Source organism: Stenotrophomonas sp. GW821-FHT02D01, from assembly GCF_059421765.1.
On record NZ_JBWKVP010000004.1, the window covers coordinates 1 to 226,911 of the forward strand.

Annotated in this window: 205 protein-coding genes, 3 tRNA genes and 3 pseudogenes (1 of these 211 only partly in view); 96 read left to right on the top strand and 115 right to left on the bottom strand. The window is 65.7% G+C overall.

The genetic code is table 11. From position 1 onward, the window contains the following. The first annotated feature begins 253 nt into the window (after positions 1-253). Complete coding sequence (locus AC07UW_RS09660) at positions 254-2,779, top strand: PepSY domain-containing protein (protein WP_495211943.1); 2,526 nt, start codon at positions 254-256, stop codon at positions 2,777-2,779. A 99-nt stretch (positions 2,780-2,878) separates the two neighbouring features. On the opposite strand, the gene AC07UW_RS09665 is transcribed toward AC07UW_RS09660, so the two are convergent. Further along, positions 2,879-5,413, bottom strand: a complete 2,535-nt coding sequence (locus AC07UW_RS09665; protein WP_495211944.1) for a methyl-accepting chemotaxis protein — start codon at positions 5,411-5,413, stop codon at positions 2,879-2,881. Positions 5,414-5,615: 202 nt separating this feature from the next. Here AC07UW_RS09665 and AC07UW_RS09670 point away from each other — a divergent pair, with 202 nt between their 5' ends. Continuing rightward, entirely contained in the window at positions 5,616-6,449 is an 834-nt protein-coding gene (locus AC07UW_RS09670; protein ID WP_223496842.1) for an arylamine N-acetyltransferase family protein, read from the top strand. Between the two features lie 32 nt (positions 6,450-6,481). On the opposite strand, the gene AC07UW_RS09675 is transcribed toward AC07UW_RS09670, so the two are convergent. Beyond that, positions 6,482-6,853, bottom strand: coding sequence for a VOC family protein (locus tag AC07UW_RS09675; protein ID WP_223496844.1), 372 nt, complete (start codon positions 6,851-6,853; stop codon positions 6,482-6,484). 113 nt (positions 6,854-6,966) lie between these two features. On the opposite strand from AC07UW_RS09675, the gene AC07UW_RS09680 reads away from it, so the two are divergent. Next, the gene (locus AC07UW_RS09680) at positions 6,967-7,683 is read left to right on the top strand and encodes a transporter substrate-binding domain-containing protein (protein WP_495211945.1); all 717 of its coding nucleotides are present in this window, start codon (positions 6,967-6,969) and stop codon (positions 7,681-7,683) included. Between the two features lie 36 nt (positions 7,684-7,719). On the opposite strand, the gene AC07UW_RS09685 is transcribed toward AC07UW_RS09680, so the two are convergent. Together AC07UW_RS09685 and AC07UW_RS09690 are read right to left on the bottom strand one after the other, a co-directional pair. Beyond that, complete coding sequence (locus AC07UW_RS09685; RefSeq protein WP_032976453.1) at positions 7,720-8,622, bottom strand: LysR substrate-binding domain-containing protein; 903 nt, start codon at positions 8,620-8,622, stop codon at positions 7,720-7,722. A gap of 243 nt (positions 8,623-8,865) precedes the next feature. Further along, positions 8,866-9,420: a GIY-YIG nuclease family protein gene (locus AC07UW_RS09690; RefSeq protein ID WP_495211946.1), complete on the bottom strand. Its 555-nt coding sequence runs from the start codon at positions 9,418-9,420 to the stop codon at positions 8,866-8,868. Positions 9,421-9,504: 84 nt separating this feature from the next. On the opposite strand from AC07UW_RS09690, the gene AC07UW_RS09695 reads away from it, so the two are divergent. Both AC07UW_RS09695 and AC07UW_RS09700 read left to right on the top strand, forming a co-directional pair. Beyond that, complete coding sequence (locus tag AC07UW_RS09695) at positions 9,505-10,302, top strand: D-alanyl-D-alanine carboxypeptidase family protein (protein WP_495211947.1); 798 nt, start codon at positions 9,505-9,507, stop codon at positions 10,300-10,302. 68 nt (positions 10,303-10,370) lie between these two features. After that, a complete protein-coding gene (locus AC07UW_RS09700; protein WP_313249922.1) occupies positions 10,371-10,904 on the top strand; it encodes a hypothetical protein in 534 nt (177 codons plus the stop codon). Between the two features lie 19 nt (positions 10,905-10,923). On the opposite strand, the gene AC07UW_RS09705 is transcribed toward AC07UW_RS09700, so the two are convergent. Further along, a complete protein-coding gene (locus AC07UW_RS09705) occupies positions 10,924-11,487 on the bottom strand; it encodes a TetR/AcrR family transcriptional regulator (RefSeq protein ID WP_051585022.1) in 564 nt (187 codons plus the stop codon). 48 nt (positions 11,488-11,535) lie between these two features. Beyond that, positions 11,536-12,132 (bottom strand): NAD(P)H-dependent oxidoreductase, encoded by a 597-nt coding sequence (locus tag AC07UW_RS09710; protein WP_495211948.1) that lies wholly within the window; start codon positions 12,130-12,132, stop codon positions 11,536-11,538. 190 nt (positions 12,133-12,322) lie between these two features. Here AC07UW_RS09710 and AC07UW_RS09715 point away from each other — a divergent pair, with 190 nt between their 5' ends. Beyond that, on the top strand, positions 12,323-12,724 hold the full coding sequence (locus AC07UW_RS09715; protein WP_117311546.1) for a response regulator: 402 nt from the start codon (positions 12,323-12,325) through the stop codon (positions 12,722-12,724). 11 nt (positions 12,725-12,735) lie between these two features. On the opposite strand, the gene AC07UW_RS09720 is transcribed toward AC07UW_RS09715, so the two are convergent. Together AC07UW_RS09720 and AC07UW_RS09725 are read right to left on the bottom strand one after the other, a co-directional pair. Continuing rightward, entirely contained in the window at positions 12,736-13,563 is an 828-nt protein-coding gene (locus AC07UW_RS09720) for an isocitrate lyase/PEP mutase family protein (RefSeq protein WP_495211949.1), read from the bottom strand. A gap of 46 nt (positions 13,564-13,609) precedes the next feature. After that, complete coding sequence (locus tag AC07UW_RS09725; RefSeq protein ID WP_495211950.1) at positions 13,610-14,950, bottom strand: acetamidase/formamidase family protein; 1,341 nt, start codon at positions 14,948-14,950, stop codon at positions 13,610-13,612. A gap of 266 nt (positions 14,951-15,216) precedes the next feature. On the opposite strand from AC07UW_RS09725, the gene aroQ reads away from it, so the two are divergent. The 4 genes from aroQ to accC are packed head-to-tail and all read left to right on the top strand — an operon-like array spanning position 15,217 to position 18,014. After that, positions 15,217-15,669, top strand: a complete 453-nt coding sequence (gene aroQ / locus AC07UW_RS09730; protein WP_025878630.1) for a type II 3-dehydroquinate dehydratase — start codon at positions 15,217-15,219, stop codon at positions 15,667-15,669. After that, on the top strand, positions 15,666-16,088 hold the full coding sequence (locus tag AC07UW_RS09735) for a lysozyme inhibitor LprI family protein (protein WP_495211951.1): 423 nt from the start codon (positions 15,666-15,668) through the stop codon (positions 16,086-16,088). The genes aroQ and AC07UW_RS09735 overlap by 4 nt, the downstream gene beginning before the upstream one ends. Positions 16,089-16,142: 54 nt before the next feature. Then, on the top strand, positions 16,143-16,634 hold the full coding sequence (accB, locus tag AC07UW_RS09740) for an acetyl-CoA carboxylase biotin carboxyl carrier protein (protein WP_495211952.1): 492 nt from the start codon (positions 16,143-16,145) through the stop codon (positions 16,632-16,634). 12 nt (positions 16,635-16,646) lie between these two features. Beyond that, positions 16,647-18,014 carry an acetyl-CoA carboxylase biotin carboxylase subunit gene (gene accC, locus AC07UW_RS09745; protein ID WP_312785797.1) on the top strand — a complete coding sequence of 456 codons (1,368 nt, stop codon included), beginning with the start codon at positions 16,647-16,649 and terminating at the stop codon, positions 18,012-18,014. A gap of 139 nt (positions 18,015-18,153) precedes the next feature. Here accC and AC07UW_RS09750 read toward each other — a convergent pair whose 3' ends face one another. Continuing rightward, the gene (locus tag AC07UW_RS09750) at positions 18,154-18,528 is read right to left on the bottom strand and encodes a hypothetical protein (protein ID WP_230109901.1); all 375 of its coding nucleotides are present in this window, start codon (positions 18,526-18,528) and stop codon (positions 18,154-18,156) included. Continuing rightward, positions 18,525-19,490: a hypothetical protein gene (locus AC07UW_RS09755; protein ID WP_223496859.1), complete on the bottom strand. Its 966-nt coding sequence runs from the start codon at positions 19,488-19,490 to the stop codon at positions 18,525-18,527. Before AC07UW_RS09755 ends, AC07UW_RS09750 begins: the two co-directional genes overlap by 4 nt. Positions 19,491-19,640: 150 nt before the next feature. On the opposite strand from AC07UW_RS09755, the gene prmA reads away from it, so the two are divergent. The 3 genes from prmA to fis all read left to right on the top strand — a co-directional run bounded on the left by prmA (position 19,641) and on the right by fis (position 21,744). Next, on the top strand, positions 19,641-20,561 hold the full coding sequence (gene prmA, locus AC07UW_RS09760; RefSeq protein WP_223497318.1) for a 50S ribosomal protein L11 methyltransferase: 921 nt from the start codon (positions 19,641-19,643) through the stop codon (positions 20,559-20,561). Between the two features lie 42 nt (positions 20,562-20,603). Next, a complete protein-coding gene (locus tag AC07UW_RS09765) occupies positions 20,604-21,353 on the top strand; it encodes a DUF3426 domain-containing protein (protein WP_495211953.1) in 750 nt (249 codons plus the stop codon). A 115-nt stretch (positions 21,354-21,468) separates the two neighbouring features. After that, positions 21,469-21,744, top strand: a complete 276-nt coding sequence (fis, locus tag AC07UW_RS09770) for a DNA-binding transcriptional regulator Fis (protein ID WP_006397198.1) — start codon at positions 21,469-21,471, stop codon at positions 21,742-21,744. 49 nt (positions 21,745-21,793) lie between these two features. Here the strand turns inward: fis and AC07UW_RS09775 are convergent, their stop codons facing one another. From AC07UW_RS09775 to AC07UW_RS09800, 6 genes are read right to left on the bottom strand one after another with little or no spacing between them, the layout of a single operon-like run. Then, positions 21,794-22,789, bottom strand: coding sequence for a phosphatidate cytidylyltransferase (locus AC07UW_RS09775; RefSeq protein WP_025878622.1), 996 nt, complete (start codon positions 22,787-22,789; stop codon positions 21,794-21,796). Continuing rightward, positions 22,786-23,415, bottom strand: coding sequence for a lysophospholipid acyltransferase family protein (locus AC07UW_RS09780; RefSeq protein WP_025878621.1), 630 nt, complete (start codon positions 23,413-23,415; stop codon positions 22,786-22,788). Before AC07UW_RS09780 ends, AC07UW_RS09775 begins: the two co-directional genes overlap by 4 nt. Positions 23,416-23,427: 12 nt before the next feature. After that, positions 23,428-23,865 (bottom strand): hypothetical protein, encoded by a 438-nt coding sequence (locus AC07UW_RS09785; RefSeq protein ID WP_223496863.1) that lies wholly within the window; start codon positions 23,863-23,865, stop codon positions 23,428-23,430. After that, positions 23,862-25,196 carry a phosphatase PAP2/dual specificity phosphatase family protein gene (locus AC07UW_RS09790; protein WP_495211954.1) on the bottom strand — a complete coding sequence of 445 codons (1,335 nt, stop codon included), beginning with the start codon at positions 25,194-25,196 and terminating at the stop codon, positions 23,862-23,864. The genes AC07UW_RS09785 and AC07UW_RS09790 overlap by 4 nt, the downstream gene beginning before the upstream one ends. Continuing rightward, positions 25,196-26,947 carry a bifunctional alpha/beta hydrolase/class I SAM-dependent methyltransferase gene (locus tag AC07UW_RS09795; RefSeq protein WP_495211955.1) on the bottom strand — a complete coding sequence of 584 codons (1,752 nt, stop codon included), beginning with the start codon at positions 26,945-26,947 and terminating at the stop codon, positions 25,196-25,198. The genes AC07UW_RS09790 and AC07UW_RS09795 overlap by 1 nt, the downstream gene beginning before the upstream one ends. A gap of 39 nt (positions 26,948-26,986) precedes the next feature. Continuing rightward, entirely contained in the window at positions 26,987-27,607 is a 621-nt protein-coding gene (locus tag AC07UW_RS09800; RefSeq protein WP_336032588.1) for a CDP-alcohol phosphatidyltransferase family protein, read from the bottom strand. Between the two features lie 213 nt (positions 27,608-27,820). On the opposite strand from AC07UW_RS09800, the gene purH reads away from it, so the two are divergent. The 3 genes from purH to purD are packed head-to-tail and all read left to right on the top strand — an operon-like array spanning position 27,821 to position 31,642. Further along, positions 27,821-29,404 carry a bifunctional phosphoribosylaminoimidazolecarboxamide formyltransferase/IMP cyclohydrolase gene (gene purH / locus AC07UW_RS09805; protein WP_495211956.1) on the top strand — a complete coding sequence of 528 codons (1,584 nt, stop codon included), beginning with the start codon at positions 27,821-27,823 and terminating at the stop codon, positions 29,402-29,404. Positions 29,405-29,421: 17 nt separating this feature from the next. Continuing rightward, a complete protein-coding gene (locus AC07UW_RS09810) occupies positions 29,422-30,300 on the top strand; it encodes a hypothetical protein (RefSeq protein ID WP_313249948.1) in 879 nt (292 codons plus the stop codon). Positions 30,301-30,358: 58 nt separating this feature from the next. Continuing rightward, positions 30,359-31,642: a phosphoribosylamine--glycine ligase gene (purD, locus tag AC07UW_RS09815; protein ID WP_313249949.1), complete on the top strand. Its 1,284-nt coding sequence runs from the start codon at positions 30,359-30,361 to the stop codon at positions 31,640-31,642. 135 nt (positions 31,643-31,777) lie between these two features. On the opposite strand, the gene rpoH is transcribed toward purD, so the two are convergent. From rpoH to rhlB, 6 genes are all read right to left on the bottom strand, one after another. Further along, the gene (gene rpoH, locus AC07UW_RS09820; RefSeq protein ID WP_100462199.1) at positions 31,778-32,653 is read right to left on the bottom strand and encodes an RNA polymerase sigma factor RpoH; all 876 of its coding nucleotides are present in this window, start codon (positions 32,651-32,653) and stop codon (positions 31,778-31,780) included. Between the two features lie 254 nt (positions 32,654-32,907). Further along, positions 32,908-33,633 (bottom strand): uracil-DNA glycosylase, encoded by a 726-nt coding sequence (gene ung / locus AC07UW_RS09825; RefSeq protein ID WP_336032597.1) that lies wholly within the window; start codon positions 33,631-33,633, stop codon positions 32,908-32,910. Further along, complete coding sequence (locus tag AC07UW_RS09830) at positions 33,630-34,472, bottom strand: response regulator (RefSeq protein ID WP_025878611.1); 843 nt, start codon at positions 34,470-34,472, stop codon at positions 33,630-33,632. The genes ung and AC07UW_RS09830 overlap by 4 nt, the downstream gene beginning before the upstream one ends. A gap of 7 nt (positions 34,473-34,479) precedes the next feature. Next, a complete protein-coding gene (ftsX, locus tag AC07UW_RS09835) occupies positions 34,480-35,427 on the bottom strand; it encodes a permease-like cell division protein FtsX (protein ID WP_223496878.1) in 948 nt (315 codons plus the stop codon). Positions 35,428-35,429: 2 nt separating this feature from the next. Continuing rightward, positions 35,430-36,116, bottom strand: coding sequence for a cell division ATP-binding protein FtsE (gene ftsE / locus AC07UW_RS09840; protein ID WP_025878609.1), 687 nt, complete (start codon positions 36,114-36,116; stop codon positions 35,430-35,432). A 119-nt stretch (positions 36,117-36,235) separates the two neighbouring features. Beyond that, entirely contained in the window at positions 36,236-37,966 is a 1,731-nt protein-coding gene (gene rhlB / locus AC07UW_RS09845; RefSeq protein ID WP_313249954.1) for an ATP-dependent RNA helicase RhlB, read from the bottom strand. A gap of 512 nt (positions 37,967-38,478) precedes the next feature. On the opposite strand from rhlB, the gene trxA reads away from it, so the two are divergent. Together trxA and rho are read left to right on the top strand one after the other, a co-directional pair. Next, positions 38,479-38,808 (top strand): thioredoxin, encoded by a 330-nt coding sequence (gene trxA / locus AC07UW_RS09850; protein ID WP_025878607.1) that lies wholly within the window; start codon positions 38,479-38,481, stop codon positions 38,806-38,808. Positions 38,809-39,037: 229 nt separating this feature from the next. Beyond that, entirely contained in the window at positions 39,038-40,816 is a 1,779-nt protein-coding gene (gene rho, locus AC07UW_RS09855; RefSeq protein ID WP_223496882.1) for a transcription termination factor Rho, read from the top strand. An 87-nt stretch (positions 40,817-40,903) separates the two neighbouring features. On the opposite strand, the gene AC07UW_RS09860 is transcribed toward rho, so the two are convergent. Next, entirely contained in the window at positions 40,904-41,926 is a 1,023-nt protein-coding gene (locus AC07UW_RS09860; protein WP_495211957.1) for a hypothetical protein, read from the bottom strand. A 284-nt stretch (positions 41,927-42,210) separates the two neighbouring features. On the opposite strand from AC07UW_RS09860, the gene AC07UW_RS09865 reads away from it, so the two are divergent. Further along, a complete protein-coding gene (locus AC07UW_RS09865) occupies positions 42,211-43,785 on the top strand; it encodes a sensor domain-containing diguanylate cyclase (RefSeq protein ID WP_495211958.1) in 1,575 nt (524 codons plus the stop codon). Between the two features lie 58 nt (positions 43,786-43,843). On the opposite strand, the gene AC07UW_RS09870 is transcribed toward AC07UW_RS09865, so the two are convergent. From AC07UW_RS09870 to AC07UW_RS09920, 11 genes are all read right to left on the bottom strand, one after another. Continuing rightward, positions 43,844-44,719 (bottom strand): energy transducer TonB, encoded by an 876-nt coding sequence (locus AC07UW_RS09870; protein ID WP_495211959.1) that lies wholly within the window; start codon positions 44,717-44,719, stop codon positions 43,844-43,846. A gap of 65 nt (positions 44,720-44,784) precedes the next feature. Beyond that, entirely contained in the window at positions 44,785-46,515 is a 1,731-nt protein-coding gene (aceK, locus tag AC07UW_RS09875; RefSeq protein ID WP_495211960.1) for a bifunctional isocitrate dehydrogenase kinase/phosphatase, read from the bottom strand. Positions 46,516-46,660: 145 nt separating this feature from the next. Continuing rightward, the gene (locus AC07UW_RS09880; protein ID WP_025878601.1) at positions 46,661-47,020 is read right to left on the bottom strand and encodes a hypothetical protein; all 360 of its coding nucleotides are present in this window, start codon (positions 47,018-47,020) and stop codon (positions 46,661-46,663) included. 52 nt (positions 47,021-47,072) lie between these two features. Further along, a complete protein-coding gene (locus AC07UW_RS09885) occupies positions 47,073-47,489 on the bottom strand; it encodes a roadblock/LC7 domain-containing protein (protein ID WP_495211961.1) in 417 nt (138 codons plus the stop codon). Beyond that, on the bottom strand, positions 47,482-48,030 hold the full coding sequence (locus tag AC07UW_RS09890; RefSeq protein WP_025878599.1) for a GTP-binding protein: 549 nt from the start codon (positions 48,028-48,030) through the stop codon (positions 47,482-47,484). Before AC07UW_RS09890 ends, AC07UW_RS09885 begins: the two co-directional genes overlap by 8 nt. Continuing rightward, a complete protein-coding gene (locus tag AC07UW_RS09895; protein ID WP_495211962.1) occupies positions 48,023-48,970 on the bottom strand; it encodes a hypothetical protein in 948 nt (315 codons plus the stop codon). The genes AC07UW_RS09890 and AC07UW_RS09895 overlap by 8 nt, the downstream gene beginning before the upstream one ends. 328 nt (positions 48,971-49,298) lie before the next feature. After that, positions 49,299-51,521: an NADP-dependent isocitrate dehydrogenase gene (locus AC07UW_RS09900; RefSeq protein ID WP_363733981.1), complete on the bottom strand. Its 2,223-nt coding sequence runs from the start codon at positions 51,519-51,521 to the stop codon at positions 49,299-49,301. Between the two features lie 349 nt (positions 51,522-51,870). After that, positions 51,871-52,374 carry a hypothetical protein gene (locus tag AC07UW_RS09905; protein WP_025878596.1) on the bottom strand — a complete coding sequence of 168 codons (504 nt, stop codon included), beginning with the start codon at positions 52,372-52,374 and terminating at the stop codon, positions 51,871-51,873. 47 nt (positions 52,375-52,421) lie between these two features. Then, a complete protein-coding gene (locus tag AC07UW_RS09910; RefSeq protein ID WP_025878595.1) occupies positions 52,422-52,715 on the bottom strand; it encodes a LysM peptidoglycan-binding domain-containing protein in 294 nt (97 codons plus the stop codon). Between the two features lie 206 nt (positions 52,716-52,921). Next, positions 52,922-53,740, bottom strand: a complete 819-nt coding sequence (queF, locus tag AC07UW_RS09915; RefSeq protein ID WP_032976417.1) for an NADPH-dependent 7-cyano-7-deazaguanine reductase QueF — start codon at positions 53,738-53,740, stop codon at positions 52,922-52,924. A 563-nt stretch (positions 53,741-54,303) separates the two neighbouring features. Next, positions 54,304-55,623: a M20 family metallopeptidase gene (locus tag AC07UW_RS09920; RefSeq protein ID WP_495211963.1), complete on the bottom strand. Its 1,320-nt coding sequence runs from the start codon at positions 55,621-55,623 to the stop codon at positions 54,304-54,306. A 186-nt stretch (positions 55,624-55,809) separates the two neighbouring features. Here AC07UW_RS09920 and AC07UW_RS09925 point away from each other — a divergent pair, with 186 nt between their 5' ends. From AC07UW_RS09925 to AC07UW_RS09970, 10 genes are all read left to right on the top strand, one after another. Next, on the top strand, positions 55,810-57,048 hold the full coding sequence (locus tag AC07UW_RS09925) for an efflux RND transporter periplasmic adaptor subunit (protein ID WP_312107986.1): 1,239 nt from the start codon (positions 55,810-55,812) through the stop codon (positions 57,046-57,048). Positions 57,049-57,122: 74 nt separating this feature from the next. Beyond that, positions 57,123-60,356, top strand: a complete 3,234-nt coding sequence (locus AC07UW_RS09930; RefSeq protein WP_495211964.1) for an efflux RND transporter permease subunit — start codon at positions 57,123-57,125, stop codon at positions 60,354-60,356. A gap of 31 nt (positions 60,357-60,387) precedes the next feature. Further along, positions 60,388-63,510 (top strand): efflux RND transporter permease subunit, encoded by a 3,123-nt coding sequence (locus AC07UW_RS09935; protein WP_223496896.1) that lies wholly within the window; start codon positions 60,388-60,390, stop codon positions 63,508-63,510. Between the two features lie 248 nt (positions 63,511-63,758). Beyond that, positions 63,759-65,816 (top strand): TonB-dependent siderophore receptor, encoded by a 2,058-nt coding sequence (locus AC07UW_RS09940; protein WP_495211965.1) that lies wholly within the window; start codon positions 63,759-63,761, stop codon positions 65,814-65,816. Between the two features lie 136 nt (positions 65,817-65,952). Continuing rightward, the gene (yccS, locus tag AC07UW_RS09945; protein ID WP_223496900.1) at positions 65,953-68,130 is read left to right on the top strand and encodes a YccS family putative transporter; all 2,178 of its coding nucleotides are present in this window, start codon (positions 65,953-65,955) and stop codon (positions 68,128-68,130) included. A 180-nt stretch (positions 68,131-68,310) separates the two neighbouring features. After that, entirely contained in the window at positions 68,311-69,108 is a 798-nt protein-coding gene (locus tag AC07UW_RS09950; RefSeq protein ID WP_495211966.1) for an SDR family NAD(P)-dependent oxidoreductase, read from the top strand. Positions 69,109-69,256: 148 nt separating this feature from the next. Beyond that, positions 69,257-71,146, top strand: coding sequence for an MFS transporter (locus tag AC07UW_RS09955; RefSeq protein WP_105164770.1), 1,890 nt, complete (start codon positions 69,257-69,259; stop codon positions 71,144-71,146). Positions 71,147-71,327: 181 nt separating this feature from the next. Next, on the top strand, positions 71,328-71,615 hold the full coding sequence (locus AC07UW_RS09960) for a CD225/dispanin family protein (RefSeq protein ID WP_025874636.1): 288 nt from the start codon (positions 71,328-71,330) through the stop codon (positions 71,613-71,615). 33 nt (positions 71,616-71,648) lie between these two features. Next, complete coding sequence (locus tag AC07UW_RS09965; protein ID WP_025874635.1) at positions 71,649-71,933, top strand: CD225/dispanin family protein; 285 nt, start codon at positions 71,649-71,651, stop codon at positions 71,931-71,933. Positions 71,934-71,976: 43 nt separating this feature from the next. Continuing rightward, complete coding sequence (locus AC07UW_RS09970) at positions 71,977-72,402, top strand: DUF2752 domain-containing protein (RefSeq protein WP_025874634.1); 426 nt, start codon at positions 71,977-71,979, stop codon at positions 72,400-72,402. A 418-nt stretch (positions 72,403-72,820) separates the two neighbouring features. Here AC07UW_RS09970 and ampE read toward each other — a convergent pair whose 3' ends face one another. The 5 genes from ampE to AC07UW_RS09995 all read right to left on the bottom strand — a co-directional run bounded on the left by ampE (position 72,821) and on the right by AC07UW_RS09995 (position 76,513). Beyond that, a complete protein-coding gene (gene ampE / locus AC07UW_RS09975; protein ID WP_025874633.1) occupies positions 72,821-73,708 on the bottom strand; it encodes a regulatory signaling modulator protein AmpE in 888 nt (295 codons plus the stop codon). 94 nt (positions 73,709-73,802) lie between these two features. Then, positions 73,803-74,735: an NAD(+) diphosphatase gene (gene nudC / locus AC07UW_RS09980; protein ID WP_495211967.1), complete on the bottom strand. Its 933-nt coding sequence runs from the start codon at positions 74,733-74,735 to the stop codon at positions 73,803-73,805. Between the two features lie 141 nt (positions 74,736-74,876). Next, a complete protein-coding gene (gene erpA / locus AC07UW_RS09985) occupies positions 74,877-75,269 on the bottom strand; it encodes an iron-sulfur cluster insertion protein ErpA (protein ID WP_025874631.1) in 393 nt (130 codons plus the stop codon). Positions 75,270-75,300: 31 nt separating this feature from the next. Next, on the bottom strand, positions 75,301-75,765 hold the full coding sequence (locus AC07UW_RS09990) for a bactofilin family protein (protein WP_025874630.1): 465 nt from the start codon (positions 75,763-75,765) through the stop codon (positions 75,301-75,303). A 4-nt stretch (positions 75,766-75,769) separates the two neighbouring features. Further along, positions 75,770-76,513, bottom strand: a complete 744-nt coding sequence (locus tag AC07UW_RS09995; protein ID WP_495211968.1) for a DUF6776 family protein — start codon at positions 76,511-76,513, stop codon at positions 75,770-75,772. Between the two features lie 178 nt (positions 76,514-76,691). Between AC07UW_RS09995 and AC07UW_RS10000 the strand changes: the two genes are divergently transcribed. The 3 genes from AC07UW_RS10000 to AC07UW_RS10010 are packed head-to-tail and all read left to right on the top strand — an operon-like array spanning position 76,692 to position 81,454. Further along, entirely contained in the window at positions 76,692-77,309 is a 618-nt protein-coding gene (locus AC07UW_RS10000; protein WP_025874628.1) for a DUF4126 domain-containing protein, read from the top strand. Between the two features lie 44 nt (positions 77,310-77,353). Continuing rightward, complete coding sequence (locus AC07UW_RS10005) at positions 77,354-79,249, top strand: EAL domain-containing protein (RefSeq protein WP_313249805.1); 1,896 nt, start codon at positions 77,354-77,356, stop codon at positions 79,247-79,249. Then, on the top strand, positions 79,250-81,454 hold the full coding sequence (locus AC07UW_RS10010; protein WP_495211969.1) for an ATP-binding protein: 2,205 nt from the start codon (positions 79,250-79,252) through the stop codon (positions 81,452-81,454). Between the two features lies 1 nt (position 81,455). Here AC07UW_RS10010 and bfr read toward each other — a convergent pair whose 3' ends face one another. The 4 genes from bfr to AC07UW_RS10030 form a co-directional block, all read right to left on the bottom strand. Next, on the bottom strand, positions 81,456-81,926 hold the full coding sequence (gene bfr / locus AC07UW_RS10015; protein ID WP_025874625.1) for a bacterioferritin: 471 nt from the start codon (positions 81,924-81,926) through the stop codon (positions 81,456-81,458). A gap of 140 nt (positions 81,927-82,066) precedes the next feature. Then, positions 82,067-82,276: a (2Fe-2S)-binding protein gene (locus AC07UW_RS10020; protein WP_032951724.1), complete on the bottom strand. Its 210-nt coding sequence runs from the start codon at positions 82,274-82,276 to the stop codon at positions 82,067-82,069. Positions 82,277-82,411: 135 nt separating this feature from the next. Continuing rightward, on the bottom strand, positions 82,412-82,702 hold the full coding sequence (locus AC07UW_RS10025) for a hypothetical protein (RefSeq protein ID WP_495211970.1): 291 nt from the start codon (positions 82,700-82,702) through the stop codon (positions 82,412-82,414). A gap of 8 nt (positions 82,703-82,710) precedes the next feature. After that, positions 82,711-83,334, bottom strand: a complete 624-nt coding sequence (locus AC07UW_RS10030; protein WP_025874624.1) for an RNA pyrophosphohydrolase — start codon at positions 83,332-83,334, stop codon at positions 82,711-82,713. Positions 83,335-83,455: 121 nt separating this feature from the next. Here AC07UW_RS10030 and AC07UW_RS10035 point away from each other — a divergent pair. Together AC07UW_RS10035 and AC07UW_RS10040 are read left to right on the top strand one after the other, a co-directional pair. After that, positions 83,456-83,532, top strand: a tRNA-Met gene (locus AC07UW_RS10035). A gap of 52 nt (positions 83,533-83,584) precedes the next feature. Then, positions 83,585-83,658, top strand: a tRNA-Gln gene (locus AC07UW_RS10040). 211 nt (positions 83,659-83,869) lie between these two features. Here the strand turns inward: AC07UW_RS10040 and rpsI are convergent. Next, entirely contained in the window at positions 83,870-84,262 is a 393-nt protein-coding gene (gene rpsI, locus AC07UW_RS10045; protein WP_005411311.1) for a 30S ribosomal protein S9, read from the bottom strand. Between the two features lie 2 nt (positions 84,263-84,264). Then, the gene (gene rplM, locus AC07UW_RS10050; protein ID WP_025874623.1) at positions 84,265-84,693 is read right to left on the bottom strand and encodes a 50S ribosomal protein L13; all 429 of its coding nucleotides are present in this window, start codon (positions 84,691-84,693) and stop codon (positions 84,265-84,267) included. A 196-nt stretch (positions 84,694-84,889) separates the two neighbouring features. Here rplM and coq7 point away from each other — a divergent pair, with 196 nt between their 5' ends. Beyond that, on the top strand, positions 84,890-85,534 hold the full coding sequence (gene coq7 / locus AC07UW_RS10055; RefSeq protein WP_363733960.1) for a 2-polyprenyl-3-methyl-6-methoxy-1,4-benzoquinone monooxygenase: 645 nt from the start codon (positions 84,890-84,892) through the stop codon (positions 85,532-85,534). A 94-nt stretch (positions 85,535-85,628) separates the two neighbouring features. On the opposite strand, the gene AC07UW_RS10060 is transcribed toward coq7, so the two are convergent. Next, positions 85,629-85,949: a DMT family transporter gene (locus AC07UW_RS10060; protein WP_025874621.1), complete on the bottom strand. Its 321-nt coding sequence runs from the start codon at positions 85,947-85,949 to the stop codon at positions 85,629-85,631. A 165-nt stretch (positions 85,950-86,114) separates the two neighbouring features. Beyond that, positions 86,115-86,909: an adenosylmethionine decarboxylase gene (gene speD / locus AC07UW_RS10065; RefSeq protein WP_025874620.1), complete on the bottom strand. Its 795-nt coding sequence runs from the start codon at positions 86,907-86,909 to the stop codon at positions 86,115-86,117. Positions 86,910-87,059: 150 nt separating this feature from the next. Here speD and crp point away from each other — a divergent pair, with 150 nt between their 5' ends. Both crp and AC07UW_RS10075 read left to right on the top strand, forming a co-directional pair. Continuing rightward, the gene (gene crp, locus AC07UW_RS10070; protein ID WP_025874619.1) at positions 87,060-87,749 is read left to right on the top strand and encodes a cAMP-activated global transcriptional regulator CRP; all 690 of its coding nucleotides are present in this window, start codon (positions 87,060-87,062) and stop codon (positions 87,747-87,749) included. 137 nt (positions 87,750-87,886) lie between these two features. After that, entirely contained in the window at positions 87,887-88,648 is a 762-nt protein-coding gene (locus tag AC07UW_RS10075) for a sulfite exporter TauE/SafE family protein (protein ID WP_495211971.1), read from the top strand. Between the two features lie 151 nt (positions 88,649-88,799). Here AC07UW_RS10075 and AC07UW_RS10080 read toward each other — a convergent pair whose 3' ends face one another. From AC07UW_RS10080 to AC07UW_RS10110, 7 genes are all read right to left on the bottom strand, one after another. Continuing rightward, positions 88,800-89,516 carry a haloacid dehalogenase-like hydrolase gene (locus AC07UW_RS10080; RefSeq protein ID WP_025874617.1) on the bottom strand — a complete coding sequence of 239 codons (717 nt, stop codon included), beginning with the start codon at positions 89,514-89,516 and terminating at the stop codon, positions 88,800-88,802. After that, entirely contained in the window at positions 89,513-90,307 is a 795-nt protein-coding gene (gene trpC, locus AC07UW_RS10085; RefSeq protein WP_229290362.1) for an indole-3-glycerol phosphate synthase TrpC, read from the bottom strand. Before trpC ends, AC07UW_RS10080 begins: the two co-directional genes overlap by 4 nt. A 74-nt stretch (positions 90,308-90,381) precedes the next feature. After that, positions 90,382-91,413 (bottom strand): anthranilate phosphoribosyltransferase, encoded by a 1,032-nt coding sequence (trpD, locus tag AC07UW_RS10090; RefSeq protein WP_025874615.1) that lies wholly within the window; start codon positions 91,411-91,413, stop codon positions 90,382-90,384. Between the two features lie 16 nt (positions 91,414-91,429). Further along, positions 91,430-92,017, bottom strand: coding sequence for an anthranilate synthase component II (locus AC07UW_RS10095; protein WP_495211972.1), 588 nt, complete (start codon positions 92,015-92,017; stop codon positions 91,430-91,432). Positions 92,018-92,019: 2 nt separating this feature from the next. Then, entirely contained in the window at positions 92,020-92,799 is a 780-nt protein-coding gene (locus AC07UW_RS10100; protein ID WP_006399004.1) for an SIMPL domain-containing protein, read from the bottom strand. Between the two features lie 67 nt (positions 92,800-92,866). Next, positions 92,867-94,342, bottom strand: a complete 1,476-nt coding sequence (trpE, locus tag AC07UW_RS10105; protein WP_495211973.1) for an anthranilate synthase component I — start codon at positions 94,340-94,342, stop codon at positions 92,867-92,869. Positions 94,343-94,518: 176 nt separating this feature from the next. Beyond that, entirely contained in the window at positions 94,519-96,900 is a 2,382-nt protein-coding gene (locus AC07UW_RS10110; RefSeq protein WP_336022137.1) for a Tle-like phospholipase domain-containing protein, read from the bottom strand. Between the two features lie 39 nt (positions 96,901-96,939). On the opposite strand from AC07UW_RS10110, the gene AC07UW_RS10115 reads away from it, so the two are divergent. Then, positions 96,940-97,863 (top strand): ankyrin repeat domain-containing protein, encoded by a 924-nt coding sequence (locus tag AC07UW_RS10115; RefSeq protein ID WP_336022139.1) that lies wholly within the window; start codon positions 96,940-96,942, stop codon positions 97,861-97,863. Between the two features lie 8 nt (positions 97,864-97,871). Here AC07UW_RS10115 and yegS read toward each other — a convergent pair whose 3' ends face one another. The 6 genes from yegS to AC07UW_RS10145 all read right to left on the bottom strand — a co-directional run bounded on the left by yegS (position 97,872) and on the right by AC07UW_RS10145 (position 101,785). Further along, the gene (gene yegS, locus AC07UW_RS10120) at positions 97,872-98,804 is read right to left on the bottom strand and encodes a lipid kinase YegS (protein ID WP_080149678.1); all 933 of its coding nucleotides are present in this window, start codon (positions 98,802-98,804) and stop codon (positions 97,872-97,874) included. Positions 98,805-98,879: 75 nt separating this feature from the next. Then, the gene (locus AC07UW_RS10125; RefSeq protein WP_495211974.1) at positions 98,880-99,371 is read right to left on the bottom strand and encodes a hypothetical protein; all 492 of its coding nucleotides are present in this window, start codon (positions 99,369-99,371) and stop codon (positions 98,880-98,882) included. Between the two features lie 201 nt (positions 99,372-99,572). After that, positions 99,573-100,160: a hypothetical protein gene (locus tag AC07UW_RS10130; protein ID WP_033832404.1), complete on the bottom strand. Its 588-nt coding sequence runs from the start codon at positions 100,158-100,160 to the stop codon at positions 99,573-99,575. Positions 100,161-100,186: 26 nt separating this feature from the next. Next, entirely contained in the window at positions 100,187-100,666 is a 480-nt protein-coding gene (locus AC07UW_RS10135; RefSeq protein ID WP_495211975.1) for a GNAT family N-acetyltransferase, read from the bottom strand. Between the two features lie 57 nt (positions 100,667-100,723). Further along, positions 100,724-101,398 carry a ribulose-phosphate 3-epimerase gene (gene rpe / locus AC07UW_RS10140; protein ID WP_025874606.1) on the bottom strand — a complete coding sequence of 225 codons (675 nt, stop codon included), beginning with the start codon at positions 101,396-101,398 and terminating at the stop codon, positions 100,724-100,726. Positions 101,399-101,455: 57 nt separating this feature from the next. Next, positions 101,456-101,785 (bottom strand): J domain-containing protein, encoded by a 330-nt coding sequence (locus AC07UW_RS10145; protein ID WP_025874605.1) that lies wholly within the window; start codon positions 101,783-101,785, stop codon positions 101,456-101,458. Between the two features lie 144 nt (positions 101,786-101,929). Between AC07UW_RS10145 and AC07UW_RS10150 the strand changes: the two genes are divergently transcribed. The 8 genes from AC07UW_RS10150 (at position 101,930) to AC07UW_RS10185 (ending at position 109,716) form a co-directional block, all read left to right on the top strand. Continuing rightward, the gene (locus AC07UW_RS10150; RefSeq protein WP_336022148.1) at positions 101,930-102,856 is read left to right on the top strand and encodes a phosphoribosylaminoimidazolesuccinocarboxamide synthase; all 927 of its coding nucleotides are present in this window, start codon (positions 101,930-101,932) and stop codon (positions 102,854-102,856) included. A gap of 137 nt (positions 102,857-102,993) precedes the next feature. Continuing rightward, positions 102,994-103,479: an Mpo1 family 2-hydroxy fatty acid dioxygenase gene (locus AC07UW_RS10155; protein WP_495211976.1), complete on the top strand. Its 486-nt coding sequence runs from the start codon at positions 102,994-102,996 to the stop codon at positions 103,477-103,479. A gap of 332 nt (positions 103,480-103,811) precedes the next feature. Beyond that, the gene (locus AC07UW_RS10160) at positions 103,812-106,640 is read left to right on the top strand and encodes a monovalent cation/H+ antiporter subunit A (protein WP_032976643.1); all 2,829 of its coding nucleotides are present in this window, start codon (positions 103,812-103,814) and stop codon (positions 106,638-106,640) included. Continuing rightward, entirely contained in the window at positions 106,640-107,017 is a 378-nt protein-coding gene (locus tag AC07UW_RS10165; protein WP_025874601.1) for a Na+/H+ antiporter subunit C, read from the top strand. Before AC07UW_RS10160 ends, AC07UW_RS10165 begins: the two co-directional genes overlap by 1 nt. Beyond that, positions 107,014-108,549: a monovalent cation/H+ antiporter subunit D gene (locus AC07UW_RS10170; protein ID WP_025874600.1), complete on the top strand. Its 1,536-nt coding sequence runs from the start codon at positions 107,014-107,016 to the stop codon at positions 108,547-108,549. The genes AC07UW_RS10165 and AC07UW_RS10170 overlap by 4 nt, the downstream gene beginning before the upstream one ends. Then, positions 108,546-109,052 carry a Na+/H+ antiporter subunit E gene (locus AC07UW_RS10175; RefSeq protein ID WP_134833195.1) on the top strand — a complete coding sequence of 169 codons (507 nt, stop codon included), beginning with the start codon at positions 108,546-108,548 and terminating at the stop codon, positions 109,050-109,052. The genes AC07UW_RS10170 and AC07UW_RS10175 overlap by 4 nt, the downstream gene beginning before the upstream one ends. Next, a complete protein-coding gene (locus tag AC07UW_RS10180) occupies positions 109,049-109,333 on the top strand; it encodes a K+/H+ antiporter subunit F (RefSeq protein ID WP_025874598.1) in 285 nt (94 codons plus the stop codon). Before AC07UW_RS10175 ends, AC07UW_RS10180 begins: the two co-directional genes overlap by 4 nt. After that, entirely contained in the window at positions 109,330-109,716 is a 387-nt protein-coding gene (locus tag AC07UW_RS10185; RefSeq protein ID WP_025874597.1) for a Na+/H+ antiporter subunit G, read from the top strand. Before AC07UW_RS10180 ends, AC07UW_RS10185 begins: the two co-directional genes overlap by 4 nt. Before the next feature lie 108 nt (positions 109,717-109,824). Here the strand turns inward: AC07UW_RS10185 and AC07UW_RS10190 are convergent, their stop codons facing one another. Next, a complete protein-coding gene (locus AC07UW_RS10190; RefSeq protein ID WP_495211977.1) occupies positions 109,825-110,784 on the bottom strand; it encodes a sodium:calcium antiporter in 960 nt (319 codons plus the stop codon). A gap of 73 nt (positions 110,785-110,857) precedes the next feature. After that, entirely contained in the window at positions 110,858-111,502 is a 645-nt protein-coding gene (locus AC07UW_RS10195; protein ID WP_495211978.1) for a hypothetical protein, read from the bottom strand. Positions 111,503-111,624: 122 nt separating this feature from the next. Between AC07UW_RS10195 and AC07UW_RS10200 the strand changes: the two genes are divergently transcribed. Continuing rightward, complete coding sequence (locus AC07UW_RS10200) at positions 111,625-112,161, top strand: hypothetical protein (protein WP_447945663.1); 537 nt, start codon at positions 111,625-111,627, stop codon at positions 112,159-112,161. Positions 112,162-112,285: 124 nt separating this feature from the next. Here the strand turns inward: AC07UW_RS10200 and hmgA are convergent, their stop codons facing one another. Further along, positions 112,286-113,584, bottom strand: coding sequence for a homogentisate 1,2-dioxygenase (gene hmgA / locus AC07UW_RS10205; protein ID WP_495211979.1), 1,299 nt, complete (start codon positions 113,582-113,584; stop codon positions 112,286-112,288). A gap of 78 nt (positions 113,585-113,662) precedes the next feature. After that, the gene (gene hppD / locus AC07UW_RS10210) at positions 113,663-114,775 is read right to left on the bottom strand and encodes a 4-hydroxyphenylpyruvate dioxygenase (protein WP_170919610.1); all 1,113 of its coding nucleotides are present in this window, start codon (positions 114,773-114,775) and stop codon (positions 113,663-113,665) included. 129 nt (positions 114,776-114,904) lie between these two features. On the opposite strand from hppD, the gene AC07UW_RS10215 reads away from it, so the two are divergent. Then, on the top strand, positions 114,905-115,399 hold the full coding sequence (locus AC07UW_RS10215; protein ID WP_495211980.1) for a MarR family winged helix-turn-helix transcriptional regulator: 495 nt from the start codon (positions 114,905-114,907) through the stop codon (positions 115,397-115,399). A 537-nt stretch (positions 115,400-115,936) separates the two neighbouring features. Beyond that, on the top strand, positions 115,937-116,164 hold the full coding sequence (locus tag AC07UW_RS10220; RefSeq protein ID WP_033832409.1) for a hypothetical protein: 228 nt from the start codon (positions 115,937-115,939) through the stop codon (positions 116,162-116,164). Between the two features lie 131 nt (positions 116,165-116,295). Here the strand turns inward: AC07UW_RS10220 and AC07UW_RS10225 are convergent, their stop codons facing one another. The 4 genes from AC07UW_RS10225 to AC07UW_RS10240 all read right to left on the bottom strand — a co-directional run bounded on the left by AC07UW_RS10225 (position 116,296) and on the right by AC07UW_RS10240 (position 120,729). Further along, positions 116,296-117,435, bottom strand: a complete 1,140-nt coding sequence (locus AC07UW_RS10225) for a hypothetical protein (protein ID WP_312108295.1) — start codon at positions 117,433-117,435, stop codon at positions 116,296-116,298. 120 nt (positions 117,436-117,555) lie between these two features. Continuing rightward, positions 117,556-118,158 carry a thioredoxin family protein gene (locus tag AC07UW_RS10230; protein ID WP_495211981.1) on the bottom strand — a complete coding sequence of 201 codons (603 nt, stop codon included), beginning with the start codon at positions 118,156-118,158 and terminating at the stop codon, positions 117,556-117,558. A 16-nt stretch (positions 118,159-118,174) separates the two neighbouring features. After that, positions 118,175-119,674, bottom strand: coding sequence for a peptide MFS transporter (locus AC07UW_RS10235; RefSeq protein ID WP_025874587.1), 1,500 nt, complete (start codon positions 119,672-119,674; stop codon positions 118,175-118,177). A gap of 179 nt (positions 119,675-119,853) precedes the next feature. Continuing rightward, positions 119,854-120,729 (bottom strand): tryptophan 2,3-dioxygenase, encoded by an 876-nt coding sequence (locus tag AC07UW_RS10240; RefSeq protein ID WP_025874586.1) that lies wholly within the window; start codon positions 120,727-120,729, stop codon positions 119,854-119,856. 325 nt (positions 120,730-121,054) lie between these two features. On the opposite strand from AC07UW_RS10240, the gene pdhA reads away from it, so the two are divergent. From pdhA to AC07UW_RS10260, 4 genes are read left to right on the top strand one after another with little or no spacing between them, the layout of a single operon-like run. Continuing rightward, complete coding sequence (gene pdhA, locus AC07UW_RS10245; RefSeq protein ID WP_032976633.1) at positions 121,055-122,137, top strand: pyruvate dehydrogenase (acetyl-transferring) E1 component subunit alpha; 1,083 nt, start codon at positions 121,055-121,057, stop codon at positions 122,135-122,137. Next, positions 122,130-123,197, top strand: coding sequence for an alpha-ketoacid dehydrogenase subunit beta (locus AC07UW_RS10250; RefSeq protein ID WP_025874584.1), 1,068 nt, complete (start codon positions 122,130-122,132; stop codon positions 123,195-123,197). The genes pdhA and AC07UW_RS10250 overlap by 8 nt, the downstream gene beginning before the upstream one ends. A 1-nt stretch (position 123,198) precedes the next feature. Next, positions 123,199-123,552, top strand: a complete 354-nt coding sequence (locus AC07UW_RS10255; protein WP_025874583.1) for an SH3 domain-containing protein — start codon at positions 123,199-123,201, stop codon at positions 123,550-123,552. Next, positions 123,549-124,943 carry a dihydrolipoamide acetyltransferase family protein gene (locus tag AC07UW_RS10260; RefSeq protein ID WP_134833200.1) on the top strand — a complete coding sequence of 465 codons (1,395 nt, stop codon included), beginning with the start codon at positions 123,549-123,551 and terminating at the stop codon, positions 124,941-124,943. The genes AC07UW_RS10255 and AC07UW_RS10260 overlap by 4 nt, the downstream gene beginning before the upstream one ends. 163 nt (positions 124,944-125,106) lie before the next feature. On the opposite strand, the gene AC07UW_RS10265 is transcribed toward AC07UW_RS10260, so the two are convergent. From AC07UW_RS10265 to AC07UW_RS10275, 3 genes are all read right to left on the bottom strand, one after another. After that, positions 125,107-125,493: a VOC family protein gene (locus AC07UW_RS10265; protein ID WP_495211982.1), complete on the bottom strand. Its 387-nt coding sequence runs from the start codon at positions 125,491-125,493 to the stop codon at positions 125,107-125,109. 271 nt (positions 125,494-125,764) lie between these two features. Continuing rightward, positions 125,765-126,472, bottom strand: coding sequence for a helix-turn-helix transcriptional regulator (locus AC07UW_RS10270; RefSeq protein ID WP_140228453.1), 708 nt, complete (start codon positions 126,470-126,472; stop codon positions 125,765-125,767). Then, the gene (locus tag AC07UW_RS10275) at positions 126,472-127,107 is read right to left on the bottom strand and encodes an NAD-dependent epimerase/dehydratase family protein (protein WP_495211983.1); all 636 of its coding nucleotides are present in this window, start codon (positions 127,105-127,107) and stop codon (positions 126,472-126,474) included. Before AC07UW_RS10275 ends, AC07UW_RS10270 begins: the two co-directional genes overlap by 1 nt. Positions 127,108-127,213: 106 nt before the next feature. Between AC07UW_RS10275 and AC07UW_RS10280 the strand changes: the two genes are divergently transcribed. Further along, positions 127,214-128,752: a GGDEF domain-containing protein gene (locus AC07UW_RS10280; protein ID WP_495211984.1), complete on the top strand. Its 1,539-nt coding sequence runs from the start codon at positions 127,214-127,216 to the stop codon at positions 128,750-128,752. A gap of 87 nt (positions 128,753-128,839) precedes the next feature. Here AC07UW_RS10280 and AC07UW_RS10285 read toward each other — a convergent pair whose 3' ends face one another. Beyond that, positions 128,840-129,766 carry a DUF808 domain-containing protein gene (locus tag AC07UW_RS10285; protein WP_025874576.1) on the bottom strand — a complete coding sequence of 309 codons (927 nt, stop codon included), beginning with the start codon at positions 129,764-129,766 and terminating at the stop codon, positions 128,840-128,842. A gap of 203 nt (positions 129,767-129,969) precedes the next feature. Between AC07UW_RS10285 and AC07UW_RS10290 the strand changes: the two are divergent. Further along, positions 129,970-131,622: pseudogene (locus tag AC07UW_RS10290) on the top strand (ABC1 kinase family protein); the annotation flags it as partial. A 261-nt stretch (positions 131,623-131,883) separates the two neighbouring features. Then, entirely contained in the window at positions 131,884-133,989 is a 2,106-nt protein-coding gene (locus AC07UW_RS10295) for a phosphoglycerol transferase I (protein ID WP_495211985.1), read from the top strand. 652 nt (positions 133,990-134,641) lie between these two features. Here the strand turns inward: AC07UW_RS10295 and AC07UW_RS10300 are convergent. Together AC07UW_RS10300 and AC07UW_RS10305 are read right to left on the bottom strand one after the other, a co-directional pair. Further along, positions 134,642-137,071, bottom strand: coding sequence for a DUF3772 domain-containing protein (locus tag AC07UW_RS10300; RefSeq protein WP_495211986.1), 2,430 nt, complete (start codon positions 137,069-137,071; stop codon positions 134,642-134,644). Positions 137,072-137,161: 90 nt separating this feature from the next. Beyond that, the gene (locus tag AC07UW_RS10305) at positions 137,162-137,410 is read right to left on the bottom strand and encodes a hypothetical protein (protein ID WP_089237451.1); all 249 of its coding nucleotides are present in this window, start codon (positions 137,408-137,410) and stop codon (positions 137,162-137,164) included. A gap of 182 nt (positions 137,411-137,592) precedes the next feature. On the opposite strand from AC07UW_RS10305, the gene AC07UW_RS10310 reads away from it, so the two are divergent. The 3 genes from AC07UW_RS10310 to AC07UW_RS10320 all read left to right on the top strand — a co-directional run bounded on the left by AC07UW_RS10310 (position 137,593) and on the right by AC07UW_RS10320 (position 139,925). After that, complete coding sequence (locus tag AC07UW_RS10310) at positions 137,593-138,087, top strand: lipocalin family protein (protein ID WP_223496955.1); 495 nt, start codon at positions 137,593-137,595, stop codon at positions 138,085-138,087. A gap of 12 nt (positions 138,088-138,099) precedes the next feature. After that, positions 138,100-139,308 carry an NAD(P)/FAD-dependent oxidoreductase gene (locus AC07UW_RS10315; RefSeq protein WP_223496957.1) on the top strand — a complete coding sequence of 403 codons (1,209 nt, stop codon included), beginning with the start codon at positions 138,100-138,102 and terminating at the stop codon, positions 139,306-139,308. Positions 139,309-139,433: 125 nt separating this feature from the next. After that, positions 139,434-139,925, top strand: a complete 492-nt coding sequence (locus tag AC07UW_RS10320) for a hypothetical protein (protein WP_025874569.1) — start codon at positions 139,434-139,436, stop codon at positions 139,923-139,925. A 156-nt stretch (positions 139,926-140,081) separates the two neighbouring features. On the opposite strand, the gene AC07UW_RS10325 is transcribed toward AC07UW_RS10320, so the two are convergent. Beyond that, positions 140,082-140,516, bottom strand: coding sequence for a PepSY domain-containing protein (locus tag AC07UW_RS10325; protein ID WP_025874568.1), 435 nt, complete (start codon positions 140,514-140,516; stop codon positions 140,082-140,084). A gap of 156 nt (positions 140,517-140,672) precedes the next feature. Between AC07UW_RS10325 and AC07UW_RS10330 the strand changes: the two genes are divergently transcribed. Genes AC07UW_RS10330 through AC07UW_RS10340 form a run of 3 tightly spaced genes read left to right on the top strand, consistent with a single transcriptional unit; the run spans position 140,673 to position 142,938 of the window. Then, entirely contained in the window at positions 140,673-140,963 is a 291-nt protein-coding gene (locus AC07UW_RS10330) for a PepSY domain-containing protein (RefSeq protein ID WP_025874567.1), read from the top strand. Continuing rightward, on the top strand, positions 140,963-141,622 hold the full coding sequence (locus AC07UW_RS10335; protein ID WP_025874566.1) for a response regulator transcription factor: 660 nt from the start codon (positions 140,963-140,965) through the stop codon (positions 141,620-141,622). Before AC07UW_RS10330 ends, AC07UW_RS10335 begins: the two co-directional genes overlap by 1 nt. Further along, positions 141,619-142,938 (top strand): ATP-binding protein, encoded by a 1,320-nt coding sequence (locus AC07UW_RS10340; protein WP_495211987.1) that lies wholly within the window; start codon positions 141,619-141,621, stop codon positions 142,936-142,938. The genes AC07UW_RS10335 and AC07UW_RS10340 overlap by 4 nt, the downstream gene beginning before the upstream one ends. 118 nt (positions 142,939-143,056) lie before the next feature. On the opposite strand, the gene AC07UW_RS10345 is transcribed toward AC07UW_RS10340, so the two are convergent. Beyond that, complete coding sequence (locus AC07UW_RS10345) at positions 143,057-143,377, bottom strand: DUF6122 family protein (protein ID WP_033832425.1); 321 nt, start codon at positions 143,375-143,377, stop codon at positions 143,057-143,059. Between the two features lie 43 nt (positions 143,378-143,420). Further along, positions 143,421-145,310: an arginine decarboxylase gene (speA, locus tag AC07UW_RS10350; RefSeq protein WP_025874563.1), complete on the bottom strand. Its 1,890-nt coding sequence runs from the start codon at positions 145,308-145,310 to the stop codon at positions 143,421-143,423. 179 nt (positions 145,311-145,489) lie between these two features. Here speA and speE point away from each other — a divergent pair, with 179 nt between their 5' ends. Next, the gene (speE, locus tag AC07UW_RS10355) at positions 145,490-146,341 is read left to right on the top strand and encodes a polyamine aminopropyltransferase (protein WP_025874562.1); all 852 of its coding nucleotides are present in this window, start codon (positions 145,490-145,492) and stop codon (positions 146,339-146,341) included. 119 nt (positions 146,342-146,460) lie between these two features. Here the strand turns inward: speE and AC07UW_RS10360 are convergent, their stop codons facing one another. Then, positions 146,461-147,366 (bottom strand): aspartyl/asparaginyl beta-hydroxylase domain-containing protein, encoded by a 906-nt coding sequence (locus tag AC07UW_RS10360; RefSeq protein ID WP_049465655.1) that lies wholly within the window; start codon positions 147,364-147,366, stop codon positions 146,461-146,463. Positions 147,367-147,806: 440 nt separating this feature from the next. On the opposite strand from AC07UW_RS10360, the gene AC07UW_RS10365 reads away from it, so the two are divergent. Then, entirely contained in the window at positions 147,807-148,466 is a 660-nt protein-coding gene (locus AC07UW_RS10365; RefSeq protein ID WP_051585083.1) for an RIO1 family regulatory kinase/ATPase domain-containing protein, read from the top strand. 100 nt (positions 148,467-148,566) lie between these two features. Here the strand turns inward: AC07UW_RS10365 and AC07UW_RS10370 are convergent, their stop codons facing one another. Then, positions 148,567-148,905 carry a P-II family nitrogen regulator gene (locus tag AC07UW_RS10370; RefSeq protein ID WP_495211988.1) on the bottom strand — a complete coding sequence of 113 codons (339 nt, stop codon included), beginning with the start codon at positions 148,903-148,905 and terminating at the stop codon, positions 148,567-148,569. A gap of 158 nt (positions 148,906-149,063) precedes the next feature. On the opposite strand from AC07UW_RS10370, the gene ubiK reads away from it, so the two are divergent. Further along, entirely contained in the window at positions 149,064-149,318 is a 255-nt protein-coding gene (ubiK, locus tag AC07UW_RS10375) for a ubiquinone biosynthesis accessory factor UbiK (protein ID WP_080149656.1), read from the top strand. Positions 149,319-149,434: 116 nt separating this feature from the next. On the opposite strand, the gene AC07UW_RS10380 is transcribed toward ubiK, so the two are convergent. Further along, positions 149,435-149,869 carry a hypothetical protein gene (locus AC07UW_RS10380; protein ID WP_080149655.1) on the bottom strand — a complete coding sequence of 145 codons (435 nt, stop codon included), beginning with the start codon at positions 149,867-149,869 and terminating at the stop codon, positions 149,435-149,437. Between the two features lie 169 nt (positions 149,870-150,038). Here AC07UW_RS10380 and AC07UW_RS10385 point away from each other — a divergent pair, with 169 nt between their 5' ends. Then, entirely contained in the window at positions 150,039-150,239 is a 201-nt protein-coding gene (locus AC07UW_RS10385) for an accessory factor UbiK family protein (RefSeq protein WP_139784948.1), read from the top strand. A gap of 125 nt (positions 150,240-150,364) precedes the next feature. Continuing rightward, positions 150,365-150,799 carry an NAD(+)--rifampin ADP-ribosyltransferase gene (gene arr, locus AC07UW_RS10390; protein WP_495211989.1) on the top strand — a complete coding sequence of 145 codons (435 nt, stop codon included), beginning with the start codon at positions 150,365-150,367 and terminating at the stop codon, positions 150,797-150,799. 240 nt (positions 150,800-151,039) lie between these two features. On the opposite strand, the gene AC07UW_RS10395 is transcribed toward arr, so the two are convergent. The 3 genes from AC07UW_RS10395 to AC07UW_RS10405 are packed head-to-tail and all read right to left on the bottom strand — an operon-like array spanning position 151,040 to position 157,637. Next, entirely contained in the window at positions 151,040-151,480 is a 441-nt protein-coding gene (locus AC07UW_RS10395) for a hypothetical protein (RefSeq protein WP_313250070.1), read from the bottom strand. Beyond that, positions 151,477-155,322, bottom strand: coding sequence for an RHS repeat domain-containing protein (locus AC07UW_RS10400; protein ID WP_495211990.1), 3,846 nt, complete (start codon positions 155,320-155,322; stop codon positions 151,477-151,479). Before AC07UW_RS10400 ends, AC07UW_RS10395 begins: the two co-directional genes overlap by 4 nt. Continuing rightward, positions 155,322-157,637 (bottom strand): RHS repeat protein, encoded by a 2,316-nt coding sequence (locus tag AC07UW_RS10405; RefSeq protein ID WP_495211991.1) that lies wholly within the window; start codon positions 157,635-157,637, stop codon positions 155,322-155,324. Before AC07UW_RS10405 ends, AC07UW_RS10400 begins: the two co-directional genes overlap by 1 nt. Before the next feature lie 737 nt (positions 157,638-158,374). Between AC07UW_RS10405 and AC07UW_RS10410 the strand changes: the two genes are divergently transcribed. The 5 genes and pseudogenes from AC07UW_RS10410 to AC07UW_RS10430 all read left to right on the top strand — a co-directional run. Then, the gene (locus tag AC07UW_RS10410) at positions 158,375-158,731 is read left to right on the top strand and encodes a hypothetical protein (protein WP_495211992.1); all 357 of its coding nucleotides are present in this window, start codon (positions 158,375-158,377) and stop codon (positions 158,729-158,731) included. A 46-nt stretch (positions 158,732-158,777) separates the two neighbouring features. Beyond that, a complete protein-coding gene (locus AC07UW_RS10415) occupies positions 158,778-159,323 on the top strand; it encodes a cold-shock protein (protein WP_495211993.1) in 546 nt (181 codons plus the stop codon). A gap of 149 nt (positions 159,324-159,472) precedes the next feature. Next, positions 159,473-160,135 carry an imm11 family protein gene (locus AC07UW_RS10420; protein ID WP_495211994.1) on the top strand — a complete coding sequence of 221 codons (663 nt, stop codon included), beginning with the start codon at positions 159,473-159,475 and terminating at the stop codon, positions 160,133-160,135. Between the two features lie 41 nt (positions 160,136-160,176). Further along, complete coding sequence (locus tag AC07UW_RS10425) at positions 160,177-162,891, top strand: XVIPCD domain-containing protein (protein WP_495211995.1); 2,715 nt, start codon at positions 160,177-160,179, stop codon at positions 162,889-162,891. A gap of 227 nt (positions 162,892-163,118) precedes the next feature. Beyond that, positions 163,119-163,955 (top strand): annotated as a pseudogene (locus tag AC07UW_RS10430) (magnesium chelatase domain-containing protein); the annotation flags it as partial. Between the two features lie 222 nt (positions 163,956-164,177). Here AC07UW_RS10430 and AC07UW_RS10435 read toward each other — a convergent pair. Further along, positions 164,178-165,333 (bottom strand): annotated as a pseudogene (locus tag AC07UW_RS10435) (IS3 family transposase). A 159-nt stretch (positions 165,334-165,492) separates the two neighbouring features. Continuing rightward, positions 165,493-166,128: a DUF5677 domain-containing protein gene (locus AC07UW_RS10440; RefSeq protein ID WP_495211996.1), complete on the bottom strand. Its 636-nt coding sequence runs from the start codon at positions 166,126-166,128 to the stop codon at positions 165,493-165,495. Between the two features lie 305 nt (positions 166,129-166,433). Between AC07UW_RS10440 and AC07UW_RS10445 the strand changes: the two genes are divergently transcribed. Then, positions 166,434-167,711 (top strand): hypothetical protein, encoded by a 1,278-nt coding sequence (locus tag AC07UW_RS10445; protein ID WP_495211997.1) that lies wholly within the window; start codon positions 166,434-166,436, stop codon positions 167,709-167,711. Between the two features lie 109 nt (positions 167,712-167,820). Continuing rightward, positions 167,821-168,153, top strand: a complete 333-nt coding sequence (locus AC07UW_RS10450) for a hypothetical protein (RefSeq protein WP_495211998.1) — start codon at positions 167,821-167,823, stop codon at positions 168,151-168,153. Here the strand turns inward: AC07UW_RS10450 and AC07UW_RS10455 are convergent. Further along, complete coding sequence (locus AC07UW_RS10455) at positions 168,125-168,571, bottom strand: NIF family HAD-type phosphatase (RefSeq protein ID WP_495211999.1); 447 nt, start codon at positions 168,569-168,571, stop codon at positions 168,125-168,127. The genes AC07UW_RS10450 and AC07UW_RS10455 overlap by 29 nt on opposite strands. Positions 168,572-168,976: 405 nt before the next feature. Here AC07UW_RS10455 and AC07UW_RS10460 point away from each other — a divergent pair, with 405 nt between their 5' ends. The 3 genes from AC07UW_RS10460 to AC07UW_RS10470 all read left to right on the top strand — a co-directional run bounded on the left by AC07UW_RS10460 (position 168,977) and on the right by AC07UW_RS10470 (position 172,318). Then, the gene (locus AC07UW_RS10460) at positions 168,977-169,330 is read left to right on the top strand and encodes a helix-turn-helix domain-containing protein (RefSeq protein ID WP_495212000.1); all 354 of its coding nucleotides are present in this window, start codon (positions 168,977-168,979) and stop codon (positions 169,328-169,330) included. A 202-nt stretch (positions 169,331-169,532) separates the two neighbouring features. Beyond that, on the top strand, positions 169,533-170,660 hold the full coding sequence (locus AC07UW_RS10465; RefSeq protein WP_495212001.1) for a hypothetical protein: 1,128 nt from the start codon (positions 169,533-169,535) through the stop codon (positions 170,658-170,660). 812 nt (positions 170,661-171,472) lie between these two features. Continuing rightward, positions 171,473-172,318, top strand: a complete 846-nt coding sequence (locus AC07UW_RS10470) for an 8-oxoguanine DNA glycosylase (protein ID WP_495212002.1) — start codon at positions 171,473-171,475, stop codon at positions 172,316-172,318. On the opposite strand, the gene AC07UW_RS10475 is transcribed toward AC07UW_RS10470, so the two are convergent. The 5 genes from AC07UW_RS10475 to AC07UW_RS10495 all read right to left on the bottom strand — a co-directional run bounded on the left by AC07UW_RS10475 (position 172,259) and on the right by AC07UW_RS10495 (position 175,473). Further along, positions 172,259-172,759 (bottom strand): nitroreductase family protein, encoded by a 501-nt coding sequence (locus AC07UW_RS10475; RefSeq protein ID WP_495212003.1) that lies wholly within the window; start codon positions 172,757-172,759, stop codon positions 172,259-172,261. The genes AC07UW_RS10470 and AC07UW_RS10475 overlap by 60 nt on opposite strands. Positions 172,760-172,910: 151 nt before the next feature. Continuing rightward, entirely contained in the window at positions 172,911-173,516 is a 606-nt protein-coding gene (locus AC07UW_RS10480) for a 7-cyano-7-deazaguanine synthase (RefSeq protein WP_495212004.1), read from the bottom strand. Continuing rightward, positions 173,513-174,718 (bottom strand): PfkB family carbohydrate kinase, encoded by a 1,206-nt coding sequence (locus AC07UW_RS10485; RefSeq protein ID WP_495212005.1) that lies wholly within the window; start codon positions 174,716-174,718, stop codon positions 173,513-173,515. Before AC07UW_RS10485 ends, AC07UW_RS10480 begins: the two co-directional genes overlap by 4 nt. Before the next feature lie 29 nt (positions 174,719-174,747). After that, the gene (locus AC07UW_RS10490) at positions 174,748-175,071 is read right to left on the bottom strand and encodes a hypothetical protein (protein ID WP_495212006.1); all 324 of its coding nucleotides are present in this window, start codon (positions 175,069-175,071) and stop codon (positions 174,748-174,750) included. Positions 175,072-175,221: 150 nt separating this feature from the next. Beyond that, positions 175,222-175,473, bottom strand: coding sequence for a hypothetical protein (locus AC07UW_RS10495; RefSeq protein WP_495212007.1), 252 nt, complete (start codon positions 175,471-175,473; stop codon positions 175,222-175,224). Between the two features lie 237 nt (positions 175,474-175,710). Between AC07UW_RS10495 and AC07UW_RS10500 the strand changes: the two genes are divergently transcribed. The 3 genes from AC07UW_RS10500 (at position 175,711) to AC07UW_RS10510 (ending at position 182,151) form a co-directional block, all read left to right on the top strand. Then, positions 175,711-177,216, top strand: coding sequence for a YifB family Mg chelatase-like AAA ATPase (locus AC07UW_RS10500; RefSeq protein ID WP_495212008.1), 1,506 nt, complete (start codon positions 175,711-175,713; stop codon positions 177,214-177,216). Between the two features lie 99 nt (positions 177,217-177,315). Next, positions 177,316-177,768: a hypothetical protein gene (locus AC07UW_RS10505; RefSeq protein ID WP_336022288.1), complete on the top strand. Its 453-nt coding sequence runs from the start codon at positions 177,316-177,318 to the stop codon at positions 177,766-177,768. A 36-nt stretch (positions 177,769-177,804) separates the two neighbouring features. Beyond that, the gene (locus AC07UW_RS10510; protein WP_495212009.1) at positions 177,805-182,151 is read left to right on the top strand and encodes an AAA domain-containing protein; all 4,347 of its coding nucleotides are present in this window, start codon (positions 177,805-177,807) and stop codon (positions 182,149-182,151) included. Here AC07UW_RS10510 and AC07UW_RS10515 read toward each other — a convergent pair. The 3 genes from AC07UW_RS10515 to yidA all read right to left on the bottom strand — a co-directional run bounded on the left by AC07UW_RS10515 (position 182,148) and on the right by yidA (position 186,151). Beyond that, complete coding sequence (locus tag AC07UW_RS10515; RefSeq protein ID WP_223496980.1) at positions 182,148-182,450, bottom strand: hypothetical protein; 303 nt, start codon at positions 182,448-182,450, stop codon at positions 182,148-182,150. The genes AC07UW_RS10510 and AC07UW_RS10515 overlap by 4 nt on opposite strands. A gap of 192 nt (positions 182,451-182,642) precedes the next feature. Beyond that, a complete protein-coding gene (locus AC07UW_RS10520; RefSeq protein WP_495212010.1) occupies positions 182,643-184,958 on the bottom strand; it encodes a TonB-dependent receptor in 2,316 nt (771 codons plus the stop codon). A 359-nt stretch (positions 184,959-185,317) separates the two neighbouring features. Beyond that, positions 185,318-186,151: a sugar-phosphatase gene (gene yidA, locus AC07UW_RS10525; RefSeq protein ID WP_495212011.1), complete on the bottom strand. Its 834-nt coding sequence runs from the start codon at positions 186,149-186,151 to the stop codon at positions 185,318-185,320. Positions 186,152-186,323: 172 nt separating this feature from the next. Here yidA and AC07UW_RS10530 point away from each other — a divergent pair, with 172 nt between their 5' ends. Continuing rightward, positions 186,324-186,986 carry an exopolysaccharide biosynthesis protein gene (locus AC07UW_RS10530; protein ID WP_495212012.1) on the top strand — a complete coding sequence of 221 codons (663 nt, stop codon included), beginning with the start codon at positions 186,324-186,326 and terminating at the stop codon, positions 186,984-186,986. A gap of 50 nt (positions 186,987-187,036) precedes the next feature. On the opposite strand, the gene AC07UW_RS10535 is transcribed toward AC07UW_RS10530, so the two are convergent. The 3 genes from AC07UW_RS10535 to AC07UW_RS10545 form a co-directional block, all read right to left on the bottom strand. Beyond that, positions 187,037-188,347: a PQQ-dependent sugar dehydrogenase gene (locus tag AC07UW_RS10535; protein WP_495212013.1), complete on the bottom strand. Its 1,311-nt coding sequence runs from the start codon at positions 188,345-188,347 to the stop codon at positions 187,037-187,039. Beyond that, the gene (locus AC07UW_RS10540; RefSeq protein ID WP_025877408.1) at positions 188,340-188,780 is read right to left on the bottom strand and encodes a DUF2231 domain-containing protein; all 441 of its coding nucleotides are present in this window, start codon (positions 188,778-188,780) and stop codon (positions 188,340-188,342) included. The genes AC07UW_RS10535 and AC07UW_RS10540 overlap by 8 nt, the downstream gene beginning before the upstream one ends. 111 nt (positions 188,781-188,891) lie before the next feature. Beyond that, positions 188,892-189,296 (bottom strand): hypothetical protein, encoded by a 405-nt coding sequence (locus tag AC07UW_RS10545; protein WP_495212014.1) that lies wholly within the window; start codon positions 189,294-189,296, stop codon positions 188,892-188,894. Between the two features lie 278 nt (positions 189,297-189,574). On the opposite strand from AC07UW_RS10545, the gene AC07UW_RS10550 reads away from it, so the two are divergent. From AC07UW_RS10550 to AC07UW_RS10560, 3 genes are all read left to right on the top strand, one after another. Continuing rightward, positions 189,575-191,341, top strand: a complete 1,767-nt coding sequence (locus tag AC07UW_RS10550; protein ID WP_301909067.1) for a S8 family serine peptidase — start codon at positions 189,575-189,577, stop codon at positions 191,339-191,341. Continuing rightward, complete coding sequence (locus AC07UW_RS10555; RefSeq protein WP_495212015.1) at positions 191,341-191,925, top strand: S8 family serine peptidase; 585 nt, start codon at positions 191,341-191,343, stop codon at positions 191,923-191,925. The genes AC07UW_RS10550 and AC07UW_RS10555 overlap by 1 nt, the downstream gene beginning before the upstream one ends. 278 nt (positions 191,926-192,203) lie before the next feature. Beyond that, complete coding sequence (locus AC07UW_RS10560) at positions 192,204-192,563, top strand: hypothetical protein (RefSeq protein WP_223496993.1); 360 nt, start codon at positions 192,204-192,206, stop codon at positions 192,561-192,563. A 176-nt stretch (positions 192,564-192,739) separates the two neighbouring features. On the opposite strand, the gene AC07UW_RS10565 is transcribed toward AC07UW_RS10560, so the two are convergent. The 5 genes from AC07UW_RS10565 to cyoA all read right to left on the bottom strand — a co-directional run bounded on the left by AC07UW_RS10565 (position 192,740) and on the right by cyoA (position 197,394). Continuing rightward, complete coding sequence (locus AC07UW_RS10565; protein WP_313250039.1) at positions 192,740-193,426, bottom strand: SCO family protein; 687 nt, start codon at positions 193,424-193,426, stop codon at positions 192,740-192,742. 114 nt (positions 193,427-193,540) lie between these two features. Next, positions 193,541-193,873, bottom strand: coding sequence for a cytochrome o ubiquinol oxidase subunit IV (gene cyoD / locus AC07UW_RS10570; protein WP_025877422.1), 333 nt, complete (start codon positions 193,871-193,873; stop codon positions 193,541-193,543). A gap of 1 nt (position 193,874) precedes the next feature. Continuing rightward, the gene (gene cyoC / locus AC07UW_RS10575) at positions 193,875-194,510 is read right to left on the bottom strand and encodes a cytochrome o ubiquinol oxidase subunit III (RefSeq protein WP_080353828.1); all 636 of its coding nucleotides are present in this window, start codon (positions 194,508-194,510) and stop codon (positions 193,875-193,877) included. Continuing rightward, positions 194,507-196,483 carry a cytochrome o ubiquinol oxidase subunit I gene (gene cyoB, locus AC07UW_RS10580; RefSeq protein ID WP_025877427.1) on the bottom strand — a complete coding sequence of 659 codons (1,977 nt, stop codon included), beginning with the start codon at positions 196,481-196,483 and terminating at the stop codon, positions 194,507-194,509. The genes cyoC and cyoB overlap by 4 nt, the downstream gene beginning before the upstream one ends. A gap of 5 nt (positions 196,484-196,488) precedes the next feature. Next, the gene (cyoA, locus tag AC07UW_RS10585) at positions 196,489-197,394 is read right to left on the bottom strand and encodes a ubiquinol oxidase subunit II (RefSeq protein WP_025877429.1); all 906 of its coding nucleotides are present in this window, start codon (positions 197,392-197,394) and stop codon (positions 196,489-196,491) included. A 183-nt stretch (positions 197,395-197,577) separates the two neighbouring features. Here cyoA and AC07UW_RS10590 point away from each other — a divergent pair, with 183 nt between their 5' ends. The 4 genes from AC07UW_RS10590 to AC07UW_RS10605 all read left to right on the top strand — a co-directional run bounded on the left by AC07UW_RS10590 (position 197,578) and on the right by AC07UW_RS10605 (position 201,465). Then, positions 197,578-198,993: an aminotransferase-like domain-containing protein gene (locus tag AC07UW_RS10590; RefSeq protein ID WP_478034195.1), complete on the top strand. Its 1,416-nt coding sequence runs from the start codon at positions 197,578-197,580 to the stop codon at positions 198,991-198,993. A gap of 70 nt (positions 198,994-199,063) precedes the next feature. Then, positions 199,064-199,324, top strand: coding sequence for a hypothetical protein (locus tag AC07UW_RS10595; protein WP_025877432.1), 261 nt, complete (start codon positions 199,064-199,066; stop codon positions 199,322-199,324). Continuing rightward, positions 199,324-199,926 (top strand): DUF6436 domain-containing protein, encoded by a 603-nt coding sequence (locus AC07UW_RS10600; RefSeq protein WP_495212016.1) that lies wholly within the window; start codon positions 199,324-199,326, stop codon positions 199,924-199,926. Before AC07UW_RS10595 ends, AC07UW_RS10600 begins: the two co-directional genes overlap by 1 nt. Positions 199,927-199,935: 9 nt before the next feature. Further along, positions 199,936-201,465: an aminotransferase-like domain-containing protein gene (locus AC07UW_RS10605; protein ID WP_495212017.1), complete on the top strand. Its 1,530-nt coding sequence runs from the start codon at positions 199,936-199,938 to the stop codon at positions 201,463-201,465. 228 nt (positions 201,466-201,693) lie between these two features. Here AC07UW_RS10605 and AC07UW_RS10610 read toward each other — a convergent pair whose 3' ends face one another. From AC07UW_RS10610 to AC07UW_RS10620, 3 genes are all read right to left on the bottom strand, one after another. Continuing rightward, on the bottom strand, positions 201,694-202,995 hold the full coding sequence (locus AC07UW_RS10610) for an aminotransferase class V-fold PLP-dependent enzyme (protein ID WP_495212018.1): 1,302 nt from the start codon (positions 202,993-202,995) through the stop codon (positions 201,694-201,696). Then, a complete protein-coding gene (locus AC07UW_RS10615; RefSeq protein ID WP_495212019.1) occupies positions 202,995-205,400 on the bottom strand; it encodes a TonB-dependent receptor plug domain-containing protein in 2,406 nt (801 codons plus the stop codon). Before AC07UW_RS10615 ends, AC07UW_RS10610 begins: the two co-directional genes overlap by 1 nt. 144 nt (positions 205,401-205,544) lie before the next feature. Beyond that, a complete protein-coding gene (locus tag AC07UW_RS10620; protein WP_495212020.1) occupies positions 205,545-206,147 on the bottom strand; it encodes a hypothetical protein in 603 nt (200 codons plus the stop codon). Between AC07UW_RS10620 and AC07UW_RS10625 the strand changes: the two genes are divergently transcribed. The 3 genes from AC07UW_RS10625 (at position 206,116) to AC07UW_RS10635 (ending at position 208,829) form a co-directional block, all read left to right on the top strand. Further along, entirely contained in the window at positions 206,116-206,943 is an 828-nt protein-coding gene (locus AC07UW_RS10625) for an AraC family transcriptional regulator (protein ID WP_495212021.1), read from the top strand. The two genes, AC07UW_RS10620 and AC07UW_RS10625, sit on opposite strands and share 32 nt — an antisense overlap. A gap of 67 nt (positions 206,944-207,010) precedes the next feature. Beyond that, entirely contained in the window at positions 207,011-208,039 is a 1,029-nt protein-coding gene (locus AC07UW_RS10630; protein WP_495212096.1) for an alpha/beta hydrolase family protein, read from the top strand. Between the two features lie 118 nt (positions 208,040-208,157). Beyond that, positions 208,158-208,829 carry a VOC family protein gene (locus AC07UW_RS10635; RefSeq protein ID WP_495212022.1) on the top strand — a complete coding sequence of 224 codons (672 nt, stop codon included), beginning with the start codon at positions 208,158-208,160 and terminating at the stop codon, positions 208,827-208,829. Between the two features lies 1 nt (position 208,830). Here AC07UW_RS10635 and AC07UW_RS10640 read toward each other — a convergent pair whose 3' ends face one another. From AC07UW_RS10640 to AC07UW_RS10650, 3 genes are all read right to left on the bottom strand, one after another. Further along, positions 208,831-210,243 carry a TPM domain-containing protein gene (locus tag AC07UW_RS10640; RefSeq protein ID WP_223497010.1) on the bottom strand — a complete coding sequence of 471 codons (1,413 nt, stop codon included), beginning with the start codon at positions 210,241-210,243 and terminating at the stop codon, positions 208,831-208,833. Then, positions 210,240-212,084: a M3 family metallopeptidase gene (locus AC07UW_RS10645; protein ID WP_495212023.1), complete on the bottom strand. Its 1,845-nt coding sequence runs from the start codon at positions 212,082-212,084 to the stop codon at positions 210,240-210,242. Before AC07UW_RS10645 ends, AC07UW_RS10640 begins: the two co-directional genes overlap by 4 nt. 72 nt (positions 212,085-212,156) lie before the next feature. Beyond that, positions 212,157-212,675, bottom strand: a complete 519-nt coding sequence (locus tag AC07UW_RS10650) for a hypothetical protein (protein ID WP_313250506.1) — start codon at positions 212,673-212,675, stop codon at positions 212,157-212,159. 81 nt (positions 212,676-212,756) lie between these two features. Here AC07UW_RS10650 and AC07UW_RS10655 point away from each other — a divergent pair, with 81 nt between their 5' ends. Beyond that, on the top strand, positions 212,757-213,383 hold the full coding sequence (locus tag AC07UW_RS10655) for a YiiX/YebB-like N1pC/P60 family cysteine hydrolase (protein WP_495212024.1): 627 nt from the start codon (positions 212,757-212,759) through the stop codon (positions 213,381-213,383). Positions 213,384-213,437: 54 nt separating this feature from the next. Here AC07UW_RS10655 and AC07UW_RS10660 read toward each other — a convergent pair whose 3' ends face one another. After that, complete coding sequence (locus AC07UW_RS10660; RefSeq protein WP_164745118.1) at positions 213,438-213,599, bottom strand: hypothetical protein; 162 nt, start codon at positions 213,597-213,599, stop codon at positions 213,438-213,440. A 310-nt stretch (positions 213,600-213,909) separates the two neighbouring features. On the opposite strand from AC07UW_RS10660, the gene AC07UW_RS10665 reads away from it, so the two are divergent. Both AC07UW_RS10665 and AC07UW_RS10670 read left to right on the top strand, forming a co-directional pair. After that, positions 213,910-215,010: an AMP-binding protein gene (locus tag AC07UW_RS10665; protein WP_495212025.1), complete on the top strand. Its 1,101-nt coding sequence runs from the start codon at positions 213,910-213,912 to the stop codon at positions 215,008-215,010. Positions 215,011-215,022: 12 nt separating this feature from the next. Further along, a complete protein-coding gene (locus AC07UW_RS10670; RefSeq protein WP_495212026.1) occupies positions 215,023-215,571 on the top strand; it encodes an AMP-binding enzyme in 549 nt (182 codons plus the stop codon). Between the two features lie 50 nt (positions 215,572-215,621). On the opposite strand, the gene AC07UW_RS10675 is transcribed toward AC07UW_RS10670, so the two are convergent. Together AC07UW_RS10675 and ubiA are read right to left on the bottom strand one after the other, a co-directional pair. Continuing rightward, complete coding sequence (locus AC07UW_RS10675) at positions 215,622-217,046, bottom strand: short-chain fatty acid transporter (RefSeq protein ID WP_495212027.1); 1,425 nt, start codon at positions 217,044-217,046, stop codon at positions 215,622-215,624. Positions 217,047-217,222: 176 nt separating this feature from the next. After that, a complete protein-coding gene (gene ubiA / locus AC07UW_RS10680) occupies positions 217,223-218,116 on the bottom strand; it encodes a 4-hydroxybenzoate octaprenyltransferase (RefSeq protein WP_025877458.1) in 894 nt (297 codons plus the stop codon). A 149-nt stretch (positions 218,117-218,265) separates the two neighbouring features. On the opposite strand from ubiA, the gene AC07UW_RS10685 reads away from it, so the two are divergent. After that, positions 218,266-218,342: transfer RNA gene (locus tag AC07UW_RS10685), tRNA-Arg, on the top strand. A gap of 237 nt (positions 218,343-218,579) precedes the next feature. Here the strand turns inward: AC07UW_RS10685 and AC07UW_RS10690 are convergent. Continuing rightward, on the bottom strand, positions 218,580-218,780 hold the full coding sequence (locus tag AC07UW_RS10690) for a hypothetical protein (protein ID WP_495212028.1): 201 nt from the start codon (positions 218,778-218,780) through the stop codon (positions 218,580-218,582). Between the two features lie 277 nt (positions 218,781-219,057). Between AC07UW_RS10690 and AC07UW_RS10695 the strand changes: the two genes are divergently transcribed. Then, positions 219,058-220,767: a DUF4434 domain-containing protein gene (locus tag AC07UW_RS10695; protein ID WP_495212029.1), complete on the top strand. Its 1,710-nt coding sequence runs from the start codon at positions 219,058-219,060 to the stop codon at positions 220,765-220,767. 190 nt (positions 220,768-220,957) lie between these two features. On the opposite strand, the gene AC07UW_RS10700 is transcribed toward AC07UW_RS10695, so the two are convergent. The 3 genes from AC07UW_RS10700 to AC07UW_RS10710 form a co-directional block, all read right to left on the bottom strand. Further along, on the bottom strand, positions 220,958-222,313 hold the full coding sequence (locus tag AC07UW_RS10700; protein ID WP_495212030.1) for a Gfo/Idh/MocA family protein: 1,356 nt from the start codon (positions 222,311-222,313) through the stop codon (positions 220,958-220,960). A 64-nt stretch (positions 222,314-222,377) separates the two neighbouring features. Then, positions 222,378-225,353 (bottom strand): TonB-dependent receptor domain-containing protein, encoded by a 2,976-nt coding sequence (locus AC07UW_RS10705; RefSeq protein WP_032976876.1) that lies wholly within the window; start codon positions 225,351-225,353, stop codon positions 222,378-222,380. A gap of 132 nt (positions 225,354-225,485) precedes the next feature. Continuing rightward, positions 225,486-226,911: the 3' end of a TIM-barrel domain-containing protein gene (locus tag AC07UW_RS10710; RefSeq protein WP_495212097.1), read on the bottom strand. 1,934 nt of this gene lie beyond the right edge of the window; the window shows 1,426 of its 3,360 coding nt (coding positions 1,935-3,360); the start codon falls outside the window, past its right edge; the stop codon is at positions 225,486-225,488.

Below are 226,911 nucleotides of genomic sequence, written 5' to 3' on the forward strand. Positions count from 1 at the left end.
CCCCCCCCCCCCCCCCCCCCCCCCCCCCCCGCCCACCCTCAGGAAGCCCGCTCTTGATTCGGCTGCAGCTTCGGCTGTTGCTGTTGAGGTTGCCGGCCAGCGGCCGGCACTACCGCTTCGGCGGGTGCAGGGCGCAGCCCTGCCGGCAAACCCTCCTTGACCGCAGCGGCCCGCGACCCGGAGAATTACGAGATTAATTCTCATTTGCTGTTGCGCAGGATGCGGGCGGCAGCCTCGACGGCCCTCGATCCCGATGTTCAAGAACGTCCTGTTCCAACTGCACTGGCTGCTGGGCATCAGCGCCGGTGCCATCCTGGCCGTGATGGGCCTGAGCGGTGCGGTCCTGTCGTTCGAGGATGAGCTGCTGCGTGCGGCCAATCCCGGTTTCGCCGCGATCGCCGAACACCATGCCGACAATCAGCAACCGCTTGCCTTGAGCGAACTGGTGCCGTTGCTGCAGGCGGGCAGCGAGCGGCCGCTGCAGCGCCTTCGGGTGGATGCCAGCGGACAGCGCCCATCGGTGGCCCGCTTTGCCGGTGGCAAGGACCACTGGGTGTATTTCGACCCCTACAGCGGCGAGCGCTTCAGCGCGCTGCGTGGACAGGCCTTCTTCGATTTCGTCGAGGACCTGCACCGCCACATGGTCGCCGGTGAACGCGGATCGTGGATCACCGGCAGCTGTGCGATCGCGCTGTTGTTCTTCACCCTGTCCGGGCTGTACCTGCGCTGGCCACGCCGCTGGTGGCACTGGCGCAGCTGGCTGGCGGTGGAATGGGCGCGCAAGGGCCGGGGTTTCCTGTGGAGCCTGCATTCGGTGATCGGCACCTGGGTGCTGCTGATCTACCTGATGAGCGCACTGACCGGGTTGTGGTGGTCGTTCGACTGGTATCGCAACGGGCTGACCCAGCTGCTGGGTGTTGCGCCTCCCGCCAAGCACAAGGTCGCCACGGATCTGCCCCTGGATCTGCACAAGGTCGAGGCCACGCTGTACGCACTGCCCGGCGTGCGCCAGGGCTTCATCGACCTGCGCCTGCCGGAAAAGCCCGGTCAAGCGCTCAACGTACGGGTGATGTCGGCAGATCCCGCACAACGGGGCGGCCATCACGACCGCGCACATGACCTGCTGCAGCTCGACCCGGCCACCGGCGCGGTCCTCGACGCGCGCCCCTACGCGCGCCAGGGTGCCGGCGGCCAGCTCACCACCAGCATGTTCGCCCTGCACTCGGGCAGCTTCTTCGGCATGCCCGGGCGGATCGTGGTGATGCTCAGCAGCCTGGGCATGTGCCTGTTCTTCGTTACCGGCTGGCTGTTGTACCTGGACCGCCGCCGCGGCCAGCGTGCCGCCCGCGCGCTGCGGCAGACCGTGCCGGCAGCAGCACCCCATGCTTCGGGCACGCCCTGGCTGGTGGTGCATGCCAGCCAGAGCGGCCTGGCCGAACAGTTGGCCTGGCGTGCGGCGGCGCAGCTGCAGGCGGCCGGCCACGCGGTGCAGGTACTGCCGCTTGCGCGCGTGAGTGCCACGCAGCTGCAGGCCGCCACGCAAGCGCTGTTCGTCCTCAGCACCTTCGGTGATGGCGAACCACCGGACAACGCACGGCGCGGCGCGCGCCAGTTGCTGGCACAGCTTCCGGACCTTTCCGGGTTGCACTACGGCATGCTCGCACTGGGTGACCACCAGTACGCGCAGTTCTGCGGGTTCGGCATCCAGATCGACGACTGGTTGACGCGCTCGGGCGCGCACCCCTTGTTCGCCCGCATCGACGTCGATGCTGCTTCGGTGCTGGCGCTGCGCCAATGGCAGCTGCAGCTCACCGGACTCACTGGCATCGACACCGACGACAGCGTGTTGCCGGCCGCCACAGTGATGCACGACTGGCGCCTGATCGACCGCACCCTGCTCAATGCTGGCAGCGTCGGCGGCCAGATCTGGAAGATCCGCCTGGCGCCGCCGGCCGATGTCGATTGGCAGGCCGGCGACATCCTGCACATCGCGCCCCGCCAAGACGCGTTGCATGCCAGCGCGGTACTGCGCGCGCATGGCCTGGATCCCCAGCAGCCACAGCTGATCGACGGCGTTGCGAAGACCCTGCTGGAACTGGCCAGCGAACGCGTGCTGCCCGAACCCGGCCGTGCGTTGCAGGTGCAGGATGCAGGCCTGTGGTTGTCGGGCCTGCCGTCACTGCCTGGGCGTGAGTACTCCATCGCCTCATGCGCCGCCGATGGCGAAGTGGAGCTGGTAGTGCGGCTGGTCCACGACGCAGCTGGCCGCGCCGGACTGGGCTCGGGCTGGCTGGCCCTGCATGCGCCGCTGGACGGTGCGATAGCCGCCCGCGTGCATCGCAATCCGGGCTTCCATCGGCAGCCGGGTGCGCCGATGGTGCTGATCGGCAACGGCACGGGCATCGCCGGCCTGCGCAGCCTGCTGCGCGAAGCCGCGCACCGGGGCGAGCACGGTCACTGGCTGCTGTTCGGCGAGCGTCAGCGCGCGCACGATTTCCTGTTCGCCGACGAGATCATCCGGTGGCAGGCTGACGGGCATCTGCTGCGTTTGGATCAGGCCTATTCGCGTGATGTGGACGATGGCAGCTACGTACAGCATCGACTGCGCGCTGCGACGGATGAACTGCCGGCGTGGTTGGCACAAGGTGCAGTGATCCATGTGTGTGGATCACTGCACGGCATGGCCGAAGGCGTGGATCTGGTGCTGCGCGAGGCACTGGGCGATGGGATGGTGGAACTGCTGCTGGAGAACGGGCGCTATCGGCGCGACGTGTATTGAGTGGAGCCCGGGCCACGCCCTGCCGCTGAGGGTGGGCGGAGCACGCTCCGCGCCCACCACAGCTGATCCCGCCGGTATCGGCAGCCCTACCCGTCGCTGCTAGGCCGCCCATGCCCGGCGCTCGGGCTGCAGCTGGAACGCGGCCACCGCTTCGGCCAGTGCGCGCACCTGGGTCTGCATCTGCGCAGTCGACGCGCCGGCCTCTTCCACCAGGCTCGCATTGCGCTGCGTGCTGGCCTCCATCTGTACGACGGTCTGGTTTACCTGGGCAATGCCCGCATGCTGTTCGTGCGAGGCACTGCGGATACCGGCCAGCAGACCGGCCAACTGCTGCACACTGCTGACGATCTCGTCCATCGTCGTACCCGCCTGCTCGGCCTGCATACTGCCCTGGTCGACCCGCGTCACCGAATCCTCGATCAGCCCCTTGATCTGCTTGGCCGCATCGGCACTGCGCTGGGCCAGCAAGCGTACTTCAGCCGCCACCACCGCGAAGCTTCGGCCCTGCTCGCCTGCACGCGCGGCCTCCACTGCCGCGTTGAGGGCCAGGATGTTGGTCTGGAAGGCGATGCCGTCGATCAGCTGGATGATGTCGCCGATGCGCCGCGACGCCGCACTGATGCCCTGCATGGTCGCCACCACCTGGCCGACCGCAGTGCCGCCGCGCTCGGCCACCCTGGCGGCGTCGCGCACCAGTCCATCGGCCAGCCCCGCCGCGTCGGCGTTGCGGCCGACCGTATCGGTCAGTTCATGCATGGATGCAGCGGCTTCTTCCAGGTTGGCTGCCTGTTGCTCGGTGCGCTGGGAAAGATCGTGATGGCCGGCGACGATTTCGCCAACACCCACGTCCAGGCGGACCGTGGCCTGCTGGATGCGGGTGACGATGTGGCCCAGCTGCGCGACAGTGGCGTTGGCATCGTCACGCATGCGGGCGAACACCCCCTGCAGGTCACCCTCCAGGCGCACGCTCAGGTCACCGCGTGCCAGTGCGGCCAGCAGTGCCTGCAGATCGCCGAGGTTGGTCTCGAAGGTGGACAGCAGGCGATTGATGCTGGTCGACAGCGTGCGCACGAAGCCCTGCTTGCCCTCCAGTACGATGCGCCCTTGCAGCTCGCCATGCGCCGCCGCGTCGACCAGTGCCGCCACTTCGGTTTCCAGCAGCGTTTCCAGCGCGCGGCTGCGCCATTCCACCGCAACGCCAAGGAAGTGGTCGTCCTCGACGATGGCATTGGCGATCAACTGGTAGCGGGTACCGGCGTGGCCGATCTCACGCTCTTCGCGCTGACGAACACCGATCAGTCCCGCCAGCGCCGGATGCAGGCGGACCGCGTCGCTGCCAAGCAACGTCTCTGCGGGAAGATCCAGCAGCTGCAGCAGCGCCGGATTGGCGTAAGCCACCAGTCCTTCCGCATCAACCACCATCAAGCCGGTCTGGGCGCTGTCCAGCGCCTGCCGCACGCGCGTGTTGCCGCGTGCCACCGCGCGCTCGGTTTCGATCCGCGCACGCAGGCGTTGCTGCATGTCGACCAGGCACTGCGCAAGCTGGCCGATCTCATCGTTGGCGTTGTGCACGCGCAGCGTGGTGTCGAGCCGGTCATCGGCAATATCGCCAGCGAAACGCAGGGTGTCCTGGATCGGTCGACGCACCGCGCGGACGACCAGCATCAGGCTGGTGATCAGCACGCCAGCCACCAGCAGCAGGGTGGCCACGAACAGCACGCTGGCCATCCGAGCGCCCGACTGCTGACGAAGCTGCGCCTGAGCCAGTGCCGCACTTTGCGCCTGCTGGAATGCGGCCAGTGCCGGGCCCACGGCTGCCGCCGTCTCGAGCAGCGACTGTGCTTCCACGTCCAGGCCGACACGCGCGGCGGTATAGCCCAGCAGCGCGGCCTGGTAGGCCTCCATGCCCGTGCGCACGTGCTCCTGCACCTCGGCGGGCAGGCCCGCCAATGCCAGATCGAAGGGCAGCTTTTCTTCGCTGGCACGATCGGCGTGGGTGGAATCGCCATCGAGCAGCAGCAGCGCTTCCTGGCGCCGCATCCGCTGCACATGCAGGGAAAGCGCAGGGCGCTCCAGCGCGTCCACCTGTGCCTGCAGTGCGTCGGCGGACTGCTGCAGCTGCGCGGCCAGGCCTGCGTCGCCGCGCCCCATCTCATCCACCCGCTCGAACAACGCGGCGATGCCCTGTGAGAATGCATCGACGGCTTCAGTCATGGCCTGCAGCACCTTGCGCCGCCCCGCCTCCATCGGCATTGCGCGCAACACCTGCAGATCCTGCTTCAACATCCGTTGCGCGGCCAGCAACTGGCTGCGGTCGGCATCGTCGAAACTTCGCGCATACTGGGTCTGCAGGCGCCGGGCCTCGGCCACCCGCGCTGCCAGCGAAGCTACGCGGTCACTACCCTGCTGGTAGCTGGCCTGATCGCGCGCCGCCTGCATGCTCGCATGGCTGGTCCAGGCATGGACGGCGGCAATGGCCACCAGGCCCAGGCTGCAGACCAGCAGGGTCGCCTTGAGCTTGTCGGCGACGCTGAGCCGATGGGGTTGCAACCAGCGCAGCAGGCCAGGGAAACGGGGGCGCAACCCGACAACGCGGCTACGCAGGGACCGAAGGTGGGGAACGACGGCCGACATGACAGACTCCAGGCGGAAGGACGCACCTGTATCGACCGGTTGGGGCGGAACTTTAGCGTCGGACTGAATTCTTCTGCGGGCATTGGCCAGTTGTCGCTGTTGTACCGGCCGCAGACGACCGGGGGATGACACCGTCGGGGCGCGCTTGACCTCAACCCCGGTTGCGGTATCACAGTGGAGCCCCCTGCCCGTGATGCCTGCCATGTCCATCGATGTCCCCCGCTACCTGCAGCGCCTGCAGCTGGATGCCCCGCCCCCGCTCACCCTGGCCGGGCTGACCCTGCTGCAGCAGCGCCACAACGCCCTGCTGCCGTTCGAGACCCTGACCAGCCTGCTGCGCGACGCGGTAGCGATCGACCTGGACAGCGTCCAGCACAAGCTGCTGCACGCGCAGCGCGGCGGTTACTGCTTCGAACTCAATGGCGCGTTCCTGGCCCTGCTGCAGGCCTTGGGCTTCGATGCGCGACCGCTGAGCGCTCGGGTGCTGCTGTCGGCTGCAGAGGGCGAGCTGACCGCGCGTACGCACCTGCTCCTGCGGGTGCGTCTGCAGGACGAGGATTGGCTGGTCGATACCGGCTTCGGCAGCCTGACCCCGACCGTGCCATTGCGCCTGCATGAGACCGCAGTGCAGGAGACACCCCATGAGCGCTACCGCGTGCGGCGCCTGGACGATGGCGACTTCATGCTTGCCGCTGAGGCCGGTGACGACTGGCGGCCGCTGTACCGTTTCGACCTGCAGCCACCGGCACCGATCGATAACGAGGTAGGCAACTGGTACGTGTGCACGCATCCGCAGTCGAGCTTCCCCGGCCAACTGCGTGCATCACTGACCGGGCCGGATTGGCGGCGCACCATCGGCAGCGGCAACTACACCGAATACCGCCCGGGCCAGGCGCCGGCCAAGCGCCCGCTACGCGATGTGCAGGACGTGCGCGAGGTACTGCAGCAGGGCTTCGGCATGCGCCTCCCGGACGATCCGCGGTTGGATCCGGCGATCGCCGATTGGCTGCAGCGATCGCGAGCCACGTCCGTGTAGCGGCACGTCATTCCCGGCTGCTGTGCTTGCGGCTATGGGTTGATGGGTGCCTGCAGGGCGATCCGGTTGCCCTCGCTGTCGCGGATCTCGGCCACCCGCCAGCCAACGGCCACGGCCGGGCCAAAGCACAGCACCGCGCCGGCCTGCAGGGCACGCTGCAGGCTGCGATCCACATCGTCCACGCCCAGGTAGATGCGCGGACCCTGCTCCGACGGCAGGTAGTCGGCGCCGTGCACCAGCGCCATGCTGGCACCTGCGGCGTCATCGTTGAACGACAGGTAGGCCATTCGGCAGTCATGCAGGTCGATCGGCGCTTCGATGCGCACCTGCAGCCAGTGCTCGTAGAACGCCACGGCGCGTTCGAGATCGGCGACCGGAACTTCAACATGCAGGATGGGATTCATGGTGATCGTGCTCGGCGTGCAGGCGGATGAAAGGCAGCATCGCAGCCCTGTGCACTACACGCTACAGCCACGACTGGCATGCTGGACAGCCCGCCACCCTCCTGGAAACGCCCATGTCCCTGGCCGACCATCGTCATGCTTTGGCCCCGCTCGGCCACCTGCGCGTTGCCATCAACCTGGGCAACCCGGTGCTGGCCCAGGGCGACGCCAATTCACCACATGGGCCGTCGGTGGAACTGGCCACCGCGCTGGCACAGCGGCTGGGTGTGCAGGCACGCTTCAGTTGCCACGACGCGGCCGCATCGGTGGTTGCAGCGGCGAGCGACGATGCATGGGATCTGGCCTTCCTGGCGGTGGACCCGGCACGTGCCGACCGCATTGCCTTCAGCGCCCCGTATGTGGAGATCGAAGGCACCTATCTGGTGCGCGATGACAGTCCAGCGCAACGGGTTGCAGACCTGGATCGCAACGGGCTGCGCATCGCGGTGGGACGCGGCGCCGCCTACGATCTGTTCCTCAGCCGTGAGCTGCGGCACGCGACGATTGAACGTGCCGACACCTCGGCCGCGGCCATCACCCTGTTCGACCAGCAGCGGCTGGATGCAGCGGCCGGCGTACGCCAGCCCCTGCTGGCCTGGGCGCAGGCACATCCCGGCCATCGCGTGCTGGCCGATCGCTTCACCGTCATCCAGCAGGCGGTTGCCGCGCCCATCGCACGGCCCGCAACGGCGTTGCAGGCGCTGTTCGCGGAAGTGCAGGCGATCAAGGCCGGGCCGCTGCTGGGCGAGGCGTTCGCGCGTGCCGGGCAGGCAGTCACGCTGTTGCGGTGACGCTCACTCCATGGCGTCGCGCCTGCCCGCGTGGCGCTACCCCGCGTCTGCGGCCTGCATGTGCCGCACGTGCTCGGCTGCCTGGGCGTGCAACCATTCGCGGAAGGCCAGGAAACCACGGTGCCGCACCGAGCGCTGCGGATACACCAGCCAATGCGGCCATGCGGTTTTCAGGCGCCGGTCCGACAGCGCAACCAACTGGCCGGAATCCAGCAGCAGCCGCGCCCGCGTCACCCGCCCCAGCGCAACACCGACGCCGTCCAGTGCGGCGCGATGGTGGGCTTCGGAATCATCCAGCACCGCCACGTACCGCGCCGGCGGGCGCTGCCCGGTCAGCGCGAACCACGCGCCCCACGCGCCGTCGGGGTCTCCCAGCAGCGGCCACTGTGCCAACGGCAGGTGGCCGATGCCGCCCATGCGCTCGATCAGTGCCGGGCTGGCCATGGGCAGCAGCCATTCGTCGAACAACGGTTCCACCACCAACCCCGGCCATTGTCCGCTGCCCAGCCGTAGTGCTGCATCGAACTGCAGTTGCCGGTCGAAGTCGATCAGCCGCTCGCTCGACTGCAGATTGATTTCGATCTGTGGATGCGCGGCCACGAAGTTGCCCAGGCGTGGCACCAGCCAGGCGCTGGCCATTGACGGCACGGCGCTGAGGGTGAGCACATGCTCCGGTCGCGCGGCGTAGGGCTGGAAGGCTTCGTTGATCGCATCCAGGTGGGGGCCGATCTGATCCAGCAGGCGCTGCCCTTCCAGGGTCAAGGCCACACCGCGTGCCTGCCGTATCAGCAGCGGCTGGCCCAGGCGTTCCTCGAGCTGGCGCATCTGATGGCTGAGCGCACTGACCGTCAGGTTCATCGACGCGGCGGCGCGGGACAGGTTGCCCAGGCGTGCGGCAGCGACGAAGCCCTGCAGGGCATGCAGCGGTGGGCGGGACATAAGCCTTGAATTCCTCTCAAGTCGACCTTGCGGAAATGTCGCTTTTTGCACCGCCATGCTGCCCGTATCGTGCATTCCACTCAAGTGGAGGCACGATCATGAACATCTTCAGCGGTCTGTTGTTCCTGCAGGGTCATGTGACCAACGTTGCCCTTGCCCAGCGCCTGGCCAGCCCCGTTCCCGCAGCGCCCGATACACGCCAGGCACCCCGTCCGGGCAACACCCCGGCCGCCCCGGGCAGTGTCACCAGCCGCGCTGCAGGTGCTCGGGCAACCACGGCTGCGGATCGATAGCGAGCGCGCGATACGCATCGATGGCGTCGCGCAGTGCGGCCACGCCGACGGGCGAACGCAGGCTTTCCTCTTCCGGCACCTGCACTGCGGCCCAGTCATGTAGCCGGTCCAGGCGCTGGACCATCGCAGCCCGCAGCCACAGCCGCAGCGGATAGGTGTGATAGCCCTGCTGCGCCAGCGCTTGCACAGCCTGGGCCAATGCAGCGTTGGCCCCGCGCACCCACTCGGTGTGCCCACCGGCCTTGTCCTGCACCGTCATCGGTGCCGGCGCACGATGCAGCTTGAAGGGCCGGCGCAACTGCAGTTCCAGGTCACGCGCATCCCGCTCTGATTCCGCCTCGACCAGCGCGCCTGCTTCCAGATCGAAGAACTCGAACCAGCGCCGATGCAGCGCACTGATCCGGCCCAGCGGATCGCGCGAGAAGCCAATCTTCGCGTAGTCCTCCCAGGCACAGGGAAAGACGTAGGCGAACACACGGCCATCGATGCGGATGTCGGAATCCATGACCACAGGATCGCGTGGCGGGTATTCGCAGGATGTGCAGGCAATGCCCACGGCATGCGTACTTCCGGCTACGCTTGCGCGACCATGTCTTCATCGCACGCCCCTCGCCCGCCTGTGTCATCGATCACGATCGATGCCATTTCCCTCAGAATCCTCCAGCAGCAGCACGCGGATCTGCGACGACCACCGGCCTCGCTGACCAAGCTGATGACCGCCTACATCGCGTACGACCTGCTCGCGCAGTCGGGCGGTTCGTGGTCGGACACGATCACCATCGACCCGCGCGACGTACACGAGGTGGCCGACGATGAAACAGGGATGGGCCTGGTGCCCGGCGAAAGCATCGTCCTCGGCAGACTGCTGGAGGGCCTGATGGTGGTTTCCGGCAACGACGCAGCGCTCGCCCTGGCACGTCATCTGGCTGGATCACAGGCGGCGTTCGCGCGGCACATGAACGATCACGCGCGAGCGCTGGGCCTGCACGATACGCACTTCATCTCCGCGTCCGGCATCACCACTGCGGGCCATCTGTCGACCGCACGCGACATGGCGATGCTGGCCGCCCACCTGCTCGCCCGCCACCCCGATCTGCTCGCGATCACCGCACAGCGCAGCTTCGTGCACCGCACCCTGCACAAGGCCAACCAGAACGCCCTGCTGGGCGAAGACGGCGTGGATGGTTTGAAGACCGGTTACACACAGGCTGCAGGCTTCTGCCTGGCAGCCACCGCCCGTCGCAGGTGCGCTGGGCACGCGCTGCCACTGCGCCTGATCACCGTGGTGCTGGGTGCTGATTCCCGTGCGTCGCGCGATGAGCAGGTACGTGCGCAGCTTGATGCAGGCTTCGCCAGCGCCGGAATGGCCGACGCCCAACCCGCGTGACCGGCAGGCTGGGCAGACACCACGGGCAATGCGCTCTATAGTCCAGCGCCCGAAGGAGTACCCCATCGATGGATCGACGTCTCTTGTGCTGGATGCTTGCGCTGTTCTGCACTTTCTCTGCGGTACTCACCCATGCCGGCGAACTCAGCCCTGCCGAGACCGGCGCGCTGCAGCAGGATGTGCGTTCTCTGCTCTCCACCTTCGCGCGTGGCGATACCGATGCCATGATCGAGCGAACGCATCCGAGCGTGAAGCGTTTTGCCGGCGGCGACGCGGCGTATGCGAAGGCCACGCGCGATGCGATGAAGGCACTCGGCGACATGGGCCTGAAGGTCATCAGCGATGATGTCGGCGAACCGACCCGCACCTACGCTGCCGGCGACGAAGAAGTCTGCTTCGTGCCGCGGACCACGGTATTCACCACCGACGCACAGACAGTGAAGAGCCTCACCTTCATGGTCGCCATCCGGCAGGTCGGTGGTACGCAGTGGCGCTACATCGATGGTGCCGCCATGCAGGCAATGCCAGAGCTGCTGCGACAGCTGTTGCCGGACCTGCCGCGTGACGTGCCACTGCCATCAGTCAGCGTCGAGCAACTCTAGGCCGCTTCGCCCACACGATTCAGCTGCCACGCTTGACGATGGCGACGATCACGCGCTCCAGCTCGGCCTCGGCAGCCGTGTGTTCCACCGCACCGGCCGCAACCGCTTCAGACAGGGTTTCGGCGGCACCGAGAATGGCCCACAGCCCGGTAGCCGGCACGGCCTCGCCTACTGCGAACGGGCCCAGCCACCGCGCGCACTTGTCGATGAAATCCTGCTGATAGCAACGGCGTACCGCACGCAGTTCCGGTGACCCGGCCAACGCGGCGAGAATGTCCTGGATCTCGCTGCCCTGCGACAGCACACAATCGATGTAGCCCGAGGCGATGGCATGCGCGCGATCCTTCAGCCGCGCCTTCGCACTGCCGATGCGGTCGTCGAAGACCACGGTCTGCTTGTGGTCATAGTCGGCATACAGCGCGGCCAGCAGGCCGTTGCGGGTTTCGAAGTGGTCGTAGGCCAGCGGCTTGGTCACACCGGCCGCCTCGGCCAGGCGGGCCAGGGTCAGCGCATCGGTGCCCTCTTCGCCAACCAGCGCCCACGCCACGTCCAGCAGCTGCCGGGCGCGCTGTTCACGGGTCAGGCGGCGGCGGGGCTCGGGCGCGGCAGGTCTGGAAGGCAAAGGAGATCGTCAGGGCGCGGGGGTTCCGATCTTACGTCCGATGTCCACTGCCGTCTGCAGATGCGCCTCGGCCATGCCGCTGTCGGCATCCAGCAGCAGCGTGGATGACAGCACCGGCGCTCCGCAGTAATCGAAGATGCCCTGGTCGATCTGGGTCTTCATCGCCTCGCCATAGCCACGCCGGTCGATCATCTGCTGGCCGGCGCCGCCCAGACCTACCAGATGCACCTGCAGCCGCTGCAGCTTCTTTTCCACCTTGCCATCGGCACCTTCGTCATAGGCCCAGCCCTGGGTGAAGACGCGATCAATCCAGCCCTTCAGCAGCGCTGGGAACGACCACCAGTAGAGCGGGTAGACCAGCACCAGCGCATCGGCCGCATCCAGCCGCGCGTGCTCGGCGGCGACATCGGCTGGCAGCCTTGTGGTCCTGCGGAAGAACGCGTGGTCCTGGGCGCTGAAACGTGGATCGAAGCCTTCGGCCATCAGATCCACGGTGGTGACCGTGTTGCCGGCATCGGCGTTGACGATGGCCTCGCCGATACGCGCCGCTACGGCATGGGTAAGCGAGGCCGGTTCGGGATGGGCCACGACAATATGGGTATGCATGATGGGGCTCTGCTGTTCACTAGTTACCAATGGTAACTACGATTGCAGCCAGCACCAGCACCATCGGTGGAATGCTGTTGCGCGCTGCGGTCTCTGTTGTGCACATCACAGCCACACCGGGCTGCCACGGCCTTGATGCCGGTAAGCGGATGCTTGCCGGACCAACGCAGCATTCGCACGACAACACACCATGCAGAGCAACAACGAACGACCCGCACCACTACCCCGCCTGCTCCTTGTGGAAGACCAGCTCGATCTGGCAGATCTGATGGAACAGGCCCTGACCGACGAAGGCAACGAAATCGCCCACGCCAACAGCGTCTTCGAGGCATTGGGCATGCTCGACACTGGCCACTTCGATGGCGCCGTGCTGGACGTGGAACTTCGTGATGGCGTGGTATTTCCTGTGGCCGATCGGCTGCTCGAACTGGGCATCCCCTACCTTTTCGCTTCAGCGGTATACGACCAGCTGGTGCCGGTCCGGCATCGGCGCGCGCCCTTCCTGGCCAAACCGTTCCATGTGCAGGGCCTGCAGCGCGCGGTGCGCGAAGCGCTCGGCAGGACGGCCGCCCCGCCGACACCGCCACACTAGCCTGCACGCACCTAGGGCTTGAACAACCCGTTGAGCTCGGCACCGGACGGGGTGGCCGGCAGCGCATCGAATGATCCACTGGCAAGCATCTGCCGGGAGGCGTCGAGAAAGCCGGACCACGCGCTGCGGGCCAGCGCACCGCCGACACTGACCCGGCGCACGCCCAGGCTGGCCGCCTGCTGCAGCGTCATCTGCCCGGGCGCACTGATCAGCAGGTTGACCGGCTTGCCAGCAGCGGCCTCCACCACGGCGCGGATCTGCTCTGCGGTCCGGATGCCTGGCGCGTACAGACAGTCGGCACCCGCCTGCGCATAGGCGCGGATGCGGGCCAATGTATCGTCCAGATCGGGGCGGCCGACGAAGAAGTTCTCCGCGCGCCCCACCAGCATCACGTCGTGCCCGCTCTCATCGATTGCACGGCGCGCGGCCTGGAGCCGGGCCACGCTGTCTTCGATGCTGCGCAGCGGATGGTCCGCATCGCCGCTGGAATCTTCGATCGACAGGCCAGCCACACCGGTAGCGATCGCCATCGACACGCTCTCGTGCACCGCCTCCGGGCTGCGGCCAAAACCATCTTCGAAGTCGGCGTTCACCGGTAGATCGGTCGCCGCCACCATCGTCTGCAGATGAGCGAGGATCTCGCTGCGACCCATCGCCCCATCAGGCTGACCATGGGCCCAGGCATGGCCGGAGCTGGTGGTGGCCAGTGCCTGGGCACCCAGCCGCGCCAGCGCCACCGCACTGCCCACGTCCCATGGATTGGGCAGCAGGAAGCAACCGGATGCATGAAGCGCCCTGAAGGCGGCACGGCGGTTTCGGATGGCGTCGGCACTCATCATGGACTCCTGGTGGATACGTTTTCCCCGGCTGCTGCCGGCGCAGCGGTCACCGGGCAGCGGGCTTCACGGCGGCGCGGCCCGGTTCCGCTGTCGTCTGCAACGGCAGCCCCTGCAACACTGCCTTGTCCAGCTTCGCTGCCACGCCAACACTGCGCCCAGCCAGGTTGGCCACCTGGTACTGCACCGCCACGCCCAGCACCTGGGTCGCCTCGGACAGCGTCAGCCCATAGGCCTGGCGCAGCCACTGCAGCATGCCCGAGGTGGCGATGCGCAGCGCATCATCGCTGGAGCCACCCTGGCCCAGAGTCATGATCTGCGTTGCCGATTCCACCCGTGGCGTTGCGATCGCATGCTGCTTCAGCAGCTCTACTTTCACCACCACATCCAGCGACGTCTCCAGCGCCCACTGGGTGGTTTCGCCATCGCCTTGGAGCGCGTGGCCATCCCCCAGGTACATCAAGGCACCAGGCTGCTGCACGGGCAGGAAGACCGTATTGCCTTCCACCACGGCGTTGAAGTCCATGTTGCCGCCGAAGTCACCGGTATCGCCGGTGGAGAACGGCGGGTAGCCGAAGCCGGGCGCCAGCGCCAGGCCGCCGAGCATCGGCTTCACCGGCACTTCGAAATGCCGCAGGCCACCACTTGCGCCCTGCGGACGCGCGACGCCCCTGCTGCGGTCCAGCTGCCAGCGCACCGGCTTGCCCAGCCCGGTGGCTTCGGCAGCCACCCGCAGCGTCTTCAAGCGCCCCACCAGGCCATCCAGGCTGTCGGCGTAGTCACGGTTGAGCTTCAACGAGGTGAGCGTGATCGCCAGCGTGTCGCCGGGTTCGGCGCCGACCACGAAGAACGGCCCCACCTGCGGATTGCCAAACAGGGCGCGGGTAACGCCCTTCTCGTCCACGCCGCCAGAGTCCAGCGTGCGGGTCTGTACCGAGTCGCCTGGCCAGATCACCAGCACCGGCGCGCGGTCGGCGCTGAAGGTATTGGAATAGTCGGTCGGCGTGAACACATGGCGCTGAGGTGCGGTCGAAACTCGCGCCGGTACTTTCCAGGCGCTGAAGGCGTGGACGGCACGCGCCTCGCGGTTGTTGGTGTCCGGCTGATCGCTCTGTCCCTGCATCCGCGCACCGTCAATGCGCCCGTCGAACTGGTAGCGCTGGCCCTGGCTGTCGGTGGCGGTGAACACCATCTGTCCCGCGCCCAGGGTGCCGGTGACCGGGTCGGCGTCCAGCCGGCCGGCGATACGCCCGCCCTGCACGTCCAGATGCAGGGTCTGGTAGTTGCTGTTGCCCCACAGGTCGGTGGCAACGATCCATTGTTCGGCAGCCAGCGCATTCAAAGGCAGCATTGCCAGCAGCAGTGCGGGCAATCGCAGGGAGGTAGGCAAGGCGGGCATCCATGAACGCCGACATGGCGGATAGGCGCAGTGTAGGAATGCCGTGGCAACCTCCGCAGTGTCGAACGTAATGCGGCCCGGCCGCAGTCTTTCGGCAGGGGGGATGGCCGGCACGCGCAATTTCCACTATCTATAGTGAACAACCATGCGGAGCACGGCTTTTTCAAACGATCGCTTTAAACACCACTAATTTCGCCGAACTGGACAGCATCCTCAGCTTCCGCCAGACTGCCGCCCTTTCCCGTCAATCGGATCCCATGGCGAAGCTGCTGGTCCTGCATGGCCCCAACCTCAACCTGCTCGGCAGCCGCGAGCCGGAGGTCTACGGCCACACCACGCTGGCCGACATCGACCAGGCGCTGGCCGCCCAGGCCGCTGCCGCGGGTCATGCGCTGGAGAGCCTGCAGTCCAACGCCGAGCACGTCCTTGTGGATCGTGTACAGGCCGCACGCACCGACGGAACCGCCTTCATCCTGATCAACCCGGCCGCCTTCACGCATACCTCGGTTGCCCTGCGCGATGCGCTGGCGGCGGTGGCGGTGCCGTTCATCGAGATCCACCTGTCCAACCCGCATACCCGCGAGCCCTTCCGCCAGCACAGCTATTTCAGCGACAAGGCGGTTGGCGTGGTGTGTGGCTTCGGTGCCGACAGCTACCGCTATGCGATGGACGCGGCATTGGCGCGCGTGCAGGCTGCCGCCGCATCATGAGCCTGTCGCGCGTCCTCGCCAGCGTTGTGCTGTGGGCCGGCCTGTGCGGCGCTGCCAGCGCGTTCGACCGCAAGGACGAGGGCATCGACTGCGCGCATCCGACCACCACGATGGAGAGCGACCTGTGCGCCTCGGACGTGGCAGCGGCCGCCGACGTCGAACTCAACACCGTCTACGCCCAGGCACGCAGGCAGCTGCGCACGCCGGCCAACGGCGGCGCTTGCAGCTACTGCGGCGACGCCGAGCAGCAGCTGGTGCTGGCCCAGCGCGCGTGGATGCAGCTGCGCGACCACGACTGCCAGGCGGTGTATGCCCTCAACTCCGACGGCACCGCCCGCAACGGCGCGCAGATGCGCTGCCTGATCACCCTCGCGCGCGACCGCACCCGGCAGCTGCGCGACTTCTACGAACTGCTTTGACCCGAGCGCAACGCGCTTCCCACCACACTGACATCAAAGAGCAAAGAGGCCACCATGGATCTCCGCAAAATCAAGAAGCTGATCGACCTGCTGGAAGAGTCGAACCTGGCTGAAATCGAAATCAAGGAAGGCGAAGAGTCGGTGCGCCTGTCGCGCGCTCCGGTGTCCGGCTACGGCATGATGCAGGCCCCGCCGCAGATGATGATGGCCGCTCCGGCCGCCGCCCAGCCGGCCACCCCGGCGATGCCGATGCAGTCGCCGACCGAAGCCTCCACCGGCGGCACCGCCAAGCCGGGCAACGCGCTGCCGGAAGGCCACGTGCTGCGCTCGCCGATGGTCGGCACCTTCTATGCCTCGTCCTCGCCGGACAAGCCGGCCTTCGTCAGCATCGGCCAGCAGGTCAAGGCCGGCGAGACCCTGGCCATCATCGAAGCGATGAAGATGTTCAACCCGATCGAAGCCGATGCGTCGGGCACCATCGTCGCCATCCTCGGCGAGAACGGCCAGCCGGTGGAATTCGACCAGCCGCTGTTCGTGATCGGCTAAGGGACGGCTGCCATGCTCGACAAAGTCGTCATCGCCAACCGAGGGGAAATCGCGCTGCGCATCCTGCGCGCGTGCAACACCCTGGGCATCCGCACGGTGGCCGTGCACTCCACGGTCGACCGCAACCTCAAGCACGTGGCCATGGCCGATGAATCGGTCTGCATCGGTCCGGCGTCGTCGGCGGAAAGCTACCTCAACATCCCGGCGTTGATCGCCGCGGCAGAGGTTACCGACGCCCAGGCCATCCACCCGGGGTATGGCTTCCTGTCCGAGAACGCCAACTTCGCCGAGCGCGTGGAAGAGTCCGGCTTCATCTTCATCGGCCCGAAAGCAGACACCATCCGCCTGATGGGCGACAAGGTCGAAGCGATCCGCGCCATGAAGTCGGCCGGCGTGCCGTGCGTGCCCGGCTCGGGCGGCCCGCTGGGCGAGGACATCGTCGCCAACACCAAGATCGCCCGTGAGATCGGCTACCCGGTCATCATCAAGGCGGCCGGCGGCGGCGGCGGCCGCGGCATGCGCGTGGTGCACGCCGAAGCCTCGCTGAAGACCTCCATCGAGACCACCAAGAGTGAGGCCAAGGCCGCGTTCGGCAATGGCGAGGTCTACATGGAGAAGTTCCTGGAGAACCCGCGCCACGTGGAGATCCAGGTGCTGGCCGACGGCCAGGGCAACGCCATCCACCTCGGCGAGCGCGACTGCTCGATGCAGCGTCGTCACCAGAAGGTGGTCGAGGAAGCACCGGCACCGGGCATCACCGCCGAGCAGCGCGAGCAGATCGGCAAGGTGTGCGTGGAAGCCTGCATCCGCATCGGCTACCGCGGCGCCGGTACCTTCGAGTTCCTGTACGAAGACGGTCGCTTCTACTTCATCGAAATGAACACCCGCATCCAGGTGGAACATCCGGTCACCGAGATGGTCACTGGTATCGACCTGGTCGCCGAACAGCTGAAGATCGCTGCCGGCCAGAAGCTGTCGATCAAGCAGAGCGATGTGGTGCTGACCGGCCATGCGATCGAGTGCCGCATCAATGCCGAAGACGCAGAAACCTTCGTACCGAGCCCGGGCACCATCACCGGCTTCCACGCACCGGGTGGTCCCGGCGTGCGCGTCGATACCCACATCTACAGTGGCTACCGCGTGCCGTCGAACTACGACTCGATGATCGGCAAGCTGATCGTGCACGGTCCGGACCGCGAGACCGCCATTGCCCGCATGCGGGTGGCGCTGAGCGAGATGGTGGTCGATGGCATCAAGACCAACATCGCCCTGCAGCAGCGGATCATGCGTGACAAGGGCTTCCAGGCCGGTGGCCAGAACATCCACTACCTGGAAAAGCGCCTTGCCGAGCGCAAGAGCAAGCCGATCGCGTTGACCTGATCGGAAGCTGCTGTCGCTGCACATGAAAAGGGCGGGGATTTCCCCGCCCTTTTCTGTTTTGTTTTCGGTAGAGCCGAGCCCACGCTCGGCTTGCTGGAGAGCAGCCGAGCATGGCTCGGCTCTACAAAAGCAGATCAGCTCAGCGCTTGTCGGCGACTTCCGCGGGAATCTGCGAGTTCGCCAGAGGACGCACGCCGTTCGGCGAGGTCGGATCGACGATCACCATGGTCTCGCTGGACCCATCCGGCCACACCACCTGGAAGGTGCTGCCGGCCGGCAACGACGAGAACGGCACGCCACTCTGCGCGCGGTAAACGGCGGCAACCTGGCTGGCACCGGCACGACGCACGTCTTCCTGTGCCTTCACCGAGGTCAATTCCACCTTCGACAGACGCCGGTAGCGGTCCTCGTAGGTGTCGATCATCAGCAGGCCCACGGCACCGGCCGAGTACGCCACGAACAACACCACCCAGAACCAGAACTTGGCCCCATGCAGGAATCGACGGTAGTTCATCGCCCGTCCCTCGTTCCAATCAATCGCTTGATCCATTCCTTCATTTTCCCCGCACCTTGCCGCGAAACCGCGGCGTCATACACAAATTCACGGAAGTCCTGCGTTCCATCCGGCGAACAGATCCCTCCATTCGCACAAAAACTGTTGACCAGCACGCTGTCGGCTCCACAGGGAAGACCGAGTTCGCAGGCCGCAACCCGCCATGCCAGTTCACTGAGCTGTTCGCCGGCCACCATGCCGGTCAACGCCTTGTCGCCAGCCGCGCGCAACCCCATGCCCGGCGCGATCGCCATGTACGCCTCCGGATCGCGCGAGGTACGTACGCGTTCAACCAGATCGCGGCGATACTGCTCGCTGTCGTGCAGCGGCTCACCTTCGGCAAACAGCGCCGCTTCGGCCGCCAGGTTGCCCTGCTGGGCCGCACGACGACGTTCGCCGAGCACCAGTGCCGGCCCCAGCTTGTCGCCGGGCACGAAGCCCCCGCAGCGCTGCGCCACCCGTTCGCGCGCCTCCACCATCTCCGGTGCAGCACTCAGGCCGAGGCCGGCCAGCACGTTGTTGTCCAGGCGATAGCCACCTGGATCGACCGCGTACTGCGCACAATAGTCGTAGACCCGGCTGAGCATCCAGCGCGCCTCGTGGTTGCCCTGGTCGGCCTGCACACGCAGGCGCTGCGCGTAGGCGTACAGATCGGTGGCTCCTTCGATGTCGGCACGGATATCCAGCGGCAGGCCCGAAGGCAGCGCGGTACCACGTTCGAACGCAGCGAGGCGGCGTTCCAGGGCTTCCGGCATTACCGGTGCCAGCGCTCCCTGCGCATCGCTGCCCTGGGCTGCCAGCGGCACATCGACGCGCGTGTTCGTGTCCAGGTTGTGGCCCGTGGCCCGATAGCCGGCCACGCCCAGCACGGCCACGGCCGGCAGGACGAGCAACCAGGTTTTCAGGGTCGGGGCGAAGGCCATCGGCAACGGGCGGTTGTACGGCGCACAGGAAAGCGCCGAGTTTAGCAAGGCCCGTGAGGCCTGTCTGAATCGGCTTCGTTCATCTCAAGGCATACGGAGACGGCCTGATGGTCTAGCATGGCCCCCTTTCCCGCGATTGCCCTCACCGCCATGCCGTTCCTGGAACTGACCCTGCGTTGCACCGAAGCCACCCAGCCCCGCTATGAGAATGCGCTGGAGGATGTGGGCGCGCTGGCGGTGACCCTGCTTGATGCCGAAGCCGACACCAGCAACGAGCAGGCCATCCTCGAACCCGGCGTGGGCGAGACCCCGCTGTGGGACACCCTGGTGCTCAGCGCGCTGTTCCCGGCCGACAGCAACGCCTTGCTGCTGCTGGCCGCGCTGGAAGCCTTCGACCCGGAGCTGGACTGGAGCAACGGCAGCTTCCGCGCCGTGGAAGACGAAGACTGGGAGCGCGCGTGGCTGGACCAGTTCCAGCCGATGGACTTCGGCAGCCGTACCTGGATCGTGCCGTGGAACCACGAGCTACCGGAAGCCGCGCAGGCCACCGACGCTGCCATCGTGCGCCTCGACCCGGGCCTGGCCTTCGGCTCGGGCACCCACCCGACCACCGCGCTGTGCTTGCGCTGGCTGGACCAGTTGGCCGTTGATGGCCAACTGCAGGGCCAGCGCGTGCTCGACTTCGGCTGTGGCTCGGGCATCCTCGCCCTGGCCGCATTGAAGCTCGGTGCTGCCCAGGCCATCGGCGTGGACAACGACCCGCAGGCGTTGATCGCCACCGCCGACAATGCCGAACGCAACGGCGAACAGGCACGCATGCAGGTGTACCTGCCGCAGGACGAACCGGTCGCTACCTACCCGATCGTGGTCGCCAACATCCTGGCCTCCGCATTGGATGCACTGGCCGAACTGCTGGCCGCCCGCGTCGCCAGCGGCGGTCGCATCGCCCTGTCGGGGATCCTGCATGGTCAGGAAGACGAACTGCTGCAGCGCTATGCAACGTGGTTCGACGACCTCCAGGCCACCCAGGATGGCGACTGGATGCGCATCACCGGCGTGCGTCGCGCCTGATCGTGGTTGAATGACCGCTGGATCCGAGCCCGCGCCCTGAGCATGTCCGAGCCGCACCCACCGCGCCGTCCCCTGGCCACGTTCCTGCGCACCGCGCAGGAGCGAGCTGCCACGCCTGAAGCCAGCGAACCGCGCGAACCGGTACCTACCGATGCAGCGCCGGTGATCGAGGGCATCGACCCGGCAACGGACATCGTGGCGGCAACCGAAACAGAACCGGTGGCCGCCGCTGATCCAATCATCGAGCCGGACTTCACCGCCAAACCCAGCATCGTTGCCACCGCCGCCGATGCGCCCAGCTTCCTCGGCGTACGCCCGCGGGCGCTGCCCACCCCACGCTGGCATTGGCTGCTGGTGGCCACGCTGGCGCTGCTGCTGCTGCTGCAGAGCGTGCTTGCCGACCGTGCACGATTGGCCGCCGATGCCGGCACCCGGCCGTGGATCGGCGCGCTGTGCAACGTGCTGCGCTGCGAGCTGCCCGCTTGGCGCGAGCCCACTGCATTGACCATGACCAGCCGTGAAATCCGCCCGTTGCCGGCCCAGCCAGGCGTGCTGCAGATCCAGGCCAGCATCCGCAACGACGCGCGCTGGCCGCAGGCATGGCCGGACCTGCGCCTGTCGCTGTCCGATGCCGATGGTCGTGTGATCGGCACCGGCGTGTTCGTACCAGCGCAGTACCTTGGCGAAAACCCGGGTGCGGCCCCGCTGGAGCCGGGTCAAAGCGCACGCATCGCCTTCCGCGTGCAGGAGCCTGCCGCATCCACGGTCGCATTCACCTTCGAGTTCCTTTGACCTGGGCCGGACCGTCCGGCCGTGGCAGGTCGGCCACGCTCGCGCTAGACTGACCGCCATCACCTCATCCGGTCCGGCGCCTCGCGTGCATGGACCAACCAGATCGGGAACCCCCTTGAACGCTGTCCTTTCTCGTCCTGACAACAGTCGTGGCGCTGCCCGGCCACCGCTGCGCGAACATGTGGCCCAGTCCGTGCGCCGTTACCTGCGCGACCTCGATGGCTGCGATGCGGACGATGTCTACGAGATCGTGCTGCGCGAGATGGAGATTCCACTGTTCGTGGAAGTGCTCAACCACTGCGAAGGCAACCAGAGCCGCGCAGCGGCGATGCTGGGCATCCACCGCGCCACCCTGCGCAAGAAGCTGAAGGAATACGGCATCAGCGCGTAAGCGCGTGCCCGGTAGATCCACGCCATGCGTGGATGGCCTGCCGGCGGAATCACCCGCCGCCACCCGCCTTCCAGTAGTAACGCACCACGTGGAAGAACACCGGCGCGGCGAAGCACACTGAATCCAGCCGATCGAGCATGCCGCCATGGCCCTCGATCATGTTGCCCCAGTCCTTGATGCCGCGATCGCGCTTGATCGCCGACATCACAAGGCCGCCCCAGAACCCCATCAGGTTGATCAGCAGCGACAGGCCGAACGCCTGCAGCGGCGTGAACGGGGTGATCCACCAGAGCGCGGCGCCCAACGCGCTGGCACAGAGCACGCCGCCCACGAAGCCTTCCACCGTCTTCGACGGCGACAGCTTCGGCGCGATCAGGTGCTTGCCCAGCAGCTTGCCCCAGATGTACTGCAACACGTCCGACGACTGCACCACGATCACCAGGAAGGCGAACAGCAGCACGTTGCGCGCCGGATCGTAGCCCGGCACGCGCAGGTTCAGCAGCAGCGGCACGTGCGAGATGCAGAACACGCAGATCATCAAGCCCCACTGCACCTTCGACGTGCGCTCCAGGTAGTGGGTGGTATCACCACCGATGGTGGCCAGGATCGGCAGGAACAGGAACGCGTACACCGGGATCAACAGCGTGTACATGCCATACCAGTCGATCCACACCAGGTAGTACTGCCACGGCAGCACGATGTAGAACGCCGCAAGCAACGCGTAGTAATCGCCCGATCGTGTCGGCGCCAGGGTGATGAATTCGCGCAGTGCGAACAGCGAGATGATGGCGAACAGCACGATCACTCCGGCGCGCCCGAAGAACAGCGCCAGCCCCACCACGATGGCCATCACCCACCACGCTCGGATGCGCGAGACCAGGTTGGCGATCACCGCGCTGGGCTGTCCACGCTGGCGCCAGCGCAGGGTTTCGGACACCAGCGTGGCCAGCACCAGCACGGCACCTACGCCCGCGAACAGCAGGCCGGTCTGCTGGCCCACGCTGCGTGCGGCAAGATCACCGGAAACGTCGATCATGAAGCTCATGCACGGCCTCCGTTCGGGGCAAGGGCCAGCAGCGCCTGGCGGCTGCGTGCCAGGAACGCGGCCTTGTCCTCATCGGCCTGCAGCCGCAGCGGCGTACCGAAGGTTGCCGTGCACAGCAGCGGCAGCGGCAGGAAACGCCCTTTCGGCATCACACGCTTGAGGTTGTCGATCCACACCGGCACGAACTCCAGCTCCGGGCGTTGCCGGGCCAGGTGGTAGATACCGCTCTTGAACGGCAGCAGCGGCTCATCACCGATGTTGCGCGTGCCTTCCGGAAACAGGATCAACGAACAGCCCTCATCCACCGCATCACGCAGCACCTGCAGCGGATCCTGATGGCGGTTGCCCGCCTCACGCTCCACCAGCACGCCATTGAACACCGCGTCGATCAGATAGCGACGCAGACCATCGCGCTGCCAGTACTCGGCGGCGGCGACCGGCCGCACCTGGCGCCGTAGTGCTGGCGGCATCGACGACCAGATCAGTACGAAATCACCATGACTGGCATGGTTGCCGTAGTAGACGCGGTGCTCGCTGGATGGCGCGCAGCCGACCCACAGCGCGCGTGCGCCGGTCACTACATGGATGGCCGCGCTGCAGGCGCGGGCGATCAGTTCAGCGAACATCGGCACCTCCGGTCAGGTCTGCGGCCACAGCACGGCCAGCAGCAGGGCAGCGAACTGCAGCAGCGTGGCGGCGTACTGGCGCATCAGCAGGCGACGCATGCCAGTCCAGCGCGCATCCCAACCACGCGTCGGCACCTGTGCGTCCAGCCTGCGCAGGCCAGCGGTGTGCAGTGCCTGGTCCACCCGCTGTGCCGCGTCTTCCCCCTGCAGCCCCTCCTGCTGCAGCAGGCGCAGCAGGCTGGCATCCAACTGCACGCGCACCGCGTAGTACGCCTGCAGAACGCCTGCAACCAGGCTCAGCAGCAGCAGGCCAGCGGCGAACATCGCCAGCCCAGGCTCGATGCCCAACAACAACAGGGCTACCAGCAGCAGGCCCAGTGACAACGCGGCAGGCAATCGCCCCTGTCGCAGCAGCAGGTGCATCATCGGCAGATCGGGCACGGCGCTCATGCAATGGTCTCCTGCGCGGCAGCGGCCGCGATCACCTGTAGATGAACGTCGTGCAGCACGATCGACGGCCGCGCGCCACGCACGATCGACAAGGCGTCGGCCACATCGCGCGCACGGCCGGTGCGCAGCAGCCAGGTCGCCACGCTGGCCGCGCTGCGCGAATACCCCAGCGCACAGCAGACCAGGACGGGGCCATGGCCGCGCAGGCGTTCAATGGCATCTGCCGCTGCACGCAGCTGCGCGGCCGACGGCACCACCAGGTCCAGCATCGGCACGCTGGCGTACGCTGCTCCCGGCGCGCGGCAGGACAACTCGGCACAGGTGTCGACCACGCCCACCAGCGGTGCCGGCAGTGCGGTGCCTGGCAGGCGCCCCAGCCAGACCGCGTCAGCCACGTGCACCGGCTGCGGCGCACGGCGCGTCCACAGCCGCGAATTGATCCATGCGGCAGCCAGGTACGGTGCCAGCAGCCAGCGCGCCGCCATCGTCAACCGGCCATCGGCGCGCTTCTGGAACACCGCCGTGCCCAGCCCGGCGTAGGCCAGCGACACCAGCAGCAACGACACCATGGGCCACAGCAGCCACAATGCGGTGCCGCGCAGCATCACCACCGGCACCAGCAGCAGGCCGGCACCCAACACATACAACGCGGCCAGCCGCCAACGCTTCGGGTCACCGGCGGCCTGCCAGGCACGCAAAGGCGGCGTGCCCTGCTCCGGCCACAGCCACACGCACAACCAGCCGGCCAGCAGCCCGGTGGGAATGTCGATGAAGTGATGCTGGAACGTGGTCAGCACCGAAATGCCGATCAGCAGCGCCCACACATGCAGCACCAGCCGCCAGACCCCGTGCAGGTACTGCGCGAACTTCACCCACAGCACGATCAGCAGCACGATGTGCAGCGACGGCGCCTGGTTGAATGGCTTGTCGAAGCCCAGCAGCACGTCGAACAACCAGCCGAACACACCGCCGATTTCCGGCCGTTCGAAGCTGAAGCGCAACGGCCACAACAGGAAGCATGCCACCGCGATCACCTGCGCGCTGAGCAGGCGCAGCGCGTGCCGGTCCAGCTCCAGCCGGCGCCGGCACAGGAAGAACGAGATCGCATAGAACAGGTCGATCGACCAGTACGGCACGATCGTCCACGGCACGAACGGAATCCGCGCCTCCCAGGCAAATGCCATCACCGGCAGCTGGGCATGGCGGCCGGCCATCCAGTTGGCGAAGCCATAGCTGGCGAAGAAGAACGGACCGAGCAGGGCCAGCCACAGCAGGGCGCGCCGCCAGGGGCGCGCCTCGCTGGATGATGCGGTTGCCGCCAGCGTCGCCATCACGCGATCCGTCGTGCCAGCGATACGGTGAAGATGCCGAAGTCATCGATGCGCTGGGCCACCTTCTGGAAGCCGGCCAGGCGTACCAGTTCGTCCATCTCGTGCTGGGTACGGCGGCGCATCACCCACGCCGCACCACCACGATGGCTGGTCAACGCACGCGCGATGAACTCCAGCTGCGGATGCCACGGCTGCCCGGTGTAGGCCAGGTAACCGCCCACCGGCACCGTCGCGGCGATGCCCTGCAGCGAACGCAGCACCGCATCGTTGTCCGGGAACAGTTCGTACAGGCCGGACACCACCGCCAGCGTCGGCGCCGGTTCCACCGCTGCCAGCTGCGCCGGATCGAACGCATCGCCCTGTTCGAAGCGGGCGATGTCGGCCGCGCCGAGGCGCTCGATCAAGGCTTTGCCCTGCGTTACGTTCAGATCGCTGAAATCGCGCAGCACGATGCGGTCGGCACGCTGTTCGCCCTGGCCGAGTGCTTCCAGCACGTAACGGCCATGGCCGGCCGCCACGTCCAGCACGCGCACCGGCGCGCCCTGCCCGCGCAGTCGCTGGGCGGCATCGCGCAGCAGTTCCTGCAGGTGCTTGCCGCGCACGCGGATGCCGCGCCAACCGATCGCATCCAGATAGTTGCGGTCGACCATCCGGCCCAGCGGGCCCTTGCCCCGCGCCTCATCACGGTAGATGTAGTCCAGCGTGCTGCCCGAGTCGAAGCCGGTCTGCAGGCCCAGCGCGATGCCCTCCGACAGCGTGCCGCCGAAACGCAGGCCACCGCGCACCACGCGCCAACGCAGGTCGGCCAGGCTGTTGCGCTCCGGTGGCCAGGACAGGATCTCCGATTCCTCGAAGGTCGGGCCATGCCGATGCGCATCGCGCCGCGACAGTTCCTGCAGCGGTTCGGCAAAGCGCGCCTGGATGAAGCTGCGGATACGCGCCAGCGCCGGCGCACGGTCGCGCTCGCCGAGGGTGTCGTGGAAGAAGCCCGGCAGGTGCACACGCTCCTTGATCGGGCTGGACAGGCGTTCGTAGAAACGGTCCTGCGGGCCGCGATGCACCACGAAGTCCGAGCCCGATACCAGCAACTGCACCGGCACGCTGATCGCCTGCGCGTCGGCCACGATGCGGTCGGCGGCTTCGTACAGGCCCAGCAGCACGCGCACCGAGATCGGCCGGGTGATCAGCGGATCGGTGCGGTAGCTTTCCACCCGTGCCGGGTCGTGGGTCAGCCACTGCGGCTTGACGTAGCTGTTGACGAAGAAGTTGCCGCGCAGCTTCTGCATCAGCGCCAGCCCAGCGCGTGCGAAAGGCACGTACAGCTTCACCTTGAAGGCGGGCGAGGCCATCACCAGCGCGCGCAACCGCGGCGCATAGTCATGCACCCAGGTGGCGGCAACCACCGCGCCCACGCTTTGTGCGATGACCACGATGTCCTCCACCGCGATGCCATGCTCGGCACCGATGTGGGCGATGAAACTGTCCAGGTCGCGTACCAGCGCCGGGAAGCCCGGTGCATCGCCGCGCGTGCCGGGTGAACGGCCGTTGCCGCGCGCATCCCATGCAAAGAAAGCTGTGTCGGGCAGGTCCAGTTCGTCGACCAGATGGGTGACCCGGCCTGAGTGTTCATGGCCGCGATGCAACAGCACGATGGCCTTGGCCGACGTGGTTGCCGTGGTGCTCGGCCAGTACCGGTAGAACAGCGGTACCTGGTCGAAGCTGTGGAATTCCCGTTCCTGCGCCTGACGCATGCAATCTCCGTATTGATTGGGCGTGTAGTCTTGTTGTGTTTACCGCTGCGGTGTCGCCGCGGCTTCCTTCAATCCCTGGCGTACGCGACGGGCCATCGTCAGCACACACAGCAGTGCGGCCAGTGCGGCGACCGCGCTGACCACGGTCGCGCCTGCCCAGCCAAACGCCAGCAGCAGGCCCAGCACGCCGATCACGAACGCGCGGTCGCTCTTGCCCATCGGGCCGTCATAGCGGCGGCTGGCGCCGACCATCAGGCCCAGCACGCCGGCGTACTCGCTCAGCGCGGCGGCCCAGGCCAGCAGCCACAGTGCCTCCGCACGCACGCCCGGTACGCTGAGCAGGCTCAGGTACAAGGCCGCGTCGGCGATCACATCGCACAACTCGTTCAGATAGGCGCCCAGCCGCGATTGCTGGCCGAACTCGCGGGCCAGCATGCCGTCGACGGCGTTGAGGGCCATGCGCAGCAGCATCCACAGCGGCAGGGCCAGATACAGCAGCGGCTGGGTGGGAGCGCAGCACCACACCGCAGCGGCCACCAGCAGCGAGACCACGGCCGCGACCACGGTCACCGTGTTGGCGGTGATCCCCATGCGGTACAGGCCGTGTACGGCCGGACGCAGCAGGTCCTGGAAACGTCCTTTCAATGCATAGATCGACACGATCTGAACCCGCTAATCCTTGGCAGTGCGGGCACAGCCTACCTGATTGCGACAGCACCACGTATCGAATTGCCTCCAATGCCGGTCCATGCAGACGCTACCGAGCGCACCCGCGACGGGGTCTGCACCGGCCAATTTCCCCCACCAGCACCCGCCACCGGCCCCCACCGCCTACAATATCGGCCCCGCTCCGCTGCCGATTGCCCTGTCCCCATGACTGCTGATCTGTTGCCCGTCCGCCGGGCCCTCCTCTCCGTTTCCGACAAGACCGGCCTGGTCGAGCTGGCCACCGCGCTGGCTGCACGCGGCGTGGAGCTGCTGTCCACCGGCGGTACCGCCAAGGCGATCCGCGATGCGGGCCTGGCCGTGAAGGACGTCGCCGAGGTCACCGGCTTCCCGGAAATGATGGATGGCCGGGTCAAGACCCTGCATCCGATGGTGCATGGCGGCCTGCTGGGCCGCTCCGGCCTGGACGACGCGGTGATGGCCGAGCACGGCATCGGTGCCATCGACCTGCTGGTGCTGAACCTGTACCCGTTCGAATCGGTCACCGCCAAGGCCGACTGCACCCTGGCCGATGCGGTGGAGAACATCGACATCGGCGGCCCGGCGATGCTGCGCTCGGCGGCCAAGAACTTCGCCCGCGTGGCGGTGGCCACCGACCCGTCGCAGTACGCCGAACTGCTGGCCTCGCTGGATGCCAACGACGGCCAGCTGTCGGCCGGCACCCGTTTCGCTTTCTCGGTAGCCGCGTTCAACCGCGTCGCCCAGTACGACGCGGCGATCAGCAACTACCTGTCGGCGGTCACCGCCACCGACGCCGCCGTGCCGGTGCGCGCCGAATACCCAGCACAGATGAATTCCACCTTCGTGAAGGTGATGGACCTGCGCTACGGTGAGAACCCGCACCAGAGCGGCGCGTTCTACCGCGACCTGCATCCGGTGCCGGGCACGCTGGCCACCTTCCAGCAGCTGCAGGGCAAGGAACTGAGCTACAACAACCTGGCCGATGCCGATGCAGCCTGGGAATGCGTGCGCCAGTTCGACGCGCCGGCCTGTGTCATCGTCAAGCATGCCAACCCGTGCGGCGTGGCCATTGGCGCCGGCAACGGCGATGCCTACGAGCTGGCCTACGCCACCGACCCGACCAGCGCCTTCGGCGGCATCATCGCCTTCAACAAGCCGCTCGATGCAGCCACCGCGCAGGTGATCCTGGACCGCCAGTTCGTTGAAGTCCTGATTGCGCCGGACTACGAACCGGCCGCGCTGGAATACGCGCAGAAGAAGGCCAACGTGCGCGTGCTGCGCATCCCGCACGGCGACGGCCTGAACAACTTCGACAACAAGCGCGTGGGCTCGGGCCTGCTGCTGCAGTCGTCGGACAACCGCGGCATGACCCGCGACGAACTGAAGGTGGTCAGCAAGCTGGCACCGACCGACAAGCAGTTCACCGACCTGCTGTTCGCCTGGAAGGTCGCCAAGTTCGTGAAGTCCAACGCAATCGTTTACGCCAAGGACAACCGCACCATCGGCGTGGGTGCCGGCCAGATGAGCCGCGTCTACTCGGCGCGCATCGCCGGCATCAAGGCCGCCGATGCGAACCTGGTGGTCGAAGGGTCGGTGATGGCCTCCGATGCGTTCTTCCCGTTCCGCGACGGCATCGACGCCGCTGCCGCCGCCGGCATCAAGGCGGTGATCCAGCCGGGCGGTTCGATGCGCGATGCTGAAGTCATCGCTGCCGCCGACGAACATGGCCTGGCCATGGTGTTCACCGGCGTCCGCCACTTCCGCCACTGATTACTGGAGCGACACGGATGTCTGCAGTCTCTTTGAAACCGCTTGCCGTGCTCGCCTTCGCTGGCACGGCCCTGCTGGCCGGCTGCAAGCCGGCTGCCGAACCCGCATCTGCCCCGCAGGCAGATGCGGCAAAGCCCGCCGCCAGCGAACCGGCGGCGCATGTCAGTCGCACCGCGCGTCTGCAGGCGTTCCTGACCGGGCGTTACGGCAAGGACGCCAAGCTTTCCGGCCAATGGCGCGGCAGCTGGACCCAGGACGATGAAACGCGCGCGATCGACTGGCAGGTCTGCGCCGAGCAACCGGTGGTGACCGGTGACAGCTGGCAACAACTACTGGCGGTGTGCGGTGCGCTGGTCGATGGTGCGCATATCGACCCGGGAACGATCGAGTTCTTCGTGCTGCAGCCCAAGGGCGATGGCTTCGGGATAACCAGCGAGCTGACCGGCGAGCGCTTCGGCAGTGGTGGCCAGCCCGGCACCGCCAGCATCATCCGCGCCGGCAGCGATTTCTACGGCTTCCGAGTCGAGGATGGCTGGTTCGGCCAGGGCTTCTCGCTGCTCTCGCAGACCCTGGTCCTGCCGGGCCCGAAAGGCCTGACCAGCACCGGCAACGTGCGCAGCCACATCGACAACGACGCCCAGTACGAATGCGAGAACGTCGACGCGGCCGCCGACCCCGATACCGCCGAAGACTGCCGCACCCGCCGCTTCAGCATCGATTTCGCACTGCGTTTCGACGACAGCGACCGCAGTGCGCGCATCTGGCCACTGCTGATCGAGGAAACCGGCAACACCTGCGGCGGCAAGCGGGTGCGCCAGGAGCACCGCTTCACCCTGGACGCGAAGTCCTGGACCTACTCCTTCCCCGAATCACTGCGACGCGAAGGCTGCGAGTGAACCACGCGCGCCGCCGGGGCTATCGACCTTCCCTTCCCACGCAATCTGGAATCTCGTGATGAACGTACTTGTCATCGGCTCTGGCGGCCGCGAACACGCCCTGGCATGGAAGCTGGCCCAGTCCTCCCGTGTCACCGAAGTGATCGTCGCGCCCGGCAATGCCGGCACCGCCAACGAAGACAAGTGCCGCAACGTCGCGGTGAAGGTCACCGACATCGATGGCCTGCTCGCCCTGGCCCAGGCCGAAGGCGTGGCGCTGACCGTGGTCGGCCCGGAAGTGCCGCTGGTGGCCGGCGTGGTCGACCGCTTCCGCGCTGCCGGCCTGCGCATCTTCGGGCCGACGGCGGCAGCCGCGCAGCTGGAAGGCAGCAAGGCCTACGCCAAGGATTTCCTGGCACGCCACAACATCCCCACCGCGTTCTATTCGGTGCACACCGAGGTGGACGCGGCACTGGCCTACCTGCGCGAGAAGGGCGCGCCGATCGTGGTCAAAGCCGACGGCCTGGCCGCCGGCAAGGGTGTGATCGTGGCAATGACCCTCGCCGAAGCCGAAGACGCGGTGCGCGACATGCTCTCGGGCAACGCCTTCGGCGATGCCGGTGCACGCGTGGTGATCGAGGAATTCCTCGACGGCGAGGAAGCCAGCTTCATTTCGATGGTCGATGGCGTGCATGCACTGCCGATGGCCACCTCGCAGGATCACAAGCGCGTCGGCGACGGCGACACCGGTCCGAACACCGGCGGCATGGGTGCGTACTCGCCGGCCCCGGTGGTGACACCTGAAGTGCATGCCCGGGTGATGCGCGAGGTGGTGAACCCGACCGTGCAGGGCATGATCGCCGATGGCATACCGTTCACTGGTTTCCTCTACGCGGGCCTGATGATCGACGCCAGCGGCGCGCCGAAGGTGATCGAGTTCAACGTGCGTTTCGGCGACCCGGAAACCCAGCCGGTGATGCTGCGCCTGCAGTCGGACCTGGTGGAGCTGGTGGAAGCGGCGATCGATGGCCGCCTGGACCAGGTGGAAGCGCAATGGGATCCGCGCCCGTCGCTCGGCGTGGTGCTGGCAGCCAAGCCTTACCCGGAAACGCCGATCACCGGCGAGGTGATCTCCGGCCTGGATGAAGTGCCGGCAATGGCCAAGGTGTTCCATGCAGGAACGACGCTGGATGCGCAGGGCCAGGTGCTCAGCGCCGGTGGCCGCGTGCTGTGCGTGGCGGCGTTGGGCGACAGCGTGCGCGACGCGCAGGCGAACGCGTATGCGGGTGTGGCGAAGGTGACCTGGGCCAACGAGTTCCACCGCAGTGACATCGGCTGGCGGGCGATCGCACGCGAAAACTAAGACCGCGCTGATCCACGCATGGCGTGGATCTACTGGATCGCGAAGTAGATCCACGCCATGCGTGGATTGAATACCTCGGAAAAAGCAAAGGCCCGGCAATGCCGGGCCTTTCCATTACTCAAACGCTTCATCGCCTCAAGCGGTGAACAGCGCCTTCATCTTCTTCAGCGCGTTCGCTTCGACCTGGCGGATACGCTCGGCCGATACGCCGTACTCGTCCGCCAGTTCCTGCAGCGTCACCTTGCTGTCCGCATCCAGCCAACGGCGGCGGATGATGTCGCGCGAACGCGCATCCAGTTCCGCCAGGCCTTCGCGCAGCAGCTGCATCTGGTTGTCTTCGCTGTCCTCGCGCTCGTAGGCCATCGACGGATCTTCGTCATTGGCCACCAGATACGCAGCCGGCGACGGCGGCGCGTGGTCGTTGTCTTCATCGGTCGGCGCATCGAAACCGATATCGCGGCCGGACAGGCGCGATTCCATTTCAAGCACCTCGCGCTCGGACACGTTCAGGTCCTTGGCCACCGCGGTGACTTCGGCGGCGTTCATCCAGCCCAGGCGCTTCTTCGATTTGCGCAGGTTGAAGAACAGCTTGCGCTGCGCCTTGGTCGTGGCGACCTTCACGATGCGCCAGTTCTTCAGGATGAACTCGTGCATCTCGGCACGGATCCAATGCACGGCGAAGGACACCAGGCGCACGCCCATGTCGGGGTCGAAGCGCTTGACCGCCTTCATGAGGCCGATGTTGCCTTCCTGGATCAGGTCGCCCAGCGCGAGGCCGTAGCCGTTGTAACCGCGGGCCACGTGCACCACGAAGCGCAGGTGCGAATGCACCAGCTCACGGGCAGCGTCCAGATCGTTGCCGTCGCGGAAGCGACGGGCCAGGTCCTGTTCGTTATCGACCGACAGCACCGGGATCTGGTGCACGGCACCGATATAGGCGTCCAGCGAACCGAGCGCACTGGGAATCGGCAGATTGTTTGCCACAAGGGCAGTAGAGGTGTTCTGGCTCATAGGCACCCATCTTAGCAGTCTGGGATTTGGACTGCTAAAGGAGGAAAAAGTTCCAGCATTCCACTGATGAAACACTGGTCCCAAACAGAGCCCTACCGTAACGCGATTTGATGACAGTGGCGAGCGCGCTTTTCGGGATACACAATCCCTTGGAATTCAACCCACTAGCCCGCAAACCACGGCCATTCCGGGTCAAAGGGAGCTGAACAGGTGGCGGTTTCGCCCATTCAACACCGGGCAGCGTTGCCCGCCGTTCAGCCCGTTGCCGCCAGCGTCGCCCGCGGCGGCAGCGACCAGTCGATCGGGGTCTGTCCGCGGCGCTGCAGGTATTCGTTGGCCATCGAGAAATGACGGCAACCGAGGAACCCACGGTGGGCCGACAGCGGCGAGGGATGCGGCGATTTCAGCACGCGGTGGCGACCGCCATCGATCACCTTGCCCTTCTGCTGCGCGTAGGCGCCCCAGAGCATGAACACCAGGCCCTCGCGCTCACGGTTGAGCACGTCCACCACGTGATCGGTGAAGCCTTCCCATCCGCGCCCTTGGTGGGCACCGGCCTTGCCCTCTTCCACCGTCAGCACCGCGTTGAGCAGCAGCACGCCGCGCTGTGCCCAGGGAATCAGGCAGCCATGGTCCGGACGGCCAATACCGAGGTCACCCTCGATTTCCTTGTAGATGTTCAACAACGACGGCGGCACCGGCACGCCCGGCTGCACCGAGAAACTCAGGCCATGGGCCTGTCCACGGCCGTGGTACGGGTCCTGGCCGAGGATGACCACTTTCACCTGATCGAACGGCGTCGCATCAAAGGCGGCGAAGATCTGCGGTCCAGGCGGGAACACCGCCGCACCGCTGGCCTTGCGCTGCCGCAGGAAGCTGGACAGCTCGCGCATCTGCGGCTGCAGCAGGTAATCGCCCACACGCTGCTTCCAGCTCGGTTCCAGCTGGATCGCCGGGGTGTCCACTACTTCATCGATCATCGCAACAGGGGTCCATCATTCAGTCGGGCCAGCCGCAGCTGGAACAGCACCTTGGTGATCAGCAGGCGCTCTTCGATCGGCTTCAGCACCAGGTCGTTGGCGCCAGCCTGCAGCAGGCCGGTCTGGTTGTGCGGATTGCCATCGCCGGTCATCACCAGCACCGGCAGGCGGCGCTTGCCGTAGCCGAAGTCCACGCGCACGCGCTGCACCACGTCGCGGCCGCTCAGCTCTCCCTTCAGGGTCACATCGGTCAGCACCAGGTCGATGCGATGGCGGCTGCGCCCCAGCGATTCGGCGGTCAGCAGGGTGAACGCTTCTTCGGCGCTGACCACATGCATCACGTTGAGCTGCTGGCGCTCGAGCATGCGCTTGGTGGCCTCGGCCACCACCCGGCTGTCCTCGATGTAGAGGATGGTCGCGCCGGGAATGGTCTGCGGCTGCACGTAGCCGCGCACGAACGTCGCAAGGGCCTCGTGGCCCAGCGATTTGTCGAAATAGTCGGTGACGTACTCGGTGAAGCGGCGCTGCTCCAGGTGCTGCTGAGCGTCGCCGGAGACCACGATCACCGGCACATAGGCCTGCCCTGCCGCTTCGCGCACCATCCGCGCCAGCGCCAGGCCGTCGCCATCGCGCAGGGTCAACGAGGTGGTGACCAGATCGACCGGGCCCTGCGCCAGCGCATGCTGTGCGTCTTCGATGCTGTCGCAGCCGATCACCTCCACGCCCGGCAGATCGCGCTGCAGGACGTCGGCAATCAGCTTGCGTACCAGCTTGGAACCGTCAACCACCATCACCCGCGTCGCGGGCCCTTCAAGGTGCTTCAGCGCTTGCGGTTGCATGCCGGTCTCAGGTGTCTGTCGGGCGGGTCTGGCGGAGGAAGTGACCGGTCACCAGCCATGCACCCAGCCAGCCCAGCAACAGGGTGCCGAGCAGCACCAGGCTGCCATGCAGCAGGTCCAGGCCATGCAGTACGAACGGGCTGCCGTAGCTGCGCGACAGCTCGGCCAACGGCGCGCGCAGGGCGGCACCGGCAATGCCGATCAGGCCCAACGCGACCGCACCGGCGCCCAGGCCATACCAGGCACCCAGGTACAGGAACGGGCGGCGGATGAAACCATCGCTGGCGCCGAGAAGCTGCAGCACGCCGATTTCCTCGCGGCGGGCCTGGATGTCCAGGCGCACGGTGTTGCCGACCACCAGCGCGGCACCGGCGCCGAGCAGCACCGACAGCACCTGCACCAGCCGCGCACCAAACGCGAGCCAGGCATCCAGGCGCTGGCGCCACAACGCGTCGTGCTGGACCAGGTCTGCCCCGGGCAGGCTCTCCAGCGCGCGCGCCAGCCGCGCATCGTCCTGGCCCTGGCCGGGGGTGACCACCAGCAGCGAGGGCAACGGGTTGTCGTTGAGTGCGTCGATGGCTTCGCCGAGGCCGGCCTGGCGCAGCTCCTCCAGGCCCTGATCCGGCGTGCGTACGGTGACACTGGCCACGTCCGGGCGATCGCGTAGTTCACCGGCCAGGCGCAGCGCACCGGGGCCGTCGACGTCCGCCTTCAGGAAGACATTGATGTCGCGCGACTGCTGCACGCTCCCGGCAAACTGCTTGAGGTTGTCCAGCGCGATCGACAGGCCCAGCGGCAGCGCCAGGGCCAGCGCCATGACCATCACGGTCAGCAGCGTCGCCCACGGTTTGCGGCAGGCGCGGCCGAGGCTGAACACCACGCTGTGCACGTGATGCTGGAACCACACGCCCAGGCGCGACGGCGCAGCGGCTTCGGTGTTTTCGTTCTTGGCCATGGTTACTCCGCCAGATCCTGCGGCGAGATGTCGTCCACCAGCCGGCCGTGGTCGAGGATCAGCACGCGCTTGCGCATGTGGCGCAGCAGCGGCAGGTCGTGGCTGACCACCAGCACGCTGGTGCCGCGCGCAGGCAGCTCGGCGAACAGGGACATGATCTCGGCCGCCAGGGTTGGATCGAGGTTGCCGGTCGGCTCGTCGGCCACCAGCAGCTTGGGCTCGCCGACGATCGCCCGGGCGATGCCGACGCGCTGCTGCTCACCGGCCGACAGCTGCGAGGGCAGCGCCTTCTCGCGGTGGCCAAGGCCCATGCGCTCGAGCACCGAACGCACGCGCTTGTTGATGTCGCCACGGCGGGTACCGCGCAGGATCAGCGGCAGGGCCACGTTCTCGGCGATGGAGCGGTCCATCAGCAGGCGGTGGTCCTGGTAGACCGCGCCGACCGCGCGTCGATGCCGCGGCACATCGCCGCCGCGCACCTTCAGCAGGTTGCGCTCGTCGAACATCACCGCGCCGCGGCTGGGCCGCTCGTCGAGGTGGATCAACTTGAGCAGGGTGCTCTTGCCCGCCCCGGAGTGACCGGTGACGAACAGCATTTCGCCCGGCGCGACCTCGAAGCTGACATCGGTCAGGGCTTCGTGGCCACCGGCGTACTGTTTGCTGACATTGTCGAAGCGCAGGACACTCATGCCCCGATTATGCAGGACCGGCGCGACGGCGTGGAGATGCCGGGGCGATGGTGGGTGCCGACCGTTGGCCGGCACGCCCCGAAAGCCACCCGACCAACGGTCGGGTGCTACCGCACCGATCAGCTGCCGGAGAGCATCCGGCGGATCTTGCGGCCGATACGGGTCAGGAACGAGTCGCCGGCATCGGCGCTGGTACGCACCGGCTTGGCCACCACCTGCACCGGAGTGACCGGGCTGGCACCGTTGCCGGCGTTGCTTGCCACACCTTCGGCGCCCTCGACCGGACGGCCGTGGCGACGACGACGACGCTTGCGCGGCTTGCGCTCGCCATCCACCGCACCTTCCGGCGCAGCTTCAGCGCGCGGCGGACGCGGGGCCTGCACGGCAGCAGCTTCAGCCGTCACCGCACCTTCGACTGCGGCGGCGGCTACCTGCTCGCCTTCCACACGCGGCTTGCGCGGGCCACGCGGACGGCGTTCGCCGCTGCGCTCGCCATCACGGCCACCACGGCCGGCGCCAGCACTGCTGCCGGAACGACCGCCACTACGGCCGCCGCCACGACGCTCTTCCTCGGCGGCACGCGCTTCGCGTGCTTCGCGGAAGATCTGGCCGACGCTTTCGTTCTCGTCGCCTTCCTCACCCGGTGCCGGTGCGGCACGCTCGGGGCGCGGCAGCGACGTCAGGATCTCGCTGGTGACCGCTTCGACCGGGATCTTCTGTTCAATGTAGGCCTCGATGTCCGGCAAGCCCATCGCATAGCGCTCGCAGGCGAAGCTGATGGCATCGCCTTCCTCGCCCAGGCGGGCGGTACGGCCGATGCGGTGCACATAGTCTTCGGCATCGAACGGCAGGTCGTAGTTGTAGACGTACTTGATGCCGTCGATGTGCAGTCCGCGGGCGGCGACATCGGTGGCCACCAGGATTTCCAGCTGGCCCTTCTGGAAGCGGTTGAGCAGGCTCTCGCGCTTCTTCTGCGGCACGTCGCCGGACAGCACGCCGACGCGGTAGCCGGAACGCTCCAGCGAACGGGCCACGCGCTCGACGAACACCTTGGTGTTGACGAAGACCATGGTGCGCGCGCCTTCGCTGCGCGACAGCAGGCCCAGCAGCAACGGAATCTTCTCTTCGTCGGCCGGGAAGTAGATGCGCTGGCGCACGCGCGCGGCGGTGATGGTCTCGGCTTCGACCACCAGCTTCTGCGGCTCGTTCATGTGCTCATAGGCCAGCTCGAGCACGCGGTGGCTCAAGGTGGCGCTGAACAGCAGGGTCTGCCGGGTGGAGCGCTCGGGCATGCGGCGCAGCAGGAAGCGGATGTCCTTGATGAAGCCCAGGTCGAACATGCGGTCGGCTTCGTCCAGCACGCAGATTTCGCAGGCGTGCAGCGACACCACCTTGTGCTGCTTGACATAGTCGATCAGGCGGCCCGGGGTGGCGATGATGACGTCCACGCCCTGCTGCAGGATCTCGCGCTGCTTGTCGTAATCAACGCCGCCGTAGACCAGCGCGAAACGCAGACCCAGGTCCGAACCGAACTTGACCGCATCCTTGTGGATCTGGATGGCCAGTTCGCGGGTGGGGGCCAGGATCAGCGCGCGCGGGTCTTCCGGCTTGCGATCGGCCAGTGCCGGGCGGGTCAGCAGGCGGTTCACGACAGCGACCAGGAAGGCCAGCGTCTTGCCGGTGCCCGTCTGGGCCTGGCCGGCGACGTCGCCACCGGGCAGCGCGACCGGCAGGGTCAGCGCCTGGATGGGCGTGCAACGGGTGAATCCGGCTCCTTCAAGACCGGCCTGCAGGGCCGGATGCAGATCAAAGGAGGAAAAGGTCAAATCGGTCAGCGGTTTGTCGCTCATGTGTCCGTCTTGGTATGGCCACGCACCTGCGGGCGGCGGCACTGAAATCTGTCTGGGGCTCCGTCGCAAACTGCGGCCCCTGCGGCGGGTCGGGCTGGCCGGGACCCCTCGGGTCCGCGCGCCGCACAATGCCCCAGTTTACCGCACTCGGGCCAGCAAACCGGGATTGAGCGTCTCAGCACTTACGGAGACGCATCTCTTCACCCCGCAGTACCGCGCTTGAACAGCAGCGCATGCACCCATGGCCTACCGCGCCAGCACCCCCATTTCTGGCATGGACAGTGAAATCGGACACATACCGGGCTCAGCCCCGATCACGATACGCTGGGTTCCAACCAGCATCTGTCCCCGCCCTGCGATAGGGGTACACTGCCGGCCGTGAGCGTCCAGGCATCCCGCCGAACGCACCGTGGCAGTCCGCCGCGAGGCAACGACGAGGGTCACGCCACCGGGCATGGCCCAGTTCACCCACCTCCGGCCTGGCCGGGTGCAATCCAAGACGAGAAACCAAGATGAGCGACAAGGTTGTACACGTCGGCGATGCCGACTTTGATAGCGCCGTGCTGAATTCCAAGGAACCGGTGCTGGTCGATTTCTGGGCCGAATGGTGTGGCCCCTGCAAGATGATCGCCCCGGCGCTGGACGAACTGGCCGATGCCTACCAGGGCCGCGCCAAGATCGCCAAGGTCAACGTGGACAACAACCGCGCCCTGGCCGCCAAGTACCACGTGCGTTCGATTCCCTACCTGGTCGTCTTCAAGGACGGCGAGAAGGTCGGCGAGCAGATCGGTGCCGTTGGCAAGGCCCAGCTGGCCGGCCTGCTGGACAAGGCCCTGGCCTGATCCTGCGGGTGACCGGCAGCCGTTTTCCACGGCTGCCGGGCGGGCGCCCCGGCGCCTGACTGAATACCGTATCCGGCGCCCCTTGCGTGGCGCCGCGGGCCGATGATAGTGTCGGCACATCCGGCCGCGTTCGCGTGCCGCATCTTCTGGACGCAGTTTCTTCCAGACCCATTCCCAATGTTCGCCGCCCCAGCCGGGCGCTCGCACCTTCAAGCGAGGAATAACGCTCTTGTCCGATAACACTCCCGAAACCGGTAGCGCTGATGCGCCCGCCGAAAAGCGCGTGCGCAAAGCCCGCGTAACCAAGGCTGCCGCTCCGGCCGCCGCCGAAACCAGCGCTCCGGCGCAGCCTGCCCTGCCGCTGACAGCCGCGCCCGAGGCGCCGGCACCGGCCGCAGCGCCTTCCGCGCCGAGCGCACCCGCCGCCGAGGCCCCTGCCAGCAGTGGCGGCGGTGAAGGTGGCGAGGGCCGCGAATCCGGCCAGCCGCGGCAGTCGCAGCAGAACAACCAGGGCGGTGGCCAGAACCAGAACCCCTACAACCAGGGCGGCCAGCAGGGCCAGCAAGGCCAAGGCAACCGCCGTGACCGTTTCCGCAACCGCCGCGACCGTGATCGCAATGGCGGCGGCGGCGGTGGTGGCGGTGGCAACGGCGGTCGCTTCCGCGACGACGGCATGCCGAACGACAACGGCGAACAGCAGCCGTTCGTACCGCGTCCGCACGCAAACGTACCCGAAGGCTTCCCGGTCTATTCGCTGAGCGACCTCAAGCGCATGCCGGCCCAGAAGCTGCTGGAGATCGCCGAGCAGCTGCAGATTTCCGAAGGCGTGGCCCGTGCCCGCAAGCAGGACGTCATCTTCGCGCTGCTGAAGGTGCTGACCCGCCACGGCGACGGCGTTGCCGCCGACGGCGTGCTGGAAATCCTGCCGGACGGCTTCGGCTTCCTGCGCGCGGCCGAGGCCAGCTACCTGGCCGGCCCGGACGATACCTACATCTCGCCCAGCCAGATCCGCCGCTTCAACCTGCGCACCGGCGACCATCTGTCGGGCCGCATCCGCTTCCCGAAGGACGGCGAGCGTTACTTCGCGCTGTCGATCGTGGACACCATCAACGGTGAGCCGCTGGAAGCGTCGAAGAACAAGGTGCTGTTCGAGAACCTGACCCCCCTGTTCCCGCGTCGCCGCTTCACCCTGGAGCGCGGCAACGGTTCGTCGGAAGACATCACCGGCCGCATCCTCGACCTGATGGCACCGCAGGGCAAGGGCCAGCGCTCGCTCATCGTGTCCCAGCCGAAGGCCGGCAAGACGATGATGATGCAGCAGGTGGCCACGGCCATCACCACCAACCATCCGGACGTGCACCTGATCGTGCTGCTGATCGACGAGCGCCCGGAAGAAGTGACCGAAATGCAGCGCACCGTGCGCGGCGAGGTCATCAGCTCGACCTTCGACGAACCGGCCGCGCGCCACGTGCAGGTGGCCGAAATGGTCATCGAGCGCGCCAAGCGCCTGGTCGAGCACAAGAAGGACGTGGTGATCCTGCTCGACTCGATCACCCGCCTGGCACGTGCTTACAACAACGTCGTGCCGAGCTCGGGCAAGGTGCTGACCGGTGGTGTGGACGCCAACGCCCTGCATCGCCCGAAGCGTTTCTTCGGTGCCGCGCGCAACGTGGAAGAAGGCGGCAGCCTGACCATCATCGCCACCGCGCTGGTCGATACCGGCTCGAAGATGGACGAGGTGATCTACGAAGAGTTCAAGGGCACCGGCAACAGCGAAGTGCACCTGAGCCGTCGCATCGCTGAAAAGCGCGTGTTCCCGGCCATCGACATCAACCGTTCCGGCACCCGTCGCGAAGACCTGCTGATCGAGCCGGAGCTGCTGCAGAAGATCTGGATCCTGCGCAAGCTGCTGCATCCGATGGATGAAATGACGGCGATGGAATTCCTGCTGGACAAGATGAAGAACACCAAGTCCAACGACGAGTTCTTCGGTTCGATGAAGCGCTGATCGCGCGGCATTGATGGAATACGGAAAGGCCCCGCAGTGCGGGGCTTTTTCTTTCAGGCCGACGACGATCTGCGGCGCGGCAGGGTTCTATTGGCAGATCTGCCGGGGATCCAGCCCCAGGTCGCGGCAGACCCGATCGTGGACCCTGCACGCACCCCGCGACTTCGAACGGATCATATGCATCCAGATCGGCAGCGGTGAAACGTAGTACTCCCAGAATTCCGCCTGCAGCCGACCGCGCAGTACAGTGAACAGCAGGCGCGCCTCATTCGTGGCCCCACAGAAATAGGCGGCGAGTGCGAATGACTCAAGGCAAACCGCATGGTAGTCGTCGCCGTGGGCAGCGATGATCGAGTCAATGCGGCGCTCCAACGTCTCGGGCGTGGCGCCAGCCCACTTCAGGATGGCCTGCCGGAGCCAGGCGGCAGCGTCCTCATCGCGGAGGTGATGGGCGATCTGCCTGATGTCATCGATCTCCTCGGATGCACTCAGCGCATCATCCAGAATCGCCTGCGCCGCAACCACCAGCGAGCAACTTCCGGCAGGCGCGTTCTCCATTACCCAGGCGGCAAACTGGTAGTGTTCGCCCACCTCTCCCCCCCATCGTGCATATGTACCTCGCGCGTACTGCACAATGACCGAGCAGTGGAACGGCTGGGCCAGCATCGCCGCATCCATCCATTGGTCCCGATGACCGTCACCAGCACCGATCACCACATTGCAATGGATCAGGCCGGCCAGCGCCATCGCATGGCCGGGATCGTTCTCGATGATGCCGAGGAACTTCTCGTAGGCCTGATTCATTATCTTCGGAAACCTACGCCGGCGCAGGAACGGAATGTCCCTTACGTAGGTTTCACCACGGACTTTCCACGCGTTGGAGATGTCGACATAGGCCGAAAGCAGCGCTGGATGAGGCGACTGAGGCTTTGCCCGTGACCACGTCTTGAGCCATCCAGGCATCTGACGATCATCTGCCAGACGCCAGACCAAGCCCTCGTAGGATTCGGCAGACAATTGCGCAAGCTGCGATTCAAGCAACGAGAAATCTCCCGTTTTGAGATGCATGCGCGCCTGTGCAAGAGAAGGTTCGATGAAGTGAGGGACCATGCGCGCGCACGGAACCAGTCGGAGAGTCTGCAGAAGACGTCGCATGGAATTGGGCCCAGCCAAAGAAACCATGTTTCCAGCCTCGTGGCCCCCGTTCCATTCAACAAGTTGCAGATTGTCCCCGGATGACCAGCGGCTTCACTTCGCGGCCCGGTGATTTGGCGATAATCTGCGGGACAAATGCCTGACTCTCCGCCCCGACCGTGCTGGCCGGGCCGCCGATTCCCGCTGTTGCCCCATCCGGAGGATCCGGCGGGTCCAGCCCTGCCCGATCCTTCAACCGCATGCGCACACTGTCCCCCCGGCTCAACCTGGGCAAGCTGATCCTTGCCCTGGCCCTGCTCAGCGCCGTCATCGCCCTGGCCAATACGCTGCTTGCCAGCTATCGCGTGCAGCGCGACCAGCTGGTGGGCAACACCCTGGAAGCCAACCGCGTGTACGCCACCAAGCTGGCCGAGACCACGCAGAACTTCCTGCTGGCCGCGCAGCAGCAGCTGGCCTATGCCGCCACCCGGCTTGGCGACAGCGACATGGATCCGGCCCAGGCGCAGGATGAGGCCCGTCGCCTGCAGCTGCAGTCCAGCAGCTTCAACTCCTCGCTGGTGGTGGCCAACGACGGGCGGGTGATCGCGACCTCGCCGCAGAGCCTGCAGCTGCAGGGCGAGATCCTGCGCAGCGCTGGCAACAAGGCAGCATTGGAATGGCGCCAGCCGATGATCAGCGATCCCTACCAGTCGGCCACCGGCAAGCTGCTGATCTCGATCTCGCACCCGGTATTCGACCGCAGCGGCCAGTACCGGGGCTATGTCAGCGGCACGCTGTACCTGCGCCAGCGCAGTGCACTCAATACGCTGCTGGGTACGCACTATTACCGCGATGGTTCCTACCTGTACGTGGTGGACCGCCATGGCCGTCTGATCTATCACAACAACCCCAAGGAAGTGGGCACCTACGCATTGAACAACCCGGCGGTGAGGGAAGTGATGCGCGGCCAGCGCGGTGCGCAGCAGGTTCGCAACAACCACCAGGTGGCGATGCTGGCCGGTTACGCGCCCGTGGCGGCAACCGGCTGGGGCATCGTCGCGCAGCGCCCGACCGAGGCGACGCTGCAGCCACTGTCACGCCTGATGTCGGCGGTGATCTGGAATGCCATTCCGCTGGGCGTGTTGTCGCTGCTGATCACCTGGTGGTTCGCCCGCCGCATTTCGCTGCCGCTGTGGCAGCTGGCGCGCAACGTGCAGGACGGCGAAGACACCGGCAATGCGATCAGCCACGTCAATGGCATCCGCGCCTGGTACTTCGAAGTGGCGCAGCTGAAACAGGCCGTGCTGTACAGCTTCAATGCGCTGCAGGACCGCATCGGCACGCTCAACCGCGCCAGCCGTACCGATCCGCTGACCGGCCTGCTCAACCGTCGCGGGCTGCAGCAGGCGCTCGACGCGCTGCAGGCGCAGGGCCTGCCGTTTGCGATCCTGACGCTGGATATCGACCGCTTCAAGTCGATCAACGACAGCCACGGTCACGACGTCGGCGATGCGGCCATCGTGCATATCGCCGAACAGATGCGCCGCCATTCGCGCGAGACCGACGTGCTGTGCCGCGCCGGTGGCGAGGAGTTCCTGGTGCTGCTGCCGGGCGTTGGCATCGAAGCGGCCCGGCAGACCGGCGAGCGCCTGCGCCAGGCCATCGCCGACGAACCGTTCGCTCCGGTGGGCACCATCACCGTGTCACTGGGAGTGGCCCACTTCCCCAGTTTCCATACCGATCCGGAACAGGCGCTGCGCTTGGCCGACAAGGCCCTGTACCTGGCCAAGGAACAGGGCCGCAACCGGGTGGTGGTGTACCCGCACGCCGATTGAGCACATCGATTCCAGCGGGATGCGCCGGGACAGGCCCGGTGCATCCCGCAATCACGCATCAGCCCAGCGGGGTCAGCAGGCGCGGGCCTTCCTGCGCACGACCCACCATGTACACACCGCCTTCGGGCAGCAGATCGGTTCCGGCGACCTGGGTTTCCTCACCGGTCTTCCACGGCGCCTGCTGGCGCGGGCCGGGAATGTACGCGGTCCAGCGGCCGTAACGCTCGCTCTGCTTGTCGAAGAAATAATTGACCGGCACGCGCACGGTCCAGAAGTCCCGGTCCTTGTCCTCGCCGGTAGTGGGCGGGTTGAAGGTCCATTCGCGGGCGCTCCTGACACTGGCCTTGGCAAGCACGTCGCGCAGCTGGTTCATCGTACGCTCGGGACCGACCACGGTCAGGTTGGTCTGCTCGGCAATTACGTCAGCTACCTTGCCATCACGCCCTACCTTGACCAGAAGCATGACAGTGCCCTGCCCGCGGATCGATGCCGCCTGTGGTGGGTAGTCCGGTGCGCGCGTCTTCGCTGCGGTGACGTCATCGGTGCTCGGCGCACTGGATCCGCCGAGCTTGCCGAAGCGCGCATCAACCACCCGTACCTGCATGCTGTTGCCCTCCATGTTGCCGGCAATCAGACGCAGGTGGACGGTAGTACGGGCAGGCATCGGCTTGCCGTCGACCAGCGTCGGCTCAAATCGCCAGCTCTGCACCGCCTTGTCGACGAACCCCGCTACGCCAGCATCAACCTTCTCGCGGTGATCGAGCTGGAACCCTTCAACCTGGCCTTCGCGGCCGATGTCGATGACCCCGCTGAGGGTCATGCTGGCCTCGGCCTGCCTGCGTACCTCGCGCGCGGTCTGCGCATCGGCGGTATCGATCAGGGCGCCACCGCCAGACACCGCAAGGGCCAGTGCCAGGAAAAGAGAAGAACGCATCATTGCCGATCCTTGGTGATGAAAGCACCGAGATTACCCGAGTTCCTCGCCGTCGGCGCGACCAATCACGCCAACCGCTGCGCAGCCGAGTACGGTGGCGTGTCCGGATAATCGCCCGCCGCAAAGCGCGCCTGCAGTCCCTGCCACCAGGCGGGATCGAACAGATGGCGATAGTGCTCGCGCACCGCTGCCAGTTCCTGCGCCGGCAAGCCCATGAACGGCCCAAACCGCTCGGGGAAGACGTCACGCGGACCGACATGGAACCAAGGCTCATCGGCCATCGCTTCCTCTGCGGAGTTTGGCTTGGGCCAGGCCCGGAATACGCAGTCGCTGACCAGGCACAACTCGTCGTAGTCGTAGAACACGGCACGGCCGTGACGCGACACGCCGAAGTTCTTCGGCAGCATGTCACCGGGAAAGATGTTGTTGCGCGCCATGTCGGTGATCGCCTGCGCGTAGTCGAGTACCGCTGCGCGCACGGCCTCTCCAGCCTGTTCGCGCAGATAGAGATTCAGTGGCCGGAAGCGACGCTGCACGTAGCACAACGCGATCTCCACCTCGTCGCCATCCACGCGCACGCTCTGCGCGCACTGCTGCAGCAGCTCTTCCAGCAACGCCGGGGCAAAGCGTTCGCGCGGGAAACGCAGGTGCCGGTAGGGCTGTGCGTCAAGCAGGCGACCGACGCGGTCGAGGTTGAACACCAGGGCGTACTTTTCCTCCACCTGCTGCCGCGACATCGTCTTGGGCCAGGCGAAACGATCGCGGATCAGCTTGAACACCAGCGGGTAGCTGGGCAGGGTGAACACCGCCATGACCATGCCCGGCGTGCCTTCGGCATGCGCCAGACGCTCATTCGGGTATTCATTGAAGTGACGGAAGAACGTCCGGTAGCGCTCGGTCTTGCCCTGTTTGGCGCGTCCGAGCACGGTATAGATCTCGTCGATCGGCTTGCCCGGCAGCAGGCTGCGCAGGAACACCACCGCATCGCCAACCGTGCCCAGGTCGGCCTGGAAATAGCTGCGCGACACGCCGAACAGATGGGCCACATCGCGACGCCGGGTCAGCACGGCATCGGCGCGCAGGCCCCGGTCGTCGTTGACCAGCGCGATCACGCACGGCGAGAAGCGGTGCTCGCCGAACACGCGCCCGACCAGATAGGCGCGACGCTCGCGGTAGAACACGGTATCGAGCAGTTCGATGCTGCGTACCGGCGTGTCGCCCCAGTGCGCCAGATCGTCCTGCAGGCGCACGGCGATGGCGGCGGCACAGCGCAGCTGGTGCGCATACGGAACACCGAAGCGGTAGTCGGCCAGCACCCGTTGCAGCGCCTCTACCGGCCGCGTCAGCGATACCGCGTAGGTGTGCCGCGCCACCGGATGGGTGATCGCATCGGAGGGCTCGACATCGAAGGCGATGAACTCCACTTCCGGATCCACACCGCGGATGGCGAACAGCCGCCGCGACAGGGTGTTGTAGAAGGTCTTGTAGAGCTCGGCGTCGATCAGGCCCTGCAGCAGGGCGCTGAAGTGCGCGTGCACTTGCAGCCACAGCGCGCGTTCGCTGATGACGTCACCGGCCAGCCGCCGCAGCGCATCCATCTGCTCGGCGATGCACTGGTCGTACAGGGCGATGCGCTCCACCGCATCGTGGCGCGCTGCCGCCCAGTCGCGCTGCTGGAAACGCACCCGGGCACGCGCCGTGATCGCGGCGAAGCGGGCGTGATACTGCTCGAAACCATCGCGGATGGCGTCGGCGATGCGCGGCGCCAGTTCGGTTGCAGTGACAGGATCGGACATGCACGACGTATCCGGGGGAACCGACCTCACCATACGCTGGCGTGTGTGATGTCGTCGAGCGTGCAGACGGTGCCGCCCGCTGGTCGGCACCGTCTGGGCAACCCCTGGATGCAGGCAGTTGCCGGCCGCCGGCCGGCACTACCGTTCAGATAGCCAGTTCGGCCTCCACGTCCTGCACCTTGCGCCGCGCCAAGGCGAGGTTGGACTTGGTCCGGTCCAGCACGATGTAGAAGAACAGGCCCTTCTTCTTCGCCACCGGGCGCATGATGTGATACGCCTTGCCGAGCGAGATCAGGATGTCCTCGATGCCATCGTTGAGGTTGAGCGAGGCGGCGGTTTTCATCTTCGCGCGGATCACTTCGGTGTTGCCGGCGGCCGCCACTTCCATGTCCATGCCCGAACCGGCCTCGCCCAGCAGCATGCCGCTTTCGTAGTCGACCAGCGCCACGGCCTGCGCGCCATCGATACCCATCAGTGCAGTCAACGAATCATTCAATCCAGCCACGTTGCACCCCTCTCAATGTTGGTTCGAGCCCCTCGTTCCCCTGCGGCCGGGCTCACGATCCGCTGAGTTCGGCCAGGATCGCCTGGCCACATTCCCTGCTATGCCACAGCACCTGGCCGATCACGCTGCGCTGGTCGCAGGCCGCCATCAGCAGCAGCGGCGCTCGCCCCTCGGCCTGGATGGCCAGCATCAGCACCTTGCCACCGGCGGCCTCCAGCATCAGTGTCTGCAGATCGCCCAGTGCCAGTTCGCGCCCCACTGCTGCGGCCAGGGCCAGCATCGCGCTGGTCATCGCCGCCAGGCGTTCGCCGCGCCCGTCCGCACCAGCACTGACCAGGGCAAAGCCATCGACGCTGGCCAGCACCACGGTCCGCACCCCTTCCACCCGCTGTTGCAGGTCCTGCAGCAACGGCTGCAGGCGCTCGCGCTGCTGCGCGTCCGGCAACGGCGCGCCTTGTCCATCAGCCATGCGCGGCCACCAGTGCATGCGCTTCCATTTCGCTCATCAGTACGTCCATCAGCAGCAGTCCTTGTTCGCGATCACGGGCATCCACCGCCAGCAACGGCAGCGGCTGGCCATCGAGCCGGGCGCGTTCGGCCCAGTCATCCAGTGCCGCTGCCGGCACCTGGTCAAGATGGGTCACCGCCACCACCAGGGCCAATGCCGGACCGAACGGGCGCAGCACCTGCAGGTAGGCGTCCAGCTCAGCGGCCACCCCGGCACGGCGCGCATCCAGCAGCAACACCGCACCGCGCGCACCCTGCAGCAGGATCGGCCACAGGAAATCAAAGCGCTGCTGGCCAGGCGTGCCATACAGGCGCAGCCTCTCGCCGTTGGGCAGGTCGATATCGGCGTAGTCCAGCGCCACCGTGGTCGAAGCCTTGTCGGCACCCGCGCGGTCGCTGTTGGCTACGTCGGTGTCGACCACCGCACCGGCGGCGATGCTGCGTACCAATGTCGACTTGCCGCTGCCCATGCCACCGAGCACCACCACCTTGTGCTCACGCATCGCGATCACTCCCGCGCAGCGTCCGCCACAGGCGTGCGAGCAGGCCGTTGTCGGCAGTGCTGGCACGCGCACCCGCCAGCGGTACTGCAGGTGCGACCTGCAGCTGCGCATAGCCGCACAGGTAGGCGGCGTGGATGAAATCGCGCACGGCCGCGGCGGGAAGATCCAGCAGCATCGCGCATTCGTCCACCGTGCAGGCACGCTTGAGCAGCAGCGAACATAGACGGAAGCCATCGTGATCGTGGCCGAGCACGCGGAAGTCCGGCCAGCGCAGCAGCTTCACCGACGCCCCGCGCAGGCGCTCATCCAACGCCTGCCAGTGGCGGCTGCGCTGCGCCCATTGCCACAGCAACGGACGCAACGGCAGTCGCGTGCGGTCACCCGCCAGTGCCTGCAGCTGCGCCGGCAGCAGCGCATCCAGATACAGGTGCTCGAAGCCCTGCGCCAGCCGTTCCACCAGCACCGTGGCCGGCTCGTGCAGCAGCACGGCCTGGTCCTGCTCCAGATCCAGCAGCAGCAGCGGCTCTGCGCCCTCGCCCAGCAGCGCCTGGCCCTGCCGCGATGGCAGCCGCTCGCGCAGCAGGCGGGTGATCGCATGCGCGCCGTCAGCCAGGCGGATCGGTGTCGCTTCGGTGCCGGTCTGCATGCCGCGCAGCGCCCGTCCTATCGCGCCATCATCCAGCACGTCCTGGCCGCCATCGCCTTCGCGCAACTGGCCGCCGAGGTCCTCGATCCAACAGTGCAGGCGCGGGCGCTGCTGGCGCATGCGCAGTGCTGCGTTGCGCAGCGCCGGCGTATCCCGGATCACCAGCAGATCGCAGTCGTCCAGGTCCTGGCTGCGGCGGATCTGCCCGTCCGGCAATGCCGAGGCCAGCCGCAGCCTCTGCAGCAGGGCCTGTTCGCCCTGGATGTCGGTTCCCACTACGAGCACGCGTGCCATCCGTGTTCCCCGTGCGACCGCCTCCCCGGCGGTCTCGCATCGCCAAGGCTAGGCCATGGCTTGCCGCCATCGTCGTGATCGACTGCTCATATTGGTGGCAGTGGTGAATAGGCACGCATCCGTTCTGCGACGGCCATCGCGGGCAAGTTTCATGCCGTGTTGACGGCGTTCCGACAGATGACGGATTTCACGGTTCCGGGCCCGAGTACATCCACGCCATGGGTGGGGTCAGATCCCTCTGCGGTACAGAGGGATCTGACCCCAGGCCCGCAAAAAAGAAACCCGCGCCGGAGCGCGGGTTTCGAGGTCACCACCGGGCGGCGATGAATCAGCCGCGCAGCTGCTCCAGCGCGGCATTGAAGGTCGCGCTCGGACGCATCGCGGCAGCGGCCTTCGCCACGTCCGGACGGTAGTAGCCGCCGATGTCCACGGCCTTGCCCTGCACCGCGATCAGCTCGTCAACGATCTTCTGCTCGTTGTCGGCCAGGGCCTTGGCGAGCGGAGCAAAGCGTGCCTGCAGTGCGGCATCTTCGTTCTGCGCTGCCAGGGCCTGCGCCCAGTACAGGGCGATGTAGAAGTGGCTGCCACGGTTGTCGATGCCACCGAGCTTGCGCGAAGGCGACTTGTCGTTGTCCAGGAACTGGCCGTTGGCCTCGTCCAGTGCCTTGGCCAGCACGCGGGCGGCAGCGTTGTCGTAGCGGTTGCCCAGATGCTCCAGCGACGCGGCCAGGGCCAGGAATTCACCCAGCGAGTCCCAACGCAGGTAGTCCTCTTCGACGAACTGCTGCACGTGCTTCGGCGCCGAACCGCCAGCACCGGTCTCGAACAGGCCGCCACCGGCCATCAGCGGCACGATCGACAGCATCTTGGCGCTGGTGCCCAGCTCCATGATCGGGAACAGATCGGTGAGATAATCGCGCAGCACGTTGCCGGTCACCGAAATGGTGTCCTCGCCCTTGCGGATGCGGGCCAGCGAGAAGGTGGTCGCTTCCACCGGCGGCAGGATACGGATGTCCAGGCCGTTGGTGTCGTGGTCCTTCAGGTACGTCTCGACCTTGGCGATGACCTGCGCATCGTGGGCACGGGCGGCGTCCAGCCAGAACACGGCCGGGGTGCTGCTCAGGCGCGCGCGTTCGACGGCCAGCTTGACCCAGTCCTGGATCGGCGCGTCCTTGGTCTGGCACATGCGCCAGATGTCGCCCGCTTCCACGGCATGTTCGAACACCACGTTGCCGGCGTCATCCGTGACCTTGACCACGCCGTCGGCAGCGATCTGGAAGGTCTTGTCGTGCGAGCCGTACTCTTCAGCCTTCTGCGCCATCAGGCCGACGTTGGGCACCGAGCCCATGGTGGCCGGGTTGAAGGCACCGTTGCTGCGGCAGTCGTCGATGACAGCCTGGTACACACCGGCATAGCAACGGTCCGGAATGACCGCCTTGGTGTCCTGCAGCTTGCCTTCGGCATTCCACATCTTGCCGGAGTCGCGGATCATCGCCGGCATCGAGGCGTCGACGATCACGTCGCTCGGCACGTGCAGGTTGGTGATGCCCTTGTCCGAGTTGACCATGGCCAGGCCCGGACGCTGCGCGTACTCGGCCTGCAGGTCGGCTTCGATGGCGGCACGGGTGGCTTCGGGCAGCGACGGCAGGCGCGCGACCAGATCACCGATGCCGTTGTTGGCATCGAAACCGGCCTGCTTGAGCGTGTCGGCGTGCTTGGCGAGCACGTCCTTGTAGAACTCGTTGACGACCACGCCGAACATGATCGGGTCGGAGACCTTCATCATGGTCGCCTTCAGGTGCAGCGAGAACAGCACGCCCTGCGACTTGGCGTCTTCGATCTGCGCATCGATGAAGGCGGCCAGCGCCTTGCGGCTCATCACTGCCGCGTCGACGATCTCACCGGCCTTGACCGCAGTCTTTTCCTTCAGCACGACGGCGCTGCCGTCCTTGCCGTGCAGGGTGATCTTCAGCGCGCCGGCGTTGGCCAGGGTGGCCGACTTCTCGCTGCCGTAGAAATCACCCGCGTCCATGTGCGCAACGTGCGACTTCGAATCGGACGCCCAGGCGCCCATGCGGTGCGGGTGCTTGCGGGCGTAGTTCTTCACCGACAGCGGCGCGCGCCGGTCGGAGTTGCCTTCGCGCAGCACCGGATTGACTGCGCTGCCCTTGACCTTGTCGTAGCGCGCCTTGTAGTCGCGCTGCTGGTCGTCGGCCGGGGTTTCCGGGTAATCCGGCAGCGGATAGCCCTGGTCCTGCAGTTCCTTGATGGCGGCCTTCAGCTGCGGCACCGAGGCGGAGATGTTCGGCAGCTTGATGATGTTGGCGTCGGGGGTGGTCGCCAGCTGGCCCAGCTCGGCCAGGTCATCGTTGACCTTCTGCGCATCGCTCAGCAGTTCCGGGAACAGCGACAGGATGCGGCCGGACAGCGAGATGTCACGGGTTTCCACTGCGATGCCCGCGGTGGAGGTATAGGCGTCGACGATCGGCAGCAGCGACTGGGTGGCCAGGAACGGTGCTTCGTCGGTCAGCGTGTAGAGGATCTTGGACATGGGGGACTTGGACTCTGTAGCAGTGCTCAGGGGAAGGCCGGCGCCAGCGCCGGGCCACGTGCAACCGTGTCACTTTCCCCGCCGCCGTCAGGGTGGGCGCGCGCCGGGGAAACCCCTGCATTGTCGCGTTTTCAGCCGCGCGGGGCAAAGCCGTGCCATACGCGGCGGTACTGCACCCTGGCAACGCTGTGATCCATCCACGCGTGGCGTGGAGGAGATGCCGCGTGCGAGGCCCAGGTAGATCCACGCCATGCGTGGATGAGGCCTTCCCGCAAAGCCACCAACAAAAAAGGACGCAGCCTCGCGGCTGCGTCCATCGTGAGTCCAACCGGGAGAGAGTCGGCGGGACTTACTTGACCTCGAACTCCTGCGGCGTTCCGGCCGCCTTACCATCAACCATGACTTCGGCGCGGTACTTGCCGGCCGGCCAGCCATTGGCATTCTTGAAGGTGATGTTGGTGGTCTCTGCACCGCTGGTGTTCAGGGTTGCGTTCTGCTCACCGGCCACCTGGCCGTCCTGGAAGGTCAGCTTGGCGCCGACGGTGACATTGTTGGCCGCGCCATCGGTCTTCACCGAGACGATGACATCGTCCTTCGGCGCGAACAGGGCGGCCGTGGTGACCGACTTGTCAGCTGCGGCGGTCTTGCCGACAGTGACCGCCGATACCGCGACGGCCGACGCAGCCATCGGCGGCGGTGCGCCGGTCATCGGCGCGGGCGCCTCGGCCGGCGTGGTTGCCGCCGGAGCCGCGTTGTTGTCTGCGGTTTCTTCCTTCTTCTTGCAGCCCACCAGGGCGACGCTGCCCAGCAGCGCGGCCAGCAGGGCATTCTGAAGCGGGGTCGTCTTGATCATTCGGGGTTCCTCCAAGGATTGTTCGGACGGCGATTGGATCGCCGGTATTACTTCGGCGGCAGTTTCAGGGTCTGGCCCGGGAAGATCTTGTCCGGGTCGTCGAGCACATCGCGGTTGGCTTCGAAGATCTTCTTCCAGGCGTTGGCATCGCCCAGGTGCTGCTTGGCGATCTTCGACAGCGAATCACCCTTCTGCACGGTGTAGGTGCCACCGCTGACCACCTCGGCGGTACTGTCCACCGAAGCACTGACGCCGGAAAAGTCCGCCTTGGGGACCTGCTGGGCGGTACTGTCGACGCTGCCACTAACGCCGGAGAAATCGGCTTTCTTCTCGGTACTCATCCACACACTCCCGTCTGTATGACTACATGGCTGGCACGGTGTCATAGAGGTTGTTAAATGGGGATGGTGCCGATGTGAAGCCGCCCCCCGGGGCGGCTGAACAATCGGGGCCCAACCGGTAGCGCCGGGCCATGGCGGGCGGCTCTGCATATGGCCGCTGCGCTCGCCGGGCATGGCCCGGCGCTATCTGTAACCGCCTGCGGCGGTTACTGCCGCAGTTCGCGGTAGGTCGCGGCCGGGGCGGCAATGCCAGGGCTGGCGCGCCACGGGTTGATGTCCAGGCCACCGCGACGGGTATAGCGGGCTTCGACTTCCAGCCACTGCGGCCGGCAGCGCGCAGACACTTCACTGAAGATGCGCTCGACGCACTGCTCATGGAACTCGGCGTGCTCGCGGTAGCTGACCAGGTAGCGCAGCAGGCCGGCACGATCGATCTGCGGGCCGCGGTAGCGCAGGCTGACGGTGGCCCAGTCCGGCTGGCCGGTGACCGGGCAGTTGGACTTCAGCAGGGCCGAGACCAGGGTCTCCTCCACCAGCGCATCGGCGTTGGCCGACAGGTAGTCCGCCTGCGGCGGGCCATAGCAGTCGATGTCCACCTCAAGGCCGTCGATCGACTCGCCCAGCGGTGATTCGCGCAATGCCGGCAGGCCGAACGTGACCTGGACCGGGGCACCGGCGCAGGCCGACAGGTCGGCGACGAGGCGCTCGCGCAGGGCTTCGGCACTGTCGATGCGGGTGCTGTTGAGGGAGTTCAGGTAAAGCTTGAACGACTTCGATTCGATCAGCCGCGGCGAGGTGCACGGCACCTGCACGGTGGCGACGGCGACCTGCGGTTTGCCACGCGGGTCAAGCCAGCTCAGCTCGAAGGCGTGCCAGCGGTCATGGCCGACGAAGGGCAGCGCGGCCTCGTCCAGACCGATCTCGGCGCGGGCGCCGACGCGCGGGATGGGAAACAGCAGGCCGGGATCGTACTGCGACGGGTAACTGACCTCGCGACCGAGGCTGGAATCCTGTGGGGTGTTCATGGTGCTTATTGTATCGCGCGCAGAGCGGGCCTTCGGCCGGGTCGGCCAACGGCGGAGCCCCTCCGTGGTGGTTGTATTGGGATGATCGCGAAAGGCGGTCTATCGGCTTGGCCGGGTGGGCAGGCGGGTCGGGGGACGCCGTAAACCCGTCCATGGGGGCTTGGCCGCGGCATCCATGCCGCGGACACCCCCGCCCCGCCTGCCCACCCGGCCCCTGACAGTTCCTTGCGCGCGGCCACCACCACGGGAAAGATCAGAAAAATCAAAATCAAAAACCGATCCTTCAGACGTTCCTGACGCCTGCCGTGTCGACCAAGGTCGACACCCACCAGAAGCAGAATGTCGTTCCGACAGCTCGCGTGAACCTGTCGGGGGTGGGGCGGTGTGGGCCTGCAGGACCGTTGGCGCCATGGATGGCGCCATCGAACCCCCATGGATGGGTTTACGGCGTGTCCTGCAGGCCCACACCGCCCCGCCCAACCAGCAGAAATCCAGCACCGCTTCTGCCGTTGATGTTGCCGTTGCTTCGGCGGGTGCAGGGCTGCAAGCCCTGCCAGAAACCCTCACTCCGCCGGGGTGCCGGCACCGTGCAGGTAATCCAGACTCACCTGCAGCAGCGCACGCAGACCCACGTCCAGCGCCTTCTCATCCAGCAGGAACTTCGGCGAATGGTTCGCCGGCGCCGTCGCCGGGTCGATGCCCACGCTGGTGGAACCGACGAAGAAGAACATGCCCGGCACTTCCTTTGCGTACAGCGAGAAATCCTCCGCGCCCATCTGCAGCGGCGGCTCGTAGACGTTGTCCTTGCCCACCACCGCCTGCAGGCTCGGCAGCATCTTCGCGGTCAAGGCCGGGTTGTTCACCGTGGCCGGGTTGCCATCGGCCTCGTAGATCTCGGTCACCGCCTTGGCACCATGCGCGGCGGCGGTGTGCTCGGCCACATTCCGCAGGTCGGCGAAGATCTGTTGGCGCATGCCTTCATCGAAAGTGCGGATGGTGCCGACCATCTCCACTTCATCGGGAATGATGTTGTAGCGGATGCCGCCGTTGATCGCACCGAAGGTCAGCACCGCCGGCTGCTTGGACAGGTTGGCCCGGCGGCTGACGATGGTCTGTGCGGTGCCAATCAGGTCGGCAGTGGCAACAATCGGGTCGACGCCGTTCCATGGGGCCGAGCCATGGGTCTGGCGGCCGATCACCTTGATGCCGAAACGATCGGACGCGGCCATCAGCGGGCCACCGCGCACAGCGATCTGCCCTGCCTGCACGCTGGAGAACACGTGCAGGCCGAACACCGCCTCGGGCTTGAAGTCGGCAAACAGGCCTTCCTTCAGCATCAGCGCCGCACCGCCCTCTTCCGGCGGCGGCGCACCTTCTTCGGACGGCTGGAAGATCAGCATCACCTGGCCCGGCAGGTCCTTCTTCATCGCCACCAGCGCTTCGGCCACGCCCAGCAGGGTGGCGGTGTGCGCGTCATGGCCACAGGCATGCATCACGCCTACGGTCTGCCCGCGGTACTGCGCGGTGGCCTTGGAGGCGAACGGCAGCCCGGTCTGCTCGGTCACCGGCAGTGCGTCCATGTCCGCGCGCAGGGCGATCTTCGGCCCCGGCTTGCCGCCTTCGATGATCGCCACCACGCCGTGGTGGGCAATGCCGGTCTTCGGCTTCAGGCCCATCGCACGCAGGCGCTTGGCGACCTCGGCGGAGGTGCGCTCCTCGCGGTTGGAGAGTTCCGGGTGCTGATGGAAATCGCGGCGCCATTCAACCACCTTGGCCTGCAGGCGCTGCGCGGCGGCGGTCACTTCCGGGCGCTGCGCGTCCTCGGCGTGGGCAAGGGCCGGCAGGGCCAGCAGCAGGGCGGACAGCAGCAACGAACGGCGCATCTCGATCTCCACGGAAGGGGTCTGCACCTGAATGTAGGGCAACCTTGCCGTTACGGGAACCTCCAGCGTCGTCCATCTGTCTGAGCGCCCGTCCCATCCGTCATGCAGGAAACCCGGTGGGCCACAGGTATGCTTTGCGCATTGCCACCCGGGGTTGCACCCCGTCCAGCCCTCTTGGAGTCTTGAATGTCACGTGTTTGGAAGATCGTGCTGCTGGTCGTGGCGGTACTGGTGCTGGCCGTGGTCGGCCTGCGCGTACTCGGTGGCGGCAAGGACAAGGCAGCCGGGCAGGAAGCAGGCGCTCGCGAGGGCGGTGAAGATCCCGATGCCGGCCCGGTGCCGGTAACCGTGGTCGATGCCGTTCGCCAGGACGTGCCGGTGTATGCCAGCGCACTGGGCACGGTGACCGCGATGAACACCGTGACCGTCAGCCCCCAGGTGGGCGGCCAGCTGATGAGCCTCAATTTCCGCGAAGGCCAGGAAGTGAAGAAGGGCGACGTGCTGGCGGTGATCGACCCGCGCACCGCCCAGGCCAGCTATGACCAGGCCGTCGCGTCCAAGCGCCAGAACGAAGCCCTGCTGGCCACCGCGCGCTCGAACTACCAGCGCTCGAACGCGCCGGAGTACCGCCAGTTCGTGGCCAAGACCGATCTGGATACACAACGAAACCAGGTGGCACAGTACGAAAGCGCAGTGGCGGCCAATGAAGCCAGCATGCGTTCGGCGCAGGTGCAGCTGCAGTACACCAGGGTCACCGCGCCGATCACCGGTATCGCCGGCATCCGCGCGGTCGACGCCGGCAACGTGGTCAACGCCGGTACCGCACTGGTCACCCTGACCCAGATCCATCCGATCCACGTGCTGTTCAACCTGCCCGAACGCCAGCTCGGCGACGTGCGCCAGGCGCAGGCCGCCGGCAGCGTACCGGTGGCAGCGCTGGACCGCGCCGATTCGCACGTGCTCAGCGGCGACGGCAAGCTGGACGTGGTCGACAACCTGATCAGCGCCGACAGCGGCACCTTCAAGGCACGCGCGGTGTTCGACAACACCGACAACGGCCTGTGGCCGGGCCAGTTCGTCAATGTGCGCATGCAGCTGCGTACCATCGGCGGCGGCGTGGTGATCCCGACCCAGGCAGTACTTCGTGGCCCGGACGGCGAGTACGTCTACGTCGTGCAGGGCGACAACACGGTGAAGATGCAGACCGTGCGCAGTGGCGTGGAAGTGGGCGACAGCCAGGTGCAGATCGCCGAAGGCCTGAAGGGCGGCGAGCGCGTGGTCAGCGAAGGCCAGTTCCGCCTGAAGCCGGGCAGCAAGGTGACCGCGCTGAAGCCGGGTGAGACCCCGGCCGCACCGACCGAGGCCGAACTGAAGGCCGCCGAACAGAAGAGTGGCGGCGGCCGCCGCGGTGGTGGCCCGCGCTGAGCGCAGGCCCCTGTTCTTCCCCGCGCCGGCGATCCCGCCGGCGCTGCCATTGAAGTGCCAGCAAGGATCAGTCCGTGGGCTTTTCGACGATCTTCATCCGCCGCCCGATTGCCACCTCGCTGTTGATGGCGGGCTTGTTGCTGCTGGGCATCCTCGGTTACCGCAAGCTGCCGGTGTCGGCGCTGCCGGAAATCGACGCGCCCAGCCTGGTGGTGACCACGCAGTACCCCGGTGCCAACGCCACCACCATGGCCTCGCTGGTGACCACGCCGCTGGAGCGCCAGTTCGGGCAGATCTCCGGGCTGGAACTGATGACCTCCGATTCCTCGGCGGGGTTGTCCACGATCATCCTGCAGTTCTCGATGGACCGCGACATCGATATCGCCGCACAGGACGTGCAGGCGGCGATCCGCCAGGCCACCCTGCCCTCGTCGCTGCCGTACCAGCCGGTCTACAACCGGGTGAATCCGGCCGACGCGGCCATCGTCACCCTCAAGCTGACCTCCGATACGCGACCGCTGCGCGACGTCAACAACTACGCTGACTCGATCCTCGCCCAGCGCCTGTCGCAGGTGCAGGGCGTGGGCCTGGTGTCGATCGCCGGCAACGTGCGTCCGGCCGTGCGCATCCAGGTCAATCCGGCGCAGCTGTCCAACATGGGCCTGACCCTGGAAGAGCTGCGCAGCGCGCTCACCCAGGCCAACGTCAATGCGCCGAAGGGCTCGCTGAACGGCAAGACCCAGTCCTACAGCATCGGCACCAACGACCAGCTGGCCAGCGCCGCCGAATACCGCGACACCATCATCAGCTACAAGAACGGCCGCCCGGTGCGGCTGTCCGACGTGGCCGAAGTGATCGATGGCGTGGAGAACGACCAGCTCGCCGCATGGGCCGACGGCAAGCCGGCCGTGCTGCTGGAAGTACGCCGGCAGCCGGGCGCCAACATCGTGCAGACCGTCGAGCGCATCCGCGCGCTGCTGCCGCAGCTGCAGGGCGTGCTGCCGGCCGACGTGCACCTGGAGGTGTTCTCCGACCGTACCGAAACCATCCGCGCCTCGGTGCATGAAGTGCAGTTCACCCTGATCCTGACCATCGGCCTGGTGGTAGCGGTGATCTTCGTATTCCTGCGCCGGTTCTGGGCCACGATCATTCCCTCGGTGGCGGTGCCGTTGTCGCTGGCCGGAACTTTCGCAGTGATGGCCTTTACCGGCATGTCGCTGGACAACCTCTCGCTGATGGCGCTGGTGGTGGCCACCGGCTTCGTGGTCGACGATGCGATCGTGATGATCGAGAACATCGTGCGCTACATCGAACAAGGCAAGAGCGGCAAGGAGGCGGCCGAGATCGGTGCGCGCCAGATCGGCTTCACCGTGCTGTCGCTGACGGTTTCACTGGTGGCGGTGTTCCTGCCGCTGCTGCTGATGCCCGGCGTCACCGGCCGCCTGTTCCACGAGTTCGCCTGGGTGCTGAGCATCGCGGTGGTGCTGTCGATGCTGATCTCGCTGACGCTCACCCCGATGATGTGCGCCTACCTGCTCAAGCCCGATGCGCTGCCCGAGGGCGAAGACGCGCACGAACGTGCGGCCGCGGCCGGCAAGCAGAACCTGTGGACGCGCACCGTCGGCCTGTATGAGCGCAGCCTGGACTGGGTGCTGGAACACCAGCCGCTCACCCTGGCCGTGGCCGGGGCCGCGCTGGTACTGACCGTGCTGCTGTATGTGCTGATTCCCAAGGGCCTGCTGCCCGAACAGGACACCGGCCTGATCACCGCCGTGGTCCAGGCCGACCAGAACATCGCCTTCCCGCAGATGGAGCAACGCACCCAGCAGGTGGCCGAAGCGCTGCGCAGGGATCCGGACGTGACCGGCGTATCGGCCTTCATCGGTGCCGGCAGCATGAACCCCACGCTCAACCAGGGCCAGCTGTCGATCGTGCTGAAAGAGCGCGGCGAACGTGATGGGCTGGAAGACATCCTGCCGCGCCTGCAGAAATCCGTCGCCGGTATTCCCGGCGTGGCGCTGTACCTGAAGCCGGTACAGGACGTGACCCTGGACACCCGCGTGGCCGCCACCGAGTACCAGTACTCGCTGTCGGACGTGGACAGCGCGGAAGTCGCGCTGCAGGCCAACCGCCTGACCCAGGCGCTGCGCCAGCGCCCGGAACTGGCCGACGTCGACAACAACCTGTCCAACCAGGGCCGCGCACTGGAACTGAACATCGACCGCGACAAGGCCAGCGTGCTGGGCGTGCCGATGCAGACCATCGACGACACCCTCTACGATGCGTTCGGCCAGCGCCAGATCTCGACCATCTTCACCGAGCTCAACCAGTACCGCGTGGTGCTGGAAGTGGCGCCGCAGTTCCGTACCAGCACTGCGCTGATGGAACAGCTGGCGGTCGCCTCCAACGGTGCCGGCGCACTCACCGGCACCAACGCGACCAGCTTCGGCCAGGTCACTTCGTCCAACTCGTCGACCGCCACCGGTATCGGTGCACAGAACACCGGCATCACCGTCGGTGCGGGCGGCATCATCCCGTTGTCGGCGCTGGCCGAGGCGAAGGTTTCCAGCGCGCCGCTGCTGGTCAGCCACCAGCAGCAGCTTCCTGCGGTGACGGTTTCCTTCAACGTCGCGGCGGGCTATTCGCTGTCCGATGCGGTCAAGGCCATCGAAGAGACCAAGGCCAGCCTGGACATGCCGGCGCACGTGCATGCGCAGTTCATCGGCAAGGCCGCTGAATTCACCGGCAGCCAGACCGACGTGGTGTGGCTGCTGCTGGCCTCGCTGGTGGTGATCTACATCGTGCTGGGCGTGCTGTACGAGAGCTACATCCACCCGATCACGATCATCTCGACCCTGCCGCCGGCCGGCGTCGGTGCGCTGCTGGCATTGATGGTCTGTGGCCTGAGCCTGTCGGTGGACGGCATCGTCGGCATCGTGCTGCTGATCGGCATCGTCAAGAAGAACGGCATCATGATGGTCGACTTCGCCATCGAGGCGCGGCGCACCGGCGCCAACGCGCGCGAAGCCATCCGCCGCGCCTGCCTGCTGCGCTTCCGCCCGATCATGATGACCACCGCTGCAGCCATGCTTGGCGCGTTGCCGCTGGCGCTGGGCACCGGCATCGGCTCGGAACTGCGTCGGCCGCTGGGCATCGCCATCGTCGGCGGCCTGCTGCTGTCGCAGCTGGTAACCCTGTACACCACGCCGGTGATCTACCTGTACATGGAACGCTTCTCGGAATGGCTCGCCCGTCGCCGTGAACAGCGTGCGCTGCGCGATGGCACGGTGCAGGAGCCGCAGGCATGACCCTGGCCCCGCACCTTCGGGGGACTGCACGATGAACCTGTCCGGCCCCTTCATCCGCCGCCCGATCGGCACCGCCCTGCTGGCCATCGGCTTGTTCATGGTCGGCGTGATCTGTTACCTGCGGCTCGGCGTGTCGGCACTGCCGAACATCGAGATCCCGGTGATCTTCGTGCACGCCAGCCAGTCCGGTGCGGATGCGGCGACCATGGCCTCAACGGTGACCGCGCCGCTGGAGCGTCATCTCGGCCAGCTGCCTGGCATCGACCGCATGCGTTCGTCGAGCTCGGAAGGCAGCTCGCTGGTCTTCATGATCTTCCAGAGCGACCGCGACATCGATTCGGCCGCGCTGGACGTACAGACCGCGATCAATTCGGCGCAGGCCGACCTGCCCTCGGGCATGGGCTCGCCGATGTACCAGAAGGCGAACCCGAACGACGACCCGGTGATCGCCATCGCGCTGACCTCGCAGACGCAGTCCGCCGATGAGCTGTACAACGTCGCCGATTCGCTGCTGGCCCAGCGCATCCGCCAGATCGGCGGCGTCGCCTCGGTGGATATCGCCGGTGCCTCGACGCCGGCGGTGCGTGTGGACGTCAACCTGCGCCTGATGAACGCGCTGGGACTGACCGCCGACGACCTGCGCAATGCCGTGCGCGCGGCCAACGTGACCTCGCCCACCGGCTTCCTCAGCGATGGCAACACCACCACGGCGATCATCGCCAACGATTCGGTCGCACGCGCCGCCGACTTCGCCGATCTGGTGGTCAAGACCCAGGGCGATGGCCGGGTGATCCGCCTGAAGGACATCGCCAACGTCTACGACGGCCAGCAGGACGCCTACCAGGCCGCGTGGTTCGACCACAAACCGGCCGTGGTGATGTATGTGTTCACCCGTGCCGGCGCCAACATCGTCGAGACCGTGGACCGGGTGAAAGCGCAGATTCCCGCGTTGCGCGACTACCTGCAGCCGGGCACCACGATGACGCCCTACTTCGACCGCACCCCGACCATCCGGTCGTCGCTGCATGAAGTGCAGATCACCCTGCTGATCAGCCTGGCGATGGTGGTGCTGACCATGGCGCTGTTCCTGCGCCGGTTGGCACCGACGCTGATCGCGGCGGTCACCGTGCCGCTGTCGCTGGCCGGTGCAGCGCTGGTGATGTACGTGATGGGCTTCACCCTGAACAACCTGAGCCTGCTGGCGCTGGTGATTGCGATCGGCTTCGTGGTCGACGATGCGATCGTGGTGATCGAGAACATCATGCGCCACCTCGACGAGGGCATGCCGCGGATGCAGGCGGCCTTCGCCGGTGCGCGCGAAATCGGCTTCACCATCGTCTCGATCACCGCTTCGCTGGTGGCGGTGTTCATCCCGCTGCTGTTCGCCAGCGGCATGATGGGCGCGTTCTTCCGCGAATTCACCGTGACCCTGGTGGCGGCGATCGTGGTGTCGATGATCGTTTCGCTGACGCTGACCCCGGCGCTGTGCAGCCGCTTCCTCAGCGCGCACGACCACACGGCGGCACCGTCGCGCTTCGGCCGCTGGCTCGATGCCGGTCACGAAAGGATGCTGCGCATCTACACCGTGTTCCTTGATTTTTCGCTGCGTCATGCGCTGCTGCTTTCATTGACACCGTTGATCCTGATCGGCGTCACCATCTTCCTGTTCGGTGCGGTGAAGAAGGGCGCGTTCCCGCCGCAGGACACCGGCCTGATCTGGGGCCGCGCCAATTCCAGTGCGACGGTGTCCTTCGAGGACATGGTCAGCCGCCAGCGCCGCATCACCGACATGCTGATGGCCGACCCGGCAGTGAAGACCGTGGGCGTACGCCTGGGTAGCGGCCGCCAGGGCTCCAGCGCACAGTTCAACGTCGAACTGAAGTCGCGCAAGGAAGGGCGCCGCGAAACCACCGCACACGCACTGGCACGGCTGAGTGCGAAGGCCGACCGCTACCCGGACCTGCAGCTGCGCCTGCGCGCGATCCAGGACCTGCCCAGCAACGATGGCGGTGGCAACAGCCAGGGCGCGCAGTACCGCGTCTCGCTGCAGGGCAACGACCTGGCCGCACTGCAGGAGTGGCTGCCCAAGCTGCAGGCGGCATTGAAGAAGAACCCGAAGCTGCGTGATGTCGGCACCGACGTCGACAACGCCGGCCTGCGCCAGAACATCGAGATCGACCGGGCCAAGGCCGCGCGCCTGGGCATCTCGGTCGGCGCCATCGACGGTGCGTTGTACGGCGCCTTCGGCCAGCGCCAGATCTCCACCATCTACTCGGACATCAACCAGTACAGCGTGGTGGTCAATGCGCTGCCGTCGCAGACCGCCACGCCTTCGGCGCTGGACGAAGTGCATGTGCGCGCACGCAACGGCGAAATGGTGCCGATCACGGCGGTGGCCCGCCAGGCGCCGGGCCTGGCGCCCTCGCAGATCACCCATGAAAACCAGTACACGACGATGGACCTGAGCTACAACCTCGCCCCCGGCGTCAGCATGGGCGAGGCCAAGGCCATCATCGACAGCACCGTGGCCGGCATGCGCATGCCCGGCGACATCCGCCTGGCCGACGATGCGGGCTTCGGCTTCAATTCCGACCCCAGCGACATGCTGATCCTGGTGCTGGCAGCCATCCTCACCGTCTATCTGGTGCTGGGCATCCTGTACGAAAGCCTGATCCACCCGGTGACGATCCTGTCCACCCTGCCGGCCGCTGGCGTCGGTGCGTTGCTGGCGCTGTTCGGCACCAACACCGAACTGTCGGTGATTTCGATGATCGCGCTGGTGCTGCTGATCGGCATCGTCAAGAAGAACGCGATCATGATGATCGACTTCGCCCTGGTGGCGCAGCGCGAACATGGGCTGACTCCGCGCGAGGCCGCACGTGAAGCCAGCATCGTGCGTTTCCGGCCGATCATGATGACCACGATGGTGGCAATTCTGGCGGCGGTGCCGCTGGCGATCGGCCTGGGCGAAGGTTCGGAGCTGCGTCGCCCGCTGGGCATCGCGATGATCGGCGGCCTGCTGTTCTCGCAGAGCCTGACCCTGCTCAGCACGCCGGCGCTGTACGTGATCTTCTCGTGCCTGGCCGAGCGCTGGAAGGCGCGGCGCGCGCGCAGGCGTGAAGCGAAGCTGTTGAGGCGCGCACAGCGGGCGTAGCAAGGCCCATCCACGCATGGCGTGGATCTACTGCAACACCCGCCCTGGTGGGTGCGGACCGTTGGTCCGCACGCCGATGGCATTTGACGCGCTGTAACGAAAAGAGAACAATTCTCATCCAGCCATGGTCCTGCGCCCCCTTGCGGCGCCCCGCTGCCGTCCCCGGCATGCCTGCGTGATCCCAGCCACCGACCTTTCCCCCCTGCATGGGCGGATGGCCCGTGGCCGCCCGCCGAGGATCTCCATCGATGTTGCCGATTCGCTCCCCCCGCCTGGCCGTACTGGCCATCGCGCTGTCCGCCGCCTGCACTGCACACGCCGAAGCCCCGGCCGAATCCCGCAGCGCCACCGATCTGGACGCGGTCAAGGTCATCGCCGAGCGTACCCATACCGAGGCTGGCGCCCTGGGCGATCGCGCGCTGCGTGATACACCGTTCGCGATCACCGCCATCGGCCGTGAGCAGATCGAACAGCGCCAGGTCGTGTCGCTGGGCGAAGCCTTCCTGCTCGACCCCTCGGTCACCACCCAGGTCAGCGCCTATGCCAGTGGCTGGAGCTCGCCGATCCGCAACCGTGGCATCGACCTGAATTTCGACAGCTACCGGGTCAACGGTCTGCAGGTCTCGTCCTGGGGCACCGAATGGCCGCTGGAAGTGATGGAACAGGTCGACCTGCTGAAGGGTCCGGGAGGTTTCCTGTACGGCTTCGGCGCGCCGGGCGGCATCGTCAACTACATCACCAAGAAACCGACCGACGTACCGACCTTCTCCGCCCAGCTCGGCTGGCGCGAGCAGGGCATCGTCAGCGGCGGCATCGACGTCGGCGGCCGCTTCGGCAACGAGCAGATGTTCGGCTACCGCTTCAACGCATACCAGGAAAAGGGCGAAACCTTCAACGGTGGCCATGTCGATCGCAAGGTCGGCGCACTGTCGCTGGATGCGCGCCTGAGCGATGCGCTCACCTGGACCTTCGACGGCGTGTTCCAGTCGCGCGACCTGCGCGAGGAATCACCGCAGTACTACTTCCGTGGCCTGACCTCACTGCCGCGGCCGATCGCCGGCGATGTCGACAACAGCGTGCCCGGCACCTACTACGACACCCGCTCCAGCCTGCTGTCCACCGCGCTGAACTGGCAGATCAACAGCGACTGGAAGGCCAGCCTGAGCTATGGCGTCACCACTTCGTGGAATGACGTCAACAAGATCTTCGCCTACATCGACGATACCAACGGCGACTACGCCGTCAACGTCTATGAGCTCGGCGGCAAGAGCGAGTGGAAGCTGGCGCAGGCACTGGTGCAGGGCCGCTTCGGCACCGGCCCACTGCAGCACCAGCTGGTGGCCGGTGTCAGCCACCAGACCGGGCTGGGCTGGGACCGTCCCTACGAGTTCAGCCTGATCGGCCGCGCCAACCTCTACCAGCGCCATGGCATCCGTCACGACGCGGTGGGTTCACGGGTGATGACCCGCGGTGACGAGACCGTGCAGCAGGCGGTGTTCGTCAGCGATACCGTCGATCTCGGCCATGGCTGGTCGGTGCTGGCCGGTTGGCGCTACAACGACTTCGAGACCAAGGGCGCCTACCACACCTATCCAGTCACCCCGACCTACGCGGTCATGTTCAAGCCCAGCGAGGCCGTCACCCTGTATGCCAGCTACATCGAGTCGCTGGAAGCAGGCAGCCGCGTAGGCAACAGCTACATCAATGCCGGCGATGTGCTCGACCCCACCATCAGCAAGCAGTACGAGATCGGCGCCAAGGTGGAAGCGAATCGCTGGAACGCGAACGTCGCTGCGTTCCGCCTGGAGCGTGGCGCCAACATCGATCAGCTGACCGATGCAGGCAAGCGCCTGGTGCAGGATGGCATCACCCTGTACGAAGGCGTCGAAGCCAGCGCCGACCTGCACCTGACCGATGCGCTGACCGTGGGCGGTGGCGTGACCTGGCTGGACCCGACCTACGACAAGCTGTCACCGGGCAGCGCGGCGCAGGAAGGCAACCGTACCGTCGGTGCTGCGCGCTGGAGCGGCGTGCTGCACGCCACCTACCAGCTGCCGTGGGTGGAAGGGCTGGAGACCTATGCCGCCGTGCGCTACTACGGCGATGTCTGGTACGACGCCGACAACGCCCTGAAGCTGCCCGACTACACCCTCGTCAACGCCGGCGTCGGTTACCGCCTGCTGGCCTCCGGCCATCCGGTGACCCTGCGTGCCAGCGTGGAGAACCTGGCCAACCGCAGGTACTGGTCCAATGCCGGCGTCGGCCTGCCGCGCACCTTCGCGCTGAGCGTTCGGTTCGACATGTAACGGGTCTCGGTAGCGCCGGGCCATGCCCGGCGGCTGCATGCCACGCCGCGCTGCGTGCTCGCCGCGCATGGCGCGGCGCTACCGGATTTCACGCGTGGCCCGTAATAATGGTGGCCGATCCTTTCGCCGAGCCTGCATGTCCGCACGCGAATCCCGCCTCAGCCGCCTGTGGGCCCACGAGAAGGCCAGCTATGGCCTGCGGGTGTTCATTGCCCTGACAGCGGCCCTGGCCGTGTGCTGGCACCTGGATGCGCTGACCGCGCTGCCCGGCGTGTTCCTCGGCATCATCGCCAGTGCGATTGCCGAGACCGATGACAACTGGTGGGGCCGGACCAAGGCCGTGCTGCTGTCGCTGTTGTGCTTCTGCCTGGCAGCGGCCTCGGTGATCTGGCTGTTCCCCTGGCCGTGGATATTCATCGCCGCCCTGGCGCTGTCCACGTTCGGCCTGACACTGCTCGGTGCACTGGGCGAGCGCTACGCGTCCATCGCCCAGGCGACCGTCACGCTGGCCATCTACACCATGATCGGCCTGGAACAGCATGGTGCCCATGACCTGCACAGTGCGCTGGATGCGGTCAGCCACCTGCTGGCAGGTGCAGTCTGGTACGGGCTGCTGTCGATCCTGTGGACCACGTTGTTCGCCAACCGGCCGGTGCGCGAGCGCGTGGCCCGCCTGTACGTGGAACTGGGCCGTTACCTGCAGCTCAAGGCCGCGCTGTTCGAACCCGTGCGCGAGGCGGACCTGCAGCGCCGCCAGCTCGACCTGGCCGAGCAGAACCGCCGCGTGGTCGGCGCGCTGAACGAGGCGAAGACAGCGATCCTGGCGCGCTTTGGCCGCTCCGGACGGCCCGGCGTCAACTCCGGCCTGTACCTGCGCCTGTACTACATGGCACAGGATTTCCATGAGCGCGCCAGCTCCTCGCATTACCCGTACGGCGCGCTGGTCGACGCGTTCTTCCACAGCGACGTGCTGTACCGCTGCCAGCGCCTGCTCGACCTGCAGGGCCAGGCCTGCGCACGGCTGGGCGAAGCGATCCGGCTGCGTCGTCCGTTCGTCTACGGCGAGAGCAACCAGCAGGCCGGGCGCGATCTGGCCGATGCCCTGGCCTACCTGCGCGACCAGCAACGGCCGCAGTGGCAGCGCCTGCTCGGCTCGCTGGACCTGCTGGTGCACAACCTGCGCAGCATCGAGCGCCGCCTGCTCGATGCCGAACGTTCCGAAGCCAGCCTGGACAACGTCGACACCCGCCTGCGCGACAGCAACCCGCACACCTTGCGCGAAATGGGCGTGCGCGTGCGCCAGCAGCTCACCCCCGGCTCGGTATTGTTCCGCCATGGCCTGCGCATGGCGCTGGCACTGATCGCCGGTTTCGTTGCCATCCATCTGTTCAATGCACAGAACGGCTCGTGGGTCCTGCTGACCATCGTGTTCGTATGCCGGCCCAGTTTCGGCGCCACCCGCCAGCGCCTGGCCCAGCGCATCGTCGGTACGCTTGCCGGCCTGGTGCTGACCTGGGCGCTGCTGCAGCTGTTCCCAACGCTGGAGATCCAGCTGCTGATCGCTCTCCTGTCGGCGCTGCTGTTCTTCTTCACCCGTTCCGACCGCTATCTGGTCGCCTCGGCCGCCATCACGGTGATGGCGCTGACCTGCTTCAACCTGATCGGCGATGGCTTCGTGCTGATCGTGCCGCGCATGGTCGATACGATCCTGGGGTGCGCGATCGCCGCAGCGGCCGCGTTCCTGATCCTGCCGGACTGGCAGGGTCGACAGCTGCACCGCGTGCTGGCGCGGGTGCTGGATACCGCCGCCCGTTATCTGGAATCGGTGCTGGGCCAGTACCGCAGCGGCATGCGCGACGACCTGGCCTACCGCATCGCCCGCCGCGACATGCACAACGCCGATGCCGCACTGTCCACCGCATTGTCGAACATGCTGCGCGAACCGGGCCACGTGCGCCGCAACCTCGATTCGGGTTTCCACTTCCTGGCGTTGTCCAACACCCTGCTCGGGCATCTGTCGGCGCTGGGTGCGCACCGCGACCAGGTCGACAGCTACGCGGGCGATCCACTCGCGCTGGCCGCTGGTGAGCGGGTGCGCAAAGCGCTGCAGCAGCTGGCGTCGGCATTGACGGCGCAGCAACCTGTGTCGGAGGAAGACAACGACGCCGATCGTGCGGTGGCCGCGGAACTGGAGCAGCTCGATGAGACGATGCCGCCGAAACTGCAGTTGATCCGCACGCAGATGGCGCTGGTGCTGCGGATGCTGCCGAAGGTGAGGGCAGCGGCCAATGGCGCGGTGCGCGGCCTGGCTTGAGCGGACGGCATCCACGCATGGCGTGGATCTACTGGAGCGGCATCCACGCGTGGCGTGATCTGCTGGAGCGGCATTCGGGCGTGATCCTGTCGGCCGTGCAACATCGTGTTGCGTCCACGGGGGCATTCCGATCACGCCCCGGCGCCGATACTGCCGTGTCGCCCACGCAGGATCTCCCCCATGAAGATCGAACTCAACGACCGCACCGCACTGGTCACCGCCTCCACCGTCGGCATCGGTCTGGCCATCGCACAGGGGCTTGCCGCCGCGGGTGCGCGGGTCATCCTCAACGGCCGCAGTGCCGACAGCGTGGAACGCGCGCGCCAGCGCCTGCTGGCTGCCATTCCCGACTCCAACGTGCTGGGCGTGGCCGCCGACCTGTCCGACGCCCGCGGGGTCGACGCGCTGCTGGCCGGCCTGCCGGGCAACGTCGACATCCTGGTCAACAATGCCGGCATCTTCGGCCCGCAGGACTTCTTCGAGACCGACGATGCCACCTGGGAGCAATACTGGCAGACCAATGTCATGTCCGGCGTGCGCCTGTCGCGCGCCCTGCTTCCGGCGATGGTCGACGCCGGTTGGGGCCGCGTGCTGTTCATCTCCTCCGAATCGGCACGCAACATTCCTGCCGACATGATCCATTACGGCGTCAGCAAGACCGCGCAGCTGTCGCTGTCGCGCGGCCTGGCCAAACGCGTAGCCGGCAGCGGCGTCACCGTCAATGCGGTACTGCCCGGCCCGACGTTGTCCGACGGCTTCGCAACAATGTTCGAAGAAGAGCGTGCACGCACCGGCAAGCCGCTGGAGCAGATCGGCCGTGAGTTCGTGATGGCCCATCGTCCTGCATTGGTGATCCAGCGCGCGGCCACGGTCGAGGAAGTGGCCAACATGGTGGTCTACCTCGCCTCGCCGCAGGCGTCGGCCACCTCCGGCGCAGCGCTGCGGGTCGATGGTGGCGTGGTCGACGATATCGTCTGAGTTCTCAGGTGTGCGGACCAACGGTCCGCACCCACCGTCCGCACCCACACATGGGGTCTGAGTAGATCCACGCCATGCGTGGATGCATGCCGCCACGGTCCCGACAGATGGGCAGGAATGCTAGGCTGCGCCGGTCCAAGGAGGTTCCATGTCCGGTCACAACCAGTTCGCCCTGCTGCGCCAGCGCCGTTTCCTGCCGTTCTTCATCGTGCAGGGCTTGGGTGCCTTCAACGACAACGTGTACCGGCAGGCGATCATCGGCCTGCTGTTCTACCTGGGCGTAGCCGAGAGCGAGCGCACGCTCTACACCAACCTGGCGCCGGCGCTGTTCATCCTGCCCTACTTCCTGTTCTCCGCCCTGGCCGGGCAGATCGCGGAAAAGCTGGAGAAGTCGCGGCTGATCGTGATCACCACCACCATGGAGATCGTGATCATGACGCTGGCTGCGGTGGGCTTTCTTACCGAGAGCCTGCCGGTGCTGCTGGTGGCACTGTTCTGCACGGGCCTGCAGTCCACCCTGTTCGGCCCGGTGAAGTACTCGGTGCTGCCCTCGGTGCTGCGCCCGGAAGAACTGACCGGTGGCAATGGCCTGGTCGAGATGGGCACGTCGATGTCGATCCTGACCGGCATGATCGTCGGCGGCCTGGTGTTCACCCTGGCCGGCACCCATGGCCCGATCGTGGCCGCCACGGCGGTCATCGCGCTGGCGATCTGCGGCAACCTTGCCGCGCGGATGATTCCCAAGGTCGATGCCGGCGCCCCGGACCTGAAGATCAACTGGAACCCGATTCCCGAATCGCTGGCCGTGCTACGCATGGCCAGGAAACAGAAGGCGGTACGCAACGCCATCCTCGGCGTGTCCTGGTTCTGGTTCGTCGGCACCATCCTCACTGCGCAGCTGCCGTCCTATGCGGTCACCAACCTCGGTGGCGAACCCACCCTGTACATCTTCGCCCTGGCGCTGTTTTCGGTAGGCACCGGCGTCGGTTCGCTGCTGTGCGAAAAGCTGTCGGCGCGTACGGTGGAGATCGGCCTGGTGCCGCTGGGTGCGTTCGGCATGACCGCCTTCCTGCTGGACCTGTACTTCGCGCGCGCCGGTGAGGCCACCGCGCAGGGCCTGTCGGTCACCCAGTTCGTGCACCAGGCCGGCAGCATCCGCATCATCATCGACCTGCTCGGCATCGGCCTGTTCACCGGCTTCTTCGTGGTGCCGCTGTTTGCGTTGATCCAGAGCCGCACGCCGAAATCGGAGATGTCGCGCGTATTCGCTGCGCTGAACATCCAGAACTCCGGCTTCATCGTCGCTGCGGCCGTACTCGGCCTGCTCACCCAGCGCCTGCTCGGCTGGACCATCCCGCAGTTGTTCCTGGCACTGGCCATCGCCAATGCCGTGGTGGCGATCTACATCTTCACCATCGTCCCCGAATTCCTGATGCGCTTCCTCAGCTGGGTGATGGTGCGCACGCTGTACCGGCTGCGCCCGCACGGCATCGAAGCGAACGTGCCCGATGAGGGCGCCGCGCTGCTGGTCTGCAACCACGTCAGCTACATGGACGCGCTGATCCTGTCGGCGACGATCCCGCGCCCGGTGCGCTTCGTCATGTACTACAAGATCTTCAACATCCCGGTCATGCGCTGGATCTTCCGCACCGCCAAGGCGATTCCGATCGCTGGTGCGCGCGAAGACCCCGCCCTGATGCAGCGCGCGTTCGATGAGGTCGATGCCGCACTCGCCGAGGGCGAGCTGGTATGCATCTTCCCGGAAGGCGCACTGACCCGCGACGGCACGATGGCAGCGTTCAAATCCGGCGTGGAGAAGATCCTTGAACGCCGTCCGGTACCGGTGGTGCCGATGGCCCTGCGCGGCATGTGGTCGAGCATGTGGAGCCGCCGCGATACCCGTCTGGGCCGCATGCGCGTGCCGCGCCGGTTCCGGGCGACAGTCGAGGTGGTCGCCGCCCCGGCGGTGGATGGCCATTCAACCGATGCCGCCGCCCTGGAAGCGCAGGTCCGCACCCTGCGCGGCGACCTCGCCTGACGCAATCGCCCCCATCCGGGGGCGATGACGGTACGCTGCATACGCCACCGTCCAAGGGCGATGCGAGGCCTGACGGGGCTGAAAACGCATACATGCGTCGTTGGTTGCGGTAGATTACGCACCCACAGGGGGGAGGTTCGGCCCGTTTACACGGCCGACCACCAAGGAATGGAGTCTTGCTTTGAATCAACCGCCACCGCTCAGCCGTCCGGTCTACATCCCCAACCATCTGGTCTGGGCGATCCTGACGACGCTGTTCTGCTGCCTGCCGTTGGGCGTGGTGTCGATCGTGTATGCCGCCCAGGTCGATGGTCGCAATGCGGCCGGTGACCTGCCGGGGGCCTATAGCGCGTCGCGCAAGGCGGGCTGGTGGGCGGTGGCTTCGGCCGCGGCCCTGCCGGTCCTGTTGCTGTTGTGGTTCGGGCTGTTCGGCGGCTTGGCCGCGCTGGGCGCTCTATCCGACCTTTGATTCACCACCATCACCCATCGAGGAGCTTGAACCATGAACACCACCACTGCGCAGGTCCCCAACAATCTGGTCTGGGCCATCCTGTCCACCCTGTTCTGCTGCCTGCCGGCCGGCATCGTGTCGATCGTCTACGCCGCCCAGGTCAACGGCAAGCTGGCTGCCGGCGACGTCGCCGGTGCCCGTGATTCGGCCGACAAGGCCAAGAAGTGGGCCATCTGGTCGGCCATCGCTGCCGTTGTGGTTGGCGTCCTGTACTTCATCATCATCATGGCCGTTGGCGGCCTGGGCGCCCTGAGCGGCGGCAACGGCAGCTACTGATGCCCGCGACGGGGTCCGGCCATTCGCCGGATCCCGCCCCCGCATGTCCGCACTTCCTGCTCGTTCCCGACTCACCCGCTGGGCTCCGTTGCTGGCCGCGTCCGGCCTGGCTGCGGGTGCCGCCGTGGTCCTGCGCCACGTCAATCCGTATGTCTCCGGCAATCCGCTGCCGGGCTGTCCGCTGTACGCACTGACCGGCTTCTACTGCCCCGGCTGCGGCAGCACGCGCTGCCTGTATTCGCTGGTCCACTTCGACCTGCCCGGCGCGATGGCGATGAACCCGTTGCTGGTCATCAGCCTGCCCTTCCTGTTCCTGATGCTGCTCAACACAGCCGGCGTGCGCCCGCGCGTGCTTGATCCACTGATGCGGGTACTGGCCAGCCCCACGTTCTGGCTGTGGCTGCTGCCCGGCTATGCCGTGCTGCGCAACCTGCCGTGGGCACCGTTCACCGCGCTGGCCCCGGTGTAGGTTTCCCGCCAACGGCGCAGCCCCTCGTGGTGGAAGGCAGAAGCTGGGGTTGGCCGGGCGGGTGGGTTGCGCAGGGGGCGCCGTAAACCCATCCATGGGGGCTCGGGCGCGCCATCCATGGCGCTTACGCCCCTGCGCAACCCACCCGCCCGGCCACGGACAATTTCCGTGCGCGTCCACCACGGAAGATAAAGAGAAGATCAAAAGCGGAAGCGGGTCGCTGCGCTCGGCATCCACGCATGGCGTGGATCTACTGTCCGTCACCGGAACCTGTCGAGGGTGGGACGTGTGGGGCTGCAGCCCCACACCGCCCCGCCAAACCCACAGAAATCCAGAGCCGCTGTTGCTGTTGCTGTTGCTGTTGCTGTTGCAGTTGCTTCCAGCGGGTGCAGGGCAGCAAGCCCTGCAGAAAGAACACCTAGGTCACCCAGCCCGCGATCACCAGCAGGGCCAGCACCGCCAGCCACAGCAGCAGCATCCGCCACACCAGGCTCATCGCATCCCGCAGGTCCGGCAACCGCTGCCACACCGGCAGCAGGCCGGCTTCGGTGTAATCGTGCGCATCTTCGCGCAACTCGGCGTTGACGCTGGCACGCGCCACCGCGCCCAGGAAACCAATGCCGCCGGCCAAGCGCTCACCATGCGCCTGGCGCCATGCTTTCCAGGCCGTGTCGAAGTTGCCGACCAGGGCCATCGAGAACGCCATCAACTGTGCCACCGGCCACTCGATCCAGCCCAGCAGCCGCTGTGCCAGCGCCAGCGGCTCCACCGGCACGCGCGCGCGCATCGGGCTTTCCGCCATCAGTGCCAGCAGGCGATAACCGAGAGCCCCCACCGGGCCCAGCAGCAGGAACCAGAACAGCACCGCGAACCAGCGCCGCAGGGCGTTGAGCACGGTCGCCTCGACCAGTGAAGGAACATCCTCGCGCAGGCTGCCACCGGCCGACTGCAGGTTGCGTACCGCCGCCTGCCGGGTCGGCGCATCGTCGGCATCGATGATCGCTTCGATGTCGCGGTCCAGATCGCGCGGGCCCCAGCACCAGGCCAGCACGGCCACGCCCAGCAGCAGCGCCGGAAGGCCGAACAGCACCCCGCGCAGCAGCCAGGCGACCAGCGCCATCAGCAACAGTGGCGGTACGATCGCCAACGCCACGCCGGCGGCCCCCTGCCAGGCCCGACCACCGCGCGCGTCCAGCCAGCCCAGCCAGCGCCGGAAGCCGTCGAAACGGCGCAGCGACGCGGCAGCGGCCGGGGCGACATGGCCAAGGGCCAGTGCCACCAACACGGCGACCAGGGTGGTGAACATGGCAGGTCTCCCTACGAGCGAGCGTTCGGCGTCGCTACCTTACCTGTCGCAGCGTCGCCGTCAGCGGTGAACCGTACTGTAACCGGCTGCGTGTTCAGGTGGCGGCAATGCTGGCACCGCCGGATGCCGGTTGCTGGCGGTACCAATGCTCGATCAGGCCCCGCGAAATGGAAATCGGCGGTGACAGACGGACGCCTTCTCCATCGTCCTCGACGTCACGCGCGAGGGCCGCGCCAACTTCCTCGGCGCTGAACCAGCGCGCGTCTTCCAGTTCGCCATCCACGGTCGGCACGTCGTCGTGTGCCTGCGCGCGGAATCCGACCATCAATGCGCCGGGGAACGGCCAGGGCTGCGAGCCCAGGTACTGGCAGGCGGTCACCCGCACCTTGCTCTCTTCGTGCACTTCGCGCGCTACGGTCTGCTCGAAGGTCTCGCCCGGCTCGACAAAGCCGGCCAGCACCGAATAGCGGCGCGGCGCCCAGTTGGACTGGCGACCCAGCAACAGCCGGCCTTGGTTTTCCACCGCGACGATCACGGCCGGGTCGACGCGCGGATAGTGTTCGGTCGCGCACTGCGGGCAGCGGCCGACGAAGCCCCCCCGGGCGAACGTCACGGCGCTGCCACAGACACCGCAGAAGCGGGTACGCGATTGCCAGTAGGACATGCCACGGGCGTAGCTGAAGGCGGTCGCATCGGCCACGGTCCACAGCAGCGCGGCCTGGCGCAGATCGAGCCGGCGTGGCGCAGTGACGGTCACGCTGGCCGCTTCCACCGAGAACCACGCCTGCTCGCCACGCAGGCCGAGGAAGATCGCGACACCCGGCCCGCCACCGACATCGGCGCCGGTCAACGCCAGCGGCTGGTCGTCGTCACCGGTGAAGGCGGTGCCGTCCTGGTCCAGGACAAGAATGCGCGCATCGGGCCACAGGCGCGCCAGAGCATCGGCATCTTCGCGCATGGCATCGGCGCGCTCCAACGGTTCACCCACGAAGGCAAAACCGGAAAGCGGCGAAGGAGAATTGAGCATCCAGCTAGCCTGCCGCCAATCACGGCAAGTGGCAAGCCGCAGACTGTGCAGAAACCCGCCTGTGGTTGCAGTAACGGTCATCCACGCATGGCGTGGATCCAGCGAAGGCAGCGCGCGGGGTGCATGCCCCACGCCCTGCGATTACATGCTGAAACTGCTGCCGCAGCCGCAGGTGGTCTTGGCGTTCGGATTGCGGATCACGAACTGCGCACCGGTCAGGCTCTCGGTGTAATCCACTTCGGCACCCATCAGGTACTGCAGGCTGAGCGGATCGACCAGCAGGGTGACCCCGCTGGTCTGCACCGCCAGGTCATCGCCGGCACGGTTCTCGTCGAACTCGAACCCGTACTGGAAGCCCGAACAGCCGCCACCCTCGATGTACACACGCAACGACAGGTCGGGGTTGCCCTCGTCCTGGATCAGTTCCTTGACCTTGGCCGCAGCGGCCTCGGTGAAGTTCAGCGGCCGATCCAACGACTGGTAGTCGGGCGCGGCGGCCGGCGTGGCGCCGGGGAGGGAGACGAGCGTGTTCATGGGCTCAGCATGGGGGCGCCGGCGCTGGCTTTCAAGCCATCGCCTCGGCCAGCTTGCGGCGGGCGGCGGTGTCGCCCTTGCCGTCAGCGGACGCTTCGCCTTCCGGCGCCGGCAGGGCCTGCATCGGGGCGCTGGCATGGATCAGCCGGCCGTTCAGCTGGGCGCCCGCATTCATTTCCACCACCTGGTAGTGAACGTTGCCGTTGACCCGCGCACTCGGGGTCAGCTCGACCTTCTCGGTGGCATGGACATCGCCGTCCAGGCGGCCACTGATGACCACCACCTGGGCGCGGATCTCGCCTTCGATCACGCCATGCTCGGCGAGGGTCAGGGTCGCCGCGCTGGCGCCCTCCTGGGCAATCACCTTGCCGTGGATGCGACCTTCCACGTACAGGCCACCACTGAATTCCACATCGCCACGGATCACCACCTGGTTGCCGATCAGGGCATCCACCACCAGTTGGCCATCACGGCTGGATTTGCTGCTTCCGAACATCTGCCTACTCCCCTTTGCTGGCCGGTGCACCGGCCTGTTTCCAGTCGAATACCTGCGTGGTGCCCCCCGCACCACTCCCCAATGTCACCTTCACCCGTTGCGGGGTGAAGTCAGCCGGCAGCATCACGCTGCCGTTGAGCTGCTGGAAGTACCGGAACGAGTAATCCTGTCCCGGCACCTTGCTGCGCTGGTGCAGCTCGTCCCAGCTGATGGTGGCCAGCTTGCCGTTCTTCACGCCTTCCACCGTGAAACGCATCTGCCCTTGGCTGATCGCCCCGCGGTTGAGGTTCTGGGTCAGCACCACGCTGTACTGCCAGGTGCCGGCCGATTCCGGGCTGAATTCAATCGAATGGGTGTTCAGGCCCTTGCGCTGGCTGGTCGAGCCCACCAGGCGTTCGTAGAAGGCGACGTCAGCGCGCAGGCCGGCGATCTCTTCATCGCGCTCGGCCAGCGAAGACTGCACTTCGTTGTTGGCGGCGCGGCTGATGCGGTCCGACGCTTCCAGCGTGGCCTGCTTCTGGCGCAGTTCGGTCAGCTGCGTCTGCAGCGTATCGGCGCGCTTCTCGGCAGCCTGCACGCGCTGGCCCTGTTCACCGCGCGGCGTGCCCAGCCAGCAGCCACCCAGCACCGCAAGCACCAGGCTCAGCAGCCAGATGCCGGCGATCACCAGCAGGCGACGGCGGTCGGCGGGTGGTTGCGCGGCACCGGGAAGGCGGACCTGCACGCGCATGGGAGGGCGGTTGTTCATGGGTAGTCTCCGTGGCATCGCAGTGGCGACGCCAGTACGGCCCCTGGGGCAAACGACGGGCTAGTGTATGACAGGAACGGCGGGTTTCCCCGGTGCCGGCCGGCACCGGGCGGTGGCATTCAGCCACTCCATGGTCGATAGTGTGGCACCCCGCACAGTTCCGCCGCCGGAGCACGCCATGACCGAAGCCCACCTGTTCGTGATCGGCATCCTGCTGGCCTGGCTGGCCGGCATCCGCGTCTACCTCACCGTATTCGGCGTCGGCATCGCCGGCCTGCTCGGCTGGGTCGACCTGCCACCGGCGCTGCAGGCCACCGAGTCGTGGTGGGTGCTCGGCACGTCGGCGGCGCTGGCCATTGCCGAATTCTTCGCCGACAAGATTCCCGGCGTGGATTCAGCCTGGGACCTGGTGCAGACCCTGGCGCGCGTGCCCGCCGGCGCCTTCCTCGCGGCAGCGACACTGTCGCCCGATGGCGACCTGGGCACCGGCGCACTGGTCGCCGGCGCGGGCGTTGCACTGGCCAGCCATGGCCTGAAGGCCGGCACCCGCGCCCTGCTCAACACCTCACCGGAACCGGCCAGCAACTGGGTCGCCTCTGCGGCCGAAGATACCGTGGTGATCGGCGGATTGGCGCTCGCGCTGGCGCATCCATGGATCGCGCTGGTGGTGGTGCTGGCCTGCAGCCTGGCCGGCGCATTGCTGGTCTGGCTGGTCTGGCGCACCCTGTGGAAAAGCGTGCGCTGGTTGGCACGTGGCGGCAGCGACGACGGACAACGGCAACCGCGTACCGGTTGATCGGCAGGCTTGTCGCATAATGGCCGCGAACACCAGGAGCATCGATGGCCGCAAACGAATCCGCCGCGGGCCCCCGCCCGGGACGCGCTGAAACCCCTCCGGCCGATCATTGGCAACGTTGGGCCGCCCCCTTGGCCGCGGCAACGCCTGCCGAAGCAGTACCGGCGGTGTCAGAGGCACCCGCCCTGTCGGTGCCCGGCGACGGCGCCCGACTGGCGGCTCCGCCCCCCCTGCCCTCGACCGCGGCACTGCCCGAGGCGGGCAACAGTGACATCCCGCCTGTCGATGCCGACTCGCCCTACCGCGTGCTGATCGTCGAAGACGACCGTGCCCAGGCCCTGTTCGCACAAAGCGTGCTGCATGGCGCCGGCATGCAGGCAATCGTGCTCGGCGATGCCGACGGCGTGCAGCAGGCCATCCGCGAGCAACGCCCGGACCTGATCCTGATGGATCTGCACCTGCCCGGACTGGATGGCATGCGGTTGACCGCGATGATCCGCCAGCAACCCGGCATGCAGCTGCTGCCGATCGTCTTCCTCAGCGGCGACCCGGATCCGGAGCGCCAGTTCGAAGTGCTCGACTGCGGTGCCGACGATTACCTGAGCAAGCCGATCCGGCCGCGCCACCTGATCGCCGCGGTGGCCAACCGTATCCGCCGCGCACGCGCGCAGGCAGCGACCCTGCCCGGTGCCAACGGCGCACCGGCCACCAGCAACCCGGAAACCGGGCTGCCGACGCGCCACCACGTGCTGCAGCAACTCAACGCGACGCTGGCCCAGCACGAACGCGGTGGCGTGTTCTTCGTCGAAATCTCCAGCGCGCTGGGCCTGCGCGAGCGCTATGGCTATGCGGCCTTCGAGCGGCTGATGGTGCAGGCCGGGCAACGCCTTGCCGAGGCTGGCCATCCGCACCTGCTGGCGCGCCTGAACGACAACAGCTTCCTGCTGCTGGCGCGCAACGCCGATGAGGACAGCCTGGAAGCGATCGCCGGCACCCTGCGTGAGCAGCTGTCCGCGCGCGCCTTCGTGATCCGCGACGACGAATCGGTACACCTGCGTGGCGTGGTTGGCTACGCGCCGCTGTCGCCGGGTTTCGACGATGCCAGCAGCGCCCTGGAAGCAGTCGAACGCACCACCCTGCAGGCACGCCTGCTCAGCGCCGGCGTGGCCGGCCACGTGCATCGCCAGGTCACGACCGAGCAGGAGCACCTGGCGTTGCTGGAAGGCCAGCTCGAGCTCGCTTACCAGCCGATCGTCGCCGTCGCCGGCGGCAGCAGCGCGCAGTACCAGTTGCTGCTGCGCCTGCGCCGGACCGATGGCAGCGTACTGACCGCCGGCCAGGTGATTCCGGCAGCCGAGGCGGCCGGCCGCATCGCCGACCTTGACCAGCAGGTGCTGGAGCATGCGATGGGTCTGCTCGACCTGTATCGCCACGCCACCCAGCCGCTGAACCTGTTCGTCTCGCAGTCGCTGCGTACCCTGCAGCGCGATGCCTTCGCCGACTGGCTGCTGGAGTCACTGCAGCAACGCCGCCTGCCCGGCAGCGCGCTGGTGATCGACGTGCGCCTGCCCGATGCACTGATCCACACCGTGCCGTTGCAGCAGTTCTGCCAGCGCATGGCCAGCGTCGGCGTGCGCTTCTGCCTGAGCCAGTTCGAACCGGGCAGCGAAGCCCTGGCCCTGCTCACCCAGCTGCCCCTGTCGTTCGTGCGCATGGCCGCACGCTTTTCCAGCAGCCACTCCAACCCCGATACGCGCGAAGAACTGCGCCGATCGATCGAGCAGGCGCATGCAGCCGGCCTGCAGATCATCGGCCAGCAGATCGAGGACCCGCAGGCAGCGGCCGCGATGTGGGTCGGCGGTGTCGATTACATCCAGGGCAACATGGTGCAGTCGGCCGGCAGCGACCTGAACTTCGACTTCCACAACGCGGTGCTCTGAGTGTCACCGACGGTCGCGCTGTTGGCGGTACTGGCGCTGGCCATCGTCGCTCTGCTGGTACTGGGCCTGCGATTGCGTTCGCGCAATCGCGCGCTGGCGGCACTGCAGCGCGAACGCATCACCCTGACCAGTGAACGCGACCAGCTGCGGCGCACCACCGAGCGCCAGGGCCAGCTGGAACATCAGCTGCTGCAGGCCAAGCAGGCTGCAGAAGCAGCCGTGCTGGCCAAGGGCGAGTTCCTGGCCACCATGAGCCATGAAATCCGCACGCCGCTCAACGGCATCCTGCCGATGCTGGAGCTGATTGCCCGCGGCCCGCTCGGCGAAGACCAGCGGCAGATGCTGGCCACCGCCTCGGCCAGCTCGCAGCAGCTGCTGCGCATCGTCGATGACATCCTCGATTACTCGCGCCTGGAAGCGCAGGCGCTGGAGCTGGAGATCACCAGCTTCAACCTGCGCGAACTGCTCGATGGCGTGGTGCAGCTGCTGCAGCGCGCCGCCGAAGCCAAGGGCCTGACGCTGAGCCTGCAACTGGATCCGGCCGTGCGCCTGCCGGTACGCGGCGACCCGGTGCGCCTGCGCCAGGTCCTGGGCAACCTGCTGGCCAATGCCATCAAGTTCACCGCACGCGGCCAGGTGCAGTTGCGCGTGCAGCGGCTGGGCGAAGGCCCCGCCCAGCACCAGCTGCGTTTCGAAGTGATCGACACCGGCATCGGCATCGATGAGGCCCTGCAGGCGCGGCTGTTCCAGTCCTTCAGCCAGGCCGACGCGTCCACCACCCGCATCTACGGTGGCACCGGCCTGGGCCTGGCCATCTGCAAGCGCATCACCGACCTGATGCATGGCGATATCGGCGTGCATTCCACCCCAGGCCAGGGCGCAACCTTCTGGTTTGAAATACCGCTGCTGAAGGTTCCCGGCGACCTGCCGGCGCTGGCCCGCTCGCCGGCAGCGCTGCTGCTGTACACCGCCGATGCACAGCTGCAGCCACGCGTCGAACGCATCGCCGCGCACCACGGCCTGCAGGTGCAGCCGCTGGCCAGCATTGATGAGGCAATGGAACGCCTGCGCGCAGCACCACGCCCGGGCCAGAGCACACCGGCATGGTTGCTGGTCGACGCGCGCCACCGCCGCAATGGCGAGGTGGCCCTGCAGCGCGCCTTGGCCGAGCGCGGTGCCGACGACGCACTGCAGGTGCTGTGGCTGCAGGATGATCCGGTTGCAGCACGGCCGCGCCAGCAGCAGCTGCACAGCACATTCAACGATGCCGACCTGCACGCGCTGCTGGCGCAGCCAACCGCTACCGCGCGCCCCGCAGCGCTGCTGGCCAACGCCGAAGACGCCAGGCCGGCCGCCGCGCTGCCACCGCTGGATCTGCATGTGCTGCTGGTTGAAGACAACACGGTCAACCGGATGGTGGCCGAGCACCTGCTGCGGGTCTTCCAGTGCCGGGTGCGCAATGCCGCCGACGGCGAGCAGGCCCTCGCACTGCTGCGCGAAGGTGGAATCGACGTGGTGCTGATGGATTGCCAGATGCCGGTGCTCGACGGCTACAGCGCGACACAGCGCTGGCGCAGGGAGGAAGCCGAAGCGGGGCGCACGCGGTTGCCGATCATCGCGATGACCGCCAACGCCATGGCTGGTGATCGCGAACGCTGCCTGCAGGCGGGCATGGACGACTACCTTTCCAAGCCGATCACGCGTGAAGCGCTGCATGCGCTGCTGCAGCGCTGGGGCCGGATTTCCGTGGATCGCGGACATGCACCGCTGCCGGAACCCGTGCAACCTGCCGCAACCCCGAGCGTGCCCGACGGCGAAAGCCTGGACGATGAACGAACGCGCGCGATCCCGATTCCACAGCCGGTGCTTGATCGCAGTGTGCTGGATGAACTGCAGGCGGTGATCGGCGATGCCGCCGCGCAGATCGTAACGGTGTTCCTGGAAGACGCACCGCAGCTGGTGCAGCAGCTGCAGCAGGCGGCGCAGGGCAACGACATCGAACGCCTTCAGGCGCTGTCGCACAGCCTGAAATCCTCCAGCGCCAACGTCGGCGCGCTGTCGCTGTCAGCGGTGGCGCGGCGGATCGAACTCGAAGCCCGCAGTGGCAGCCTGCAGCGCCCTGCCGTGGCAGTGGCGCTGCTGGTGGCGGAGTTCGCCCGCGCGCGCGTGGCGCTGACCGGCTACCTCGCCGGCCAGGCCCGTTGAATCACTCTTCGAGCTTGCTCAGCAGGTACTTCGGCTCACCGATGCGCTCGATCAGCTCCAGCTGGGTTTCCAGCCAATCGATGTGCTCTTCCTCGGAGTCGAGGATCTTCACGAACAGCTGGCGGCTGACGTAGTCGCCGACCGAATCGGCATAGGCCACGGCCTCGCGCAGGGTGACCACGCCATCGCGTTCCAGCGACAGATCGCACTGCAGGATCTCGGTCGGGTTCTCACCGATGCGCAGCTTGCCCAGCGCCTGGAAGTTCGGCAGGCCTTCAAGGAACAGGATGCGATCGGCAAGCATGTCGGCATGCTTCATTTCCTCGATCGATTCCTTGTACTCGTGTTCGGCCAGTTCCTTGATGCCCCAGTTCTTGAGCATCTTGGCGTGCAGGAAGTACTGGTTGATCGCGGTCAGCTCGTTGTAGAGGACCTTGTTGAGGAATTCGATGACCTTGGTGTCGCCCTTCATGGGGATGCTCCTGCACGCTGAAATCGCGGGCACTGTAGCGCCTTGCGCGCGCGCGTGAAGGAACGCGAATCGTGCGCATTGGCCACTGCGGCCAACAATGAAGACCAGGAGAGCGCGGCGTCAACGCGCCGCGAAACGACTCAGGCGACCTGCGCCAGGCCCAATACCGGCAACGGCAGATCGTGGGTGGCACGCGCCTTGGCCAGCAGTTCGCCGGCCATGTCCAGACAGGAACCGCAGGTCGCGCCGCATCCGGTGCGCATGGTCAGCTCGGCCACCGACGTGACGCCATGGCTGGCGGCTTCGCGGATCTGGTGGTCGGTAACACCGTTGCAGATGCAGACGTACACGGGCGGGAACCAGGGCAGCAGGCCAGTAGCGGCCTGGTCGCTATTCCAATGGAAACGAGAATGGTTGTCAATCAGAGACCTGAACCATTCTCGATACGGTTCAGAGTACCGTCGAATCCACCCGGTACGAGGCGGCTACAGGGAGAACAGCCCAAGTGCCAGCACCGGTGTACTGAAGAAGACGATCAGCCACTGCACACCACCACCTGCCGCTCTCAGCCGCAGCAGGTAGTCCGCCAGGAACAGCGCACCCGCACAGGTCACGAAGGCGAGGCAAACGCCCAGCGCAAGCGGCATCCATGCGATGCCGCCGAGGACCACCACGCTCAACAACAGCCAGGGGAGGCTTGCCAGACGGACAGCCAGTTGCTGCCGGAAATACCCGGCTGACGTGCGTTGCGACCGTTCGGCCCGCTCTTTGCGCAACCTGCCCGTCAAACGGCTCCCGGTTCACCCTTTGCTTTCCGCGGCCAGTACCCGCCGCGCATGGGCGTGCGCTTCCTGGGCCTGTCGTGGCCGGCCGCGTGGCCTGGCATCCAGGCCTCGGCAGCGCTCTTGGGCATGGCGCTGATGCCCTGCCCCGCCACCCCCTGGGCCAACGGCGCCAGATGTCGCAGGGCGCGCGCATAGACGCCACGCTTGAACACCACCACATGCTCCACCGGATACCAGAAGTCGACCCAGCGCCAATGATCGAACTCAGGCGAGTCGGTATGGTCCAGGCTGACGTGGGCTTCATCACCGGTCAGGCGCAGCAGGAACCAGACCTGCTTCTGGCCGATGCAGACCTGGCGTTCATTGCGGCGGATGGCACGCGCCGGCAGCTTGTAACGCAGCCAGCCCGGTGTCGCCCCAAGCACTTCAACGTGCTCCGGCAACAGCCCGGTCTCTTCCTGCAGTTCACGATACATGGCCTCGACAGGCGTCTCGTCGGTGTTCATGCCACCCTGCGGGAACTGCCAGCCATCCCGGCGCACACGTCGTGCCCAGAACACCTGCCCGTCCTGCCGCATCAGCACGATGCCGACGTTCGGTCGATAGCCGTCCGGATCGATCACGATGCGGACTCCTAAGAAAATCTACTGGTTGGGACTATCCCATGCCGTCTGTCGGGCCACAAGCACGATACAAAGGTGTTGACAGTCCTTGTACACATCAGCAGAATAGCGGGCTCACCAAGGCTATGTAGCTCAGCCGGTTAGAGCACAGCACTCATAATGCTGGGGTCGGTGGTTCGAGTCCACCCATAGCCACCACGTTGAAGTTGTTTTTCAATGTGAAAAGTGAGAAAATAGTTACACGTTACATTGCCCCTTAGCCAAGCGGTAAGGCACCTGACTCTGACTCAGGCATCGGTGGTTCGAATCCATCAGGGGCAGCCAAATTAAAAAGAAAAAGGCCTGATCGAAAGATCAGGCCTTTTTCTTTTTAATTTGGTCACGCCTCTCTCGCCATGCGAAGCCGCGGGTAGTGCCGGCCACTGGCCGGCAACCTCGAAATGCATGACTCCAGAACGACAAAAGCCCGGCCGAAGCCGGGCTTTTGCTTTTCCAACCAGCGGGCTCCCGAAGGAGCCCAACCAGGCGCGGTAAATCAGCGCTTGGAGAACTGGGTGGCGCGGCGGGCCTTGTGCAGACCGACCTTCTTACGTTCGACTTCGCGGGCGTCGCGGGTCATGAAGCCAGCCTTGCGCAGCTCGGACTTCAGGGTTTCGTCGTACTCGACCAGAGCACGGGCGATGCCCAGACGGATCGCGCCGGCCTGGCCGGTGGTGCCGCCGCCAGCGGCGGTGACTAGGATGTCGAAGCTCTCGGTGTTCTTGGTCAGCTCGAGCGGCTGGCGCACGATCATGCGAGCGGTCTCACGGCCGAAGAACTCGTCCAGCGGACGGCCATTGACGGTGATGTTGCCCGAACCCTTGCGCAGGAACACGCGAGCGGTGGAGGACTTGCGGCGGCCAGTGCCGTAGTTTTGAGTGATAGCCATGATTAGATATCCAGAACCTGCGGCTGCTGTGCGGCGTGCGGATGCTCAGTGCCGGCGTAGACCTTGAGCTTGCGGTACATCTGGCGACCCAGCGTGCCCTTCGGCAGCATGCCCTTGACGGCGGTCTCGATCACGCGCTCCGGGTGGCGCTCAAGCGCCTGGGCGAGGGATTCGGTCTTCAGGTTGCCGATGTAACCGGTGAAACGGTGATACATCTTGTCCTGCAGCTTCTTGCCGGTGACGACAATCTTTTCTGCATTGATGACGACCAGGTAGTCGCCGGTATCAACGTGCGGGGTGTAGACCGGCTTGTGCTTGCCACGCAGACGGCGGGCCAGCTCGGTGCAGAGACGGCCCAGGGTCTTGCCCTCGGCGTCGACGAGGTACCAGTCGCGCTGGACGGTCTCGTTCTTGGCAGTGAAAGTGCTCATGAAGAACTCTTGGTTAGGTCGGGCTCATTGCGGCGAAGGACTCGCCGGAACTCTGCCACGCGTTGTGAAAGGTGGAGCGTAAGGGGCGGCATTGTACGCAGCTTGGCTGGCGGGTGCAAGCCGGTGCCCGCCCCGGGTTGGCAGGGGACCGGGGCCGGGCGAGAATCGGGCTTCCCCCGCTCCACGCCGTGCCGCCATGACCGTGCTTCGCCAGACCACCCCGCTGGACCATCTGCTGACCGAGGCGCAGCGCGCCCTGGACACGGTGTTCGGCAACCCGCCGGCCAGCCGCCCCTATCCGGCCACGGACACCGGCGAGCCCGGCATGGACAGCGCCCAGCGTCGCCACGCGGCCGGGCTGATGCGCATCAACCATGTCGGTGAAGTCTGCGCCCAGGGCCTGTACTTCGGCCAGGCCGCGGTGGCACGCGACCCGGCGACCCGCGAACATCTGCTGGAAGCGGCCCAGGAAGAGACCGATCACCTGGCCTGGTGCGCCACCCGCCTGGGCGAGCTGGACAGCCGCCCGAGCCTGTTCAATCCGCTCTGGTACGCCGGCAGCTACACCATCGGTACCCTGGCCGGGCTGCGCGGCGATGGCTGGAACCTGGGCTTCGTGGTCGAAACCGAGCGCCAGGTGGAAGCCCATCTGGACGAACACCTGGTCGACCTGCCGGCCGGCGACCTGCGCAGCCGCGCGGTCATCCGGGTGATGAAGGAAGACGAGGCCCGGCATGCCGAGCATGCCGAACAGGCCGGCGCACGCCGCCTGCCGTTCCCGATTCCGGGCGCGATGGCGCTGGCCTCAAAGGTGATGAAGACCATTGCTTATCGGCTGTAACCCGCATGAGGGTAGTGCCGGCCGCTGGCCGGCAACCCCGCATGGGTCGCCGCAGGTCATGAGGTTGCCGGCCAGCGGCCGGCACTACCAGGGCTTAGTTGGGTGACACCAGCTTCAGGCCGATCACGCCGGCCACGATCAGGCCCACACAGGCCAAGCGTGCCGGCGACGCGCTGTCGTTGAACAGGTAGATGCCCAGTACGGTCACGCCCATGGCGCCGATGCCGGTCCAGATCGCATAGGCCGTGCCGACCGGAATGTTCTTCATCGCCTGGCTCATCAAGTACAGGCTGATCAGGGCCGACACCACCGTCAGGGCGGTCGGCACGGGTTTGCTGAAACCTTCGGAGTACTTCATTCCAAGGGCGAATCCGATCTCGAACAGACCGGCCAGCAGCAGGTAGATCCAGGGCATGGGTGGGGGCTCCTTACCTTTTTGGGAAAAACGAAACGGCCCGGTGTTTTCACACCGGGCCGTAGGTCGGTACATCGCCGTGGAACTGAAGATTGCGCCAAGCGCAGGCTCCACGGGGCGGGGCGTCCCGCCTGGGTGGCGATGCCTGCCGGCATCGCACATGGGTCACTCAGCCAGGTTGCGGCCGTGGAACAGCTCTTCGATCTCACGACGCAGCAGCGCTTCGATCTTCATGCGTTCCTTGAACGAGATGTTCTTGGCCTTTTCCTCGAACAGGTACTGGTCCAGGTCGAAGTCCTTCAGGTGCATCTTCGTGTGGAAGATGTTTTCCTGGTAGACATTGACGTCGAACATCTCGTAACGCGACTTGATGTTCTTGGCCAGGAAGTTCTGGATCGAGTTGATCTTGTGATCGATGTAGTGCTTTTTGCCCTTCACATCACGCGTGAAGCCACGGACACGGTAGTCCATGATCACGATGTCCGATTCCAGGCTTTCGATCAGGTAGTTCAGTGCCTTCAACGGCGAAATGACGCCGCAGGTAGCCACGTCGATATCGGCGCGGAAGGTGGCAATGCCTTCCTGCGGGTGCGTTTCCGGATAGGTGTGCACGGTGATGTGCGACTTGTCCATGTGCGCGACCACGGCATCGGAAATCAACTCCTTGCCGGCCTGCTTCTTGTCGATCACCGGCTCTTCGGAGATCAGGATCGTCACCGAGGCACCCTGCGGATCGTAATCCTGGCGCGCCACGTTGAGGATGTTGGCGCCGATGATCTCAGCGACATCGGTCAAGATTTGAGTAAGCCTGTCGGCGTTGTACTCTTCATCGATGTATTCAATGTAACGCTGACGCTCCTCTTCGGTGCGCGCGTAACACACGTCATAGATGTTGAAGCTCAGCGCCTTGGTGAGGTTGTTGAAACCCTGCAACCTCAGGCGAGGCAACGGCTTGACCACGGCGGTCGATTCCTGTGTAAGAAGGGAAAGGGGGAATTATGCGGCATAAGTGTCTCCAGGGGGAACGTGAAGACGCTCAGGTTCTGGCACACTGTTTGCCCTTAACAATTGCGCTGGTTAAGCTCCGCTATCGACCCCGTGAATCCGTTCATGCGCAGAGGGAGCGCCCCTATCGTGTCAACCGTGCGCCTAGCTAGCAGCCCATTGGCCTTGGACATCGCAACAATCGACCGCTTCCTGGCACACAGCCACAGGCGGCGCTATCCCACCCGTACCGACGTCTTCCGACCCGGTGATCCGGCAGGCACCCTGTATTACGTCATCAGCGGCTCGGTTTCGATCATGGCCGAGGAGGAAGAGGACCGTGAGCTGGTGCTGGGCTATTTCGGCGCCGGTGAGTTCGTCGGCGAGATGGGCCTGTTCGTGGAGTCGGACCGCCGCGAGGTGATCCTGCGCACCCGCACCGCCTGTGAGCTGGCCGAAATCAGCTACGAGCGCCTGCATCAGCTGTTCCTCGGCCCGCTGTCGGCCGATGCCCCGCGCCTGCTGTACGCGCTGGGCCAGCAGATCTCCAAGCGCCTGCTGGACACCAGCCGCAAGGCCAGCCGCCTGGCGTTCCTGGATGTCACCGACCGTATCGTGCGCACCCTGCACGATCTGGCGCAGGAGCCGGAGTCGATGAGCCATCCGCAGGGCAGCCAGCTGCGCGTCTCACGCCAGGAACTGGCCCGCCTGGTCGGCTGCTCGCGCGAAATGGCCGGCCGGGTGCTGAAGAAGCTGCAGACCGACGGCCTGCTGCACGCCCGCGGCAAGACCGTGGTGCTGTACGGCACCCGTTGACCACCCGGTGTCCGCCGGGCATGGCCCGGCGCTACCACAAGACCTGCGCCGGTAGCGCCGGGCCATGCCCGGCGGATCGACATACGTGCGACGTACCATCGCATGTCCCGCACACCCGCTTCCGCTAGGCTCGATCCATGGAACTGAGCAGCGAATTCTGGTGGTTCATCCTCATCGGCCTGGGCGCACAGCTGGTTGACGGCGCACTGGGCATGGCCTTCGGCCTGGTCTCCTCGTCGGTGATGCTGAGCATGGGCCTGCCCCCGGCCCAGGTCAGCGCCAGCATCCACACCGCTGAAGTGTTCACCACCGGTGCCTCGGGTGTGTCGCACCTTGCAGCCGGGAATGTCGATAAACGCCTGTTCCTGCGGCTGGCCCTGCCCGGGGCGGTGGGCGGCGCCCTGGGCGCGTACGTGCTCAGCCAGATCCCCGGTGACATCATCCGCCCCCTCATTTATCTGTACCTGCTGGTGCTGGCGATCATCATCCTGGCCCGCGCCGCGGGGCGCTGGATGCCCAGGGGCGAGATCCGCCGGGTACCGGTGCTGGGCTTCTTCGCGGGCCTGCTCGACGCCAGCGGCGGTGGCGGCTGGGGGCCGATCGCCACGTCCACCCTGCTCGCCCGTGGCGGCCAGGCGCGTACCACCATCGGTACGGTCAATGCGGCCGAGTTCGTGGTCACGTTGACGGTGTCGGCGACCTTCCTGCTGTCGATGGGCGTGCAGCACCTGCAGATCGTCGCCGGCCTGCTGATCGGCGGCATGATGGCCGCGCCGGTGGCGGCGGTGCTGGTGAAACGGGTGAAGGAACGCTGGGTGCTGGTCGCAGTGGGCGTGCTGGTGCTGGGCATCAGCCTGTTCCAGGTGGGCCATGCGCTGTTCGGGTACCTGGGCCGCTGACCGCCCGCCGGGCGTGGCCCGGCGCTACCCGCGTGGGATTCGGTAGTGCCGGCCGCTGGCCGGCGACCTCATGAGCTGCGGAAGGGGATGCAAGGTTGCCGGCCAGCGGCCGGCACTACCGGGTCCCTGCCCGGCGGGCTGGCGGGATCGATTACGCCTTGTCGCCACCGCGGTCCACGCAGCCCCAGTTGAGGATGCGGGTACCGGCCGGCAGCACGCGGCGGAAGAATTCCACCTTGGCCGGCTTCGGGTTGACCACCACCGGCGCTTTCGCCGCCAGCAGCAGCGGGAGATCGGCGGTGCTGTCGGAATAGGCGATGTCGATGTCACCGTAGCCGCGCTCGCGCAGCATGCGCATCTTCTCTTCGTTGTGGCAGTGTCGGGTCGGCCCTACCCCGCCCAGACGCGGCCCCACTTCGGTGCCGATCACCGGCACGTCCTGGTGAGCGACAAAGGCCAGGATCGCGCGGGCCAGCTCCGGCGGCGCACCGGTGGCCACCACCACGCGGTCGCCCTTGGCACGATGCGCGGCGAACACCTCCAGCGCCTGCGGCAACAGCTTGGCGCGCATCTGCGCCTCGTTGCGCAGCACGTAGGCGTCGATCACCTTGTTGAACTCACGCGCGCGGTGCAGCCCGAAGCTGCCGATCCACACATAGACCGAAATGCCGGCACGGCGGGTCGGCAGCATCGCCACCATTGGCCCGGCAATCGGGGTGACCAGCAGCGCCGCCAGCATCCGCAGCGGGTTGCGCTTGATCAGCGACGCGAACAGGTGGGTACCCGAATCGCCGTCATACAGGGTGTGGTCGAAGTCGAAGACCACCAGCGGCGCATCCTCGCGCGGCGTTGGATAGTGCGTTTTCATGCTGCGAAGAATAGCTGACGCAGACCCTCGCCCGGCTCTTCCACGCGCATGAAGGCCTCGCCGACCAGGAACGAGTGGATGCCGGCATCGCGCATCAACGCCACGTCCTGCGGGCCGAGAATGCCACTCTCGGTAACCAGCAGGCGGTCGCGCGGCACGGCCAGGCGCATGTCCAACGTGGTCTGCAGCGACACCTCGAAGGTGCGCAGGTTGCGGTTGTTGATGCCGATCATCGGCGCCGGCACCTGCAGCGCACGCTCCAGTTCGTCGATGTCATGCACTTCCACCAGCACGTCCATGCCCAGCGACATCGCCAGTTCGGACAGCGTGGCCAGCTGCGTATCGTCCAGCGCGGCGACGATCAACAGGATGCAGTCGGCGCCGAGCACTCGGGCCTCGTACACCTGGTAGGCGTCGATCACGAAGTCCTTGCGCAGCACCGGCAGCGTGCAGGCATCGCGGGCCTGCTGCAGGTAGACGTCGGCCCCCTGGAAGAAATCCACGTCGGTCAGCACCGACAGGCAGCTGGCGCCGCCGAACTCATAGCTGACCGCGATATCGGCCGGGCGGAAGTCGGGGCGGATCACGCCCTTGGACGGGCTGGCCTTCTTCACTTCGGCAATCACCGCTGGATCACCATTGGCCACGGCGGCCTGCAGCGCGCGCACGAAACCGCGCACCGGCGGCGCATCGGCCAGCGCGGCCTGCAGCTCCTCAAGCGGCCGCTGGGCGCGGCGCTGGGCTACTTCTTCGGCCTTGCGGGCCAGGATCGTCTGCAGGATATCGCTCATCGTCGTCGGGTCGGTGCTGGGGCGGTGAGGACGACCATTATCGGCCATCGGGTGGGTCAGGCTGAACCGCGCGCTCAGGCAACCAGCGCGCGGGTGGTATCGACATACTGCTGCAGGCGGGCACGGGCGCTGCCATCGGCGATGACCGCGCGGGCGCGGGCCAGGCCGTCGCCGATATCGCTGGCCACCCCGGCCACATACAACGCTGCGCCCGCATTCAGGGCGACGATATCCAGCGCTGGGCCCGGCTCGTTGTCGAGCACGGCGCGCAGCATGGCAATGGATTGCTCCGGGCCGTCCACGCGCAGGTTGCGGCTGGCCGACATGGCGATGCCGAAGTCTTCCGGATGGATCTCGTACTCGCGCACCTTGCCGTCGCGCAGCTCACCCACCAGGGTGCCGGCGCCCAGCGAGATCTCGTCCATGTTGTCGCGGCCCCAGACCACCATGGCGCGCTCGGTGCCCAGCTCGCGCAGCACGCGTGCCTGGATACCCACTAAATCGGGGTGGAACACGCCCATCAGCACCGACGGTGCGCTGGCCGGGTTGGTCAGCGGGCCGAGGATGTTGAAGATGGTGCGCACGCCCATCTCGCGGCGCACCGGCGCGACCACCTTCATCGACGGATGGTGGATCGGCGCAAACATGAAGCCGATACCGGTCTGTTCGATGGCCGCGGCCACCTGCGCCGGCTGCAGCTCGATAGCCGCACCCAGCGCTTCGACCGCGTCGGCGCTGCCGGACTTGGACGACACGCTGCGGTTGCCATGTTTGGCCACGCGCGCACCGGCCGCAGCGGCGACGAACATCGCGCAGGTAGAGATGTTGAAGGTGTGCGAGCCATCGCCACCGGTGCCGACGATGTCGACCAGGTGGGTGGTATCGGCCACCGGCACCGCCAGCGCGAATTCGCGCATCACCGTTGCCGCAGCGGCGATCTCGTCGATGGTTTCCTTCTTCACCCGCAGGCCGGTGAGGATGGCGGCGGTCATCATCGGCGAGACATCGCCGCGCATGATCTGCCGCATCAGGTCGACCATTTCGTCGAAGAAGATCTCGCGGTGTTCGATGGTGCGTTGCAGGGCTTCCTGGGGGGAGAAGCTCATCGGAATGCTCCTTGGATCAGGCCGCCGGACGCTGCAGGAAATTGCGCAGCAGGGCGTGGCCGTGTTCGGTGAGGATGGATTCGGGGTGGAACTGCACACCTTCCACCGGGAACTGGCGGTGGCGCAGGCCCATGATCTCTTCGATCGAGCCGTCGTCGTTCTCGGTCCAGGCGGTGACTTCCAGCGCGTCGGGCAGGCTGTTCTTGTCCACCACCAGCGAGTGGTAGCGGGTGGCCTGGTAGCGGTCCGGCAGGCCGGCGAACACGCCCTTGCCTTCATGGCGGATGGGAGATGTCTTGCCGTGCATGATGTTGCCGGCGCGGATGACCGTGCCGCCGTAGACCTGGCCGATGCCCTGGTGGCCCAGGCAGACGCCGAGGATCGGCGTGGTCGGTCCCAGACGCTCGATCAGCGCCAGCGACACGCCCGCTTCGTTGGGCGTGCACGGGCCGGGCGAGATGACGATGCGTTCGGGCCTCTGCGCGGCGATCTCGTCCACGCTCATCGCATCGTTGCGCACCACCTTCACCTCGGCACCCAGCGTCTGCAGGTACTGCACGAGGTTGTAGGTGAAGCTGTCGTAGTTGTCGATCATCCACAACATGGTCAGGTTCCGTCGCTTATCAGGAAAATGGCGTATACGTTTTCGGTGTAGGTGATGGGGCCGGCTTCGATGGATTCGCGTTCAGCGGGCGCCGGTGCCGAGGCCGGTGCGTAGCTGCCGGTCACCGAGATCCTGTCGAGATACTCACCATCCTCGCCCAGCTGCGGCCATTGCCCGGCCTGGATGCCATAGGCAAAGTTCGGCGCCACATCGGAGATGCTGTACAGACCGCGCACTTTTGTTCCATAGGCCTTGGCCAGCCCCTGCGCGGACTCCCGGGTCTTGGCCGCGGCCTCGCCCTTGAGCTCGCGGCGCAGCGCGACTTCACCGGAGTAGGTCGGGGCAACGCTGCTGACCTGCACGTTCTCATTGGCCTTCAGCGCACCCAGCACGTCCTGCATCTGCTTCACGCTGGCGAAACTGGCGCGCAACTGGCGCGACACCTGGGTACCCATGAAGACCTGCCGGCTCTGCTCATAGCGGGTTGCCGGGCCGATCCGCAGGTTGTCCGCACGTACGCTGCCTTCCACCGCCTTGTACTGCTTGAACAGCGCCAGCACGCGGGCAACGTTGTCCTGCACGCGGCGGCGCGCCGCATCCGCATCCATGTCGGTTTCCTCGATGTTCAACTGCAGGCCGAACCGGTCCGGCATCACCACGCGACGCGCCTCGCCCTTCACCAGCAGGTGCGGCTGCGAGGGAATGGTATTGGCCTGCGCCCACGCAGACGGGGCCATCGTGGCCAGCAGTGACGACCACAGCAATGCGCTCAGCAGCTTCATGCGGTACTCCTTGTCTTGAATGGGAACAGCGGAAGGTGCCGCGGCGTCGGCCACGGCACGGCAGAACTCACAGACCCTTGGCGGCCTGGGCGACGGCGCGGAACAGCGCGCGGCCCTTGTTCATCGTCTCGTCCCATTCCTTGTCCGGGTCCGAGTCGTAAACGATGCCGGCACCGGCCTGCACATAAAGGCGGCCGTCCTTGATCACTGCAGTGCGGATCGCGATCGCGGTATCGGCATCGCCGTGCCAGCCGATGTAGCCGATGCTGCCGGCGTAGACATTGCGCTTGATCGGTTCCAGCTCGCGGATCACTTCCAGCGCGCGGATCTTCGGCGCACCACTGACCGTACCGGCCGGGAAGGTGGCGCGCAGCACGTCGGCGTAGCTCAGGCCGGGCTGCAGCTGGCCGGTCACTTCGCTGACGATGTGCATGACATGGCTGTAGCGTTCGATCACGAACTGCTCGCCCACTTCCACGGTGCCCGCCTTCGAAACACGACCGGCGTCGTTGCGGCCGAGGTCGATCAGCATCAGGTGCTCGGCGCGTTCCTTCGGATCGGCCAGCAGCTCGGCTTCCAGCGCCAGGTCCTGCTCGACGGTGGCACCGCGCGGACGCGTGCCGGCGATCGGGCGCACGGTCACTTCACCGTCCTGCAGGCGCACCAGGATTTCCGGCGAGGAACCGACCACCTGCAGGTCGCCGACATCGAGGAAATACATGTACGGCGAAGGATTCAATGCGCGCAACGCGCGGTACACATCCACCGGGCGCGCCTTGAACGGCACGCTCAGGCGCTGGCTGAGCACCACCTGGAAGATGTCGCCGGCACGGATGTATTCCTTGCTGCGCTGGACCGCATCGACGAAGCCTTCGCGGGTGAACCCGGAAACGAAATCGGATTCATCCAGCACGTCGCTGTTGAGCGGTGCCGGATAGCCGGCCCCCGGTGCGCGCAGCTTGGCGGTCAACGCATCCAGGCGTGCCTGGGCCTGCTCGAACGCACCCTCGACACGCGGGTCGGCATGCACGATCAGGTACAGCCGGCCCTTGAGGTTGTCGAACACCGCCAGTTCGTTGGAGTCCAGCAGCAGAATGTCCGGCGTGCCCAGTTCATCGCGGCCGGCCGGCGGTGCCAGGCGCGGTTCGATGTAGCCGATGCACTCGAAACCGAACCAGCCGACCAGGCCACCGGTGAAGCCCGGCAGGCCGTCCAGCTTCGGCACCGAGTGGGCGCTGCGCAGCGCCTCGACTTCGGCGAAGGGATCGGCCACTTCGCGGGTTTCCACGACCTGGCTGTCCTCGCGCACGGTCAGGGTGTGGCCATGGAAGGCGTACACGCGACGTGCCGGCAGGCCGATGATCGAGTAACGACCAAAGCGCTCGCCGCCTTCGACGGATTCAAACAGGTAGGTATTGGGGCCGTCGGCGAGCTTCAGATAGACCGAAAGCGGCGTGTCCAGGTCGGACAGCACTTCGCGGACAACGGGAATATGGGTGTGGCCTTCAGCGGCCTGCTGCTGAAACTGAGCGTGCGAGATCAAGACGACTTTCCTTCCGGGACACAGCGTTATGGGGACGGACGACGGCAACAGGCCACCATCGCCACCAACGGCGTGCGGAAGAAAGGGTATGCGGGGTCGTCAGGCTGGACACGCAATGACTGTATCGCAGCTTTGGCCGCAGGGAAACCCTTTGGCGACGGGCGGTTTGCGCCGCCCTAGCCCATCCGCCGTGCCTGTTCCTGGGTCTCGTGCACCTGCTGCTGGGCCAGCGACACCCCCTGCGGCTGCTCGCGAGTGGCATTGATCGCGTCCATCTGGGCGGTGCTCGCGCTCAACGGCTGGGCCATGCCCGCCGCCACTTCGACGTGGGCATGGCGGCGGTGCGCGGCGTTCAGGTCCGGCGTATCCACCGCGAAGGCACGGCTGTGATCCTCGCTGAGCACCACGTGGGAAATGGACTCCAGCCCTTCGCGCTTGGCCTGTACGGCCAGTGCGCCGGCGAGCTGGTCGCTCTGCAGGTCAGGCACCCGGTTGTGGGCGCGGTCCAGGGCGTGGACCCCGGTCTGTGCGCCATTGAACAACCGGTAGTCGGTGTGGCCAGGGTCATTGATGCCGTGCCCGCGCGCAGCGGGCTCTGCTGCCACGCTGGCGCGGCGGCCATCCTCGGGATGCTGTATGCGCTGGTGCTGCTCGACCAGCTTGCGGGCGACGGCTTCCTGCTTGATGAGTTCCGAGTCCAGGCTGGGAATGACAGTCTCGGCCATGCCATGGCGGGCAGTTGCCTCGCCAAACGCTGGACCGATGTCACGGATCAGTCGCGCGGACTGAGCGAGATTGGAGAGCTTCACCGCATCCAATGGCAGGACACCGGTGGGTACATGCGTTGCTGCCGCAGTGCCCACCCCCACACTGATGCCCCCGACCGTCGCCATGGCAGCTGGCGCTTGGGCGGTAACGCCCTTTACCTGCGATGCCACCAAGTCATAGCCGCGGTCCACATGGGCGCCGGCGGTGGCAAAACCGTTCTGCAGCTTGCCGGCCACCCACTGCCCGTCATTGCCGATGGCCGTGGCCGTCCGCTCGCCAAAGGCACGCGTCCCCTCGGCATCCGCATGTGCTTGCCGCGATGCGAGCACCGCGCGCTGCTCGCCCGTAGTACGTGCCCTTTCGGCCTCTTTGGCCAACCTGTCGGACGCGTCATCCAAACCAATCCGACCGGCTACCCACGACAGTGCGGACATGCCATGGGAACTGGCCTGCGACTGTGCGCGGTGCAGGGTTGCCTCTATGCCTCCGGTCAGCTCGCGCCCGGAGGCGATCACGGTGGTGGTCGCCCGGGTACCGACCTGAAGCGTGGTCGATCCCATGTTCACGACCTGGCCAATGGCCATGCCCTGGGTCCTCAGGATCTGCTCTGCGCCATCGCCGACCCTGTCCAGCACATGCGCGCCAGTCGCCCCCGCGCGTTCAACCTGCTCACCGATCACACGCCCACCGCGCATGCCGTAACCGGTGGCGTGCAGCACCGTGGACAGCGGTCCAGCCAGCTCTGCAACCTGGCTTGGCGCCGCTACCTGCGAACGATTGACGATATTGCCCTGCGCGTCGCGTGTCTTGGCCTCGAGCAGCAGTTCGGCACGGCCAGCGGCAACCGGGATATTGCGCAGGGCTTCCTGCCCCGGCTGGGTCGCCAGTTGTTCGATGAACTGCGCTGCGGACGTCTGCGCACCCGGTGGCATCATCTCGCGCAGCTTGTCGCCCACCAGCTTCTGCATGGCGGGCTCCTTCAGCAACATGCCCATTTCATTGGCAAGCACGCCATAGCCGTGACGCTGCTGCTCGCTCAGGCGCTGCATGCCGTTCTGCACGTCATTCAGCACCTCGCCGGTGGTCTGGTAGGTGTGCACGCTTTGTTGCGGGTTGAAGGTGGGCAGACCATTTTCCTTCGCGAAACGAGCCGCTGTTTCCGGATGCAGGCCTGCCGCATTGAAGGTGGTAGCCCGTGCGCCGGTGACGGCCGACGCGGCGGAAGCCATGCCGCCACCGAGGGAGTGACCGGCGATTTCGAAGTTATTGCCAATGCGATCATTCAGCTGCGTGGCAAGTGACATGGCGCGATCGTAGTAGTCGCTTCGCATCCCAATGCCTTGCTGCCCATTGTTCAGAAAATCCTCGCCGCCCGACTCACGCCATCCATTCGGTGCAAGAGGATCGGCGATCTTACCGGTGGAGCCTTTGTAGACCACCACCGGCTTTGCGTCTGCACCGAAAAGCGCTTTGTCGGGAACATATATTTCCGCACGGAATCCAGACTGCGGCGGTTGCAGAAGCTCACGCAACTCTTCGTCAGACATGTTGATGCCTGCAGCGCGCAGTGCATCCGGATCGGAGCTGCCGCGCGTCCATCCCACGGGAGGCGCACCATCGTGCTTGGCTGATTGATAGACATCAGCTGCGAGACCAGACATTTCACGCGCGTGATAGGTCTCCTGAAGACGATCAGCTTCCCTGTCATTGCCGCTTTCCCGCAGCTGTTTAACAAGGAGATTCTGCTGCTGGAGGGCGCGCGCACGCGCCTCGATGTCGGTTCCATTCATGGCAAACTCCATTGCGCCGGGCACGGGCTTGGGCACGCGATGCTTATCGATTATCAGAACTTTTTGCTAATGTCACGTTTCAGCCCAATCATCAGGATGATAATGCCCATTCACTTTCACAAATGTGTGCAGAAAGCCCTCATCTCCGCGGCTTGTCTCACACTTTTGTTGATCAGCGGCTGCGCGGCATCATCGAGTCATGGAGCAGACAACTACTTTGAGGGAAGGGCTCTGCAGCTTGCCATCGCCACGGAAAGCGGCGATTCAAAGGCCATTCGCCGCCTCATCGGTGAAGAGGGTGTCGATCCGGACAAGACGTTCTCGCGTGAAGACGGGATTCCCATGGTCGCCTGGCCTCTACGCACAGGCAGTCTGGACGGCCTCCGCGCACTTCTTGAAAACGGGGCAGATCCAAATGCCCGCGCTTACAAGGTCGTGGATGGCCGCAGACTTGGCTACAACAACGCCATGGTCTACGCCGCAAAGCTGGACGACGCGCGCTACCTGCAGTTGCTGCTCAAGTACGGCGGCGATCCCAACACGCGGAATTCGGCAGGCGAAACGTTGCTGTTTCAAGCCTTCATCGCAGGCAATCAGTGGGAGAACGTGAAACTTCTGATTGAGAATGGAGCGAACATCAATGAATCCAATCGCGGCACCGCCGACACAGTCCTCAGCTGGTACACCACCCGGGGTGGATTCGAGCATGCCTATTGGCTGCTGGAACACGGGGCCGACCCTACGGTGATGCTGAAATCATCCATCGGCGCTCCCGACAGAATGCTGATCGCCGAGCACATCTTCTGGGGCATCACTACACCCGATCTTCTGCCATGGCAGAAGAAGTGCCAGCAGTGGCTTGTCGCCCGGGGCATCCCTCGTCCCCCGATGCCAAAAGGCATCCGCGACAAGCGCGAAGCCTTCGGCTTTCCCACAAAGGAAGAAGACATTCCGCTGCTCTGATTCCTGTCTCAGCTGCCGGAAAGCAGCACGCAGTCATCCGGCAGATGCATGCGCACCCTGCCCGCCACGCAGTCGATGCGGAAGCGGCGTGCCTGCACCGGTTCGCCGTCCAGGTTCAACGTCAACGGCTGCGGTGCGTCGATCTGCAGCCACGGCAGCTGCGCGCGCGTGGCGACACGTTCCAGCGCCGCCTCCTTGCCGCCGGTCAGCATCTGTCCAAGGGTGGCTGCGACTTCACCCTCCAGCTCCGGCACCACGGTGACGTCCAGCAGGCCGTCATCGATCAGTGCCTGGGGGCACAGCTGCTGGCCACCACCGGCCTGACGGCCATTGCCGACGCCCAGTGCGATGAACCCGCCTTCCCACTGGAAGTCCGGCCCGCTCAGGCGCGCGATGATCGGCTCGATACGCCCGAGCTTGGCGATACCGGTGATGACATAGGCCAGTCCGCCAAGCATCTTCTTCAAGCCGGCATCGGTTTCCACCGTGACCTGGGTACCGAAGCCACCGCTGGCGAGGTTTGCGCACCACCATGGCTTGCCGTCGGCATCGACGCGCAGCAGGTCCATGGGGCGTGGGTGGCCGCCGGCAATCAGCGCGAAGGCCTCCTGCGGCTCCACCGGAATGCCCGCAGCGGTGGCGAAATCGTTGGCGGTACCCATCGGCACCAGCGCCAGCGAAGGCAGCGCCTCAGCCGGCTCGTCGCGATGGGCCAGCGTCTCGGCCACCGCGCTGAGCGTGCCGTCGCCGCCGGCCGCCACGATCACGTCCACGCCGTGGTCGATGGCCTCGGCGACATAGCGCTCGGCATCACCGTCCTCCCAGGTCACCCGCACTTCCAGCTGCACGCCGCGTTCGCGCCAGTGGCCCACGGCCTCGCGCAGGTCATCGTTGCCTGCGGACTTGCCGTTGAGGATCAGGCGCCAGCGGGGGGTGCTCATGCGGTGCTTCCAGGAGGGGGGACGACCAAGGCTAGCAGCGCCCGGCGACCGGCCCGGTGAAGCCGGCGAAACCGTTCAGCCGAGCGCAATGACCGCGACCCTCAGGGGATGCTTTTCCGTGTACATCGGCTCGTTTGTGTCGACATCGATTCCGCCGTCGGCACCGTCTTCTTCAAAGCACATGTATCGAGGGTTGTTCCAATCGTCGGCCACGATGGCTCGCACAACGCTGCGGACATCCGTCGTTTCAACGTAGTGGCAGCCAAATGGCAGATGGCCGTGCCCGGATGACACCAGACTCAGGCGCAGCTGGCGCACCATCGCGTCGTGCCAGCAGTAGAGCGTCATTGCGTGACCCGCGACCTGCGAGGCCCGGTGCGTGGCAACCCGGTTGATGAAGGCAACCACCGGCTCGACTTCCAGGTTCATTTCTGGAGGTGGAGAGAATGCGCAGAGATTCCCAAGCGCCTCAGTATTGATTGAGTCCAGATCAACGACCAGTGCATCTTCTGCCGCAAACTGGAACCATGATTCAAGCAGCGCAACGACATCGGCATCATTTTCCATCGACGCATTCTAGTGTGCGTGCGCTGCTCTCCACAGGGCCATTGACGACATCGTGTCATCTGCCTGTCATCGGCCACCCGGAGAATGGAAGTCCATAGCAGGGACGACGGATGGAGGCAGGATCAGCCTCCCACGCATGCAGCAAGGCCACGCCAGCGTTTGGCGTGGCTTTTTTTTTGCTGCGCGGCGCTGCATATCGGCTTACAGGTAAGCCTCGATGGGACCGTGCAGGAGGCAGCTGTCGAAGGCATCGATGCTGCACAACATCGCTTCATCAATTGCGTACTCCTGCAACAGAAGGTTGAGCGCCGGAATTCCGGTCACGAACCTGCGTTCCACCCGGGTCTGCGCGTCCTGCATGGCGTAGTCGTAGTCGAAGCCATAGGCGGTCTCGGTGAAGCGTGCGGCATGGGTGATCATGCGCAGCTCGTAGGTGTCTTGTTCGCCGGGAATGACATGGGCGAAGCAGCGCAACCCGGTGTCCACCGAAGCCAGCTCCGCTGCCAGCGCCCATCCCTTTTCAAGCGCCGCGAATGGCCGCGGTGGCGGTGATGGGTGGCGGCGACGCCAAAGCATCATGGCGCGTTCCACGTCATGGCCAGCGGCCTGCAGCTCGATGGCGGCCTCGGCGACCCCCAACCCTGTGCGGTGCCCGTAATCGGCCACGAGCTGATCAACCACCAAGGCGTGCGCCTGTGACAGGTCACCGCCGGCAGCCTCCAGCGCCTGCCTGCAGACAGCAATCGAGGCCGGCAGCCGCTGGCGGAGTGCGGCAATGGCGTATTTCATCGGCACACCAGTCACCAGGACACGGCCTACCCGGCGAATGCCTTCAGCGCCTCACCTTCCAGCCGGTACACCGTCCACTCGTCCTGCGGTCTGGCGCCGGCTGCGGTGTAGAACTCGATGGCCGGCGTGTTCCAGTCCAGCACTGACCATTCGAAGCGACCACAACCTTCAGCTACCGCCTGGCGGGCGATGTACTTCAGCAGCGCTTTGCCCGCGCCGGAGCCGCGTTTTTCCGGGCTCACGTACAGGTCTTCCAGGTAGATGCCCTTGCGCCCCAGCCAGGTGGAATAGTTGTAGAAATACACCGCGTAGCCGATGGCTTCACCGTTGGCCTCGCAGACCAGCGCGCGGGCGGTGGCGTCCGCGCCGAACAGGCTTTCGGCGATGCCGATTTCATCGGTCTGCACCGAATGCTCGGCCTTCTCGTAGATCGCCAGTTCGCGGATGAACCGAAGGATCAGGCCGGCGTCGGCGACGGTGGCCGGGCGGATGTTCAGCAGTGCCATGGGCGAAGAGGGAACGAAGGGAATTGAACGAGCTTAATCCCCTCCGTCCCCATTTTGTCAGCGCGCTGCAGCGACGTTGGCGCGCATCTGCGCGATCACGTCCTGGTAGCTGGTCTTGGCGTTGAAGATGGCCGAGCCGGCGACGAACGTGTCGGCGCCAGCGGCGGCGATCTCGCCGATGTTGTCGGCCTTCACGCCACCGTCGATCTCCAGGCGGATGTCACGGCCGCTGGCATCGATCTTCTGGCGCACCACGCGCAGCTTGTCCAAGGCCGACGGAATGAAGGCCTGGCCGCCGAAGCCCGGGTTGACCGACATCAGCAGCACCAGGTCGAGGTCGTCCAGCACCCAGTCGAGGATGTCCACCGGGGTGGCCGGGTTGAGCACGATGCCCGGCTTGCAGCCCAGCGAGCGGATCAGCTGGATGGTGCGATGGACGTGGCGCGAGGCTTCCGGGTGGAAGCTGATGTAGGTGGCACCGGCCTCGGCGAAGTCCGGGATGATGCGGTCCACCGGCTCGACCATCAGGTGCACGTCGATCGGCGCGGTGACGCCGTGCTTGCGCAGGGCCTGGCAGACCATCGGGCCGATGGTCAGGTTGGGCACGTAATGGTTATCCATCACATCGAAATGGACCCAGTCGGCACCCGCGGCCAGGACGTTGTCGACTTCCTCGCCCAGGCGGGCGAAGTTGGCCGAGAGGATGGAAGGAGCGATGAGGCAGTTGGACATGGCCGGGGCCTTCGGAACGGGGAAAGGGGTCTCCCGCCCGCAGGCGGGGCAATGGGGTCAGCGCTTGCGCAGGGTCTTGATGCGGTCGTAGGCGGCGTTGATGCGCCGCGACTTCTGCTCGGCCTGCTGCTGCAGCTCCGGGGCAGCGCCGCCCAGCTTGTCGGGGTGGTACTGGGAGATCAGCTTGCGGTAGGCGCGCTCGACCTCGGCATCCGTGGCCTCGGAGGTCAGCCCCAGCTCGCGGTACGGGTTCTCCTTGTTCAGGCGGAACCAGTCGCTGTCGAAGGCATGCCCCAGCAACAGGCCGACCACCGCGCCGAACAGCGGATTGGGCCGGAACAGCAGGGCCCCGGCGATGAATCCGAGCAGTTTTCCGTACCAGCGCATGGCGCTCCGGGGTCGGCCGACGAAATGGACGCTCATTTTACGTCACAGCGGGCCCGGACCGCTTTACACTAGGCCGCCCGCTGACCAGTTGCGGGCCCGCCGGGTCCGTTGGGCAGCCGTATCGACGAAGCCCCAGGAGTGCCCGTGCCAACCACGCTGTTGCAATCCGATCTCCCCGGCCTGCCCTTGCGCCACCGCGGCAAGGTGCGTGATGTGTTCGATATCCCGCGCGAGCGGCTGCCGGCCGGTACCCCACCGGGGGACTACCTCTTGATGGTCGCCACCGATCGCCTGTCGGCGTTCGACGTGGTCCTGCCCGACCCGATCCCGGGCAAGGGCGAGATGCTCTGCCAGGTGTCCAACTTCTGGTTCGCCAAGACCGCGCACCTGATGCCCAACCACCTGACCGGCATCGATGTGGCCAGCGTGCTGCCCGAGGGCGTGGACGCGGCCCTGTACGCCAATCGCGCAGTGGTCACCCGCAAGCTGAAGCCGGTACCGGTGGAAGCGATTGCCCGTGGCTACCTGATCGGCAGCGGCTGGAAGGACTACCAGCGCACCGGCAAGGTCAGCGGCATCGAGCTGCCCGACGGCCTGCGCCAGGCCGAGCAACTGCCCGAGCCGATCTTCACCCCCTCGACCAAGGCCGCCGTAGGTGACCATGACGAGAACATCGACTTCGACGCGATGGTGAAGACGGTCGGTGCGGAAATGGCCGAGCGGGTGCGCGACGCGACGCTGCGCATCTACAAGTTCGCGGCCGATTACGCACGCGAGCGCGGCATCATCCTGGCCGACACCAAGTTCGAATTCGGCACCGACGCCGACGGTCGCCTGTACATCATGGACGAGATGCTGACGCCGGATTCCTCGCGCTACTGGCCTGCCGACGAGTACGAAGTGGGCACCAGCCCGCCGAGCTACGACAAGCAGTTCGTGCGTGACTACCTGGAGACGCTGGACTGGGGCAAGACCGCCCCGGGCCCGAGCATCCCGGCCGAGATCATCGAGCGCACCCGCGCCAAGTACGCCGAGGCGCTGCAGCGCCTGGCCGGGATCAGCGTCGACTGAACCCCCTGCGCCCCCACCCCGCGTGGTGGGGGCGTTCTGAATGCGGTAGTGCCGGCCGCTGGCCGGCAACCTCGGCGAACCTGCAGCCAGGCATGGCCTGGCTCTACTGACAGCCCCGGCCGGGGTATGCTGGCCGCATGCAGACCACCACCCAGCTTGCGCGGCCGATCGACCGCTATTTCGCCAGCTACTCCGACGACCACCGCAATGTGGTCAACCAGCGAATCCACGTGGTGGCGGTGCCGGCGATCCTGTGGTCGGTGGTGGCCCTGCTGTGGTGCGTGCCGCCGCTGATCACCTGGTTCCAGTACGGTATCTGGTCGGCGTTTGCGATGTTCAGCGCGTGGTGCTTCTACAACAAGCTGTCGCGTCCGCTGGGCATCGGCATGCTCATCCAGTTCTTCGTGTTCGGCTGCCTGTGCCGGCTGCTGGAAGCGGAAATCGGCCTGCACAACCTGCGCTCGCTGGCCATCGGCGTATTCGTCGTCGCCTGGATCGCGCAGTTCATCGGCCACAAGTTCGAAGGCCGCAAGCCCAGCTTCCTGACCGACCTGACCTACCTGCTGATCGGCCCGGCGTGGGTGATGGCCAAGGCCTATCGCAAGCTCAACTGGCGCTACTGACCTGCGTCGCCGCGTCGACGCCTTTGTTTCCTGAACGGGCAGGTGCCGTCACCCACACTGCACGGCGCGCCTGCCAGCCTGCCACGGTGACCTCCTCTCCTTGTCCCGCCCGGCGGCGGCGGTCCCTGTGCGACAGGGGCTGCACTGTCCCTGCGTGGGCGTAGGGTGGACCTGCCAACCGGGTCCTGATGGGTCATCCGCGCGGCATGCTGCACCGCAGAAAAAATGAATCAGCGCACGTTACATGCAATTGATCGCTGTTCAATGGGTTTCGGCGACATTTGGCAGCCTGTTATGCTCCCTGACCTGCTCGTGAATCATGGATTCCCTGCATGCTCCCCAGCCTGCCCCTGCTGCTGGCCCTGCCGTTCCTCATGGCAGTGGCTGTCGCAGCCTTCCCCCGTAGTTCGCGCTCGACTGCTGCCTGGCTGGCGGCGCTGGCGCCGTTGGGCGGGCTGGCGATCCTCGCCTGGCTGACCCCATCGGTGCTCGATGGCCAGGTGGTGCGCACGATGGTGCCGTGGCTGCCGCAGATCGGCCTGGACTTCACCCTGCGCTTGGATGGCCTGGCCTGGATGTTCGCCGGACTGGTGCTGGGCATCGGCGCGCTGGTGGTGCTGTATGCGCGCTACTACCTCAGCAGCCAGGACAACGCGCACCGCTTCTATACCTACCTGTTGCTGTTCATGGGCGCCATGCTGGGCATGGTGCTGTCGGGCAACCTGTTGCTGCTGATGGTTTTCTGGGAAATGACCAGCATCAGCTCGTTCCTGCTGATCGGTTTCTGGTCGCACCGCCAGGACGCGCGCGAGGGCGCGCGGATGGCGCTGGTGATCACCGGTGGCGGCGGCCTGGCGCTGCTGGCCGGCGTGCTGCTGATCGGCCGCATCGTCGGCAGCTTCGACCTGGACGTGGTGCTGGCCGCCGGCGAGCAGATCCGCGCCAGCGCGCTGTACCCCTATGCCCTGTTCCTGGTACTGGCGGGCATCTTCACCAAGAGCGCGCAGTTCCCGTTCCACTTCTGGCTGCCGCATGCGATGGCCGCGCCTACCCCGGTGTCGGCCTACCTGCACTCGGCCACCATGGTGAAGGCCGGTGTGTTCCTGCTGGCGCGCCTGCACCCGGCATTGGCCGGCAGCGATCTGTTCTTCTACACGGTCAGCGGCATCGGTGCGATCACCCTCCTGATCGGTGCCTGGAACGCGATCTTCCAGCATGACCTGAAGGGCCTGCTGGCCTATTCGACGATCTCGCACTTGGGCCTGATCACCCTGCTGTTCGGCCTGTCCACGCCGATGGCGGTGGTCGCCGGCGTGTTCCACATCATCAACCACGCCACCTTCAAGGCCTCGCTGTTCATGGCCGCCGGCATCATCGACCACGAGACCGGCACCCGTGACATGCGCAAGCTCGGTGGCCTGCGCAGGCTGATGCCGTTCACCAGCGCGCTGGCGATCATCGCCTCGCTGGCGATGGCCGGCATCCCGCTGCTCAATGGCTTCCTGTCCAAGGAAATGCTGTTCGCCGAAGCGCTCTCGGCGGGCGGAACCGACACCATGCGCACGGCGGTGTCGATCGCCGCGCTGCTGGCTGGTGTATTCGGCGTGGCCTACAGCCTGCGCTTCGTGCACGACACGTTCTTCGGCAAGGGCCCGCATGGCCTGGACCGCGTGCCGCACGAGCCGCCGCGCTGGATGAAGGTACCGGTGGAAATCCTGGTGGTGATCTGCGTGGCGGTGGGTATCGCCCCGGCCGTGACCGTGGCCCCGGTATTGCACGCTGCAGCCGCCTCGATCCTCGGCAGCGCGATGCCCGAGTACAACCTGTCGATCTGGCATGGCTTCAACCTGCCGCTGGCGATGAGCGCCGCTGGCGTGGTCGGTGGCGTGGCCCTCTACTTCGGCCTGCGCAAGCTGATCGATCTGCACGCGGTAACCAACACCACGCCGGGACGCAACGTCTTCCACCACCAGCTGGACCTGCTGTCGGCCGGTGCGCAGCGGTTGACCGCCGGCATCGCCAACGGCAGCCTGCAGCGCATGCTGCTGGGCCTGGTGCTGGTGGCCATCGTGGTCGCCGCCGCGCCCTACATCGCCAACCCGGCCTCGCCGGAATGGACCAGACCGCAGCCGATACCGCTGCTGGGCTGGGCGTTGTGGCTGGTGATGATGTCCTGCGCGGTGGCGACCCTGCGCATGTACAAGCAGCGCCTGCTGGCCGTGCTGCTGGTCGGCGGCGTCGGCCTGATGGTGGCGCTGACCTTCGTGTTCCTGTCCGCACCGGACCTGGCGCTGACCCAGCTGCTGGTGGAGATGGTGACCCTGGTGCTGATGCTGCTGGGCATGAACTACCTGCCGGCACAGTCCGGCCCGGAGCGGCCGCGCTGGCGCAAGCGCCGTGATGCGCTGATCGCGATCGTGGCCGGTGCCGGCCTGGGCGCGCTGGCCTACAGCGCGATGACCCTGCCGCCGAACACCATGGCCGGCGAGCTGCTTGCCCGCGCCCTGCCCGAGGCGTACGGCCAGAACGTGGTCAACGTGATCCTGGTCGACTTCCGCGGCTTCGATACCTTCGGCGAGATCACCGTGTTCGGCATTGCCGCACTGGTCGTGCATGCGCTGCTGCGTCGCACGCGGATGGCGCCGGAGCAGATCATGCCCGGTCCGCCGATCAAGCTGCCGGTGCCGGCCGATCTGGCCCAGATCATGTTCCCGCTGACCCTGACGGTCTCCATCTTCCTGTTCCTGCGCGGCCACAACGCGCCGGGCGGCGGCTTCATCGCCGGCCTGGTGCTGGCGGTGCCGCTGCTGATCCAGTACGTGATCCAGGGCACCGCCTCGGTGGAGTCACGCTTCGGCTTCGACTACATCCGCTGCATCGGTACCGGCCTGCTGATCGCCATCCTCAGTGGCGCCGCGTCGATGCTGTTCGGCGTGCCGTTCCTGACCAGCGGCCACCTGGACCTGCACCTGCCGTTGATCGGCGATGTACCGCTGGCCAGCGCGATTGGTTTCGATATCGGCGTGTACCTGGTGGTGTTCGGTGGCGCGATGCTGATGCTGTCGATGATGGCCACCGTCAAACCCTCGCGGACGCGCACCGCGCGCAAGGGCGAGATCGACCTGCAACGCCGCTCGGCACGAACGGGGGAGATGCACTGATGGAACTGGCCTTGGCCTCTGCAATCGGCGTGCTGACCGCCATCGGCATCTACCTGCTGCTGCGCGCGCGCAGCTTCGATGTGATCCTCGGCATGACCTTCCTGTCCTACGCCACCAACCTGCTGATCTTTGCCGGCGGCCGCGTGGTGCAGGGCAAGGCGCCGGTGCTGCAGGAAGGCGTGGAGAGCCACCTGGGCAACTACACCGATCCGCTGCCACAGGCGCTGGTGCTGACCGCCATCGTCATTGCCTTTGCGATGACCGCCGTCAGCATCGTGCTGGCCATGCGCAGCCGCAGCGACAACCACAGTGACCACGTGGACGCGCACGAGCCGGACGACGATGCACCGCCGCGCCGGGGCGAGGACCGCGCATGAATCATCTGGTGATCCTGCCGATCCTGGTACCGCTGCTCGGCGCTGCGCTGTCGCTGTTCGTTGAACACCGCCGCTATGGGCCGAAGGTGCAGCGCGCCGTGGCGTGGACCGCGCTGGGCGCGCTGGCGGTGGTGGTCGGCCTGTTGTTCGCCGACACCGCAGGCGGCGACATCCGCGTGTACCTGCTGGGTGACTGGCCGTCACGCCTGGGCATCGCACTGGTGGCCGACCGGCTGTCGGCGTGGATGCTGCTGACCACCCTGCTGCTGGCCATCCCCTGCCTGCTGCATGCGTGTTCGGGTTGGGACCGGCGCGCACCGCACTTCCATGCGCTGTTCCAGTTCCAGCTGGTCGGCCTCAACGGCGCCTTCCTGACCGGCGACATCTTCAACCTGTTCGTGTTCTTCGAGGTGATGCTGATCGCCTCTTACGGCCTGCTGCTCAGTGGCGGCCGTGGCCTGCGCATGCGCATCGGCCTGCACTACGTGGTGTTCAACGTCACCGCCTCGACCCTGTTCCTGATCGCACTCGGCCTGCTGTACGCATCGCTGGGTTCATTGAACATGGCCGAGCTGTCACAGCGCATCGCCGAAGTGCCGCCTGCGCAGCTGACCCTGGTGAAGGCGACGATGGGCCTGTTGCTGCTGGTGTTCTGTGCCAAGGCCGCGCTGATGCCGCTGTACCTGTGGCTGCCCGAATCGTATGCGCGTGCACCGGCTGCGGTGGCGGCACTGTTTGCGATCATGACCAAGGTGGGCCTGTATGCCGTGCTTCGCATCCAGATGCTGTGGTTCGGCGAGGATGCGGGGGCGATGGCCGGCTACGGCCGCGACTGGCTGCTGTGGGCCGGCGTAGCGACGCTGGTGCTGGGCGGCCTGGGCGCGTTGGCCGCCGCGCGCCTGCGCGTGCTGATTTCGTACCTGGTGATCGTCTCGGCGGCCACGTTGTTCATCGCCTTCTCGGTGGGTACGCCTGAGGTGCTGTCGGCCGGCCTGTACTACCTGCCGCACAGCAGCTTCGTCGCCGCCGCACTGTTCCTGGTCGCCGACCTGATCCGACGCCGCCGTGGCGGCGCCAGCGACCGCAAGGAAGTGATCGCACCCATGCCCGGCAAGGAGACCCCGGCCGTGCTGTTCCTGATCGCAGCGGTGTCGGTGGCCGGCCTGCCGCCGCTGTCCGGCTTCCTGGCCAAGGCCGCGCTGTTGGCCGGCATGCCGGCGCAGTACACCGGCGCGGTGTGGACCGCAGTGCTGGTCAGCAGCCTGCTGGTCATCATGGGCCTGACCCGCGGCGGCATCCGCCTGTTCTGGCGCGTGCCGCTGCCCGATCCCGATGCACCGCCACCGCGCAAGGCGCCGCTGCGTCGTGTGGAGCTGTTTGCCGCCTGCATCCTGCTGGCCTACGGCATCGGCATGACATTGTTCGCAGCCCCGCTGATGCAGCACACCGACGCCATCGCCACCCAGCTGCTGCAGCCGGGCGACTACGTGCAGCAGTTGCGCGCGACCACGCCGGAGATCCGCCAGCCATGACCGCCAAGCGTTCCCCGATCCGCCGCCTGCTGCCTTCGCCCGCGCTGAGCGTGATGGTGGTGGTGTTCTGGCTGTTGATGTCCGACAGCTTCACGCTCGGCCAGTTCCTGCTGGGCGTGCTGCTGGGGGTGGTGATTCCGCTGTTCGCTGCGCGCCTGGACCGCGAGTTCGCCCGCATCGGCACCCTGCGGCCGCTGCCGAAGCTGCTGTTCGTGACCCTGTGGGACATCCTGATGTCCAATATCCGCGTGGCCATCCAGGTGCTGGGCCCGGAAAAGAACATCCACCCCGGTTTCATCTGGCTGCCACTGGACATCGCCAACATCCACGGCATCGCCGCGCTGACCAGCATGATCACCCTGACCCCCGGCACGGTGTCGGCTGCACTCAGCGACGACCGCAAATTCCTGCTGGTGCACGTGCTGCACCTGGAAGACCCGCAGGAGCTGATCGACACGATCAAGCGCCGTTATGAAGCCCCGTTGATGGAGATCTTCCCATGACTGGATTCCAGATCATCCAGACCACCCTGGTGGTGTGCATGCACGTGGTCGGCCTGGCCATGCTGCTGGCCACCTGGCGCCTGCTGCGCGGACCGACCGTGCCCGACCGCATCCTTGCACTGGATACGCTGTCGGTGACCGCCATCGCCGAGCTGATGCTGTTCGGCATGTACCTCAATTCGGCGATCTACTTCGAGGCGGCACTGATCATCGCCATGCTCGGCTTCGGCAGCACCGTGGTGCTGAGCAAGTTCGTGCTGCGCCGGGACATCGTCGAATGATCACCTTCATCCAGATCGCGCTGTCGATCCTGCTGCTGTTCGGCTGCTTCTTCATCCTGGTCGGCGCACTGGGCCTGGTGAAGCTGTCCACCTTCTTCAAGCGCCTGCACGCACCGACCAAGGCCAGCACGCTGGGCGTGGGCTGCGTGCTGGTGTGCTCGGTGTGCTACCACATCTTCCTGGGCCAGGACCCGCAGCCGCGCGAGCTGCTGATCACCGTGTTCCTGTTCATCACCGCACCGATCAGCGCGCACCTGATGGCCAAGGCCGCACTGTCGCTGCTGATGGAAACGCGCCCCAGCCTGCCGGGCAACGAGCGGGCCGAAGACGAGCAGCTGCCGCCGCCGGAACCGGAGCGGGAAGAGGAAACCACCGCGCGTTGACGGTGGGTGCCGACCGTTGGTCGGCACGACCCCGGATAACCGCCAGTAGAGCCAGGCCATGCCTGGCTGCGAGTTCGCCGAGGTTGCCGGCCAGCGGCCGGCACTTCCTCAGACCGGTGTGACCAGCGCGATTTCCAGCCCCAGCCAGGCCACGAACGCGCCCAGCAGCACCGCACCTTCGATGCGGCTGATGCGCAGGTCGCCTCGCAACATCGGGTACAGCACCAGTGCGAAGGCCAGCAGCGCCGGCAGTTCCAGGCGCACGAACGAGGCCGGCAACGCCAGCGGCTGCAGCAGCCCCATCGCACCGATCACCAGCATCAGGTTGACCACGCTGGAGCCGAGCACGTGGCCCAGCACCATGTCGCCGTGACCACGGCGTGCTGCCGCGACCGCGGCCGCCACCTCCGGCAACGCAGTGCCGATCGCCACCGGCAGCAGACCCACCAGCAGCGGCGTCCAGCCCAGCGCGGCGCCGAAATCAGCGGCGGCACCGACCACCAGGCGCGCGCCCCAATACAACGCCAGTGCGGCAACCAGCAGGCGCAGCACGTTCAACGGCAGGCTGGTGCGGCTCAGGGCCGACTCGGCAATGATCGCCTGTACCTCGGCGCTCTCATGGCGCCCGCGTCGCAACAGCAGGAACTGCACCACCACGAACCCGGCCACCAGCACGCCGGCCTCCCAGCGCAGCAGGCGGCCATCGAGTCCGAACACGATCAACAGCAGGCCCGCGGCCAGCAGCCCCCACCACAGCACGGCCTGCAGGCGCGCGCGCAGCAGCAACGGCGCGACCATCGCGGCCACCGCCAGGGTCAGGCCGAGGTTGACCACGCTGCTGCCGACGGCATTGCCCAAGGCCAGCTCCGGCTGGCCCACCACCAGCGCGCGGGCGTTGACCACCAGCTCCGGCAGCGAGGTGGTGATACCCAGCAACAGCAGGCCTGCGGTGAATGCACTGGCGCCGAAACGCTGCGCCAGGCCGGACACGGCTTTGACGATGGAGTCCCCACCCAGGGCCAGCAACAGCAGGCCGAGCAGGAACCAGGCAATGGCAATAGCGATCATCGGGCGCTCCCCAGCGGTCGTGGCGCGATTCTACGCTCGGCCCACCCGCGGCGGGTGAGCCGAGGATGGCCGATCAGCCGCAGCCTTCGGCGTAGTCCACCTGCGGGGTCCTGCCGACCCGCCAGGCGCCGACCTTGCCGTCAGCGCCGAGGGCAAAGTCGATGATCGCCGCACCCTCCTGCGCCGGGCGCACGCGCAGGTGCTGGGCCTTGTCGTCGTACTTGTCCGGGCCTACGTCGGCGCGCTCGGGATAGAGCACCTGCAGCTCACCCAGGGTCATGCCGACCCGGCCCCCGCCGGGCGCGACGATCGCCTGGCTGCGAACGTCGTAGCGGACCAGCTTGCGCGCCTCGAACATCAGACGCAGGTCTTCGGCCCCCTGCGGGCGCAGGAAGTAGCAGCCTTCATTGGCATCGTCGGCAGGCAGCGGCTTGCCAGCGGCATCGGTACCCAGACCCTGCAAGGGGGTGCCGAAGCCACTGCGGACCTCGGCGATGCCCGCGCCCAGCGTGGCGCCGCCGAAGCCATCCAGGCGTGCCGGGCTGTCGCTGCGCGTATCCACCGGCGAAGCGGTGGCCAGATCGGCGTCGGCGGGGACGGAGGCATCCTTCGCCGGTGCGGTGGCGGCGGGCGGCGCTGCCGGTGCGGAGGTGTCGGGACTACGGCTGCAGGCGGCCAACGACAACAGCAGCAGGCCGGCCATCGGGAGGTACTTCATCGGTGCGGATCCTTGGCACAGGGTGGGTGCACGCTACCGCAGCGCGCGTGCAGGCGCTGCATTGTCATCGCGGTTTCATCGCCCTCATTCAGGCTGGGCAAGCACCGACTTGGCTGTCCCCCATGCAACCGCGCAAGACCGACCTCGCCCGAACCGCGCTGCAGGCCCACCGCGCACCGCTGGACATGCGCCAGCGACGCCTGCTGATCCTGTGTGATGGCCAGCGCAGCATCGCCGAGCTGACCGCACTGCTTGGGCAGGACGCGGCAGCGATGGTGATCCAGCTGATCCAGGGCGGCTACCTGGTGACCGCTGCGGACGCACCCGCCTCCACGCCACCTGCGCCGGTTGCGATGACGGCTCCGCTGGCGCCGTCAGTCACTGCCGCTTCTGCGGCGCCGGTCGAGCGCCGCCGCTCGCTGGTCGCCGCGCGCATCTATGTGCTGGGAATCCTGGAGATGCAGCGGCATCCCAACGCAGCGGCGCTGTTCCGCGACCTGCAGCAGGCGCGTGCCGAAGGCGAGGTGCTGCAGGTGATGCAATCGGCGCTGCAGGTGCTGCCGGCGCTGACCTCGGAAGGATACTGCCAGCGCGTGCGGCAGCGGCTGATGGAGGCGCTGCCGGTGGAGCATTGCAGCGCGTTCACGGCCATTGCCTGAACCGGTGAACAGCATCCACGCATGGCGTGGATCTACTACATCACGTCCCCGGATGGATCCACGTCACGCGTGCACGCGATATCGCGCTTCCCGGTAGATCCACGCCATGCGTGGATGCGGACGATCAACGGAAATTGTTGCGCAGGCCGTTCCAGCACTGCTGGTAATCGCCCTGCCGGTGGCTTGCTGCCAGCGCCTGCGCGGTCGGGCGGATCACCCCACGGGTCTCGAACATGAAGGCCATGGTGTCCTTGATCACATCCGGCTTGGACAGGTCCGCATTGGAGGCCTTGTCGAAGGTCGGGGCATCCGGCCCGTGGCCGCTCATGCAGTTGTGCAGCGACGCACCGCCCGGCACGAAGCCTTCGACCTTGGCGTCGTAGGCACCATGCACAAGGCCCATGAACTCGCTGGCGATGTTGCGGTGGAACCACGGCGGACGGAACGTGTTCTGCGCCACCAGCCAGCGCGGCGGGAAGATCGCAAAGTCCATGTTGCTGGTGCCCGGAGTGTCGCTGGGCGAGTGCAGCACCAGGAAGATCGACGGATCCGGGTGGTCGTGGCTGATCGAACCGATGGTGTTGAAGCGGCGCAGATCATAGCGGTACGGCGCATAGTTGCCGTGCCAGGCCACCACGTCCAGCGGCGAATGATTGATCGGGGCGCGCCACAGGCGGCCATCGAACTTGGCAATCAGCTCGAAATCGCCGTCGATGTCTTCGAACGCGGCATGCGGGGTCTCGAAGTCGCGCGGATTGGCCAGGCCGTTGGAGCCGATCGGGCCCAGGTCGGGCAGCTTCAGCAGTGCGCCGAAGTTCTCGCAGATGTAGCCACGGCTCGGGCCATCCGGCAGCTCGACGCGGAAGCGCACGCCGCGCGGAATCACTGCGATCTGCTGCGGTTCGATCTCGATCACGCCCAGCTCGGTCAGCAGGCGCAGGCTGCCCAGCTGCGGCACGATCAGCAGTTCGCCGTCGGCGTCGTAGAAGTAGCGGCCGACCATGTCACGATTGGCTGCGTACAGATGGATGCCGACACCGGCATGCGCTTCGGGCGAGCCGTTGCCGCCCATGGTGTACAGGCCTTCGACGAAATCGGTGGGCAGTTCCGGCAGCGGCAGCGGGCTCCAGCGCAGCTGGTTCGGCGAAGCCGGCTGCGCACCGAAATCGCACTGCAGCTGTGATTGCGCGAAGGGAGTGAACTCGCCGTGGGTAACCGCCGGGCGGATCCGGTACAGCCAGCTGCGGCGGTTGCTGCCGCGCGGTGCGGTGAATGCGGTACCGGTCAGCTGCTCGGCATACAGGCCATGAGCCACCTTCTGCGGCGAGTTCTGGCCGACGGGCAGCGCACCGGGCACGGCCTCGCTGGCGAACTCGTTGCCGAAACCGGACTGGTAGCCGCGGGCGGTGATGGAGGGAGACATGGGGGTTCCTGGAAGCCTGGGGAAAGCCGCCGGGCATGGCCCGGCGCTACCGGTGGAGAAGGTGCCGTTGTGGAAACCTTACAGCACGCCGCGGCGGATCTGGTCGCGTTCGATGCTCTCGAACAGCGCGGTGAAGTTGCCTTCGCCGAAGCCTTCGTTGCCCTTGCGCTGGATGATCTCGAAGAAGATCGGGCCGATGCAGTTCTGGGTGAAGATCTGCAACAGCTTGCGCTGGTGGGTTTCCGGATCGGCGTCGATCAGGATCTTGTTCTTCGCCAGGCGGGCGACGTCCTCACCGTGGTTGGGCACGCGCTGGTCGATCACATCGAAGTAGGTCTCCGGCGTGTCGAGGAAATCCACGCCCTGCGCGCGCATGGCTTCGACCGTTTCATAGATGTTCTCGGTGAAGCAGGCAATGTGCTGGATGCCCTCGCCCTTGTACGCGTCCAGGTACTCGTTGATCTGGCTCTTCGGGTCGGACGACTCGTTCAGCGGAATGCGCACGATGCCGTCCGGCGCGGTCATCGCCTTGGACACCAGGCCGGTCTTCAGGCCCTTGATGTCGAAGTAGCGGATCTCGCGGAAGTTGAACAGGCGCTCGTAGTAGTCCGACCACTGCTGCATGTTGCCGAAGTACAGGTTGTGGGTCAGGTGGTCGATGAAGGTCAGTCCGAAGCCCTTCGGGCGCAGCTCGGCGCCGGCGATCAGCTCGTAGTCGCCATCGAAGATGCTGCCGGCATCGCCGTAGCGGTCCACCAGGTACAGCATGCAGTCACCGATGCCCTTGATGACCGGGGCGTTCACCGCCTTGCTCTCCGGCTTGAAGGCGATGGCTTCGGCGCCATTGCCCAGCGCGGTCTGGTAGACCTCCGCGCCCGGCTTCTTGAAGCGGATGGCGAAGCCGCATGCGCACGGGCCGTGCTTTTCAGCGAAGTCGGCGGCGAACGAATCGGGGTCTTCATTGACCAGGAAGTTGACGTCGCCCTGGCGATAGACGGTAATCGGACGCTGCTTGTGCTTGAGCACCGCGCTGAAGCCCATCTTGCGGAAGTACTCGTGCAGCTCGGCGCCACGGCCGGCCGGTGCGGCGAATTCGACGAACTCGAAGCCGTCGATGCCCATCGGGTTTTCGAAGGTGGTGACCTGCATGCCGGGGTTGGGATGCGAGGCGGACGGGACTGCGGTATTCATGGCGTGGCTCCGAATCGGTGCCGCATCGGCACAAACCAGGTGCGGGCGGGGTTGGACCCGGCGAGAATGCAGGGTACGGACCCAACACTTATAGTTACACTTGAAACCACCAGCAAGGTGCACCGCAACATGAGCCCCGCCGATCCCGTTTCCACCCGCCTGCGTGCCTCCCACGTCCTGCTCGACCTGGAACAGTTCCTGCCGTACCGGCTGAGCGTGCTGTCCAACCGGGTCAGCGGCAACATCGCCAAGCTGTACGGCGACCGCTATGGCCTGGCCATTCCGGAGTGGCGGGTGATCACCATCCTGGCGCTGTACCCCGGGTCGTCGGCCAGCGAGGTCTCCGACCGCACGGCGATGGACAAGGTCGCGGTCAGCCGCGCGGTGGCCCGCCTGCTGGAGCGCGGTTTCATCAAGCGTGAGACGCATGGCGATGACCGCCGCCGTTCGGTGTTGGCGCTGTCGGCGGCGGGGTTCGAGGTATACGAAACGATCGCGCCGATGGTGATCGAGATCACCCGCAAGCTGATGTCGGTGCTGAGCGAGGAAGAGGAGCAGGTGCTGGAGAAGCTGATCCTGCGCCTGGCCGGCGATGGCCTGGAGCGGATGGGCGAAGGGGGCTGACCCCGGGGCGGCGCCCCCCGCCGCCCTTGGTAGGTGTCGACCTTGGTCGACACTTGGATCCACGCCATGCGTGGATGATGTCGCGGGCTGCGCGGTGAGGGATCAGACGCAGGCCATTGATGACGTGCGACGCGCGGTGTTCATGGCCCGCCGACGAACGGTCTTTCGGCCGGGTTCGACTCAACGTGTCGCGTTTACCACCTGATGTTTCGACATCGGGCCGGTAGAGTCCTGACCGACAGAGCGGCTGTATCGACATTCGCGTATCGAGTGGCATTGCCTATTGGACGGCGGGCTGCACAGGCCTGAGGGTGGGAACGCAGCGGCGCTCCGCTGCCGGGGTTGAAAGCCCGTCACTCAAACGCGTAACGACGCTGCACCCATGGTGCCCATCTTACGGTGGGCGCCATTCTGCAGCCGGGTCTGCCCTATGGCGGGCGGTGCGTGGGGCCTAGTGCCCACCGTTTTCGCGTTTGAGCGGTCTTTCAACCACGCATCGCCTGCCGCCTTCCCGGCGGCCCGCTACGGAGCTTCGCCATGACACGCCCCCATCACCCCACCACCGGGCCCATCGACCGCGATGCCGACCTGCAGCGCATCGATGAGGCCTTGGCCACATTGGAAACCGTCACCGAGGCCTGGCTTGAGCATCATCGTCTGAAGGCCTGCCAGCCAGGCCTGCTGCTGTCGTTGAACCGGCTGCTTGACCTGACCAGTCTCGCCAAGGGCTATGCCAGTGCGTTGCGGGTGATTGCCGAACCCTGAGAGGCGGATGGAGGAGCATCCACGCATGGCGTGGATCTACCGCATCACGCACACGGATGGACCCGCACCATATGTGGGTGCGCTATGGCGCTTCCCAGTAGATCCACGCCATGCGTGGATGACCCACTCGATCAGCTCAGATGCTTGCGCCGTGCATGGATCCACGGCACCGCAAGCGCGCCGATGGCGCCACCGGCAAAGCCCAGCGAGGCGGCGACAGTGGCCGCTTCGACTGCCCCGGGCAACGCCAGTGCGGCCGTGACCAGCAGCAGCGACGGCAGGCCGACGAAGGTGCCCAGGAAGAACGGCCAGCGCGGCGACCAGGTGTTGAGCTGCAGCAGGCTGACCGGCTGCCACGCTTCGGACGACGCATCTTCGGCGATCTTCGCCACCACTCTGCCCAGATCCACTTCCGGCAGCAGCTTGCCCGGACGGGCGGCGGCAATCGCCTCGGCCACGGCCTCGACGGGCGGGAAGCTGCCCGGCCACGCCACAGGTGCCGGCACGCCATAGGCGGTCAGCAGCGGCACGCTCAGCCATGGCGCCACCAGCGGGCGCAGCCTGCGCCGCCCATGCACACACCAGATCTGTGGCTGGCCGTGTGCGGTCACGCTGTACAACGCCAGCTCGCTCGGCGGCGGGTAGCCCAGCATGGTCACCCGGGCCGCCAGGCTGTCCTGGTCCATCGCACGCAGGAAGCCGGGGCGGCTGCGCCCTTCCTGCATCCAGGCCAGGCCAAGCGCGCCGACCAGATAGGCCTCGGCGACATCCTTGCTGCCCGCGTTGGCGCGGTCGTCGCTGGCCAGGTACCAGGCCAGTGACTTCGGTTCGGGCACGTCGGCCAGGCCCCAGCGACTGTCGTCGCCCAGCACATGGCGCACCGGCAGGCGGGCGGGTGCGGTTTCACCACGCTCAGCGGGCTGCAGGAACGGCAGCACGCCCTGCACGAAACTGGACAGGTCGATCGCACGTACGCCGTTGCCGTGCCATTCCGGCGGCAGCAGGCCGGCCAGCTGTCCCTCGGCGGCGAGTCGATCCAACCGCGCCTTCTGTTCCACCAGCTTCTGCACCGCGCCCTTCAGCACCACGTTGTCGGGCAGGGCGATCTGCGGCAGCCGATGCCGCGGCGGTGCCAACTCCAGCGTGTCTTCGCCGGTGCCGGCGTCATCCAGCAGGGCTTCCTGCGCAGGCAGGCTCACGCCATCGGGTGCCTCTCCTTCGGCCAACGGGCTGGAAGGTTCGGGCAGGCGTTCGGCGTGGTCGCTGTGCATGGGCGCTCCGGTCGCGCCGGGTGGCGCAGTGAGGTCCTTGCCATTAACGGCCGAAGGGTAATGATCTGTAGATCCACGCCACGCGTGGATGTGCGGGCAGCGGGCGGGAGGCGCCGGGCGCTACCGGTCAGGCGCCCACTGCTTGAGGAACGCCATCACACGTGCGGTCTGCACGGTCTTGCCCTTGCGCATCGCTTCGCTGGGCTGCGGCGCCAGCAGGGTGCCGTCGGCGTCGATCACCAGCAGGCGCGGGTACTCGCCTTCGAACGGCGGGAACTGGCCCAGGAAGGCCGCGTTCGGGTTCTCGGTGCTGTTGTTGACCTTCACCCACACGTAGTGGGCATCACGGAAGCGGCGCAGATCGCCATTGCCTTCCACGGCTTCATCCAGCGCATGGCAGGGCTCGCACGCGGCGTTGCCCACTTCCAGGAGGATGCGCTTGTTGCCGCGCTGGGCTTCGACCTTGGCGGTTTCCAGGTCGGCAGCGGGGTCGCGGGCGGGGTCGAACTGCGCGCCAAGCCCGGCAATGGCGGCGATGTCGGCCGCCGCCGGGGTGTTGCCCGAGGCCACCGGTTCGCTGGGGTCAGCGACCGGTGGCTCGGTGGGGCGGGTATCGAGGGGCTGCGTGGGTTCGGGGGCCGCGGGAGGTTGAGGCTGCGAACAGGCGCCGATCAGCGCCGCACACACCACTGCCACCATTGCACCACCGAACGTTGTACGCATGCCCACTACCCTCTCATTACTTCACGCCATGCATCAGCTTGTTGATCAGCGGCGCGACCAGGAACAGGACCACACCCGAACCGATCAAGGCCCAGAACCCGAAGGTATACCCCTTCAGGGCCGATTCGACCGTCATGCCACCTTCACCGCTGACCGCACCGGCGAAGATGCCCGACAGGTTGTTGCCGATGCCGGTGGACAGGAACCAGCCGCCCATGCCGAAACCGACCAGGCGCACCGGGGCCAGCTTGGTCACCATCGACAGGCCGATCGGCGACAGGCACAGCTCACCGACGGACTGGATGACGTAGACCATGAACAGGGTCCAGAACGGGATCTTGCCGTCCACGACCATGGTCGACAGGGCGAACATCAGCAGGGCGAAGGCCGCGCCGTTGAACAGCAGGCCGAGGCCGAACTTGCGCGGGATGGACGGATTGGCGCGGCCCAGGGCCACCCAGATCCAGGCGATGATCGGCGCCAGGGTGATGATCGCCACCGAGTTGACCGACTGGAACCACGCGGTCGGGAAGGTCCACTCACCCAGCTGGCGGTTGACGATGTTCTCGGCCAGGAAGGTGAAGGAGCTGCCGGCCTGTTCGAAGAACATCCAGAACATGACGTTGAAGGCGAAGATGATCAGCATGGCGATCACGCGGTCGCGCTGCACCTTGCCCTCGCGGATGCCTTCCACCAGCAGCAGCACGGCCAGGGCAGCGAACATCACGCCAAGGATCCAGGCCAGTGCGGTGGCGCCGGTGGCGAGCAGGAAGTAGGCCACCGGAATGGCGAACAGCGAACCGACCAGCACCATGACGATGCGGCCGAAGCCTTCGGCACCGGCCGGCGGTGCACCGATGCCCTTCAGGCCGGCACGACCGATGTAGAACCACACCAGCGAGATCAGCATGCCCACGCCGGAAGCGATGAACACGACCTTGTAGGACGGCATTTCCGAGGTGCCGAAGACCTTGCGGGCCAGGTACTCGGTCAGCACCGGAGCGATCATCGCGCCGATGTTGATGCCCATGTAGAAGATGGTGAAGCCCGAGTCGCGGCGTTCGTCCTTCAGGCCGTACAGCTTGCCGACCATGGTCGAGATGTTGGGCTTGAACAGACCGTTGCCGACGATGATCGTGGCCAGGCCGAGCTTGAAGATGTGCTCCTGCGGCAGCGAGATCATGAACAGGCCGACGGCCATGATGATCGCGCCGGTCAGGATCGAGCGCTGGTAACCCAGCACGCGGTCGGCCACGTAACCGCCGAAGATCGCCGCGGCGTACACCAGCGCCAGGTAGGCGCCGTAGATGCGGCTGGCGTCGCCTTCACCGGCGGCGTTGCCGTTGTAGAACTGGGCAACGATGTACAGCACCAACGCCCAGCGGATGCCGTAGAACGCAAAGCGCTCCCAGAACTCGGTCATGAACAGCATCCACAACGGGCGCGGGTGGCCCATCGTGGTGTTGAAGTCCGGCAGCGCCGGCTCTGGGGTGTTCGCAGTGGCGTTTACGCTCATGCGGAATTCCTGGTTCGGTGGATGGAGGCACGTCCGATGTGCGGTGAAGCAACGCGCGAGGATCACCGACTTCTGGCGTTCACGTCAAATACACGCCGTTTGAGGCAGGTCGCAGCCTGCTCGCTGAACTTGCATCTGAAACGATCCAGCCAGCCGCGGGCGGCCAAGCTGAATGGGGATCAGGCCAGATCCGGCGGGGGCGCGGCCTGCAGGGTGGTGCGTACCTGGAACAATTCAGGGAAGAAGGTCAGTTCCAACGCCTTGGCCAGGAAGCCCACGCCGGACGAGCCGCCGGTGCCGCGCTTGAAGCCGATGACCCGCATCACGGTGCGCATGTGGCGGAACCGCCACAGCTGGAAGGCGGTTTCCAGGTCCACCAGGTCCTCGCACAGCGCGTACTCGCGCCAGTAGCGGTCGGTGTCCTGGTAGATGCGTTCGAAGACCGGCTGCAGGCTGTCGTCGGCCACGTGTGGCTGGGTCCAGTCGTGCGCCTCGTACACCGCCGGCACGGCGTGGCCGAAGCGGGCCAGATACTTCAGGAATTCCTCGTACAGGCTCGGCGCCTCCAGCACGGTGCGCAGCTGCGCCTGCCCGGCCGTGTCGTGCTCGAACACCTGCAGCATCTGCGCGTTCTTGTTGCCCAGCAGGAACTCGATGTAGCGGTACTGCAGCGACTGGAAGCCCGAGGACGGACCCAGCACGTCGCGGAAGCCCATGTACTCGGACGGGGTGAGCGTTTCCAGCACCGACCACTGCTCGGTCAGCTGGCGCAGCACCTGCTTGCTGCGCGCCAGTACCTTGCGGCACTGCCAGACCTCATCGCGCTGCAGGAAGCCGATCGCCGCACCCAGCTCGTGGCCCAGCAGCTTCAACCACAGCTCGGAGGTCTGGTGCTGGATGATGAAGAGCATCTCGTCGTGATGCGGCGGGTTGGACAGCGGCTGCTGCGCGCTGAGCAGCTGGTCCAGCCGCAGGTAGCCGCCGTAGGTCAGCCGCCCCTGCAGATCGGTGTGGATACCGGCTTCGAGATCGCGTTGGTTGTTGTCGACGGACATGGGCGGGACCAGATCGGGGGCGGCAAGGGTAGCGCGTTGCCGCCGCGCTGGCAGCCGTGATGACCGTACCGGGGCGTGCGGTAGGGCTGTGGAACGGTGGTTGCGCGTGGAACCGTTTGCGCCGTTCTACTGGCGCTCAGCCCAGCGTCGTTTGTGATGCTTTGCAGCAATGGCTGAATACGTTGAAGTTATTGGCATCATGCGCCCGGAAGGGGGTACAAAGGCCGGTGGGCCGTGCTGCGCCGCAGGACGGCTTTTTCGTACGCATTCCTTAACATGGCGATTCATATCATTTGTAACTTCTCTGTCGAAGGTGCAGTACGCAATGACGGTTGCCGCTGAGTTCAAGATCGAATACCTGCAGTATCTGGACACGGACGGCACGCTCGTCCGCGATGACCTGCCCGAAGCCCTGCGCGACCCACGCGCGTTGCTGCCGATGTTCAAGCAGATGCTGTTCGTGCGCGTGTTCGACGGCAAGTCGATCGCGCTGCAGCGCACCGGCAAGCTGGGCACCTACGCCGCATGCCTCGGCCACGAAGCCGCGCATGTGGGCATCGGCGCCTCGATGCAGAAGGACGACGTGTTCGCACCGTCCTACCGCGAGTACGGCGCGATGTTCATGCGTGGCGTGCGCCCGCACGACGTGCTGATGTACTGGGGCGGCGACGAGCGCGGCAACGACTACGGCGGCAATGCCGCCAAGGACTTCCCGTTCTGCGTGCCGATTTCCACCCAGTGCCTGCACGCCGCAGGCGCTGCGCTGAAGTTCAAGCTCAACAAGGAACCGCAGATCGCGGTGGCCGTATGCGGCGACGGTGGCAGTTCCAAGACCGACTTCTACGCGGCCTTGAATTCGGCCGGTGCCTACAAGCTGCCGCTGATCCTGTGCATCGTCAACAACGGCTGGGCCATCTCGGTCCCGCGTTCGGCCCAGACCGGTGCCGAGACGCTGGCACAGAAGGGCCTGGCCGGCGGCCTGCACTGCCTGCAGGTGGACGGCAACGACCTGATCGCGGTGATGGCCGCCATGCTGCAGGCGCGCGAGCGTGCGCTGGCCGGCGACGGCGGCACCGTGCTGGAACTGATGACCTACCGCCTGTCCGACCACACCACCGCCGATGACGCGCGCCGCTACCGCGACGACGCCGAAGTGAAGGATGCCTGGCAGCGCGAGCCGATGTTGCGCCTGCGCAAGTACCTGACCAACGCCGGTGTCTGGAGCGAGGAAGAAGAAGCTGCCTGGACCGCCGAGTGCGGCAAGCGCGTGGACGAGGAAGTGAACCTGTACCTCAACACGCCGGTGCAGCCGGTCGAGGCGATGTTCGATTTCCTCTATGCCGACCCGCCGCAGGACCTGCTGGCCCAGCGCGCCCAGGCAATCGCCCTGGAGCAGCGCCATGGATGAGATCAAGAACGGCGCGTCCAGCGCGCACACCAACGCCGCCGACAGCGCTGCCGTCGCGCGCGGAGAACAGAACATGACCGACACCCCGATCACCCTCATCGAAGCCATCACCCAGGCGCTGGCCTGGGAGCTGGAGCACGACAAGTCGGTGCTGGTGCTGGGCGAAGACGTGGGCGTCAACGGCGGCGTGTTCCGCGCCACCGCCGGCCTGCAGCAGCGCTTCGGCGCCGACCGCATCCTCGACACCCCGTTGGATGAAACCACCATCGCCGGCCTCACCATCGGCCTGGCCGCACAGGGCATGAAGCCGGTGGCCGAAGCCCAGTTCGATGGCTTCATGTACCCGATGGTCGACCACATCATCTGCCACGCCGCGCGCCTGCGTTACCGCACCCGTGGCCGCCTGCACTGCCCGATGGTGCTGCGCGTGCCGTGGGGTGGCGGCATCCGTGCGCCGGAGCACCACAGCGAGGCCAACGAAGCGATCTTCACCAACGTGCCGGGCCTGCGCGTGGTGCTGCCGTCCTCGCCGCAGCGCGCCTATGGCCTGCTGCTGGCCGCGATCCGCGAGCCGGATCCGGTGATCTACATGGAGCCCAAGCGCATCTACCGCCAGTACAAGGAAGTGGTCGTCAATGACGGCGAAGCCCTGCCGCTGGACGTGTGCTTCGTGCTGCGCGATGGCACCGACGTGACCCTGGTGACCTGGGGTGCGCAGGTGAAGGAAGCGCTGGAAGCGGCCGACAAGCTGGCCGGCGAAGGCATCAGTGCCGAAGTCATCGACGTGGCCACGCTGCGTCCGCTGGACTTTGCCACCATCGCCGAGTCGGTGGCCAAGACCGGCCGCTGCGTGATCGTGCAGGAGGCCCCGAAGACCGCGGGCTTCGGCGCGGAAATCGCCGCACGCCTGGCCGAGGAATCGATCTACGACCTGCTGGCTCCGGTCGAGCGCGTTACCGGTTACGACACCCACATTCCGCTGTTCCGCCTGGAGATGAAGTATCTGCCGAGCGTGGAGCGGATCGTGGCGGCGGCCAAGCGCGCGGTGGCGGCAGGCTGACATGCGGGCCCGCCTTCTCGGGGCTTACCGCAGCCAGTATCCCAACCCGCTCCGGTTCCGAACCGGCCAGATCGTCGAAGTAGGTGTACGTGACGAGGAATGGCCGGCGTTTGCCTGGGTGCGCACCAGCGATGGGCGCGCCGGATGGGCACCGGTAGCGTGGTTGCAGCTGTTGGACGATGGTCGCGCCGAAGCCCTGCGCGACTACGACGCCCGCGAGCTGGATGTGGAGAACGGCGAGATGGTCAAGCTTCATCACGAACACGGCGGGTGGTGGTGGTCCGAGCGCGCCAATGGCGCGACGGGCTGGTTGCCTGCCCGCGAACTGGAACTGCTGGAAGAGAACTGCAAATGAGCCAGACCAAGAACTTCAACCTGCCCGACCTGGGCGAAGGCCTGCCGGACGCGACCATCGTCGAGTGGTTCGTAAAGGAAGGCGATGTGATCAAGCTGGACGAGCCGCTGGTCTCGATGGAGACCGCCAAGGCCGTCGTCGAAGTGCCCTCGCCGTTCTCCGGCACGGTGCTGAAGCTGTCCGGCGCTGCCGGCGACATCATCACGACCGGCGCGGTGCTGGCCAGCTTCGCGCTGGACCCGAACCTGCCGCAGCGTGCTGACGGCCAGGACACCGGCCACAGCCACGGCCATGCCGCTCCGGCTGCTGCGGCAGCTCCGACGCCGCCGCCGCTGCCCACCGCAGCCGCCCCGGTGGCTGCTGAAGAAGCCAAGCCGGCTGCCGCCGAGCGTGATGACGCCGGCACCGTGGTCGGCGCGATGCAGAGCTCCAACGCTGTGCATGCCGAACAGGCGCTGGCCGTGGGCGGCGTCAAGGCCGTGCCGGCGGTGCGTGCCACCGCGCGCAAGCTGGGCGTGGACCTGAGCCGCGTACGTGCCACCGGCGCCGATGGCGCGGTGACCATGGCCGACGTCAAGCAGGCCGCCGCCGACGGCAGCGCGAAGATCGGCGCGGCACCGGCAGCGGTTGCTGCACCGGCTGCAGCCGCACCGGCGCCGGCCCAGGTGGCCGCGCCGGTACAGTCCGACGCACGCACCCCGCTGTCTGCTGCCGGCAAGCCGATGCGCACCCAGCCGCCGGGCGTGGTCGCCAAGGGCCAGCCGGAACCGCTGAAGGGCGTGCGCCGCAACATGGCCCGCGTCATGGCCGATGCGCACAGCAAGGTCGTGCCGACCACGCTGAACGACGACGCCGACATCCACGCCTGGCTGCCGGGCAACGACGTCACCGCGCGCCTGGTGCGCTCGATCGTGGTCGCCGCGCAGAAGGTGCCGGCGATGAACGCCTGGTTCGACGGTGAAGCGCTGACCCGCACCCTGCACGCGCAGGTGGACATCGGCATCGCCGTGGATACCGACGACGGCCTGTTCGTGCCGGCCCTGCGCAACGCCGACATGCTCGACGCGCGTGGCATCCGTGAAGGCGTGAACCGTCTGCGCGAGCAGGTGGAAGCGCGTTCGATCGCGGCCTCGGAGCTGAGCGGCTACACCATCTCGCTGTCCAACTTCGGCATGTTCGCCGGCCGCTACGCGACCCCGGTCGTGGTGCCGCCGTGCGTGGCCATCGTCGGTGCCGGCCGTGCCCGCCACCAGATGACCCCGGTGATGGGCGGCGTGGAAGCGCACAAGGTCATTCCGCTGTCGGTGACCTTCGACCACCGCGCCGCCACCGGCGGTGAAGCGGCCCGCTTCCTGCGCGCGATGATGGACGATCTGGCTCTGGCCAGCTGATCGGTAGGTGCCAACCTTGGTTGGCACATGAGTTGAAAAAACGCCGGGCATTGCCCGGCGTTCTTTTGTGCCTGCTGGATCGCGCGCCATCCACGCACGGCGTGGATCTACTGAACGACCTGTCGCTGCGGTGGGCTCGTCGTTGTTCTGCGTCAGGGGAGGATCAATCGCGCGCGACCATGCCCTCGGCGCGGCTGTAGACACGCAGCCGGTGACCATCGGGGTCGACACCGACGAAGGTGTGGCCGAATTCCAGCGTTACCGGCGCCAGGGCGATGCGCACGCCAAGCCCGCGCCACTCGTCGTGCATGCGCTGCACCGTTGCTGCATCTGACACCACCATCGCCAGTTCAGCGGCGCCGGCCTGCGCATCCACCGGCGGCTGCACGCCATCGCGCTGCCACAGGCCGAGTGCGGCGCCATCGCCGAGCAGGAACAGGGCAAAGCCGGGCGACTGTTCGACCGGTGCCGTGCCGAGGATGCCGCTGTAGAAGGTGGCGCTGGTGTCAACGTCGCGCACGTACTGCAGCAGGGTGCTTGGCTTGAACATGAGGAAGCTCCGTGGTTGGGAGCGGTCATGGTGGCCCTGCCCTGCTGACAGATCCTGTCAGCAGCGTCGAGCAGGCTCGACTGCCTTTGCTCTGGCTTTGGTAGATGTCGAGCTTGCTCGACTGCCGTTGCTTCCGCTTTGGTAGATGTCGAGCTTGCTCGACTGCTCTCCGCGCAGAGCAGAAGCGTCGAGCAAGCTCGACATCTACCGAGAGCAAGAAGCAACGACCAGAAGCGGTCGAGCAGGCTCGGCCTCTACCAAAGCGGATACGTCACGAACGGTCCAGCCAATCCGGAGCGATGCCCTGCGCCTTCTGCCAGCGCCGCAACAAGGTCGCGCGTGGCACCAGGTAGTGCTCTTCCAACGCACGCGCATGGCGAATGCGATCCAGGCGGAAATGACGGAAGTCCTCGCGGCCCTCGCACCACGCCGCCAGCATGGGCACTTCATCGAAGTAGCCCAGTGCGAACGGCCAGACCACGCGCTCGGTACGCCGGCCCTGCGCATCTTCATAGGCGAACTGCAGCCGCTGCTGCGTGCCCACCGCTTCGCGCACGGCCTGCAGGCGCGCCGGGGGTACCTTGGCCGTCGTACGCGATGGCCCCACCCGCAGGCCGCTGTCACGCAGCGCCTCGCGTCGCGCCGCCGGCAGCACATGCGCAATGCGCGCCAGGGCATCACGCGCGGCCTCGGCCAGGGCCGGCTCGGTGCGTGCCGCCACCCAGCGCAGGCCCAGCACCAGCGCGTCGATCTCGGCCGGCGGCAAGGTCAGCGGCGGCAGCACATCGCCCGGTTCCAGCTGGTAGCCGACACCGGCTTCCCCGCGCAGGTCGGCGCCCTGCTCGCGCAGCGTTTCAATATCGCGGTACAGCGTACGCAGGCTGATGCCCAGTTCCTCGGCCAGCGCCTGCCCGGCTACCGGACGGCGGTGGCGGCGCAGTACCTGCAGCAGCTGGTTCAGGCGCAGCGCGCGCGACATCAGCCGACCAGATCGCGCGACTGCACCACGTGCTCGCCCGGCTTTGCCGCCAGCGCCGCATCCACCAGCGCGTGGGCAATCACAGGTGCCGGATTGATCCGCCAAGCACGTGGCAACACCGGCCCCAGCACACCCAGCACCTGCAGCGCGAAGTGTTCGCCACGGCGGACCTCCTGCCGCTCACCGCCGATCAGCCCCGGCCGCACCAGCGTCAGCGACGGGAAACCCAACGCGCGCAGGTCGCGCTCCAGCTCGCCTTTGACCCGGCTGTAGAAGATCGACGAACGCGGGCTGGCGCCTGCGGCCGAGTTCAGCGCGAAGGCCTGGGCACCCTGCGCAAGGGCCAGACGGGCGAAGTCCAGCGGGTAATCGTGGTCGATGCGATGGAACGCCTCGCGGCTGCCGGCCTGGGCGATGGTGCTGCCCAGGGCGCAGATCACCGCGTCCACCCGGGCCCAGTCCGGCGCATCGGGCAACCGGGCGAAGTCGAGCACCGGGTTGTGCAGTTTCCCGTGCGGCGCAGCCAGCGGGCGGCGGCTGGGCGCGACCACGGCGCTGCAGCGGGAGTCGGCCAGCAGCTGCGACAGGGCGTGGCCTCCGACCAGTCCCGTCGCCCCCAGCAACATCACACGCATACCCACCTCCACTGCGGCATCCTGTCGCCCATCCTATCGGTTCAAGCCACCGCCGGTTGCGCCGATATGCTGTGACCAGCCCCCCTGCCATCCCAGGATGCGTTCCATGACGGACCAGCCCGACCCCCGCCCTGCCCCCGGCACCGCCATCGGGCCGCCTGCGCGCGTGCGCGCGGTGGTCGATGACGGGCGCGGCGATCGGGTGGTACTGCAGGGCGGTAGCGGCGTGGCGTTGCAGCAGCTGTTTGCCGGGGCCGATGCCCCCGAACCGCTGCTGGCCGCCTTCGCCAATGGCATGGCCACCCTGCCGGGCGAGCTGGGCGACATGGGTGATCGCCTGCAATCAGCACAGGCCAGTGCCGACTGGCCGCGCTATGGCCGGGCGATGCGGCAGCTGATCGATAAATACATCCGCACCATCGACCAGCACTCGCCCGATGGCCAGCCCGACAGCCTGCGCCTGTCCGAGCAGCTGCGGTTGCTGCTGGGCGGCGCGGTGGTCGCGCTGCTGCAGCACGATCCCGACCTGCGCGAGCAGGCGCAGGCGCTGGCCGTACGCCTGCGCCAATGGCAACCGGGCGCGGCACTGGAACCGATCGAACAGGGCGCGCGCGAGCTGGGCCACCAGATCGGCGTGCGCGCCGAAAGCTGGCAGGAACAGCAGGCGTTGTTGCTTGAGTTGTTCGCCCTGCTGCTGGAGAACGTCAGCGAGCTGCTGGATGACCGCAGTTGGCTGCAGGGCCAGATCGCGGCCGTGCGCCAGTTGCTGGCCGGGCCACTGGAAGCCGAATCGGTCGAGCGCACCCGCGCCGAGCTGCGCGAAGTGATCTACAAGCAGGGCCTGCTGCGGCAGGGAATCGACGATTCGAAAGCGGCCATGCGTAGCTTGATGGGCGAGTTCATCGAGCGCATGGATGGCATGGCTGCCAGCACCGGTGAATACCACGACCGCATCGGCAGCTACGCGCTGCAGTTGCGCGAGGCGCGCAGCATCGCCGACCTCAACCACCTGCTGCAGGAAGTGATGCAGGACACCGGCAAAGTGCAGCAGCAGGCGGCGCAAGCGCGCGATCACCTGGCCAGCGCGCGGCAGGAAGTGGAACGCGCCGAACAGCGCATCAACCAGCTGGAACAGGATCTGCGCGCGGCCGGCGATCTGGCGCGTATCGATCCGTTGACCCAGGCCCTGAACCGGCGCGGCCTGGATGAACTGCTGCAGCGCGAGCTGGCCCGCGCCGCACGCAACCACTCGCCGCTCGGACTGGCGGTGATCGACCTGGATGATTTCCACCAGACCAACGACGAACACGGCCATGCCGGCGGCGACGCGCTGCTGCAGCACCTGGTGGCAGTGTGCCGCCTGCTGCTGCGTGCCACCGATGGCATCGCCCGGCTGGGCGGCGACGAGTTCGTGCTGGTGCTTCCCGAAACCCCCGGCGCGGACAGCATGGCCACGGTGCAGCGGCTGCAGCGCTCACTGGCGCATCGCGTGCTGACCCTGCAGGAGCGGCGCATACCCGTGCATTTCAGTGCGGGCCTGGCGCAATGGCAGCCAGGCGACGATGCCGATACGCTGCTGCGACGCGCCGATGACGCGCTGTACGCGGCCAAGCGCCAAGGCAAGAACCGGGTACACGCGGGCTAGCTCGTCGGTGGGCGCCAACCTTGGTTGGTGCTTGCGGGAATAAAACCGCCGACCAAGCTCGGCCTCTACCGGGCAGTGGACCGGCGCTTACTTGCCGCGCAACTTCTGGAACCCGGTCACCGCCGCCAGCACAATGGCACCGGCGATGATGCCGACCACCATGTTGCCCAGCGCGTTGACCAGCCAGCCCCACTGGCCTTCACCGCCCAGCGCCTGCACCGCGTGGTGCAGCGCCGGCACGTTGTGCACCAGGATGCCGCCGCCGACCAGGAACATCGCCGCGGTACCGGCCACCGACAGGAACTTCATCAGCCACGGTGCCGACACCAGCAGGCCGCGGCCAACTGCCGCCAGCGCGGCGCCCTTGCGCGACAGGTACAGGCCCAGGTCGTCCAGCTTGACGATGCCGGCGACCAGCCCGTAGACGAACACGGTCATCGCCAGCGCGATCACCACCAGGGTGCTGACCTGGTTGATGAACGACGCCGTCGCAACCACGCCCAGCGACAGCACGATGATTTCGGCCGAGAGGATGAAGTCGGTGCGGATCGCGCCCTTCACCTTGTCCTTTTCCCACGCGACCATGTCCACCTGCGCATCGGCCAGCGCCTTGCGTCGCTCAGCCTGGTGTTCGGCGTCCTCATCGGCGGAATGCAGGAACCGGTGCGCCAGCTTCTCCACGCCCTCGAAGCACAGGAAGGCGCCGCCGATCATCATCAGCGGCACGATCAGCGGCACGTTCCAGCCGCGGCTGTGCAGCCAGGCTTCCAGCGCGCTGATCGCCAGCGCCGCCGGCACCAGGATCACCTTGTTCACCAGCGAGCCCTTGGCCACCGCCCACACCACCGGCAGCTCGCGGTTGGCGTTGACGCCGGTTACCTGCTGCGCGTTCAGCGCCAGGTCGTCGCCCAGCACGCCGGCGGTCTTCTTGGCGGCGACCTTGGTCAGCACCGAGACGTCGTCGAGCAGGGAGGCGATATCGTCGAGCAGGGCAAACAGGCTGGCACCGGCCATGGGGGATCCAGTAAAGGGAATGAGCGGATTCTGACCGATCCGGCGCCACCTGCGGTAGCGGGTTCACCGCGCGCCCACCGGGCGGCGGGGACACTGGAAGCGTAATCCGGTCCCGCCGGCGGCGGGATCACGGACATCGGGTCGTCGTCTTCGAGGAGTGTCGTTTGAGCAATCCGTCCACCGCCACAGGCAATCCCCCGCTGATCCGGGGCATGAACCGGCGCAGCCAGATCCTGCGCCTGCTGATGCGCTACCGCCATTCCGGCGTGTTCTCCGGCATGAACCTGGACGCTGCCGGCAGCCACACCGATGTGCCGCCCGACGGCAATCCGGAGCAGTTCGTCAGTGACCTGGAAGCACTGGGGCCCACCTTCGTCAAGCTCGGGCAGATGCTGTCGACCCGCCCGGACATGGTGCCGGTGGAGTTCGCCACTGCGCTGGAGCGGATGCAGGAGAAGGTGGCCGAGATTCCGGTGGAACGCATCCACGCCATCGTCGAGCAGGAACTGGGTGCACCGGTGAACAAGCTGTTCGCCGCATTCGATCCGCAGCCGCTCGGCTGTGCGTCCATCGCCCAGGTGCATCGCGCGGTGCTGCACGACGGTCGCGAGGTGGCGGTGAAAGTGCAGAAGCCCGAGGTGGCCGCGCAGCTGCGTTCGGATCTGGAAGTGCTGCGCAGCTTCGCCCTGGCCGCCGACCATCTGACCCAGATCGGTCGCCGCGTGCGCCTGCGCGACTGGCTCAACGAATTCGCCAAGACGCTGATGCAGGAGCTGGACTATCACGCCGAGGCCGAGAACCTGTCGCGCTTCGGCCGGCACTTGAAGCCGTTCCGGCGCCTGTGGATTCCGCAGCCGCTGTGGGACTACAGCAGCCATCGCGTGCTGACCATGGAACTGGCCACCGGCGTGCGCGTGGATGCCATTCCCGATGTGCGCCGCACCGAACAGGCGATGGATCCGCTGGCGGCGGCGCTGATCCGCGGTTACCTGGACCAGATCTTCGTGCACGGCGAAATCCATGCCGACCCGCATCCCGGCAACCTGCGGGTGATGCCTGATGGGCGCTTGGCCATCTTCGACCTGGGCATGGTCGCGCACATGCCACCGCGGCTGCGCGAGCGCCTGCTGAAGATCCTGTTTGCCGCCGTCGATGGCCGCGGCGAGGAAGTGGCCGACGACCTGATCAGCATCAGCACGCGGCTGGAGGCATTCGATGAGGAGCGCTACCTGCGCGAGACCGGCCAGCTGATCGCACGCTATGCCGCCAGCGCCAATTTCTCCGAAGGGCGCGTGGTGCTGGACATGGTGCGCATTGCCACCTCGTCCGGATTGCGCACGCCGCCGGAGCTGAGCCTGCTCGGCAAGGCGCTGCTCAACCTTGAAACCGTATGCCGCCTGCTGGCACCGGATCTGGACACGCGCCGCATCGTCGAACGCCAGCTGCAGCACGTGATGCGCGCGCGCCTGAAAAAATCGCTGTCGGCCGCCAACCTGGCCAGCGAGGCGATGGAGCTGCAGCAACTGCTGCGCGACGGGCCGCGCAAGCTGTCGGACATCATGGCGCTGCTGGCCGAGAACCGCCTGCAGATGAAGGTGACCGGGCTGGAAGAATCGCGGCTGATGGAGAACCTGCAGAAGATCGCCAACCGCGTGGCCGCCGGCATCATCAGCGCCGCGTTGATCATGGCGGCGGCAATGATGATGAAGATCGACACGGGCTGGCATGTGCTGGGCTATCCCGCCATCGCACTGGTGCTGTTGTTGATCGGCGTAGTGCTTGGGCTGGGCATCGTGACCAGCGCATTGTTGTTCGATCGCCGTGCGCGTTCGCGCGAGGAACGCGGGCATCGATAGTGTCGCATCCACGCTCGACGTGGATCAGCGAAAACAGTGCATTCATGCAGGTTTTTAATGCAATCGAGCGTGAGTTTTCACGCTCTATTTACGTTCGCAGCGTGATATCGCGCGCACGATTTCAACAAACATTTCAGTCAGGTTCGTGCATGCACTATCGGGTCATCGGCCTGTCATGCAGATGTGCTTGCAGCAGCGCCGGTCGGATGGACACGCGTCGGTACGACGTCCATCGCCACCCCGTCACTGCCGAAGCTGCCTATGCTCTGGATTCTGCTGCTGTCGCTGTTGCTGCTGTCCTGGTTGTTCCTCGCGTCCGCAAAGTGGGTGTGGTGGAAAGCAGGCTTGTTCTCGCTGTTGCTGCTGGCGCTCAGTGCCTGGTGGCTGATCGACAAGCTGTCCGGTGACGGACTCAACGCCGCCACCCTGTACCACCTGGGTGCGGACATGGAAGGCGCCGGTATCGCCGACTTCAAGGGCTACATCGCCGGCTTCATCGTGCTGGCCGCCGTGTCGCTGCTGCCGCTGTTCGCTACGCGGGTGAAGCGTTGGCGCCGCCCCACGGCCGGTGGTGCGTGGTTTGCCGGTTTCGCCGCGCTGTGGATGGCCACGATCATGATCAGTCCATTGGCACGTGACGGGCAGCGCCTCTATCAGCAGCTGCGCCCGGTGGATTTCGCCCGTATCGCCCCCGAATACCAGGTGCCCACGCAGGCCCTGCAGCGCCCACGCAACATCGTCTGGATCTACGGCGAGAGCCTGGAGCGCACCTATCTGGATGAGGCCGTGTTTCCCGGCCTGATGCCCAATCTCAACCGCTTGGCGGCCAGGTCGCTGGATGTACGCGGCCTGGCCTCGGCCGAAGGCGGTGGCTGGACCATCGCCGGCCTGGTGTCGTCGATGTGCGGCGTGCCGCTGACCACCTCGCAGGGTGATGAGAACAGCATGGATCGCATGGGCAGCTTCCTGCCCAAGGCCGTGTGCCTGGGCGATTACCTCAAGCAGCAGGGCTACACCAACCATTACCTGGGCGGTGCCAACGGCCAGTTCGCGGGCAAGGGCCAGTTCCTGGCCAGCCACGGCTTCGATGAAGTGCATGACCTGGCGTGGTTCAAGCTGCAGAAGAAGATCGGCCGCATCCACTACTCGGCGTGGGGCGTGCATGACGACGTGCTGCTGGACACCGCCTACCAGCGCTTCGAGCAGCTGTCGCGACAGGATGCACCGTTCATGCTGACCACGCTGACCATGGACACGCACCACCCCGCCGGGCACCTGCCGGTGGCGTGCAAGGGCGAGCGCTACCAGAGCCAGTACGGCAACATCGGCATGCTCAATGCGCTCAAGTGCACCGACCGCCTCATTTCGCAGCTGGTCGAACGCATCCAGGCCAGCCCGTACGGCAAGGACACGTTGATCGTGATCGCCTCCGATCACCTGGCCATGCCCAATGACCTCAGCCATATCCTGACCAGGCAGAAGCGCGAGAACCTGCTGTTGTTCCTCGGCGATGGCGTGGCCCCGCGCCAGCTGGCCGCCGAAGACGGCTCGACCCTGGATTCCGGTGCCACCCTGCTCAGCCTGCTCGATCCGAACCTGCAGACCATGGGCTTTGGCCGTTCGCTGCTGGACGACAAGCGCGCGCCTAGTGCCAGCGCCGCCGCACGCCGCGACAACGGCCGCGACTATCCGCAGTACCTGGCCTTCGCCCGCTCGCTGTGGCTGGGTGAGCCGACGCGGCAGCTGAAGATCGACGGCGACGACCAGGTGGTGGTGGGCCTGCAGCACGTGCAGCCGCCGGTGCTGCTGGAATACGACAAGGACTGGGACCTGAAATCGGTGTACCTGGAAAACACCTCGCGCCAGTTCGACGATGCCGACCCGGACAACACGCTCGCCTACGTTGATCGCTGCACCGCGTTCGAGGATGGCTCGGCCGACGGCGACTGGTGCGCGCTGTTGGTGAACCGCGACAACGGCATCAAGCTGTACCGCGATGGCGAGCTGCGCAACGGCATCGACGTGGATGCACCACTGGATGCCTTCCAGGGCCCCCGCCCCAGCGTGCGCCAGGCACACATGATCACGCAGAAGGGCCGCCGTACCCGCGCCGGCCAGTACATGCTGCAGCTGGTGGCGAGCACGCGCCCGGATCGCGGTTTCTGGATCGAAGCGGTGTCCTCGCAGCGCAAGGTGGTGCTGGCCCAGCAGTGGGTGCAGCCCGATGCCGATGGCAAGATCAACGTGTCATTCGGGCTCGACCACGAAGTGGATGATCTGGAAATCCGCGCGTGGTTGAACCATGCCGAGAAGCTGGCGGTGGATACGTTCGCACTGGTGCCCTCGCGCGGCCGACCGCGGGGGTAAAGGGGTTCGGCAGGGCTGCGCCCTGCACCTGCTACGAGCCGAAGCGACAGCGACAGCAACAGCTGGTGTTCCGTGGGATGGCGGGGCGGTGTCGGATTGCGGGGACGCCGCAAGTACGTCCTTGTAGGCTTGGCAGCCGCATCCATGCGGCTGACACCCCGCAATCCGACACCGCCCCACCTCTGACATTTCCCTGGTGCCTGGTAGATCCACGCCATGCGTGGATGAATCTCTGTCAGATGTCGAAATCAATCCGGCATGAAATCGAATATTTCGATAGTTCATCGAAGAGCATCCACGCATGGCGTGGACCTACGTGTCGACCAAGGTCGACCCCCCCCAGGAGCACGCCATGCAATTCCGACAGATCGCGGGAATCTGTCGAAGGCGGGGTGGGTCCGGTTGCGGGGGTGTCCGCGGCATGGATGCCGCGGCCAAGCCCCCAGGGATGGGTTTACGGCGTCCCCCGCAACCGGACCCACCCCGCCATGCCACAGGAAACCCGCTTCTGCTGTTGCTGTTGCTGTTGCTGTTGCTGTTGCTGTTGCTGTTGCTGTTGCTGTTGCTGTTGCTGTTGCTCCTGAGGTTGCCGGCCAGCGGCCGGCACTACCGCTTCGGCGGGTGCAGGGCGCAGCCCTGCCGACCGACCCTCTTACTGCGGCGGATCGCGGGTGATGTGGATGTCGGTCGGCGTGGACAGCGGGATGTTCCGCTCGGCCAGGATCTGCAGCAGGCTGAAATACAGATCGCTGCGCGTGCCATACACCTGCCGCGGGCTGGCCACGTAGGCGAAGCTGTTGATGGTGATCTGGCCGCCGGCGATGCTGTCGATGTAGACCGACGGCGCCGGTTGCTGCAGTACCGTGTTGTGGGCCCCGTAGGCATCCAGCAGCGCCTGTCGCAGGCCGGCCACGTCGGTGCTGGTCGGCACCGCGAACTGGATCTGGACGCGGCCCTGGTTGTTGCCCATCGTCATGTTGCGGATGGTCTTGGTGATCAACTCGGAATTGGGCACGATCAAGGTGGACTTGTCGCTCACCTGGATCTCGGTGGAGCGCACGTTGATGCGGCGGATGTCGCCTTCCTGGTCGCCCAGCTTCACCCAGTCGCCGATCTTCACCGGGCGCTCGGTCAGCAGGATCAAGCCGGAGACGAAGTTCTGGATGATTGCCTGCAGGCCGAAGCCGATACCCACCGAGAGCGCACTGACCAGCAGCGCCAGGTTCTTCAGGTTCAGGCCCATCGCCGTCAGCGCCCACAGGCCCACCAGGATGATGCCGACGTAACCGGCGATGGTGCTGATCGAATTGCGTGCACCCAGGTCGAGTTCGGTCTTGGGCAGGTAGGTATCGGTCAACCAACGCTGCAGCAGCTGGGTCAGACCCATGCCCACCAGCAGCACCAGCACGCCGGTGACGATGCGGCCCGGCTGCAGCGTCAGGTCCTTGTTGATCACAATGCCATTGGCCAGCGAGGCAATGCGTTCAACGATCGTGCCGATATTGCCGAACGGTGCGGCCAGCGCCAGCAGGGCGATCAACACCACCAGGGTGCGCAGCATCGCCGACAGCAGCACGCCCGCCTGTTCCAGCTTCGACACGCTCAGGCCGGTGCTGAGCAGGATGGTCTGGCCGACCTTGCTGTCGGCATTCAGCAGCCAGGTGCAGAAGTCATCGACGAACTTGAACAGCAGCGTCGCCGCCAGCACCACGATGCTGCCGCCGATCAGCTGCTGGTTCACGAACTTGGCGAAGTTGACGTAGCCCATCAGAGTGGCGGCGATCGCGGCGACTACTGCGATGTTGCCGGCCACGCGGGCCAGCACCAGCCAGCTGCTGCGTCGTACCGGCAGCTGTGCGCCCAGACCGTCGGCCTGTGCTTCCAGCTTCGCCTCGGCCTCGGCGGTCTGGCGCCGATGCAGGCGCGACAAGGTCACCAGCATGGCCATGATCAGGCCCAGGTAGGTCAGCGCGATCACGCCGTCCAGCGCCACCGTGGTGACATCGCTGGTGCGGGTGGCGCGATCGATGGCCACCAGCACCGTGCTCAGCCAGGCCAGTGCCGCAGCACCCCAGGCGTACTTGCGCAGTTTCAGCGCGGCGGTGTCATCCAGGTTCAGCAGCCGCCACGAAGGCCGCTTGGGCACCAGCAGGCAGGCGCTGAGCGCGGAAATGAAGGCCGCGGCAAACGTCGCCGCCTGCACGCCTTCGGCCACGCTCTGCAGGCGCGGTGGAATCGCGCCGATGGCATCCAGTGCAGCCACCAGCACCACCACGGCGTAGCCGGGCAGCAGGGTGCCCACCAGCAGCAGCCACATGGCCAGACCGGAGCGGCGCAGGCGGCCGTCGGGGGCACGCTCGGACGCAGCGAACCGGCGCCCCAGCGCGCGCAGCCACAGGCGCAACGGGAACATCATCACCAGTGCCGCCGACAGCCCCAGCAGCAACGTGCCCCAGCCATGGGTGGCAATGGCCGTGGTCAGCGCGGCACGGCCCTGCTGGGCCAAAGGAGTGACACGGGCGATATCGTTCGGCAACTGGTCGGCCACCTGTCGCCACAGCGTTGGCGACAGTGGCGAGGCGACCTTGCGCCCCAGTTCCTCGGTGCGCTGCGCGTTGCGCTGCTTGTCGATGTCCGCGCTCAGCTGCTGCGCGCGGACGGCACTGGACTTGGCCTGGGCAATCGATGCCGCGAGGGCATCGCGCTGGCGCGTCAGCGTGCGCCGCTGCGCCGCCAGCTCCGGCGGTTCAGTCGTGTCCTTGGGGGCCTCGCCCAGCTGCGTCAGCTGCTCATTGAGCTGGTCCAGCTGCGGCTGCAGGGTCTTTTCCAGCGCCTCGGCATCGCGCTTGGCCTGTGACGCGTTTTCCGAAAGCGTGCCCAGCGTTTCGATGGCTTCGGCGTCGTTGCGCTTGCGTTCCACCGCCTTCAACGCATTGTCGATATCCGCCAGCTGCTGCTTGGGCGTGGGGTCGTCATCCTGGGCCAGCGCCGGCAGAGCCAGCAGCAGCGTGCAGCACAACAGCAGGGCCAACCAGGGGCCACGCACCAGGATCGTTCGGAAGAAGGAAGACAAGCCAGCCACACCGTTTTGCGCGGACCACCGCGCCTGCGCGCGACTATACGGCAGGTACCGTAAACGGCGGATGCGCAGGCGCTGGCCGCTGGTTGCGGCTCAGTACTTCAGGCGCAGCTCTTCCACCTGCGGCTGCTGCAGCGCGTACCACTCCTGGAATTCTTCCTCGGTGATCTCATCCGGCGCATACACCGCGATCGGGTGCCAGGCATGGTCGGTCGGCAACGGCTGGCGAGGCCCGGCGCGCAGGCTGTAGGCCACGCCTTCGTAGTCCACCAGATCGTCGACCTGCGGCCACTGCTCGCGGGCGAACTGGGTTTCACTCTTCAACAGGATCACCTGGTACATCGGCACCTCCACTTCGGTTGGATCGGAAAAACGCGGCGCTGGCGGAAGCATACCGCTGCACCGATGACGGCACGCGCTCCGCCGAGGCGACGGAATGTTCTGGACATGACCCTCGCCCCGGCTTCACCCGCCCGTGGCGGTGTCCTCGGCATCGTGGGGGTCCTCTCCTGCCACGCCTGACAATGACCGACCTGCCACCCCTGAAGACCGTCACCGACCTCAAGCTGCTCCGCTACCTGGGCACCTGGTACGAGATCGCCCGCCTGCCGATGCGCCACGAGCCGGAGGGCTGCACCGATGTGTCGGCCCATTACCAGCTGCTCGACAACGGCAACGTGGGCGTCACCAACCGCTGCCGCATGGACGGCGAGATCGAGGAAGCCACCGGTGAGGCCTGCGCGATCGACAACGACAGCGCGCGGCTGGAAGTCAGCTTCCTGCCCAAGGGCCTGCGCTGGCTGCCCTTCGCCAAGGGTGACTACTGGGTGATGCAGGTGGCGCCGGACTACAGCGTTGCCCTGGTCGGCAGCCCGGATCGCAAGTACCTGTGGCTGCTGGCACGTGAGCCCCGGCTCGATGCCACCGTGCAGGAACATTATCTGGCCAGCGCGCGCCTGCAGGGCTTCGATCTGTCCGAACTGATCCTGACCCCGCATACCGGCCACCCCACCGCCTGAGCACGAACCCGCATGGACCTGAAGAGTGGCTACCCGTGGTGGGCGGTGCGCAACGGCCTGATCCAGGCCTTTCCGCCGCTGGAACAGGATCTGCAGAGCGATGTGCTGGTGGTCGGTGGTGGCATCACCGGCGCGCTGATCGCCGATGAGCTGTCGGCCCATGGCCACGACGTTGCGTTGATCGAGCAGCGTGACATCGGCTGGGGCAGCACCGCAGCCAGTACCGCGCTGCTGCAGTACGAGATCGATACCCATCTGCTGGAACTGGCCTCGCAGTATGGCCAGGACGCTGCGGCGCTGGCCTACCAGGCCTGTGCGGAGGCGATCCCCGCATTGGGCGAGGTCGCGCGCGGCCTGAAGGACGTCGACTTCAAGCAGATGGACAGCCTGTACCTGGCCAGCCGTCGCCGCGACGTACCGCGGCTGATGGCCGAAGGCGAAGCGCGCCGAGGCATCGGCCTGGATGCGCGCTGGCTGGACCGGGATGCGCTGCAGGAACGTTTCAGCGTCGATGCCGGAGGCGCCCTGCTGACCCGCCAGGCCGCACGGGTCGATCCCTACTGCTTCACTTACGGGCTGTTGCGGCGGTTGCAACGACGCGGCGGCGTGGTGCATGACCGCACCGTGCTGCATACCCTCACCCCCACCGCGCGCGGCGTAACCGCCCGCACCGAATCCGGCATGCAGATCCGCGCCCGCCACGTGGTGCTGGCGATGGGCTATGCCAATCAGCAGTGGTTGGACCCGCGCGTGGCCCGCAACCGCAGCAGCTACGCCTTCATCACCGACCCGATCAACGCCGACGAACTGGGCTGGCTGCAGCGCACGATGGTCTGGGAGAGCGCCCGCCCCTACCTGTACCTGCGTGCCACCGGCGACCGCAGGCTGTTGGTGGGCGGGCTGGACGATGCCATCGATATTCCCGCCCGCCGCGATGGCCGGGTGGACAGCAAGGCCCGCAAACTGATGAAGCAGCTGCTGCAGTGGTTCCCGCACCTGAGGCCGACCCCGGCGTTTTCATGGGCGGGCACCTTTGCCGAGACGGCTGACGGCCTGCCGTTCTTTGGGCCGCATGCGCAATGGGGTCCACGGGTTCAGTTCGCCATGGCTTACGGTGGCAACGGCATCACCTATTCAATGATCGGCGCCGGGCTGCTGCGGGCGCGGATCGAGCGGCGACGGCACCCGCTGCAGGACCTGTTCGGGTTTGGGCGGTTGTAGCGTGAAGCCAGGCATGGCCTGGCTCTACCGCAAACGGGCGCCGACAGGCATCATTCAAGCAACGCCTGCTAGCGTCGGCCTGTACCGCCGCGTGCTGCGCGGCCCCTCTGCGCTGGAGTGCCGTCATGATCCGCCCCCTGACCCTGCTGCTGTGCCTGGCCGCCCTGCCCGGGACCGCGTTGGCGCAGTCCGCCGCCGGCGCCACCGCGCCGCAGGCGTCCGGCCTGGACCTGTCCGTGCCGCAGACGCCTATGCGCTATCTCAACGATCCGACGCTGCAACAGGATCCGCCCGGCACGTTCTACGGCGACAAGACCGGCCCGCGCGTGCACGGCGACGGCAGGATCGCCGACGTGCAGGACGACAAGGTCAAGGTCTCCGGCAGCTTCACCACCGGCATCGGCTATGCCAAGAATTACGGCAACACCCACTACAACGCCGCCACGCTGAATCTCAGCAAGAACTACACCAACGATGAAGGCAAGACCCGTGGGGTCAACGTCAACATCCACGTGAGCGAAGGCAAGGGCCCGGGCTTCTTCGGGCCGTACGGCGGTGGTGGGTATTACGGTGGTGGCCCGGGCTATTGGGATTACCCGCCGCCTTACGGCTGGTAAGCGCACGGTAGGGCCGGCCGCTGGCCGGGTACCTCCTGATCCCGGAAACACCGTGCAGCAGGCGGCCAGCGGCCGGCTCTACCAGGTAGGTGTCGACCTTGGTCGACACACCCTGCTCCCCGCGCCGACCAAGGTCGGCATCTACCAAATCGGGCGTCAATCCAGCCAGCCATCGCGCTCGCTGTGCAGGATGCGACCGTCATGACCGCTCAGGCGCACTTCCACCTTCTGGTTGCGGGCATTGCGCGCTTCCAGCGACCACGTCGCACCATCGCGTTCCAGCGAATGGATCTCGCGCAGGCCCTGCGACTGCGCCTTGGCCAGCACCTGCTCGGTGCTCAGCTGCGCACGTCCATCGTGCTCGTCGAAGATCTCGCCGGTCTTCGGGTCCACATACACCTCGCTGAAACGACCGTCGGCACGGCTGACATCGGCTTCCCACAGGCCATCATCCCGCTCGATCTCATGGATCTGGGTGTAGCCGGCCTTGCGCAGGGTCTGTTCGACCTGGGCCATGCCCAGCGGTGCCGCCTGTACGGCGGGGGCCACGGCCAGGGCGACAACGGTGGCGAGGGTGAGCGACTTCAACATGGGGGTTCTCCTGTTCGGTGCCGGACCATCCCGGCAACGCCACGATGCACGGCGTGGTTAACAGCGGCTTAGCCGGCGCTGTTAGCCAACCGTTAGTCGGCGGCGGCACACTCGCGCCTGTCACTTGTTCCCATGCTTCCAGCCACTCACGTGCCGATCCTGCCCTCCCTGTCCCTGCTGCTGGCCCTGGCCAGCGCCCCGACCGCCGCCGGCCCTGCCCAGGACCCGGCGCAGCAGGTCGCGCGCCGCGCGGTGCAGCAGGGCCGCTACGTGCCGCTGGAAGGCGTGGTGCGCGATGCGCTCAAGCGCCACCCCGGCCAGCTGCTGGAAGTGGAACTGGACGATGGCGTGTACGAAGTGGAGATCCTGCGCGCCGACGGCGTGGTGGTGGAGCTGGACTATGATGCGCGCAACGGCAGGCTGTTGAAGACGGAGCTGGACGACTGATGCGCATCCTGTTGGCCGAAGACGATGCCGCATTGGCAGAGCGCCTGCAGCCGCTGCTGGAGCAGGCCGGTTACGTGGTCGAGGTGGTGGCCGATGGTCGCCAGGCCGAGGAGATCGGCCAGGTGGAAGACCTGCAGGCCGCCATCGTCGATCTGGGCCTGCCCGGGCTGGACGGCCTGAGCGTGATCGAACGCTGGCGCGGCAACGGCCGCGACTTTCCCGTGCTGGTGCTGACCGCACGCGGGCGCTGGCATGACAAGCTGGCCGGCTTCGACGCCGGCGCCGACGACTACCTGACCAAACCCTTCCAGGCCGACGAACTGGTGCTGCGCCTGCGCGCGCTGATCCGCCGCAGCCACGGCCATGCCAGTCCACGGTTGCAGTGCGGTCCACTGCAGCTGGACGTCAATGCCGGGCGCTTCGACCTGGATGGCCAGGCGTTGGCGCTGAGCCCGCAGGAATTCCGCCTGCTGAGCTACTTCATCCACCACAGCGGCCAGGTGATCGGCCGCGACCGCCTGGGCGAACATGTGTTCGATGGCGGTCATGACCCCGATTCGAATGCGCTGGACGTATTGCTGGGGCGGGTGCGCCGCAAGCTCGGCACCGACCTGATCCAGACCGTACGCGGCCAGGGCTGGCGGTTGGCCGCGCCGTGAGCCGGCAGCCGTCATTGCGACGCCGGCTGCTGCTGGCCGGTGGCATCGGCCTGCTGCTGGTCTCGGCACTGGCCAGTGCGCTGCTGGGGGAACTGTTCAAGCGCAGCGCGCGCGACCGCCTGGACAACGAACTGCAGCAGGACATGCTGACCCTGCTGGCGCAGGCCGAGATCGATGCCGATGGCCAGCTGCAGCTGCGCCAAGAACCCAACGATGCGCGCTTCCAGCGCGTGTTCTCCGGCGCGTACTGGCAGATCGCCGATGGCAGCGGGAAGGTGCTGCTGCAGTCACGTTCGTTGTGGGACGAAACGCTGCCAGTGGCCGCCACTGGCACGGCCGAACGCAATCTGCCGGGCCCGCTGCAGCAATCGCTGCGCGCGCGCGTGCAGCCGGTGCGCCTGCCCCGCGCGAACCAACCCTATGTCGCCGTGGTCGCCACCGACCGCAGTGCGCTGGATGCGGACGTCGCCGCATTCCGCCAACGCAGCGCAATGGCGTTGGCCGTGCTGGTGGCGGCGTGGCTGGCGGTACTGGCCAGCCAGGTACATTTCGGTCTGCGGCCCTTGCAGCGTCTCGGTGCGCAGCTGGAACGCGTGCGCCGCGGCGATGCACAGCGCATCGATACGGCCGGATTGGGCGCTGAAATCGCACCGCTCGGTGAGGAGCTCAATACCCTGCTCGACCACCAGCAACGCATGGTCAGCCGCGCCCGCACCAGCGCACAGGATCTGGCGCATGCGCTGAAGACACCGCTGAGCGTGCTCGCCGCCGAAGTCGATGGCGAGGGCCGCGCGTGGCGCGCGACGCTGCGCGAACAGGGCGCACGCATGCAGGCCAGCGTCGATCGCTATCTTGCCGCCGGACTGACCGCCGACCATCGCGATCGCACGCCGGTGGCCACGGTTGCACAGGCGCTATGCGGGTTGATGGCGCGCGTGCATGGCGACCGTGCGCTGCAGTTCCAGGCCGAGGGCATTGCCGACGACCTGCAGTTCGCCGGTGCCAGCGCCGACCTGGAAGAGATGCTCGGCAACCTGCTCGACAACGCCGGCAAGTGGGCACAACGAGAAATAACTGTTACCGCGCGTGCGGAAGAAGAGCAGTTGCGCATTGATGTGCGCGACGACGGTCCGGGGCTGGCAGCCGAGGCGCTGGCGCAGGTGACCCTGCGTGGCGTGCGGCTGGATGAGCGCGAAAACAGCAGCGGCCTGGGCCTGGCCATCGTGGGCGATATCGCCGCCAGTTATGGTGGCCGGCTGGCGCTGGAGAATGCACAACCGGGATTGCGCGCCACGTTGTGGTTGCCGATGGGGTGACGCGCCGCTGCGCTCGCCGGGCATGGCCCGGCGCTACCGGATCATGCGCCACCCTGCAGGTGTCGACCTTGGTCGACACGCATCAAGAGCGCCGACCAAAGTCGGCATCTACCAAGCCTCAGCGGTGATGCATCCACCAGCAGTCGATGGCATCGAGCACGATGTGGATCATCAAACCGATGCCCACCAGCCTCGTCTTCTTCGGCACGCACAGCCCGGCATACACGGCAATCGCCGGTGCGGTATGCAGCGGGTGGAAGCCGATGCTGCAGCGGTTCGGGGCGTAGATCGGATCGGCCAACAGATGGTCCAGGTCGATGATCCAGCCCAGCAGCAGCAGCAACCACGCCGAGGCGAAGCGCTTGCGCCAGAACAGCCATGCCAGCAGGGCTGGCACGGCGGCATGCAGGAACAGATGGAAGATCGCGCGGGCGCTCATCAGCACCGGTAGCGCCGGGCCATGCCCGGCGTTCCCGTCACCCTCAGATCAACGGTTCGTCGGACAGGTAGGTGTAACCGGTCAGGCCCGCTTCCAGCGCTTCGGACAGTTCCTGCGCGCGTTCCGGTGACAGGTCCGCCGATGCCACGCGTTCGGCGTAGGCCGCACGCAGGTCATCCAGCTTGTAGCCCACGTAGTCCAGCATCACGTCGGTGGTATCGCCGCGGCGCTGCTGGGTGATGGCATAGCCATCGGCATCGGCCAGCACTTCCACCGCGTCGGTATCGCCGAACAGGTTGTGGATGTCGCCGAGGATTTCCTGGTAGGCACCGACCATGAAGAAACCGATGCGGTAGCTCTCGCCGTGCTTGATCGCGTGCAGCGGCAGCGAGCTGTCCAGGCTTTCGTTCTCGACGTAGGTCTTGACCATGCCATCGGAATCGCAGGTCATGTCGGCGATGATGCCGCGGCGATCCGGCGCCTCGTTCAAGCGCTCGATCGGCACGATCGGGAACACCTGGTCGATCGCCCACGCATCGGGAATCGATTCGAACACGCTGAAGTTGACGAAGTACTTGTCGACCAGGCGCTCGTTCAGTTCATCCAGCGCCGGGCGATGGCTCTTCTCGTCGTAGCTCAGGCGCGCACGCACGCCATGGGCGATGGCATAGAACAGATCGTCGATGCGCGCACGCTGCGGCAGGTCGATCTGGCCCAGCGCATAGCTGGACAGGCCTTCGGCATGGAAGTGCTGTGCTTCCTGGAACAGCTCCACCGCCGGACGCACGTCCAGTTCTTCGTGGATCTCGCGCAGGTGGCGGATCGAAGCCGGCTCGTCATCGTGCTGGTCCGGCACGCGGCCTTCCTGCGCTTGTTCCACTTCAGACACGTTGGCGATCAGCACCGCGTGGTGCGCGGTCATCGCACGCCCACACTCGGTGACGATGCGCGGCGGGGTCAGGCCGTGTTCTTCGCAGGCGTTGGCCAGCGGCTGCACGATGTTGCTGGCGTACGAATTGAGGCCGTAGTTGATCGAGCAGAAGCTGCGCGAACGGGTGCCTTCGTAGTCCACGCCCAGGCCACCGCCCACGTCGACGTGGGTGATCTTCGCACCCAGCTGTGACAGCTCGACGAAGTAGCGGGTGGCTTCGCGCATGCCGTTGGCGATGTCGCGCACGTTGGAGATCTGCGAGCCCATGTGGAAGTGCAGCAGGCTCAGGCAGTCGGCGTATTCGGTATCGCGCAGCGACTTCCACAGGTCCAGCAGCTGGCGCGGCGACAGCCCGAACTTGGCCTTGTCGCCACCGCTGTTCTGCCACTTGCCGGCGCCCAGCGAGGCCAGGCGCATGCGCACGCCCAGGCCCGGCTTCACGTCCAGCGCCTTGGATTCTTCCAGCACCAGCTTCAGCTCGGACGGCTTCTCGATGACGATGAAGGTCTGCAGGCCCAGCTTGCGGCCGATCAGGGCCAGGCGGATGTACTCGCGGTCCTTGTAGCCGTTGCAGACGATCAGGCCGCCCGGGCGCGACAGCGCCAGCACGGCCATCAGTTCCGGCTTGCTGCCCGCTTCCAGGCCGAAGCCTTCACCGTGGTGGCTGGCCAGGGTGCCGGCCACGCCGCGGTGCTGGTTCACCTTGATCGGGTACACGGCGGTGTAGCCGCCCGGGTAGTCCCAATCCTGCTGGGCCTGGGCGAACGCCGCCTGCAGCTTGCCCAGGCGCTGGCCGAGGATGTCCGGGAAGCGCACCAGCAGCGGCAGCTTGGCACCAGCCGCGCGCGCAGCATCGACCACCTTGGGCAGCGACACCACCGGGCCATCCGCCCCGGTCGGTCTCACCACCATGTGCCCGGCCTGATCCACGTCGAAATAGCCATCCGCCCAGTGCGGGATCGAGTAGGTCTTGCGGGCTTGGTCGAGGGACCAATCGGTCATTGCAGTCGGCCTTGTGGCAAATAAAAGGGGGGGCATGATAACGCCTATATGCCCACAGGTTCGTTATCATGCGCGCCCGCGCCCGTGGCAGGTCTGAACCTGAACGGGCCGATCCGTCCGGATGCGTGGCACCCCGCCTTCAGCCCGGCTCCATCCCCTCCGAACAGGAATGCTTTCCCATGACTGACAACAGCAACTGGTACATCGAACACTTCGAGCGCACCGGCTCGGCCATCGGCTACCGCATCACCGGCAAGCTGGACGAAGTGCAGTCGCCGTTCCAGAAGATCGAGATCTTCCAGACCACCGACTGGGGCAACCTGATGACCATCGATGGGGCCATCATGCTGACCAGCAAGGACAACTTCTTCTACCACGAGATGATCAGCCACCCGGTACTGTTCACCCACGCCGCGCCCAAGCGCGTGGTGATCATCGGCGGCGGCGACTGCGGCACCCTGCGTGAAGTGCTCAAGCACAAGGGCGTGGAGAGCGTGACCCAGTGCGACATCGACGAACAGGTGACGGTGATGGCGCGCAAGCACTTCCCGGAACTGTGCGATTCCAACGACGACCCGCGCGCCGAGCTGATGTTCGACGACGGCGTGGCCTACATGGCCAACTGCCCGGCCGGCAGCGTGGACGTGGTGATCGTCGATTCGACCGATCCGGTCGGCCCGGGTGAAGGCCTGTTCAACAAGGCGTTCTACGAGAGCTGCTTCAAGGCCCTGAAGGACGACGGCATCCTGGTGCAGCAGTCCGAGTCGCCGCTGATGCAGCTGGAGCTGATCAACGAAATGCGCACCGAGATGGGCAAGGCCGGCTTCGGCTCGTTCAAGACCCTGCCGTTCCCGCAGCCGTGCTACCCCACCGGCTGGTGGAGCGTGACCCTGGCGCGCAAGGGCGACAGCAGCTTCGACTTCCGCCAGGCCGATTCGGCCGCCAAGACCTTCGACACCCTGTACTACACCGCTGCGCTGCACACCGGCGTGCTGGTGACCCCGCCGTTCGTGAAGGCGGCGCTGAAGTAAGGCGTGCCGACCAACGGTCGGCACCTACCAAAGCAAAAACCCGCGCTGGCAACAGCGCGGGTTTTTGTTTTTACGGGTAGTGCCGGCCGCTGGCCGGCAACCTCATCAAACCCAACGCATCAGAGCGCCCAGATACCGGCGATCACCGCCACCACCAGGCCCCACTTGATCACCTGATAGGCCACCACGCTGCGCTCGCGCAGCGCCTTGGCCTTCAGCCGCACCTTGTACACGCTGCCGAAGGCCTTGTTGACGCCACCGGTCGGGTCGCCCGGCAGGTTCGGCGAGGCGCCACCGGCCAGCAGCGTGGACGCCACCAAGCGGTTGAACAGGCCCGGCAGGCCGAAGCGCAGCGGGCGGGCGATATCGCAGAACAGGATCACCCGGTCATCAGGCGTCTCGTTGTGCGCATGGTGGATGTAGGTTTCGTCGAACATCATCCACTCACCGTCGCGCCAGCTCTTCTTGATGCCGTCCACTTCGATGTAGCAGGCATCGTTGTTGGGCGTGGCCAGGCCCAGGTGCAGGCGCAGCGAACCGGCGAACGGGTCGCGGTGCGGGCGCAGCTCGCTGCCCGACGGCAGCTGCGCGAACATCGCCGCGCGCACGTCCGGCAGCGATTCCAGCAGCGCGGTGGTCTTGGGGCACATCGCCTTGGCCGACGGGTGCGAGGGGCCGTACCACTTCAGGTAGAAGCGCTTCCAGCCGCGGCGGAAGAACGAATTGAAACCCGCATCGTTGAACGTGCTGGACGCGGCGATCGCCTGCGCATCGCGCAGTGCCAGTGCCTCGTCGCGGATCATCTGCCAGTTCTGCCGCAACGGCTCCAGCTGTGGGAATTCCTTGCCCGGGTCCAGGAACGGCGTGGTCGGCACCTTCGAGAACATGTACATGACCACGTTGATCGGGGCCATGAAGCTGGAGTGGTCCAGCAGCTGGCGCGACCAGCGCGCACGGACCTTGCCACGGAAGTGGATGTACAGCACGCAGGACACGAACAGCGCCGCAAGTACGATTTTGATGATCAAAGCACTTTCCTCCAGCACGCGCCGGACAGGGAAACAGGGCGATGCGGCCGCAGGGCCGGCATCAGTGGGGGAACGCGGCAGGAGACGGGGACGTGCCGGGTGGGTGCGGCCGTCGATGTCGCGTGTAACAGCTTATGGTCGGCAGGCCGTGCGCCGGGGTCAAGCCAAGCGTGCGTGGGCCGCAGCGCTGCGCCGCGAACGCTGCCGGCCATACTTGCAAGCCATTGAAATTAAATTGCTTTTCGCAAAGTGAGACAGAATTGTCCGAAAAAGCGCGACGAACTGTTCCAGCCACGACGCCGACATTTCTCCGACAAATCGTGGAATAGCGAACTTGCCGGTACTAAAATTGACTTAACGAAAGTTTAGCCAGTCCCCCCGTCGTACCGGTTCGCTTGACGCTTCAGCGCCGCCCACCGGGTCGCCCGAGACCCCACATGATCCCTTCCATCACTCCCTCCCCGTCCTGCGGCGATGACGCCGTGGCGCCGCTGCTGCTCAAGCGCGGCGAGCGTTTCCTCGCCCCCGATGTCTACCGCACCTGCCTGGACGGCCGTCCGGCGGTGGTGAAGGACTACTCCCGCTACCGTGGCACCCCGGTGTCGCCGATCGCCCGGCTGATGGTGCGCCGCGAGGCGCGCATGCTGGAGCGGCTGGGCGGCTGGAAGCACGCCCCGGCCCTGCTCGGCACCCTCGGTGGCCTCGCACTGGGCATGGAATTCATCCCCGGCCAGACGTTGAGCACCGCGCAGGCCGTGGGCAATGAAGTATTCGAACAGCTGCAGCACGCGCTGAGCCGCCTGCATGCCGCCGGCATCACCCACAACGACCTGCATGGCACCAACGTGGTGGTCAGCGCCGGCGTGCCGGTACTGCTGGATTTCACCTCGGCCTGGCGCGTACCGCGCTGGCTGCGCCGCAACCCGCTGAGCCGGCAGCTGAGCCGCAGCGACATGAAGAACCTGCTGAAGATGCGCCAGCGCGTGACCGGGCAGGCGCCGAGCCCTGCGCAGGCGGCGTTGGTGGCCGACCCCGGCTGGGTGGCGGCCGTGCGCCAAGGCTGGAAGCGGTTCTACAAGTGGGCCAAGCGTCGGTAGGCGCTTCGCTTCACCCGCTTTACCGGTAGAGGTCGAGCTTGCTCGACCGCTCTTCGTTCCGGCGACGCAAAACCTCGCCGGTCACGTCCCTCTCGGCGGCTTACAACGCGTCCGCGTCCAGCTCACCAGTACGAATACGCACCACGCTGCCCAGCTCGTACACGAACACCTTGCCGTCGCCGATCTTGCCGGTGCCCGCCGCCTTCACGATGGCTTCCACCACCACGTCCACCTGATCGTCGGTCACCGCCACTTCCAGCTTCACCTTCGGCAGGAAGTCGACCACGTACTCGGCGCCACGGTACAGCTCGGTATGGCCCTTCTGGCGACCGAAGCCCTTCACTTCCGTCACCGTGATCCCGGTAACACCGCGCTCGGCCAGCGCTTCGCGCACGTCGTCGAGCTTGAACGGCTTGATCACCGCCATGACCATCTTCATCGTCTATCTCCTGTATTCCGGCGTGGAGGATAGCGCCTGAACGCTGCCGGTGCGAAACCCCCAGCGCCTGTCCGGCAGCCCGGGGCCGGCAGTATCCTTATCGCCGAACCGCCGTGGCCGCGCCGGATGCGCAGGCCCACCACCCCACGGAGCACCCCATGATCGACCTGAACCAAATCGATGACCTCGCCCGTCGCCTCAGCGACCTGGTGCCGCCGGGCCTGCGCGAATCGCGCGAGGAGCTGCAGGCCACCTTCAAGAGCGCGCTGCAGGCGGGGCTGGCCAAGCTGGACCTGGTGACCCGCGAAGAGTTTGAAGTGCAGCGCGCAGTGCTGCTGAAGACCCGCGAGAAACTGGATGCACTGGAAACGGCGGTGCGCGAGCTGGAACAGGGCCGCAGCGACGCCGGCTGAGTGGACCGCCCCTGCGGCCGTGAACAACAAGGCCCGCGATTGCGGGCCTTTTTGTGTCATGCCCAACGAGCTCACTCCAGCATGGTCTACACGCAGTATCTGCCCGGGGCAGCGGCTTACTCATTGAACCGGAACGACCGGACCTCCTCAATGTCCAAGACAACGAGGCCCTCCGGCTGCAGCCGTACCCGCCCAGATACCTCCACGACGGCCGTGGTGTTGCACACCGCTGGAGCATCGCGCTTCAAGCAGATGCGCTTCTGTTCCGCGTAGAACCGCTTGACCGAATCGGACGACCCATGCCTGCCGATCACCAGGATGTACCCACCCTCGCCGCAATGGGAATTGCGCAACATCTCGAAGTGCCGGTTATCCGTTATGTACGTTGCGGACAACACAACCTCTTCCGCATCGTGTTGGCTGGGGTTGCCCGCGATGGCGCACAGTAATTCGTCGCGGGGCTCTACCTCCACCGTGGTCGCGACACGATGCGCGCATGCCGGCAGCATCAGGGTCAGCACGAACGCGGCACACGCTGGCTTCATGGTCATTTGTCCTTCGCGGTCCTTTGCTGACGTGCCTCCCAGCACTTGACGGAACCCTCAACGCGCTTGGGCTGAGGCCCGAAACAGCGTGTACACGACACGCCCTTACAGCGGCGTTCTGCGGTACCCCGGCCCGGAGCATAGCGCTTGCACGCAGCCGGCGCGAAACCACCGGGTGCCGCCGAGCCTGCGCGAATCGCGCGAGGAGCTGCAGGCTACCTTCAAGAGCACGCTGCAGGCAGGGCTGGCCAAGCTGGACCTGGTGACCCGCGAAGAGTTTGAAGTGCAGCGTGCGGTACTGCTGAAGACCCGCGAGAAGCTGGATGCGCTGGAAACGGCGGTGCGCGAGCTGGAAGGCCGCGGCAAGGCAGAATGAAAAAGGAGGCGCACCGCGCCTCCCACTTACAGATTATTTCCCTGAAGGGGCCTTGCCGCAAGGCCCGCCCGGCGCCCTAGACTCGCCGGCCTGTCGATCCGGCAGGACAGGTAGGGGCAGTGCCGATGGCACAGGACACCGAATGGACACCCGTTTCGCATGACACCTGCGACCAGGTTGCCGGGCCGTTCTATCACGGCACCCAGGCCAACCTCGCAGTGGGCGAACTGCTGAGCGCGGGATTCCGCTCCAACTATCGCGACAGCGTGGTGATGAACCACATCTACTTCACCACGATTGCCAAGGGCGCCGGGCTGGCTGCGGAGATGGCCCGGGGTGAGGGGCGACCGCGTGTGTATGTGGTGGAGCCGACCGGGCCGTTTGAGGACGATCCGAATGTCACCAACAAGAAGTTTCCCGGGAATCCGACGCGGTCGTATCGGAGTGTGGAGCCGTTGCGGGTTGTTGGGGAGATTGCGGAGTGGGAAGCCTACGATGCGGAGTTCGTTCGGCAGTTGCGGGCGTTTGTGGCGTCGGGGAGTGGAGAGATCATCAATTGATGGAGGGGAAGACGCTGACGCGGCATTTCGGGGGACACTCACGTACGGACTTAGCTGGCAACACCTAGCCGGGCACGTGCCGAATCCTGCCAAATGCCTGCACGAAAGGCAGTGGGCGCCGCACGCTACCGAGCGTTAAACATCACAAGCAGATGCGTTTCCGCTCATCATACAAGCGACGCACAGAGGCAGGAACCCTCTCGCAATCGCAGGTCGCTGATGATCTCGTGCACGAGATCATCAGCGACAGTAGTATGGCGACACTGAAAAATGGAGTTCCTTTCGTCCTTCGCCTGCAAGCACCTTGGAGCCTGCAAATGCTTCATAGGAAATGAACCCCCTCAACGCACCGTGCGGTTCAACGCGGTGCTCTCCACAGCCCCCTGGGCAATACGCGCTCATCAGCCCACTATGGGCCTGCAGTCGAGCTCCTCCCGCCAGCACAAACGTGTCATCTCTGACTACAGAAAAGCCACCTGTGGCGTCCGGCCAACTCTCCTTCGAGACGCACAACGCGCGGTCGTCGTTCGAGACGAGTGAAACATCAAAGCGGCGCTCTTCGGTCCTATCGACAACATCCACCCTGTAATTTTCCGCAGCAGGGCGGATGATTCCATGCGAGCAGGAGCACAAGCCCCCTGCCAGAAAAACCACGAGGAAAAATCCAAATAAATTCTTCATCGGGCAAAGTCCATTAGATGATCTGGATTGGTCAATCGCTGTGAACTGGGGAACTGCTCAAAGCTATCCCTCTCCGCCGGCGAGCCAAACTTGTATCCCTTCTCACCATTGAACAGCGTGTCTTTGTATCCAAACACAGCATGCGCGGTCTCATGCCCGGCCGCCCAAGCAAGAGTCGATTGGCTCCTGAACTCGGCATGACTTGTATTCACAATTACTTGTGCCGAACCACTGGTAGGGACAGCAGCCAATGTTCCGGCGTTATTACCTCCGTACTTGGCATCAATTTGAGCCGTCGTCATTCCGTTGGCAGGAATCGCGCCCGCCCCGGTATCCCGGAGCGCAGCTGCCATGCTCGACATGTCAGACGCAACCTTTGTCATGTTCTCGACTGTACCGGAACCTTCGCCAAAGTTGCGCTCAAATGCTCGAGTAAGGCCTTTCAGACCCTTCCCACTCGACAGCGCGCCGGTAATTCTATCCGCCGCCTTCTCAAGGCTCTTGGCGGCACTCTGCTGCGCCTTGTCAAATCCTTTCCATTCCCTGTCTGAAAAACCAGAGCCACGGGAAAGTCGTCCGTCAGGGTCCCTGAATCGATACGGATTGTCATTCGCATACCAGTAGCGATTGAATGCTCCAAGCGGACCTCCGTAGGCGGTTACTGGATCCACAGACAGGAACCTGCCCACCTTTGGATCGTAGTAGCGCTGCTGCATATAGGAGAGGCTGTTCTGACTGTCGCTGACGTGACCTGCGTAGCCGACTCCGTCATTCAGTGGCCGATTCAGAAGCTCTCCATATGGATCATAAAAACTGCGCTCGATCACACTGCCCGAAGCGCCAGTAACTGCGACAGGTGAACCCAACAAATCCGGATGTGAGTACTTCAAAAGAGTTGTTCCTTCCGGCCCCGTTTCCAAAGTAGCAACAAGCATCGCACCTAAGTAGAGATACTCCCTACTTTTCCCATCGCGCTCGCTTTGCTGCCTACGAAGCCTACCTTGGCTGTCATACATGGAGAGGATCGATCCGCTGCCCTGCAACCATGCCAAAACACGACGTCCATGACCGTCATAACGGTAGTTTTCCGGTCCTGGCGCTGAGCGCAGTCGATTTCCCATGTCGAACACGAAGGCTTGCCCATTCCGCATCGAGAGATTTCCCTGTGCGTCATATGCCAGTCCCATTGTGGTCGCGCCGTCGCTCGACATCACGTTAGTCAGCCGGTTGGCACCGTCATAGGCATAGAAATGATCCTTGCGGCCCAGCAGTCTGGCACTCTTGATGTTGTCCAGTACGTCATAGGTATAGCGGACAGTGCCATCGCCGCCAAAGGCGGCCGAAGCCGCCTGTGTAAGGCGGCCGAGACCATCATAGGCCATCTGCCGGTTGCGACCGGAATCCATCGTGTCGAGAATCGAATTCAGGTTTCCAACCGCATCGTAACTGTAATTCAGGCCGATCACATTGGGCGATGCAGCGATGCGGGAGGGAAGCTGCCGGGCGTTGAGCACCTGCTCGAACTGAATACCGTTGCCATATGTGAACATGCGAAGGCTGCCATTTGCATGATACTCAGCGCTAGTCACGTAAGTGCCGACGCGGCTTGGCTGGCCCAGAGCATTCGGATCCAATGCAATGAACATACCACTCGGGTACTGGATGCCGGAACGCGATGCGTTGGCGTCGTAAGAATAGCCGAGCCCCCAAGTGAACCAGCCGGGCTGTGATGTGGATTCGCCCGTCATCAGCCTCCGCTTGTTGTAGCTGTACGCATTGGTAGTCTGGGTCGCTCCACCGTCGTTGAGCGTGACTATCTGTGTTGGAAGCCCATCTGCGGCGTAACTCCAAGTCTGGTTTCCGTTCCCATCGGGGAACGTCAGCGTCGAAATCCTGTTGCGCGCATCGTACGCCCGATCAATACGTCGCCCGGATCCCTGGGCCGCCGCCAGATCACAGTTGGCGGCATCCGGAAGGTTCAAACCACTGGCGGTCCAGAGAGTGTTGCCAGCGCCATCCTGGGCGATGACAGTAGCCCCAGACTCAGGCTCTATGGCCTTGCACAATTCCCCGCCAGCACCGTACAGAAGCGTGCGTTGCAAGCGCACGCTGCCGTCTGCATTGCGACGTACGATCGCCGCCGGCCGCCCATAGCGATCCCGGGGAATATCGGTAAATTCCCCTTCGGGCGCGCTGATGGCAATTGCATCAGACTGCGCCGGTGTACCGAACGCAAGGTACTGCACGCGGGTGGTATAGCCTCGCGGATCCACGGTGGTGCGTCGATTGCCCGCCTCGTAGGTGATGACGCTCGTTGCCACTCCGGACTCGGTATCCTGGGAAACCGATGTGGGGCGTCCCAGCGCATCGTACTCGGTCCAAGTACCCTTCAGAGGCGGAAGCGTTACGCGGGTATTGGTATTGGCCGTTGCATCGCCAAATCGACCTACTCCATTCTGGTTCATCCGCCACTGCAGCGGGTATTGCCCGGCGACCGAAGGTGCAGTGATCGTGAATAGAAATTCGACGATGCCGTTCGGCGGCACATCATACGGCAGGGGAATGCGCGCGGCACTCCAGACGGTATTGTCGGCGGGATTTTCGGTTGCCAGAGCATAGCCCGCTCCATTGCTCCACGTCGTCTCACCCGTGTTGCGAAAGCGAAGGCGCATCTGCATCGTGCTACCGGTCTGCATTTCGATCGGGAAGCCACCTCCCTCTTCAGTCCGCGCATTGTTCACTGGCGCTGTCACGTTGATCGCCACGTTCGGCGTGGCAGGCCCGAACCAGCCTTTCCCATCTGCCCACATCTGTCGCTGAAAGTTGTAGACACCTGGACTTGTCGGCGCCTGCATCGGCACAGGTATGTCCACAGATTCGCCCGGCGCTACCGCGCGAGGTAGTGCAATGCGCGCGCTGCCCCAAAGTGTTGAATCGGTAGGGTTCTGGGCCCCCAACCAGTGGCTACCCGGATACCACGTGGTGTCGCCGGTGTTCTTCATGTTTACTACGGCGGATTGGCTTCCCGCAGTCTTCATTTCACTGGCTACGGATTGACTGTGGTACTCAGCGCCGTTGACCGGTTGCCAAATAAAGAAACCGATCTGGCCTGAAGCAAGCCCGAACCAGTTCCCATTCCTGTGCATCTGGAATGACACGCCATACCAACCTCCATTGGCCGCGCCCGTGCTGGGAACCAGAGTGACGTTGAAGGTCGCTGTTGCTCCCGGCGGCACTGGCCCTGGGACGGGTAGGCTAGATGACTGCCAGTACGCCGGATTGTCGTTGGGCATGCTGAGTGCATATCCGCCTTCCGGGGTCCATGTGGTTTCCCCGGTATTCCTCATCGTGACCGTCGCCACGAACGGCTGGCCGGCCACCACGCGATTGGTTGACAGCGAGGCAGACACCATCTCGGCTGAGTTGACGGGTTCCGGAGGGGCATTGACGGTGATGACCACCGGCCCACTCTGCAGCGACCTGACAATCTCCTCTCCGTTGAGGTTGCGGATACCCTGCGCCGTCAGCATGTACTGATAGGTTCCTGGCGGCAGACCATGCACCGTGTACGCGCCATAAGCGAAATTGGTAACCAGCACGCCGTTCTGCGTCAGCCGGACGTTGTCGATGTACTCGGACTTTGGGCCCGCATTGGTACTTCCGAACTCAACCGTCATGGTCACAGTTGCTGGAGCTGTGTAGACGGTCTGCGCCGGGCCGGTCAGCCTGACCCAGGCTTGGGCGTGTACGCCGGGACTGATCGCTAGCGCCATGATCATCAGCAGCAGTGCGCCCAGCCAGCGCGACTGAACGTCCCCTTCCATCATTGTCGGCAGTCGCATCAGGGCCCCTCCACGCGATAGCGACCGGGATAGGACTGGAATATCGTCCTGCCGGCGTGGTCATAGGATGTAATGACCTGCCGCAGCGTTGAACTGCGATTGGTCGCGTCGTAGTCCTCGCTGAGTACAGGGCGCATCAACGCGTCATGCCAAGTGATACGCCGGGCATTTCCGGTTGATTCCGTGCGACGCCAGTGCCCCGGTGCCAACCCTCGTTCAGACCCGGTCGTCCGCTGATAGCTGATGATCGAATCATTCCACGCCACGCTATCGCCACCTGGATACTGGATGAGAGCCAAGCGGCCGGCCGCGTCGTAGCCGTAGGAAGTGGTCGCCGCGGTTTCGTCGGTTCTGCTCAACAGCCAGCCGTTGTCGTCCACCGTGGCGGAGATGCTGGTGCCATCGGCGTACAGGATGCGCCGAGGCGTGCCCCGCTTGTAATCCTGCAGTTGTGTTGTATTGCCGTTGCCATCAACCACCTGCGTGAGGTTCCCCAGTGAGTCATAGGCCAGCGTTTGCTTCAGCTTGCCGAATACCCATATGGAATGCGGGAGGGACTGTGCATTGAACTCGGTACGATGTTGCTCGACGCCAGTGTTGACATCTTCCACGCGTTCTTTCTGGCCCAAGGTCCAGCTAGCGAGATTGTCATGGAATACAACCCTGTCCTTGGCCACGGCCAGGTCGCTTCCACTGTAGGTCTGGACCGGCCTCGCAAAGAGGTCGAATAGATCCACCCGCTCGGTATATGCCGTGGCCTCACGCGTGGTGACGACCTGCTTCTGCGGCTCGATGAGTCCTTCGGTTGGGGTCATGATGCTCAGCGATTGCCCCACAAGAGGAATGAACTGCCCAGCAGCCTCTTCCTTGCTCAGATACTGGTATTTCACGCCTTGAAGCGTCACACCCGCAGCATTGGCGGTTCGGGTCTCCAGCACCTTGCCTTCATCGACGCGCGGCCGCACGCCGAACAGATAGCTGGTGACGCTTCCGTCAGGCTCGGTCACCGTCGTCCAGCGACCCTCGGCTGAAAAGCCATCCTGGAAGCCATAGGTGGTTGTCATTGATGGCAGGCCCGGCCCACTGATGGTCCGCTGCTGCAGGTTCCAGACACCGATATAGGGTGTCTGCTCAGGCGACGAGCACGGGCTGATGTCGGTAGCGCGGTAGAAGTAGCGATAGGCCAGTGAGTAGGTAGACACCGCACCCGCCGGATGACCAACCGCGTAGCTGTAGGGGCCGTAGACGGTTCCCATACGGGGATCGCACTCGGAGCCCTCCGGCGTAGGTCCAAAATTGGGTGGGCGCAGCGTGCCGCTCACGGTGTAGGTCCACCGCGTGCCGTCGGGAAGCACTACGGCAGCCAGTCCACCATCAATACGTGAACCCAGTACGCCGGGTTCGCGGTATTGGTAGGTCCATGTTCGGCCGTTAGCCGAGGCGCTGACAACGCGGTCACCGGCGTATACAAGGTTGATGGCACGCCCGTCACTGCTGGTGATCGACGTCAGCTTGTCGCCGTTGTATCCGTAATTGACCCAGTTGCCGAAACGATCCTCCACGCGCGTCGCCATGAAAAAGACATGGGTTCGCGACAGCGACCGGGTTGGTGCCAGCGGATTATCCTTGTAATTCATCCGGGTCATTTCGCGCGTCACGACCCAGTTGAGGTAGTACTTCGTCCCATCCGGCGTGACCGCCAGGAACGCCTCACCAGGCACTCCGTTCTGGGTCTGCGGCAAGCACCGCACGCGTACGTTGCCGGTTGTCACCCAAGGGTAGCTTTGCCCATCGGCGGGCATAGGGACGCTGGCCGATGCCACCAGCAGCTGCGAGCCCCCGTCGCCCGGCAGGTTCAGACCATAGCCGTTCCAGAACACGGTTTCCGGGTAATAGGAAATGCCGCCATCGCCGATGTAGGGCCGCTTCTGTTGTGAGCAGCGCTGGAAGCGATTCACATCATTATCGGGCCCGACTACCCAACCGCGGGCACTGAAGACGCCCTCCAGATGGGGCACGTCGACATCCCAATCGTAGAAGCCCGCAAGATCGCCAGGCTTGCTGTCCTGATACAAATAGCGCTCACTGATGCTGCGCTTTCGAGTCAACGCCACAGGCGGCCCTGCGTTACCCGGGATGGCGATGTCTGTGACCGAAAAGCTCAACTGCCCGTTGAACAGTGAAATGCTCTCGCCGAAGGCGCCTGCATCAAGCTTCCCTAGTTGCTGGGCCTTGCCAACGCGATTGGCATATTCGGACTCGGCTTCCACGAACTCCTGCGCCGAAACCGACGCCGCAGCGAAGCACAGCAACACTGGAGCGAGCCTCCATCCATTGCATCCCATGATGTCCCCCTGGCGAGAATGAACAATCTGTTCATACAGCGTTGCCGATTCTGCATGGTCATCCGATCGCTCTCTCGTCAGACAACCCCGCATCGTCTTGTAGGTTTTTTCCTAACCAGGTTCCGCCAGCCACTGCGGATGTACCCGAAAAGCAGCGGAGGAATAATCCGAGGATGCCGTCGCATGGTTTTGCAGACGGTTTAACTAGGCAGCCTGAAATCGAGTAAGTCACTGGTCGCCCTGCACGCACTGGGCAGGCACTCAACGGCCGCCGGGCGGGCTGTGTCGCATTTGCCGCGTTCAGAATTGTTCAACGGAAACGTCTGGCGACCATATCCCAGAATCACTTCAAGCCATGCCCCCTAGGCATCTCCCAGCGTTCCACGCTATGCGACAATGCCAAAAACGTCTCGGGCTTTGGCGGCTTTGGCCCCAACCCCTTGGCATTCCAAACAACATCAGGCAACTCTGGTAGGGCCACCGAAAAGGGGTGGCCGGGCGTCGAAAACCCGATTGCTGTTGTTGTTTACGCTTGTCAGCCGGCACCACCACGCGTGGTGCCGGCTGGCAATCCGTCTGCCGGCTATGGCGGGCGGTGCGTGGGGGTCTTGTACCCGCCGGCCTTACAACAGCAACCGGTTTTCGAGCCACGCATCGTCCGCCACCCTTATCGGTGGCGGCTTCTGCCTGCTTGCACGGAGCCTGCCATGACCACGCCGCACTCCCCTTCCCCACGCCCCATCCAGGAAGCGCCCTCGCCCGCCCCTGCCCTGAACCCCAACAGCCTCATCGCCATCCTGCACAGCATCGGCGCCGGCGCTGCCGCAGACGGTCAGCCCTGGCCCGAGCGCCATCACCTGCGCAGCCGGCAGATGGCGTTGTCCGACGCCGACTGCGCGCTGACGGGCCAGCGCATTGTGCAGGAGATCCTGCTGGCGGCCGAACGCACGCGCCAGAACGGCGAGCCCGACCAGTACGTGGGCGACCGGGTGATGGAAGGGCTGGTGATGGCCGACATCGCACTCACGGCCTTCATCCACGAACGCGTGCGGCCACAGGACTGAGGGCGCGCTTGTGGGCGTGACGTTCTGTCTTTGTGCGGGGTGATGAATGAAGAAGCGTGGGCTTGCCGCGGCGGCGGTGTGCATCGTGGTGATCGGCGCGATATGGGCGGGGTGGCCGGAGCCAGTGGGCGATCAGGTGTGGGCCTACCAGAAGCTGCAGCCAGCCGACTACCGGCTGCTGCACAGTGATGCACTCGGCTTCGTGACCGCCAAAGCAGATGAGGGCTTTGAACTGCACACGCGCTATGCCGGGGTGACGTCCTTCGAGATCCGGTGCAAGGGCGTTCTGGTGATGGACGTGGAGAATGCCCCCTCGCGCGTGCTGATCCGGCTGCCCGCCGATGCCAGGTGGCGGGCGCCGGACATCGAACGCCTTCGCATCAGTTTCGAGCGCTGGTTGGATCTCCACCAGAGCCAAGGGCAGCTGTTGGTGGAAAGTGCTGGGCCATCGTGGCTTGAGGCGCGGTTTGGGCGCTTCGGCGGGGTGGTGCCTGATCAGCGGCGGTGTCTGTTTGAGGACCCGGGCCGCGGTTGGCAGGATTCCCCCTGGTCTCTTCGTCCATCCCGCGGACTACTGCAGGCAGTCGAATGAATGGCAGCACCATCTTTTGCATTGTTCCGAATTTTCCCGAGATTCACGTAAATCGGGTATCGCGGCACCGTTTCGGTGGAACTTGTGGCTGCGCTGCAGCCCCGCTAGCATCGGCTCGACTGCTTTCCCGTCCTGCCCCCGCATCCATGATGGAAGCCCTCGTGACCGAACCGACCGCCATTGAAGCTCCCGCCGAAGCCGCATCTCACAGGGGCGAATTTTTCCTGATCGACGCCGGCATCCCGGGGAACGGCAGGGTTCCCGGCATAGAAATCGCCAACGAAGAGAAGCTGATCGATCCGGGGATGAATGTCGTCTCGCGTCCTGACGGAACGCCAGACCAGTATCCGGAGCGTCCCCACCTGGTTCATGTACCGCAGAAGGGCGGCATGCCACGCGATCTGGAAGAGCTCGCTGGCATATGGATTGTGTCGGAGCCGTTGAAGCAGCTGTTTGAGCAGGTGGACCCCGAGGCATTTGCATTTGTGGCATGCGACTTCAGCCTTGCTGACGGCAGCCCCGGCCCTCGGTACTACCTGGGCAATGTGCTGCGCAGACTCGATGCCCTGGATGAAGCCGCTTCGCGCGTGAGGATCAAGCTCGACCACAATTATCAGACCGGCGAGGACGAGAAGCTTTACAGCCTCGTCGGCGGAGCGAGCCTGGTGTTCAAACAGGATGTTGTGGGAGATGCCCATATCTTCCGCCAGGATCGCATGGGAGCACCTCCCGTCTGCGACCGCGCGATGTTTGATGCATTGACTGCGGGCAACTTCTCCGGCGTACGGCTGCGCGATGTAGCCGATATTTAAGACGAGCTCTTTCAAACGGATTCTTGAATGAGGTGGTGCGCATGGCCGACACACCGGTTTTTCAGGGACACCATCTGATCGAACAGATTGCGTTCGAACAGAGCCCGCTGCTGAAATCGCTTGCCAGGAGTGGTCATTTCGCGCTCCACGGACCCGACAACATTCTCAACCTGCCCGCGAACCCCGCGCTGGCAACCAGGTTGGGTATTTCGCCACACTCAGGCGGCCCTCTGGGTGCGTATTCGGATCAGCTGAAGTTCGTTCTCGACGACCTCGCGGAAACGTACGATGGCCGAGCCCTGCTGTCGAAGGAGACTCCGCCGGATGTGCGGGCTGCCGCTGCCGAGCGTATGGGTGCCCGCATCCAGAACCTCGAACATACCCTTCGCGCCGGCATCCTCAACGGCGACCTGGTCACCAACACGCCCGAGAACATGACCCCGGCGGAAGCCAACGCCAAGGTCCGCACCTTCTTTTCTGATCTGGACGGCTACCAGCGTACCCACGCCACGCAGATTGCGGAACTGAAGACCCTCAACCCCTCCGAGCTGCGCTGGCGCGGCGTCACCCAGTCCGAAGCCAACGTGAAGTTGGCACTGGATGCCATCGACGAACCCGGCAACTCCACCCTCAGCGAGCGCTGGGGCGGCCGCGCATCGTTGGGCACCGCAATTCAAGAGGCCAACCAGGGCGGCCGCCTACCGCTGACCGAGCACACTGCCGTGCGCGTGCGCACTGCATTCAACCCGGAAATGCCGCTGGCCATCGTGCGCCCTGGCCCGGCAACCACAGCCCCAGAACTGGCGGGCACTGCAGGGCGAGCGGGCGCTGCGGAAGGCGCCGCCGAAGCTGCCGTCGCCGCGCGCGGACAGATTACCGGCACACGCGTACTCGGGGCCGCTGGTGTCGCTGCACTGGCCGTGGATTTCGCCATCACCGGCCACCGCGTGGCCGAATTGCGCAGCGAGGGCAACGACGCTGGCGCCAGATCTGCCGCTACGCACTTCGTGGGGCGTACCGCGGGCGGCTTTGGCGGCGGCTTCCTGTTGGGCGCCGGGTACGGCGTGGTTACCGGCTCGTGGACCGGGCCAGGTGCGCTGGCTACCGGGCTGCTGGGCGGCGTGGCCGGTGGCTTCGCCGGTGAGTACTGGGCCCAGTACCAGGACAAGAAAGCGGTCTACACCCAGGTGGACCGCAGCGGCAACGAATGGAGCCGCGACCCGGAAGATGCAAATGGCACCTGGAGCCGTAGCGTGCGCACGCCGCAGCCCGACGGAAGCTACCGCGACACCACGATGGTCGCCGGTGGCCGGCTGGTGGATGAACTGAACTACAAAGCTGCCAACGATTCCTATTCGCTGGGCATGGCCAACCTGCCCAAGCCGCAGAACCCGTTCAAGCTCGATGCCGGCGGCGAGAACACGCCACCGCGCGAACCGTTTGAAACCAACCGCCACTACGTGCGCAGCCCGCACAACGGCGAATGGAACCTCTCCATCCACGCAATGATTGATGGGCGCGTCCCTTTCGACCACAGCGTGTCAGTCAGCCCGGAAAAGGCCGGCCATCTGGAACTGGAATCGCAGCGCATCATTGCCCAGAACGCCGCCAACACGCCGGAGGCACTCGCCGCCCGTTATCAGGTAGCGTTCAACCAGTACAACTGGCACGAGTTCGCCACCATCGAGCCGGTACCGGCGGTGATCGCCAACGCGCAGACCCAGACCCAGCCCTTGCGCGCTTCCAACGGCGAGAAGTACACACAGGACGCCAACGGGCAGTGGCACACCCCGGGCTGGGTGTATGGCACCAACCCGGCCGAGGGCAGCATCATCGAGGAGCTCAATCGCACGCGTCAGAGCCAGCAGGCCGGTGTGCAGGAGCTGAATTCCATGGCGGACATTGCCCGGGCCAATCCCACGCCAACCGAGTACGGCTTGCGCAGCCAAGTGGTGGACGCCTACCGAAGCGCCGGTATTGCGCGAAGCGCAGTAGAGATTGATGACGCTGTAGCCGCGGTTGCCCAGGATCACGCACGCACCGTGCCCAGCTTTGGCACCTTCATGCTGCAGGTACAGAAGGATGGCTCGCTGGCCACCTTGGCGGGGAAGGATGACGAGCGCATGCAGATCGTTTCCGTCACCACGCCAGAGGAGATTGCTCAGGCACACGCGCAGCGCGCTACCGCAGGTCAGGAGCAGCAACCCGCGGGCACCCCGCCGCGCGCACCCACCATACCCGAGCCCGCGCCGAGTGCATCCCCGCCGCACACCTCCAGGCCTGCCACGCAGCACGACGCTGACGTAGACCGACACCACAGCACAGCCCTGCGCCCGGATGGCAGCGGGCTGCTGGAGCAGTTGCGCTCGTCGGTAACCATGCTGGATGAAAAGAACAACAAGCCGTGGGACCAGAGCAGTGATCGCCTGCTGGCCTCTGCCTACAGGCTTGCGGCAGAGGCCGGGTTCAAGCCCGGCGACAAAGTGGACATGGCATTGAATGAGGCCACCGAAACCCGTGCTGCGGGTACCACATTGTTCGTGACGCGCTCGGGGCCGGGCGCGTCATCAGACCCCGCCGCCAACCGGGTGCAAATGCCGACGCAGGACGCGCTGGCCGTCGCGCCAGAGCAGCAGTATGCAGCGGCCAACCGGAGCCTTGGCGCTCAGGACCAGGAGCGGTCGCAGCAGCTGGCGCAAGCGCAGACGCAGGAGCAGCAGCGTGAGGAGAGCCGGCAGGGGCCGCGGATGGGCTGAGGGCAGCGTGACGTAGGGATTCGGCAGCGGGTCTGGCTGAGTGACGCTGATCCACTTGATATCGGGCGAGGTTAGACACCCAATTTGCAGAGACCACGTGCCGCAAAGGAAGAAGGCACGTTCCAACCACCTGTCGGAATCCTCCTAGCCACTTCGCCAGCAATCCCCGATGGTCGCCCGTAGAGCGCCTGCCGCACTATCAAGCGTCCCTCTGCAGGAAACCACACATGAGCCTGGCGCTGGTTCACAGCCGTGCGCGCGCTGGGGTCGACGCCCCGCTGGTGCGCATTGAAGTACATCTCTCTGGTGGCCTGCCCGTCACCCAGATCGTCGGCTTGGCCGAGACCAGCGTGCGCGAGTCGCGCGAGCGCGTGCGTGCCGCGATGCTCTGCGCGAGATTCGACTTTCCGCAGCGGCGCATCACCTTGAACCTCGCGCCCGCCGACCTGCCCAAGGAAGGCGGTCGCTATGACCTGGCGATTGCCTTGGGCATCCTCGCTGCCAGTGGCCAGGTCGATCCGCAGTCGTTGCTGCAGTACGAATTCCTCGGCGAACTTGGCTTGACCGGAGAGCTGCGCGCGGTGTCCGGCGCACTGCCGGCCGCCATCGCCGCCGCGGAAGCCGGACGCATCCTGATCGTGCCCCCGGGCAACGCCGCTGAAGCCGCCCTCGCCCAGCACGCCGATGTGCGGGTGGCGCGCACCCTGCTGGAATGCTGCGCCGGGCTGGGCAATCCACGCCTGCTGCCACAGGTGGAACGCGTAGACACAACGCCGCTGCCGCTGCCGGATCTGGCCGATGTACGCGGGCAGGCGCTCGCACGCCGCGCGTTAGAGGTTGCCGCGGCCGGTGGCCATCATCTATTGCTGATCGGCAGCCCCGGCTGCGGCAAGACGCTGCTCGCCTCGCGCCTGCCCAGCCTGCTGCCGGATTCCGAAGAGATCGATGCCCTGCAGTTGGCGGCCATCACCTCGGTCAGCGGCGAAGGGCTGGACCCGAAGCGCTGGCGGCAGCGGCCGTTCCGGGCGCCGCACCACAGTGCGAGCGCTGCGGCTTTGGTGGGGTGACAATTTTCTAAGTCAATGCGAATGGCGCAAAGGCGTGCGACTGAGCAAGCACAAAGGGCCGCCAAAAATGGTCTCTGGAATTCAGTGACTTAAGCGACCGAGACGCGCTGCACTGTGCGGCTAGATTAAGCCGAGGTCCTGAACAGACGACTGCCGCCGCCGAAGGACCGCAACCCAAAGGCGTCCGCCGGCCACCCTCCTTCCGACCATGTTGGGGTTCTACCCCGATATCACGGACGGTTCTAAAAGAGCTGCAACCTTCTGATCTTGCCTGGCGACCCTTCGCCGCATCCTTGGGTTGTGGCGTCGCTCGATGTAGTCAGACACATCCGCTCGGGCTGCATCCAGTGTCGGATAGTTCGTTCGATAGACTCGCTCGCGCTTGAGCAGCCCAAAGAAGCCTTCGCAGGCAGCGTTGTCACCGCAATGCCCCACTGCGCTCATTGAACAGATCAGTCCGTTAGCCGCGAGATACCCCTGGTAGTCACCGCTGCGGAATTGACTGCCACGATCCGAATGCAGGATGACTTCGTGGTTGCCTTGGCGCTGCCAGACCGCCATCTGCACCGCCCGGATCACATCTGGCGACCCTGTCGATCGTGCATTGACCAGCCCACAATGCGCTGGCCGTACAGATCCAGCGCGATGCATAGATACAACTTGCCCTGACGGGTCTTGATCTCGGTGATATCGGTCACCCACTTGGTTTCCGGCTCCAGCGCGAGAAAATCGCGTTCAAGCAGATTGACCACGCCCGGCGGTGTCATGGCCGGACTTGCGCGCTGCCCGCGGCGCTTACGCCGGGGCCAGCCCTGCAGGCCGTCGGCGGCCATCAGGCGCGCTATCCGGTTCAGGCTGGCGCTCTCGCCTTCCTCGGCCAAGTCTTCGCGCATGCGGCCAGCTCCCAGAGTACCCCGGCTGTCTTCGTGTAGTTCGCGCATCCGTATAACCAGGCGCTCATTGTCGACCTGCCGGGCACTCGGAGGACGCTTACTCCACTGGTAATAGCCGCTGGCCGATACCTTAGGGCAGCGGCACATCAGTCGAATCGGAAACTCATCGCGGCAACGTTCGATCACCTGATACCTCAGGATGATCCCTTTGCAAAGAACGTCGCCGCTTCTCGCAAAAAATCCCGTTCCTTCTTCACACGCGCCAGTTCGCGCTTGAGTCGAGCCACCTCATCGTCCCGTGGCGTTCCGCTGCCACCGAAAGCGGCCGACACCGGATTCTGCGCCTCGCGCTTCCAGCGGGTCAGCAGGCTGTCGCGAATTCCCAACTCCCGGGCCACCTGGGCGCAGCTGATGCCGGGTTGGCTCGCCTGCTCAACCGCACCGCGTTTGAACTCGGCACTGAACTTCCTACGCTTTGACATGAACACTCCTCATGGCCTGAATCGGCCTTCTTGTAAGTGTCCGTGAAAACGGGGGTGAACCCCACGCACCTGGAGTGTCGCAAAGAGGGGGGCCATGGTTCGCCCGCCCTGCTCCCTGCTTCTGCTGCCGAACCGATATTCGATCAGGCCGGCGACTCACTACCTTTCCAGCAAGGGCTTTCCGGCCAGAACGTTCTCCCAAGCAGTGGAGCAGTTGCGCAGAACCTCTGCAACGTCTTCAGTCAAAATCTCCAGCTCTGCCCCGGTGGGGCTCCAGACCGAGGAAAAAATATTGGCGTGCGAGGCGCGTACCGAGTGAATCCTGAATTGGTCGTGCATGAATTTCAGATCTGGCTCATCGAGCAGGTTGTAGATGCTCAAGCCATGGTCAACGGCATTCTTGATCTCGGGCCTTCCGTTCAATTCATCCAAAACGTCCGAGTTCTCAGGGCTAAGCACCTCACGCCCGCGGCGGACGTCGACGGCACGAGTAGCTTCGGCAGCCTTTGAGGCGCGCCCCAAGTCATACCAGTTCTGCTGCTCGGCCTTCTCGTTGGTCAGAACACCACTAAGCAGTGCGTACATGTACGCAAAATGCTCAAGGGTAAGCCGGTGGATGGCAAATGCTTGAGGCCCATACCCGTTACGAATCAGTGCCACAGTGGCATCACAATTGCTGATGACCTTGGCCCAGAATGCCTTTGCATAGCGGCGTTCAGAACCGACCTTCGGAGAAATCGTCTGGTAGGAGGCCTCAGCTTCGTTCAAACCAGCCATTGCGGCTTCAATAGTCATTTCCATCTTCCATGGTTGCGGACGTCAGCAGCTTGCCATCCTAGAATCGGCACCGCAAGAAATCCATCCTCGACAACTCGATGTCAACCAAAGTCGTGACCATACCAGCTCCGTGCGAGACCTTCGGCGCAGACAGCCCAACGGCTGTAACCGATGAGCGCTGAGGCAATACATGTACGACCAATTTCTACAACTCCTGGCCGGCAGGCTACGCCCCCCCCTTATCCACGTGTACTCGTCGTTACAGCGGCATCTTTGGATGCACCTACAATTGCCGTCCAACACACCCAACGCAGAGCGATTCCATGCCAGGCCAGCACGAAGACAGGCTCGTCAAGAATCTTGATTGGCTCAGTACCCGAAAGGACAGCGACATCGCCATGGCGCTATCAACCAAATTGGCAGCCATGGGATGGGCGAAGCTCGAACTCCCTAGACAGCGCCTTCTCGATGAATTTGTGGACCTTCTTACCGAAGAGGTGGTGGCGATCTCAGATCCGAGGGCGCGCGGGTATGACGCGAAGTCGATAGCGCGCATCGCCAGCGTGATCGGCGGGCATGTCTTTAGCGACGCCAACTTGGTACCCCTTACCAAAAGGCGGCCCACACCATTGCTTAAAGAACATATTGAAAGCGAAGCAAGAAGCGTCGATAACGCAAGCCGACTGAAGGGAACGGGCCCCACTGCCAAAGCGATTGCCACGTGGGCAAGAAGTTCCGCAGATCACCTATCCAACAATGTTTCATTTGCCTCTTGGCAGCTTCTGCTTCTCTACTACGCCAATTTCCTGATCAGCCTGGAATCAAGAACGGCCACGTCATCGTCCTCGAACACCACGATCACAACGCGTCTGGAGCTCTGCCTTGGCCTTATGCGTCAACTTCATAGGGAGAGCGATACCTCAGAGCGGACCAACGAAGAGATCGAGGCGGACCTAGTGTACGAGAACCAGATGCTAGGGGGCTTCATCTACGCACTTGGACACGCCTCCAGCAAGGCGGGCATCACGGTCCCCGTGAACATGTTCCAGCAGACTCCCAACGATGGGGTTTTCGGTGACTTGGTTGCCGGAGATGCGCGCTGTTTCGCCCTTGAGTTCAAGAGAGATGCGAAGTCAATTCAGTCAGAGACCGGGAAGTGGACTTCAGAGGCTCTCACCAGCCTTATCAATCAAAGCGACTTGATTAGCCAGTCCCTGAAGTGCCATTTGATCTGCTACGGAAAGAGAGATGGTCAGACAGTAAGTCTTGCCTCAATCTTGTACGCAAAGGCAATCGGCGCCGCTGAAAAGGTTGTTGAGCTGTCCGCGGACGAGATCATTTCCTGCATCCTGGAGCAATCAGTTCAAGGCCAGATTCCCCCAGACCAGGCTATGGGAGTCTCCGCCGATCAGCTTGAGGACTACCTCAGGAGACTGGCGCACGTTCGCGATGGTTCCAAGGGCGGGGGCAGGGCCGCCTGGCTGGCGCTTGCGGCAGCACCTGACGGGGTCCATTTTCGTCTTGCTTCATCGTTGCCGGCGCTGATCAAGCTGCTGACAGAACCCAGCCTCAGCCGCGCTGTAGATCTACCCGGACCCTGAGCGGCAGGCGGTATATGACATCCATACATCGCGCATCCTGTCCACACCTGACCCTGGTTCTGGGATGGGTTAGGCGTACCATCATGGTCACTCCCATGTGGCCGTCTCTATGAACGAAAAGAATGAATGGGGATGGCCGGATCTCTCCGCATCTGCGCTGAGAATTTTCACCCATTTTGCTGACGCGTGGTCCTTGACCGAGAGCGAACGCAATTCAATCCTGGGAAAGCCTGTCGAGGTCGCCTTTGGTCAGGCCAGCGCTCAGGTAGGCGACACTGCGTCGTTGGAGACACTTGTCTGCGCTGGAAACGTGAACGCCTCTGACAGGTCTGCCGAAAAGGACTGCTCAGTAACCGGCCTTTCAAACGTCTACCTCGAACTCGACGCGCGCAGCGCGCAGAACACGAGCGGGGTCAGTGCTGGTACTGCTCTCCGCACCTGACGCGATCAAGCAGGCGTTCAAGGGCAATGCTGAGTCCATCATCATCTGCTGCATAGGGCGACCCAAACAGAGGGATCTGAACGCAGAGGTGCTCCTGTCCAGGATGAATGTAGGGGGCGTGATCATCCAGCAGCAGCACTTCTCCCAGACGCGGCGACGCCAGAAGCAAGTCCTTCGTCTTTCCCTCCCACTTGATGTAGTGCAGGTCCGCAAACCAACCCGGCGCACATCCTTCGCCAACCAACAGCGCAGCGATACTGCGGAAGCGAGGTTCGGGAACTGTCGTGAACATCATCAGCTGGTCAAAGTGCGCTCGGACAGCCTCCAAGAACTGATAGAGCCCCGGCCTGGGAATCTGGCTGATCGCGTTGGAGATGAGCGTCCCCTCAAGGTCCAGAGCCAAGATGGTGGGCTTCATGTGCTGCCTCGTCCGTAGGTCCGTAGCCCTACCTTGCTCCTGCGGCTGAGCGCTGTCCATCGCGTGAGCCTACTGGTACGCATGGGGTGTGAGCCTACTGGTACGGGCTGGGAGGCATGGCGGTCAAGAGTTCGCCCGCGTCACTGCTCGCCCGATCCACACGACGGCCCAGCTACCTCTGCGCAAGGACCTTGGCACCACCCAGGAGCCGAAGTCCCCCACCCTCTCAAAGCCGGTGCACCGCCGCCCCAACGCTTGCGCTCCAGACAGGTCCAAGGCGACATCTTTAGCTAATCTGCACAATCCTCCCGGTCCCGGCGGTGCGCAGCCCCCACCGGGCATGGCAATGCGTACTACACTTGACCCAACTCAAGTGGCTTAGCTGCGCCTTGTTCCTACATCTGGATGCGCGCATTTGTGCGCATAACCGACATCATTGGCCGTAACGAGCAGATTTCAGCGCAAATGGAGTCGATGCCAATCCAGTCCCCTGGCGAGATTGTTGAGGCCCTAGGCCAACGCGTCAAAGCTCGTCGACTTGCGGCAAATGTCTCGCAAGCTGCTCTGGCAGACAAAGCGGGCATCTCCCGCCGGGCGTTGGTGCAGCTAGAAAATGGCCAAGGATCAACCTTGCATACGCTCGTAAGCGTATTTAAAGCACTGGGTCTGGAGCACCAGCTTGGCCAGCTAGCCCCAACACCACTGGTCAGCCCGATGGCCATGCTGAAAGCGAAGCGATCACGTAGCCGCGCAAGCTGATCAGCTAGTCCGTTGCCTTGGCCGACCTAGTCGAATCGATATCCTCTTTTGACTGGCAGCCTCTAGGGGCCATTGATCCAGCTTTCAGAAGACTCCCCTCAGTTGGTGCAACTACCACGCTGCTTGGCGTGCGCACTCACCGCGGCGTCTCGCTCTCCCAACTCATCGCCGACTTTAGAGATCGCCTGTAAGCTGGACTGATATGACCCAAGAGCTCATCTTCGATTCTTTCGATCGGACCGACCCTCGGCCAAAGTGCGCCAGAGAGTCCCTGTTCCAGTTTTACAACCGCTCATCCTGGCCATCGATGGCCAGGCTCCGCCAATTCTTTACTTGCGCTGTCCAGCAGTACCCCGCCGCCGAGCGGAAAGAAATGATCGCTCGGCTCAAGAAAGATGCTCACATTCGATCCGCCGAGTTTGAGCTGTTGCTTTTCCAGCTTCTGACCCGCTCCGGGTTTGAGGTTGAAGTTCACCCTGAGCTCAACAATGGATCGACCAGGCGACCGGACTTCCTGGTGCGCACTCCCGATGGCGAGTCGATGCTGCTGGAAGCGATCACGATCGAGCCTACCGATGACAGTGGACTTGATGAGCATGCGATCCAGGTCCTGATGGAAGGCCTGCGGGATGCGCGCAATGAGCACTACCGCGTCACAGTGACCGTGTCGGGAAGTACCCGGAAGACGCCGCCAGCCCGTAGCTTCGTAGCCCAAGTCCAACAATGGCTGGCCGAGCTGGGAGGCCATACCCAGACGCCATGGGCCACCCGAGACTGGGTGTTTGAGGGGCTAACCCTGACGATTGAGGCGCATGCCATCAGCCCAGGTGAGGCAGGCCCCGACGATCCCCTACTCGCTGCCTACCACCGCGGCGCGATCATGGCCGACGGGATGTCTCACCTTCGGGACAAGCTGCAGACAAAAGCAGGGGCATACGGTGTCACCGGCCTGCCCCTCGTCGTGGCTATCAATTGCCAGAATGCCTTCCACAGGGACATCGACTCTATTGACGCGTTGTTTGGACGCGGCAGCCCGTCGCAGGACCAACCCCTCGGACGGCCCAATGAGGGATTGTGGTCAGCCGGACGGTACTCGCGCATGTCTGCGGCGTGGATCTTCTCCAATTTCAGCACCATCGCTTTCCTGAGAAGTCCCCACACGCTCTATCTCAACCCCGGGTCAACCCACTGCGTGCCACCCGCGTTGCGTCGATTCACTCATGCTCAGATCCTATCGACCGGGCGATGGGAGGCTGTCGCTGGTGCCGTACCTATGACTGAGCTCTTCGGTCTGGACGCTGATTGGCCCGGCGCACCCGGTCCAGGCTAGCTTCGTTCATACACCATTTCTCAATTGCGACGACTGCGTGCCGATATCAAGGCGTAACCGCACCCCGTGCAATGCATGACTGACTTCAAGCACTTTCCCAACGATTCGCGACTCTGGTTCACACGCTGGATCGAGCGCTTCAACAAGCCGCACAAAGCGTCAACCTCAACCTCAGTCTGCTGCTATCTGTCGCCGCGTCCCGCGTCGCTATCGGATCCCGCCAAAGCGACGCCAGCCCAGATCGCCCCCCTCGCCGCTTGCCTGGTGGCGTAGACGGCTAAGACCAGCACCCGTACTACGGCGAGGTTCGCTGCCGATAGTCGGCCATCAATGGAGCCAGACTGCGAAGAACGGCCTTCATGTGCGCTGCGGCCAGCGTGCTGTCCCCAATCAGCTGACGCATTAGCAAGGTGACCTCTAGAGCCGGATCACCCACAACCTCAGGCTCTTCCGCACTCAAAAGCGCATAACGGCATAGCTTTTCCATGTCCGACGTAAGGCGCTTTCGTGCGCCCTGCAGTGCGCGACTGATCTGCGGCTGCGGGACACCAGTGAGCGCTGAAACCTCCAATTGACTGTGTCCAAGCGCAATCATGCGAGCCCCCAGAGCCGCTGGAAGAGAGCGCATTAAGGGATGAAAGCTCTGGGGTTTTTTAGGCATATACGCATATTTTATGGTATAAGATGCATAGAAAGAAAGCGGACTCCCACGAAACGGGAACGCGCCCTAGACGTCCTGCCAGTCCGATCAGGTGTAAACCCAGCTTGTCCGGAGTTGCAGATGCAACGCTCGGCGACTAAAGAGGCTCCCCATGCAGCGCGCCTGCGTAATGCTCGAATCCATGATGGTGAACGTTGAACTGCCCTCCGCAGAGTCGGAGGTAGTTGCCGGGGTGCCGTGGGGCGCCGTCGAAGCGTTTCCCACTCCGGCGTACTGGGCATACCAGGTCATGGCCAGGCGCATCGAGGCGCGCTCGATCAAGTACAAGCTGGGCAAGACGCTTCGCGAGGAAGTGGGCGCATGCCTTCTGGGCGGTCACGGGATCCCTGCGAGCATTGGATTGCTGGCTTACAACCACCTCAAGTCGAAGGGTGCCTTTGAGGCTGATGCGCCGGACGAGCAGGATCTGCTTCAGTGGCTCTCCGAGCCGATGGAGCACGAAGGCCGCTTGGTGCGGTATCGCTTTGCCGGCCAGAAGGCACGCTACCTGGCAGCAGCAATGCGCAAGCTCTCCCAAGAGCCCTCTCCGGATCAGTCAGGTCGCGCGCTACGCGACTGGCTGACCTCTGTTCCAGGGATCGGATACAAGACCGCCTCCTGGATTGCGCGCAACTGGCTGGATGCAGACGATGTCGCGATCCTGGATATCCATATCCTGCGCGCCGGCGTTCTTGCCGGGTTCCTGGATCCAGAGCTGACAGTGGAGCGGAACTACCTCCAGCTCGAGGACCAGTTCCTGAAGTTCAGCGCTGGCTTGGGCGTGAGGGCGTCCGAACTCGATGCCGTCATTTGGCTGGACATGATGGCCTCCCCCCTGACCGTCGGCGCCACACTCAGCGCGCTGCCGGAAAGCAAGTTCAAGGCCAAGCACGCGCCCTCACGGCCGCGCTCCCAGCGCCGCCAGCCCCACTCCAACCAGATGGCACTGCTCGGATAGCCGCCCCACCCACGGGTCACCAGTTATCCCAAGAAGGCAGTAGTTCAACGCCAAGGCCTCCGCGGCAATGGCCAGAGCCCCTTGCATGACACCTGCATCGCGCCATATCAGACTGCAGGGATTCTCATACTTGGCGGCGGTCATTGCCGGCTCTGCCACGAACAAGAGCAGCGAGCCTGGCTCGGTCCGAATCACCTGACCTGCCTCTTCGCACAGCCCCTGCAGCACGGTGGACGCATGGCCCAAGACATCCAGGGCGTGGGTCATGGCGTTGTAGCGTGCCCATTGCCCTTCCTCCAGCGGAAGCTGCACCAGCAGGTGCACCGGATGGATAGCGCCTGCAGAAGGGACTGGCCGCTGCTGCAGGGAGAACCCCATTGGCGACTCGGCAGTTCGCTGGCAATGCAGCGTATGCCATAGCAATGTGCTCAGCGCCTGCATACCGATGGGTGCAAAGTCCCTGCGACTTCGGCGCCGCACGAGTGCCTCCGGCCAATTACTCTCTACGTCCGAGGCGGCCGGCAGTGCGATCGAGCGCACTACCGGCCACTGCCAAGGCGCATAGGGCTCAGGGTCCTGACGAGGGACCGGATTACCGAGCGTCGCCCGCATACCCTTCGAGCTCGTGCCATACCTGAAAGTACTTGTTGCAGCCGCGGCAGTTGCCGCAGGCCACCGACGCCTTGTGGCAGCTGTGAGCCCAAGACAGCAGATCACGAGGTATTCCCGAGGTGCGCACCAGATCGCTGGTTTGCAGCTGGATCGCCGGGGCCTCAACCACCATGCCGCCTTCCTGGCTTTGCATCAGCTTGCTGATCAGGTCGACGAAACCCAGCGTGCCATCCTGATGACTATCATCCGAAGCAACGGTACCGACCCAAAGTCTCTGCGCGCCCATAGAGATCGACTTCATACCAACCAGGGTAAGCAGCAGCTGGTTTCGGTAGGGCCACCAGTCACTGGCAGGCGCGTGAGCGTCGGGGGTGGAACCTGCCATGTCCCCAGAACCCAGCTCACGACCGTCAAACCGAATGACGTAGTGCGGAATCTGCAGTCGCTCGCTTACGGCACTGGCTGCCACCACTTCCGCAGCCGCGGCGAGTTGGCCATAGTCCACTGTGAACGCCATATCCGGACGCTTCCACCAGGCCAGGGCGATCGAGTCCATCCCGCCAGACAGTAGGAGGGCACTCTTCATACGCAAACACCATTCCAAGCGGTCTGATAGATGGCACTGACGAAGTCATCGCGCAGGAAGCAGTCGGTACCCTCCATCATCTTCAGGTCCTCAGGCGACACGTTCTCGGCATACATCACCACCGGGATTCCCCGAGATCGCGCGTAGCCCACCTCGAAGATCGTGCCTGAGTCCAGCCCATCTGCGATGGCGAGCATGACCTGGCTCCGGTGGATGCCCTCAATGTCCTTCCCCACCACCATCTCGGCGGGGCCAGGGCCCACGTCGTGGTAGGGAGAGAACACGTCCAGGCCCATGTCGAGGAGGCAGTTGCGGGCCTGCTCGACCACCCAGAGCTGTCCAAGGGTGAAGAAGGGCCCGGCCAAGTAAACGGTAGGCACCTGCCCCTGCAGGTAGGTGTCAGACAACAGCAGCGGCACCGGAGCAAATGCATCGAGCTCCTCTACATCAGGATACCTGCGGTGCTGGGCATAGAAGGCAGCCGAGCGCGATGCTCGGTCCGCAGCCTCCAAGGGCGAGCGGCGCTCTTCCATCCAGGCGTATGCAAAGTTGGCCGCAAACTGATCCCCGCTGCCGATCTTCCACACCCGAGATGTGGCGTAGGCCGGAACACATTGAATGGCGCCCTCATGGTGCACCAAGGCCCCCTTCGGCCCCATCTTCAACACCACCACTTCTGCAGCATGCTGCGAAGCCAGCTCGGCAGCCATTTGCTCGGGTGTCAGATCGAACTGTTGGAGCAGGCTCCTTGCCTCAGTCAGATTGAGCACAAGTGCCAGGTGCCGGGCCTTCGAGCCGTTAGCGCCAAATGACTCAGTCTCGGTCACGTTCTGAGGATCGAATACGGCGTACTCGGCGTCCACTATGGCTGTGCTCTCCACCATGCCAAAGCGAAGCACGTGATCGGCCGTCACGCTGAGCGAGGGTTGCCGCTCTGGCTGCTCGATCCACGGTATAGATAGTCCGTGGCTGTAGTGAAAAGCGGCAGACCGGGGTAACGTCGCAATCGATAGGCTAAAGCCCTCGTCCGCTGCACGACACTCCAAGATCGGCTGGAGGGCAGCATCGAGATAACCGTGCAACGTCACCTGCCCACCCAGACGCGCCACCGCTGACGCTGCACGTCCGGCCGAGCCATACACCTCGTCCCACTGCGGGCGCAAACACACCTCGCGGTAGATACCACCGACGATGGTCAACATCCATTTATCCCCTGTCGTTGCCTAGCGCCTCAAGGCGAGATGCGTATGGTTACCTGGCCGCTGGCCTTGCTCAGTACGGTGGCCTGGTAGTGGGTTCCCTGCCGAATGCACTCGAGCAGACGGGACATCTTGGGAGAGGTGATACCACCGGCCACCTGATTCCCGTGCTTGATCACCACCACCACTTGACCAGCCCCCTGCTGCTCCATGGCAACCGACAAAATGTCGCCCACGTTGATCCCCGCCACAACCAAAGGCTTTGGAGAACTCAGCTGCGTCTCAAAAGAGAGACGTTCACAGGCAATCTCCTGAACTCCACCCCCCCCAAAACTACCACCACCAGATCCAGACATTTCCGTCTCCTATCCCTAGTGAACGAGGCCTGAGAGCGCCTCGGAAGAGTTCCCGCACAACATTCCATGCAATGCTTGAGTCAATCACCAACTGCGGTCAGTTTCGATACTAATGTACATAAGGGCCGTCAGAGCAGCCACGGCTACACTCTACAACCCGTTGGTGGCAGCCTCAATCTCGGCAAAGTTGATCTGATCTATCAGATCACGCGCCACGATGAGGGAGGGTATGGCTGGACGCGCCACACAGATCTCGCTACCCCGGTAAGTCCACAGCATGATCTTCAACAGCTCGTGCAGCGAGATGTCCCGGTGTTGGGAGATATGGGTTATACCCGAGAGCATCGTCGGCACATTCTTTCCCGCCTGGACACTTTGAAGGTTTGCCCACAAGTTGATCATGAACTCCAATTCGATGTGCTACTCATAACTCGGGGACGTCGGCTAGCAGCCATTGCCAACCTGGATTGAAGTGCGATCTGATCACTTCTGCGAGGCGACTCCTGATGCGCAGCGATGTCTGTTCAGGGCAGATATCGCCCTTCACCAGAATCTCCCTAGTCACTTCACCTGCAAACCCCGATGGTGGCCCGAATGTCGCCCCCTCACCATCAAGCGTCCCTCTGCAGGAAACCACACATGAGCCTGGCGCTGGTTCACAGCCGTGCCCGCGCCGGGGTCGATGCCCCGCTGGTGCGGATCGAGGTGCATCTCTCCGGCGGTCTGCCGGTCACCCAGATCGTCGGCCTGGCCGAGACCAGCGTGCGCGAGTCGCGCGAGCGCGTGCGTGCCGCGATGCTCTGCGCGAGGTTCGACTTTCCGCAGCGGCGCATAACCTTGAACCTCGCGCCCGCCGACCTGCCCAAGGAAGGCGGTCGCTACGATCTGGCTATCGCGCTGGGCATCCTCGCTGCCAGTGGCCAAGTCGATCCGCAGTCGTTGCTGCAGTACGAATTCCTCGGCGAACTTGGCTTGACCGGTGAGCTGCGCGCGGTGTCCGGTGCGCTGCCGGCCGCCATCGCCGCCGCGGAAGCCGGACGCATCCTGATCGTGCCCCCGGGCAACGCCGCTGAAGCCGCCCTCGCCCAGCACGCCGATGTGCGGGTGGCGCGCACCCTGCTGGAATGCTGCGCCGGGCTGGGCAATCCACGCCTGCTGCCACAGGTGGAACGCGTAGACACAACGCCGCTGCCGCTGCCGGATCTGGCCGATGTACGCGGGCAGGCGCTCGCACGCCGCGCGTTAGAGGTTGCCGCGGCCGGTGGTCACCATCTGTTGCTGATCGGCAGCCCCGGCTGCGGCAAGACGCTGCTCGCCTCGCGCCTGCCCAGCCTGCTGCCGGATTCCGAAGAGATCGATGCCCTGCAGTTGGCGGCCATCACCTCGGTCAGCGGCGAAGGGCTGGACCCGAAGCGCTGGCGGCAGCGGCCGTTCCGGGCGCCGCACCACAGTGCGAGCGCGGCGGCATTGGTGGGGGGCGGCAATCCACCTTGCCCCGGCGAGATCTCGCTGGCGCACCACGGCGTGCTGTTCCTGGATGAGCTGCCCGAGTGGAACCGCAGTGCGCTGGAAACCCTGCGTGAGCCGCTGGAGTCGGGTCACATCCGCATCTCCCGCGCGGCGCGCAGCGTGGTCTACCCGGCACGCTTCCAACTGGTGGCGGCGATGAACCCGTGCCCCTGCGGCTGGGCCGGCGACCGCAGCAACCGCTGCCTGTGCAGTGACGAGCGCGTCACCCGCTACCGCGCGCGGGTATCGGGCCCGTTGCTGGACCGCATCGACTTGCACATCAACGTGAGCCGCATGGATGCGGTGGAGTTGCGCGAGAGCACACCCTTGGGCGAACCCAGCGCCAGCGTGCGTTCGCGGGTGGAAGCGGCACATGCGCGGCAACGGGCGCGTGGTGGCCTCAACGCGCACCTGCCGCCTGCTGCCCTGCGCGCGTGCACGCGCTTGAGCGAAGCCGACCAGGATCTGCTGGAACAAGCCATCGAGCGCCTGCAGCTGTCGGCGCGGGCGATGCATCGCATCCTGCGCGTGGCACGCACCATTGCCGATCTTGCCGAAAGCGGGACCATCCGGACCGCGCACCTGGCCGAGGCCATTGGGTACCGGCAGCTGGACCGGGGCAAGCCAGGCACCTAGCACGCTGCTGCATGCACGAAGGAATCAGATTCATCTGATATCTGCCATGCCACCTGCGCCCTGACCATTTCCGCGAGCCCATACACAAGGAGACGCGGTTTGCTCAGGATGCTCATCATGGGCGGGCAGGAGGCCGCCCGTCAGCGGATATCACGGACGATAGGACGGCGCGGCCTGATCCGCATGGAATCGATCTACAGCGTGGACAGCGGCCTGTCGGTGCTGGAATGGCGCAACTACGACCTGGTGGGAACGTTCCTGGCCGCTGGCCTCGGCACGCGGTTGCAGGAATCATTCGTGCTGCGCGACGCGAAGGTGCAGCTGGTGCTGTTCGGCGTGGGGTTGAGCGAGGAAGTCGCCAGCATCCGCCTGCGTCTGCGCGCGCAGGGGCTACCGTCGCCGATTCTGGTCCGGACCGACTTTGACAGCTACGACGAGTCGCTGTTCTGGCGATCGTTGACGTCGCACATGATCCTGCCGTCGGTACTGGAGGGCACTGGCCCCCTCCCCGCCGTGGGCGACGCGTGCGACCATGCAGGACCCAGTCCCTAGCGGTGCCTGCCTTGCCAGGTGCCCGCCCAGCCATACATGAGCACTCCCCAGCCGCCGCACCTGCCGACCTCCGATGCGTCCACCCCGCTGACACCTGCGGCAACCGGCGGCGGCGGGCCACTGGGTGAAACGAAGATGCGCGAAATCGCGGTGCGGATCTCGCAGTACTTCCGCGATTTCCTTGAATCGGATTTCAAGCGCGCGCAGGCACCGCGGCGCCGCATCGTGCTTACCAGCGATTCCGGCTTCCGCGCAGGCATGCGCACCGCGCCGTATCCGGCGTTGGACAAGGAGCTGTGGAAGCTGCTCAGCCGGCCCTCCGGCGAGGAGCTTTCGTTCACCATCGGCCCGCGCAGCTACACCCGGCCGATCAGCGCGACGCTGCGCCGCATCGTCGAAGAGCAGGTCAACGCCATCACCGAGACCGCCATCGCCACGGTGCGCGTGGCCGTGCTGGACAAGGCGCGCGTCAGCATGGCCGGTGCACTGGAAGACCCGGAAGCCTGGGTGGAATCGGTGCAGGGCACCCTGGTGGATGCGATGTGCGTGCAGGTGGTGCGGCCGCTGATCGCTCATCTGGCCGGCCCACTGCAGGGCCAGGCGTACTGGGTGATGGATTCGCTGCACGCGGCTGAATCGGACCTGGTCACCCGCTCCGTTGTGGATCTGTACCAGACCCTGCCGGAGGTGCTGGCGCGCTTGCTGGCCACCGGTGATGAACTGCCGCTGCAGCAGGCCTGCGAGCACCAGCTGACCCGCGAAGGCACGATCAGCGCGCTGATGGCCTTCTTCGAGAACTTCGTGGCGGCCGACGCCTTCCATGAGTTCCGCGACCTGGAAACCTATGTCGCCACCGGCGATGGTCTGCAGCTGTATCTCTACGTGGGCACGCTCAAGTACGCGGGCGTGCAGTACCCGGTGTTCTACCTGCCGCTGGACGTGGTGCGGGCCAAGGATGGGTCGGGCTACACCCTGACCCTCAGCAACCGGCTGTTCGCCAACCGCCGCGCGATCGACTTCGTGCTGCAGGAACTGGCCGTGGGCATGGCCCGCGAGTGGGTGTCGCCGATCCAGGAGCGCATCCAGTACCTCGACCCGGCGCAGAGCCTGTTCGAAGTGGCGGCGTCGCTGTTCCGGCAGGTGGCCAACGCGGTGGATCTGGGCGGCGAAGTCTCGCTTTCCTCGTCTGCCAGCGAGGCATCCACCGCCACCGTGGCGCTGTCGCCTGCCCTGCACCTGGCTGCGTTCGAGCGCGCGGACGAGGCGCTGCTGAATGATTTCGAGGAGATCATCGACCAGGCCCGCAATGGTGGGTCGAAGCTGGTGGATCTGTTCCACGGCATGGTGGAAGGCGTGCTGATGCGCAACCCCGAACCCATCGGGGAACGGGTGGAATCGGCCTGGGATGCGCTGCCGCTGGTGGAGCGCATGGTGTTCGATTCGCCCATTCCGTTGAATGAGGAGCAGCGCAAGATCCTGCTGGCCGTGCGCGAGCCGCAGGGGCGGATCGTGGTGGTCGAAGGCCCGCCCGGCACCGGCAAGTCGCACACCATCACCGCCATCGCCGCCGACTGCGCCTTCAACAAGAAGAGCTGCCTGGTGCTGTCGGACAAGACCGAAGCGTTGGACGTGGTGTACGACAAGCTGTCCGATGCGATGAGCCGGGTTCGCCACGATCGTGATTTCCCCAACCCCATCCTGCGGCTGGGCCAGCAGGCAGCGAACTTCAAGCGCCTGACCTCCACCGGCACGATCAGCCAGATTTCGGCCTTCGCCAAGGCGATGAAGGCCAACCAGCCCGCCCTTGAGAGCGAGCGCCAGGACACGGCACAGACGCTCCGGCAGGCCATCTCCAATACCGTGCAGACGCTGGGGCGTGTATCACTTGCTGCAGTGAAGACCATGCACGAGCAGGAAGCGGCGCTGGGCGAGCGCGCCCCCGCGGTGCTGCAGCAGGTGCACGCGGTGATGGATGCCAACGTGCTGACCGAGCTGGAAGCGGTGACCGCGCAGGCGGACGCACTGGAAGCCTATCTTGCCGACCTGTTCGGCAGTACCGACTACACCCCGGCGTCGCTGGACGAGCGCATCCGTCGCGATGCGGTGACCACTGCCTTCCTTGCCAACCGACCGGTTGACGGCTGGGCGCTGTTCGAGTCGTTGGATGCCGAGCAGATACGGCTGCTGGGTACGCTGTTGCTGCAGTACCAGCAGCTGAAGATGCCGCTGCTGGGTTATCTGCTGCGTGGCAATGCCGTGCGCGGGCTGGAACTGCAACTCAACCAGCTTGGCACCACACGGCCGCTGCTGCTCAAGCAGGATGCAGCCGCCCTGCAGAACATCGTGCAGGGCGCAAACGCGCTGCGCATGAAGCTGGAGGCCGAAGGCCTGGGCACGCAGCTGGCGGCCAGCTACCGGCAGATCGCCCACGGCGCCGCGCCGGGACCGGGTGCGGCGGTTGCACGCCAAGCGATGGCCCTGCTGGCAAGGCTCAATCCGGCCATCGTCGAGGCCCTGCTGGCCGAGCCGAAGGACGACCCCGCACTGTGGGCGCTGACCCTGCGCTTCCTGCAGGGCTGGATGGCCACGCGCAAGGCCTTCGTCGATGCACCGCAGTACGACTATGTGGGCACCAAGACCAAGCTGGAACGCCTGAATACCTCGGTGATGAATGCCCATGTGGATGGGCGCCTGATCAGCTTCATGGATCATCACCGCGCCGACGCGCGGGCATTGGCGGGCGTGATCGCCAACCGGCAGAAGTTCCCGGTGGACAAGTTCGAGAGCGTGCGCGAGTCGTTCCCGGTGATGATCGCCAGCATCCGCGAGTTCGGCGAATACATGCCGCTGGCACCGGACCTGTTCGACGTGCTGGTGATCGACGAAGGCTCGCAGGTCTCGGTGGCACAGGCACTGCCGGCGCTGCTGCGTGCGCGCAAGGTGGTGGTCCTGGGCGATTCCAAGCAGTTCTCCAACGTAAAGGCCGCCAACGCCAGCATCGCGCTGAACGACAAGTACCGCTCGGACCTGGTCAACTACTTCCGCACCAACGTCAGCCAGCAGGCCGACGTGCTGGAACGGTTGGCCATGTTCGATGTGAAGCGCTCGGTGCTGGAGTTCTGCTCGCTCTCGGCCTCGTACTCGGTGATGCTGCGCAAGCATTTCCGCAGCTATGCGGAACTGATCGGGTTCTCGTCCTCCACCTTCTACAACCACCAGCTGCAGGCATTGAAGATCCGCAGCCGGCCGCTGCAGGAGGTGATCCGCTTCAGCCAGGTCGATGCCAGTGGGCACCGCACCAGCCGCAGTACCAACGAAGCCGAAGCGGCCTTCATCGCCGAGCGCCTGGTGGAACTGCTGGATACGGACGCGCCGCCCACGGTCGGCATCATCACGCCGTTCCGCGAGCAGCAGACGCTGTTGTCCAAGACGCTGTTCAACCATCCGCGCGGCCGCGAGTTCGAAGAGCGGCTTCGCCTGAAGGTGATGACGGTCGACTCCTGCCAGGGTGAGGAACGCGGGCTGATCTTCTATTCGATGGTGGCGACTGCCGGCCAGGACGCGCTGAACTACATCTTCCCGGTCAGCCTGAGCGGCGCGGTGGATGCGGTGGAAGACAAGCTGAAAGTGCAGCGCCTGAATGTCGGCTTCTCCCGCGCGCAGGAGGCGATCTGGTTCGTCCATTCGATGCCGGTGGATGCGTTCCGCGGCGCAATTGGCAATGCCCTGCGTTACTACGCCAGCCAGCTGGACCGTCCCGCGCCCGACGCCGCGCAGACCGATGCGCGCAGCCCGATGGAATCGAAGGTGCTGCAGTGGCTGCAGCAGACGCCGTTCGTGCTTGCCCATGGCGATGCGGTCGAGATCATTCCGCAGTTCCCGGTGGGCGACTACCTGCGCCAACTCGACCCGACCTATCAGCACCCGGCGTGGCGCGTGGACTTCCTGGTGACCGTGCAGACCGTGCGCGGCGCGCTGCAGATCGTGATCGAGTACGACGGTTTCGAATTCCATTTCCGCCGCGACAAGCCGGTGCATGTGGGCAACCACGAGCGCTATCTGGTGGAGGCCGACGTCGAGCGCCAGCTGACCCTGGAAAGCTACGGCTACCGCTTCCTGCGCATCAACCGGTTCAACCTCGGCAGCGACCCGGTGCAGACGCTGTCCGACCGGCTCTATCGCCTGATTGAAGTGGCCGGCACGGAAATCCGTTCGGCAGCGGTCGATCAGGTGATCGAGCAGGTGCAGGGGCTGGAATCGAAGGAGAAGAAGGTCTGCAGCCGCTGTGGGCAGATCCGCAGCCAGGAAGAGTTCTTCGACCCTGACCTGCGCGCCGGTGCCGGCGGGGTGGGACGGATCTGCATGCCCTGCAAGGCGGGCTAGGCGGTGTTGCGGGGTGCCAGCGTGCGCAGTGCCACCGCCGCCAGCCTGCGGCTGACCAGCGCGTAGAGCTCTTCCAGTTCGGCCGCGCGCGCGTCGGTCATGTTGGTACCGAACAGTACCCGCGACAGCGCGGCCTTGTGGGTGTCGGCGGGATAGCGCGCCCGCGCCCGGTACACGGCCTGCAGCACCAGCCAGGCCAGGCGGAACCCGCCCCCGGGCAGGGGGCGGACCACGCGGTCATAGACCTGCCAGAACTGGTACTCGGCCTCCAGGTCGACCGCCGGTGCTGCGAACGGCACCGGACGCGCACGTCCATGGGCGCGCCTGCGGACCGGAGGGAAACGGGGGTTGTGCTGTGCCATGCGTACAGGATGACCCAGCAACATTGTGGGAACCTTGCGTTGGTGCCCGGAAATCAGTGCAGATCGTGCAAACAGCGGATGGGGTCGGAGCCCTTGGCGTGGCAAAGGGATCCGACCCCGTTCCATGTATCAGAACGACATCGAGGTGCTGAACATCACCTGCCGGGGGGCGCTGCGCTGCAGGGTCTGGTAGTCGCCCGAGAACGACGAGCCGGCGATGGTGGCGGTGCCGATGTTGTTGCGGTTGAACAGGTTGCTTACGTCCAGCCGCAGCTCCAGCCCCGGCAGCAGGCTGTCCGGGCCCAGGGTGTAGGCGGTGTACGCGTTGACCTGCCAGAACGTCGGCACGCGGATGTCGTTTTCATAGGTGAAGGGCTGGCGCAGGTACGAGGTGCTGGTGGCACCGAAACGCCAGTCGCCGAAATGCGCGGACAGGTCGCTGACCAGCGACAGCTGCGGGTAGCCCGGCTGCGCGTTGCCCTTGATCGGGTACACGGTATCGCCCACCACGAAATCGCTGTCGTAGTACGAGCGCGCCAGCGCGATGCCCTGGTAGAACTGCAGGTGGTCGGTCAGGTCGGCGGTGATGCCGAGGTCGGCGCCGATCACGTGCATCTTCGGCATCAAGCGCACCGTGTTGATCTGCGCGAATTGTGTGCCGATGGCTGCCGACAACAGCCGGTTGCGGATATCGTTGTAGAACACATCGCCAGTCACGGTCAGGCGGTCGAAGCGGTGGCTGGCGCCCACGGTCAGGTTCCAGTTCTTTTCCGGACGCAGGGTGCCGGCCACGCGGTCGAACTCTTTCTGGTCACTGATGGTCCAGGCCGACGCGGTGTAGCCGATGTTGCCGCGCTGGGCCACGCGATAGCCGTTCATGGTGTTGACCAGGTCGATGAAGGCGTCGGTCCGCTCGGTCGGGCTCCAGTACAGCGACACGTGTGGCAGGAAGTTGCTCTTGGCCCTCAGCATGCCGGACACCGGGCGCTCCGCTGCGTCGCCGATGCCACCGCCAGTGGTCGTGAAGTCCACGGCCTTGAAGCCCAGCCCCAACACCAGCGTGTCGGTGACGGCGTAGTTGTCATGCAGGTAGAGCTGCCGTGAACGGGTCACCCAGCTGGATGCGTTGTCGGTCTGGAACGCCGGCCCGTAGACATCGAACGGCCCGGTCGCCTTCAGTGGCTTGCCCTGCCCCAGCAGCGGCTGCTGGTACCACTCGGTCTTCGCGGCCGCCTTGCTCTTCTCCTGCCAGAAACCGGTGGTGAGGGTGTGCGCACCGGTCTCGAACTGCAGGTTGAACATGCCCCCCAAGCGATTGAGGTGCGGCGTCTGCACCTGCTCGGAGAAGGGCGCGCCGTTGGGCGACGGCACGGTCGGGTCGGTCAAGGTGGCCTGGGTGTGGCTGTTGGCGTTGTACAGCTGCACGTTGCCGCTGAGCGCGGGCGTGATCTGGAAGCGATGGTTGATCGACGCGACGCGGTCGCGGGTCACCTGGCCGGTGTCGTAGGGAATCAGCTCGGACAGCTCACCGCAGGTGTAGGCGCCGCAGGACTTGTCGGCGTTCTCCGGCGAGGCCACGTAGTACGCCCACGCATAGTCCGGATAGAAGCTGTCGGCCTTCCAGCCCAACTTGCGGATCATGTCGAAGGAGATGTTGTTGTAACCCCACACCGCGGCCTTGCTGTCGGACAGGAACACGGTGAAGTCACCCCACGCCACATCCTGCTGCGCCTTCAGGTCACCGCGCAGGAACTTCTGCGTGCCGGCGCCCTGGTACTTGTCGGCCGACACGCGCTGCAGGTCGACCAGCAGCTTCGGGCCGTGCTCGCCCAGCTGGCCGCTCTGGCCGGAGACCGTGGTGACCAGCGTGTTGTTGCTGCCCACGCCCTGCTTGATGCGCAGGCTGGGGGTGTCCTGCAGGTCGCGCAGGCGGTACTCGAGGCTGCCGCCATTGACGCTGCTGGAGAACACACTCACTGGTGCACCACCCGGGCTGACCGTGATCGAACCGATGCCGTCGGGTACACCTACGTTGACCACACTGGTGCCGGTAAGCGAGAGGAAGCCGTTGTCGTTCAGCGGCACGCCTTCGAAGGTGATGCCCATTTCATTCATGCGGAACCCGCGCACGAACAGGCTGGTAGCCGAGATGTCCAGGCCGAGACCGTCGGTGGCGGTGTAGCTGGCGCCCGGCACGTTCTTCAGCATCGACAGGCCGTTGTTGCCGGACACCATCGAATCCAAGTCGGTGGCGTTGATGACGTAGCGGTTCGGGCCGACCACCTGGGTGGGCGCGACGGCTGCACCGCGTGGGGTGGCGATGACCTGCAGCGCGTTCAAGGTGGTGGGGGTGTCGTGGGCCGCGTCGGTGGACTCGGCAGCGTGCAGCGGTGCAACGAGGGCGATGCCGATTGCCAGGGCAAGAAGCGTAGGTGGAGTGTTCATGGCCAGATCCAGGGTGCAGGGGAAAGGTGGCGCAGGCGCACGCCCAGCGCGATGCAGCGCCGGTGTGCGGCGCGCTGGCTGGCGGCGATTGCGTTGAAGTGATGACGGCGCGGTACGCGCCGGTCAGTGGCGGATGAAGACGATCATCTGCCGTGGGATTCGGTGGCGTGATTTCGACGTGCGGAATTCTTGCATCGCACTGCCGCATCCGCCATTGCACCGTGGTACAGCGCCGATGGCGATGTGTATGGATGGGCTATACGTGGGTATAGCCCTTGCGTGGTAGGCCGACCTTGGTCGGCGCTTGCCGGCTGCGTGTGCCAACCAAGGTTGGCACCTACCGGAAGATGGACGCGCGGTTACTGCAGAACGAAACGCTCGATCGCCTTGGCCACGCCTTCATCGGCGTTGGTGGCGGTCTCGAAGCGCGCGGCAGCCTTCACCACATCGATGGCATTGCCCATCGCCACGCTGGTGCCGGCGTACTGCAGCATGGTGAGGTCGTTCTCCTGGTCGCCGATGGCCATCACGTTGGCGCTGTCGATGCCCAGGTGCTCGGCCAGCTTCTGCAGGCTTGGCCCCTTGCCGGCGCGGTGGTCGAATACTTCCAGGAAGAACGGCGCACTCTTCAGTACCGCGAAACGCTCGGTCAGCGCGGCTGGCAAGCGCGCGATGGCAGCATCCAGCACGTCCGGCTCGTCGATCATCATCAGCTTGATGAAGGACATGCCCGGATCCATGTCGGCCACGCGGCGGTACGACAGTGGCATGCGCGAAAGATGCGAGTCGGCCACGGTGTAGATGCTGATGTCCTGGTTGGGCGTGTACATGCGCGTGGCATCGAGCGCCTGGAAGTGCACGCCGATCTCGTGGGCAACCTGTTCGCAGTACACGAAGTCATCGAAGCTGAGCGGATACTCGACCACCGTCTCGCGCGGGCCGATGCGCTGCACGAGGCCACCGTTGCAGGCGATGCAGTAGTCATCGTCACCCTCGATGCCAAGCTCATGCAGGAACGGCGCCAGCCCCGGCACCGGGCGGCCGCTGGTCAGCACGATATGCACGCCCAGCGCGCGTGCCCGGGCGATGGCCTGCTTCACGCGCGGGGTGAGCTTGTGGGCGGGGTCCAGCAGGGTGCCATCCATATCGATGGCGACCAGTTCGATGGTCGATTGCCTGCGACCCATGTCCATCATCTTCAACCAGTGCGGGGGACGCCCATTTTAGGCCAGGCCGACTGGCAACGCCGGCCTCATGCATTGTTCACCTCTGCGCGGCGCTGGCCGGGGATACTCGTGGGGCCTGTGCGTCCCCCACCGCAGGACGGCCCTATCGACCGCCCTTCCCTGGACACTCTTTCGACGCATGACCTACCAAGCGCCCGACGCCACTGACACCGCCCCGCTTGCCCAGCAGATTGAAGACCTGATCGACGGCCTGCCCGGCGACCATATCCGCGTCGGCACGCTGCTGCATGCGCTGGGCGACGAAGGCCTGATGCTGGTGGTGATCCTGCTGTCGGCGATCTTCCTGATTCCGGTATCGATTCCCGGGCTGAGCACGGTGTTCGGTGCGTCCATCCTGCTGATCGGCCTGAGCCGCGTGCGCGACCGTCCTTTGTGGGTGCCGCAGCGATTGGCCGACAAGCAGATTGCCACCGACAAGCTGAAAGCCAACCTGGGCCGTGTCCTGAAATGGGTGCACCGCATGGAGCGGTTGTCCCGGCCGATGCGGCTGGCAGCGATGGTGCGCTCGAAGAAGATGATGCGGTTGAACAACCTGGCGCTGGTGTTCGCCACGATCCTGCTGATGCTGCCGGCCGGGCCGATTCCCTTCAGCAACACGCTGCCGGCGCTGGCGCTGATGTCCTTCGCCATCGGTTTCATCCAGCGCGATGGCGCGGCGGTGGCAGCCGGCTATGGCTTCGTGGTGGCGTCGGTGGTGTACTTCGGTGTGCTGCTGGGTGGCGTGGGCTTTGCGGCCGAATCAGTGTTCAGCGGCTTCCGCAGCGGATCATCGGCGCTGTAGAGCCGAGCATGGGCTCGGCCCTACAGCACGGGTGATGCGCGGGCAGCCGGCTACTTCGCCGACACCCGCCACACCACGTCGCCCACATCATCGGCGACCAGCAGCGCGCCCTCCGCATCGATGGCCATGCCGACCGGCGCGCCCATCAGCGTCTTCTCATCCTTGGAGGCGAACCCGCTCACCACCGCTTCCGGCCGGCCGGCCGGCTTGCCGTCCTTGAACGGCACGTACACCACTTCGTAGCCGCTCAGCGGCGAACGGTCCCAGCTGCCGTGCTCGCCGATGAAGGCACCGCCGTGGTACTTCGCCGGCAGTGCCTGGCCGGTGTAGAACAGCAGGCCCAGCGGTGCCACGTGCGAGCCGATGGCGAAGTCCGGGCGGATTGCCTTGGCCACCAGGTCTGGACGCTGCGGTTGCACGCGCTCGTCCACATGCTGGCCGTAGTAGCTGTAGGGCCAGCCGTAGAAGCCGTGCTCCTGCACCGAGGTGAGGTAATCGGGCACCAGGTCGGCACCGATCTCGTCGCGCTCGTTCACCACCGCCCACAGCTTGCCGGTACTCGGCTCCCAGTCCAGGCCGGTGGGGTTGCGCAGTCCCGAGGCGTAGATGCGGCTGCCGCTGGTGGCCACGTCCACTTCCAGCACCACCGCGCGGCGGTACTCGACGGCCAGGCCGTTCTCGGTGATGTTGCTGTTGGAGCCCACGCCCACGTACAGCTTGCTGCCATCGCGGCTGGCCAGCAGTTCCTTGGTCCAGTGGTGGTTGATGGTGCTGGGCAGGTCGGTGAACTCGCTGCCCTTGTCGGACATGCGGGTTTCGCCCGGCACATAGTGGTATTTCATGATGTTGCCGGTGTTGGCCACATACAGCGTGTCACCGATCAGCTGGATGCCGAACGGCGAGTGCAGGTTTTCGATGTACACGTGCTGGGTCCAGGTACCGGTACCCGGTGTGCGCCGCAGCAGGGTGACCCGGTTGCCGCCCTTGCCGGCCTTGCCCGAGCGCGCCTTCACCTTGCCGGCGATCCACTGCTTGGGCGTGGTGACCGGCTCTTCGCCGGGACCGTTGCCTTCCACTACCAGTACGTCACCGTTGGGCAGCGACAGCAGCCGGCGCGGGTGCTGCAGGTTGGCAGCGATGCGTTCTATCTTCAGGCCGTCGGCCACCAACGGTGCCTGTCCTTCGGCCCAGCCCACGCCCTTGGGCACCTGCATCGGCGGCAACAGGTAGTTCTCGGGTTTGGGCAGCGGTGGCTGTGCACCGGACTGGTCGGCCGGGTGGTATTCGGCTTTTCCGGCACACGCGGCCAGCGCCAATGCCAGCGAAAGCACGCCCACGGCAGGCAGGATGCGCTTAGCCATGACGGGCTCCTTGCAGCACCGGCTGCTGCAGCGAAAGCACGATGAAGCCAAGCGCGATCAGTGCCACCGTCAGCGCGGAGAGGATGGTGCCCGGCACGGCCGCCGCATAGGCATCGCGGCTGTGCACGAAGGCGTTCCAGACGGCCAGCACGATGGCGACCAGGTTGAGCAGGAAATCGAGGCGGTCGGTGCCGGTGGCGGTGCCGTTGCGGCGCCAGACCGCGAACAGGTTGATCAGCCGCGGCAGGATGGCGATCAGCAGGCCGAAGGTGATCAGCCACGCCGCCGACTTGCCCCACATCACTTCAGCGGTGTTGAGGTAGAGGATGTCGAAGATGAGGCCGGCCACGAAGAAGCCGAACGGTATCGGATTCAACAGGCTGAAGAGTGTTGTGCCGAGGCCGCGATGGGCCTGGGCGACGGGGTTGACCATGGTCGTGCTCCGTTCGGGGAAGGGGTGCACGGGCTGTAGTAGCACAGGGGGGCGGGAGGGGGTGCGATGACGCCCTGCTGCCATTGCCTGGGCCGTCGCGCACGCGCCACGCTACGTCGGTTCGGTGTCGCGTATCTCATGGAATGGCAGCATGGTCTCGAAGCCGAATTCGTGTTCCATGCTGATGCGGACCAGGCCGCCAATGGCGAACCAGCTGGTATTGGCGTGCACATCGATGCCATGCCAACCGCCCCCGGCCAGCAGATCCAGCGTCTGCGCCCGGGACATCTTTGTCCTCTCCTCCCGCAGCAGCGCGCGGCGGTGCCGTTTCATCAGCAGGCGCAGCTGCTTCACCGTGGCGATGTTGAAGGCGGTGAGCTCCGGCAGCAGCTCGGCGATGTCCGCGTCGGTCCAGTAATCGTGGCGACGGTGATACATCGACAGCACCACCTTTCGGATGGCGGCCACGGTGAGTGGGGCCATATCGGCACGGGCGCGGGCATTGGGGCGTTTCATCCGGTGTCCTCCGGGGAGCCTGGGCATGGTGGCATGGCGGCGGGGTTCCGGTGCGGGTGGATTGTGCCAACCAAGGTTGGGGCCTACCGGGGCACAGACCAGAGCGGTGCAGTCGTCATTACAAGGCGACATAAGTGTTTGTGACGTACTTGGCACATCCGCACATCGACCGTGTGAAGAGGTAGGGGGTTGTTCGTTGTGTCGCGTTTGGCTCGTTGCGATGGGGCAGATCCGCCCCGCCGTCCTGCCATGCCGATTCACAACAGAAGGATTCGTGTATGAAGCGACACACGCAACGCTCCGCGCCACCGCGCTCTGCGCGCCTGGCCTTGGCCACTGCCCTGGTGCTGGGCAGCCTGGCCGTCACCGCCCATGCGCAACAGGCCGATCCACTGGCAGGCATCCAGTGGCATCTGCTCAATACCGGGCAGACGGTGCCGGCCGATACGCTGCCGGTGGCCGGCAACGATCTCAACGTCGATGGCCTGTTCCGCAATGGCATCCGTGGCCAGGGCGTGGTGATCGGCATCGTCGATGACGGCCTGCAGATCGCCCACCCGGACCTGGCCGCGAACGTGGCGGCGGTAGCGGGCAAGAACTTCGCCAACGGCTCCAACAATCCCACGCCGTCCAATCCCGATGCTGACAACCACGGCACGATGGTGGGAGGCATCGCCGGTGCGGTGGGCGCCAACAACCTGGGCGTGCGTGGCGTGGCCCCGGCGGCAACGCTGAAAGGCTTCAACGTGCTGGCCTCCAACGCGCAGGGCAACCAGCAGAGCAACATCGAATACGCCTGGTGGGATGGCGCCGAGTCGGCCGATGTGCAGGTGTTCAACAACAGCTGGGGCGCTGGCCCGGGCAACCCCAACCTGCCCGTGGCCTACAGCCAGAACACGGTGAGTTCGTACGAGCAGGCACTGTCGGGCACGCGCGGTGGCCGCGGCGGCATCTACGTGAAGTCGGCCGGCAACAACTTCAACAACGCCTCGATCAGCCAGACCCAGGACGTCTGCACCACCGATACCAAGAACCGCAACACCGGCTGTGTGCCGGCTGGCCGCGATCCACGCAACAACCTGTTCAACGTGATCACCGTGGGTGCAGTGCGCGCCGATGGCGTGCGTTCGTCGTACTCGTCCACCGGTTCGGCACTGTGGGTGTCGGCCTTTGGTGGCGAGTACGGCCTGCAGGCGCAGTACGCACCGAACCTGGTGGCACGTGCGTACGATCCGGCCATCGTCACCACCGACGTGACCGGCTGCACGCAGGGCAGCAACAAGAACACCAACCGCCAGAACACGCTGGACAGCAACCTGTCGGCGATCGACAGCACCTGCAACTACACCGCGAAGATGAACGGTACGTCGGCGTCGGCGCCGATGGTGTCGGGCGTGGCGGCGCTGGTGCTGGAGGCCAACCCGAACCTGTCCTACCGCGATGTGAAGTACATCCTGGCCACCACGGCCACCCGCAACCATCCGAACCAGCCAGCGGTGACGCTGGCCGACGGCCGCACGCTGGTGCCGGGCTGGACGGTGAATGCAGCCAACCGCGCTTACAGCAACTGGTACGGCTTCGGTGTGGTCAACGCGGCGCGCGCCGTGCAGGTCGCCGAGAACTTCCAGTCGTTGGGCCCGCTGCTGGATACGGGCTGGCGCACCACCACGCGCACGGTGGCCATCGGCAATACCTCCGCCGCCGCCGCGCGGTTGACCTTCCAGCTGGCCAATGGCGCACGCAACATCGAGTCGGTGCAGCTGGGCTTCCGGGTGAACCACAGCAATACCCGCCAGCTGCAGTTCGTGCTTGTTTCGCCCAGTGGTACGCGCAGCGTGGTGCAGCCGGCCTTCACCGCCATCGGTTCGGGTACCAATGGCGTGCAGCGCAACTTCACCAACTGGGATCTGCTGTCCAGCAATGCCTTCCTGGATGAAAGTGCCACCGGCACCTGGACACTGGAAGTAACCGACATGGGGCAGGCCGCGAACGCTGCATCGCGCGGCAACCTCGAATTCTTCAAGATCCGCGTTCTGGGGCACTGATGATGAAGACGACCATTCTGTTGAGCACGCTCGCCTTCGCGGCGATGACCTCCCCTGCCTGGGCACAGAGCTCGGGGCAGACCCCACCGGCCCGGAGCCTGTCCACCGTGGATGCGCAGGAACTGAAAGCCTCTGCCACCGGCCGCTCGTTTGATGTGGGCGGCGCGCGTTTCCAGCTGTCTCCTTCGACCACGGTGAAGCAGGCCGCAGGCGGTCAGTTCACGATCACCCCGCAGGCGGCGGCAACCACGACCACCAGTTCGCGCAGCAAGCGTTCGCTGGATGGCGCGGCAGCAACCGGCGCTGATGCCGGCGCCGGCAAGTTCGCCGCTGCGGTGTCCAACGATGGTGCGCCGGTGGTGGCGACCTCGCGGGTGAAGGTGTTCTTTACCGATGCGGCATCTGCACAGCGCGCGGCAAAGGCCACTGGCGGCACCGTAGTGAAGGTGTCCAAGGCTGCCGGTCTGGCCATCGTGGAATACCCGTCGGTGAACGCGGCGCTGGATGCGAGCACCCGGCTGCTGTCGACTGCGGGCGTGCGCGCGGCCGAGCCGGACGTGGTGCAGTGGGAAGAGAAGAAGTGATCTAGGGCGTTGCGCGGTGCCCCCGGCCGGTTGGCTCTCCTGGCCGGCCGGGGGATTGGCGAGCGGGAGGGCGTGCCGACCAACGGTCGGCACCCACCAGAATCCCGTTGTCGGCATGCACCGGGGCAGAGTTGCGTTGCTGGGAGGCGCGCGCGTAGAGCCGAGCCCATGCTCGGCTGCTTTCCGTAGTGAATGTCGCAATCGCCACGTGGCACGAAATGCATCCCGACCTATCCTAGCCTCTCAATCAAGCCGGATACGCGGCAGAGGGTTGCACATTGGATGCCGCTATCACTGGCGATCAGTACGGCGCACTGGAAAGATTCGTTGCGGCGATTTCCGCAAGGAATCGCAAGGCGCTGTCAGAACGGTTCCTTGTTCCGGAATACGTCATCGAAGAGATCTTCGAAGTAATCAGCGACTACTTTGACGATGAAGTGACTATCACAGCCCCTCATCGGAAAATGACATTCATTCCCGGCAACCCTCGCCCACCGGTGGATGCTTATCACACCAATGCCGGGACCGTTATTGTCGATTGCTTACTGCTCGCTGACGGAGTTCCTGGCGAAGCAATCCTTCATATCGAGTTCGTGGATGACTCTGATCGTCTCCACTATCGATACATCGGCTCCTGAAGTCGAGAGACGGCCCAGAGCGCTGGGCTGAGCCGAGTATGGGCTCGGCTCTACAGATGTGCCAACCGAGGTTGGCCCCTACCAGGAGCAAGCGGGTGCCGACCAACGGTCGGCACCCACCAGATTCATTCATCGCGTGTCGACCAAGGTCGACACCTGCCAGGGCGATGCGTCGTTCAGCGGGCGGCGACGCTCGCGCTGTGCGGCAGCTTGCACGCCGCCAACGCTTCACTGCCTGCGGCCGGATGTTCCGGCTCCAGCAGCAACCGCTGCACGTCCGAGAACAGCTGCTCCACCGGCATGCCGTAGGGCGCGAACAGGCGCAGGCGACCTTGGCGGTCGAACACGTAGCCGCCGGCGATGTGGCTCATCGTGTAGGTGTCCGGCAGCTGTCCGGGCTCTTTCTCGTAGAACGCCTTGAAGTCACTGGCCATCGCCGAGAGCTGTGCCTCGTCACCGACCAGTGCCATCGCCTTCGGGTCGAACGCGTGCACATAGGTGTGCGCGACTTCGGGGGTATCGCGCGCCGGATCGACGCTCACAAACACCACCTGCAGCTGGTCGGCATCCTTGCCCATCAGGTGCTTGACCTGGCTCAGTTCGACCATCGTGGTCGGGCACACGTCCGGGCAGCTGGTGAAGCCGAAGAACAGGTAGGTCACCTGCCCTTGCAGGTCCTTCGGGCCACGCAGGGTGCCGGCGCTGTCAGGCATGGTCCAGTGCTGGCCCAGTTCCTCGCAGGCGATGTCCTTGGAATAGAAATCCATGCGCGACTGCGCGCTGCAGCCGGCCAGCAGGCCGAGTGCGAGGCCTGCGGCAAACAGCGGCAGGCGCAGGGAACGAACAACGGAAGCAACACGCATCACGGGTACCACCAACACGAGGTGGGCGCGGTCTCGGTCAGGCCTGCCCTGGGGGAAGAGAGGGCTGAGGTGCCAGGGCGATCGCGCACTCCTTGCCGATCGCCCCGGCCACGGTCAGTTGATCATCATGTGGTAGTGCATGCTCCAGATGATCCAGATCGACAACGCGACCACGATGAACAGGATCACCAGGGTGAACACGAAACTGGCGAGGTTCCAGCCACCTTCGGATTTGCGGTCCATGTGCAGGAAGTACACCAGCTGCACCAGGATCTGCGCGACCGCGAAGCCGACCAGCAGGAACAGGGTGACCGGCCGCGACAGCACCGGGTTCATCACCAGCGCGAACGGCACCACCGTCAGCAGCGCGCACAGCACGAAGCCGATCAGGTAGGACTTGGTGGAACCGTGCGCATTGCCGGCGCGCGAGGTTTCGACGTGGGCCATGTCAGAAGGCTCCGATCAGGTAGACGAAGGTGAAGACGCAGATCCACACCAGGTCCAGGAAGTGCCAGAACAGGCTCAGGCAGGAAACGCGGGTGATGTTGGTCGGGGTGAGGCCGCGGCGATACACCTGGTGCATCACCACCGCCATCCAGATCAGGCCGCTGGCCACGTGCAGGCCGTGGGTGGCAACCAGGGCGAAGAACGCCGACAGGTAGGCACTGGTGCTGGGGCCGGCCCCTTCATGGATGAGGTGCGAGAACTCGTACAGCTCCATGCCGATGAACGAGGCACCGAGCACGAAGGTCACGCCCAGCCAGCGCAGCACCGCCGCCTTGTCCAGGCGGTGCATGGCCAGCACGGCCTGGCCATAGGTGATGCTGGATACCAGCAGGATGAAGGTCTCGGCCATCACGAACGGCAGCGAGAACAGCTCCTTGCCGGTCGGGCCGCCGGCGTATGCGGTGCTGAGCACCGCATACGAGGCGAACAGCGAGCCGAACAGCACCAGGTCGGACATGAGGTACACCCACATGCCGAAAACCTTCATGCCGCCCTGTTCGTGGGCGTGGTCGTGCGCGTGGTGGTCGTCGTGGACCAGCGCATCGCTGTCCAGTTGCGGACGGGTCAACAGGTTCATGCGCCTGCCTCCTGCAGCTTGGCGTGGTTGGCCGCTTCGGTACGCGCCACCTCTTCGGAGCTGACGTAGTAATCCACGTCCTCGTTGTAGGAGCGCGCGATCAGGGTGGCGATCATCGCGATGAAGCTGGCACCGGCCATCCACCAGATGTGCCACACCAGGGCGAAGCACAGCACCAGGATCCAGACGTTGAGGATCAGCGGCACACCAGTGTTCTTCGGCATGTGGATCGGTGCGTACTTCTTCGGTGGAGGCGGCAGGCCACGCTTCTTCGCTTCGTGGAAGGCGTCCAGCTCATCGGCCTTGGGCACCACGGCGAAGTTGTAGAACGGCGGCGGCGAAGGCGTGGCCCATTCCAGCGTGCGTGCATTCCACGGGTCGCCGGTGAGGTCGAGGTTGCGCTTGCGGTCGCGCACGCTGACGTAGATCTGCACCAGCATCAGGATGATGCCCGCGAACACGAACAGCGCACCGATGAAGGCGGCGATCAGGTACGGCGTCCACGCCGGGTTGTCGTACTGGTTCATGCGCCGGGTCATGCCCATGAAGCCCAGCATGTACAGCGGCATGAAGGCCAGGTAGAAGCCGATCACCCAGCAGGCGAAGGACCACTTGCCCAGGCGCTCGTTGAGGGTGAAGCCGAACACCTTCGGGAACCAGTAGACGAAGCCGGCCAGGTAGCCGAACAGCGCACCGCCGATGATGGTGTTGTGGAAGTGCGCGACCAGGAACAGGCTGTTGTGCAGCAGGAAGTCCGCGCCAGGGATGGCCAGCAGCACGCCGGTCATGCCACCGATGGTGAAGGTGACCAGGAAGGCGATGGTCCACAGCATCGGCACGCTGAACTCCACGCGGCCGCCGTACATGGTGAACAGCCAGGTGAAGATCTTCACGCCGGTGGGGATGGCGATGATCATCGTCATGATGCCGAAGAAGGCATTGACGCTGGCGCCGGAGCCCATGGTGAAGAAGTGGTGCAGCCAGACGATGAAGGACAGGATGCCGATCGCCAGGGTGGCGCCGACCATCGACTTGTAGCCGAACAGCTTCTTGCGCGAGAACGTGGCGGTCACTTCAGAGAAGATGCCGAATGCCGGCAGCACCAGGATGTACACCTCCGGGTGGCCCCAGGCCCACACCAGGTTCACGTACATCATCGGGTTGCCACCCAACGTGTTGGTGTAGAAGTTGAAGTCCAGGTAGCGGTCCAGGGTGAGCGCACCCAGGGCTACGGTCAGGATCGGGAAGGCGGCGATGATGATCACGCTGGTGACCAGCACGGTCCAGGTGAACACCGGCATCTTCATCAACGTCATGCCCGGCGCACGCATGCGCAGGATGGTGATGAACAGGTTGACGCCGGTCAGCAGGGTACCGATGCCGGAGGCCTGCAACGCCCAGATGTAGTAATCGACACCGACCCCGGGACTGAACTCGATGCCCGACAGCGGCGGATAGGCGACCCAGCCGGTCATCGCGAATTCGCCAACACCCAGCGAGATCATCATCAGCGCAGCGCCGACCACGAAGATCCAGAAGCTGAAGGCGTTGAGGAACGGGAACGCCATGTCGCGCGCGCCGATCTGCAGCGGCACGATGATGTTCATCAGGCCGACCACGAACGGGGTGGCCACGAAGAAGATCATGATCACGCCGTGCGCGGTGAAGATCTGGTCGTAGTGTTCCGGTGGCAGGAAGCCATCGCTGCCCGGCCCGGCCGCCGCCAGCTGTGCGCGCATCATCAGTGCATCGGCGAAGCCGCGCACCAGCATGACCAGCGCGACGACCACGTACATGATGCCGATTTTCTTGTGGTCCACCGTGGTGAACCAGTCGCGCCAGAGCACGCCCCACAGCTTGAAATAGCTCACCGCGCCGAGCAGCGCGAGGCCGCCCAGCACCATGGCTGCCAACGTGACCACGACGATCGGCTCGTGCAGCGGCACGGCCTCCCACGTCAATTTACCCAACATGTTCGTTACTCCTGGGAAACCTGGGCACCGCCGGCAGCGCCCGCCGGGGTTGCAGCAGCGGTGTTCTCACCGACGCCGATGAACTGGTCGATGACCTTCTTGAACAGCAGCGGTTCGACGCTGGAGAAGTGCTGCACCGGCGCGTTCTTCGATGGTGCGGCCAGCGCCTTGAACTGCTCGAAGCTGAGCGCATCCGGCGCGCTGCGCACCTCGGCCACCCAGCGATCGAAGTCTTCGTTGCTGCTGGCGGTGGCGATGAACTTCATGTTCGAGAAGCCATGGCCGCTGTAGTTGCCGGACATGCCACGGAACTGGCCGGGCTCGTTGGCGATCAGGTGCAGCTGCGTGCGCATGCCGGCCATCGCGTAGATCTGTCCACCCAGCTGCGGGATGAAGAAGGTGTTCATCGTCGAGTTGGAGGTGATGTTGAACGCCAGCGCGCGGTTGGCCGGGAAGTTGAGCTGGTTGACGGTGGCGATGCCCAGGTCCGGGTACACGAACACCCACTTCCAGTCGGTGGCGATCACGTCCACGTGCAGGGGTTCGCCGGCCACGTCCAGCGGCTTGTACGGATCGAGCTCGTGGGTGGACTTCCACACGATCACCGCCAGCACCGCGATGATCAGCAACGGCACGCCCCAGACCACCACTTCCACCTTGGTGGAGTGTGACCAGTCCGGCGTGTACTTCGCCTTGGTATTGCCGGCGCGGAAGCGCCAGGCGAACACGAAGGTCAGCACGATGGCCGGCACGACGACGATCAGCATCAGGCCGATGCAGATCAGGATCAGGTCGCGCTGTGCGATCCCGACCATGCCCTTCGAATCCAGCAGCACCCAATCGCAGCCCGTCAGGGCGATGCAGGCCAGGGCGACCAGCGCCAGGCGGATGCGGTTCCAGCAGATATTCATTGGTGGTCAACCCTGTTGAAGATGCGCGCTTGACCGGCTCGCCTGCGCGCAGCGCCCGGGCGTGGAGCGGCTACACTGTGGGTACGAGGTCGCCTACAAACAGGCGAGCCACTCCAATCAAGCCCATACAAGATACAGCATTGTATGGACTTGTGCATCTGCACGTATGGAAAAATCCGACCGATGACGCCTCCTGCTGCCGGCCGCCGCCTGAAACACCCCAACCGGACCTGGGTCCGCCCGTTCCGTGAGGGCGCAGGACCGCTGTACCTGCAGATCGCCCAGCAGGTGCGCGAGGCGGTGGACGATGGCGTGCTGCGGCCGGGCGATCGCCTGCCGCCGCAGCGCGACCTGGCCCAGCAGGTGGGGGTGGATCTGACCACGGTCACCCGCGCCTTCGCCGAACTGCGCCAGGCCGGCCTGCTGGACGCGCAGGGCGCCGGCGGCACCTTCATTGCGATGTCCGCCGGCAACCGCAGCACCTCGGTCGACCTGAGCATGAACATCCCGCCGCTGCTGGGCAGCGCGCCGTTCGCACAGGGCATGGAGGCCGGGTTCCAGCACCTGGGCCAGCAGCTGGGCCAGGGCGAGCTGATGAGCTACCACGTCGGTGCCGGCAGCCGCGACGACCGCGCTGCGGCCGTGCAATGGCTGGCGCCGGTGCTCGGCCCGGTAGGCGCCGAGCGGGTGGTGATCTGCCCCGGCGCGCAGACTGCGCTGTGCGCACTGATCCTGGCCCGCACCCAGCCGGGTGAACTGATCGCCGCCGAGCAACTGACCTATCCGGGCCTGCTGGCCGCTGCGCGCGTGCTGCAGCGGGGCGTGGTGCCGGTGGCGATGGACGCCGAGGGCATGCTGCCCGATGCCCTGGACGAAGCCTGCCAGCAGCGCCGGCCGCGCCTGCTGTACCTGGTGCCGACCATCCAGAACCCGACCACGGCGACGATGTCGGCGCAGCGCCGGCAGGCCCTGCTGGCGGTGGCAAGGCGGCACGAACTGACCGTGGTCGAGGACGATCCCTACTGGCTGCTGGCCGGCGATGCCGCCCCGCCGCTGGCCGCGCTGGCCGACGGTGGCTGCCCGGTCTACTACATCTCCACCCTGTCCAAGTGCCTGGCCCCCGGCCTGCGCACGGCCTACCTGGTGGTGCCGGGCGGCGAGCCGATGGAGCCGGTGCTGGACGCCCTGCGTGCGATCGCGCTGATGCCCACCCAGTCGATGGTGGCCGTGGCCTCGCACTGGATCCGCACCGGCCAGGCGCAGGCGATGGTGCAGCGCTTCCAGCAGGAACTGCGCGAGCGCCAGGCCATTGCTGCCCGCTACCTGCCCGCCCGCCGCCAGGCCCACCCGGCGGGCCTGCATGTGTGGCTGCCGTTGCCGCCGCGGTTGGACCAGTACCGGCTGATCCAGGCGGCACAGGAACAGGGCCTTGGCATTGCCAGCTCCGACGCCTTCAGCGTGGAAGAACCGCCACCGGGCAACGCCATCCGCCTGTCGCTGGGCGGTGCGGTGGATCAGGACGCACTGGCCGGTGCGCTGGCCAAGCTGAACGAGATCCTGTCCGAGGCGCCCGACGCGCGGCATTCGGCGATCGTCTGAGCCATCCGTGGGCCATGCCCATACAAGATGATATCTTGTATGCAATGTATGGACGGAGGATGCGCCGCAGATGGCCGCCGACAAACTGAAGTTCCACCTGGTGATGGCCGGCTGCGGCGGGTTCGTCGTGCTGATGCTGGCCGCCCTGGCCTGGGTCTGCCTGCAACCGCAGACCGTGGATGTGCAGGCCGCCGAGCGCCACGCCATTGAACAGTGCCTGCAACGCAGCGAGGACGCGGCGCGCAGCGAGATCCAGCGCCGCGCCCAGGCCGACTCCTGCCGCGAGATGCGCAAGCAGTACGTGCACAAGTTCGGCGCGGACGGCTCCTGATGGGCGCAGCCGCGCCGCGCCCACGCCGTTCGATGCTGCCGGTGATGATCGCCCTCGCCTGCCTGTTCATGGCCGGCGTGGCGGCGGCACTGTGGCAGTACTTCGGCTATGGCGAGCAGTCCACGTTTGCCGAACAGGCCATCGTCTTCGATGACTCGCAGCTGCGGTTGCCGGCGGAACTGGCCGGCGACACCGGCCGCATCCGCGTGGTGCATTTCTGGGACCCGGCCTGCGGCGTGTGCAACCGCGAAACCGGTGCCCACCTGAGCTACCTGATCAGCATGTACCGCCGCGCCGGCATCGACTTCTATGCCATCCGCCGCCCCGGCACCCAGGGTGAACTGCCCGAGCCGCTGCGCAGCAAGGTGATCACCCTGCCGACCATCGATGGCATCGGGAACATCCCGGCCAGCCCGGCGGTGGCGATCTGGGACCGCCAGGGCCGCCTTGCCTATGCCGGCCCGTACAGCATCGGCATGGTCTGCAATTCGGCCAACAGCTTCGTCGAACCGTTGCTGGACAAACTGGTGCGCGGGGAAACCGTGCGCCCGAAAGGACTGCTTGCCGTGGGCTGCTATTGCCCCTGGCAGGCCCAGCGCTGAGGACGCGCGATGACATCACCGACGCTGGCTGGCGCAGCCGCCACACACAACAACGGCGGTCACCTGTCCGAACCGACCGATGGTTATGGACAGGCTCCCGCCGTTGGAAGCAACGATACGCCCCGACATCCTCCGTACATGCCGCGACCCGATGTCGCAGGGCCTGGCATTGCAGGGCTGGGCTGGGTGCAGGACGTGCACGTGCACAGCGGCCCGATTTACCTGCGCATCGTCAACACGCTGGAACGCACCATCAATCGCGGTGGCCTTGCGCCCGGGCAACGGCTGCCCTCGCAGCGCGCGTTGGCGCAGCAGCTCGGCGTGGATCTGACCACGGTGACCCGCGCCTTCGATGAAGCACGCAAGCGTGGGCTGATCGAAGCACGCGGGCCACAGGGCAGCTTCATCGCGCCGCCCAAGGCGGGCTTTGACCAGGCCGTCGATCTCAGCATGAACGTGCCACCGGTACCCGACGCCGATGCACTGGCGGAAATGCTGCGTCGAGGCGCAGCGGCGGTGCTTGCGCGCAGCAATGCGCCGAACCTGATGACCTATCACCTGGGCGGTGGCAACCCGACCGACCGTCACGCGGCGGCGCGCTGGCTGCAACCGATGCTGGGCACGGTGGACGATGCTCGCCTGCTGCTGACCGAAGGCGCTCAGGTGGCACTGGCGGCGATCCTGCTCAGCCAGGGGCGCGAGGGTGATGCGATCCTCTGCGACCGGTTGGTGTATCCGGGCCTGCTGCAGGCCGCCGCCGCACTGGGACGGCGGCTGGTCACGGTGGAGGGCGACGAACACGGCATGTGCCCGGAGGCGCTGGCCCGCCGGGCGCGGGAATGTGGCGCGCGCCTGGTCTACCTCAACCCCACCTGCCAGAACCCGACGGCGCTGACCGTGCCCACCGCGCGGCGCGAAGCGCTGGCGCGGGTGCTGGAGCGCGAAGGCCTGCTGGCGATCGAGGACGATCCGTACTGGCATCTGGCCGTCACCGCACCCATTGCGCTGGCGACGCTGGCACCCCGGCACGTGTTCCATGTAGCCACGCTGTCGAAAGTGATCAGCCCCGGCCTGCGTACCGCGTTCGTGCAATGCCCAAGTGCCGCCCACGCCGAGGCGATGGCCACCGCACTGCGTGCCACTCGGTTGATGGGTCACCCGCTGGTATCTGCACTGGCCAGCCAGCTGCTGCTGGATGGCTCGGCGCAGGCGCTGCTGGCGCAGGTGCGCGAGGAAGCGCGCGAGCGCACGCGGATGGCGCGGTATCTGCTGGCGCCCTCATTGCTGGAGCGCGCCGATGGGCTGCATGCGTGGTGCCGCGTGCCAGCGCCGTGGACCGACGCCACGCTGGTGCGTACGGCGCAGCTGCAGGGCCTGGCGATCGCGCCTTCATCGGCGTTCTGTCCGCCGGGCGCGCCGTTCGCGAGCGGCGTGCGGCTGTCGTTGGGATTGGCTGCGGACCGGCGGCAACTGGAAAACGCGCTGCGGCGGATCGATCGGTTGTTGTTGTCCGATGCGTTGCCGGCAATTGACCGCTAGTGGAAGGGCATCCACGCATGGCGTGGATCTACTGGGCCTGTTCCGGTAGATGCCAACCTTGGTTGGCAATGCCCGTTCACGCCATGCGTGGGTACATTTGCAATCGTTGCCACCCCATTTCAGTAGATCCACGCCATGCGTGGATGGGTGTTGCACCTGGTAGTGCCGGCCGCTGGCCGGCAACGGCATGCACACTACGGCCATGAGGTTGCCGGCCAGCGGCCGGCACTACCCCAGCGCGGCCAACGCCTGCACCAGCGCATCCATCTGCGCGGGGCGGGTGAACACCGATGGTGTCACCCGCACGCAGGCGCCGGAGTCCAGGCCATCGCGATGGGTGGTGAATATCCGATGTTCATCCAGCAGCCGTTTCTGCAGCGCCAGGTTGTCTTCCACCGAGGCATGGCCACGCAGGCGGAAGCTGGCCAATGCACTGGCCAACGCCGGATCCGGTGACGACAGCACCTCGATATGCGCCATCTGCCGCGCCGCCACCGTCCAACGCTCACGCAGGTAGCGCAGCCGCGCCTGCTTGTTCGCTGCGCCGATGCGCTGATGCAGCGCGATGGCCTCCGGCAGCGCCAGATAGGCGGCGAAGTTGACCGTGCCGGTGTGCACGCGACTGCCCACGCGGCCGTCGTCGGTCTCACCCATGTACGGATCCAGGTCGGCCACGCGTCCTTTGCGCACGTACATCGCGCCCACGCCCACCGGTGCGCCGATCCACTTGTGCAGGTTGATGCCAACGAAATCGGCCTTCAGGTCCGGCACCGCGTAGTCGATCTGGCCAAAGCCATGTGCGGCATCGACAATCACATCGATGCCGCGCGCCCGCGCACGCTCGGCGAGCTCGGCCACCGGCAGCACCAGCCCATGGCGGTGGCTGACCTGGGTCAGCAGTACCAGTTTCAGGCGCGGCAGGCGCGCGAACGCCTCATCGTAGGCCTGCAGGATCTGCTCATGGGTGGGCACCACCGGCAGTGCGATGCGCTCGACCTGCACGCCACGACGCTGCTGCAGCCAGCGCATCGCGTTGATCATGCTGTCGTAGTCGATGTCGGCGTACAGCACCTGGTCGCCCGCGGCCAACCGGTTGTAACCACCGATCAGCGCGAGCATCGCTTCGGTGGCGCCACGGGTCAGCGCGATTTCGTCGGCGCCGACGCCAAGCATGTCGGCCACCTGCCGATGCACGGCCAGGTACTGCGCCGGGAACGCGTGGCGACCGTACCAGGCATTGCCCCGGTTCACTTCGGCGGTATGCCGCTGGTAGCTGGCCAGGGTCTGCTTGCCCATCGCGCCCCAGTAGCCGTTCTCCAGGTGGTTCACTTCATCGGTGATGTCGAAGTGGCTGGCGACGGCGGCCCAGTACGACTCGTCACGGGCCAGCACATCCGGCGTCGTGGAAGGTGCAGGAATGTCCATCGGCACAGCGTAGCGCGCGGCGGCCATGGCAGGCAGTGAAGACAGCGTCGCAGCGGCCGGCAGCAGCGCGCCGGCACGCAGCAGGGAACGGCGGCGGCTGTCCATCAGAAGCTCAGCCGGTACTGCGCGTACACATTGGCACCATCGGTGTCGTACGGCGCGTTGCGCGAATAGATCAGGCCACGGCTGGCCTGGAAGGTGGCTTCATCCGGGTAGCGGTCGAACACGTTGTCGGCACCCACGCGCAGGCTGTGGTGTTCGTTGATGCGATAGCCCACGGCCAGGTCGAGGAAGGTCATCGCACCGAACTGCTGGTAGATATCGCCGGTAGCATTGCCGGTGGAGTCGGTCCACTTGCCGTAATAGCGCACGCGTGCCATCAACGACCACGCGCCGACGTCCCAGCTGCCGGTGAAGCTGCCCTTGTGCTCGGGCAGGCGGTCTTCGAACAGCACGCGCTGGGTCTCGTTGGTGGCCACCGAGGTGCTGCCGTTGTCGACGCGGGTCTGGTTGTAGTTGTAAGCCAGGGTCAGCGTCATCCGCCCTGCGCCGAGGTCGCGCAGGTAGTTGCCGACCACATCCACGCCGGTGGTGGTGGTGTCGAAATCGTTCGTGAAGTAGTTCACCGAGGTATAGCCCAGCGGGTTCGGCGTGCCGGCCGGAATGGCGAAGCTGGCCGACTGGCTGAAGCGGTCGCTGAGCGTGATCCGGTAGACATCGACCGACCCGGACAGGCCCAGGTCGGTGCGCCAGGTCAGGCCCAGCGAGGCCGTGCGCGATTCTTCCGGGGTGAGCGGCTTGGCACCCAGCAGCTGCGCCAACGGATCGCTGGGCGACAGGCGGCCGCTGGTGAAGATCTGCAGCGTGCGCGTGTCCAGGCCCTGGGTGGTGCTGGTGGTGTTGAGCTGGGCCGGCGTGGGCGCGCGGAAGCCGGTGGAGAGCGTGCCGCGCAGCGCCACGTCCGGGGTGATCGCAAAACGTGCCGACAGCTTGCCATCCACCGTGCTGCCGAAGCTGGAGAAGTCTTCATAGCGACCGGCCGCGCCGATGCTCCAGCGCTCGCCCAGCGGCACTTCCATGTCCACGTAGGCGGCCTTGCTGCGCTGGCTCCACTGCCCGGCCTGGCTGGCCGAGAAGCCCGGTGCGCCGTTGGAATTGGCTTCCAGGCCCGCCGCAGCGCCACGGCCCACCGCATACGAGGCCGGGTCGCCGGCGCGCACCTGGTAGGTCTCCTGGCGGAATTCGGCACCGAAGGCGACGTTGACCGGCTTCGACAGCGCAGCCACGTCCCATTCGTAGTTGAAGTCCGCATTGGCGTTCTTCTCGGTCTGGGTCAGCCGGCCGAGGTCGAAGGAGGTCGGGCTGTCCGGGCCCAGCGAGGCGTTGATGGAGTTGTCCAGGCTGTAGTCGATGGCATTTCGGCCATACGAGGCGCTCAGGTCCCAGCGCAGCTTGGGGGTGATCTCACCCCGCAGGCCCGCGACCAGCTGCAGGTCATTCTGGGTGTTGCCGTACTGCGGGCTGAAGCCCACCGGATACAACGAGCGCAGGTTCCAGCCCGGGAAGATGCTGGTCGTGCGGTACGCACCGGTGGTGGTATCGGGGTTGCGCCAGTTGAAATCACTGACGCCGTCGCTGTGGCTGTACAGGCCGAAGGCATACAACTCCAGGGTGTCGCTGGCATTGGCCTTCAGGTTGAAGCCCACGCGGCGGCTTTCCAGCTCCGGCTGGCCCCAGCGCTGCACCGGGTTGGGCACGTCCAGTTCGGGATGCGCGGCCTGGAAGGCGATGGCGTCGGGACGCTGGCGCGTGCGTGAGGTCGCGTCGGAGTTCGACGATTCGGCGAACAGGGCGAGGCTGCCGTAGTCACCCAGCGCCCAGCCGGTGCGCGCACTGAAGTCGCGCGAGGCGCCATCGCCCTGCGCGTACTGCGAATAGCCCGCAGTGATCTCGGTACCCGGGCTGTCCTCCAGGATGATGTTGATGACACCGGCGATGGCATCCGAGCCGTACTGCGCCGACGCCCCATCGCGCAACACTTCGATGCGCTTGATGGCGCTGGTTGGAATCTGCGCCAGGTCGGCGGCCTGTGCACCGCGGTTGCCAAGCAAGGCACTGCGATGGAAGCGGCGGCCGTTGACAAGCACCAGCGTCTGGTCCGGCGACAGGCCACGCAGCGTCGCCGGGCGCACGAACACTTGGCCATCGGCCATCGGCAGGCGCTGCACCACGAACGAAGGCACCAGCTGTGCCAGCACATCCTTCAGGTCGGTGGAGTCGACCGACTGGATGTCCTGCTTGGTGAATACGTCCACCGGCGCCAGGGTTTCAAACTGGGTGCGGTTGGAGGCGCGGGTACCGGTGACCAGCATCGCATCGAGCTGGGTGGGTGCAGCGGCGTTGCCACTGCTGCTGGTGCCTGCCGTTCCGGCATCTGCAGCGATCGCGCCTCCTGCGCTGACCAGACCAAGGGCGAGGAGGATGGAACGCGACAGCTTCGAACGATGCACGGCAGGACTCCGGGAAGGCACGACAGGGCCAGGTGGGACCTGGACAAGGCGCGCAGTCTCGGGGCGGGATGTGAAGCAGCGATGACGTGGAGACGACAGTTGCGACCACTGGAGGTGCAGCCGCCGCCCATGCCGGGCTCTGTGCTATCCGGCAGTGTCGTCGTCGAAGCCGAAGACGGCGGGCCGCGCCGTGCGCAGCGGGATGAACAGCGCGATCGCGAAAACGAACAGGAAAGGCGCGGAGAGGATGGCAGTGTCCTCGGTTCCGAAGGCAATCAGGTTCACCTGCAGTTGGCCGATCCACTCAAGGTCCATGAGCACCAGCACAAGGCCACCGATGGTCGGGCACGGCAGGCCGCCATGGCCTGCCATCAACAACGTGGGCGCCAGCAGTGCTGCCAGCAATGAGAACATCACCCGGTACAGCCAGGGGTCCCCGCGCCAGCGCGGTGCCCGCCGCCACATGAGCACCAGCAGCGCCAGTGGCAGCAGCGCCGGCAGCAGGGCAATCGCAATGATCATCACCATGCGGCGATCTGCGCGGTCTGATTGATAGCGGTGACTTCCGGCATGTCCCTGGCCTCGATCGTGTCCATGAAGATCGCATTGTTGCCGGTGCAACGGCAAACGCAAAGCCCGGCCGGCGCAAGAACTGCTAAGCGTCCCACCCCGTCGATCCGGTACGCTGCCCGGCATTCGAACGAGGGACAGCGCGATGAGCGCAGCCGGCAAAGCGTTGTGGTACATCGAAAGCCATGCCGACAAGCCGCTGGCGCTGGCCGACATCGCGGCAGCCGCCGGATTGTCGCCCTTCCACCTGTCACGCCTGTTCCAGGCCCGCACCGGCACGTCGGTGGTGCGCTACCTGCGTGGACGCCGCCTGACCGCCGCCGCGCAACAGCTGGCCAACGGTGCCGGCGACATCCTGCAGGTGGCGTTGGCAGCCGGTTACAGCACGCATGCCGCGTTCACCCGTGCCTTCTGCGAGCAGTTCGGGCAGACCCCGGAGCGCGTGCGCGAGCGGGGCCTGCAGGAACTGGCACTGGTGCACGCGATCCGCCTCGACGACGCGCCACAGGCCTGCACCGAGGCGCCCAGGCTGATCGACTGCACGCCCTTCCAGGTGGCCGGCATCGGCATGCGCCACAGCCGCGACAGCGGCGGTGCGATTCCCGGGCAGTGGGCACAGCTCAATCGCGAATGGCCAACACCGGCGCCGGTCAGTTTCGGTGTGTGCTGCAACAGCGACGACGAGGGTGGCTTCGACTACATCGCAGCATTGCCGGTGAACGCACTGCCATCGGTGCCTGCACACTGGCAGCGGGTGGATGTGCCTGCGCGCCGTTACCTGGTGGCCTGGCATAGCGGCCATATCTCCGCCATCCGCTCGACCTGGTTCTGGCTGCTGGACCAGTACCTGCCGGCAAGCGGCCTCCACCTGGCCAACGCGCCGGATCTTGAACGCTATGACACCCGCTTCGACGAGCATACCGGCCATGGCGGCGTGGAGATCTGGCTGCCGGTCGATCACCGTCCTGACTGACCCGGAGAAACCGATGATGCGCGCGACACGATGGATCCTGACCCTGCTGTTGGCTGCTCTGGCGCCGATGGCGATGGCGGCCGCTCCCACCATTGCCGGTGAACGTCATGGCGTGACAACGCTGAACAGCGCGGCGATCCGCGATAGTGCGCAGCGCGACGTGCTGCGCTTCACCGTGTGGTACCCGGCAATGCCAGGCAGCGAAGAAACGCCGCTGACCATCGGGCCACCGGATGCGCCGCTGTTCGAGGTAGGGCGCGCGGCGAAGGACGCCCCCATTGCCGGCGGGCGCCTGCCAACCCTGTTGCTGTCGCATGGCAATGGCGGCACCGCACGCATGATGGGGTGGCTGGGCACCGCGCTGGCACGGGCTGGCTACCTGGTGATCGCCGTGGACCACCCCGGCAACAACGGCGCCGATGAGATGACGCTGGCCGGCAGCGTGCTGACCTGGCTGCGCGCCGACGACCTGAAGGCGGCGCTGGCGGCCGTGCAGGCCGACCCGCAGCTGGGGCCACATGTTGATGCGTCGCGGCTGGGCGTGGTGGGTTATTCCGCCGGTGGCTTCACCGCACTGCTCAGCGCCGGCGCACGGCCGGACATGACGCGGCTGCTGGCGTTCTGCCAGGCGCACCCGGACGACGGCGTGTGCAGGCCGCAGCAGGAAGCGGCCGCGCATACGATGGCGGCGCGTCTTGCTGCGGCGGCGTCACCACAACTACAACCGTACGTGCAGCATGCACAGGATGATCGTTCGATTGCCGGCGTGCGCGCGGTGTTCGTGCTGGCGCCCGCCATCGTGCAGGCGTTTGCACCGGAGCAGCTGAAGGCGTTGCGGCAGCCGGTGATGATCGTGCTGGGTTCAGCGGATGAAGTGGCGCCGCCGGTGACCAACGGTGATGTGGCGGCGGCGCTGATTCCGAAAGCAACGCTGCACGCGCTGCCCGGTGTCGGCCACTACGATTTCCTGTCTGCCTGCACGCCACTGGCAGATGAGCGGCTGCAGGCGCTGTGCATGACTGCGGTACCGAAGGTGCAGACGCATGCGGTGGCGGTGGAAGACGCGGTGCGCTTCTTCGGGGAAGCCTTGCGCTGAAGACAGTCGAGCACGGCTCGATGCCAGGGCTGGCAACAACGATTCGTTGCACAGGTGATGACGCGGCGCAAAGGTGCGCGGGACTACACTGCACCCAGCGCTCCACGGAGGATCGATCATGCGCCTGTTGCATCTTTCTCTGCCGGTCTCCGATGTTGCCAGCGTCGCCGCGTACTTCCGCGACGTGCTGCAGCTGGACGTGGCCGGCGACCAGGTCCGCATTGGCTGGAGCACGATCCAGCTGCAACCGGCGAATGGCCGTCCGGTAGGCGGCGTGCACCTGGCCTTCAATGTGCCGGACAACCGCTTCGCCGACGCCGTGAGCTGGCTGCGTGCACGCACGCCGTTGCAATGCAATCCGGAAGGGCTGGACTACTTCGCACTGGAAAGCAGCTGGCAGTCGCAGTCGGTGTATTTCACCGGACCCGATGGCCTGATCCTGGAACTGATCGGCCGTAGGCGCTTGCCGGCCAGCGACCGCAGTGGCGCCTTCCATGGCAGCGAACTGACCTGCCTGAGCGAGGTCGGCCTGCCCAGCCATGATGTCGATGCTGTGCGCGAACAATCCAGCCAACGCTTCGGCCTGCGGCCGATCAGCCCGCCGTCGCCACTGTTCGCGCCGATGGGCGATGACGAGGGCCTGTTGATCGTGGTCGCTGCCGATCGCCGTTGGTTCCCCGAGCAGAAGGACCTGCCCAACGCGCAGGGGCTGCAGCTGCAGGTGGCCGATGTGAGCGGCAGCGGCGAGCTGCACGATGCCGCGCTGGGCTGGCGGGTGCAGGCGGCCTGAGTTACCAGCTGCCTGAGGCGCCACCGCCGCCGCTGCGGCCGCCACCACCGGACCAGTCGCTGGAACTGCTCGAGGACGAACTGGAAGACGAGGTGCTGGACGAGGAACGATAGCCTGTGGACGTCCCCCGGCCGCCGCGGGCCTTTTCGCCGGGCAGCAGAGTGAACACCCAGATGAAGTACAGGAACAGCGTGCCCATGCTGGACACGATCGTCGCCAGCACGCGGGCGTTCTCGTCGCCGGCACGGTCGATGGCCAGCAGCGCGCCCAGCGCATAGCCACCGGTCAGCAGCACCAGCACCACCAGGCGGATGGCGAAGCTGTTGCGGTTCTTCCGCCAACGCGCACGACCGGCCTGCACCAGGAAGAACACCAGCATGGCGGCGATGCCGACTGCCAGGTTCAGCAGCGTGTGCAGCGCAAGGCTGGGCGGCAACTGGCCGCGCACCAGCATCACCGCGAAGAAGCCGGTGCTGACGGCCAGCATGCCGTACAGCACGATGCGAACGCCGCCGCTGCGACGCCAGCACCAGCCCAGCAGGGTTGCCACCGGGACGGCGGGCAGCAGCACGAAGAACAACGCCGGCAGCACATGGCGCGGCAGCAGCAGCGACGCAGAAAGCCCTCCCCCGGCGATCACGGCCGTCACCAGCAGCGGCCTGCCCCAGGCAGGCAATGTCGGCCACGTTGACCTGGGCATCGCCGCATTGGCTGCCAGTGCCTTGCGCCGCCGCTCGCGGCGATTACCGGTGAAATCAGCTTCGATCCTGGTCGCCAGCAGACGCGGGGGCGATCGCCACAGACCGGCCAGGAAGCCCGCCAGCAACGTCAGCGCGACGACTGAATCCCCCGTGCGCCAATCCGGCGGCAACACGTTGCGTGCCAAGGAATCTTCCCAGGGCGGCAGTTGCTCGCCGTCGACCAGCGCCACCAGCACGTTGGTGCCGTCCAGCACGCCCTGGTCCAGGTCTCCCTCGCGCAGCCGCGGCACGATCGCCTTGTCGATGATGCGCGCGGCATACGCATCAGGAATAGTGCCTTCCAGGCCATACCCGGTCTGGATGCGTACGCGCCGATCCTGCACCGCCACCAGCAGCAACACGCCATCATCGACGCCAGCGCGGCCCAGCTGCCATTGGTCGAAGACACGCTGCGCATAGGCTTCGATGCCTTCCTCGCCAACGCTGGGCACCACCAGCACCTGCAGTTGCGCGCCCTTGCGTGCCTGCAGCTGCAATGCCTGCTCGCGCAGCGCGGCGCGGGTGCTGGCGGACAGCGCATTGGCGGTGTCCACTACCGGATCGTCCAGTGCAGGAATCGGGGCTGCCGCCAGCGACAGCAACGGCAACAGGCAGAGCAGCAGCACAAGCCACGCCCACGGCCTGGCAAAGCGCGCCTGCGGCACCCGGCTCATGTGCCCTGCCCTGCCTCGATCTGCGCATACAACGCCTGCAGCCGGGCAGCGTTCTGCGCGAACACCTGCAGGTCCGCGTCGACCAGTGCCGGCCAGTCCGGTGCATGTCCCAGCAACTGCGCCACCTGTTCCTGCGGTGCGCGATCAAAGCCCTCGCCCAGCACGGTCAGATAGCGCTGGCGGAAACCCTCCGGGTCCTGCTGGTCCTGCACATACAGCTGCATCGCCAGCAGGCCGGCGTAGAGATAGTTGACCAGGTACTGCGGGTCCTCGTACATCAGGCGCTTGCTGATCCAGTTGCTGCGCAGCTGCGGGTAGCGTTGCGGCTGCTGGCCATAGCGCGCCAGCACCTGGCCGGTGAGCGCATCCAGATCGTCGGCGGTGCCCAGGGTGTTGCCAGCCACGCCCTGGTAGATCGACTGCTCCAGCTGCGCTTCCTCGGAGGAGGTGAACAGCTGCATCACCATGTCATCCAGCAGCGATTTCAGGTAGTACGCCTTGGCGCGAGGATCCTGTGCCTGCTGGTACAGCTGGTCACGGAAACGCAGTTCGTTGTAGATGGCAAAGGCTTCGGTCAGCCACGCACTGCCATTGCGCTGCAACGGCGAGGCATGGCCACGTTGCATCCATTGCCCGTGCACGGCGTGCCCGGCTTCATGGGCGATCTCCACGTCGCTCTCCAGATCCCCGCTGCGCAGCCCCACGAACAACAGCGACGGCATGTCCGGAGCAACCACCTGGAACGCGTCGTGGCTGCGACTGCCCAGCACGGTGGCCAGGTCCATGCGCTTGTGCGCAGGGTCCAGCAGCGCGCGCAGCTCGGCGACATACTCCGGCCCCAGGTGCTGCATGGCATCGGCGGCGGTATCGCGCAGCTGCTCAAGCGTCAGCACCGGTGGCGTATAGCCGGCATCCGGCACGGTGGTATCCCAGACCTGCGGCGACGTGATGCCGCTGCGCCCGGCATGCTGCAACAGCATGTCCTGGTAGGCGCGACGGTCTGCCGCGTGGCGCTCGATTGCCGCCAGCGTCGCGTCGACGGTTGCCGTATCCATGCCCATGCGGCGGTAGCCACGTGCGGTGGCCGAGCCGTCTCCCTGCAGGCGCGCGGCGGCGTCATTCACCTGCACCAGGCCCAGCAGCACCGAAGCCATCGGTTCGCGGCGCGACTGCAGGCCCTGCCAGTATCCCTTCCAGCCGGCCTCACGCAGCGTACGGTCGGAGTGCTGGGCCAGCGCCTGCTTGTCGGCGCCGGTATCCCAGCTGCGGCCAGCCCCCTCGACGCGCGGAAATGCGGCGCTGTGGAAGATCTGCCGATGCAGGCGCGCGAAGGCATCCAGCGCCGGGTCGGCCAGCGTATCCACGGCATCATCCAGCTGCGCATTGGCCGGCGCCGCACCTTCCTGCAGCGCACGGTCGCGCAGGAACCGGTAGGACGCCAACCAGGGTGCATCCGCCGGTGCCTCACGCAGGGCGGCCCTGCCCGCGCGGGCGATACGGCTGCACAGACCCATCACCTGGTCCAGCGCCTGCGCCGGGCGACGATCGCGTGCGTTGCGGGCAGCCTGCAGATGCAGATACGCATGGTGGCGCAGGCACTGTGCCTGCAGCGCTTCGGCCTGGCGGAAGCGCGTGGCCGGCTCGCTCGCCGTGGCGCCCTGCAACACCTCAACGCGCTCGCCCAGAGCAATGCGTGCCGTCTGTTCGGCGGCGGCGCTGGGAAAGTAGGCTCGATCGTCAGCGTGCAGCGATTGCGCGTGGGCGCCGAGCGACGCGGTCATCGCCCACAGCGTGGCGATGACCAGGGTAACAGTGGTGGTGCGCATCCTGCGGGCCTGCATCGGCGTCTCCGTGCCTTGAACGTGCTTGGAGCCTAGCAGCCACCGACGGCCCGCGCCTGTCCCGATCGGGCCTCAGATCGACTCGTCTTCGCGCTTGACCAGCGTCCAGCACGGCCTCTGCGCGAAGGTATAGGTCTGCTGGTCGCTGCTGTCCGGTGTACGGATCTGCACCTGCATCTGCCCGTCAGCCACGGCCGTCACCTGCATCTGCCGGCCCTGCCCGGCCAACCCGGCCGGATCAGGCATCACCGGCCATTCGACATCGGCCAATGCCACTGGGCGTTGCACTGTGCGCGGCTCAGGCTCGGCGCCAGCGTCAACGTAGCTGTCCAGCAGCGGATCGGCCGTGGCCTTTTCCTGCAGGGTGATCTCGTTGCCGAAGTGCTTCAGGAAGGTATCGAACCCGGGATGGGGGCACGCTGCGGTCGCCACAGCGGGCGCGGGCGCCGGCTCCACCGTCGTCGCTGTGCTGGCAGGTGCCTCTGCAGGAGCCTGGGCTTCAGCGGGCGCGGGCTGCGGCGCGGGCGTGCAGGCGGACAGCACAAGGCCAAGGGCAGGTGCCAGCAGCACAAGGGAACGGCGGGGCTTCATGGGATCGTCCTGATTCCGGTTCGGTCGCGCCATCCTACCCTGCCGCCTACAATCGCGGTCTTCTGCCTGTCCGAGATGCCCATGCGCCGCCTCCTGCTCCTGATCGGCTTGCTGCTGCCTGCCCTGTGGCCAGCCATGGCGATGGGCGTCGACGTCCGCGACGGCGACCTGCTGTTCGTCACCGCCGGCCATGGCGGCCTGAGCGCGGCCATCGACGATGCGACCGGAAAACAAGGCGCGACGAGCTTCGACCATGTCGCGCTGGTGGCCTCGGCACCGCAGGGCTGGGAGGTGCTGCACGCCGATGAGAAGGGCTCGCGCCGGCAGACGCTGGAACAGTTCCGCGAGGACGCGCGAGGCAAGCAGCGGCAGATCGTGGTCTATCGCCTGCGTGCGCCGCCGGACAATGCCATCGCCGCTGCCGTGGCCACCGCGCGCACGATGCTGGGCAAACCGTACAACAACGCCTACGTGCTGAACGACGACAGTTACTACTGCTCGGATTTCATCGAGCGCGCGTTCCGTGCGCACCATCTGTTCGCACTGCAGCCGATGAACTTCCGCAACCCGCAGACCGGTGAGATCTCCCGGCACTGGGTTGATCTGTATCGCGGCATGGGCATGGAGGTGCCGCAGGGCCTGCCCGGTACCAACCCCAACGACATGGCTGCAGCACCGGTGCTGCAGCGGATCGGCGTGCTGGAATAAGCGAAGCCCCGCGCGGGGCGGGGCTTCGTCGGTGATGGATGGCGGCTGCCAGGATCACTCTTCCTCGTCCTGCCCGCCCTGCTGCTGGTTCTGGTTGCGCTTCTGCTGTTCCTGCTGCTGTTGCTGCTGCTGGTCGCGGCCGCGCCCCTGCTGCTGATCCTGCTGGTTCTGCTGGCCCTGCTGCTTCTGGTTCGGGTTCTGGTTCTGCTGTGCCATGTCCGATCTCCAAATGCCACGCGCGGAATGCGGTGGACGGGGCCATCGTCGGCAGCGATTGGTTAACCATGCGTTGTGAGCGGGCTACACCCATGTGTACGTGCGTGAATGAACCGGCGCCAGCCCTTGCGGCACAAGCGACTGAAGGATTCATGCGGGTTTGGCATGTCGTCATGCTGCAGTCGGAAACGAACGCATTCAGCGTTCTTGCCCGCCGCGGCGCGCGCAGCGGCGGCCTACGCCCATGGTCCCATTTGCAGCATGCAGGGCCGCCGCCTATCGTCGGAATGACGTCACCCCGGAGATGCGCATGGCCCGCGACACTGCAGCACGCCCCACCTACGAACAGGCACTGGCCGATTTCAGCATCGAGCGCGGACAGCGACAGTTGCACGGTGACCTGCAGACCGGCATCAACGCCTGCGTGGAGTGCTGCGACCGCCACTGCGGCCGCAATGCGCTGGCGCTGCGCTGGGTGGACGCCCACGGTGCCCTGCATCGGTACACCTTCGAGGACCTGCGCGATGCCTCTGCGCGTGTTGCCCAGGTGCTGGCCGCGCAGGGCATCGGCAAGGGCGATGTGGTGGCCGGCCTGCTGCCGCGTACACCGGACCTGCTGGCGACCATCCTCGGCACCTGGCGGGTGGGCGCGATCTACCAGCCGCTGTTCACTGCGTTCGGCCCCAAGGCCATCGAGACACGGTTGAAAACCGGGCGCACCGCACTGGTGGTGACCGACAGCACGAACCGCAGCAAGCTGGACGAGGTCGATGGCTGCCCGCCGGTCGCCACCCTCCTGGCACCGGAGCAGACACTACGTGCCGGCGACATCGACTGGACTGCACGCACCGCCGGTGCCACACCCGACTTCGCGCCGGTGATGCTGCGCGGCGATGCGCTGATGGCACTGCTGTCCACCTCCGGCACCACCGGCAGCCCCAAGGGCGTGCCGGTGCCGCTACGCGCATTGCTGGCCTTTGCCAGTTACATGCAGTTGGCCGTGGACCTGCGCCCAGAGGACGTGTTCTGGAACATCGCCGATCCCGGCTGGGCCTATGGGCTGTATTACGCCGTGATCGGCCCGCTGCTGCTGGGCCAGGCCACCACCTTCAGCGAAGCCGGTTTCAGCGTGCAGGGGCTGAACGACATCGTCGCGCGGCTGGGTGTCACCAATCTTGCCGGCTCGCCCACAGCGTACCGGCAGATCATCGCCGCCGGGCCCGAGGCCAGTGCGGCCATCAACGGCAAGCTGCGGGTGGTGAGCAGCGCCGGCGAACCGCTGAACCCGGAGATCGCCCGTTGGTTCGCCGCCCATCTGGGCACCACGGTGCTCGACCACTACGGCCAGACCGAGACCGGCATGGTGGTCAACAACCACCACGCACTGGACCACGCCGTGCGGCCGGGATAATCGGGCTTTGCGATGCCCGGTTACCGCGTGGCGGTACTGGATGATGCCGGCAACGAACTGCCACCGCGCACGCCCGGCATCCTTGCCGTGGACCTGCAGCAGTCGCCGATCATGTGGTTCACCGGCTACTACGGTGCCGACACACCGGCGCTGGGCGATCGCTACTACCTCACCGGTGATTCGGTGGAATGCGAGGACGACGGCTCGATCAGTTTCATCGGCCGCTCGGACGACCTGATCACCTCGTCGGGCTATCGCATCGGTCCATTCGATGTGGAGAGCGTGCTGATGGAACACCCTGCGGTGGCGGAAACGGCGGTGATCGGCGTACCCGATCCAGAGCGCACCGAGATCGTCAAAGCGTTCGTGATCCTGCGCGCTGGGTTCAGCGGCAGCGACACGCTGGCGCAGGAACTGCAGCAGCATGTTCGACGCCGGCTGTCCGCCCATGCGTACCCGCGCCAGGTGGCGTTCGTGACGGAACTACCGAAGACGCCCAGCGGCAAGCTGCAGCGCTTCCTGCTGCGCAAGGCGGAGATCGAAAAACTGGCGCCGGGCTGAAGGGCAACGGGTCGGGTCCCCTCCTGCGGAAGGGATCCGACCCCGGTGCATCAAGGCATCACCGGCGGCACGTAGGCCAGGGTCATGCCCAGCAGCCACAGCAACCCCAGCACCAGCGGGATGTGCACCAGCAGCTGGATGAACGTGAAGCCGACGATGTCGCGGGCCTTCAGGCCGAGCACGCCCAGCAGTGGCAGCATCCAGAACGGATTGATCAGGTTCGGCAGCGCTTCGGCCGCGTTGTAGACCTGCACCGCCCAGCCCAGGTGCGCCTTCAGCTCGTTCGCGGCCTGCATCACGTAGGGCGCTTCGATGATCCACTTACCGCCACCGGACGGTACGAAGAAGCCCAGCACCGCCGAGTACACACCCATCACCAGCGCGAACGTATCGGTGCTGGCCACGTGCACGAACAGGCTCGACAGACGGTGCGCCAGCGTCTCACCGTCGCCACCGGCAGCGTGGGTGAGCATCATCGCGATGCCGCCGTACAGCGGGAACTGGATCAGCACACCGGTGGTGCTCGGTACCGCCTTGGCCACCGCGTTGAGGAAGCTGCGCGGGCGCCAGTGCAGCAGCAGGCCCAGCGAGATGAACATGAAGTTGTAGGTGTTGAGGTTGGCGATCGCGCTGACCAATGGCTTGTTGGCGAACTCGTTGAACAGCCAGCCGAAGGCCAGCAGCGAAAGCAGCACGGTCAACAACGGGCTGTACTCCAGCCACTCGCCCGGACGGGTGCGGCGCTGCAGCGGCTCCGGTTCGGCCTGCGCCGCGCCGGGGAAATCTTCGGCGGTACGCGCACTGCCGGCAGCCGGCGCGGTCAGCCAGGCGATCAGCAGCGAGACCACGATCAACACCGAGGTCAGCGCGATCGACTGCCACAGGAAGATGGTTTCGGTGAACGGCAGCACGCCGGTGATCTCCACCAGCCCCGGCGGCATGCTGGCCGGGTTGGCCTGCAGCTGTGCCGCCGACGAACTCAGGCCCATCGCCCACACCGCGCCCAGGCCCAGGTAGGCCGAGGCACCGGCAGCCCGATAGTCCATGCGCAGGTCGGTGCGGCGGGCCAGCGCGCGCACCAGCAGGCCGCCGAACACCAGCGAGAAGCCCCAGCTGAGCAGCGAGGCCAGCATGCTGACCAGGCCGACGTACACCACGGCACCACGACCGGTGCGTGGCACCCGGGCCAGGTAGTCGATGAAGCGCGCGACCACCGGTGCAGTGGCTACCGCATAACCACCGATGACCACGAAGGCCATCTGCATGGTGAAGGGAATCAGGCTCCAGAAGCCGTCGCCGAAGGCGCTGGCGGTGGCCCGCGGGGTGGCGCCGAAGCCCATCGCCGCCAACGCGACGATGACCACGCCGAGCACCGCGAATACATACGCATCGGGGAACCACTTTTCCGCCCAGGCGGCCGAGCGCAGCGCGGCGCGCGCCATCCAGCCGTCCTGTACTGCTGCCGTCGAGGCCATCACCTACCCTCCCAGGTTCGATGGCCTGATTCTGGGCGGTGGGATGCGGGCTGTCAGCCACCTATTGGTCGTAGGTGGCCGCCCGCCGGGCATGGCCCGGCGCTACCAGCTCGGCCGAGGATTCTGACCCGTGCACATGGGCGCGGGGTAGCGCCGGGCCATGCCCGGCGGCCTTCTCAACGCAGCGCCAGATCCACGGCGATACCGGCAAACAGCGCGGCACCCACCCAGTTGTTGTGCAGGAAGGCCTTGAAGCACGGCCCACGCTCGCGGTTGCGGCAGATCCAGAACTCGTACACCACCAGCAGCGTGGCCACCGCTACGCCGGCCAGGTAGTACCCACCCAGCCCGCCGCGCACGCCCACCAGCGCCATCGTGGCCAGGAACAGCGCGTACAGCACGCCCTGGATGACCAGGTCCAGATCGCCGAACAGGATCGCAGTGGAGTGCGAACCCATCTTCAGGTCGTCTTCGCGGTCGACCATGGCGTACCAGGTGTCGTAGGCGGTGGACCACAGGATGTTGCCGGCATACAGCAGCCAGCCCAGCATCGGCACCTCGCCCTGCACGGCGGCGAAGGCCATCGGGATGCCCCAGCCGAACGACATGCCCAGGTAGACCTGCGGCAGATGGGTGTAGCGCTTCAGGTAGGGATAGCTGGCCGCCAGGAACACGCCGATGAAGCTCAGCGCGATGGTCAGGCCGTTCAGGGTCAGCACCAGGCCGAAGGCCACCAGCATCAGCACCGCGAACAGCACCAGCGCCGCCCGGCCGCTGATTGCGCCGGTCGCCAGCGGTCGCGCCTTGGTGCGCTCCACGTGCGGGTCGAGCCAGCGGTCGGCGTAGTCGTTGATGACGCAACCGGCCGAGCGGGTCAGCCAGACGCCAGCGGTGAACACGAACAGGGTCCACAGCGGCGGCAGGCCGCCAGCGGCCAGCCACAACGCCCACCAGGTGGGCCACAGCAGCAGCAGCGTGCCGATCGGGCGATCGGCGCGCATCAGGGACCAGTAATGCCGCCAACGCGGCGTCGGCGCCGGATGCGGCGCGGAAAGGGGGGTATCAGCCATGACACTAGGATACTCCTGTGCCTTCGGACCGACTTTGCCGGCGGGGGGAGATTTGTGCGGCGAAACTGGATAGAATGCCCATCCCGCACCGCCTCATTGCGTTGCGATGCCCGCCCCGGCCCTGGCCGACGGCGCGGCGGTTCCACCACGCGCTCGTAGCTCAGCCGGATAGAGTAGTGGCTTCCGAAGCCATTGGTCGGGGGTTCGAATCCCTCCGGGCGCGCCAATTTGAACGCTTGGCTGATGCCAAGAAGTGCGAACCCCGGGGCGATCCGGGGTTCTCTGCATCTAGCGGCCCGATCAAGCGCGCCTTCGCCCCCCCCTGACGTCAGCCATCACCCAGAGCGCCCGAGTCAAAGGTGCCTGCGCAGCGCCCGTCGGGGCAGTCTCGACCAGTTACATGTTGAACAACTGAGTCCTGTCTCTCGGCCAATGCCCTTGCAGGTGGTGCCGTGAGCAAGCATCAACTCGCGGCAGCTTCTTTTCCACGAAATGGATGCGCGCGTCGTCGCGCGAAAAACCCAAGCAACGCTCGCCATCGTGTCGGTTCGACGCGCACCAGTGTTTTATCATCGCAGCACACATTGGAATCATCGGACGTCCAGAACTCGATGCTGTGGGCGCCACACAGCGCCGCTCCGGAAAACTGCATATCTTCTGCCATGCTTGGTGCGCCTGCTCCGCAGTGCCTGCCCAGCAGGCTAATGCAGCTCGCTATGCAGTTCGCCATCGGGCATCGCCTGCACTCATCGCACAGGATCGGAGTGCGGTGCGGTACAGAGGGTCGGAATCTGAGAGGATGAAACCGGCGAGAACACAAGCATTGACACCGCTTCATTCCTTACACTTCCCACGAACCACGCTCACTGCATTGAAGACTGACGCTTCGGCACATGTTCTGAGGCGAGAAAATCGCGGAAGTAATTTAAAAAAGGGAACTTATGAACTTCAGACTTTTGCTAGTGCTGATTTCGATGCCTGCAATCACGATTTTCTCTCCTGAATCCAAGGCGTCAGAGACGATCGGCTACTGCGGCACTCCGTACGATACTGCTGTGACCGCGGACTACCCAATACGCGGCACATGGATGTACCAACGCTCGGCCTGTTCCTGGCAGACCACGCTTCAGGATTTCCACCGAATCGGCGGCACAACTGTACTGAACTTCGCGCCGCACCTGAAACGTCACGCAGATCCCGCCACTGTCGCAATTGGCTGCCGAACGTCAACTGGAGCTTCCTGCGTGCAACAGGCCATGCAGGAGATCGGCAGCGCTCGTATCCGGAACTGGCTGAGCTATGAATTCGATGAGCATTATGGCCCCGCGATTGCTTGCCCCAGCGGCTTGGACCGAAGAATTGAAACCGTAGTGGATGGCACGCCAAGGGTCTTCTGGCGCATTGTATTGCCGCACGATGGCCAGGCATCTTGCGACTACTCAAGTGGAACCTTCGACGTTCTGTTCGTTCAATATGATACGAATGCGGTTGAGAGTACTACTGCAATGCTCACCGTCGCGGATCACCTCGACATGGAGGTTTACCTCGGTGCACCCGCATTCCCGATCATGACCGGGCAGGAATGGATGATCGATGCAGATATGCTCTCCTCACATCGAGACTGGGCACGGCGAGTTTATTCCGATTGGCGAGCACGACATGCTGGGCACCGTAGCTTTCGTGGCGCATATCAGACATACGAAGCGCTACTTGGCACCACCTACACGGCATCCGACAACGAGTACGGTCTGGATGCCAGCGCTTTTCGCAGCCTGAACCCGAATGGAAAGTATGTTGTATCGCCCTATCTCTTCCTACTCAGAGATGGCGGTGGAAATACACAGACCATCGCGCAGACCGTCAACGGCTTCAGGCGATTGGCTAACGCTGGCGTGGACATCATTGCGCCTCAGGATGGTCGGGGCACAGGAAATGCAGCCTACTACTGGCCGGGGCAGGAAACACAGTTCATTGGTGCGGTCGACCCAGCTCTCGGCGACTATCCCCGAGTTGACGCCAATAGAACATTTTCTAGTCAGTACACAGGCTCAATACGGGATGTTTTCAGCGCCTTGAACGTTGCGAAATCAGAATTCAATCAAGGAGGAAGGAGGGTTGATCTGTGGGCAAATCTGGAGGCATTTGAAGAAGACACTGATAGTCCGAACTACACCGGATGCAGTTTCGTATCATTGTCTCGAACAACCAAAGAACGTATGGATCGAGCGCTGACATTCGTGACCAGCCGTGCAGACAGGGTTATCTCATTCATGTACGACCCCCTGTTCACTTGCAGCGAGCGTTTCGGCCTACCACTTTCCGAAGCCATTGCAGCCGATCACGATAGGCCGGTGGTGACGGACGCCTTCTTCTGGGACTCGCCCACCACTGGCCTCGTGGTGAATGGGCATGGAATTTCTTCCGGCACTGAGTTCCAGATCACGTGGTACGACTCGAACTGGCAAGTTCAGACCCAACGCTTTGCACCAGGCTGGATCTACCCTGGAGGCGCGGGCGGTGGTTTGGATTCGGTTTGGATTCCCTTCCAGCGATCCAACCTTGCGCCAGGCTTCTTCCTCTATGTGGGCGCGCTCAAGAGTACGCCGTCAGGGATCAAGTCGACGACAGAGAATTTCAGCATGAGCTATTGATCTACTTCACCAATGGCTGCACGAAATTAGTTATGCAATGAGGCGGTTTATTGAACACTCGCCAACAATTATGACGTTGCGGAGCCGACTCCAAAAGCCCCATGCAAAAGGCCGAAAGCAACGCCGGGCATGGCCCGGCGTTGCTGGCAGCTAAAGCAGCCGAACGCCGCTCGGCTTCATACATTGCAGGTCAATACTTCCCGTCAAACGCAAAAATCGGCTTGCGCTTCTGCCACAACCCCGCAGTGAAATCCGGGAACTCCAGCGTCTGGAAACTGTTGACGATCGACTGCTCGCTCAACGGGGTAATCGCGCTCCACGTCACTGCGTCGTAGATGTCGATCGGCATCGGCGCCTTGGCCTTCAGTGCTTCCACGAACGCATGGATCACGAACCAGTCCATGCCGCCATGGCCGGCGCTGGCAGCGGTGTCGGCATTCTGCTTCCACAGCGGATGTTCGTACTGGTCCTGGTACTTCTTGAACTCTTCCCACTGGTGCGGCGGGCTGCGGCCTTCGATGTGGATCGAATGGTTCACGTCCATCCACAGGCCCTTGGTGCCCTGCACGCGGAAGCCCATCGAATACGGTCGCGGCAGCGAGGTGTCGTGCTGCAGCAGGATGGTCTCGCCGTTCTCGCAGGCCAGCGTGGTGGTGACGATGTCGCCGAGCTTGAACTTCACCCTGGTGCTCGGATGGGTGGTGCCGCCGCTCTTGGCTACGGTGTATTCGTGCAGGCCACGCGCCTTGGTGGCGAATGCGTTGATGTGGGTGAAACGGTTGCCGCGGTTGATGCCGGTATACATCGCGCACGGGCCGATGCCGTGGCTGGGGTAGAGCTCACCATTGCGCTCCACCGAGTGTTCGGTGCGCCAGCGTGCTTCGCTCCAGCCCTTGGGGCCGAATTCCACGCCGCTGTCGTAGGGCTGGTTCGGGTCGCCGGAGTTGAACTTCACCCCGCGCAGGTCGTGCTGGTAACCGGCCTGCAGGTGCACCAGTTCGCCGAACAGACCCTGCCGCACCATCTGCAGGGCCGCCATCACGTCACGGCGGTAACAGACGTTCTCCAGCAGCATGTACGGGGTGCCGGTGCTCAGCTGGGTCTTCAGCACGTCCCAGTGATCCTGCAGGGTGATGCCGGCCACCACTTCGCAGCCCACGGCCACGCCGGCCTGCATCGCGGCAATCGCCATCGGTGCGTGGTACTCCCACGGCGTGGCGATGATCACGCCATCGATGCCCTTCTGCTCCAGCAGGCGCTTCCACGCGTTGATGTCGCGGTCCTGGCCGTAGGTCTTCGGCGCGGGCTTGCCAGCCTTGCTGACCATCTCCACGGCGCGGCCGAGCATGATCGGCTCGATATCACACAGGGCAACGACCTCCACGTCGTCGCGGCGCACCAGTTCCTTCAGCAGCACCAGGCCACGCATGCCGGTACCGATCACGGCCAGGCGTACCTTGCGGCCACGTGCCCATGCCGGGGTCTGCGGCAGCAGGCTGCTGGCGGCGACAGCGGCGCTGGCCGCGATGAATTCCCTACGCTTCATGGCAAACACTCTCCTCTTGAAGGCGCGCCAGCCTGGGCCGGCGCGCCTGGTCACGCAAACGGAATTACTTGAACCGGTAGCCGATGGTCACACTGTAACCACGACCGAAGATGGTGGCGTAGTCACTGGAGTCACCCAGGAAGCTGTTGGGATCGTAGAACGGCAGGCGGTTGAACAGGTTCTTGACGGTGAAGCTCAGGTTCCACGCGTCATCCGGGCGCCAGGTGACGCTCATGTTGGCGGTCCACCACGACGGTGCACCATCGCACTTGCTCTTTTCCAGGGCCAGGTAACCGCCGGTGCAGGTTTCCTTGTTGTTGCTTTCTTCGTCGATCTGGTCGGTGGCCCACTTGGTGCCGCCCACGTAGTTGACGAACATGCTGGTGGTGACCTGCTTGTAGGTCCAGTCGGCATTGAGCGTCGCACGCAGGCGCGGGTTGTTGTAATAGCCCACCACGTCGCCGTAGTACCAGCCGTTCTGTTCATCCATGTAGAAGCGGTTGCGGTTGGCGATGGTGGCTGCCAGGCCGATGTTCAGCCCGCCCCACTCACCCAGCGAGAAGCGGCTGCGCGCATCGATGTCGAAGCCATCGATCAGGGTCTTGCCGCGGTTCTTGTACTGGCCCACCACGCTGGCCACGTTGCCGGCCGAGTAGCCCGGCAGCGTTCCCGGGCAGCTCACACCGCTTGCCGGGTCGGCGCACATCGCCGCCAGCTGCGCCAGGTTGGCGCGGTCGCTGTCGGTGATCGGCGAGCGCGACGAGGAGATGATGTCTTCAGCGCGGCGGTAGTCCGGAGCAACGATTTCGTTGTCGCGGTAGATGAACCAATAGTCGGCCGACACCGACAGCCAGCTGGCCGGCTCGTAGACGAAGCCCAGCGTGGCGATCTTCGCCTTCTCCGGCTTCAGGTTCTGGTTCGGCTGGGTCATGCGGGCCACGGTACGGCTGCAGTCCACGTTGAGCAGGCTCTTGCCCAGGTCGACATCACCGCCGCGCTGCGATTTCAGCAGCAGGTTGGCGATGGCGTTGGTCTCGGCGCAGCGAAGTTCATCACGGTAGCCGCCCAGCTGCGCGTACACGCCGCCGTTGCCGGACTCGGCCAGGCTGGGGGCGCGGAAGCCGGTGGAATAGGTACCGCGCAGCATCAGCTGGTCGAACGCCTGGTACTTGAAGCCGATCTTCGGCGCGACGTTGGCGCTGAAGTTCGGGTACTTGTCCACGCGCACGGCCGCGTCCAGCTCCAGCTTCTCGGTAATCGGCGCCACCGTTTCAGCAAACAGCGCATAGGTGTTGCGCGCGCCATCGAACCACGAGCCACCCTGCTGGGTGATCAGGCCGGCGGCCGCGTCGGCGTTGCCGGGGGTGTAGAAGGTCTCGCGGCTGGCGTTGAAACCGAACGCGGCGCGCATGTCACCGGCCGGCAGCTGGAACAGCGGGCCTTCGATCTTGCCGTCCAGGGTATGCAGGCGCGTCCACGACTGGATGTCGAAGGTCGGGAAGGCGCCGCGGATCAGTGCGGCGTTGGCCTCGCTGATCTCGCCGAACTTGTACGCCGGATGATCGGAGATGATCACGCGGCCCGTGCCCGGGTCGATGCTGTAAGGACCGAAGGCCTTCTCGAAGCCCTTCACGTTGACGTTGATCGTCTGGTAGGTGGTCGAGTGCGTGCCGGCGGTGGCGAACGCGGTTTCCCAGTTCCAGTCACCGACGTTGCCACGCGCGCCGGTCAGCACGCGGTAGCTCTTGTCGGTGTTGCGCTGGCCGAAGTAGTTGGCGCCGGCATCCTGCAGCAGGTACTGCAGGCCGACAACGCCACCCATCATGGCCTTCAGCTCGGGGCTGGCGTGGTTGTACTCGTTGTTCGGGCCCAGGAACGGATACAGGAACTGGTTGACATTGTTGCCGGTATCGCGCGAGAACCAGCTGGTCGGGTTGCCGGTGGTGGTGCCGTAGCTGCGCGGGGTACCGCCGTTGGCACGCAGGTCGATATCGGTATACGTGGCCTCGGCGAAGATCTCGGTGCTGTCGCCCACCAGGAAGGTGCCGTTGAGGTAGGCGGTGTTGCGCTCGGATTTGGCGCCGGCGTCGATCTCGTTGTTCATCCAGGTTTCCCAGACGCAACGGGGGCCGGCCGCTTCACTGGTCAGCACGTTCTTGCAGCCGGGCGCGGCTTCCTGCACGCGGCGGCCGGTCACCGGATCGAACGCGAAATAGCTGCCCGGGTTGAACTCACCCGGCTTGCTGCCCACGCCCAGGCGCAGGTTGTTCAGGTAGTTGGGGTTGTTGACGTAGTACTGGTCCGGGCGCTTGTCGTAGAAGTCGGCCAGCGGAATCGCGTCGCGGCGGTACATGTTCACCGCGCCGTAGATGTTGAAGCGGTTCTCGGTGAGGTCACCGAAGCCGGCGGTGATGCTGGCCTGGCGCTCGCCGTAGGAATCGATGCGCGAGGAGGTGTCGTTGGTGAAACTGATCTCCGCGCCCTGGAAGTTGCGCTTGGTGATCACGTTGATCACGCCGGCCACCGCATCGGTGCCGTACACGGCCGAGGCGCCGTCGGTCAGCACTTCCATGCGTTCGATGGCGGCGGCGGGAATCGCATCGATGTTGACGAACTGGGTCTGGAAGCCCGCCGGCGCACCGTAGTACGACAGGCGACGGCCATTCAACAGCACCAGCGTGCCCTGTGCGCCGAGGCCGCGCAGGTTGGCCTGCGAAGCGCCGTCGGAGCCGGTGAACAGCGAGCGCGAATCCTGCTGCGCTGGCCGGGCGGCCGGCAGGTTGTCGAGCACCTGCAGCAGCGTGCGCGCACCCATGTTCTGGATGTCCTGCTTGCTGATCACCTGCACCGGCGAGGCGGTTTCAACGTCGGTGCGGCGGATGTTGGAACCGGTGACCTCGATGCGGGCCAGGTCGGTGGCCTTGTCCTTGCTCTCCTGGGCGAAGGCAGGAACGGCGACCGACAGCAGCACGCCGGCGATGGCCAGCGACAGCGGTGCGATCGAACGACAGGGGGGGCGGTGGTGGCGGGCGGGCAACATCGGGGTTCTCTCCTGGCAGGGGTGCGGCGCGAATGGTGGATCGGCGGGCAAAACGCTCCCGGGCCACGGCCCCCACCGTCGTGGTGAAGCCGTAGTCGGAATGGGCGGGGGAGGAGCGGTGTTACGTGGCGGTCATGGGGCGACGATGCTGGCGGAGTCGCCCTCCTGGCCGATCAGCACGGCGTTGGCCCAGTTGGCACAGACCTGGGCGGGTTGGCTGCCCTGCGCACCCAGCGTGCGCAGGCTCAGGGTGGAAAGGCCACGGATGTCCAGCTCCGGCTTGACCACGCCGGGTGCCTTCACCAGGCCGCTGTCATACAGCAAGCGGTTGTCGCCCCAGACCTGGAACTGCAGGCCACCGGCCGTGCGGCAGGCGTCGTCAATGCCGAGGTCGGCACGCAGCAGGCGCCATCCCCCCTGCAGGCGCAGGTCGATGCGGCTGTTGGCGGACACGCCCAGGCCGCGGCGGAACTGCAGGCCGTTCATGCGCATGCCGGCGTCGCCGGTGAACGCCTTGTCGGCGTGCACATGGCTGGCCAGCGCGGCCGGCACCGGCAGCTCGGAGAGATAGCGCTGCCGGGCCGGTCGCTCCGGTTCCTGGTGTTCGAGGATGTGGAAGGTGGACAGCGCAATCGGGCCGACGTCGCGCGGTTGCAGCGCGTCGAAGGCACGCGCACTGCCCTGTGCAGCGGTCACCATCGGATCGGTGCTGGAGGCACCGTCACCTTCGGGGTTCTGCACGCTCAACACGCGGAAGCGCAGCAGGCGGCCGGCGTGGGCCGGGAAGTCGATGCGCTGCGTGCCTTCCTTCAGCAGCAGGTGGCCGCGGGCAATCGGTTCACCCCACTCGCCGTTGCTGTCGCCCAGGTATACCTCGTAGTCGCGCACCTGGCCGTGCTTCCAGTTCTTGTCGTTGCGCGGCGCGATGTCGATGCCATCAATCATCTTGCGCTCGCCGAAACCGATCACCCACTCGTGGGCACCGGTACGCACGGCCTGGTTGCGCACGCTGCGGAACCAGGTGGCCGGATCATCATCGAAGGCATTTTCCAGCGCATGGCCGGGTTCTTCGGCTGGGCGGTTGACCACCAGCAGGCTGTCGGCCGGCAGTTCGCGGCCCAGCACCGGCGCGGCCGGATAGGCATCGTCGGCGGCCGCTGCGGCGACGGCGAAGTCCAGCTGCAGCTGCAGCGGCTGGCGGATGTCCTGCGCCGCGGTGCGTACATGCAGGGTGCCGCGACGCTCCTTGGCATCGAAGTACCAACCCTCGCTGGCGCTGTTGAATGCGGTCGCGTCGGCCAGCGCCGGCAGCGCGCGGCCAGCGGCCTGCACCGCACGCGGCGCCTGCCGGCTGAGCACGCGCAGGCCATAGCGGCGCTGGGCCAGCTGGCCGTTGTACTGGCCCTGCACCGCATCGATCTGCACCTGCACCGGGCCACTGCCCTGTGCCGGCGCCTGCACACTGATCCGCTGCGTGCTCGATTCGCCCTGCTGGTAGCGGCGGGTGTTGCCGTCATCTTCGTACAGCGTGTACTGCGAATCACCCTGCGGGTACAGG

Bases quoted from the DNA above. Each gene is read 5' to 3' on its own strand.
- AC07UW_RS09660 (WP_495211943.1), top strand. From the start codon at position 254: ATGTTCAAGAACGTCCTGTTCCAACTGCACTGGCTGCTGGGCATCAGC.
- AC07UW_RS09665 (WP_495211944.1), bottom strand. From the start codon at position 5,413: ATGTCGGCCGTCGTTCCCCACCTTCGGTCCCTGCGTAGCCGCGTTGTC.
- AC07UW_RS09670 (WP_223496842.1), top strand. From the start codon at position 5,616: ATGTCCATCGATGTCCCCCGCTACCTGCAGCGCCTGCAGCTGGATGCC.
- AC07UW_RS09675 (WP_223496844.1), bottom strand. From the start codon at position 6,853: ATGAATCCCATCCTGCATGTTGAAGTTCCGGTCGCCGATCTCGAACGC.
- AC07UW_RS09680 (WP_495211945.1), top strand. From the start codon at position 6,967: ATGTCCCTGGCCGACCATCGTCATGCTTTGGCCCCGCTCGGCCACCTG.
- AC07UW_RS09685 (WP_032976453.1), bottom strand. From the start codon at position 8,622: ATGTCCCGCCCACCGCTGCATGCCCTGCAGGGCTTCGTCGCTGCCGCA.
- AC07UW_RS09690 (WP_495211946.1), bottom strand. From the start codon at position 9,420: ATGGATTCCGACATCCGCATCGATGGCCGTGTGTTCGCCTACGTCTTT.
- AC07UW_RS09695 (WP_495211947.1), top strand. From the start codon at position 9,505: ATGTCTTCATCGCACGCCCCTCGCCCGCCTGTGTCATCGATCACGATC.
- AC07UW_RS09700 (WP_313249922.1), top strand. From the start codon at position 10,371: ATGGATCGACGTCTCTTGTGCTGGATGCTTGCGCTGTTCTGCACTTTC.
- AC07UW_RS09710 (WP_495211948.1), bottom strand. From the start codon at position 12,132: ATGCATACCCATATTGTCGTGGCCCATCCCGAACCGGCCTCGCTTACC.
- AC07UW_RS09715 (WP_117311546.1), top strand. From the start codon at position 12,323: ATGCAGAGCAACAACGAACGACCCGCACCACTACCCCGCCTGCTCCTT.
- AC07UW_RS09720 (WP_495211949.1), bottom strand. From the start codon at position 13,563: ATGATGAGTGCCGACGCCATCCGAAACCGCCGTGCCGCCTTCAGGGCG.
- aroQ (WP_025878630.1), top strand. From the start codon at position 15,217: ATGGCGAAGCTGCTGGTCCTGCATGGCCCCAACCTCAACCTGCTCGGC.
- AC07UW_RS09735 (WP_495211951.1), top strand. From the start codon at position 15,666: ATGAGCCTGTCGCGCGTCCTCGCCAGCGTTGTGCTGTGGGCCGGCCTG.
- accB (WP_495211952.1), top strand. From the start codon at position 16,143: ATGGATCTCCGCAAAATCAAGAAGCTGATCGACCTGCTGGAAGAGTCG.
- accC (WP_312785797.1), top strand. From the start codon at position 16,647: ATGCTCGACAAAGTCGTCATCGCCAACCGAGGGGAAATCGCGCTGCGC.
- AC07UW_RS09750 (WP_230109901.1), bottom strand. From the start codon at position 18,528: ATGAACTACCGTCGATTCCTGCATGGGGCCAAGTTCTGGTTCTGGGTG.
- AC07UW_RS09755 (WP_223496859.1), bottom strand. From the start codon at position 19,490: ATGGCCTTCGCCCCGACCCTGAAAACCTGGTTGCTCGTCCTGCCGGCC.
- prmA (WP_223497318.1), top strand. From the start codon at position 19,641: ATGCCGTTCCTGGAACTGACCCTGCGTTGCACCGAAGCCACCCAGCCC.
- AC07UW_RS09765 (WP_495211953.1), top strand. From the start codon at position 20,604: ATGTCCGAGCCGCACCCACCGCGCCGTCCCCTGGCCACGTTCCTGCGC.
- AC07UW_RS09775 (WP_025878622.1), bottom strand. From the start codon at position 22,789: ATGAGCTTCATGATCGACGTTTCCGGTGATCTTGCCGCACGCAGCGTG.
- AC07UW_RS09780 (WP_025878621.1), bottom strand. From the start codon at position 23,415: ATGTTCGCTGAACTGATCGCCCGCGCCTGCAGCGCGGCCATCCATGTA.
- AC07UW_RS09785 (WP_223496863.1), bottom strand. From the start codon at position 23,865: ATGAGCGCCGTGCCCGATCTGCCGATGATGCACCTGCTGCTGCGACAG.
- AC07UW_RS09790 (WP_495211954.1), bottom strand. From the start codon at position 25,196: ATGGCGACGCTGGCGGCAACCGCATCATCCAGCGAGGCGCGCCCCTGG.
- AC07UW_RS09795 (WP_495211955.1), bottom strand. From the start codon at position 26,947: ATGCGTCAGGCGCAGGAACGGGAATTCCACAGCTTCGACCAGGTACCG.
- purH (WP_495211956.1), top strand. From the start codon at position 27,821: ATGACTGCTGATCTGTTGCCCGTCCGCCGGGCCCTCCTCTCCGTTTCC.
- AC07UW_RS09810 (WP_313249948.1), top strand. From the start codon at position 29,422: ATGTCTGCAGTCTCTTTGAAACCGCTTGCCGTGCTCGCCTTCGCTGGC.
- purD (WP_313249949.1), top strand. From the start codon at position 30,359: ATGAACGTACTTGTCATCGGCTCTGGCGGCCGCGAACACGCCCTGGCA.
- rpoH (WP_100462199.1), bottom strand. From the start codon at position 32,653: ATGAGCCAGAACACCTCTACTGCCCTTGTGGCAAACAATCTGCCGATT.
- ung (WP_336032597.1), bottom strand. From the start codon at position 33,633: ATGATCGATGAAGTAGTGGACACCCCGGCGATCCAGCTGGAACCGAGC.
- AC07UW_RS09830 (WP_025878611.1), bottom strand. From the start codon at position 34,472: ATGCAACCGCAAGCGCTGAAGCACCTTGAAGGGCCCGCGACGCGGGTG.
- ftsX (WP_223496878.1), bottom strand. From the start codon at position 35,427: ATGGCCAAGAACGAAAACACCGAAGCCGCTGCGCCGTCGCGCCTGGGC.
- ftsE (WP_025878609.1), bottom strand. From the start codon at position 36,116: ATGAGTGTCCTGCGCTTCGACAATGTCAGCAAACAGTACGCCGGTGGC.
- rhlB (WP_313249954.1), bottom strand. From the start codon at position 37,966: ATGAGCGACAAACCGCTGACCGATTTGACCTTTTCCTCCTTTGATCTG.
- trxA (WP_025878607.1), top strand. From the start codon at position 38,479: ATGAGCGACAAGGTTGTACACGTCGGCGATGCCGACTTTGATAGCGCC.
- AC07UW_RS09860 (WP_495211957.1), bottom strand. From the start codon at position 41,926: ATGGTCCCTCACTTCATCGAACCTTCTCTTGCACAGGCGCGCATGCAT.
- AC07UW_RS09865 (WP_495211958.1), top strand. From the start codon at position 42,211: ATGCGCACACTGTCCCCCCGGCTCAACCTGGGCAAGCTGATCCTTGCC.
- AC07UW_RS09870 (WP_495211959.1), bottom strand. From the start codon at position 44,719: ATGCGTTCTTCTCTTTTCCTGGCACTGGCCCTTGCGGTGTCTGGCGGT.
- aceK (WP_495211960.1), bottom strand. From the start codon at position 46,515: ATGTCCGATCCTGTCACTGCAACCGAACTGGCGCCGCGCATCGCCGAC.
- AC07UW_RS09885 (WP_495211961.1), bottom strand. From the start codon at position 47,489: ATGGCTGATGGACAAGGCGCGCCGTTGCCGGACGCGCAGCAGCGCGAG.
- AC07UW_RS09890 (WP_025878599.1), bottom strand. From the start codon at position 48,030: ATGCGTGAGCACAAGGTGGTGGTGCTCGGTGGCATGGGCAGCGGCAAG.
- AC07UW_RS09895 (WP_495211962.1), bottom strand. From the start codon at position 48,970: ATGGCACGCGTGCTCGTAGTGGGAACCGACATCCAGGGCGAACAGGCC.
- AC07UW_RS09900 (WP_363733981.1), bottom strand. From the start codon at position 51,521: ATGTCCAAGATCCTCTACACGCTGACCGACGAAGCACCGTTCCTGGCC.
- AC07UW_RS09905 (WP_025878596.1), bottom strand. From the start codon at position 52,374: ATGATCAAGACGACCCCGCTTCAGAATGCCCTGCTGGCCGCGCTGCTG.
- AC07UW_RS09910 (WP_025878595.1), bottom strand. From the start codon at position 52,715: ATGAGTACCGAGAAGAAAGCCGATTTCTCCGGCGTTAGTGGCAGCGTC.
- queF (WP_032976417.1), bottom strand. From the start codon at position 53,740: ATGAACACCCCACAGGATTCCAGCCTCGGTCGCGAGGTCAGTTACCCG.
- AC07UW_RS09920 (WP_495211963.1), bottom strand. From the start codon at position 55,623: ATGCGCCGTTCGTTGCTGCTGTCCGCCCTGCTGCTGGCCCTGCCGGCC.
- AC07UW_RS09925 (WP_312107986.1), top strand. From the start codon at position 55,810: ATGTCACGTGTTTGGAAGATCGTGCTGCTGGTCGTGGCGGTACTGGTG.
- AC07UW_RS09935 (WP_223496896.1), top strand. From the start codon at position 60,388: ATGAACCTGTCCGGCCCCTTCATCCGCCGCCCGATCGGCACCGCCCTG.
- AC07UW_RS09940 (WP_495211965.1), top strand. From the start codon at position 63,759: ATGTTGCCGATTCGCTCCCCCCGCCTGGCCGTACTGGCCATCGCGCTG.
- yccS (WP_223496900.1), top strand. From the start codon at position 65,953: ATGTCCGCACGCGAATCCCGCCTCAGCCGCCTGTGGGCCCACGAGAAG.
- AC07UW_RS09950 (WP_495211966.1), top strand. From the start codon at position 68,311: ATGAAGATCGAACTCAACGACCGCACCGCACTGGTCACCGCCTCCACC.
- AC07UW_RS09955 (WP_105164770.1), top strand. From the start codon at position 69,257: ATGTCCGGTCACAACCAGTTCGCCCTGCTGCGCCAGCGCCGTTTCCTG.
- AC07UW_RS09965 (WP_025874635.1), top strand. From the start codon at position 71,649: ATGAACACCACCACTGCGCAGGTCCCCAACAATCTGGTCTGGGCCATC.
- AC07UW_RS09970 (WP_025874634.1), top strand. From the start codon at position 71,977: ATGTCCGCACTTCCTGCTCGTTCCCGACTCACCCGCTGGGCTCCGTTG.
- ampE (WP_025874633.1), bottom strand. From the start codon at position 73,708: ATGTTCACCACCCTGGTCGCCGTGTTGGTGGCACTGGCCCTTGGCCAT.
- nudC (WP_495211967.1), bottom strand. From the start codon at position 74,735: ATGCTCAATTCTCCTTCGCCGCTTTCCGGTTTTGCCTTCGTGGGTGAA.
- erpA (WP_025874631.1), bottom strand. From the start codon at position 75,269: ATGAACACGCTCGTCTCCCTCCCCGGCGCCACGCCGGCCGCCGCGCCC.
- AC07UW_RS09990 (WP_025874630.1), bottom strand. From the start codon at position 75,765: ATGTTCGGAAGCAGCAAATCCAGCCGTGATGGCCAACTGGTGGTGGAT.
- AC07UW_RS09995 (WP_495211968.1), bottom strand. From the start codon at position 76,513: ATGAACAACCGCCCTCCCATGCGCGTGCAGGTCCGCCTTCCCGGTGCC.
- AC07UW_RS10000 (WP_025874628.1), top strand. From the start codon at position 76,692: ATGACCGAAGCCCACCTGTTCGTGATCGGCATCCTGCTGGCCTGGCTG.
- AC07UW_RS10005 (WP_313249805.1), top strand. From the start codon at position 77,354: ATGGCCGCAAACGAATCCGCCGCGGGCCCCCGCCCGGGACGCGCTGAA.
- bfr (WP_025874625.1), bottom strand. From the start codon at position 81,926: ATGAAGGGCGACACCAAGGTCATCGAATTCCTCAACAAGGTCCTCTAC.
- rpsI (WP_005411311.1), bottom strand. From the start codon at position 84,262: ATGGCTATCACTCAAAACTACGGCACTGGCCGCCGCAAGTCCTCCACC.
- rplM (WP_025874623.1), bottom strand. From the start codon at position 84,693: ATGAGCACTTTCACTGCCAAGAACGAGACCGTCCAGCGCGACTGGTAC.
- coq7 (WP_363733960.1), top strand. From the start codon at position 84,890: ATGACCGTGCTTCGCCAGACCACCCCGCTGGACCATCTGCTGACCGAG.
- AC07UW_RS10060 (WP_025874621.1), bottom strand. From the start codon at position 85,949: ATGCCCTGGATCTACCTGCTGCTGGCCGGTCTGTTCGAGATCGGATTC.
- crp (WP_025874619.1), top strand. From the start codon at position 87,060: ATGCGCAGAGGGAGCGCCCCTATCGTGTCAACCGTGCGCCTAGCTAGC.
- AC07UW_RS10075 (WP_495211971.1), top strand. From the start codon at position 87,887: ATGGAACTGAGCAGCGAATTCTGGTGGTTCATCCTCATCGGCCTGGGC.
- AC07UW_RS10080 (WP_025874617.1), bottom strand. From the start codon at position 89,516: ATGAAAACGCACTATCCAACGCCGCGCGAGGATGCGCCGCTGGTGGTC.
- trpC (WP_229290362.1), bottom strand. From the start codon at position 90,307: ATGAGCGATATCCTGCAGACGATCCTGGCCCGCAAGGCCGAAGAAGTA.
- trpD (WP_025874615.1), bottom strand. From the start codon at position 91,413: ATGAGCTTCTCCCCCCAGGAAGCCCTGCAACGCACCATCGAACACCGC.
- AC07UW_RS10095 (WP_495211972.1), bottom strand. From the start codon at position 92,017: ATGTTGTGGATGATCGACAACTACGACAGCTTCACCTACAACCTCGTG.
- AC07UW_RS10100 (WP_006399004.1), bottom strand. From the start codon at position 92,799: ATGAAGCTGCTGAGCGCATTGCTGTGGTCGTCACTGCTGGCCACGATG.
- AC07UW_RS10110 (WP_336022137.1), bottom strand. From the start codon at position 96,900: ATGAATGGAACCGACATCGAGGCGCGTGCGCGCGCCCTCCAGCAGCAG.
- AC07UW_RS10115 (WP_336022139.1), top strand. From the start codon at position 96,940: ATGCTTATCGATTATCAGAACTTTTTGCTAATGTCACGTTTCAGCCCA.
- yegS (WP_080149678.1), bottom strand. From the start codon at position 98,804: ATGAGCACCCCCCGCTGGCGCCTGATCCTCAACGGCAAGTCCGCAGGC.
- AC07UW_RS10125 (WP_495211974.1), bottom strand. From the start codon at position 99,371: ATGGAAAATGATGCCGATGTCGTTGCGCTGCTTGAATCATGGTTCCAG.
- AC07UW_RS10130 (WP_033832404.1), bottom strand. From the start codon at position 100,160: ATGAAATACGCCATTGCCGCACTCCGCCAGCGGCTGCCGGCCTCGATT.
- AC07UW_RS10135 (WP_495211975.1), bottom strand. From the start codon at position 100,666: ATGGCACTGCTGAACATCCGCCCGGCCACCGTCGCCGACGCCGGCCTG.
- rpe (WP_025874606.1), bottom strand. From the start codon at position 101,398: ATGTCCAACTGCCTCATCGCTCCTTCCATCCTCTCGGCCAACTTCGCC.
- AC07UW_RS10145 (WP_025874605.1), bottom strand. From the start codon at position 101,785: ATGCGCTGGTACGGAAAACTGCTCGGATTCATCGCCGGGGCCCTGCTG.
- AC07UW_RS10155 (WP_495211976.1), top strand. From the start codon at position 102,994: ATGCAGACCACCACCCAGCTTGCGCGGCCGATCGACCGCTATTTCGCC.
- AC07UW_RS10160 (WP_032976643.1), top strand. From the start codon at position 103,812: ATGCTCCCCAGCCTGCCCCTGCTGCTGGCCCTGCCGTTCCTCATGGCA.
- AC07UW_RS10165 (WP_025874601.1), top strand. From the start codon at position 106,640: ATGGAACTGGCCTTGGCCTCTGCAATCGGCGTGCTGACCGCCATCGGC.
- AC07UW_RS10170 (WP_025874600.1), top strand. From the start codon at position 107,014: ATGAATCATCTGGTGATCCTGCCGATCCTGGTACCGCTGCTCGGCGCT.
- AC07UW_RS10175 (WP_134833195.1), top strand. From the start codon at position 108,546: ATGACCGCCAAGCGTTCCCCGATCCGCCGCCTGCTGCCTTCGCCCGCG.
- AC07UW_RS10180 (WP_025874598.1), top strand. From the start codon at position 109,049: ATGACTGGATTCCAGATCATCCAGACCACCCTGGTGGTGTGCATGCAC.
- AC07UW_RS10185 (WP_025874597.1), top strand. From the start codon at position 109,330: ATGATCACCTTCATCCAGATCGCGCTGTCGATCCTGCTGCTGTTCGGC.
- AC07UW_RS10190 (WP_495211977.1), bottom strand. From the start codon at position 110,784: ATGATCGCTATTGCCATTGCCTGGTTCCTGCTCGGCCTGCTGTTGCTG.
- AC07UW_RS10195 (WP_495211978.1), bottom strand. From the start codon at position 111,502: ATGAAGTACCTCCCGATGGCCGGCCTGCTGCTGTTGTCGTTGGCCGCC.
- AC07UW_RS10200 (WP_447945663.1), top strand. From the start codon at position 111,625: ATGCAACCGCGCAAGACCGACCTCGCCCGAACCGCGCTGCAGGCCCAC.
- hmgA (WP_495211979.1), bottom strand. From the start codon at position 113,584: ATGTCTCCCTCCATCACCGCCCGCGGCTACCAGTCCGGTTTCGGCAAC.
- hppD (WP_170919610.1), bottom strand. From the start codon at position 114,775: ATGAATACCGCAGTCCCGTCCGCCTCGCATCCCAACCCCGGCATGCAG.
- AC07UW_RS10215 (WP_495211980.1), top strand. From the start codon at position 114,905: ATGAGCCCCGCCGATCCCGTTTCCACCCGCCTGCGTGCCTCCCACGTC.
- AC07UW_RS10220 (WP_033832409.1), top strand. From the start codon at position 115,937: ATGACACGCCCCCATCACCCCACCACCGGGCCCATCGACCGCGATGCC.
- AC07UW_RS10225 (WP_312108295.1), bottom strand. From the start codon at position 117,435: ATGCACAGCGACCACGCCGAACGCCTGCCCGAACCTTCCAGCCCGTTG.
- AC07UW_RS10230 (WP_495211981.1), bottom strand. From the start codon at position 118,158: ATGCGTACAACGTTCGGTGGTGCAATGGTGGCAGTGGTGTGTGCGGCG.
- AC07UW_RS10235 (WP_025874587.1), bottom strand. From the start codon at position 119,674: ATGAGCGTAAACGCCACTGCGAACACCCCAGAGCCGGCGCTGCCGGAC.
- AC07UW_RS10240 (WP_025874586.1), bottom strand. From the start codon at position 120,729: ATGTCCGTCGACAACAACCAACGCGATCTCGAAGCCGGTATCCACACC.
- pdhA (WP_032976633.1), top strand. From the start codon at position 121,055: ATGACGGTTGCCGCTGAGTTCAAGATCGAATACCTGCAGTATCTGGAC.
- AC07UW_RS10250 (WP_025874584.1), top strand. From the start codon at position 122,130: ATGGATGAGATCAAGAACGGCGCGTCCAGCGCGCACACCAACGCCGCC.
- AC07UW_RS10255 (WP_025874583.1), top strand. From the start codon at position 123,199: ATGCGGGCCCGCCTTCTCGGGGCTTACCGCAGCCAGTATCCCAACCCG.
- AC07UW_RS10260 (WP_134833200.1), top strand. From the start codon at position 123,549: ATGAGCCAGACCAAGAACTTCAACCTGCCCGACCTGGGCGAAGGCCTG.
- AC07UW_RS10265 (WP_495211982.1), bottom strand. From the start codon at position 125,493: ATGTTCAAGCCAAGCACCCTGCTGCAGTACGTGCGCGACGTTGACACC.
- AC07UW_RS10270 (WP_140228453.1), bottom strand. From the start codon at position 126,472: ATGTCGCGCGCGCTGCGCCTGAACCAGCTGCTGCAGGTACTGCGCCGC.
- AC07UW_RS10275 (WP_495211983.1), bottom strand. From the start codon at position 127,107: ATGCGTGTGATGTTGCTGGGGGCGACGGGACTGGTCGGAGGCCACGCC.
- AC07UW_RS10280 (WP_495211984.1), top strand. From the start codon at position 127,214: ATGACGGACCAGCCCGACCCCCGCCCTGCCCCCGGCACCGCCATCGGG.
- AC07UW_RS10285 (WP_025874576.1), bottom strand. From the start codon at position 129,766: ATGGCCGGTGCCAGCCTGTTTGCCCTGCTCGACGATATCGCCTCCCTG.
- AC07UW_RS10295 (WP_495211985.1), top strand. From the start codon at position 131,884: ATGCTCTGGATTCTGCTGCTGTCGCTGTTGCTGCTGTCCTGGTTGTTC.
- AC07UW_RS10305 (WP_089237451.1), bottom strand. From the start codon at position 137,410: ATGTACCAGGTGATCCTGTTGAAGAGTGAAACCCAGTTCGCCCGCGAG.
- AC07UW_RS10310 (WP_223496955.1), top strand. From the start codon at position 137,593: ATGACCGACCTGCCACCCCTGAAGACCGTCACCGACCTCAAGCTGCTC.
- AC07UW_RS10315 (WP_223496957.1), top strand. From the start codon at position 138,100: ATGGACCTGAAGAGTGGCTACCCGTGGTGGGCGGTGCGCAACGGCCTG.
- AC07UW_RS10320 (WP_025874569.1), top strand. From the start codon at position 139,434: ATGATCCGCCCCCTGACCCTGCTGCTGTGCCTGGCCGCCCTGCCCGGG.
- AC07UW_RS10325 (WP_025874568.1), bottom strand. From the start codon at position 140,516: ATGTTGAAGTCGCTCACCCTCGCCACCGTTGTCGCCCTGGCCGTGGCC.
- AC07UW_RS10335 (WP_025874566.1), top strand. From the start codon at position 140,963: ATGCGCATCCTGTTGGCCGAAGACGATGCCGCATTGGCAGAGCGCCTG.
- AC07UW_RS10345 (WP_033832425.1), bottom strand. From the start codon at position 143,377: ATGAGCGCCCGCGCGATCTTCCATCTGTTCCTGCATGCCGCCGTGCCA.
- speA (WP_025874563.1), bottom strand. From the start codon at position 145,310: ATGACCGATTGGTCCCTCGACCAAGCCCGCAAGACCTACTCGATCCCG.
- speE (WP_025874562.1), top strand. From the start codon at position 145,490: ATGACTGACAACAGCAACTGGTACATCGAACACTTCGAGCGCACCGGC.
- AC07UW_RS10365 (WP_051585083.1), top strand. From the start codon at position 147,807: ATGATCCCTTCCATCACTCCCTCCCCGTCCTGCGGCGATGACGCCGTG.
- AC07UW_RS10370 (WP_495211988.1), bottom strand. From the start codon at position 148,905: ATGAAGATGGTCATGGCGGTGATCAAGCCGTTCAAGCTCGACGACGTG.
- ubiK (WP_080149656.1), top strand. From the start codon at position 149,064: ATGATCGACCTGAACCAAATCGATGACCTCGCCCGTCGCCTCAGCGAC.
- AC07UW_RS10380 (WP_080149655.1), bottom strand. From the start codon at position 149,869: ATGACCATGAAGCCAGCGTGTGCCGCGTTCGTGCTGACCCTGATGCTG.
- arr (WP_495211989.1), top strand. From the start codon at position 150,365: ATGGCACAGGACACCGAATGGACACCCGTTTCGCATGACACCTGCGAC.
- AC07UW_RS10395 (WP_313250070.1), bottom strand. From the start codon at position 151,480: ATGAAGAATTTATTTGGATTTTTCCTCGTGGTTTTTCTGGCAGGGGGC.
- AC07UW_RS10400 (WP_495211990.1), bottom strand. From the start codon at position 155,322: ATGCGACTGCCGACAATGATGGAAGGGGACGTTCAGTCGCGCTGGCTG.
- AC07UW_RS10410 (WP_495211992.1), top strand. From the start codon at position 158,375: ATGACCACGCCGCACTCCCCTTCCCCACGCCCCATCCAGGAAGCGCCC.
- AC07UW_RS10415 (WP_495211993.1), top strand. From the start codon at position 158,778: ATGAAGAAGCGTGGGCTTGCCGCGGCGGCGGTGTGCATCGTGGTGATC.
- AC07UW_RS10420 (WP_495211994.1), top strand. From the start codon at position 159,473: ATGGAAGCCCTCGTGACCGAACCGACCGCCATTGAAGCTCCCGCCGAA.
- AC07UW_RS10425 (WP_495211995.1), top strand. From the start codon at position 160,177: ATGGCCGACACACCGGTTTTTCAGGGACACCATCTGATCGAACAGATT.
- AC07UW_RS10440 (WP_495211996.1), bottom strand. From the start codon at position 166,128: ATGACTATTGAAGCCGCAATGGCTGGTTTGAACGAAGCTGAGGCCTCC.
- AC07UW_RS10445 (WP_495211997.1), top strand. From the start codon at position 166,434: ATGCCAGGCCAGCACGAAGACAGGCTCGTCAAGAATCTTGATTGGCTC.
- AC07UW_RS10450 (WP_495211998.1), top strand. From the start codon at position 167,821: ATGAACGAAAAGAATGAATGGGGATGGCCGGATCTCTCCGCATCTGCG.
- AC07UW_RS10455 (WP_495211999.1), bottom strand. From the start codon at position 168,571: ATGAAGCCCACCATCTTGGCTCTGGACCTTGAGGGGACGCTCATCTCC.
- AC07UW_RS10460 (WP_495212000.1), top strand. From the start codon at position 168,977: ATGCGCGCATTTGTGCGCATAACCGACATCATTGGCCGTAACGAGCAG.
- AC07UW_RS10465 (WP_495212001.1), top strand. From the start codon at position 169,533: ATGACCCAAGAGCTCATCTTCGATTCTTTCGATCGGACCGACCCTCGG.
- AC07UW_RS10470 (WP_495212002.1), top strand. From the start codon at position 171,473: ATGCAGCGCGCCTGCGTAATGCTCGAATCCATGATGGTGAACGTTGAA.
- AC07UW_RS10475 (WP_495212003.1), bottom strand. From the start codon at position 172,759: ATGCAGGCGCTGAGCACATTGCTATGGCATACGCTGCATTGCCAGCGA.
- AC07UW_RS10480 (WP_495212004.1), bottom strand. From the start codon at position 173,516: ATGAAGAGTGCCCTCCTACTGTCTGGCGGGATGGACTCGATCGCCCTG.
- AC07UW_RS10485 (WP_495212005.1), bottom strand. From the start codon at position 174,718: ATGTTGACCATCGTCGGTGGTATCTACCGCGAGGTGTGTTTGCGCCCG.
- AC07UW_RS10490 (WP_495212006.1), bottom strand. From the start codon at position 175,071: ATGTCTGGATCTGGTGGTGGTAGTTTTGGGGGGGGTGGAGTTCAGGAG.
- AC07UW_RS10495 (WP_495212007.1), bottom strand. From the start codon at position 175,473: ATGATCAACTTGTGGGCAAACCTTCAAAGTGTCCAGGCGGGAAAGAAT.
- AC07UW_RS10500 (WP_495212008.1), top strand. From the start codon at position 175,711: ATGAGCCTGGCGCTGGTTCACAGCCGTGCCCGCGCCGGGGTCGATGCC.
- AC07UW_RS10510 (WP_495212009.1), top strand. From the start codon at position 177,805: ATGAGCACTCCCCAGCCGCCGCACCTGCCGACCTCCGATGCGTCCACC.
- AC07UW_RS10520 (WP_495212010.1), bottom strand. From the start codon at position 184,958: ATGAACACTCCACCTACGCTTCTTGCCCTGGCAATCGGCATCGCCCTC.
- yidA (WP_495212011.1), bottom strand. From the start codon at position 186,151: ATGGACATGGGTCGCAGGCAATCGACCATCGAACTGGTCGCCATCGAT.
- AC07UW_RS10530 (WP_495212012.1), top strand. From the start codon at position 186,324: ATGACCTACCAAGCGCCCGACGCCACTGACACCGCCCCGCTTGCCCAG.
- AC07UW_RS10535 (WP_495212013.1), bottom strand. From the start codon at position 188,347: ATGGCTAAGCGCATCCTGCCTGCCGTGGGCGTGCTTTCGCTGGCATTG.
- AC07UW_RS10540 (WP_025877408.1), bottom strand. From the start codon at position 188,780: ATGGTCAACCCCGTCGCCCAGGCCCATCGCGGCCTCGGCACAACACTC.
- AC07UW_RS10545 (WP_495212014.1), bottom strand. From the start codon at position 189,296: ATGAAACGCCCCAATGCCCGCGCCCGTGCCGATATGGCCCCACTCACC.
- AC07UW_RS10550 (WP_301909067.1), top strand. From the start codon at position 189,575: ATGAAGCGACACACGCAACGCTCCGCGCCACCGCGCTCTGCGCGCCTG.
- AC07UW_RS10555 (WP_495212015.1), top strand. From the start codon at position 191,341: ATGATGAAGACGACCATTCTGTTGAGCACGCTCGCCTTCGCGGCGATG.
- AC07UW_RS10565 (WP_313250039.1), bottom strand. From the start codon at position 193,426: ATGCGTGTTGCTTCCGTTGTTCGTTCCCTGCGCCTGCCGCTGTTTGCC.
- cyoD (WP_025877422.1), bottom strand. From the start codon at position 193,873: ATGGCCCACGTCGAAACCTCGCGCGCCGGCAATGCGCACGGTTCCACC.
- cyoC (WP_080353828.1), bottom strand. From the start codon at position 194,510: ATGAACCTGTTGACCCGTCCGCAACTGGACAGCGATGCGCTGGTCCAC.
- cyoB (WP_025877427.1), bottom strand. From the start codon at position 196,483: ATGTTGGGTAAATTGACGTGGGAGGCCGTGCCGCTGCACGAGCCGATC.
- cyoA (WP_025877429.1), bottom strand. From the start codon at position 197,394: ATGAATATCTGCTGGAACCGCATCCGCCTGGCGCTGGTCGCCCTGGCC.
- AC07UW_RS10590 (WP_478034195.1), top strand. From the start codon at position 197,578: ATGACGCCTCCTGCTGCCGGCCGCCGCCTGAAACACCCCAACCGGACC.
- AC07UW_RS10595 (WP_025877432.1), top strand. From the start codon at position 199,064: ATGGCCGCCGACAAACTGAAGTTCCACCTGGTGATGGCCGGCTGCGGC.
- AC07UW_RS10600 (WP_495212016.1), top strand. From the start codon at position 199,324: ATGGGCGCAGCCGCGCCGCGCCCACGCCGTTCGATGCTGCCGGTGATG.
- AC07UW_RS10605 (WP_495212017.1), top strand. From the start codon at position 199,936: ATGACATCACCGACGCTGGCTGGCGCAGCCGCCACACACAACAACGGC.
- AC07UW_RS10610 (WP_495212018.1), bottom strand. From the start codon at position 202,995: ATGGACAGCCGCCGCCGTTCCCTGCTGCGTGCCGGCGCGCTGCTGCCG.
- AC07UW_RS10625 (WP_495212021.1), top strand. From the start codon at position 206,116: ATGAGCGCAGCCGGCAAAGCGTTGTGGTACATCGAAAGCCATGCCGAC.
- AC07UW_RS10620 (WP_495212020.1), bottom strand. From the start codon at position 206,147: ATGTACCACAACGCTTTGCCGGCTGCGCTCATCGCGCTGTCCCTCGTT.
- AC07UW_RS10630 (WP_495212096.1), top strand. From the start codon at position 207,011: ATGGCGATGGCGGCCGCTCCCACCATTGCCGGTGAACGTCATGGCGTG.
- AC07UW_RS10635 (WP_495212022.1), top strand. From the start codon at position 208,158: ATGCGCCTGTTGCATCTTTCTCTGCCGGTCTCCGATGTTGCCAGCGTC.
- AC07UW_RS10640 (WP_223497010.1), bottom strand. From the start codon at position 210,243: ATGAGCCGGGTGCCGCAGGCGCGCTTTGCCAGGCCGTGGGCGTGGCTT.
- AC07UW_RS10645 (WP_495212023.1), bottom strand. From the start codon at position 212,084: ATGCAGGCCCGCAGGATGCGCACCACCACTGTTACCCTGGTCATCGCC.
- AC07UW_RS10650 (WP_313250506.1), bottom strand. From the start codon at position 212,675: ATGAAGCCCCGCCGTTCCCTTGTGCTGCTGGCACCTGCCCTTGGCCTT.
- AC07UW_RS10655 (WP_495212024.1), top strand. From the start codon at position 212,757: ATGCGCCGCCTCCTGCTCCTGATCGGCTTGCTGCTGCCTGCCCTGTGG.
- AC07UW_RS10660 (WP_164745118.1), bottom strand. From the start codon at position 213,599: ATGGCACAGCAGAACCAGAACCCGAACCAGAAGCAGCAGGGCCAGCAG.
- AC07UW_RS10665 (WP_495212025.1), top strand. From the start codon at position 213,910: ATGGCCCGCGACACTGCAGCACGCCCCACCTACGAACAGGCACTGGCC.
- AC07UW_RS10670 (WP_495212026.1), top strand. From the start codon at position 215,023: ATGCCCGGTTACCGCGTGGCGGTACTGGATGATGCCGGCAACGAACTG.
- AC07UW_RS10675 (WP_495212027.1), bottom strand. From the start codon at position 217,046: ATGGCCTCGACGGCAGCAGTACAGGACGGCTGGATGGCGCGCGCCGCG.
- ubiA (WP_025877458.1), bottom strand. From the start codon at position 218,116: ATGGCTGATACCCCCCTTTCCGCGCCGCATCCGGCGCCGACGCCGCGT.
- AC07UW_RS10690 (WP_495212028.1), bottom strand. From the start codon at position 218,780: ATGGCAGAAGATATGCAGTTTTCCGGAGCGGCGCTGTGTGGCGCCCAC.
- AC07UW_RS10695 (WP_495212029.1), top strand. From the start codon at position 219,058: ATGAACTTCAGACTTTTGCTAGTGCTGATTTCGATGCCTGCAATCACG.
- AC07UW_RS10700 (WP_495212030.1), bottom strand. From the start codon at position 222,313: ATGAAGCGTAGGGAATTCATCGCGGCCAGCGCCGCTGTCGCCGCCAGC.
- AC07UW_RS10705 (WP_032976876.1), bottom strand. From the start codon at position 225,353: ATGTTGCCCGCCCGCCACCACCGCCCCCCCTGTCGTTCGATCGCACCG.